Source organism: Ekhidna sp. (assembly GCF_965228795.1).
Lineage (GTDB): Bacteria > Bacteroidota > Bacteroidia > Cytophagales > Cyclobacteriaceae > Ekhidna.
Genome location: NZ_OZ245839.1, coordinates 57,672 through 288,357, shown reverse-complemented (window position 1 = coordinate 288,357; position 230,686 = coordinate 57,672). Strand labels below are relative to the sequence as shown.

At 41.3% G+C, this 230,686-nt stretch carries 205 protein-coding genes and 1 tRNA gene (2 of these 206 only partly in view); 95 read left to right on the top strand and 111 right to left on the bottom strand.

All coding sequences use genetic code 11. The features are described 5' to 3' along the window. Window positions 1–1,153 carry the 5' portion of a sodium:calcium antiporter gene (locus ACQK2H_RS01215; RefSeq protein ID WP_425389653.1) on the bottom strand. 47 nt of this gene lie to the left of the window's left edge, so only the first 1,153 of its 1,200 coding nucleotides appear in the window; its start codon is at window positions 1,151–1,153; its stop codon lies off the left edge, out of view. A gap of 165 nt (window positions 1,154–1,318) precedes the next feature. Between ACQK2H_RS01215 and ACQK2H_RS01210 the strand changes: the two genes are divergently transcribed. The 3 genes from ACQK2H_RS01210 to ACQK2H_RS01200 are packed head-to-tail and all read left to right on the top strand — an operon-like array spanning window position 1,319 to window position 2,968. Next, the gene (locus ACQK2H_RS01210) at window positions 1,319–2,080 is read left to right on the top strand and encodes an SDR family NAD(P)-dependent oxidoreductase (protein ID WP_425389652.1); all 762 of its coding nucleotides are present in this window, start codon (window positions 1,319–1,321) and stop codon (window positions 2,078–2,080) included. Window positions 2,081–2,138: 58 nt separating this feature from the next. Then, window positions 2,139–2,558: a TerB family tellurite resistance protein gene (locus ACQK2H_RS01205; RefSeq protein ID WP_425389651.1), complete on the top strand. Its 420-nt coding sequence runs from the start codon at window positions 2,139–2,141 to the stop codon at window positions 2,556–2,558. A 14-nt stretch (window positions 2,559–2,572) separates the two neighbouring features. After that, window positions 2,573–2,968 carry a TerB family tellurite resistance protein gene (locus tag ACQK2H_RS01200; RefSeq protein WP_425389650.1) on the top strand — a complete coding sequence of 132 codons (396 nt, stop codon included), beginning with the start codon at window positions 2,573–2,575 and terminating at the stop codon, window positions 2,966–2,968. A gap of 50 nt (window positions 2,969–3,018) precedes the next feature. Here ACQK2H_RS01200 and ACQK2H_RS01195 read toward each other — a convergent pair whose 3' ends face one another. Continuing rightward, window positions 3,019–3,840, bottom strand: a complete 822-nt coding sequence (locus ACQK2H_RS01195; RefSeq protein ID WP_425389649.1) for an arylamine N-acetyltransferase family protein — start codon at window positions 3,838–3,840, stop codon at window positions 3,019–3,021. Then, window positions 3,837–4,919: a hypothetical protein gene (locus ACQK2H_RS01190; protein WP_425389648.1), complete on the bottom strand. Its 1,083-nt coding sequence runs from the start codon at window positions 4,917–4,919 to the stop codon at window positions 3,837–3,839. The genes ACQK2H_RS01195 and ACQK2H_RS01190 overlap by 4 nt, the downstream gene beginning before the upstream one ends. 75 nt (window positions 4,920–4,994) lie before the next feature. On the opposite strand from ACQK2H_RS01190, the gene ACQK2H_RS01185 reads away from it, so the two are divergent. The 6 genes from ACQK2H_RS01185 to ACQK2H_RS01160 all read left to right on the top strand — a co-directional run bounded on the left by ACQK2H_RS01185 (window position 4,995) and on the right by ACQK2H_RS01160 (window position 13,287). Next, window positions 4,995–5,567, top strand: coding sequence for a DNA-3-methyladenine glycosylase I (locus ACQK2H_RS01185; protein ID WP_425389647.1), 573 nt, complete (start codon window positions 4,995–4,997; stop codon window positions 5,565–5,567). 28 nt (window positions 5,568–5,595) lie between these two features. Then, window positions 5,596–8,364 (top strand): T9SS type A sorting domain-containing protein, encoded by a 2,769-nt coding sequence (locus tag ACQK2H_RS01180; protein ID WP_425389646.1) that lies wholly within the window; start codon window positions 5,596–5,598, stop codon window positions 8,362–8,364. 53 nt (window positions 8,365–8,417) lie between these two features. Beyond that, the gene (gene prfA, locus ACQK2H_RS01175) at window positions 8,418–9,488 is read left to right on the top strand and encodes a peptide chain release factor 1 (RefSeq protein ID WP_425389645.1); all 1,071 of its coding nucleotides are present in this window, start codon (window positions 8,418–8,420) and stop codon (window positions 9,486–9,488) included. 17 nt (window positions 9,489–9,505) lie between these two features. Continuing rightward, complete coding sequence (locus ACQK2H_RS01170; protein ID WP_425389644.1) at window positions 9,506–10,879, top strand: right-handed parallel beta-helix repeat-containing protein; 1,374 nt, start codon at window positions 9,506–9,508, stop codon at window positions 10,877–10,879. A gap of 61 nt (window positions 10,880–10,940) precedes the next feature. Next, the gene (locus tag ACQK2H_RS01165; RefSeq protein WP_425389643.1) at window positions 10,941–12,917 is read left to right on the top strand and encodes a tetratricopeptide repeat-containing sensor histidine kinase; all 1,977 of its coding nucleotides are present in this window, start codon (window positions 10,941–10,943) and stop codon (window positions 12,915–12,917) included. Between the two features lies 1 nt (window position 12,918). Beyond that, window positions 12,919–13,287, top strand: a complete 369-nt coding sequence (locus ACQK2H_RS01160; RefSeq protein WP_425389642.1) for a response regulator — start codon at window positions 12,919–12,921, stop codon at window positions 13,285–13,287. Here the strand turns inward: ACQK2H_RS01160 and ACQK2H_RS01155 are convergent. Continuing rightward, the gene (locus ACQK2H_RS01155; RefSeq protein ID WP_425389641.1) at window positions 13,284–13,598 is read right to left on the bottom strand and encodes a hypothetical protein; all 315 of its coding nucleotides are present in this window, start codon (window positions 13,596–13,598) and stop codon (window positions 13,284–13,286) included. The two genes, ACQK2H_RS01160 and ACQK2H_RS01155, sit on opposite strands and share 4 nt — an antisense overlap. Before the next feature lie 51 nt (window positions 13,599–13,649). On the opposite strand from ACQK2H_RS01155, the gene ACQK2H_RS01150 reads away from it, so the two are divergent. From ACQK2H_RS01150 to ACQK2H_RS01125, 6 genes are all read left to right on the top strand, one after another. Then, complete coding sequence (locus tag ACQK2H_RS01150; RefSeq protein ID WP_425389640.1) at window positions 13,650–14,378, top strand: DUF3667 domain-containing protein; 729 nt, start codon at window positions 13,650–13,652, stop codon at window positions 14,376–14,378. 21 nt (window positions 14,379–14,399) lie between these two features. Continuing rightward, a complete protein-coding gene (locus ACQK2H_RS01145; protein ID WP_425389639.1) occupies window positions 14,400–15,959 on the top strand; it encodes an MFS transporter in 1,560 nt (519 codons plus the stop codon). 64 nt (window positions 15,960–16,023) lie between these two features. Then, window positions 16,024–16,563: an RNA polymerase sigma factor gene (locus ACQK2H_RS01140; protein WP_425389638.1), complete on the top strand. Its 540-nt coding sequence runs from the start codon at window positions 16,024–16,026 to the stop codon at window positions 16,561–16,563. Between the two features lie 11 nt (window positions 16,564–16,574). Then, complete coding sequence (locus ACQK2H_RS01135; protein ID WP_425389637.1) at window positions 16,575–17,309, top strand: HEAT repeat domain-containing protein; 735 nt, start codon at window positions 16,575–16,577, stop codon at window positions 17,307–17,309. 50 nt (window positions 17,310–17,359) lie between these two features. Beyond that, window positions 17,360–18,136, top strand: coding sequence for a DUF4097 family beta strand repeat-containing protein (locus ACQK2H_RS01130; RefSeq protein ID WP_425389636.1), 777 nt, complete (start codon window positions 17,360–17,362; stop codon window positions 18,134–18,136). A 1-nt stretch (window position 18,137) separates the two neighbouring features. After that, window positions 18,138–18,806, top strand: coding sequence for a hypothetical protein (locus tag ACQK2H_RS01125; protein ID WP_425389635.1), 669 nt, complete (start codon window positions 18,138–18,140; stop codon window positions 18,804–18,806). A gap of 320 nt (window positions 18,807–19,126) precedes the next feature. Here the strand turns inward: ACQK2H_RS01125 and ACQK2H_RS01120 are convergent, their stop codons facing one another. Continuing rightward, entirely contained in the window at window positions 19,127–19,426 is a 300-nt protein-coding gene (locus tag ACQK2H_RS01120) for a GIY-YIG nuclease family protein (RefSeq protein ID WP_425389634.1), read from the bottom strand. A gap of 181 nt (window positions 19,427–19,607) precedes the next feature. After that, window positions 19,608–20,642, bottom strand: coding sequence for an SMP-30/gluconolactonase/LRE family protein (locus ACQK2H_RS01115; RefSeq protein WP_425389633.1), 1,035 nt, complete (start codon window positions 20,640–20,642; stop codon window positions 19,608–19,610). A gap of 1 nt (window position 20,643) precedes the next feature. Here ACQK2H_RS01115 and ACQK2H_RS01110 point away from each other — a divergent pair, with 1 nt between their 5' ends. From ACQK2H_RS01110 to ACQK2H_RS01100, 3 genes are read left to right on the top strand one after another with little or no spacing between them, the layout of a single operon-like run. Then, a complete protein-coding gene (locus ACQK2H_RS01110) occupies window positions 20,644–21,141 on the top strand; it encodes a hypothetical protein (RefSeq protein WP_425389632.1) in 498 nt (165 codons plus the stop codon). A 44-nt stretch (window positions 21,142–21,185) separates the two neighbouring features. After that, window positions 21,186–21,866 (top strand): TlpA family protein disulfide reductase, encoded by a 681-nt coding sequence (locus ACQK2H_RS01105; RefSeq protein WP_425389631.1) that lies wholly within the window; start codon window positions 21,186–21,188, stop codon window positions 21,864–21,866. A gap of 42 nt (window positions 21,867–21,908) precedes the next feature. Further along, a complete protein-coding gene (locus tag ACQK2H_RS01100; protein ID WP_425389630.1) occupies window positions 21,909–22,589 on the top strand; it encodes a TlpA family protein disulfide reductase in 681 nt (226 codons plus the stop codon). A gap of 32 nt (window positions 22,590–22,621) precedes the next feature. Here the strand turns inward: ACQK2H_RS01100 and gcvP are convergent, their stop codons facing one another. Beyond that, window positions 22,622–25,507 carry an aminomethyl-transferring glycine dehydrogenase gene (gene gcvP / locus ACQK2H_RS01095; RefSeq protein WP_425389629.1) on the bottom strand — a complete coding sequence of 962 codons (2,886 nt, stop codon included), beginning with the start codon at window positions 25,505–25,507 and terminating at the stop codon, window positions 22,622–22,624. Window positions 25,508–25,652: 145 nt separating this feature from the next. On the opposite strand from gcvP, the gene ACQK2H_RS01090 reads away from it, so the two are divergent. The 6 genes from ACQK2H_RS01090 (at window position 25,653) to ACQK2H_RS01065 (ending at window position 29,865) form a co-directional block, all read left to right on the top strand. After that, window positions 25,653–27,080, top strand: coding sequence for a M28 family metallopeptidase (locus tag ACQK2H_RS01090; RefSeq protein WP_425389628.1), 1,428 nt, complete (start codon window positions 25,653–25,655; stop codon window positions 27,078–27,080). A 339-nt stretch (window positions 27,081–27,419) separates the two neighbouring features. Continuing rightward, entirely contained in the window at window positions 27,420–28,754 is a 1,335-nt protein-coding gene (locus ACQK2H_RS01085; protein ID WP_425389627.1) for a dihydroorotase, read from the top strand. Between the two features lie 64 nt (window positions 28,755–28,818). Beyond that, window positions 28,819–28,894: transfer RNA gene (locus tag ACQK2H_RS01080), tRNA-His, on the top strand. 65 nt (window positions 28,895–28,959) lie between these two features. After that, window positions 28,960–29,205 carry a GIY-YIG nuclease family protein gene (locus ACQK2H_RS01075; RefSeq protein WP_425389626.1) on the top strand — a complete coding sequence of 82 codons (246 nt, stop codon included), beginning with the start codon at window positions 28,960–28,962 and terminating at the stop codon, window positions 29,203–29,205. 147 nt (window positions 29,206–29,352) lie between these two features. Next, window positions 29,353–29,598: a GIY-YIG nuclease family protein gene (locus ACQK2H_RS01070; protein ID WP_425389625.1), complete on the top strand. Its 246-nt coding sequence runs from the start codon at window positions 29,353–29,355 to the stop codon at window positions 29,596–29,598. 147 nt (window positions 29,599–29,745) lie between these two features. Further along, on the top strand, window positions 29,746–29,865 hold the full coding sequence (locus ACQK2H_RS01065; protein ID WP_425389624.1) for a GIY-YIG nuclease family protein: 120 nt from the start codon (window positions 29,746–29,748) through the stop codon (window positions 29,863–29,865). A gap of 36 nt (window positions 29,866–29,901) precedes the next feature. Here ACQK2H_RS01065 and ACQK2H_RS01060 read toward each other — a convergent pair whose 3' ends face one another. Beyond that, the gene (locus tag ACQK2H_RS01060; protein WP_425389623.1) at window positions 29,902–30,597 is read right to left on the bottom strand and encodes a hypothetical protein; all 696 of its coding nucleotides are present in this window, start codon (window positions 30,595–30,597) and stop codon (window positions 29,902–29,904) included. A 106-nt stretch (window positions 30,598–30,703) separates the two neighbouring features. Between ACQK2H_RS01060 and ACQK2H_RS01055 the strand changes: the two genes are divergently transcribed. Beyond that, window positions 30,704–31,228, top strand: a complete 525-nt coding sequence (locus ACQK2H_RS01055; RefSeq protein ID WP_425389622.1) for a DUF4442 domain-containing protein — start codon at window positions 30,704–30,706, stop codon at window positions 31,226–31,228. On the opposite strand, the gene ACQK2H_RS01050 is transcribed toward ACQK2H_RS01055, so the two are convergent. Next, on the bottom strand, window positions 31,218–32,387 hold the full coding sequence (locus tag ACQK2H_RS01050) for a hypothetical protein (protein ID WP_425389621.1): 1,170 nt from the start codon (window positions 32,385–32,387) through the stop codon (window positions 31,218–31,220). The genes ACQK2H_RS01055 and ACQK2H_RS01050 overlap by 11 nt on opposite strands. Before the next feature lie 38 nt (window positions 32,388–32,425). Here ACQK2H_RS01050 and ACQK2H_RS01045 point away from each other — a divergent pair, with 38 nt between their 5' ends. Both ACQK2H_RS01045 and ACQK2H_RS01040 read left to right on the top strand, forming a co-directional pair. After that, window positions 32,426–33,073 carry an NADPH-dependent F420 reductase gene (locus tag ACQK2H_RS01045; protein WP_425389620.1) on the top strand — a complete coding sequence of 216 codons (648 nt, stop codon included), beginning with the start codon at window positions 32,426–32,428 and terminating at the stop codon, window positions 33,071–33,073. Continuing rightward, window positions 33,073–33,750 (top strand): SDR family NAD(P)-dependent oxidoreductase, encoded by a 678-nt coding sequence (locus ACQK2H_RS01040; protein ID WP_425389619.1) that lies wholly within the window; start codon window positions 33,073–33,075, stop codon window positions 33,748–33,750. Before ACQK2H_RS01045 ends, ACQK2H_RS01040 begins: the two co-directional genes overlap by 1 nt. Here ACQK2H_RS01040 and ACQK2H_RS01035 read toward each other — a convergent pair whose 3' ends face one another. Both ACQK2H_RS01035 and ACQK2H_RS01030 read right to left on the bottom strand, forming a co-directional pair. After that, window positions 33,751–34,191: a hypothetical protein gene (locus ACQK2H_RS01035; RefSeq protein ID WP_425389618.1), complete on the bottom strand. Its 441-nt coding sequence runs from the start codon at window positions 34,189–34,191 to the stop codon at window positions 33,751–33,753. 62 nt (window positions 34,192–34,253) lie between these two features. Then, entirely contained in the window at window positions 34,254–34,973 is a 720-nt protein-coding gene (locus ACQK2H_RS01030) for a DJ-1/PfpI family protein (RefSeq protein WP_425389617.1), read from the bottom strand. Between the two features lie 119 nt (window positions 34,974–35,092). Here ACQK2H_RS01030 and ACQK2H_RS01025 point away from each other — a divergent pair, with 119 nt between their 5' ends. The 4 genes from ACQK2H_RS01025 (at window position 35,093) to ACQK2H_RS01010 (ending at window position 37,689) form a co-directional block, all read left to right on the top strand. After that, on the top strand, window positions 35,093–36,043 hold the full coding sequence (locus ACQK2H_RS01025) for a threonine ammonia-lyase (protein ID WP_425389616.1): 951 nt from the start codon (window positions 35,093–35,095) through the stop codon (window positions 36,041–36,043). After that, window positions 36,043–36,918, top strand: coding sequence for a diacylglycerol/lipid kinase family protein (locus ACQK2H_RS01020; RefSeq protein WP_425389615.1), 876 nt, complete (start codon window positions 36,043–36,045; stop codon window positions 36,916–36,918). The genes ACQK2H_RS01025 and ACQK2H_RS01020 overlap by 1 nt, the downstream gene beginning before the upstream one ends. Continuing rightward, window positions 36,915–37,283 carry a hypothetical protein gene (locus ACQK2H_RS01015; protein WP_425389614.1) on the top strand — a complete coding sequence of 123 codons (369 nt, stop codon included), beginning with the start codon at window positions 36,915–36,917 and terminating at the stop codon, window positions 37,281–37,283. Before ACQK2H_RS01020 ends, ACQK2H_RS01015 begins: the two co-directional genes overlap by 4 nt. Window positions 37,284–37,386: 103 nt before the next feature. After that, window positions 37,387–37,689: a DUF2442 domain-containing protein gene (locus tag ACQK2H_RS01010; RefSeq protein ID WP_425389613.1), complete on the top strand. Its 303-nt coding sequence runs from the start codon at window positions 37,387–37,389 to the stop codon at window positions 37,687–37,689. Here the strand turns inward: ACQK2H_RS01010 and lgt are convergent. Continuing rightward, window positions 37,679–38,458 carry a prolipoprotein diacylglyceryl transferase gene (gene lgt, locus ACQK2H_RS01005; protein WP_425389612.1) on the bottom strand — a complete coding sequence of 260 codons (780 nt, stop codon included), beginning with the start codon at window positions 38,456–38,458 and terminating at the stop codon, window positions 37,679–37,681. The two genes, ACQK2H_RS01010 and lgt, sit on opposite strands and share 11 nt — an antisense overlap. Before the next feature lie 95 nt (window positions 38,459–38,553). On the opposite strand from lgt, the gene ACQK2H_RS01000 reads away from it, so the two are divergent. Beyond that, window positions 38,554–40,389 carry an AMP-dependent synthetase/ligase gene (locus ACQK2H_RS01000; RefSeq protein ID WP_425389611.1) on the top strand — a complete coding sequence of 612 codons (1,836 nt, stop codon included), beginning with the start codon at window positions 38,554–38,556 and terminating at the stop codon, window positions 40,387–40,389. A gap of 49 nt (window positions 40,390–40,438) precedes the next feature. Next, entirely contained in the window at window positions 40,439–40,828 is a 390-nt protein-coding gene (locus ACQK2H_RS00995) for a hypothetical protein (RefSeq protein ID WP_425389610.1), read from the top strand. Here the strand turns inward: ACQK2H_RS00995 and ACQK2H_RS00990 are convergent, their stop codons facing one another. Then, window positions 40,829–41,311 carry a PaaI family thioesterase gene (locus ACQK2H_RS00990; protein WP_425389609.1) on the bottom strand — a complete coding sequence of 161 codons (483 nt, stop codon included), beginning with the start codon at window positions 41,309–41,311 and terminating at the stop codon, window positions 40,829–40,831. It lies immediately after the preceding gene. A gap of 73 nt (window positions 41,312–41,384) precedes the next feature. Here ACQK2H_RS00990 and ACQK2H_RS00985 point away from each other — a divergent pair, with 73 nt between their 5' ends. From ACQK2H_RS00985 to ACQK2H_RS00965, 5 genes are all read left to right on the top strand, one after another. Next, complete coding sequence (locus ACQK2H_RS00985) at window positions 41,385–41,678, top strand: type II toxin-antitoxin system HigB family toxin (protein WP_425389608.1); 294 nt, start codon at window positions 41,385–41,387, stop codon at window positions 41,676–41,678. A gap of 3 nt (window positions 41,679–41,681) precedes the next feature. Next, the gene (locus ACQK2H_RS00980) at window positions 41,682–42,032 is read left to right on the top strand and encodes a helix-turn-helix domain-containing protein (protein ID WP_425389607.1); all 351 of its coding nucleotides are present in this window, start codon (window positions 41,682–41,684) and stop codon (window positions 42,030–42,032) included. A 4-nt stretch (window positions 42,033–42,036) separates the two neighbouring features. Next, window positions 42,037–42,918, top strand: a complete 882-nt coding sequence (locus tag ACQK2H_RS00975) for an MBL fold metallo-hydrolase (RefSeq protein ID WP_425389606.1) — start codon at window positions 42,037–42,039, stop codon at window positions 42,916–42,918. 159 nt (window positions 42,919–43,077) lie between these two features. Continuing rightward, window positions 43,078–46,140 (top strand): SusC/RagA family TonB-linked outer membrane protein, encoded by a 3,063-nt coding sequence (locus tag ACQK2H_RS00970; protein ID WP_425389605.1) that lies wholly within the window; start codon window positions 43,078–43,080, stop codon window positions 46,138–46,140. 18 nt (window positions 46,141–46,158) lie between these two features. Beyond that, entirely contained in the window at window positions 46,159–47,511 is a 1,353-nt protein-coding gene (locus ACQK2H_RS00965; RefSeq protein ID WP_425389604.1) for a RagB/SusD family nutrient uptake outer membrane protein, read from the top strand. A gap of 59 nt (window positions 47,512–47,570) precedes the next feature. On the opposite strand, the gene ACQK2H_RS00960 is transcribed toward ACQK2H_RS00965, so the two are convergent. The 4 genes from ACQK2H_RS00960 to ACQK2H_RS00945 form a co-directional block, all read right to left on the bottom strand. Next, window positions 47,571–49,043 carry a RagB/SusD family nutrient uptake outer membrane protein gene (locus ACQK2H_RS00960; RefSeq protein ID WP_425389603.1) on the bottom strand — a complete coding sequence of 491 codons (1,473 nt, stop codon included), beginning with the start codon at window positions 49,041–49,043 and terminating at the stop codon, window positions 47,571–47,573. A 32-nt stretch (window positions 49,044–49,075) separates the two neighbouring features. After that, on the bottom strand, window positions 49,076–52,135 hold the full coding sequence (locus ACQK2H_RS00955) for a SusC/RagA family TonB-linked outer membrane protein (RefSeq protein ID WP_425389602.1): 3,060 nt from the start codon (window positions 52,133–52,135) through the stop codon (window positions 49,076–49,078). Window positions 52,136–52,252: 117 nt separating this feature from the next. Beyond that, on the bottom strand, window positions 52,253–54,628 hold the full coding sequence (locus tag ACQK2H_RS00950) for an FtsX-like permease family protein (protein WP_425389601.1): 2,376 nt from the start codon (window positions 54,626–54,628) through the stop codon (window positions 52,253–52,255). A 180-nt stretch (window positions 54,629–54,808) separates the two neighbouring features. Continuing rightward, window positions 54,809–55,165, bottom strand: a complete 357-nt coding sequence (locus ACQK2H_RS00945; protein WP_425389600.1) for a DoxX family protein — start codon at window positions 55,163–55,165, stop codon at window positions 54,809–54,811. A 209-nt stretch (window positions 55,166–55,374) separates the two neighbouring features. Here ACQK2H_RS00945 and ACQK2H_RS00940 point away from each other — a divergent pair, with 209 nt between their 5' ends. From ACQK2H_RS00940 to ACQK2H_RS00930, 3 genes are read left to right on the top strand one after another with little or no spacing between them, the layout of a single operon-like run. Further along, window positions 55,375–57,669, top strand: coding sequence for an acylase (locus tag ACQK2H_RS00940; RefSeq protein WP_425389599.1), 2,295 nt, complete (start codon window positions 55,375–55,377; stop codon window positions 57,667–57,669). A gap of 42 nt (window positions 57,670–57,711) precedes the next feature. Then, on the top strand, window positions 57,712–59,064 hold the full coding sequence (locus ACQK2H_RS00935; RefSeq protein ID WP_425389598.1) for a hypothetical protein: 1,353 nt from the start codon (window positions 57,712–57,714) through the stop codon (window positions 59,062–59,064). Between the two features lie 17 nt (window positions 59,065–59,081). Next, entirely contained in the window at window positions 59,082–59,789 is a 708-nt protein-coding gene (locus ACQK2H_RS00930; protein ID WP_425389597.1) for a membrane or secreted protein, read from the top strand. A gap of 9 nt (window positions 59,790–59,798) precedes the next feature. Here the strand turns inward: ACQK2H_RS00930 and ACQK2H_RS00925 are convergent, their stop codons facing one another. From ACQK2H_RS00925 to ACQK2H_RS00900, 6 genes are all read right to left on the bottom strand, one after another. Then, window positions 59,799–60,422, bottom strand: coding sequence for a hypothetical protein (locus ACQK2H_RS00925; protein ID WP_425389596.1), 624 nt, complete (start codon window positions 60,420–60,422; stop codon window positions 59,799–59,801). Then, complete coding sequence (locus ACQK2H_RS00920) at window positions 60,407–60,709, bottom strand: hypothetical protein (RefSeq protein WP_425389595.1); 303 nt, start codon at window positions 60,707–60,709, stop codon at window positions 60,407–60,409. The genes ACQK2H_RS00925 and ACQK2H_RS00920 overlap by 16 nt, the downstream gene beginning before the upstream one ends. Then, window positions 60,702–61,427 (bottom strand): TIGR04255 family protein, encoded by a 726-nt coding sequence (locus ACQK2H_RS00915; protein WP_425389594.1) that lies wholly within the window; start codon window positions 61,425–61,427, stop codon window positions 60,702–60,704. The genes ACQK2H_RS00920 and ACQK2H_RS00915 overlap by 8 nt, the downstream gene beginning before the upstream one ends. A gap of 10 nt (window positions 61,428–61,437) precedes the next feature. Then, window positions 61,438–62,253: an MOSC domain-containing protein gene (locus tag ACQK2H_RS00910; RefSeq protein ID WP_425389593.1), complete on the bottom strand. Its 816-nt coding sequence runs from the start codon at window positions 62,251–62,253 to the stop codon at window positions 61,438–61,440. Window positions 62,254–62,590: 337 nt separating this feature from the next. After that, entirely contained in the window at window positions 62,591–62,977 is a 387-nt protein-coding gene (locus ACQK2H_RS00905; protein ID WP_425389592.1) for a hypothetical protein, read from the bottom strand. A 62-nt stretch (window positions 62,978–63,039) separates the two neighbouring features. Then, on the bottom strand, window positions 63,040–64,701 hold the full coding sequence (locus ACQK2H_RS00900; RefSeq protein WP_425389591.1) for a glutamine--tRNA ligase/YqeY domain fusion protein: 1,662 nt from the start codon (window positions 64,699–64,701) through the stop codon (window positions 63,040–63,042). A gap of 135 nt (window positions 64,702–64,836) precedes the next feature. Between ACQK2H_RS00900 and ACQK2H_RS00895 the strand changes: the two genes are divergently transcribed. Then, window positions 64,837–64,998 (top strand): Lacal_2735 family protein, encoded by a 162-nt coding sequence (locus tag ACQK2H_RS00895; protein ID WP_425389590.1) that lies wholly within the window; start codon window positions 64,837–64,839, stop codon window positions 64,996–64,998. Between the two features lies 1 nt (window position 64,999). Here the strand turns inward: ACQK2H_RS00895 and ACQK2H_RS00890 are convergent, their stop codons facing one another. Beyond that, on the bottom strand, window positions 65,000–65,488 hold the full coding sequence (locus tag ACQK2H_RS00890) for an N-acetyltransferase family protein (RefSeq protein ID WP_425389589.1): 489 nt from the start codon (window positions 65,486–65,488) through the stop codon (window positions 65,000–65,002). A gap of 39 nt (window positions 65,489–65,527) precedes the next feature. Between ACQK2H_RS00890 and ACQK2H_RS00885 the strand changes: the two genes are divergently transcribed. Further along, window positions 65,528–65,968 (top strand): SRPBCC family protein, encoded by a 441-nt coding sequence (locus ACQK2H_RS00885; protein WP_425389588.1) that lies wholly within the window; start codon window positions 65,528–65,530, stop codon window positions 65,966–65,968. Window positions 65,969–65,985: 17 nt separating this feature from the next. On the opposite strand, the gene polA is transcribed toward ACQK2H_RS00885, so the two are convergent. Further along, window positions 65,986–68,745, bottom strand: coding sequence for a DNA polymerase I (polA, locus tag ACQK2H_RS00880; RefSeq protein ID WP_425389587.1), 2,760 nt, complete (start codon window positions 68,743–68,745; stop codon window positions 65,986–65,988). 94 nt (window positions 68,746–68,839) lie between these two features. Here polA and ACQK2H_RS00875 point away from each other — a divergent pair, with 94 nt between their 5' ends. Further along, entirely contained in the window at window positions 68,840–69,556 is a 717-nt protein-coding gene (locus ACQK2H_RS00875) for a hypothetical protein (protein WP_425389586.1), read from the top strand. Between the two features lie 22 nt (window positions 69,557–69,578). Here the strand turns inward: ACQK2H_RS00875 and ACQK2H_RS00870 are convergent, their stop codons facing one another. Continuing rightward, the gene (locus tag ACQK2H_RS00870; protein ID WP_425389585.1) at window positions 69,579–70,166 is read right to left on the bottom strand and encodes an FISUMP domain-containing protein; all 588 of its coding nucleotides are present in this window, start codon (window positions 70,164–70,166) and stop codon (window positions 69,579–69,581) included. Between the two features lie 105 nt (window positions 70,167–70,271). On the opposite strand from ACQK2H_RS00870, the gene ACQK2H_RS00865 reads away from it, so the two are divergent. After that, complete coding sequence (locus ACQK2H_RS00865) at window positions 70,272–70,976, top strand: hypothetical protein (RefSeq protein WP_425389584.1); 705 nt, start codon at window positions 70,272–70,274, stop codon at window positions 70,974–70,976. Here the strand turns inward: ACQK2H_RS00865 and mnmD are convergent. The 3 genes from mnmD to ACQK2H_RS00850 all read right to left on the bottom strand — a co-directional run bounded on the left by mnmD (window position 70,973) and on the right by ACQK2H_RS00850 (window position 73,138). Next, window positions 70,973–71,638 carry a tRNA (5-methylaminomethyl-2-thiouridine)(34)-methyltransferase MnmD gene (gene mnmD / locus ACQK2H_RS00860; protein ID WP_425389583.1) on the bottom strand — a complete coding sequence of 222 codons (666 nt, stop codon included), beginning with the start codon at window positions 71,636–71,638 and terminating at the stop codon, window positions 70,973–70,975. The genes ACQK2H_RS00865 and mnmD overlap by 4 nt on opposite strands. 94 nt (window positions 71,639–71,732) lie before the next feature. Beyond that, window positions 71,733–72,218, bottom strand: coding sequence for a 2-C-methyl-D-erythritol 2,4-cyclodiphosphate synthase (gene ispF, locus ACQK2H_RS00855; RefSeq protein WP_425389582.1), 486 nt, complete (start codon window positions 72,216–72,218; stop codon window positions 71,733–71,735). A gap of 77 nt (window positions 72,219–72,295) precedes the next feature. Continuing rightward, window positions 72,296–73,138: a DUF4349 domain-containing protein gene (locus tag ACQK2H_RS00850; RefSeq protein WP_425389581.1), complete on the bottom strand. Its 843-nt coding sequence runs from the start codon at window positions 73,136–73,138 to the stop codon at window positions 72,296–72,298. Between the two features lie 79 nt (window positions 73,139–73,217). Here ACQK2H_RS00850 and ACQK2H_RS00845 point away from each other — a divergent pair, with 79 nt between their 5' ends. Together ACQK2H_RS00845 and ACQK2H_RS00840 are read left to right on the top strand one after the other, a co-directional pair. Continuing rightward, a complete protein-coding gene (locus ACQK2H_RS00845; RefSeq protein ID WP_425389580.1) occupies window positions 73,218–74,057 on the top strand; it encodes a LytTR family transcriptional regulator DNA-binding domain-containing protein in 840 nt (279 codons plus the stop codon). Between the two features lie 106 nt (window positions 74,058–74,163). Continuing rightward, window positions 74,164–75,447 carry a hypothetical protein gene (locus ACQK2H_RS00840; protein WP_425389579.1) on the top strand — a complete coding sequence of 428 codons (1,284 nt, stop codon included), beginning with the start codon at window positions 74,164–74,166 and terminating at the stop codon, window positions 75,445–75,447. 80 nt (window positions 75,448–75,527) lie between these two features. On the opposite strand, the gene ACQK2H_RS00835 is transcribed toward ACQK2H_RS00840, so the two are convergent. Together ACQK2H_RS00835 and ACQK2H_RS00830 are read right to left on the bottom strand one after the other, a co-directional pair. Further along, window positions 75,528–76,463: an IS3 family transposase gene (locus ACQK2H_RS00835; RefSeq protein WP_425389433.1), complete on the bottom strand. Its 936-nt coding sequence runs from the start codon at window positions 76,461–76,463 to the stop codon at window positions 75,528–75,530. Next, entirely contained in the window at window positions 76,460–76,834 is a 375-nt protein-coding gene (locus ACQK2H_RS00830) for a hypothetical protein (RefSeq protein WP_425389432.1), read from the bottom strand. Before ACQK2H_RS00830 ends, ACQK2H_RS00835 begins: the two co-directional genes overlap by 4 nt. 51 nt (window positions 76,835–76,885) lie before the next feature. Between ACQK2H_RS00830 and ACQK2H_RS00825 the strand changes: the two genes are divergently transcribed. Genes ACQK2H_RS00825 through ACQK2H_RS00805 form a run of 5 tightly spaced genes read left to right on the top strand, consistent with a single transcriptional unit; the run spans window position 76,886 to window position 81,958 of the window. Next, complete coding sequence (locus ACQK2H_RS00825; RefSeq protein ID WP_425389578.1) at window positions 76,886–77,563, top strand: DUF2306 domain-containing protein; 678 nt, start codon at window positions 76,886–76,888, stop codon at window positions 77,561–77,563. Continuing rightward, window positions 77,560–78,711, top strand: coding sequence for an aspartyl protease family protein (locus tag ACQK2H_RS00820; RefSeq protein WP_425389577.1), 1,152 nt, complete (start codon window positions 77,560–77,562; stop codon window positions 78,709–78,711). The genes ACQK2H_RS00825 and ACQK2H_RS00820 overlap by 4 nt, the downstream gene beginning before the upstream one ends. Further along, window positions 78,711–79,733 carry an alpha/beta fold hydrolase gene (locus ACQK2H_RS00815; RefSeq protein WP_425389576.1) on the top strand — a complete coding sequence of 341 codons (1,023 nt, stop codon included), beginning with the start codon at window positions 78,711–78,713 and terminating at the stop codon, window positions 79,731–79,733. Before ACQK2H_RS00820 ends, ACQK2H_RS00815 begins: the two co-directional genes overlap by 1 nt. Continuing rightward, window positions 79,730–80,476: a hypothetical protein gene (locus ACQK2H_RS00810; protein ID WP_425389575.1), complete on the top strand. Its 747-nt coding sequence runs from the start codon at window positions 79,730–79,732 to the stop codon at window positions 80,474–80,476. The genes ACQK2H_RS00815 and ACQK2H_RS00810 overlap by 4 nt, the downstream gene beginning before the upstream one ends. A 27-nt stretch (window positions 80,477–80,503) precedes the next feature. Next, a complete protein-coding gene (locus ACQK2H_RS00805) occupies window positions 80,504–81,958 on the top strand; it encodes a serine hydrolase domain-containing protein (protein ID WP_425389574.1) in 1,455 nt (484 codons plus the stop codon). Here the strand turns inward: ACQK2H_RS00805 and ACQK2H_RS00800 are convergent, their stop codons facing one another. The 6 genes from ACQK2H_RS00800 to ACQK2H_RS00775 form a co-directional block, all read right to left on the bottom strand. Then, complete coding sequence (locus tag ACQK2H_RS00800) at window positions 81,959–82,744, bottom strand: inositol monophosphatase family protein (protein WP_425389573.1); 786 nt, start codon at window positions 82,742–82,744, stop codon at window positions 81,959–81,961. It abuts the gene before it with no gap. Then, window positions 82,741–83,421 carry a 16S rRNA (cytidine(1402)-2'-O)-methyltransferase gene (gene rsmI, locus ACQK2H_RS00795; RefSeq protein WP_425389572.1) on the bottom strand — a complete coding sequence of 227 codons (681 nt, stop codon included), beginning with the start codon at window positions 83,419–83,421 and terminating at the stop codon, window positions 82,741–82,743. The genes ACQK2H_RS00800 and rsmI overlap by 4 nt, the downstream gene beginning before the upstream one ends. 197 nt (window positions 83,422–83,618) lie before the next feature. Continuing rightward, window positions 83,619–83,852 carry a 4a-hydroxytetrahydrobiopterin dehydratase gene (locus ACQK2H_RS00790; protein WP_425389571.1) on the bottom strand — a complete coding sequence of 78 codons (234 nt, stop codon included), beginning with the start codon at window positions 83,850–83,852 and terminating at the stop codon, window positions 83,619–83,621. An 11-nt stretch (window positions 83,853–83,863) separates the two neighbouring features. Next, window positions 83,864–84,124, bottom strand: coding sequence for a DUF493 family protein (locus tag ACQK2H_RS00785; RefSeq protein WP_425389570.1), 261 nt, complete (start codon window positions 84,122–84,124; stop codon window positions 83,864–83,866). 70 nt (window positions 84,125–84,194) lie between these two features. Continuing rightward, window positions 84,195–86,027 (bottom strand): peptidylprolyl isomerase, encoded by a 1,833-nt coding sequence (locus ACQK2H_RS00780; RefSeq protein WP_425389569.1) that lies wholly within the window; start codon window positions 86,025–86,027, stop codon window positions 84,195–84,197. A 156-nt stretch (window positions 86,028–86,183) separates the two neighbouring features. Further along, the gene (locus ACQK2H_RS00775) at window positions 86,184–87,155 is read right to left on the bottom strand and encodes a bile acid:sodium symporter family protein (protein WP_425389568.1); all 972 of its coding nucleotides are present in this window, start codon (window positions 87,153–87,155) and stop codon (window positions 86,184–86,186) included. Between the two features lie 31 nt (window positions 87,156–87,186). Here ACQK2H_RS00775 and ACQK2H_RS00770 point away from each other — a divergent pair, with 31 nt between their 5' ends. Beyond that, the gene (locus tag ACQK2H_RS00770) at window positions 87,187–88,956 is read left to right on the top strand and encodes a sodium:proton antiporter (protein WP_425389567.1); all 1,770 of its coding nucleotides are present in this window, start codon (window positions 87,187–87,189) and stop codon (window positions 88,954–88,956) included. Here the strand turns inward: ACQK2H_RS00770 and ACQK2H_RS00765 are convergent. From ACQK2H_RS00765 to ACQK2H_RS00745, 5 genes are all read right to left on the bottom strand, one after another. Beyond that, complete coding sequence (locus tag ACQK2H_RS00765) at window positions 88,944–89,279, bottom strand: DUF202 domain-containing protein (RefSeq protein WP_425389566.1); 336 nt, start codon at window positions 89,277–89,279, stop codon at window positions 88,944–88,946. The genes ACQK2H_RS00770 and ACQK2H_RS00765 overlap by 13 nt on opposite strands. 151 nt (window positions 89,280–89,430) lie before the next feature. Further along, window positions 89,431–90,252 (bottom strand): DUF4097 family beta strand repeat-containing protein, encoded by an 822-nt coding sequence (locus ACQK2H_RS00760; protein ID WP_425389565.1) that lies wholly within the window; start codon window positions 90,250–90,252, stop codon window positions 89,431–89,433. A 35-nt stretch (window positions 90,253–90,287) separates the two neighbouring features. Further along, window positions 90,288–91,115, bottom strand: a complete 828-nt coding sequence (locus tag ACQK2H_RS00755) for a DUF4097 family beta strand repeat-containing protein (RefSeq protein WP_425389564.1) — start codon at window positions 91,113–91,115, stop codon at window positions 90,288–90,290. Window positions 91,116–91,132: 17 nt separating this feature from the next. Beyond that, window positions 91,133–91,927 carry a HEAT repeat domain-containing protein gene (locus ACQK2H_RS00750; RefSeq protein ID WP_425389563.1) on the bottom strand — a complete coding sequence of 265 codons (795 nt, stop codon included), beginning with the start codon at window positions 91,925–91,927 and terminating at the stop codon, window positions 91,133–91,135. Between the two features lie 100 nt (window positions 91,928–92,027). Beyond that, entirely contained in the window at window positions 92,028–92,579 is a 552-nt protein-coding gene (locus tag ACQK2H_RS00745; protein ID WP_425389562.1) for an RNA polymerase sigma factor, read from the bottom strand. Window positions 92,580–92,694: 115 nt separating this feature from the next. Between ACQK2H_RS00745 and ACQK2H_RS00740 the strand changes: the two genes are divergently transcribed. The 4 genes from ACQK2H_RS00740 to ACQK2H_RS00725 all read left to right on the top strand — a co-directional run bounded on the left by ACQK2H_RS00740 (window position 92,695) and on the right by ACQK2H_RS00725 (window position 97,915). After that, on the top strand, window positions 92,695–92,916 hold the full coding sequence (locus tag ACQK2H_RS00740; RefSeq protein ID WP_425389561.1) for a ribbon-helix-helix protein, CopG family: 222 nt from the start codon (window positions 92,695–92,697) through the stop codon (window positions 92,914–92,916). Further along, a complete protein-coding gene (locus tag ACQK2H_RS00735) occupies window positions 92,913–93,314 on the top strand; it encodes a putative toxin-antitoxin system toxin component, PIN family (protein WP_425389560.1) in 402 nt (133 codons plus the stop codon). The genes ACQK2H_RS00740 and ACQK2H_RS00735 overlap by 4 nt, the downstream gene beginning before the upstream one ends. Further along, complete coding sequence (locus ACQK2H_RS00730) at window positions 93,304–96,168, top strand: FAD-binding and (Fe-S)-binding domain-containing protein (protein ID WP_425389559.1); 2,865 nt, start codon at window positions 93,304–93,306, stop codon at window positions 96,166–96,168. Before ACQK2H_RS00735 ends, ACQK2H_RS00730 begins: the two co-directional genes overlap by 11 nt. Window positions 96,169–96,244: 76 nt before the next feature. Next, window positions 96,245–97,915 (top strand): M1 family metallopeptidase, encoded by a 1,671-nt coding sequence (locus tag ACQK2H_RS00725; RefSeq protein ID WP_425389558.1) that lies wholly within the window; start codon window positions 96,245–96,247, stop codon window positions 97,913–97,915. Window positions 97,916–97,918: 3 nt separating this feature from the next. On the opposite strand, the gene ACQK2H_RS00720 is transcribed toward ACQK2H_RS00725, so the two are convergent. The 4 genes from ACQK2H_RS00720 to ACQK2H_RS00705 all read right to left on the bottom strand — a co-directional run bounded on the left by ACQK2H_RS00720 (window position 97,919) and on the right by ACQK2H_RS00705 (window position 101,471). Next, a complete protein-coding gene (locus tag ACQK2H_RS00720) occupies window positions 97,919–98,707 on the bottom strand; it encodes a PhzF family phenazine biosynthesis protein (RefSeq protein ID WP_425389557.1) in 789 nt (262 codons plus the stop codon). 23 nt (window positions 98,708–98,730) lie between these two features. Further along, window positions 98,731–99,156 carry a BLUF domain-containing protein gene (locus ACQK2H_RS00715; RefSeq protein WP_425389556.1) on the bottom strand — a complete coding sequence of 142 codons (426 nt, stop codon included), beginning with the start codon at window positions 99,154–99,156 and terminating at the stop codon, window positions 98,731–98,733. Window positions 99,157–100,088: 932 nt separating this feature from the next. Then, entirely contained in the window at window positions 100,089–100,388 is a 300-nt protein-coding gene (locus tag ACQK2H_RS00710) for a GIY-YIG nuclease family protein (protein ID WP_425389555.1), read from the bottom strand. 141 nt (window positions 100,389–100,529) lie between these two features. Beyond that, window positions 100,530–101,471: a mechanosensitive ion channel family protein gene (locus tag ACQK2H_RS00705; protein WP_425389554.1), complete on the bottom strand. Its 942-nt coding sequence runs from the start codon at window positions 101,469–101,471 to the stop codon at window positions 100,530–100,532. A gap of 281 nt (window positions 101,472–101,752) precedes the next feature. On the opposite strand from ACQK2H_RS00705, the gene ACQK2H_RS00700 reads away from it, so the two are divergent. Next, window positions 101,753–102,187, top strand: coding sequence for a YHS domain-containing (seleno)protein (locus ACQK2H_RS00700; RefSeq protein ID WP_425389553.1), 435 nt, complete (start codon window positions 101,753–101,755; stop codon window positions 102,185–102,187). 236 nt (window positions 102,188–102,423) lie between these two features. Here ACQK2H_RS00700 and ACQK2H_RS00695 read toward each other — a convergent pair whose 3' ends face one another. Next, window positions 102,424–103,041, bottom strand: coding sequence for a hypothetical protein (locus ACQK2H_RS00695; RefSeq protein ID WP_425389552.1), 618 nt, complete (start codon window positions 103,039–103,041; stop codon window positions 102,424–102,426). Window positions 103,042–103,124: 83 nt separating this feature from the next. Here ACQK2H_RS00695 and ACQK2H_RS00690 point away from each other — a divergent pair, with 83 nt between their 5' ends. The 3 genes from ACQK2H_RS00690 (at window position 103,125) to ACQK2H_RS00680 (ending at window position 104,620) form a co-directional block, all read left to right on the top strand. Then, window positions 103,125–103,583, top strand: a complete 459-nt coding sequence (locus tag ACQK2H_RS00690) for a BLUF domain-containing protein (protein WP_425389551.1) — start codon at window positions 103,125–103,127, stop codon at window positions 103,581–103,583. 84 nt (window positions 103,584–103,667) lie between these two features. Continuing rightward, a complete protein-coding gene (locus ACQK2H_RS00685; protein WP_425389550.1) occupies window positions 103,668–104,126 on the top strand; it encodes a BLUF domain-containing protein in 459 nt (152 codons plus the stop codon). Between the two features lie 47 nt (window positions 104,127–104,173). Then, a complete protein-coding gene (locus ACQK2H_RS00680) occupies window positions 104,174–104,620 on the top strand; it encodes a DUF6265 family protein (protein WP_425389549.1) in 447 nt (148 codons plus the stop codon). 104 nt (window positions 104,621–104,724) lie between these two features. On the opposite strand, the gene ACQK2H_RS00675 is transcribed toward ACQK2H_RS00680, so the two are convergent. The 12 genes from ACQK2H_RS00675 to ACQK2H_RS00620 all read right to left on the bottom strand — a co-directional run bounded on the left by ACQK2H_RS00675 (window position 104,725) and on the right by ACQK2H_RS00620 (window position 118,300). Next, the gene (locus ACQK2H_RS00675) at window positions 104,725–107,967 is read right to left on the bottom strand and encodes a S41 family peptidase (RefSeq protein ID WP_425389548.1); all 3,243 of its coding nucleotides are present in this window, start codon (window positions 107,965–107,967) and stop codon (window positions 104,725–104,727) included. A gap of 88 nt (window positions 107,968–108,055) precedes the next feature. Then, complete coding sequence (locus ACQK2H_RS00670) at window positions 108,056–109,234, bottom strand: MFS transporter (RefSeq protein WP_425389547.1); 1,179 nt, start codon at window positions 109,232–109,234, stop codon at window positions 108,056–108,058. Then, window positions 109,234–110,244: a glycosyltransferase family 2 protein gene (locus ACQK2H_RS00665; RefSeq protein WP_425389546.1), complete on the bottom strand. Its 1,011-nt coding sequence runs from the start codon at window positions 110,242–110,244 to the stop codon at window positions 109,234–109,236. The genes ACQK2H_RS00670 and ACQK2H_RS00665 overlap by 1 nt, the downstream gene beginning before the upstream one ends. Beyond that, window positions 110,241–110,951 (bottom strand): glycosyltransferase, encoded by a 711-nt coding sequence (locus tag ACQK2H_RS00660; protein WP_425389545.1) that lies wholly within the window; start codon window positions 110,949–110,951, stop codon window positions 110,241–110,243. Before ACQK2H_RS00660 ends, ACQK2H_RS00665 begins: the two co-directional genes overlap by 4 nt. Next, window positions 110,948–111,352 (bottom strand): VOC family protein, encoded by a 405-nt coding sequence (locus ACQK2H_RS00655; RefSeq protein WP_425389544.1) that lies wholly within the window; start codon window positions 111,350–111,352, stop codon window positions 110,948–110,950. The genes ACQK2H_RS00660 and ACQK2H_RS00655 overlap by 4 nt, the downstream gene beginning before the upstream one ends. A 21-nt stretch (window positions 111,353–111,373) precedes the next feature. Next, window positions 111,374–111,778 (bottom strand): type II toxin-antitoxin system HicB family antitoxin, encoded by a 405-nt coding sequence (locus tag ACQK2H_RS00650; protein ID WP_425389543.1) that lies wholly within the window; start codon window positions 111,776–111,778, stop codon window positions 111,374–111,376. Beyond that, window positions 111,775–111,927: a type II toxin-antitoxin system HicA family toxin gene (locus ACQK2H_RS00645; protein WP_425389542.1), complete on the bottom strand. Its 153-nt coding sequence runs from the start codon at window positions 111,925–111,927 to the stop codon at window positions 111,775–111,777. Before ACQK2H_RS00645 ends, ACQK2H_RS00650 begins: the two co-directional genes overlap by 4 nt. 142 nt (window positions 111,928–112,069) lie before the next feature. Then, window positions 112,070–112,414 carry a DUF4260 domain-containing protein gene (locus tag ACQK2H_RS00640; protein WP_425389541.1) on the bottom strand — a complete coding sequence of 115 codons (345 nt, stop codon included), beginning with the start codon at window positions 112,412–112,414 and terminating at the stop codon, window positions 112,070–112,072. 11 nt (window positions 112,415–112,425) lie between these two features. Next, complete coding sequence (locus tag ACQK2H_RS00635) at window positions 112,426–113,691, bottom strand: aminotransferase class V-fold PLP-dependent enzyme (protein ID WP_425389540.1); 1,266 nt, start codon at window positions 113,689–113,691, stop codon at window positions 112,426–112,428. A 170-nt stretch (window positions 113,692–113,861) separates the two neighbouring features. Then, complete coding sequence (locus tag ACQK2H_RS00630) at window positions 113,862–116,033, bottom strand: Ig-like domain-containing protein (protein WP_425389539.1); 2,172 nt, start codon at window positions 116,031–116,033, stop codon at window positions 113,862–113,864. A 114-nt stretch (window positions 116,034–116,147) separates the two neighbouring features. Continuing rightward, the gene (locus tag ACQK2H_RS00625; protein WP_425389538.1) at window positions 116,148–117,815 is read right to left on the bottom strand and encodes a LytR/AlgR family response regulator transcription factor; all 1,668 of its coding nucleotides are present in this window, start codon (window positions 117,813–117,815) and stop codon (window positions 116,148–116,150) included. 50 nt (window positions 117,816–117,865) lie between these two features. Further along, on the bottom strand, window positions 117,866–118,300 hold the full coding sequence (locus ACQK2H_RS00620; RefSeq protein WP_425389537.1) for an SRPBCC family protein: 435 nt from the start codon (window positions 118,298–118,300) through the stop codon (window positions 117,866–117,868). A 128-nt stretch (window positions 118,301–118,428) separates the two neighbouring features. Between ACQK2H_RS00620 and ACQK2H_RS00615 the strand changes: the two genes are divergently transcribed. Beyond that, a complete protein-coding gene (locus ACQK2H_RS00615; protein ID WP_425389536.1) occupies window positions 118,429–119,202 on the top strand; it encodes a carboxypeptidase-like regulatory domain-containing protein in 774 nt (257 codons plus the stop codon). A gap of 3 nt (window positions 119,203–119,205) precedes the next feature. Here the strand turns inward: ACQK2H_RS00615 and ACQK2H_RS00610 are convergent, their stop codons facing one another. Continuing rightward, the gene (locus tag ACQK2H_RS00610; RefSeq protein ID WP_425389535.1) at window positions 119,206–120,279 is read right to left on the bottom strand and encodes a DUF3089 domain-containing protein; all 1,074 of its coding nucleotides are present in this window, start codon (window positions 120,277–120,279) and stop codon (window positions 119,206–119,208) included. A gap of 71 nt (window positions 120,280–120,350) precedes the next feature. Between ACQK2H_RS00610 and katG the strand changes: the two genes are divergently transcribed. From katG to ACQK2H_RS00595, 3 genes are all read left to right on the top strand, one after another. Further along, entirely contained in the window at window positions 120,351–122,519 is a 2,169-nt protein-coding gene (katG, locus tag ACQK2H_RS00605) for a catalase/peroxidase HPI (protein WP_425393114.1), read from the top strand. A 65-nt stretch (window positions 122,520–122,584) separates the two neighbouring features. Continuing rightward, complete coding sequence (locus ACQK2H_RS00600; protein ID WP_425389534.1) at window positions 122,585–122,971, top strand: ankyrin repeat domain-containing protein; 387 nt, start codon at window positions 122,585–122,587, stop codon at window positions 122,969–122,971. Window positions 122,972–122,999: 28 nt separating this feature from the next. Next, on the top strand, window positions 123,000–123,515 hold the full coding sequence (locus ACQK2H_RS00595) for a hypothetical protein (protein ID WP_425389533.1): 516 nt from the start codon (window positions 123,000–123,002) through the stop codon (window positions 123,513–123,515). Window positions 123,516–123,517: 2 nt separating this feature from the next. Here ACQK2H_RS00595 and ACQK2H_RS00590 read toward each other — a convergent pair whose 3' ends face one another. Next, complete coding sequence (locus ACQK2H_RS00590; protein ID WP_425389532.1) at window positions 123,518–124,108, bottom strand: LemA family protein; 591 nt, start codon at window positions 124,106–124,108, stop codon at window positions 123,518–123,520. Between the two features lie 70 nt (window positions 124,109–124,178). Between ACQK2H_RS00590 and ACQK2H_RS00585 the strand changes: the two genes are divergently transcribed. The 3 genes from ACQK2H_RS00585 to ACQK2H_RS00575 all read left to right on the top strand — a co-directional run bounded on the left by ACQK2H_RS00585 (window position 124,179) and on the right by ACQK2H_RS00575 (window position 126,666). Next, window positions 124,179–125,075 (top strand): TPM domain-containing protein, encoded by an 897-nt coding sequence (locus tag ACQK2H_RS00585; protein ID WP_425389531.1) that lies wholly within the window; start codon window positions 124,179–124,181, stop codon window positions 125,073–125,075. A gap of 12 nt (window positions 125,076–125,087) precedes the next feature. Further along, entirely contained in the window at window positions 125,088–125,735 is a 648-nt protein-coding gene (locus ACQK2H_RS00580) for a TPM domain-containing protein (RefSeq protein ID WP_425389530.1), read from the top strand. 85 nt (window positions 125,736–125,820) lie between these two features. Then, window positions 125,821–126,666, top strand: coding sequence for a dienelactone hydrolase family protein (locus ACQK2H_RS00575; RefSeq protein WP_425389529.1), 846 nt, complete (start codon window positions 125,821–125,823; stop codon window positions 126,664–126,666). A gap of 48 nt (window positions 126,667–126,714) precedes the next feature. Here ACQK2H_RS00575 and ACQK2H_RS00570 read toward each other — a convergent pair whose 3' ends face one another. Next, a complete protein-coding gene (locus ACQK2H_RS00570; RefSeq protein ID WP_425389528.1) occupies window positions 126,715–127,926 on the bottom strand; it encodes a WG repeat-containing protein in 1,212 nt (403 codons plus the stop codon). A 105-nt stretch (window positions 127,927–128,031) separates the two neighbouring features. Here ACQK2H_RS00570 and ACQK2H_RS00565 point away from each other — a divergent pair, with 105 nt between their 5' ends. Continuing rightward, the gene (locus ACQK2H_RS00565) at window positions 128,032–129,153 is read left to right on the top strand and encodes a TlpA family protein disulfide reductase (RefSeq protein ID WP_425389527.1); all 1,122 of its coding nucleotides are present in this window, start codon (window positions 128,032–128,034) and stop codon (window positions 129,151–129,153) included. A 158-nt stretch (window positions 129,154–129,311) separates the two neighbouring features. Here ACQK2H_RS00565 and ACQK2H_RS00560 read toward each other — a convergent pair whose 3' ends face one another. After that, entirely contained in the window at window positions 129,312–129,479 is a 168-nt protein-coding gene (locus ACQK2H_RS00560) for a hypothetical protein (protein WP_425389526.1), read from the bottom strand. A gap of 154 nt (window positions 129,480–129,633) precedes the next feature. Here ACQK2H_RS00560 and ACQK2H_RS00555 point away from each other — a divergent pair, with 154 nt between their 5' ends. Further along, complete coding sequence (locus ACQK2H_RS00555) at window positions 129,634–130,155, top strand: DinB family protein (RefSeq protein ID WP_425389525.1); 522 nt, start codon at window positions 129,634–129,636, stop codon at window positions 130,153–130,155. Between the two features lie 29 nt (window positions 130,156–130,184). On the opposite strand, the gene ACQK2H_RS00550 is transcribed toward ACQK2H_RS00555, so the two are convergent. Together ACQK2H_RS00550 and clpB are read right to left on the bottom strand one after the other, a co-directional pair. After that, complete coding sequence (locus ACQK2H_RS00550; protein WP_425389524.1) at window positions 130,185–130,319, bottom strand: hypothetical protein; 135 nt, start codon at window positions 130,317–130,319, stop codon at window positions 130,185–130,187. Continuing rightward, complete coding sequence (clpB, locus tag ACQK2H_RS00545) at window positions 130,312–132,927, bottom strand: ATP-dependent chaperone ClpB (RefSeq protein WP_425389523.1); 2,616 nt, start codon at window positions 132,925–132,927, stop codon at window positions 130,312–130,314. The genes ACQK2H_RS00550 and clpB overlap by 8 nt, the downstream gene beginning before the upstream one ends. A gap of 254 nt (window positions 132,928–133,181) precedes the next feature. Here clpB and ACQK2H_RS00540 point away from each other — a divergent pair, with 254 nt between their 5' ends. After that, window positions 133,182–133,433 (top strand): hypothetical protein, encoded by a 252-nt coding sequence (locus tag ACQK2H_RS00540; RefSeq protein ID WP_425389522.1) that lies wholly within the window; start codon window positions 133,182–133,184, stop codon window positions 133,431–133,433. Between the two features lie 51 nt (window positions 133,434–133,484). Here the strand turns inward: ACQK2H_RS00540 and ACQK2H_RS00535 are convergent, their stop codons facing one another. From ACQK2H_RS00535 to ACQK2H_RS00520, 4 genes are read right to left on the bottom strand one after another with little or no spacing between them, the layout of a single operon-like run. Beyond that, the gene (locus ACQK2H_RS00535) at window positions 133,485–134,579 is read right to left on the bottom strand and encodes a prolipoprotein diacylglyceryl transferase (RefSeq protein ID WP_425389521.1); all 1,095 of its coding nucleotides are present in this window, start codon (window positions 134,577–134,579) and stop codon (window positions 133,485–133,487) included. 53 nt (window positions 134,580–134,632) lie between these two features. After that, on the bottom strand, window positions 134,633–136,090 hold the full coding sequence (locus ACQK2H_RS00530; RefSeq protein ID WP_425389520.1) for a TrkH family potassium uptake protein: 1,458 nt from the start codon (window positions 136,088–136,090) through the stop codon (window positions 134,633–134,635). After that, window positions 136,090–137,430, bottom strand: a complete 1,341-nt coding sequence (trkA, locus tag ACQK2H_RS00525) for a Trk system potassium transporter TrkA (protein WP_425389519.1) — start codon at window positions 137,428–137,430, stop codon at window positions 136,090–136,092. Before trkA ends, ACQK2H_RS00530 begins: the two co-directional genes overlap by 1 nt. Before the next feature lie 60 nt (window positions 137,431–137,490). Continuing rightward, window positions 137,491–138,849: an alanine/glycine:cation symporter family protein gene (locus tag ACQK2H_RS00520; RefSeq protein WP_425389518.1), complete on the bottom strand. Its 1,359-nt coding sequence runs from the start codon at window positions 138,847–138,849 to the stop codon at window positions 137,491–137,493. A gap of 50 nt (window positions 138,850–138,899) precedes the next feature. On the opposite strand from ACQK2H_RS00520, the gene ACQK2H_RS00515 reads away from it, so the two are divergent. After that, window positions 138,900–139,661, top strand: coding sequence for an alpha/beta fold hydrolase (locus ACQK2H_RS00515; protein ID WP_425389517.1), 762 nt, complete (start codon window positions 138,900–138,902; stop codon window positions 139,659–139,661). Between the two features lie 113 nt (window positions 139,662–139,774). Here ACQK2H_RS00515 and ACQK2H_RS00510 read toward each other — a convergent pair whose 3' ends face one another. The 3 genes from ACQK2H_RS00510 to ACQK2H_RS00500 are packed head-to-tail and all read right to left on the bottom strand — an operon-like array spanning window position 139,775 to window position 140,549. Then, window positions 139,775–139,981 (bottom strand): DUF2905 domain-containing protein, encoded by a 207-nt coding sequence (locus ACQK2H_RS00510; protein ID WP_425389516.1) that lies wholly within the window; start codon window positions 139,979–139,981, stop codon window positions 139,775–139,777. A 3-nt stretch (window positions 139,982–139,984) separates the two neighbouring features. Continuing rightward, on the bottom strand, window positions 139,985–140,326 hold the full coding sequence (locus tag ACQK2H_RS00505) for a type II toxin-antitoxin system PemK/MazF family toxin (RefSeq protein ID WP_425389515.1): 342 nt from the start codon (window positions 140,324–140,326) through the stop codon (window positions 139,985–139,987). Continuing rightward, window positions 140,316–140,549 (bottom strand): AbrB/MazE/SpoVT family DNA-binding domain-containing protein, encoded by a 234-nt coding sequence (locus tag ACQK2H_RS00500; RefSeq protein ID WP_425389514.1) that lies wholly within the window; start codon window positions 140,547–140,549, stop codon window positions 140,316–140,318. The genes ACQK2H_RS00505 and ACQK2H_RS00500 overlap by 11 nt, the downstream gene beginning before the upstream one ends. Window positions 140,550–140,583: 34 nt before the next feature. On the opposite strand from ACQK2H_RS00500, the gene ACQK2H_RS00495 reads away from it, so the two are divergent. The 5 genes from ACQK2H_RS00495 to ACQK2H_RS00475 all read left to right on the top strand — a co-directional run bounded on the left by ACQK2H_RS00495 (window position 140,584) and on the right by ACQK2H_RS00475 (window position 144,219). Further along, window positions 140,584–141,294 (top strand): SAM-dependent methyltransferase, encoded by a 711-nt coding sequence (locus ACQK2H_RS00495; RefSeq protein WP_425389513.1) that lies wholly within the window; start codon window positions 140,584–140,586, stop codon window positions 141,292–141,294. A 51-nt stretch (window positions 141,295–141,345) separates the two neighbouring features. Further along, entirely contained in the window at window positions 141,346–142,599 is a 1,254-nt protein-coding gene (gene metK, locus ACQK2H_RS00490; protein ID WP_425389512.1) for a methionine adenosyltransferase, read from the top strand. A gap of 3 nt (window positions 142,600–142,602) precedes the next feature. Then, entirely contained in the window at window positions 142,603–143,016 is a 414-nt protein-coding gene (locus tag ACQK2H_RS00485) for a nuclear transport factor 2 family protein (RefSeq protein ID WP_425389511.1), read from the top strand. A gap of 30 nt (window positions 143,017–143,046) precedes the next feature. Then, complete coding sequence (locus ACQK2H_RS00480) at window positions 143,047–143,859, top strand: M48 family metalloprotease (protein WP_425389510.1); 813 nt, start codon at window positions 143,047–143,049, stop codon at window positions 143,857–143,859. 195 nt (window positions 143,860–144,054) lie between these two features. Next, window positions 144,055–144,219 carry a Lacal_2735 family protein gene (locus ACQK2H_RS00475; RefSeq protein WP_425389509.1) on the top strand — a complete coding sequence of 55 codons (165 nt, stop codon included), beginning with the start codon at window positions 144,055–144,057 and terminating at the stop codon, window positions 144,217–144,219. Window position 144,220: 1 nt separating this feature from the next. On the opposite strand, the gene ACQK2H_RS00470 is transcribed toward ACQK2H_RS00475, so the two are convergent. From ACQK2H_RS00470 to ACQK2H_RS00450, 5 genes are all read right to left on the bottom strand, one after another. Continuing rightward, window positions 144,221–146,890: an FtsX-like permease family protein gene (locus tag ACQK2H_RS00470; RefSeq protein ID WP_425389508.1), complete on the bottom strand. Its 2,670-nt coding sequence runs from the start codon at window positions 146,888–146,890 to the stop codon at window positions 144,221–144,223. Window positions 146,891–146,976: 86 nt separating this feature from the next. Then, window positions 146,977–147,312, bottom strand: coding sequence for a PadR family transcriptional regulator (locus ACQK2H_RS00465; RefSeq protein WP_425389507.1), 336 nt, complete (start codon window positions 147,310–147,312; stop codon window positions 146,977–146,979). A gap of 108 nt (window positions 147,313–147,420) precedes the next feature. After that, on the bottom strand, window positions 147,421–150,084 hold the full coding sequence (locus tag ACQK2H_RS00460) for an FtsX-like permease family protein (RefSeq protein WP_425389506.1): 2,664 nt from the start codon (window positions 150,082–150,084) through the stop codon (window positions 147,421–147,423). After that, the gene (locus ACQK2H_RS00455) at window positions 150,077–152,803 is read right to left on the bottom strand and encodes an ABC transporter permease (RefSeq protein WP_425389505.1); all 2,727 of its coding nucleotides are present in this window, start codon (window positions 152,801–152,803) and stop codon (window positions 150,077–150,079) included. The genes ACQK2H_RS00460 and ACQK2H_RS00455 overlap by 8 nt, the downstream gene beginning before the upstream one ends. Window positions 152,804–152,935: 132 nt before the next feature. Then, on the bottom strand, window positions 152,936–153,280 hold the full coding sequence (locus ACQK2H_RS00450) for a PadR family transcriptional regulator (protein ID WP_425389504.1): 345 nt from the start codon (window positions 153,278–153,280) through the stop codon (window positions 152,936–152,938). 293 nt (window positions 153,281–153,573) lie between these two features. Between ACQK2H_RS00450 and ACQK2H_RS00445 the strand changes: the two genes are divergently transcribed. After that, window positions 153,574–154,044, top strand: coding sequence for a hypothetical protein (locus ACQK2H_RS00445; RefSeq protein WP_425389503.1), 471 nt, complete (start codon window positions 153,574–153,576; stop codon window positions 154,042–154,044). Between the two features lie 58 nt (window positions 154,045–154,102). Here ACQK2H_RS00445 and ACQK2H_RS00440 read toward each other — a convergent pair whose 3' ends face one another. The 4 genes from ACQK2H_RS00440 to ACQK2H_RS00425 form a co-directional block, all read right to left on the bottom strand. Next, window positions 154,103–156,670 carry an ABC transporter permease gene (locus tag ACQK2H_RS00440; protein WP_425389502.1) on the bottom strand — a complete coding sequence of 856 codons (2,568 nt, stop codon included), beginning with the start codon at window positions 156,668–156,670 and terminating at the stop codon, window positions 154,103–154,105. 37 nt (window positions 156,671–156,707) lie between these two features. Next, window positions 156,708–157,037 carry a PadR family transcriptional regulator gene (locus tag ACQK2H_RS00435; RefSeq protein ID WP_425389501.1) on the bottom strand — a complete coding sequence of 110 codons (330 nt, stop codon included), beginning with the start codon at window positions 157,035–157,037 and terminating at the stop codon, window positions 156,708–156,710. Window positions 157,038–157,207: 170 nt separating this feature from the next. Further along, a complete protein-coding gene (locus ACQK2H_RS00430) occupies window positions 157,208–161,284 on the bottom strand; it encodes a hypothetical protein (protein WP_425389500.1) in 4,077 nt (1,358 codons plus the stop codon). A gap of 11 nt (window positions 161,285–161,295) precedes the next feature. Then, on the bottom strand, window positions 161,296–161,787 hold the full coding sequence (locus ACQK2H_RS00425; protein WP_425389499.1) for a T9SS type A sorting domain-containing protein: 492 nt from the start codon (window positions 161,785–161,787) through the stop codon (window positions 161,296–161,298). Between the two features lie 161 nt (window positions 161,788–161,948). Here ACQK2H_RS00425 and ACQK2H_RS00420 point away from each other — a divergent pair, with 161 nt between their 5' ends. From ACQK2H_RS00420 to ACQK2H_RS00410, 3 genes are all read left to right on the top strand, one after another. Next, entirely contained in the window at window positions 161,949–163,793 is a 1,845-nt protein-coding gene (locus ACQK2H_RS00420; RefSeq protein ID WP_425389498.1) for a tetratricopeptide repeat protein, read from the top strand. 25 nt (window positions 163,794–163,818) lie between these two features. Further along, window positions 163,819–164,544 carry a LytR/AlgR family response regulator transcription factor gene (locus ACQK2H_RS00415; RefSeq protein ID WP_425389497.1) on the top strand — a complete coding sequence of 242 codons (726 nt, stop codon included), beginning with the start codon at window positions 163,819–163,821 and terminating at the stop codon, window positions 164,542–164,544. 96 nt (window positions 164,545–164,640) lie between these two features. Beyond that, window positions 164,641–165,423, top strand: coding sequence for a DUF6503 family protein (locus ACQK2H_RS00410; protein ID WP_425389496.1), 783 nt, complete (start codon window positions 164,641–164,643; stop codon window positions 165,421–165,423). A gap of 2 nt (window positions 165,424–165,425) precedes the next feature. Here the strand turns inward: ACQK2H_RS00410 and ACQK2H_RS00405 are convergent, their stop codons facing one another. Further along, window positions 165,426–165,872 (bottom strand): nuclear transport factor 2 family protein, encoded by a 447-nt coding sequence (locus ACQK2H_RS00405; RefSeq protein ID WP_425389495.1) that lies wholly within the window; start codon window positions 165,870–165,872, stop codon window positions 165,426–165,428. Between the two features lie 30 nt (window positions 165,873–165,902). On the opposite strand from ACQK2H_RS00405, the gene ACQK2H_RS00400 reads away from it, so the two are divergent. Further along, window positions 165,903–166,943, top strand: a complete 1,041-nt coding sequence (locus tag ACQK2H_RS00400) for a hypothetical protein (protein WP_425389494.1) — start codon at window positions 165,903–165,905, stop codon at window positions 166,941–166,943. A 37-nt stretch (window positions 166,944–166,980) separates the two neighbouring features. Here the strand turns inward: ACQK2H_RS00400 and ACQK2H_RS00395 are convergent, their stop codons facing one another. Further along, complete coding sequence (locus ACQK2H_RS00395; protein ID WP_425389493.1) at window positions 166,981–170,091, bottom strand: CHAT domain-containing protein; 3,111 nt, start codon at window positions 170,089–170,091, stop codon at window positions 166,981–166,983. Window positions 170,092–170,373: 282 nt separating this feature from the next. On the opposite strand from ACQK2H_RS00395, the gene ACQK2H_RS00390 reads away from it, so the two are divergent. Further along, the gene (locus tag ACQK2H_RS00390; protein ID WP_425389492.1) at window positions 170,374–190,398 is read left to right on the top strand and encodes a LamG-like jellyroll fold domain-containing protein; all 20,025 of its coding nucleotides are present in this window, start codon (window positions 170,374–170,376) and stop codon (window positions 190,396–190,398) included. A gap of 38 nt (window positions 190,399–190,436) precedes the next feature. On the opposite strand, the gene ACQK2H_RS00385 is transcribed toward ACQK2H_RS00390, so the two are convergent. The 4 genes from ACQK2H_RS00385 to rbfA all read right to left on the bottom strand — a co-directional run bounded on the left by ACQK2H_RS00385 (window position 190,437) and on the right by rbfA (window position 196,528). Next, window positions 190,437–191,714: a PDZ domain-containing protein gene (locus ACQK2H_RS00385; RefSeq protein ID WP_425389491.1), complete on the bottom strand. Its 1,278-nt coding sequence runs from the start codon at window positions 191,712–191,714 to the stop codon at window positions 190,437–190,439. A 44-nt stretch (window positions 191,715–191,758) separates the two neighbouring features. Next, window positions 191,759–194,671, bottom strand: a complete 2,913-nt coding sequence (locus ACQK2H_RS00380) for an SNF2-related protein (protein ID WP_425389490.1) — start codon at window positions 194,669–194,671, stop codon at window positions 191,759–191,761. A 79-nt stretch (window positions 194,672–194,750) separates the two neighbouring features. After that, window positions 194,751–195,893 carry an ABC transporter permease gene (locus ACQK2H_RS00375; protein WP_425389489.1) on the bottom strand — a complete coding sequence of 381 codons (1,143 nt, stop codon included), beginning with the start codon at window positions 195,891–195,893 and terminating at the stop codon, window positions 194,751–194,753. 272 nt (window positions 195,894–196,165) lie between these two features. Continuing rightward, window positions 196,166–196,528, bottom strand: coding sequence for a 30S ribosome-binding factor RbfA (rbfA, locus tag ACQK2H_RS00370; protein ID WP_425389488.1), 363 nt, complete (start codon window positions 196,526–196,528; stop codon window positions 196,166–196,168). Between the two features lie 146 nt (window positions 196,529–196,674). On the opposite strand from rbfA, the gene ACQK2H_RS00365 reads away from it, so the two are divergent. After that, window positions 196,675–197,991 (top strand): hypothetical protein, encoded by a 1,317-nt coding sequence (locus tag ACQK2H_RS00365; protein ID WP_425389487.1) that lies wholly within the window; start codon window positions 196,675–196,677, stop codon window positions 197,989–197,991. On the opposite strand, the gene rpiB is transcribed toward ACQK2H_RS00365, so the two are convergent. The 5 genes from rpiB to glyA are packed head-to-tail and all read right to left on the bottom strand — an operon-like array spanning window position 197,981 to window position 201,134. Beyond that, window positions 197,981–198,409, bottom strand: a complete 429-nt coding sequence (gene rpiB, locus ACQK2H_RS00360) for a ribose 5-phosphate isomerase B (RefSeq protein WP_425389486.1) — start codon at window positions 198,407–198,409, stop codon at window positions 197,981–197,983. The two genes, ACQK2H_RS00365 and rpiB, sit on opposite strands and share 11 nt — an antisense overlap. After that, window positions 198,406–199,233 (bottom strand): twin-arginine translocase subunit TatC, encoded by an 828-nt coding sequence (tatC, locus tag ACQK2H_RS00355; RefSeq protein WP_425389485.1) that lies wholly within the window; start codon window positions 199,231–199,233, stop codon window positions 198,406–198,408. The genes rpiB and tatC overlap by 4 nt, the downstream gene beginning before the upstream one ends. Next, window positions 199,233–199,568: a HepT-like ribonuclease domain-containing protein gene (locus ACQK2H_RS00350; protein WP_425393113.1), complete on the bottom strand. Its 336-nt coding sequence runs from the start codon at window positions 199,566–199,568 to the stop codon at window positions 199,233–199,235. The genes tatC and ACQK2H_RS00350 overlap by 1 nt, the downstream gene beginning before the upstream one ends. Continuing rightward, complete coding sequence (locus tag ACQK2H_RS00345) at window positions 199,561–199,863, bottom strand: nucleotidyltransferase family protein (protein ID WP_425389484.1); 303 nt, start codon at window positions 199,861–199,863, stop codon at window positions 199,561–199,563. Before ACQK2H_RS00345 ends, ACQK2H_RS00350 begins: the two co-directional genes overlap by 8 nt. Next, window positions 199,860–201,134, bottom strand: coding sequence for a serine hydroxymethyltransferase (glyA, locus tag ACQK2H_RS00340; RefSeq protein WP_425389483.1), 1,275 nt, complete (start codon window positions 201,132–201,134; stop codon window positions 199,860–199,862). Before glyA ends, ACQK2H_RS00345 begins: the two co-directional genes overlap by 4 nt. A gap of 51 nt (window positions 201,135–201,185) precedes the next feature. Between glyA and radA the strand changes: the two genes are divergently transcribed. From radA to ACQK2H_RS00325, 3 genes are all read left to right on the top strand, one after another. Then, window positions 201,186–202,541 carry a DNA repair protein RadA gene (radA, locus tag ACQK2H_RS00335; RefSeq protein ID WP_425389482.1) on the top strand — a complete coding sequence of 452 codons (1,356 nt, stop codon included), beginning with the start codon at window positions 201,186–201,188 and terminating at the stop codon, window positions 202,539–202,541. 93 nt (window positions 202,542–202,634) lie between these two features. Further along, window positions 202,635–203,279 (top strand): hypothetical protein, encoded by a 645-nt coding sequence (locus tag ACQK2H_RS00330; protein WP_425389481.1) that lies wholly within the window; start codon window positions 202,635–202,637, stop codon window positions 203,277–203,279. After that, window positions 203,276–203,995 carry a class I SAM-dependent methyltransferase gene (locus ACQK2H_RS00325; RefSeq protein WP_425389480.1) on the top strand — a complete coding sequence of 240 codons (720 nt, stop codon included), beginning with the start codon at window positions 203,276–203,278 and terminating at the stop codon, window positions 203,993–203,995. Before ACQK2H_RS00330 ends, ACQK2H_RS00325 begins: the two co-directional genes overlap by 4 nt. Here ACQK2H_RS00325 and ACQK2H_RS00320 read toward each other — a convergent pair whose 3' ends face one another. Genes ACQK2H_RS00320 through ACQK2H_RS00310 form a run of 3 tightly spaced genes read right to left on the bottom strand, consistent with a single transcriptional unit; the run spans window position 203,996 to window position 208,067 of the window. Then, the gene (locus ACQK2H_RS00320; RefSeq protein ID WP_425389479.1) at window positions 203,996–205,537 is read right to left on the bottom strand and encodes a DUF5723 family protein; all 1,542 of its coding nucleotides are present in this window, start codon (window positions 205,535–205,537) and stop codon (window positions 203,996–203,998) included. Beyond that, window positions 205,538–207,139: a hypothetical protein gene (locus ACQK2H_RS00315; protein WP_425389478.1), complete on the bottom strand. Its 1,602-nt coding sequence runs from the start codon at window positions 207,137–207,139 to the stop codon at window positions 205,538–205,540. A 31-nt stretch (window positions 207,140–207,170) separates the two neighbouring features. Next, the gene (locus tag ACQK2H_RS00310) at window positions 207,171–208,067 is read right to left on the bottom strand and encodes a 1-aminocyclopropane-1-carboxylate deaminase/D-cysteine desulfhydrase (protein ID WP_425389477.1); all 897 of its coding nucleotides are present in this window, start codon (window positions 208,065–208,067) and stop codon (window positions 207,171–207,173) included. A gap of 17 nt (window positions 208,068–208,084) precedes the next feature. On the opposite strand from ACQK2H_RS00310, the gene ACQK2H_RS00305 reads away from it, so the two are divergent. Then, window positions 208,085–209,110: an RluA family pseudouridine synthase gene (locus tag ACQK2H_RS00305; protein ID WP_425389476.1), complete on the top strand. Its 1,026-nt coding sequence runs from the start codon at window positions 208,085–208,087 to the stop codon at window positions 209,108–209,110. A gap of 36 nt (window positions 209,111–209,146) precedes the next feature. Here the strand turns inward: ACQK2H_RS00305 and ACQK2H_RS00300 are convergent, their stop codons facing one another. The 7 genes from ACQK2H_RS00300 to recJ all read right to left on the bottom strand — a co-directional run bounded on the left by ACQK2H_RS00300 (window position 209,147) and on the right by recJ (window position 215,807). Further along, window positions 209,147–210,733: a SulP family inorganic anion transporter gene (locus ACQK2H_RS00300; RefSeq protein WP_425389475.1), complete on the bottom strand. Its 1,587-nt coding sequence runs from the start codon at window positions 210,731–210,733 to the stop codon at window positions 209,147–209,149. A 45-nt stretch (window positions 210,734–210,778) separates the two neighbouring features. After that, window positions 210,779–211,069: a hypothetical protein gene (locus ACQK2H_RS00295; RefSeq protein WP_425389474.1), complete on the bottom strand. Its 291-nt coding sequence runs from the start codon at window positions 211,067–211,069 to the stop codon at window positions 210,779–210,781. A 101-nt stretch (window positions 211,070–211,170) separates the two neighbouring features. Then, window positions 211,171–212,697 (bottom strand): GH3 auxin-responsive promoter family protein, encoded by a 1,527-nt coding sequence (locus ACQK2H_RS00290; RefSeq protein ID WP_425389473.1) that lies wholly within the window; start codon window positions 212,695–212,697, stop codon window positions 211,171–211,173. A gap of 4 nt (window positions 212,698–212,701) precedes the next feature. Next, on the bottom strand, window positions 212,702–213,118 hold the full coding sequence (locus ACQK2H_RS00285; RefSeq protein WP_425389472.1) for a PIN domain-containing protein: 417 nt from the start codon (window positions 213,116–213,118) through the stop codon (window positions 212,702–212,704). Beyond that, window positions 213,108–213,329, bottom strand: a complete 222-nt coding sequence (locus ACQK2H_RS00280; RefSeq protein WP_425389471.1) for a DUF6364 family protein — start codon at window positions 213,327–213,329, stop codon at window positions 213,108–213,110. The genes ACQK2H_RS00285 and ACQK2H_RS00280 overlap by 11 nt, the downstream gene beginning before the upstream one ends. Window positions 213,330–213,363: 34 nt before the next feature. Further along, entirely contained in the window at window positions 213,364–214,095 is a 732-nt protein-coding gene (gene lptB, locus ACQK2H_RS00275) for an LPS export ABC transporter ATP-binding protein (protein WP_425389470.1), read from the bottom strand. A 14-nt stretch (window positions 214,096–214,109) separates the two neighbouring features. After that, a complete protein-coding gene (gene recJ, locus ACQK2H_RS00270) occupies window positions 214,110–215,807 on the bottom strand; it encodes a single-stranded-DNA-specific exonuclease RecJ (protein WP_425389469.1) in 1,698 nt (565 codons plus the stop codon). A gap of 31 nt (window positions 215,808–215,838) precedes the next feature. Here recJ and ACQK2H_RS00265 point away from each other — a divergent pair, with 31 nt between their 5' ends. The 4 genes from ACQK2H_RS00265 to hemH are packed head-to-tail and all read left to right on the top strand — an operon-like array spanning window position 215,839 to window position 218,897. Next, entirely contained in the window at window positions 215,839–216,618 is a 780-nt protein-coding gene (locus tag ACQK2H_RS00265) for a CHASE2 domain-containing protein (RefSeq protein WP_425389468.1), read from the top strand. A 12-nt stretch (window positions 216,619–216,630) separates the two neighbouring features. Next, window positions 216,631–217,263 carry a hypothetical protein gene (locus ACQK2H_RS00260; RefSeq protein WP_425389467.1) on the top strand — a complete coding sequence of 211 codons (633 nt, stop codon included), beginning with the start codon at window positions 216,631–216,633 and terminating at the stop codon, window positions 217,261–217,263. Window positions 217,264–217,290: 27 nt separating this feature from the next. Further along, window positions 217,291–217,881: a VTT domain-containing protein gene (locus tag ACQK2H_RS00255; protein WP_425389466.1), complete on the top strand. Its 591-nt coding sequence runs from the start codon at window positions 217,291–217,293 to the stop codon at window positions 217,879–217,881. A 5-nt stretch (window positions 217,882–217,886) separates the two neighbouring features. Next, the gene (hemH, locus tag ACQK2H_RS00250) at window positions 217,887–218,897 is read left to right on the top strand and encodes a ferrochelatase (RefSeq protein ID WP_425389465.1); all 1,011 of its coding nucleotides are present in this window, start codon (window positions 217,887–217,889) and stop codon (window positions 218,895–218,897) included. Window positions 218,898–218,932: 35 nt separating this feature from the next. On the opposite strand, the gene ACQK2H_RS00245 is transcribed toward hemH, so the two are convergent. The 4 genes from ACQK2H_RS00245 to ACQK2H_RS00230 all read right to left on the bottom strand — a co-directional run bounded on the left by ACQK2H_RS00245 (window position 218,933) and on the right by ACQK2H_RS00230 (window position 221,677). Then, window positions 218,933–220,366, bottom strand: a complete 1,434-nt coding sequence (locus ACQK2H_RS00245; RefSeq protein WP_425389464.1) for an N-acetylmuramoyl-L-alanine amidase — start codon at window positions 220,364–220,366, stop codon at window positions 218,933–218,935. A gap of 54 nt (window positions 220,367–220,420) precedes the next feature. After that, window positions 220,421–220,867 (bottom strand): DoxX family protein, encoded by a 447-nt coding sequence (locus ACQK2H_RS00240; RefSeq protein WP_425389463.1) that lies wholly within the window; start codon window positions 220,865–220,867, stop codon window positions 220,421–220,423. A 211-nt stretch (window positions 220,868–221,078) separates the two neighbouring features. Further along, a complete protein-coding gene (locus ACQK2H_RS00235; RefSeq protein WP_425389462.1) occupies window positions 221,079–221,429 on the bottom strand; it encodes a type II toxin-antitoxin system PemK/MazF family toxin in 351 nt (116 codons plus the stop codon). Beyond that, window positions 221,420–221,677 carry a hypothetical protein gene (locus tag ACQK2H_RS00230; protein WP_425389461.1) on the bottom strand — a complete coding sequence of 86 codons (258 nt, stop codon included), beginning with the start codon at window positions 221,675–221,677 and terminating at the stop codon, window positions 221,420–221,422. The genes ACQK2H_RS00235 and ACQK2H_RS00230 overlap by 10 nt, the downstream gene beginning before the upstream one ends. Before the next feature lie 137 nt (window positions 221,678–221,814). Between ACQK2H_RS00230 and htpG the strand changes: the two genes are divergently transcribed. From htpG to ACQK2H_RS00215, 3 genes are all read left to right on the top strand, one after another. Further along, the gene (gene htpG, locus ACQK2H_RS00225; RefSeq protein WP_425389460.1) at window positions 221,815–223,704 is read left to right on the top strand and encodes a molecular chaperone HtpG; all 1,890 of its coding nucleotides are present in this window, start codon (window positions 221,815–221,817) and stop codon (window positions 223,702–223,704) included. A 186-nt stretch (window positions 223,705–223,890) separates the two neighbouring features. Beyond that, a complete protein-coding gene (locus ACQK2H_RS00220; RefSeq protein WP_425389459.1) occupies window positions 223,891–226,452 on the top strand; it encodes a M14 metallopeptidase family protein in 2,562 nt (853 codons plus the stop codon). 18 nt (window positions 226,453–226,470) lie between these two features. Then, complete coding sequence (locus tag ACQK2H_RS00215) at window positions 226,471–227,322, top strand: toxin-antitoxin system YwqK family antitoxin (RefSeq protein ID WP_425389458.1); 852 nt, start codon at window positions 226,471–226,473, stop codon at window positions 227,320–227,322. On the opposite strand, the gene ACQK2H_RS00210 is transcribed toward ACQK2H_RS00215, so the two are convergent. The 5 genes in view from ACQK2H_RS00210 to lptC are tightly spaced (at most 1 nt apart) and all read right to left on the bottom strand, a layout consistent with a single transcriptional unit that may run on beyond the window. Then, window positions 227,319–227,774 carry a GNAT family N-acetyltransferase gene (locus ACQK2H_RS00210; RefSeq protein WP_425389457.1) on the bottom strand — a complete coding sequence of 152 codons (456 nt, stop codon included), beginning with the start codon at window positions 227,772–227,774 and terminating at the stop codon, window positions 227,319–227,321. The two genes, ACQK2H_RS00215 and ACQK2H_RS00210, sit on opposite strands and share 4 nt — an antisense overlap. Further along, a complete protein-coding gene (locus tag ACQK2H_RS00205) occupies window positions 227,771–228,775 on the bottom strand; it encodes a lysophospholipid acyltransferase family protein (RefSeq protein ID WP_425389456.1) in 1,005 nt (334 codons plus the stop codon). The genes ACQK2H_RS00210 and ACQK2H_RS00205 overlap by 4 nt, the downstream gene beginning before the upstream one ends. A 1-nt stretch (window position 228,776) precedes the next feature. Further along, complete coding sequence (locus tag ACQK2H_RS00200) at window positions 228,777–230,066, bottom strand: hemolysin family protein (protein ID WP_425389455.1); 1,290 nt, start codon at window positions 230,064–230,066, stop codon at window positions 228,777–228,779. Next, window positions 230,059–230,286 carry a hypothetical protein gene (locus ACQK2H_RS00195; protein WP_425389454.1) on the bottom strand — a complete coding sequence of 76 codons (228 nt, stop codon included), beginning with the start codon at window positions 230,284–230,286 and terminating at the stop codon, window positions 230,059–230,061. Before ACQK2H_RS00195 ends, ACQK2H_RS00200 begins: the two co-directional genes overlap by 8 nt. After that, a protein-coding gene (lptC, locus tag ACQK2H_RS00190) for an LPS export ABC transporter periplasmic protein LptC (protein ID WP_425389453.1) crosses the window boundary here: on the bottom strand, window positions 230,283–230,686 show its 3' portion. It continues 187 nt past the right edge of the window; 404 of the gene's 591 nt are visible here — the last part of the coding sequence; the start codon falls outside the window, past its right edge — the gene reads right to left on this strand; the stop codon is at window positions 230,283–230,285. The genes ACQK2H_RS00195 and lptC overlap by 4 nt, the downstream gene beginning before the upstream one ends.

Here is a 230,686-nt window from a genome sequence, read left to right as displayed (position 1 = left end):
TGTACTGAGCGATTTCGCTTCCGGATCCTCTTCCTACGATATACACTACGAACAGCACGTAAATGCTCAGTAATAGGTAAGATTTACGCTTACCAAAGTAATTACCACTTGTGAAAATAATCACGGCAAGCACAGTCAGCAACCACAATAAGAAACGAAGCTCACTACTCAAATCAACCAGTTCAGGGGGCATGTGAATAGGCCCGTTCATAATCGTAAAAATGAAAAGTGGGAATCCCAGTGCGAAGCAAATATCAAAAATATTACTTCCCAATGCATTGGAAATTGCATCGTCGTACTGACCTCTCTTAGCGTCTTTGATGGAAATAATGGTGTCCGGAAAACTAGAGGCAGCAGATGCTAGAATCAGCGCTACAAACATGACCGGAATATTTAGCCCGTCAAATTCCCCAATCCCAGCGACGGTGTAAGTCTCGGATCCGATCCATTCGCAGGCAAGAACCAGGAAGTAGCAAACCAGAGCGATAGCCACTGTTGAAAAGACTAATAATGACCATGCACGAATATTACTAATTCGGTTGTTGCCAATAAAGACTCTTTCAAGGTCGAAAGTGATAAGTCCTTTTAGGAATGGCCCCTGAGGCTCTTCATCATTTTCAAAAATTTCTTCTACATCCAGCTGACCGTCCTCTAAAAGCTCTGCTCTTTCGGACTTCTTCATAGTTCCGAACATGTATACGATGTATACGACATAAACGAGCATAAGCAACATGCCGTGATACCAATGAAGGGTTGAGCCACTAATAAGAATTAGGAAAATCAATTCAGCAATGATGAGGGCGATACCATCACGAAGCAAAACCTTTCGTGACACCTGTACTTTTTTAGTCATTTTCATTCCGATCACGGCCAATACCGCCACAGCAGGAATGACCATCCCGTTAAAAATTGCACTACCTGCAGTTGTTCCTATTCCTCCGGAAAAACCTTCAGCATCAGACAATACAAAAAGGAAAAACAAGGAAGTGAAAACTTCCGGCATGGAGCTGGCAATTGCATTGATAGTGGCTCCACGAACCCCTTCAGAAAGATTTCTTCCAATGTATTCTGAGGCGGTCATAAAGCCATCGCCTGCTCTCCAAATAATAATGCAACAAAACGTTATTAGCAGTAAGGGAATAATAATGCCCATGTATATATAGTTACGTTCAAGTGTATTTTGCGGTGACCACTTTGCTGGAATGGCCTAAATTAACAAAGTTTTCCTTCTGGAAAACAACATCGAGTATCTTTATTTATAAGATTAAGCCAACTTGAAAATGGATTTGTCTAATTTTTCAGCTCTAAAAATAGTTGTATGTACATAAATCTATCCGGACTCAACATATTAGTAACAGGAGCAAGCCGAGGAATAGGTAAGGCACTTGCTACAAAATTGGCGGAGGCCGGAGCTACCATCGCCGTGCATTACAATAAAAATGTTCGAGAAGCAGAAAATCTTGCTCACATTCTGGGCAATGAATCCAAAGCATTTCAGGCCGACTTCTCAAAGCCTGATGACGCGGCTAAGCTCTTCGAGCGTGTGAGTCTTGAAATGGGCAGTGTAGAGATAGTGATTAATAATGCAGGCCTTGCCAGACCTGCTGCCTTAGATGCTAAGGATGATGAGTGGATGAAGGCTTGGAATGAAACCATGATGGTCAACCTGAATTCTGCTGCGATTATTTGCAAAAAAGCCGTTCAGCACTTTATCAGTAGAAAAGCAGCGGGAAGAATAATAAATATTGCTTCAAGAGCGGCATTTAGGGGAGAGGAGGCTGAGTATATTTCGTATGCTGCGTCAAAAGCTGGTTTGGTTTCACTTACCAGATCCATTGCTCGATCTTATGGTAAAGAAGGGGTAAAAGCGTTTGTCATCGCTCCGGGCTTTGTACGAACGGATATGTCGCAAGAGTTTATGCAACAATATGGTGAGGACCATGCCAAAGGAGACCTGGCCTTGGAAAGGCTGACGGAACCAAAAGATATCGCTCCATTAGTTACCTTTATTGCCAGCGGCATGGCAGATCATGCCACTGGAGCTACGTTTGACATCAATGCCGGGAGCTATTTACATTAATGAGTTTCTATTTAGCGATTAATTCCTAAATTAGAAGGACAAAACACAATACAGCCAAATGGAAGATAATATTAAAAACCACCTAAAGGCATTGATCCAGCTTTCAATCATTGATAGAGACTTTGGAGAGCCTGAGCGAACGTACGTTTACACAATTGGAAAGGCCAACAGAGTTCCGGAAGCGGAAATAGACGGGTTGGTGCAAGAGGTTCTTAACTCCAAAGAGAACAGCGACATTAACTTCGAAGGGTTGCTATCAGAAGAGCGCTTTGATTATTTATATGACGTTGTTCAGCTAATGAAAATAGACGGAGAAGTATTTCTTACCGAAATTAGATATTGTGAGGAAGTAGCTGAAAAACTGGGCTATGATAAAAAAGTTGTAAAGAAAATGTCATCCAGAATCTATGGAGATCCTTCAATCACCGGAAACCGAGAGGCTTTAATGAAGGCGGCCAATAAATTTTTAAAAAAGTAATCTAAAGAAGAATTATGAGCATCAAGGCGAAACTTAGCGTGCTGGTTCAGTTAGCAAACATCGATGGAGAGTTTGCTGGTGAAGAGAAAGACCTGATCTATATGATTGGCAAAGCCAATGGTATAAGCGAGGATGAAATTAACAACATGGTTGAAAACCCGGAACCCTTACCACCTGTCAGCACCATGTCTGAGGATGATAAATTTGAATATTTATTTCACCTTGTTCAATTGATGAAAATTGACAGCCAGGTATACCTTTCTGAAATTAAGTTTTGTGAAGAGCTGGCCGAAAAGCTTGGCTTCAAGCGAAATGTGATCTCAGAGCTATCTGCCAGAATTTACAGTGATCCGGCGATTGCATCTGATGTGGCTTCATTAAAACGTGCAGTGAAAAAACATATGCATTAAGAAAAAAAGAATTGTGTAATATGACCCTGACAAGTATTGTCAGGGTTTTTTTATGCCCTCGGCAAGAGCTGCTTAAATGAAATTTTAAAATGATGGTTGAGCTTGGATAAAAAATCATCTTCATGTAAGATGGGTGTTTCCTTCTTTTGACCCATCTGGTCAATTTTTAGCTTTCGGTCAGTCAAAGTAATCCTTCCGGCTTCATTGAGCTGAGTAACCAGTTTCTTTTGAATAAATGGGGATTCGGGAGACGTTTGATGATAGTCACACATTTCAATGAATTGAATCAACTGTTTTTCATCCAGCGTGAAAAGCAGCTTTGGTCTAAAATGGACATTATCATCGGATACTTTTAAAATCAGATTTTCATCAGCGTCATGATCTATTCGCCAGTATCTGGTATAATCCATTTGTGGTTTTCCCACTTCTATTTTTAAAGGCGATATGATTCCATCTCCAAAACCAACATCCGCAAGCCACTTGTCTTCATCTAACGCTACAATGATAACCATATGATCAAACGGCTTTCCAAAAGTGTTTGTCTCATCATTCCACACTTTTCCGGAGATCACATAGCAGTCAAACCCCAGGTGGTAAAGAAGGTGATAAAATAGTCCGTTTAACTCATAACAGAACCCACCTCTTTTCCAGTTGATGACTTTATCATAGACCTTTTGATAGTCTAAAATAATTTTGTTTTTGTAGTGAATGTCCAGGTTCTCAAAAGGGATGTTAAGAAGATGTGCTTTTTGAAGTTCCTTTAAATAACCTATTGATGGCTCCTTTTCCACCAGCCCGATGCGATAAAGGTATTCGGTGGTATCAATTTTAATAGCCTTGGGCCGGTTTTGAAATACATTTAGCTTTTTCAATTTCCCACGTTGTGTTCCTGTATTAGGTTTCCGATCATATTGTTAAGCGCATCCTGCCACGTTACATCAGCATCCCACTCACCGACATGCACGTTTTTTGAAATGTTTTGTCTAACGTAAAACTTACATACCAACCCATCTTTAGGAATAGTTTTCACTTTGGTTTGGTCCGGCATTACCGGGATAATTGATACAAAGGCTGTTTCTGAAGGTAGCACTTCGTAATCAAGCATTTGTTTCACGGTTTTGGCACTGGCACAAACGGATCTTAATAAAAACTGATAGCGATTTCGTTTGAGTTCATCGTCAGTCATAGGGTCTATCATCACGTATTTATAAGGATAACCGGACATGAGCTGCTCTAGCTCCATGTTTTTCCTTTCAATGCTCGAGTTGTATGCTCGTATCCTGTTTAGTACTTCCTGATCAGCAATACCAACAGTATCCAATGGAATAAACCGCTCCACAGCTAACTCGCTTCTGCGGAGGATACCGGGATAGTTTTTAAGTAATGTTTTTTCAACGATAGACAGGCCTTCGATATAATTTGGCTTTTCCGGAATGAGAAAATTATTAATCGGTTGGTCGGCTCTGCGCACCTCCTTTCCAACATTTAGAAGAAGCGTGTACAAATCATTTGCTTTCAAATAGAAGGCATCTGAGCCATCTTTGATCATTCTTGATGTACCACTAAATGGCGCCATTATGTATTCATATCCATCGCTTAGCTGTGTTATAAAAATGATGTTAGTCACCCTTCTTCGATTGAACAATTCGATATATGACTCTTTAGCACTTTGACTTGCATTTAGATGAATATCATTCAGGTATAGAATCGCATCGACTCCCATTGTTCTAAGGCCCTTGTGAACCTGATTGAGCATTTTTTCATAATCACCTACAGCCTTAATTCCGTCTGTAACTTTATTGGGAACTGAAAATATCACGGCACTACGTTCACTGTTTAGTTCACTGGGAACCTTCAAAGTGCGATTAAACGACACATAGTCATAGATTGGACGCTGAGACCAGCTATTAAAAACAAGGATGTAACAAATGAAGAAGAAAACTCTCTGCATAGTTGGTGAGCGTGAATATGCTATTTTTATAAACCTCAACTCAATATGGTCCCAATTTAGTATAAGTGATTAAGTATGAAAACAAGATGTGCCTGGTGTGCCAATTCTTTTGAAGAATATGTTCGGTATCATGACGAAGAATGGGGGGTTCCTGTTCATGATGATAAAAAGCATTTTGAGTTTTTAGTACTTGAGAGCGCACAAGCAGGTCTGAGCTGGGCCACTATTTTAAAGAAGAGGGAGGGCTATCGAAAAGCCTTTGCTGATTTTGATGTTGAAACGGTGGCTCAATACGGGCCGGGAATGATTGAGGATCTTGTGAATGACGCTTCCATTATCCGAAACAGACAGAAAATCGAAGCTACGGTCAATAATGCACAGCAATTCATTAAGGTTCAACATGAATTCGGCTGTTTTGATAATTATATATGGCAGTTTGTTGATGGAAAACCAATAGTTAACTCGTGGAAATCAATGGAAGAGGTACCGGTCACGACTAAAGAGTCTGATACTTTAGCTAAAGATTTGAAGAAAAGAGGGTTCAAGTTTGTTGGCTCCACCACAATCTATGCTCATATGCAGGCCATCGGATTAGTAAATGACCATACGACGGATTGTTTTCGTTACATGGAACTTTTAAATAAGTAACTTTAATTTTCACTCACATCACACTGCTATGAAAAAAGTTATCACTCCCACCCTTGTTGTTTTCGTCACATTGGGAGCCTGGTTTGGTTTTCAAAAAGACGCTAAGAATCAATACCTCCAAAACATTAAGCGTCTACAGGTAGGCAAATTGGATGGCCCTGAAAAATCTGCCTACCGAGATATTATCATGACCATGGATCCGAAGACCGGAAAAATTCCAAGGAAAAACATTAGGGAGCTCGTACAGTCGATGAAAGGAAGAACTCAGTCAGAGAGGGATTTTCAATGGCAGCAAGTGAATACAGAAATTGCAGGGAGAACCAGAGCGATCATGATCGATCCCAATGACCCCAATAAACTTTGGGCGGGTGCAGTGACCGGCGGTTTGTGGTACACACCAGACTTTAGAAATAATGCAGCATGGGTTCCCGTATCTGACAATTGGGAAAATATGTCAATTGCCTGCATAGCTTATGACCCACTAAACACCAGTACATTTTATGTAGGAACGGGGGAATCATTTACTTCTGTCAATATTTACAGAGAATCCTCATCAGCAGGTGCCGGCATTTATAAAACAATGGACGGAGGAGCTACCTGGACATTGCTATCATCAACTACTGATTTCGACTATGTCAATGATATTGTGATACGAGAAGAAAATGGAAGTAGTGTCATTTATGCCGGGGTGGCATCCGGGGTATACCAAGGCTCTATTTTCGGGTCATCTCCTTCTGATGGACTGTATCGCTCAACAGACGGGGGAACCAGCTGGGCACAGGTTTTACCTAATATTGAGGGATCTTCCGTGCCTTATGCTGTCAGTGATATTGAGCTTACCAGCGATGGCCGGCTATATGTTGGTACCATGCGAAATCTGGAGTTGAAGGGAGGAGGAGTTATTCTAAACTCAACCGATGGCACCAATTGGGATGTGGAGGATCGCTATGCAACCAATATTGTGGAGGAGGGATCTTCGCAGTATGGTCTTGATCTTCTGCCGGGCAGGGTCAAACTTGCCTCCAGGGATGAAAAACTATATGCGGCAGCATCAGCAGGATTTCTCAATAGTTTCGAACAAATAAGAGATCACCCGCTTTTTGCACGACTAATGTATTATGAAAATGATAGCTGGACTGACCTAACCGGGCCTTCAGAGTCGTGGGCATCTATCCCTTGGCACGCGCTTGCGTTAGGAGTTGACCCAAATGATAACGATCGAATTGTTGTAGGAGGACTTGATGCCCATGCACTTTCTAATGCTGAATCTACTGGGAATCTGAGTTGGGTGCATGTAAGCGACTGGTCTTCTATGTATTATTTCTCTGATTACCTGATCCCGTACTATGGACTAGAAGGTGAGGACAGCATCAAAAACCACTTTATTCATGGAGATATTCATGAATTGCAATTTGTATCCGGATCGTCAGATGAGATGATTTCTGCTACTGATGGAGGTGTATTTTTTACTTCCGATTTTTCCAAGTCTTTCAATACACTGGATGGTGAGAGGCTCTCAGAATACCCATCTTTTGGTCACATCAATAATTCTCTAGCCACAACGCAATACTATACGATAGCGCTTCACCCTGAAAAGGGAAACAATGAAATACTGGCAGGATCCCAAGACAATAGTACACATACAAGTGAAACAGGAAAGATTACCTATGAGAGCATGATAGGTGGAGGTGATGGTGCCTATTGCTTTTTCGATAGAGATGACCCGTCGCTTCGTATTACTTCGTCCCAGATCAACAACTATAATTTTTTTGTTGATGGGGTTGGTTCATATTTTGGCACGAATACCGGGTCGTTTATTAATCCTGCGGAGTATGATGACCGCTCGAACTTACTCTACACAAACATGGCGGTAGATGGTGGCTTTGAAGTGCTGATACCTGGGCTTGAGGGAAGATTTCTTGATACTTTGGCGATTATCAACGTCAATGATTATCTCGGTAAAGACTTATTGGGAGTTCCGGAATACTCAGAAGTGAAGCTTGGGACAGGTAGTTCTGCGGCTTTTTCTGCCATAAAGGTTTCTCCACATGATGATGAGCTCGATGCTACGATGCTTTTAGGAAATCAATTGGGGGATGTGTACTTGGTTAAAGGGCTTCCGTTCAATCCGGAGGCTACTAAGATTGACAATAATGAGCTTCCGGTTGGGTATATTTCTTCTGTAGATATTGGAGACACCAATAGAGATATCCTCGTTACATTTTCAAATTATGGGTTTAAATCCGTTTGGTACACTCCTAATGGAGGAGCGGATTGGTATGATATTGAACGAAACCTACCGGACATTCCGGTTCGATACGGAATATTCAATCCTTTAGATGATCAAAAGATTTTACTAGCAACCGAAATGGGAGTTTGGGGGCTGGAAAATATTATGGATGAATCAGAAGACTGGAAGCCTTATAATCTTGGACTCCCAAATGTGCGTGTAGATATGCTTGAGGCAAGAGCGTCTGATAGTGTAATAGCGGTAGCCACGCATGGTCGAGGAGCTTTTCTAGGCAAGTTTAATCAGGGCGAAATCGTCGATGACCCACTTTCGATTGAAAAAGAAGAGGCCAAAATTTCAGCTTATCCAAACCCAACGAAGGAACGTCTTTATTTCACTGGTGAAATCGAAACCGTACAAGTTTATACCATCGGAGGAAGCTTGGTGCTTACATCATCCATTAAGAATCAGTCCATTGATTTGTCAGGCTTGAACCGGGGAATTTATCTGGTCCAGGCAGACAACAAAATGGGAGAAAAGAGCACCTTCAAAATCGTAAAGAAATAGCGTTCTGCGAATACTCCGAATGCCACTAACTTTGCCTTCATAACTTTAGGCAAATGATTGATAAACTCGAGGAAATAAAGCATCGATTTGAGGAGGTAGGCCAGCTTATTGTTCAGCCGGATATTGTGTCTGATATGGACAAATATGGAAAGCTGAACAAAGAGTACAAAGACCTGGAAAAGATTGTTGTTAAGTATAAAGAGTACACGGAAGCAAAGAGTAATCTTGAAAGTGCAAAAGAGGTGCTTAACAACGAAAAAGACCCTGAGTTTAGGGAAATGGCCAAGTCTGAAATAGACGAACTGGAACCACTTATTGAAGGCCTTGAGGAAGAGCTTAAAGTGATGCTGATCCCTAAAGATCCCAATGATAGTAAAAATGTCATTTTAGAGATTAGAGCCGGAACAGGCGGAGATGAGGCATCCATTTTTGCAGGAGATCTATTCCGAATGTACAAATCGTATGCAGAAGATCAAAAGTGGAAGTTTTCAGTCCTAAACTTCAGTGAAGGAAGTGCAGGAGGGTATAAAGAGATTGTGGCTTCAGTTGAGGGTGAAGATGTTTACGCCAAGCTGAAGTTCGAATCAGGTGTGCACCGTGTGCAGCGAGTGCCGGCTACCGAGTCACAAGGGAGGGTTCACACATCAGCGGCCACTGTTGCTGTGCTTCCAGAGGCGGAGGAAGTGGATGTTGAGTTAAACATGGGAGACATCAGAAAAGACACATTTCGGGCATCAGGTGCAGGAGGGCAGCATATTAACAAAACTGAATCTGCAGTGCGACTAACCCATGCTCCTTCAGGTCTTGTAGTAGAGTGTCAGGACGGGAGGTCTCAGCATGCCAACTATGATAAAGCATTGAAGGTGCTTCGATCACGCCTTTATGAAATAGAACTTCAAAAACACAATGCAGAAATAAGCAGCCAACGAAAAAGCATGGTGGGGTCAGGAGATCGCTCTGACAAAATCAGAACCTATAACTACCCTCAAGGCAGAGTTACGGATCACCGTATTGGCTTATCCGTTTTCAATCTACCCAATGTGATGAATGGCGACATTGAGGAGTTTATCGAGCAGCTAAGGATTGCCGAAAATGCGGAGATCATGAAAGAAACAGAGGAATAGGTCGTTTTCAAGCTAACATGAGAAACAAGCTTCTTTTTCTGTTACTAGTCGTTTTTTGGCTGGGATGTTCCACACAGGAAGAATCCGTTTCATTTGATCCTGACCTATTCTTGATCTTTAGCAATGACACAGTAACTTTTGATACGCTACTTTCTGAGAGAAGGAGCAGCACAAGGCGTTTGACTGTGTATAACCCTAATGAGTCTGCTATTCAACTATCAGAGATTCGATTGGGCAAGCAGCAATCCTCTGATTACTCATTGATCATTAACGGCAGAGAAGCCAATGCCATTACCAATCAACGGCTATTTGGAGGTGACAGCCTTCTAATCTTAGTAGAGGTAAATGTAAATGCTCGAAATCAAGATCAACCTTACTTAGTAAAAGACTCGATCATTTTTGAATGGAATACCAATCAGGATCATGTGAAGTTGGTATCCTATGGTCAGGATGGCAACACAGTGGCTAATCGTATTATTTGCGATGAAACATGGACCAGCGATAGACCTTATATTATTTCTGATACGGTATTGGTTGACAAGGGGTGTCAATTGACATTGGAAAAAGGAACAAGGGTCTACTTTGAAAATGATGCAATCATGTTCGTATCTGGCACGCTAAAAGCAAATGGTGATTCATCTGATCATGTCATTTTTAGAAATGCTCGCTTTGACGGAATCTATGATCAGGTGCCCGGCCAATGGAACGGCATCTATTTCCTGGAAGGAAGTGAGGAAAATGAAATCACCTATTCAAAGATATTTAATGGACAGGTAGGATTAAGAGTTGGTACACCGGATGATGATGACTTGCCTGATATTGTTATAGAAAACACAGAGATATACAATATGAGTCAGGCAGGAATTTTGGCCTTTACCTCAGATATAGAAGCTACCAACACCTTGATTTATAACTGCGGCAATTACCTGGTGGGTGGTTTTGCGGGTGGAAATTATACCTTTCTGCATTGTACCTTTTCAAACGAGCCTGCGCTTTTTGTACAGGACGAACCAACGGTTCAGTTTTCAGATAATGTGGTGATAAGCGAGACCGAGCTGCTGACAGGAGATTTATCACTTAATATGATTAATTCTATTGTATGGGGAACAGCCGATGAAGAACTTCTAATAAGCAATGGAGGAGGTGCTACTGTGTCTGTTTTGCTTGAGAGTAATATTCTTCGTTCATCACAAGAGATACCCAATAACTACACATCACTCGAATTCAACTTTCCGGGATTTAAAGAAGCATTTCTAAACAATTATGAGCTGGATTCACTTGCTTTTGCACGTGATAAGGGCACAAGCATAGGTGTTTCGATAGACCTAAAGGGTATTCCCAGAGATGCCCTCCCTGATATTGGCGCTTACGAGCGTGTGGATAAAGAATAGCCTCAAGCCCAAAAGAGTGGTTGCTTAATTTTTTTCTTGCTATCTTTTATAATCAACCACTGTGAGAGTGAGATTTACTGGCTACATATCTATTTTTCTGATAGTGCTATGCATTGCGCAAGGGCAAGAAGATAGCTTATTGAAACAACTGGACAATGCACAGGGAAAGCAACGGATTGAAATCCTTCATCAGATCATAATTAATGTTTGGCTCAATTACCCACGGCAGGCTATGGGTTACGGTGAAGAAGCCCTGGAACTATCGAAAACCCTGGGAGATTCGGCGCTAATATCAAAATCACTCAGACTGATTGCAGGCGTTCATTACTATAAAGGAGATTATGACAAATCGCTGGAATTCAATCAAAAAGCCTTAAAAATTGCGCAGGCACTAGAAGACTCTGCCCTGATCAATAATGGATTCAACAACATTGGACTGCTTTATTATAATCTTGGCAGTTATCAAACAGCACTTGAATATCTCTTGCGTTCACGAGGAATAAAGGAGCGGATAGGGGAAATATACGGGCTTACAACAACACTCAATAATATTGGATTGGTCTTCGAAAGAATTAAGGAGTATGAAACAGCAAGAGCGTATTTTGAAGAGGCATATGATGTTTCCATAGAAATAGTAAACCGGGACACTGAGCTTTATTCCTTGAATAACATTGGCATTACCTATTTGAGGGAGGGAAAGATTGATGAAGCACTCGGTTATTTCAGAAGGGGGTTAAAGCTTGGCGAAGAGATTGAGAACATCAACTGGGGGGCCGTTTCCGCCAGAGGAATTGCAGAAGTGCTGATGACAAAGGGAGAAAATGATTCGGTGGAATACTACCTTGAAAAGTCTCTGAAAGCAAGTGACTCCATCGATGACAAAAAAGGATTAGCCGAGGCGTATTATTTAATGGCTAAAAACTCATTAATGAATGAAGATTATGATGGGGCACTAGATAATTTATCAAAATGCGAAAGCTGGGCCAATCAAATCCAAGTGCGTCAACAACAACTAGATAACCTAAAGCTGTATTCAGAGATATACGATAAGCAGGGGAATGAGGAACTTGAGAACGAGTATTTAAGCCAATACATTAACCTACGAGACTCGTTGTTCCAAGATGTGATGTCAAGAAACCTTGATTTGATTCCAATCAAAATTAAAGAGGAACAAGATCGGTTTTTATTGACGGAACAGCAGATAAAGATCAGAAATCAGGTAATTACCAATCAGCTCTTTACTGTAATCATAATAATCACTATGCCACTCCTGGTGATATTGATAATCCTTCTGAGAAAGAATCATAAAAAAAATAAAGAACTACAGCGTAATAACGAAGAGCTCAAGCAAACCCAAAAATTACTGATTACCTCTGAAAAAATGGCCTCTCTAGGTGTGCTTGCAGCCGGGGTAGGCCATGAAATAAACAACCCATTGAATTTTATCAAAAACGGGATTGAGGCACTTTCCTCTAAGATTGGAGACGACAAAGATGAGGAGCTGAAATCCTACTTTAGAATAGTTAACGAAGGGGTGGATCGGGCAACAAACATTGTCAAAAGCTTAAGTCATTTTAGTCGCAAAGGACCAAGCATAGATGAGCGGTGCAACATTCATGAGATCATCGAAAACTGCCTCTTGATTTTGCACAACAAAATTCGCAACCGAATTCGGGTGGCTACAAACTTCACCGATCAGGGTGCTGAACTTAAGGGTAACGAAGGCAGGCTGCACCAAGCCATGATGAACATCATATCGAATGCCGAACAAGCAATTGATGAGGAAGGCACAATCGAAATAAGCACTCGAAAGAAGAATGGTTTCATGGAAATTGAGATAGCAGATGATGGTGAAGGAATTCCTGAAGAAAACCTATTAAAAATCAGCGATCCGTTCTTTACTACCAAGCCGCCGGGGGAAGGAACCGGGCTGGGGCTTTTCATTACTTTTTCTATTGTAGAAGAACATGGAGGGAGCATAGACGTACAATCTACTCCGAATGAAGGAACTAAATTTATAATTAAGTTACCTTTATGATATGAGTGAGAAACCGGCAATATTATACATTGACGATGAGGAGGCTAATTTGCTTTTATTTAGAGTCTCCTTTGAAGGAGAGCGCGAGGTTTTGGTAGCAAACTCTCCCGAAGAGGGACTGCAAAAGCTGGAAGAAAACAAACAGCGGATTAGGGCAGTCATAAGTGATATGCACATGCCAAAAATGAATGGTGTTCAATTCATTGAAAAGGCCAAAGAGACTGTCAACGACATCCCATATTTTATTTTGAGTGGATACGCTTTCAATGATGAAATTGATGATGCACTGAAAAGGAATATGATTCAAAAGTTTTTTACCAAGCCTTTTGATAAAGCAGAGATAGAAAGGCATTTAAACGGGGCGGCTTAACCATCGCCCTCTTGTTCTTCCTGTTTTCCCAGGATTTTTTCCTTCTTATCCTTCAGGCTTTCCGCGGCTTCATCCAGGTTGAGGCGCGCTTTTAGTCTGTTCACGATTCCCATACCTATAGAAATCGCACGATCACCAAAAGAAGGCTCTTCTTCTTTTATTACAGGTGGATTGACAGGGGTTTCTTTCTTATCAGAAGGAGAGATCAAATACTTCTTAGTTGACGAACTATCCACAACTATTCGCTGACCATTGGCGCATAGTCCAAGCCCGATAATCAAAAGACAGGTGATGAATAGTTTATTAATCAATGCAACGAAGTATTTTCGATGATCATCAATATTAATGTAAACAAGTAATTATTGGAAAGGATTTGTAAAAACTGCCAAACAAAACTTGAAGATTCTTTCAAGTTCTGCCCGAATTGCGGTCAGGAACACAAAGAAAAGGTCGTTCACTTCAAGCAGTTTATTCTGGACTTCCTTGGCGACTACTTCACATTTGACTCGTTGATCATCAGAAGTGTGCGCCCTCTGCTTTTCAACCCCGGCTTTCTAACAAAAGAGTTTATTGCGGGTCGGAGAGTGAGATACATTCCCCCATTGAGGATGTTTATTTTCATCAGTATCATTTTCTTCTTGTTTTTGGGACCTGTGGATCAGTCAGCTGGAGCTGAGAAATCTGAAGAGGCAGAGTTTTTAGATTCCTTTTTCAGCATTTGGTTTCCCCGTTTGTTTTTCCTCTTGCTCCCACTCTTTGCATTGTACCTTTTTGTTCTTTTTCGAAAGCCGGGACGTTTTTATCTGACACATTTCATTTTTTCAATTCATTTTCATGCGTTCGCGTTCGTGCTTCTCACCATCATGGTGATCATAATTGATTACATTTTTCCTTCCAGTGTTTTTCTGAGTCAGTGGTCCTTTATGATCACTATCTTTTTGCTCGAGGTTTATTTACTAATTGCGCTGCGCAAGGTGTATGAGCAAAAATGGCTGACAACTACAATAAAGCTACTACTGCTAAATATCATATATGTCATATCAGCCATGATCATTTTTAGTCTTGCTGGAGCTATGATTTTCTATTTATAATATGTGAAGTATCTTGAGTAGATGTCTGCTCAGGCGCAACACGATTACCCCCTCAATTGTCCCACTGGAAAGTGGACGCTTATATCCACCATTCTGGCATCAAGTATGGCATTTATTGATAGCACTGCATTGAATGTTATCCTGCCGTCACTGCAAAAGGATCTATCAGCCACTGGTTCAGATTTGTTTTGGGTGCTGAATAGTTATTTGCTGATGCTTGCATCACTTATTATTGTAGGTGGCAGCCTAGGGGATAAAAGGGGTCGAGTAAAAGTCTTCAAGTTCGGAATTCTCATTTTTACATTAGGATCTGCAGCGTGTGGGCTGTCACAAGATATTTTTCAACTGATTATTTTCAGATCTATTCAGGGTATAGGTGGCGCTTTAATGATACCCGGGAGTCTCGCTATTATATCGGCAGTTTTTAGTAAAGAAGAAAAGGGAAAAGCGATTGGAACCTGGTCTGCAGCCACTACTATAGTGACCGTGTGTGGCCCGGTGCTTGGAGGTGCATTAGCGGATATCGGACTGTGGCGATTGATATTTTTCATCAATGTACCTCTTGGCATTCTGTCCTTTTTTGCCCTTCATTATAAGGTTCCTGAGAGCAAAGAGCCGGGAGCATCAAAAGTTGATTGGTGGGGTGCGGCGCTGCTTACGTTCAGTTTGGCCGCTCTGACTTTTGGGTTTTTGGAGATGCCTGAAATGGGATATCAACATCCGGTAGTAATTATCAGTTTGGCGATCGGCCTTATACTATTAGTTATTTTCATCACTGCTGAGAAGCGCGTGCATGAGCCCATGGTTCCTTTGTCTTTATTTAAGAACAAGACCTTTTCAGGAGTTAACCTTCTGAGTTTTTTCCTCTATGCAGCACTGGGAGCAACCATGCTATTCCTGTCATTAAACATTATTCAGGTGCAAGGGTATTCGCAATTTCAGGCAGGATTAACCTTCTTACCCTTTTCAGCAATGATGATTTTGGTGGCACGAAGAATGGGATCCTTGTCGGATAAGTATGGACCCAGGCGGTTTCTGATCATTGGTCCGGCTATAACGGGGGTCGGAATGTATTGGTTGTCTACGATCGGGATGACGGCTGGTCCGTCTGAATACTGGTCTACGTTCTTTCCATCTTTTTTAACGTTCGCTCTGGGTATGTCGATTACAGTAGTTCCCCTGACAACAGCGGTAATGGCTTGCGTGGATGAAAGTAAGTCAGGAATTGCCTCAGGCATCAACAACAGTGTGACGCGGATTTCGGGCACCTTCATAAATGCGATCTTGGGCGCATTTGCCATCTTCCTTTTTGCCAAATACGTTCAGGCAGATATTAATGCACTGGATATTTCAACGGAGCAAAAAGAACTCATTATAGAAGAAACCGCTCAGTTAGGAGAAGCGCTCGCTCCTGAACAACTTAAAAGTCCTCTCTCAGAAAATGTCAATCGTGTGTATGACATGAGCTTTATCAAAACTTATCAATGGGTTGAAAGGCTTAGTGCTGTATTAGCATGGATATCTGCATTGATAGCCGTATTTATGGTGGAAGGAAGAAAAGTAAGAACAGATTCAGATTGATTCTGTAACCTTCCTTCCATTTCCTTGTAACTTATCTGCATTTACCATCACAACCTGGTTGAATTTGGAGATAACAGACGAACAATTAATGTCCTGGGTAAAAGCGGGACAGCTGGATTATTTGAACGAATTGTTTAGTCGCTACAGTAAGCGCATCTACAATTACTTTCTAAAGTCCACGCTGGAACGAGCCGACAGTGATGACCTCACGCAAGAGCTTTTCATCCGAGTGATGAAGTACAGAAACTCTTATAAAGAAGGGCATTCTGTTCAGTTCTGGATCTTTCAGATCGCCAGGAATATGATCAAGGATCATTTCAGAAAGATGAAAATCCATAAAGATCAATTCAACCCGGTGGAGGTAATGCCGGAGGCAGAAGATGTGGGTGATGAAGCACTTTTCGAACGAGAGAAAAGGCTACATCTGGCAATGAAAGAATTGCCGGATGATAAACGTGAACTGTTGGTGCTAAGCAAATTTCAGGGAATGAAATATGAGCAAATAGCAAAGCTGAGAGATACAACAGTGAGCAATATTAAAGTACAGGTGCATCGCACCATTAAGGAATTGAAGGAAGTGTATTTCCAATTAGAGGAAATCTAAATAATAAAGTGATGGAAAATAATATCACAGATGAACAATTGATCTCACTCATCGAGGGTGAGCAAAACAAAGAGCTGGAATCTCAGATTGCAGAAGGTTCTACATTGAAAAAAAGATATGATGAATTGAAGGAAGTTGCTGAAGCAATCGAGAACTCAAACGAAGTTGAGGCTCCATACCATGTGGAAGCAGGGTTTCTAGCAGCACTTGCAAAAGAGAAAAACAAAAATGTTCAGTTACCATGGATGCAAATCGCGGCAGCTGTTGCCTTACTCATCATCGGTTTTGGAGTAGGAAAATTTTCCGGAGGAGACGCTTCCAGTGAGTTGGCGGAATTAAAAGAGGAAGTCAAGTCATTGAAAGAGGTAACCTTAACGACAACCCTGCAACGCCATTCAGCCAGTGAGCGAATCATGGCTGTGAATAGAATAGAGGAAAGAGGGACTGTTAACAGGGAGTTGATTTCCACCTTGATAACTACATTAAATACGGATGAGAGTCCCAATGTGAGATATGCGGCATTAAAGGCTTTGGAAAAGTTCATAAATAATGAGGAAGTGAAAGCTGAGCTAGTTAAGTCGCTGGAAACCCAGACAGACCCACTCATTCAAATTTCACTGATCACCATTTTGGTGGAGGCAGAAGAGCGAAGTGCGATTGCCCCTCTACGAGATATGATGGAAAAAGAAGAAATAGTACCTGAAGTAAAACAGCAAGCACAAGTTGCAATTCAGGTCTTAACATAAAAAATACCGGTACCAATTAATTATTAATCAAAATTCAAAATCAATATAAAATGAAAACGATCATAACAGGACTAATACTCTTAATGTGCTTTCATGTGAAGGCGCAGAAGACATTTAACTATTCAATTAAAGGAAATGCAGCAGAAACGTGGCTGGTGATAGAAAATCTTTCCTCAGACATTGTGATTGAGGGAACATCCGGAACGGAAATTAAAATAGAAAGCAAAAACTATAAAGGCTTGCCTGAAAAGGCGAAAGGACTAAAGCCCTTATCTGCAACCGGACCTGAAAATACTGGTGTTGGTCTTAGCATAAAGCAAGAAGGAAATACTATATCCTTATCTGGAGCACATCGCGAAGCAGACAATGCAGATTATGTAATGTATTTACCCAAAAACCTGAGAGTAAAACTGGATTACAACAGCTGGCAAGCAGGGGATGTAGTCATTAAAAACATGGCCGGGGAAATTGAAGCGAAGAGTCAGGTGGGAGATTTGGAATTCATAGATGTTACCGGACCGATTGTAGCACACACATTAAGCTCAGACCTTGAGGTAACGTTTACTTCTCTCTCAAGTACATCACCAACTTCTTTGAGTTCTACCAGTGGTGATATAGATGTCACATTCCCACCTTCTGTCAAGGGAACATTTAAAATGTCGACTGTTTCAGGAGGGGTGTATACGGGCTTTGATTTTGACTTTGGTGAAGATGCAAAGTTGAGCAGAGTAGGAGGCCAGAACGCAACCGGCAAACTAAACGGCGGTGGAGTGGAAGTTTCTCTGAAAACAGTGAGCGGCGATATCTACATCAGAAAAGCGGAATAAGATGAAAGCGATAAAAGGACTAATGATAATGCTGTGCCTGATAACCTTTGGGTTGTCAGCACAGCCAAAAAAAGTGACTGAGTCAGTTGATGTGACCGGCCAAAGCATGCTGGATCTGGAATTTGACTTTGCGGACGACATCATTTTTAAGACATGGGAGAAAAATGAGGTGATGGTGGAGGTGATGGTGGAAATAAACGATGGAAAAGACAATGATATCTTCACGCTCTCTTCAGAGAAGTCTACATCTACCATTTACATTGAGATGGATTCAGATATGTGGAAGAAGATCAGCAAAGAAAAAGACGGGAAGTGGAAGAATTGCAGTTACACGTCGACCATTAACTACACCGTTTATTTGCCTAAGAATTTAGCTGTTCGTGCGGAAACCATTTCAGGCGACTATGAATTCGAGTACTTCGGTTCAGAAATGAAACTGAAGACTATATCAGGAGCAATAGATGTCACCATACCGGCATCAAATGGCATGGATTTTAAAGCGAAAACGATATCCGGGGAGATTTATTCAGACATAGAGATTGAATATCCCTATGGTAAAGAAGGTCTCAGACAGATTGTCGGTCAGGATATTCACGGCAGAATAAGCAATGGTGGAGAGGAATCTTCTTTTGAAACCATAAGCGGAGATATTTTTTTGAGGAAAGGCTAAGTAGCTATTCTAAACAGCATGATGAAGCGATCTTAAGGATGAGATTGCTTCGTCATTCTTCCTCGCAATTACAGAAGTTATATTAAGCGCCTGCAGTTGTCTTTTGAGATCCAATATTAGATAATGTCATCGCCAGCGAAGCACGGTGATCTTAACATTGAGATGGCTTCACCTTCATCCTTCAGGTTCGCAATGACGAAAACAAGTTTATTCAGAGCTACAATTATTAGCCCTAATCAAACTAGAGTTACGTCATCGCGAGCGAAGCGCGGCGATCTTAAAATTAAGACTGAGAACCAAAATGCAGTTAATCAAACTGTTTACCATTTACTTATATCATCAAATAGATCTTTCCATTGAGGATTAAGCCGATTGATAAGATCAATTTTCCTTTGCCTGGACCCAGCCTTCAGTTGGTGCTCTCTAGAAATAGCCTCTTCGATTGAGTGGTATAACTCAAAATAAACAAGCTTAGTCAGGTTGTACCTCGCAGTAAAACTTCTTTTATATCTCTTTTCTTTGTGATCCACTATTCTTGGATATAGTTCAGATGTCACTCCTACGTAAAATGTAGTGTGGTTTTTATTAGTCAGAATGTAAACACCTCCTCCTTTTTCCATTTAAAGTTGGTTTTGTATTTAATGAAGATTGAGATTGCTTCGTCATGTTCCTAGAAATGATATGTTGTTAACATAACCTAACCGATAACGTCATCGCGAGCGAAGCGCGGCGATCTTACTATTGAGATTGCTCCACCTTCATGCTTCAGGTTCACAATAACGATTACAAGACAGATTGATATTATTTTTTCTCCCTCAAAACCACCAACCGATCATCCATTACTGTACCAATGAAAAGCAAGTCCTTGTAAGGTGCAGCCACACTACTGGCGGAAATAAACGACCCATCATTTTCATACAAGCTTTCCACCTCATCCCCATTCGTAATTTTGATTACTTCAGAAGGGGCTTTTTCTTTCTTACCACCGGCATAAGCAGCAAAGGCAAGTAAGTTTGGATGTGACCCTATCCATAAGTTTCCTTCTTCATCAAGCTCTATGTTATCTATGCCTGTTCCTACGCTCAGGTCACGATCAAAAGTGAGTGAACCCCCGTCTTCGATGGTATAATATTTCACCTTAAAGCTGCGAGGAGAAGCCACCAGCAGCTGATTTCGATCTTTGGAAATATTAATACCGTTTGCATAGGCGATCCCATCGGCCACCTCCTGATACCTTCCATCATAATACACGACATTGGAGACACCCAGTCCTAAATAGTTTTCAGCAAGTCGACCCCAATAACTGGTGTATCCATGATCATTGGTGAAGTAGAAGGATTCTTTATCAAGTGCCACTACATCATTGGGGCTGATCATGCTTTCATCACGAAAAGTAGCCATGTACACCAGGCTGTCATTCCCAAAAAGCTCAAACTTTTCGATCGTATGTCCACGAGCATGATTCACAACCAGGATTTGATAGTGTGCAGAGTCCAGCTTAAGCAAGCTGATGCCATGTGGATAGAAAGGCAGCTTGTAATTGGTAGTCAGCTGGATGGGTTCAAAGTTTCCGGAATCTAAATCAAGGTAGTATAGATGTCCTTGAGAGGGGTTGCCATCTCTCCTACCCATACGATCATCTTGTGAGATGATCATGAATCCATCCTCATAGTTGATGGTAAAGTCTTCAGCTCCTTTCATCGGAATCTCTGCAATAACCGCATAGCTTTCAGTGTTATTAACTTCGTGGAAGTAGCCGGTTGAGCTGAATGTGTAGAAAACAAATGCAGCGATCAGTGCCGCAATGACCAATAGGGTGAGTAAAAACTTTTTCATAGTGATTAAAGGTGTAATCCATAAAAGTAGAAAATCTTTTCTTTCAACATTAATCAGTCTGCTGATAATCTTTTGTGGATGCGGGGATGACGAAATTCAACTTCCCGATAAGCTATTAGAAGGCACGATCAATGGTGAAGAATGGAGCTATAAATCAGCTAATGGATATCTTGTTTCATCCGATTTACAATACCGTGTACGTTTTCTTTCCTCCGAAGAAACGGTAAAAGATCCCTGTACGCTACCGACTCCAACATTGGCGCATGTAAAAGCGATATTTCGTCCGGCTGAGCGGAGCTATTTTATAGCACCACAGGCAATAGATAACAACCAGGTGCAGGTATCTTTTGAAGTTTCCACCTCCCAAAACCTCATAGCCACAAGTGGCTTTATGGAAATCTATGCGATCGAAAACCAGGTGATCATTGGTTACTTACAAGCCTATTTGGATGACGATCATTCCGTAGAAGGATCTTTTCAAATTCGGTTGTGTAATTAGTTGATAGTTTAGTTATTTGTCAGGATATTATATTAGAGGCTGACATGAAACACTATTTTATTCTTGCTTTTATTGCACTTTCTGCGTGCAAAAGCACACACGATAGCATTCAAGTGACCCCTGAAAGACGATCTGGTGGATCATTTAAACTGGACCCAAGGCTTGCATACAATTACCATACTAAAGAAAAGATTCCTACAGATCGTTTTCTTAAAATGGTACAGGGAGGAGTTTTTACTGTTCATCCTGAGTTTGATAGTTACGGAAAGGTCGCTAAGTTCTACTACGATACTACGGGTCATAAAGGACCTCTTGATCCTCCTAAGGTTCTTGAAATTGGAAAGCCTTTTCCAGAATTTAATGTGACAACTATCAACAAAGAAAAAATCAGGTTTGATGAGCTGAAGGGAAAACACATGGTTGTACGATTCGAGCTGTTCCCTGATAATTACGATTTTTCGAATGATGCGTTATTGGACTTGGAAGATGAGATGTCCATTTTTGGGTCAGACCTAGTGGGATTGATGATTTTTAGAGGTTCTGATAGTCCTTTAAAGTCGTTACAAGTCCCGGGAACAACGTTTGATTATTTCATACAGAATAGTAATTTTTTTCATCGATATGGTGTAACCAAAATACCAACCACTGTGGTAATTGATAAAAAGGGAATAGTGGTAGGTCTCTTTGAGTATGAAGAAAACATTGATCTTTCGATTCTGGAATGACTAATTGATTTTTGATAAACTACTGAATTATTAAACAGCATAATGAAACGATCAATAAGACTTTTCTTAGCAACAGTTTTCGTCTTGAATATTACAAGTATCCAAGCACAGAAGATATATGAAAAAAAAGCGACAAGTAATTTTCAAATAGACCCTAATCGGGTTTACAATGCGCATACTGGGAAGAAAATAGAACCAAAGAAGTTCATTTCTATGATACAGGGGAAACCATTTAGTATAGATACTGAAATCGATAGCTATGGAAGAATAGCGAAGTTTTTATATGACACAACGGGAAGGACTTTCCTAAAGCAACCAGAAGAAAACTTTGAAGTCGGCGAATTATTTCCGCCATTTAATATTACGACTGTCAGAAAAAGAGAGCTTAGTTTTGATGAGCTCCGTGATAAAAAAGTGGTCGTGAGGTTCGAGATGTTTGCGGATAAGTATGATTTTTCAAACCAAGCTTTAAGGACACTTGAAAATCAAATGAAAGCAGGCAAAGACGAATATGTTGGTGTTATGTTCTTTCATGGCATTCAGGAGGAATTGGATACGATAGACACGAAAGGCACAACCTTTCACTTAGTTCTTCAGGGGGTCAACTTTCATCAGCGATACGGAATCACTAGCTTTCCTACAACCATACTCCTTGATGAGCAAGGGGCAGTTACAGAGATATTTAGAGGAAGCGAGAAGGTTGATTTGAAATCACTCAAATAAAAAAAAGGGAGCAATCGCTCCCTTTCTGTTTCTTAAGCCTCTGCTTCTATTGCTTCTTCCACGTCTTCATATTCACTCAGCGGCAAACAGCTACACATCAGGTTTCTGTCGCCATAGGCACTGTCTACCCGGCTAACTGACGGCCAGAATTTATTCTCTTTCACGTATGGAGCTGGGAAGGCTGCCTTTTCTCTAGAGTATGGATACTTCCACTCATCTGCAACCAACACCTTGTACGAATGAGGCGCATTTTTTAGTGGGTTGTCTTTGGCATCTGCTACTCCATCAATCACTTCTTGTACCTCTGCTCGAATAGCAATCATGGCATCACAGAATCGATCCAGCTCATCTTGAACCTCACTCTCTGTAGGCTCAATCATCATGGTGCCCGGTACCGGGAACGAAACCGTTGGTGCATGAAACCCATAGTCGATAAGGCGCTTCGCAATATCTTCTACCTCAATTCCCGACTTCTTAAAGTCACGGCAATCGATGATCAGTTCGTGCGCATTTCTTCCTTTATCATTTGCGTAGAGTACCGGAAAATCATCTTTTAATCTTGCAGCGATATAGTTTGCATTCAGGATCGCCATTTTTGTAGCGTTAGTCAGCCCGTGTGCTCCCATCATCGCAATGTATGCGTGAGAGATTGGGAGAATACTCGCACTACCATAAGCAGCAGCAGAAACAGCCGGGTTGCTGTTGTGCTCTGTTACATGACCAGGCAGATATGGGGTCAAATGTTCAGCAACACCGATTGGTCCCATACCTGGGCCGCCCCCACCATGAGGGATACAAAATGTTTTGTGGAGGTTTAGGTGACACACATCCGCACCGATAATGCCGGGAGAGGTTAGCCCCACCTGAGCATTCATATTTGCTCCATCCATGTACACCTGTCCGCCATTTTCATGGATGATGTTGCAGATCTCAATGATTTCTTCTTCAAACACCCCGTGAGTGGATGGGTAGGTTACCATCAGGGCTGCAAGCTCATCTTTATGAGCTTCTGCTTTTTCTCTAAGATCCTCAACGTCGATGTTACCGTTCTCGTCACACTTTACAATCACTACGCGCATTCCTGCCATCACTGCACTGGCCGGGTTTGTTCCGTGCGCAGATGATGGAATTAAAGCCACATTTCTGTTAGGCTGTCCGGTTCCCTCCAGGTAAGACTTGATCACCATCAGGCCGGCATACTCTCCTTGTGCTCCGGAGTTTGGCTGGAATGAAACAGAATGAAAGCCTGTGATTTCCACTAACCAGTCGTGCAGCTCATTGATCATGACACCATATCCTTCTGCCTGATCTTTCGGTGCAAACGGGTGAATGTTTGCAAACTCAGGCCAGGTTACAGGGATCATCTCTGTAGTTGCGTTCAGCTTCATCGTACATGACCCAAGAGAAATCATGGAGTGCACCAATGAAAGATCTTTGTTCTCCAGATACTTCATGTAGCGAAGCAACTCATGCTCCGAGTGATATTGATTGAAAATGGGGTGTTCGAGATAAGGAGTTTTTCTTCTTAATGAAGAGGGGTACTCAACCTCAAAATCTTCGACGATTGGTGCTTCAAAAGCGTTACCCAGTCTTGCGAAAAGCTTCACCACCTCATTAGCGTCTGCTACTGTATGCGATTCGTCAAATGAAATGCCCACACCATCATCAAAGTACCGGAAGTTGATTTCGCTTCTGTGACTTAATTTTTTTAAATGAATGATTTGCTCAGAGTCAAGCGGAATTCTAAGCGTGTCAAAGAAATACGTATTCTGATTTTCAAACCCGTATTGGGCGATGGTATTTGCCGTCTCTTTTGCTAAACCATGCGTTCTGGCTCCAATTTGCTTTAGTCCCTCAGCACCATGATACACAGCATACATGCCTGCCATTACTGCAAGGAGCACCTGCGCAGTACAAATGTTAGATGTTGCTCGCTCTCTTTTAATGTGTTGCTCCCTGGTTTGAAGGGCCATTCGATATGCAACATTTCCGTGTGCATCTTTTGATGCTCCGATGATTCTGCCGGGGATCGATCTTTTGTAAGCATCGCGTGTTGCGAAGAATGCGGCGTGTGGACCACCATAACCCATTGGCACACCAAATCGCTGACTGGTGCCAACAACAACATCCACACCCCATTCACCAGGGGCAGTCAGCAACGTCAATGCCAAAAGGTCACTTGCGCATGCTGTAAAGACATTATTCTCCTTCGCGGCAGCCACTATTGGCGACCAGTCTTTTACGGCACCAGAATTATTTGGATACTGGAAGAAAATTCCAAAAATCTCCGGAGAGGAAATATCGGTATTGGCCAAATCAACAACCTCTAGTTCAATACCGAAAGGCAGAGCTCTTGTCTTAAGTACTTCCAGGGTTTGAGGAAATACCTCTTCGTCTACAAGGAATTTATTAGATGATTTTTTTTCTCCTTTTCTTAGTCCATAAAGCATGCTCATGGCTTCAGCCGCTGCAGTTGCCTCGTCTAGTAGCGATGCATTGGCTATTTCCATACCTGTCAGATCAATCACCATGGTCTGGAAATTGATAAGAGCCTCTAGTCGTCCCTGAGCAATCTCAGCTTGATAAGGCGTGTAGGCAGTGTACCAACCCGGGTTTTCCATGATGTTCCGCTGAATAACCGTAGGAACCACACAGTTGTAATACCCCTGACCAATGAAGGATCTAAAGACCTTGTTTTTATCAGCCACCTTTTGCATTCGATTCAGGTATTCGAATTCATTTAAGGAAGGCGGAAGGTCTAATGGGGTTTTCTTTAAAATTGGCGCAGGGATGGCTTCAGAAATAAGCTCATCTACAGAAGATAACCCAATGGCTTCCAACATACTGGTAACCTCCTCATCGGAAGGGCCATTGTGGCGTCTTTCAAACTCTACGCGATCATTCAGATTCAATTTCATCAGGGACTTGTTTAAGAGGCCGCAAATTTACTTCAAGGCACTCACTACAAAAAGTATTTTATCGGTAACCATTAGTGTAATTGTATAGTTTGGCCGAATCAAAATTATTTAGTTTTAGGCCTGATTTTTAACACGTTATATCAAAATGAGAAAATTTACTTACGCACTGGGCTTATTAGTAGCGATTGGACTATTTGCACAGGATAAAACGGCAATGAAGTTTGCAAAGACAATTACTGCCAATGATTTGAAAGAACACCTTTCAGTATTGGCTTCAGATGAATATGAAGGTCGTGAGACCGGGAAGAAGGGACAAAAAATGGCAGCAAAATATATCGCAGATCATTTTAAGTCGTTAGGGTTTGAAGCTCCGGTAGATGGATCACACTTCCAAAAATTCAATTTGACCGAAGCGACCATCGGAAATGTGTACTTCCGAAAAGGCGAGGAAAAAAAGATAGGGTTTGAAAATTTTGTTTATTACTCAAGTGCGGAAACTTCAGGAGAAGAGTACATTCAGTTGATTATGGCTGATGAGGAAAATGAAGACCTGGATTATGAGGGGAAATACATTGTATATGTAGCCGAACAACTGGGAGGATTACAGGAGAAAGCCCAGAAAGCAGAAGAAGCCGGCGCGGCAGGTGTATTCTTTGCTTTGGAGAACGAGGATGAATTTCAGTCAATGATTACAAGGTATGGCCCATACTTGAAACGTCCATCTTTAAAAATGGAAGGAAGAGACAACAGCGCCACAAAGCTGGTGATTGCCAATAAAGAGCTGGCCGGATGGTTATACGAAAAAGCGTTTGAAGAAATAGAGGCAGGAGAGACTGCAACGGTGATCTTCAATGCGGATTATCTGGATAAGCCGGTGGAAACAGAAAATGTACTTGGCTTCTTAAAGGGGTCCGAAAAGCCCGAAGAGGTTTTGGTGATTACCGCACACTACGACCATGTAGGGATAATAAATGAAGAAATCCACAATGGGGCGGATGACGATGGGTCAGGAACGGTTTCTGTTTTAGAGATTGCAGAAGCATTTGCACAAGCAAGCAAAAAGAAAAAGGGACCTAAGCGAAGCATACTGTTCATGACCGTAACTGGTGAAGAAAAAGGACTTCTTGGGTCACAATATTATACTGACACAGATCCTATATTTCCATTGGAGAATACTGTAGCAAACCTAAACATTGACATGGTGGGAAGAATTGATGATGCGCATGCGGATAATTCGGATTACATCTATGTGATTGGTTCTGATAAATTATCTACGGAGCTTCACGAGCTTTCAGAGGAGGTTAACAGCACATACACGAATCTGGAGTTGGATTACACCTACAATGATGAAAATGATCCAAACAGATTCTATTATCGTTCAGACCACTACAACTTTGCAAAGAACAACGTTCCGATTATATTCTACTTTAATGGAACACATCCGGACTATCACAAACCGACTGATACGATAGAAAAGATCGCATTTGATACAATGGAGAAGAGAGCGAGATTGGTTTTCTATACAGCATGGGAAATAGCAAACCGCGAGGAAAGAATAGAGGTAGATAAGTAAGAGTGGGAGAGTTGTGAGGAAATTGATCATTGTGGGGCATTCGCCCCACAAGATCTTTTCAACCAGCTATGGAAAGAAAGACTAAAAAATCCATCTTTCTAATACAATTATAATTATTTAATGTGGTTTCCATGAAAGTTTTGGTTTAAAAATATCGCTAAAACTGTTTTATCATGATTTTACACCTCTAAAAACGTTGATTTTGAGCTGGTTATGATCTTTATTTTTGAGACAAAAGGTTTCTCAATCTCAACTCAAGAATTGTAGATTTGGCCTAAAATGTCGGAGAAAGAAAGTTTGGTTTCCATTATAGTCATATAAATTCTTAAAATATTAACAATGTATTTGATTAAAGGAGCACATATCGTTAATGAGGGTAAGGTTTTTACCGGAGATGTACTGATTAAAGAAGACCGTATAGAAAAAGTTGGTGACAGCTTGTCTGTGGAGGAAAATTGTCAGGAAATCGATGCAAACGGGTTGCATTTATTTCCGGGAGTGATTGACGATCAGGTGCATTTTCGAGAACCGGGACTTACACATAAAGGCGATATTTTCACTGAATCTCGGGCTGCAGTGGCCGGAGGGGTCACGTCTTTTATGGAGATGCCCAATGTAGTGCCTCAAACAATCACGCAGGGGCTGTTGGAAGCGAAGTATCAAATAGGAGCAAAAAATGCTTTGGCAAACTACTCCTTCTACATGGGGAGTACGAATAATAACCTGGATGAAGTGTTAAAAACAGATCCGGCATCTGTCTGCGGCATCAAAATATTCATGGGTTCCTCTACCGGGAATATGCTTGTGGATGATCCTCAAACATTGGAAAATATCTTTAGAAATGCTCCTATTCTAATTGCAACTCACTGTGAGGACGAAGCAACCATTCAGGCAAATACCGAAGAATATGTAGAAAAATACGGAGAGGAAATACCATTTAAGTATCACCCGATTATTCGAAGTGAGGAAGCGTGTTATCTATCTTCATCGAAAGCCATAGAGCTAGCTAAAAAGTGCAATACGCGTTTGCATATCCTGCATATTTCAACAGGAAAAGAAACCAACCTTTTTACCAATGAAATACCTCTGGGCCAGAAGCGAATAACCTCCGAGGCATGTATTCATCATTTGTGGTTTTCCGATCAAGACTATGATGAAAAGGGAGCATTTATTAAATGGAACCCTGCAGTGAAAACAGCCAATGATCGCGATCAGATATGGAAAGCATTGCTTGATGATCGCATAGATGTGATTGCAACGGACCATGCACCACATACCCTCGATGAAAAACAAAATCCGTACATGAAAGCTCCTTCAGGGGGTCCGTTAATTCAACATACACTTACTGCGATGTTGGATTTTTATCATGATGGTAAAATAACTCTTGAAAGAATCGCCGAAAAGATGTCTCATGCAGTAGCAGAGTGCTTCGAAGTAAAGGAGCGAGGTTATATCCGAGAAGGATATAAAGCAGATTTGGTATTGGTAGACCTAAACAAGCCATGGACGGTAGAGAAAGGAAATATCCGTGCAAAATGTGGCTGGTCACCTTTTAATGGGCACACATTCAAATCATCGATTGAGAAAACATTTGTATCCGGCCACTTGGCTTACACTGATGGCAAATTAGATGAAAGTCGAATGGGTCAACGACTTGCTTTTGATCGAAAATAAACGTTTGCAGATTTATACAGAGGTATTACCTTTGCACTCCTTTTCGGGATTACCTGAAATATACGGTGGTTGTAGTTCAGTTGGTTAGAACGCCTGATTGTGGTTCAGGAGGTCGCCGGTTCGAATCCGGTCTTCCACCCAAAAATTTGGAACAAATTTTTGCCCTGACAAGCTTGTCTTCGTCAGGGCTTTTTATTTTCAGCGGATGTACTTCGTATATATACTACACTCCAAGTCTTGTAATAAATATTACAAAGGCCAGACCAACGATCTTGATGATCGCCTTAAGAGGCACAATTCAGGGTATGAAAATACTACATCCATGTGTAGGCCATGGAAAATGGTCTGGAACACGAGAAAGGAAACAAGGGCAGAAGCTGTTGCGCTGGAAAGAAAATTGAAGAATTTGAACAGAGAACGACTGGAAGCTTTTATGAAAAAATATTCTTAGGAGTCTTCCATCAAGGCGCAAGGCCTTGATACCTTCCCTTGGTCGGTACCACAAAAATTTGGAACAAATTTTTGCCCTGACAAGCTTGTCTTCGTACCCTGTCCTGACAGGTCTGCCTCGTCAGGAAGTGCTTTTTATTTTCAGCGGATGTACTTCGTATATATACTACACTCCAAGTCTTGTAATAAATATTACAAAGGCCAGACCAACGATCTTGATGATCGGTTGAAGAGGCACAATGCCGGGTATGAAAATGCTACATCCAAGTGTAGGCCATGGAAAATGGTCTGGAACACGAGAAAGGAAACACGGGCAGAAGCTGTTGCGCTGGAAAGAAAATTGAAGAATTTGAACAGAGAACGACTGGAAGCTTTTATGAAAAAATATTCTTAGGAGTCTTCCATCAAGGCGCAAGGCCTTGATACCTTCCTTTGGTCGGCACCACAAAAATTTGGAACAAATTTTTGCCCTGACAAGCTTGTCTTCGTACCCTGTCCTGACAGGTCTGCCTCGTCAGGAAGTGCTTTTTATTTTCAGCCGATGTACTTCGTATATATACTGCACTCCGAGTCTTGTAATAAATATTACAAAGGCCAGACCAACGATCTTGATGATCGCCTTAAGAGGCACAATTCAGGGTATGAAAATGCTAAAGCATAGTTGACAGTTAGCTATCCCCTACTAACGTCTTCTTCATCAAAAAGAGGAGGTTTTCAATTCATCTTTCTTTACAGAACGCCCCATTTTTCCAACCCACTTTTTGGATATAAGTGAGAATAGGGGACTTCCAATAGCAGAAGGCAAAAGCCATAAAAGCCATTGATAAGAGCTATTAGGCATAAATAGATTAGGATTCTGAACGGCAAAAGCAGTGATCGCTGCGATATAGCTTCCCCCCATTGCACCTATATGCTGTTTGATCCACCATGTTTTCTCCATTTCAGGCTTTTTGATAAAAAACCTAAGGTCCTGAAAACCTGAGTGTAGGGTGAAAAACCCAAATATGAAGCACAAAAACGCGAGTATTGGGTTTTCAGTGTTGAGAAACAGATAAACGGCATAAATCATAAGGCCGAGCCCGAAAAGGAGTGTAAGGGCTGCTACAAACCAATCATACCATTTTTCAGTCCCTACTTCTTTTCTTTTTAACACCCTCACACCGGAGAAAGAGGCATAAAAAGTAAGTACTGCTATGACCATCAAAAATGCGCTAAACCGATAGAAAAGAATGATGCCCCAAGCACTAAGACATATCCACCACATTGCTCCAACATAAATCCTACCCAGCATGATATGATTCTTGTTCCCCTTCCGACGTAGTATTTGAACAAGCCCGAGAAGAAGCACAGTCCCGCCACAAAGGATATGAGATATAAGCAGAAACTTTTCCATTTGCTTTTTTAGCAATTCAAATGGATAATTATACAGTTTAAAAAATTCTTGGACTGAACTGTTGATTTATCAGGATGAATTGTAGATGGAGAACTAATTTGACTTTATGTATCAGCTTTTATCTCGGATTTCCAACAAATACTTTAGCAAACACAACCACCATCTATTTAAGTGGGGATTCAATCTCTCACCAATGTATAGAAGGACTACAGGACGTGTTACGAAAGTTTCACCGGAATTTATGAGGGTGGAAATAAAGATTCCAATTTCATATAAAAACAAGAATTATGTGGGGACGATATTTGGAGGCAGTCTTTTTGCAGCCACAGACCCCATTTATATGGTGCAGCTCATTCAAATTTTAGGAAGAGAATATGTGGTTTGGGATAAATCCTCAACGGTTAAATTCAAACGTCCGGCCTCTTCAGATGCATATGCCTTATTCCAGTTTACTGAGGACGAAATCAACAACCTCAAATCAAAGATTGCTCACGAAAAAGAAATGGACCTCACCAAAATGGTTCATTTAAAAAGCAAAGAAGGTAAAGTCTTCTGCGAAATAGAAAAAGTACTTTATGTGGCAGATAAGGAGTACTACAAGCAGAAACGGAAGACAAAACCTAACTCTTGATCGGCATACGTTTAAATTCTTTTGTTCGATCAAAAAGGTAACGATATGTGTGATGAGTCTTCACCACATCACCGCCAACCTGCTCTACCACTTTGATCATTTTTGGATTAAAATCGCCAATCCAATTCATTTCCAGCTGCTCGTATCTTGTGTATGTTTCCTGCACGACATCTCTTATTGCCATAATCAAGGCACCATCCACTCCTTTGCCCTGATGCTCCGGGGAAATGCCAAACACTAGCCCGATCATTTTCTTGTTGGTCTTCATCAGTTTATGGTAAAGAAACTTGAGTTTCCCTATTAAATCCAGCTTTCCGTTCACATGTTTGAATACCTGGTTCAGCTCCGGGATATTGATATAAAAACCAACCGGTTTATCCTTATGGTATCCGAACCACATGATCTTTTCATCCATGATTGGCCTCATCTTTTTGATGATTGCATTGGCTTGTGCAGAGGTCATTTCAGCCACACCGGGGTGTCGTGCCCAAGCATCATTATAAACCGTTCTAAAATCCTCGGCGTATTTTTTTAGCTTCTTTTTTTCAATGTGCCTAAAAGAATAGTTTTTATCTTTTTGTGCAACCTCGGCTTTTTCATACAACCGGTCACTTAAAGGGTCCATAACCTGACGACCAAACGTAAACTGCTTGAAGTATACTTGAAACCCATAATTTTCAAAAAGCTGCTGGTAATAAGGAAAATTGTAGTTGCACTGATAATTTGGTGGACGATCAAACCCATCGACTAAAAGGCCCCACCAGGTATCACGATCTCCAAAATTGATGGGACCATCCATGGCCTCCATCCCTCGCTCCTCCAACCATTTTTTACCTGTATCCAAAAGCAAGGTTGCCGCATCCTGATCATCAATACATTCAAAGAAGCCAACACCACCGGTCGGTTGGTCATTGTCTTTGTTCATGGTTTTCTTATTGATGAAAGCGGCAATACGACCCACTGTTTTGTTATCATCATTTTTAAGGACCCACCGTGTGCATTCACCATGGCGGAAGAATTTATTCACATTCGGGTCAAAAACTCCATTGATATCTTTATCCAGCGGACGAATCCAGTTTTTCTCATTCTTGTAAAGTCGAACGGGGAACAGTAAGAACTCTTGAGCTGTTTTTTTATCCTTAACTTCAATTACGCGCATTGACACAAAATTTTTGGCAAATAAAACACTAATCTAACATGAAGAAAATTGGAATATTAGGATCGGGGGTTGTGGGACGCACCCTCGCCGATGGATTTATCAAACATGGATACGAGGTAAAAATCGGAACCAGAGACGAAAGTAAGCTTGAGGACTGGCTAAAAGAGGCAGGAAACAAGGGGAGTACCGGATCATTTGAAGCTGCAGCAGACTTTGGTCAAATAGTGGTTTTAGCTGTAAAAGGCCATGCCGCCTCGGATGTTTTGAAAATGGCTGGGCAAGGAATTGATGGAAAAGTAGTGATTGATGCAACCAATCCAATCGATGAAAAAGCAGGTCCGGTAAACGGGGTGTTGCAATTTTTCACCGACATCAATCGATCCCTAATGGAAGACCTACAGGAATCTCATTCTGATTCCCATTTTGTGAAATGCTTTAGTTCGGTAGGGGCACATTTGATGGTGAATCCTGAAATAGGTGGAGGGCAGAAACCCACCATGTTCATTGCCGGGAACGATGATTCAGCAAAGCAGGAAGTGACAACAATCCTTGATCAATTTGGTTGGGAAACCGAAGACATGGGTAAAGCGGAAGCAGCACGGGCGATAGAGCCACTGTGTATGCTTTGGTGCATACCCGGCTTCAAAGACAATAAATGGTCACATGCTTTTAAACTACTGAGATAATGAGAAAAAGAATAATTGTTACGGGTGGAAACAGAGGGATTGGTAAGGAAATCTGCAGACAGCTGGTAGATCTTGGACACGATGTTGTACTTACAGCGAGATCAGTAGAAAAAGGAGAAGATGCAGCCATAGAGGTCGGAGCAAAATTTCGAGAACTAGATGTCTCTAATGAAGAAAACATCCGAGAGTTCGTTCATAAATATAAAGATGAGATCGGTGAATTGGATGTATTAATCAATAATGCAGCGATCATGGTCAGCGATGGAAAAGACGTGCTTGATATTGATCTTGATGTTGTTGAAAAAACAGTTCGGACAAATGTTTATGGACCCTGGCATCTTATTCAGCAGTTATCTCCACTGTTGGAAAAATCGGATGATGGTAGAGTTATTAATATTTCCAGTGGTATGGGTGCAATAGATGACCTGAGTGGTAATCACCCATCGTACCGAATATCTAAAACAGCCCTAAATGCACTCACGATCATGGCACATGATAGAATCGGAGCAAGCGTAAAAATAAATTCCATGTGTCCAGGGTGGGTTCGTACAGACATGGGAGGAGATGGGGCTTCCAGGCCGGTTGAAAAAGGAGCAGAAACAGCGGTGTGGTTAGCTACTGCAGACGAGATTCCAAATGGAAAATTTTTGAGGGATAAACAGGTGATTAGCTGGTGATCAACAATTGATGGTGTCATTGCAAACACCATTGATTAGGTCTTCGGATGCCTCTACACCATTTATCAAAATGGTTTCTCCATCCTTAACAAAACCGATAAGATATCCCTTCAGCCTATTGCTGATTTCAGGCAGTGCATCGTTCACGATATATTGATTTTCTCCAGAGTAGAGAGTAAGTGAACTTACCTCGTCTGGGTTTTCCACCACAACCCAGGTGTAAAAGTCCTTAATCACAATATTTACACCTGCTGCAAGAATGACTGAGTCTATTCGAATTTGATTTGACCCATCAGATATGCTTTCGTAAATAGCAATGTTGTACTCGTCAGAAGCAAATTCGCCATTAGGAGGGGCGATACAAGAAGCAGCTGCACAGCCTTCATCATTGCATCCGGAGAGGCTAACAATCAAGAGACATAGGAAAAAGAGATTTTTCATCAAGATCTATTTTTATCATAGACACCTAATGTATGAAATCAGTTGAGCATTGTAGAAAAGATTTAATCTACTTTAACAAATGAATAGTCATCCAAGTCCCAATCAATGACCAATCCCCTTCCCACGCCCTTAGCCACTTGGACGCCATATAAATGATGGACCAAATAAAGAGCTACATCATATGATTTGGCTCCACCAGCAGAGGTTAGCAGATTGTCATGATGAATGAAAGACACGTCTTCATGCACTTTTAGTGTAGGAAACGTCTTACGATATCGATCAATATCAGATGGAAAAGTGGTGGATTCTTTGCCTTCCACTAAGCCTGCCTTTGCCAAAACAAATGCTCCATCGCAAAGAGACATGACATAGTCGGCTTTTGATCCGGTTTCAGATACCCACTGAATAAGTGTTTCATTTTCAAGGTCTGAGTCCATGTTGTGTTCAGCACTGGGCACAACCAAAATGTCTATTTCAGGTATGTCTTTACTGTTAAATGAGTAATCCGGTAGTATTCTCAGTCCCTCGAATGAAGTTATTGTATCCATTGTCTCAGCAACAGTAAACACTTGAATGCCTCCTTCAGTATGAAAAACAGTGTGCTGAAAGATGTCATAAGGAGCCATTAGCTCAGAGTTATAGACTCCATCGATCATCAAAAAGGCAGCATTGAATGATTGCCCTTCTGCAACAGGCTCAATGGTTATTTGCTTTTTTTCTTTTGGTGCGTTGCAACAGATCAGCCCGGCAACACACAGAAATGATACAAATACTTGCTTCATGTGTTAAAGATATGCACACATCATTGAAGAATGTTCAAAAGCCTTTTTATGTACTGAAATGCATTTTCAATCAGCTTTATATTCGATTAATTTAGCCTTGCACCGAAAATATAAGATTAATGCTAACCTCCCCACCTTCTTTTTCCGACATCAAACGCGCACACCAGCGCATTGCAAAGTACATCTACAACACGCCGGTAATGACCTCTGCCAATCTGGATGAATTGGCAGGGTGTAAGATGTTTTTCAAATGTGAAAACTTTCAGAAGATTGGGGCATTTAAGATGCGTGGGGCAACAAATGCGATATTCAGCTATCGACCGGAAGATCGCACTAATGGGTTTGCATGCCACTCATCGGGCAATCATGGTCAGGCGGTTGCATTAGCGGCTAAGTTGGCGGATTCAAAAGCCTATGTTGTGATGCCAAAAGGAGCACCACAGGTCAAAGTTGATGCAGTGAGAGGGTATGGTGCAGAAGTGATACTATGCGAGCCCACCGAGGAATCACGAGAGTCCACTTGCAATGAAGTAATCGAGAAAACCGGAGCGATTCTCATACATCCTTTCAATGATTATAACATCATCGCAGGTCAAGCTACCGCATCGAAAGAACTAATCGAAGAGGTGGAAAATCTGGATGCCTTGATCGCTCCTGTAGGGGGTGGTGGACTTGCTTCAGGAATGTCACTCGTGTCTCATTTCCTCGACCCGAATTTAGAACTGTATGTAGGAGAGCCGGAAGAAGTGGATGAGTGCTACCGGTCGCTTAAGAATGGTAAAATGGTAGCCAATAAAACAGCCAACACCATCGCTGATGGATTGAAAGCATCCATCGGGCCGAAAAATTTTGAGATTTTGTCCGAACACATCAAAGAGGTCTTATTGGTTTCAGAGGAAGAAATTATTCGAGCGATGAAGCTGATCTGGGAGCGGATGAAAATCGTTATCGAACCTTCTTGTGCCGTTCCTTTTGCAGCTATCTTAAGAAACCCTACAGTGTTTGAAGGTAAGCGTGTGGGCATTATTCTTACGGGAGGAAATGTAGACCTCACCAAGCTTCCATTCTGATGTCCAGAAAAATTTTTGTCATCTGGAACCCCTTTGCCGGAGGTAAAGCACTTAAGATTTGTAAAAAACTATCTGAGAAACTTCATGAACTGCAGATAGAGTATCAGGTATTCGACACGAATGAAAGTAAGAGTGCAACGAAGACCATAACAGAATTTTTGGACTCCTCTTTTACGGACTTGATCATAATTGGTGGGGATGGTACCATCAATGAGTCGGTGAATGGATTGAAATACGATATTCCGGTTTCTATCCTTCCGGCAGGAACCGGAGACGACTTCATCAAGAATGTTTCGATTGGCAAGACACTTAACGAGCAAATCGCGACTGCAATCAATGGAACGGTTAGGCAAATTGACTTAGGTCAGTGTAATGATCGAAAGTTCGTGAATGGTGTGGGCATTGGTTTTGATGGTCAGATTGTGGAAGACATGGCAACAAAACGTGTCCCATTGCTAACCGGCCATGCCGCCTATTACTATCATGTACTCCGCATTTTGGGAGGCTATCGAGAGCGAAGTTTTGATTATCAAATTGATGACCAACCATCTCAAAATGATCTAATCCTACTCACCATTGGTAATGGAACCACTTTTGGAGGAGGTTTCAAATTGATGCCTGAGGCAAAGGTTGATGATGGTCTTTTAGAAATTTGCGAAATAGGAAAAGTATCCGGATTGAGAAGGTTTCTCAACATTCATAAACTATCAAATGGAACACATGGGTCACTGAAAGAAGTCAACTTTTATAAAGCTAAAAGTGTCCTTGTAAATGAGAATGCGATGCTTTTTGCCCATATCGACGGTGAGCGTATGGGTCAACCTCCGTTTGAGATTAAAGTGTTGCCGGAAGCGTTAAAAATTAGGATGTTATGAGATTGAGTTTTTGCATGATATTGATGTCGTTTCTTTTTTTGATGGGGTGCGAAAGCGACTCACTAGAAGGAGATCGCCTTTTGATAAGAATTCATAATTCCAGTGGTCAGATTTTCGAATCAGTTTATGTCAGCAGCGGAGATTCAGATAATACCTATTTAAATATCACTCCTGGAAAATTTTCAAACTATCAACCCTATGAAATTGCTTATCGCTATGGTTATGTGAAGGTCATCTCGTCAGATAAAGAATATGTGATTCAGCCATTCGACTATGTTGGTGAAACACCATTGGGAAATGGGAGATACACATATGCTTTATCTATAGAGTCTGAAAATTTATCCTTGCAGTTTATTGAGGATTAGACTATCCATGAAGCGAATATGCTGATGATAGTGTTAAGAAGAGGATTGATTATTTTGTGTATCACAAACAAGTGGATTTTCGTAGAATTAATAAAAGATTGAAATGAAAATCATCGAAAAATATCAGGAAGAAATACAAGACCTAGCAATTAAAAGCGCTCACTACATCGGTGACTTTGCCATTCGAATAAGCTTTAGTGATGGAGCTGAGAAACTGGTTGATTTCAAACCATTTTTGAATGCGAATAATCATCCAGAAATTAAAAAGTACGAGAAGGAAGAAAATTTTAAGCAGTTTAAAATTGTGAACGGCAATCTTGACTGGAATGATTTTGAATTGTGCTTTCCATTTGAGGACCTTTATCACAATACAATTCTGCACGAAGAATCATCAGCTATTTCCTAAACCTCGCTCTCTTCTTAAACCTCAAATACGCCCATACTGTCACCGCGATCACTCCCAGACTGATAAACTGCGAATGTGAAAGAACACCCTCAATAATATACCCTCGTTCCTCATCACCTCGAAAAATTTCAATAATTCCTCTTCCCACTGCGTATAGAATGATATAAATGAAAAAGAGCTGCCCTTCAAACCGGTTGTGTCGTTTTAGCATGAGCAGCACGATAAGAATACCAAAAATCAATGTCGCAGAATAGAGCTGAGTAGGGTGAAGAGGGGTATTAAGTGGCTCTGCCTGCGAAATTGGATCTGTAAATGTTATACCCCATGGTACATCCGTTGGCAACCCGTGGCAGCATCCGGCAAAGAAGCACCCGATTCTTCCTAATCCATGTATGATACAAGCAGTGATCGCCAGACGATCCATCAATGGCCAAAGTGGCCATTTCTCTCTTTTGAAATACCATACGATTAGTGGAACAGCGAAAAGCAGCGAACCATAAAAAACGAACCCGGTACGGAAGTTTCGCTTCATGTTTTCCCAGCTGCTGAAATAATATCCGGGATCTTCCAGGTAGAAAAGGAGTTTACCGCCAACAAACGCAGAAATTATAACCAGAATAGCCAGGTTCTGAATTTTATCCCTCTCTATTCCTAGGTCTTTTTTGGCCGTGTAGGTCATGTAAAAAAAGCCTAGAGTAGCCCCCAGCATAATCATAAAACCATACGTATGAATGGTGAAATCGCTGATTGAGAATAGTTCTGGATGCATTAATGTTTGATTTTCGTTAAGTGAAAATAGGGGAAAATACCAACAGATTTAAACGCCTTTAGTTACACTTTTGCAGGCTGTAAGAAAAAATCCCTATGAGACTCTTTGATTTATTATATCGCCAACTAGAAGAAAATCCATTGCCTGACGCTTTTGCCCACAAAGTATTGGGTTTTTGGAAAAAGTATAGCACGGTTGACTCCTTGAAAATAGTGAATCAATTAAGTCAAGGGCTCATTGAGCTGGGGATCAAACCCGGAGATAAAATTTCTATTGTTTCAGAGGGTAGACCGGAGTGGGTGTTCGTTGATTTGGCTTGTCAGCATGTAGGTGCAGTTCTTGTTCCGCTTTATCCCACTCTTAGCACACAGGAGTATCAGATGATTCTAAAGGAATCCGAGGTTAAAATGATCTTTGTTTCTAATGGCGTCACTTTGAAGAGCATTAGCAGTGCGGCTCAAAAAATCGGAATTGATTCAATTTTTGCTTTTAATAAAATTGGCGGAGTAAAAAGTTGGCTAGATGTAATGCGCGAGGGTAAGGGAAAGAATAAAGAAGAGCTGGAGCAGCGAATGAAGGATGTAAGAGCGGAAGATATTTGTACGATCATTTATACTTCAGGCACATCCGGTGCACCTAAGGGCGTGATGCTTACTCATACCAACATTGTAAGCAATGTAATAGAGTCTTCTAAAGTAAGCACCCTTGATAAAGGTAAGGATCGAGCGTTGAGTTTCTTACCGTTAAACCACATTTACGAAAAGGCCGGTATCTATATTTATATCTATAGTGGAATTGGCGTTTATTTCGCAGAAAGCCTGGAGCAAATCGCAGACAATCTGAAAGAGGTCAAACCTCATACATTCAATACAGTGCCACGTTTGTTGGAAAAAGTTTATGACAAAATTTTAAAGAAAGGGAGCGAGCTTTCCACCATTAAGAAAGGCATTTTCAACAGAGCAATTTCACTGGGATTAAAATATGATCCCAATAAAAATCAGGGACCTTTATACAACCGACAGCTGTCTGTGGCAAACAAGCTTGTTTTTAGTAAGTGGAGAGAAGCACTGGGGGGAAACATCAAACAAATTCAATGCGGAGCATCTGCTTTACAACCAAGATTGGCCAGGGTCTTCTGGGCAGCCGGTATCCATGTGCTGGAGGGCTATGGTCTAACTGAAACTTCCCCGGTAATTGCTGCAAACCGAATGGATGCCATTAAAATAGGATCTGTAGGTAAAGTGTATGATAATCTTGAGGTGAAACTGGGAGAAGAAAATGAAATTCTGGTCAAGGGTCCATCTGTCATGAAAGGGTACTACAAAAATGAGGAGCTTACGCGAGAAGTGCTATCGGATGACGGCTGGTTCAAAACAGGCGATGTTGGAAAAATAGTGGACGGTTATCTTCACATTACGGATAGAAAAAAAGAGCTCTTTAAAACCTCAGGAGGTTTATACATTGCACCACAACAAGTAGAAAATAAACTCAAAGAAGCCACTATCATTGAACAGGCGATGGTCGTAGGAGAGGGCGAAAAGTTTCCGGCAGTTTTAATCGTTCCAAATATGGACGAGGTACTTACTAAGCTTAGTGGAACTTACTCACTCATGGACTTTGAGGATATGAGACGAGACCCGAAAGTGAGAAAGCTATTTCAAGATGAAATAGACCGTGCCAATGAAATCTTAGGAAAATGGGCTAAAATCAAAGAGTTTAGACTAATAAGCACAAACTGGTCTCCAGAAACTGGTGAACTCACCCCAACTATGAAGCTTAAAAGGCGAGTTATTTTGGAGAAATACAAGCCTATCCTGGATACCATTTACGCCAATAAGTCTGATTTTGACCTCTCAAAATTTGAGAATATGAAGATTGAGGATATGTCGCTTGAAGAGCTTGAGCAATTTGAAAAAATGGAGTCGCTCTGATCAAAAATCTGGCATAAGATTTGAACTTCTTGCTAAAATAATTTTTGCAATGGGCTTAACAAGACTACTTATGATTGTTCTTCTTTTCATAGGATGTAAAGAAGAGCAAGTAATTCCAACTGCTGAAAATGAAATTATCGTTCAGCACCAGCAAAGTGCTTCTAAAACAATCAATGGAAAGGGCTGGGCGGTCACTTTTCTGTCAATCAAAGAGAATTCTCTGTGTCCTCCAAACTCTGAGTGTATTTGGCAAGGCAGATTGGTTGTTGCTTTGAAAATCAATCAGGAAGAGGTTGAGCTCGGCTTGGGCGATCTCACCACAAATTCCGAAACGGAAATAGCAAACCAAATTGTCATTGGAGGTGTAATGGTTACTTTCTCAGAAGCTCATGATTATACTGATACTGCTAAAACGAAAGTTGTTCTTTCTTTTGAGTAGTTAGCTTTTAAATACCGTTTCTTTTCCTTCGCTCCCATCAAATACACGGATGGCTATCACATCTGCTTCCGCTGTTTTATCACCCTCACTTGAATAGAAATCACATTTTAATACCGTTTTTCTTCCTTTAACTTCAATCACCCGGGCTCTAAGTTCCACTTGTGTATTTGGTGTTGGTTTTAGATACTTGACAGTTAGTGTTCCTGTTGCATAACGATACTCAGGTTCAGAATTAAGTGATCGTCCTTCACGTTTATAGGCATCCGCCATTGCAGTACCCATACAGTGGCAGTCAATTAGAGTAGCCATTATTCCCCCGTTCATCAGGTTGCTCCAACCGTGGTACTTTTCTTCCGAACGCCACTTACAGACAGACTCATCCCCTTCCCAGTAGCTTTTGATTTGTAATCCTTCATGATTATGTCCACATCCAAAACAGACGTTTTCAGGCATATGGTCTTGAAAGTATTTTGACCCGCTCATAAAGCAAAGATGTGATATTTAAATCAATTACTGGAGGTTACCATATTGGTAACTTTTTGATTATATTTGCTTTATGAGAGTAATTGCTAAGAAGATTCTCAGGGAGTTTTGGGCTAAACATGAGGACACTGAGCAGGCTCTGAAAACATGGTACAAAGAAGCTTCTAAAGCGAATTGGGAAAGCCCAAACGATATAAAGAGTCAGTATATAAAAGCAAGTATTCTCAAAAACAACAGAGTGGTTTTTAATATATGCGGGAATAGCTACCGATTAATTGTTAAAATTAACTACGATCGATCATGGGTTTTTATCCGGTTCATCGGCACACATAGTGAATATGACAAGGTGGACGCAGAAAACATATAAGGCATGAAGGTAATAAAAACTGAAAAAGATTATTTAGCAGCACTTAAACAGTTAGATGAGTTGTTCGATGCAGAGGAAAATTCAAGCGACGGAGAAAAGGCTGAATTATTGATGATTTTAATTGAAGATTACGAAGAGCGAAATTATCCAGTTGATCCACCAGATCCCATAGAGGCAATAAAATTCAGAATGGAACAATCCGGCATGAAAAATAAAGACCTTGCTCAGGTAATAGGCTACAAGAGCCGTGTTTCAGAGATACTAACGAAGAAAAGGAAACTTACTTTAAAAATGATAAGAAACTTACATGATAAAATGAACATTCCTTATGAATCTTTAATGACTGAATACTAAGTGTATGTACCATACTCTCGACCTCCATTTCCAAAATTACGAGCATGCCATCGCAGCTTTTCTCATTGAAACCAATGATGGGCCGGTACTCATTGAGTCTGGCCCATACAGCACATTCCCTAGCCTGGAAAAAGGACTGGCAGATCATGGCTTTAAAGTAAATGATGTAAAGCACGTCCTACTTTCCCACATCCACTTTGACCATGCAGGTGCGGCTTGGGCTTTTGCAGAAAAAGGAGCCACGGTATATCTGCACCCTTTTGGCCATGACCACATGCACGATCCGACAAAGCTGGTGGCCTCAGCAACAATGATTTATGGTGATCAAATGGATGCGCTTTGGGGTAAAATGGAAGGCATACCAAAAAAAAATCTGAAGGTAATGGAGCATGATGAGGTGGTTGAAATTGGCGACCAGAAGTTTCGCTCTTTACACACTCCCGGTCATGCCAAACATCACATTGCATGGCACTGGAAAGACACGATCTTCACAGGAGATGTCGCCGGAGTAAAAATTGAAGGTGGGCCTGTTGTGCCTCCTTGCCCTCCACCCGACATTAACCTGGAGGACTGGATGCACTCCATTGACTTAGTGCTTTCTAAAAATCCAAACAGGTTGGTTTTGACCCATTTTGGAGAAGAAATGAACCCGAACATCCATATGCAAGAGCTCAAGGAAATTCTAAATGACTGGGCACAATGGATTAAAGCTAAATGGGAAGCAGGAATGAGCAATGATGAAATCACCCCGGAATTTATGGCTTATACCTCTAAACAACTAAGAGATAGAGGGGTCTCAGATCAGGGAGTACTACAATATGAAGCAGCCAACCCTTCCTGGATGAGTGTGGCTGGATTGGTTAGGTATTGGAAGAAAAGACAATAGAATTCCCAGCCCAGTTAAACACCTTTTCAAGGTAAAGTTTCCCCCATTATACGTGAATGTTTACAACAAATTGAACGTCAAAATAAGTGTTTTGACACCTATTACTTTTAACTTAAGAGTAATACGCAATCATTTTTTTCACACTTTAAACATTTCTTTATGAAGAAAGCTTTACTACTATGCTTTGCGTTCATTGTTTTAGCCTCGCTTGGGGCTATGGCGCAAAGAACAATTTCCGGTAAGGTCACCGATGAAAGCGGTGAGCCTTTACTTGGGGTAAACGTTGTTATTAAAGGAACAACTAACGGTACAACAACTGATTTAGAGGGGAATTATCGTCTTCAGGTTGAAGAGGGTGCTACGCTCGTTTTTTCATTTGTTGGTTTTGAAACTCAAGAAATTACTGTAGGCGCAAGCTCAACCATTGATGTTGCACTTGGAGGTGCAACGGAGCTGGATGAGGTTGTAGTTGTCGGTTATGGAGCTCAATTAAAGACAGAGCTAACCGGAAACATTGCCAAAGTGGACGGAGAAGAATTAAGAAATATGCCTGTTCCGAACTTTGAACAAACACTTCAGGGCAGGGCATCAGGAGTATTTATTGAGAGTTCAAACGGCAAGGTTGGACAAGGCATCAAGGTTAGAATTAGAGGAGCTTCCTCTATCACAGCTGATAGTCAACCTCTTTTCGTAGTAGATGGAGTGCCAATTACAACACAAAATGTGGGTAACCCTGCGGAAGCTGTTTCCAACCCTTTGAGTGATATCAACCCTAATGATATTGCATCTGTGGAGGTCCTAAAGGATGCTTCAGCAGCAGCAATTTATGGGTCACGGGCGGCAAATGGAGTTGTAATTATCACAACAAGATCAGGAAAACCCGGTAAAACGAAATACAACATCAACTATCAAACAGGAGTAAATAGTCCAACCAATAGAAGAGAGTGGCTAAATGCTGAAGAGTATGTTGATTATATTCTTGAAGCTGCAGCCAATTCAGATGAATTGGATGGTGTCCCTACGACAGATCCCAGCTCATGGACTGCTTTTGCAATCGGGAGATTAGATCGATATTCAGGTGGCACTGACTGGAGAAATGCTGAAGTAGATACCGACTGGGAAGAGTTCGCATATAATGATGATTCAAGAACAACCAAATTCGACCTTTCTGCTTCAGGAGGATCTGAAGATACTCGTTTCTATGTGAGTGGAAGCTATACTGATCAAGACGGAATTTTGATTGGTAATGGACTTAAGAGATTAAGTACGAGACTAAACCTGGATCATTCTGCAAATGATAGACTTTCATTTGGGTTTAATAGTGGTTTTATAAGAACCAATATCGATCGTGTATCTGATGATAACCAATTCTCAACTCCGATACAGTTGATAGCGTTGGCACCAATCACTCCTGTTCGTGACAGTGATGGAAACCTTAACGATCGACCGGTTACTACCTATTATAATGGACTCCTTGATCTTGAAGGGGTAACACGAAGAGATGTTACATTCAGGTCGTTACTAAATTCTTATGTAAGCTTTGACATTACAGATGACATAACATTCCGGGCAGAGGTAGGAGCAGATCTACTTACTCAAAATCAAGATAGACGGTGGGCTGATTATACAAATGGCGGAGAAGGGACAAATGGCTATGCTATTTCAAGGTGGGCTCGAGTATTCAACTACAATACAAAAGCATATGTGAATTACAACAAATTGATTAACTCTAACCATTCGATAGACTTCACAGGTGGTTTTGATTTCCAGAAATCAGAAACATCGGTGACCAGGGTAGAAGGCCAAGAGTTCCCGGTTAATGCTCTAAAAACAATGGCAAGCGCTGCTGACATAGCTGTTGGAACTGGAACGTTGACAGAATTTTCGTTTTTGTCATACTTCGGAAGAGTAAATTATAAATTGAATGATAAGTACCTTTTGACTCTGAGTGGCCGTCTTGATGGCTCCTCTCGTTTCGGGGCTAACAATCAATTTGGATTCTTTCCGGCAGCATCTGCAGGCTGGATTCTTTCCGAAGAATCATTCCTTCAAGGAAATGACATTGTAAGCTTCTTGAAGTTAAGAGCTAGTTATGGGATCACCGGTAATGCAGGAATTGGCAACTTTGATGCACTGGGACTCTATGGCGCAGAAGGGTATGCAGGCAATGGAGGTCTTCAGCCAACTCAAATTCCTAACCCTGATCTAACCTGGGAGAAAAACTCTCAACTAGATATTGGTTTTGATTTTGGTTTCTTGAACGATCGGATTAATGGTGAAATAGACTACTATGTAAAGACGTCTACTGATCTCCTACTTTCAAATCCGGTTCCAGGAACTTCAGGATTCAGAATACAGAATCAAAACATTGGTGAACTAGAGAACAGAGGAGTAGAAATCGTGCTGAATGGTGTAATTCTTGAGGGTCCGGTATCATGGTCGTCTTCCTTCAACATTGCTTTCAACCAAAATGAAGTAACTGATCTGGGTGGACAGCAGATTATTGATGGAGGAAGCTCCAGGACAATGAACGTTGTAAGGGTTGGAAGCGCAATTGGTGCGTTTTACGGTGCTGAATATGCCGGCGTAGATCCAGCAACCGGTGATGCTTTGTGGTATTTAAACAACGAAGCTGATCCTAGGGGTACAACCAATAATTTTTCAGAGGCAGAATTTGTGGTCTTAGGAAGCCCTAACCCGGATTATATTGGAGGTTTCAAAAACAATATATCGTGGAAAAACTTTGACTTGAACATCTTCTTCCAGTTTGTTCAGGGCAATATGGTTCATAATGTAGGTGGTGTGTTCCAGTCTGCAGCAGACTGGTTTGACAATCCAAGTAAGGAAATCGCTAACAGATGGAGACAACCAGGCGATATCACTGATGTACCAAAAGCATACTTAGCTTATGGAAATGGGGGACAAGGAAGGTCAAGCAGATTCTTGTATGACGGCTCATATATTCGATTGAAAAATCTGACTTTAGGTTATAACCTTCCTTCAGATATCGCTTCTAGAGCTAAACTTAGCTCAGCTAGAATTTACTTTACTGGAGTGAATTTGCTTACAATCACTGATTATCCACTATGGGATCCTGAGGTGAGCGCAGACTACTTAACGGTAAATGCAGACGGAAGCACGAATAATATTTTCCAGGGGAATGATTTTTATTCTGCGCCGCAAGCGAAAACCTTCACCGTTGGTGTTCAACTTGGATTTTAATCTTAAAAGCGAATAATTATGAAATTACATATAAATAAATTTTTAATTGTTACGGTTGCGCTCCTTGGCTTTACGGCATGTTCCGATGAGCTAGAGCTGGAACCTGCACAATCTATTTCAGAGTCTCTCGCTTTATCCACTCCTGAAAACATTCAAGCTGTTTTAATTGGAGCATACGATGAAGTTGGAGTTGATGACTTGTTTGGTGGCGAAACGTTGAGAAACTCAGAGCTACTTGCAGCAACAGATGAATTGTTATGGGCTGGTACATTCAATGCACCACAAGAAATGTTTAACAAAAACATGGTAGCAGTAAATGGTGATGCCACTGAGGTTTGGCTTGAGGCTTATCAAACAATTAATATTGCAAATAACATACTAAGTGCCCTTGATGTGTTTACTGATCAGGCGCAAGCAGATGTGGTAGAAGGCGAATCTAAGTTCATTCGTGCGCTGATCTACTTCGAGCTGGTAAAGTTCTATGGTCTTCCTTACGAAGCTGGTGGAGGTAACTCTCAGTTGGGAGTACCATTGGTGCTAACTCCAACACGAGGTATAAGTGAGGAGAACAATGTTGGAAGAAGCACAGTGGAAGAGGTATATGCTCAAATTTTGAGTGACTTAAACGACGCAGTGACCAACTTGCCTCCTAGCAATGGAATATTTGCTACTTCAGGATCTGCCCAAGCCCTAAGAGCACGAGTACATCTACAGATGGGTAATTATGCCAGCGCCTTAGCCGATGCAAATGCAGTGATTAATTCAGGAGAGTATCAGCTAGAGATGGGATCTTTTGCTGATGCATTTAATAATGATGCAAACTCAACTGAGGATATTTTTGCAATGCAGGTAAGCTCTCAGGACGGTGTGAATGCAATGACAACTTATTGGGCAACCCCTCAATTTGGAGGAAGAGACGGTGATATTATCATAGAACCTGCTCACCTTGCATTGTATCCAGCAGGAGATGATAGAGGAGCTTTCTTCTACAATGATGGAGGAACGTTTACCAGTAAGTATACCAATCAGTTTGCCAATGTGCCGGTAATCAGATTGGCAGAAATGTATTTGATCCGAGCTGAGTGTAATGTTAGGCTATCCAGTGCCACTGGAGACACGCCGCTTAACGACATCAATAGGTTAAGAACACGAGCTAATGCTCCTTTACTGGCAGCAGTTACAGTTAATGACGTTCTTCTTGAAAGAAGGCTCGAGTTAGCATTTGAAGGCCACAGATTGCATGACATTAAGCGTCTACAACAAAATGTTGGAACGCTTACCTACGATGCACCTGAGTTGGTATTCCCTATCCCTCAAAGAGAGATTGATGCGAATCCGGCATTAGCTAATCAGCAAAATCCGGGGTATTAATAGAACATTATAATCGATAACAAAAAAGGCCTCAGAAGAGGCCTTTTTTTATTTCTTTTTTAATCACAAAGTCCCGGACTGGCGTCACATTCAGATTGTGGTATTGGAAGGACAAATCGATCATCTAATGGATCAAGTCGTGAGCTAGTAATAAACACATTAAGTCCATTCGCAGCTTGTCTTTTCAAGTCATGGAAGATTACACCCTCATATAATAGCTCCCTGTTACGCTCAACAATGATACTGTCGTAAAAGCGATTGGCATCCCCACCAAAATCAGCAATCTGTAAAGCACTTAACCCTGATCGAATACGTACTTGATTGAGATCATTCAATGCGCCAGGGTCGATCACAAAAGGATCTTGTTCAAATCGTGATTCGGCACGATCCAGGTACATTTCTGGCAATCGAATCAAAGGAATCACATCGGTGCTTCTCAGGTATTTTGAAGAGCTGATGCTGTTTGTGTTGACTGCATCCAAATAATACATTTCTTGTACATTGTCTATTTGAGTTGCAGCGGAATCTATTTGTCGCCTTAGATCAAGGTCACTGAAAATCGGATTATTTGCAAGGAAATCAGAGTTTAACGAAGATGGCTGAATTCTAAACGTACTGCCAAAATCATTAAATGAATTGAAAAATGCCGACAGGCCTGAGGTGTTAATACCGGTATTGCTGGCAGGTGTTTGCTGTACTGCCAAAATATCTTCCGAGCTATTAGAAGAATTTGTGAACCCAGCTGTAGGTGCTCCAGCCATTTCATATGGTCCATTAATCACATTGTTAAGAAACGTTTCCGCATCAAAATATTCATTTTTCTGCATGGCAACTTTAGCAAGGTATGCCTGACAAGCATAGTATGAAATCCGGTCATCGTTTGTCTCTCCGGATTGCAAGGCTGAAGATGCAGCATTCAGGTCTGATTCAACCTGCGAATAAATAGCACTGACAGTTGCTTTAGTAGGCGTTACGATTTGACCAACAGAGGTGATGGGTTCTGTTAACAAAGGAATCGCAGGATCACCGGCATTTCCTTCATATTGAGGAGCCCATAATCGAACCATCTCAAAATAAAGAATGCCACGAATAGCTCGAGCTTCACCTTCAATTCTGTCTCTGGCCGAAGCATCCGAAACAACATCCAGGTTAGCTAAAATATCATTTACAATATTGATGGTTTCATATGCTCTTCGCCAATTAGCCTCAACGCGAATGTTTGTTTCTAAAACACTTTTTCTAACAAAATCCTCATAACCCGGAGCATTTGTTTCATCCCAGGATACCTCTAGATTGACTTGCCTGGTTAATAGCGTAGCTATCAGTTTAAAATCTCCGCCAAGCAACTCACCTCCATCGGATCCGTCATTCATTCCGAACAAGTTGTAGTATGCACCATTTAGTGCGCTTTCCATCGATTCCTGATCAACAAGCACATCTCCGCTCAGTGAATTTTCTGCATCTATCTCTAATAAATCATCACATGATAATGTGAACATGGCGATTATAAATAGTGCAATTACTTGCTTCATGACTATTGGTGTTTTCATTAATGCTTTCATGATTAAAATCCGATTTTGATGCCTGACATAAAGATTCTAGGTTGTGGTGCAGTGAAATTATCAATGCCACGACTGATGTTTTGTCCTATGATACCGTCGAGTGGATCAAAGTAACTGACATCCGGATCATACCCGATATAATCGGTAATAGTGAAGAGGTTAGTAGCCCCTATATAAATACTAAAGTTTCTCAATCCCATATTGCTTAAAGTGGCTTCAGGGAAATTATAAGTAAGCGTAATCGTCTTGAGTCTGATATAGCTGCCATCTTCTAACCATCGAGAAGATGGGTTAGGCTCATCCTGAAATGGATTTAACGCCGGGTATGGTGCTTCATCGCCTGGTTCATACCAGCGATCGCTTTCTCGCGACAATTGACCGAGATTCAGTATGCCACTATTCGCCAGAAATTCTCCTGTTGCAAAGTACAAATCAACGCCTCCTACAAATTGGAACATCGTGGAAAACTCCCAGTTCTTATAAGCTATTGAGTTTGTCAATCCACCAAAAAAATCCGGATTAGGGTCGCCAACAACCTGTCTTGGGGCTTCCTCCCAATTATCCGTTGTTCCACCATTTCCGTCATCGTAAAGTGCATCACCATTGCTTGGATCAACTCCAACATAGCGTCGCATATAGAAAACTCCGGCTGGTCTGTTCTCTAAAAATGCATTTACTCCAACTATGGCTTGTTCACCGTCAAGGTCTGTGATCAAATTATCATTGAAGGAGATGTTGAAATCGGTTGTCCATGAAAAGTCAGAGGTATTTACATTGACGGAGCTCAGGTTGATCTCAAACCCCTTGTTTTCCATCGATCCAATATTGTCAAAAATCGTTGACTGTCCGGACGTCTGTGAGACGGGAATTGGAAATAGTAAATCTGTGGTTGTTTTAATATAATAGTCGATCGAACCGGTTATGCTTTTTGCATTAAGCCCAAAGTCAATTCCAACATTAAGTTGTGAGGTGGTCTCCCACTTTAAGTTTTCATTGGAAAGGTTCGCTACTTCGATAGCATCCTCGTCATTATATCTTGTGCGTATATAATTTCTTCGGTATAGGAAGTCATCAACCGGAGCATTTCCCACTAAACCATAACTTGCTCTCAACTTCAGCTGTGACCAGGTATTCGAACCAAATCCACTCATGTTGTGAATGTTCCATCCAGCTGAAACTGCAGGAAAGTAGCCAAACCTGTTATCCTCACTGAATTTGGAACTTCCATCCATTCTTCCGGTAACTTGAAAGTCGTACAGATTATCTATTGAGTAACTCACTCTGGCGTAAGATGAAAGAAATACGTTTGCGTCACCCTGAATAGGCTCATTGAACAACGAAGGATCTGAGTCAGAAAGGGACTCCAAAGTAGAAATACTATTCACATTGGCTTGTCTAAATTCAAAGCTTGTTGTTGATTCCTGGTAGGATCCTCCAACCACAACAGATAATTTATTATTACCACTGATTTCCGGATTATATGTTAGCCAGCCATTGGTTACATAGTTTTCTACCATTTGCTCGCTGATCCTCGACAGTCCGTTAGGAGCTCCATCTAATGTCTCCGGACCTTGTCTCCGCTCTGCTCGTATGTTACTTCGGTCAATTCCTCCGTTTACATCAATCGAGACTTTTTCCGAGAACTTGTACTTGAACCCAAGGCTACCGATGATACTATTATTGGTAGCCACATTATCAGCAAAGTTGATTTCAGTCAGGGGGTTGTATTCAAGGCTTCTCACATTCAGGCTATAATTATCATTTGGGTCGTAGCTATCTGAAGGAGGTAGTACGATTGCCTGAAGTGGAGCCCCCAAATCCTGATCTTCATTGAGCCTGTTGTCTTTCGTGTAGATGTAATTCAGGTTCAGGTTAGAAGAGAGTTTATCAGTGATTTGACTGTTCAATGAAAAGGATCCATTTAAACGGTCAAACTTATTCCCGATAAGTATTCCTTCTTGTGTGGTGTAACCTACAGAAGCGAAATACCCGAATTGTTGAGTGCCTCCTTGAACATCCACATTCGCACGATGCGATGGAGCGTTTCTAAACACTTCCTTCTGCCAGTCTGTATTTGCATTCAATTGACTGTAGAAAGATGGCATGTTGAAAGTGAATGTTTGATTGGATGGATCATCTACAATGGTGATGTCTGTCAACCCGGCATCATAGAAATTATCCAGGAAATCTCTGGTAATGGTGTAGTCTGTTCCATCAATTCGAATTTCAGGACTAATGGTGAAAGGTTCCACACCAATTAAAAATCCTCTTAATATGCTTTCAAATGTTTGAAGCCTGTGCTCATCACCTGACTGTATATCCAAAAACCTAGGTGTTTGACTAATGCCAAACTGATAGTCCAGATTGACCTGCATGTCTCCTGCATTACCATTTTTGGTGGTAATGATGATTACTCCATTTGCAGCACGGGTACCGTAAATAGCTGTTGCTGCAGCATCTTTTAAAATCTCAATAGAGGCAATATTACTTGGGTTTATATTTGACTGATTGCCTGAAGTCAGCGGAACCCCATCAATCACATAAAGTGGCTGATTGGAGGCTGATAATGAGGATCCTCCTCTGATACGAACTTTGGTGCCTTGCCCAAGCTTTCCACTGGAGTTTTGTACAAACAAACCTGCTGTTACCCCCTGATTGGCTTGCTCTAAATTTATCAATGGAGCCGGGCTAACGTTTGCCGCATCAATGCTTGATACACTACTGGTGAGTTCGTCTCTGCTTTGAGACCCAATGCCCATATTGATGTTATCGAGTCCAAGCGATTTCATTTTCACATCAATATTCGTTCGTCCATTTACATAAACACTTTGGACCTGATATCCTTCTGCGCTTATGATTAATGTTTCGAATTGATAATCTAGATCAAGAGTAAAATCTCCGTTTTCGTCGGTGTAAACAGTTGTTGCCGTTCCATCAACTTTAATCGAAGCGCCGGCAATTCCCTGATTGTCTTGATCAGTCACTTTTCCTCGTACAGTGATTTGTGCCGATAAAGAAAATACCAATAGCAGAGAGGCCAGGCAGGTTAGTGTTAGTTTCATGTCTTTTGGTGTGGAAGTTGATTATCCTTAAAAATAGGCAGTTTACAGCTTTGCCTCATAAAAAAAGGGCAGTAATCGATGATTCTGCCCTTTGTTTCGATCTTAACTCGATAAAAGCTATTCGTATCTCAAAGATTCTACCGGATTCTTAGTTGCAGTTCGGAATATTCTGCTTGAAGCAATCGCTATCGCAATCAGCATGAGCATTATAAAAGGAGCCACAACAGTAAATACGCTTATGGCCTGATAAACTGCAAAGATGGAAGCCATTAGCGCATCTATTGCCAGATAGGATAAAACGGATCCTATCATAGCAAAAATGAGTAACAGCCAGAAAAACTGCTTATTCATTAATACAAGAATCTGATTGACGGTAGCTCCAAGCACTTTTCGAACTCCTATCTCTTTTACGCGCTTGATTATATTTAGTGAAACGAGTGTATAAAGGCCGATAGATGAAAGTATCAATGCCAAAGCTCCCAGAAATTTGAACATGGTTGAAATGTTATTATTTACATAGTCAGTACCAGCCAGTTCTTCATCCATAAATGAGGCATTGAATGGCGTGTTGGGTGCCACTTCATACCACTTAGCCTCCATTTTATCGCGAAGCTCTGTTGGATTTACGTCACTTTTGATTACCACAAAATTCATTTCCTCTTTATCAGCAAGCCTAAATGCACATGGCTCTACCGGATCAAAAAAACCATACATGTAGAAATTTTCCATCACACCAACTACCGTGAGTCTGGTGCTATCATCGATTTGCACCACTTTGCCAACTGGGTCTTCCCGTCCAAACTCTTTGACCAATGCCTCATTCATGATGATTGAATTCTCTTTATCAAACTCGTATAGATCTTTCTCAAAGTATCTCCCCTTTGTGAGTTTAAGATCCATTATGTCCTTATAGTCCAGACTGAAGTTCATCATGTCAGATTCTACCTCCTGCTCACCTGCTCGAAGCGTACGCCCATAGGTCCACCAGCCAATGTGATGGGTGGTACCCGTTAGTTTCTCAACTTCGGGCATCTGACTGACCAGGTTTTTAAAACGGTCATACTCGGATTGATTCTCTATTCGAATACCGAGGATGTTCTCTTTCTCAAATCCTACATCCAGGTTGGACTGGTATTCGGCATTGTTAGAAAATGCAAGTGCAGAAATCAATGCGATAATCGTGAGCATATACTGTAGTCCAAGTAGCGTCTTGGAAAACCAATTTGTCCCTCCAAGTGACAAGCTACCCCTTAGAATATTGACCGGCTGATAGGCACTGATATAAAGTGATGGATATCCTCCCGCGATTAATGAGGTGAGCACTAAAAGCCCAATAAGAAACAAGTAAATTTCACTGTCTGAAACGAGGTTTAGTTCCAGGGTAATAAAGTCCCACATCGCACTGTATGCCGGAACCAGGAAGTAAGCAAACCCCAATGCTACAAGCAAAGACAAAAATGAAAGAATCAGGTTTTCACCCATAAATTGGAAGATGAGCTGTTTTCGGTCGCTCCCCATCACTTTTCGAATTCCAATTTCTTTGAGCCGCTTACTGGAGATGGCGATGCTGGTATTGGTGAAGTTGAAACAGGCTATCAGCAACATGAGGAATGCCATGATCATCGGTACAACCACTGCCGGTGGTGGTGGAGGCTGGCTAAGCCAGTTGGCACGAATAGACTCGGCAATGCTGCCAAGGTTTGTTAGCTGGACTGCATAATAGCTTCCGATCTTAAAATCGTCTCTAGCTCTGTTTTGCACTTCCACATAGTTGGCATTCATGTCTTCCATCAGGTTTTGAGGAAAACGGCCGTCTGTCATGACAAATGTTGCAGCTACAAATTGTTTCCAATCAGTATTTTCTACTTCGCGGATTTTCAAGTAATTATCGAAATGCGTGAGTGCACTGAATCGCACGGAAGAATTTTGAGGAATTTGTTCGAAAACCCCACCAACAGTCATTGGATATTGCTTTCCATCTTCGGTGATAATCGTTATGATCTCTCCGGTTGGGTCGACTTCTTCTCCAAAGTAGGTATTGGATGTATAATTGCTGAGAATGATCTTACTCCTATCAAAAAAAGCAGATTCATTTCCGAACTTAAGAGGGAATGTGAACATCTCAAGAAAATCATCTTCAGCAAATGCTATTCCCTGATTAAAGACCTTTAGTTCTTTTTTTAAAACAAGTCCGGATTCAATGTATCGTGAAGTATGTGTGACTCCTGTAATCTTGTCTTTGATTACAGCGCCTAAGGGGAGAGGTGTAATGCCATAAGGCACATTTCGGTCTTGTACATCCTTGTTGATCTGGACTTTATAGATGCGGGTATGATTTTCATGATTCTGATCATACTCCGAAGCAAATTTCCAATTGAGATAACCTACAATACAGCATGCAAGCGATAAGCCCAACCCTATTAAGTTTATGAAAACATAGGATTTGTTTTTTCGGAAATTCCGAAAAGTGATTTTGAAGAAGTTTTTGAGCATAGTCCTGTGAGTTAGTGATTTCAAATAAGCACGAATAACATGCCAAATCACCTAAACGATCTGTTTTTCAATTACTTATGAAAAACCAATCTCCAAGGTTTGTCCGATTTTGCACGCCATTCCGAACACTTTTGAAGCATTCATATACTATAATAGATTCAGAAAATCGTAAGAGGTTGCTTATGCGGTAAAAGAATATGCCCACCATATAAGCACAAATTGCAGAGGAAGGCGCAGTGCCAGCACCCAGACCATCTTCTTTTTTCTGTATCCTTTCATAAAGTGGTAGATGTTGGCTGGATATACAGCAATAAGTAATACGATTATTCCCCAAGCAGCCATTGAGGTGTAATCAGGGATAAGAAGAAGGATACCCAAGATGATTTCAGCGATTCCGCTCCCCCAGTTGATCCATTTTTTATTTCCCAGAAAGGGAGGAATGATTTTTTCATAAAACTGAGGTATGATGAAATGGTTAATTCCGGCCAAGATATAAAGGATCGCCATGACCCAGAGACTGATGGTTTCGATAGACATAAATGGAAAGATAGGAAGTAGTGGGCTCTCAAAAGGTCTGTCATCCTGAATATATGAAGGATCAATGTTAAGTGTTGTGACATTCAAAAAAAGTGAGAGACTTTTCCTTCGTCAGAGTGACATCAAACTTCATGCAAAAAGACCTTTTGAGAGCCCCTTACTAATCCTGATTAGATATATTTGATAAACATCAAATTCAACCCAAACCTATGAATCGAATTCTTACCCTCCTTTTATTAGCCCTAATTTCCTGCACACCTAAAAATTCAGACTCAGCAGCAGTTTCTGATTTAGCACAGCGTGCTGAAAACATCACCATCATCCGAGATGATTTTGGTGTCCCCCATATTTATGGAAAAACAGATGCGGATGCTGTATTTGGTTTGCTATATGCGCAATGTGAAGATGATTTTCGTCGGGTAGAGCGAAACTTTACCTGGGCCATTGGAAGGCTTGCAGAGGCGGAAGGTGAAGAAGCGCTTTACAGCGACTTAAGAGCTAGACTTTTCATGACTGAAGAAGAAGCAAAATCCAACTATGCTTCAGCACCCGACTGGCTGAAAGAATTGTGTGAAGCATGGGCCGATGGGATCAACTTTTACCTGGAAACACATCCCGAAGTAGAACCGAAAGTCATTACCAAGTATGAGCCATGGATGACCATGTATTTCACAGAGGGCTCCATTGGGGGAGATATTGAGCGGGTATCAACTAGAAAGATTAAAGCGTTTTATGAGGGAATGAATGCCAATGAGATAAGCACTTTGAAGAGGTCCTCTCCCTACCCCTCGAGTCGTCGAACCGCTCCTGGAGAGGGACATAAGGCCGCTCATCTCATCAATGGCAAGAAGGCAGACAACTCCCCCTTTGGAGGGGGTCAGGGGGGAGGATCTTTGGAAAAAGAACTCCTCCTCGAAGAGCCGCAAGGCTCCAACGGCTTTGCTATCTCCGGTGACCTGACCGAATCAGGAAACGCCATGTTGCTGATCAACCCACATACCTCATTCTACTTCAGAGGAGAGGTGCATGTGGTCAGTGAAGAAGGACTCAACGCCTATGGGGCAGTAACCTGGGGACAGTTTTTTGTGTACCAGGGCTTCAATGAAAACACGGGCTGGATGCACACTTCCACCGGTACAGACATCATCGATGAGTTTCAGGAAACGATCATCGAAAAAGACGATGGACTGTATTACCAGTATGGAGAAGAAGAACGAAAGGTTGAGATCAAGGAGGTGACGTTAAAATACACGGAAGGTGGTGAAATGAAAGAAAAGACCTTCCCGATTTATCGAACACACCACGGGCCGATCACCCATGAAACCGATGGGAAGTGGACAGCAACTGCCTTGATGTGGAAGCCGGTAGATGCACTGACACAATCCTACACCAGAACCAAGAAGAAGAACCTGGAGGAGTTCCATGAGATGATGGGCATTCGAACGAACTCTTCTAACAACACGGTTTTTGCTGATTCGGAAGGAAACATTGCTTACTATCATGGCAATTTTATTCCGAAGCGAGACGTGCAATTTGATTACTCACAACCTGTAGATGGTAGCAACCCCGCTACCGACTGGCAAGGATTACATGAACTAGACGAGACAATCATTGTCACCAACCCTGCTAATGGCTGGATTCAGAATTGCAACTCCACTCCATTCACTTCAGCTGCTGAGAACAGCCCAAAAAGAGAAGACTATCCTTACTACATGACTTCTTTCCCTGAGAATTTCAGAGGAGTGAATGCCATACGTCTACTTTCTCAAGTCGAAAACATTTCTCTGGATGGGCTGATTGATTTGGGATATAACCCGTATTTGTCAGCTTTCGAAAAAGTGATACCGGGATTGGTTGAAGCGTATGATGCTTTAGGAGAACCTTCTATAAGCGAAGAAATTGAGATACTAAGAGAGTGGGATTTAAAAACTAGTAAAGAGTCCAAAGCGATGAGTTTGGCTCATTTTTATGGGTTGATGCTTTACCGGCATGGTGATATTCCTGATGATTTGAAAGGCTTAGATCGTTTTGAATACTTTGGCACAGACATGCCAATGGGCGAAAGAATAGGGGTTTTTCAGTTGGCTATTGAAGAAATGAAAACCCGATATGGCACTTCGATTATTCCTTGGGGAGAGATCAATCGCTTTCAGCGCATTTCCGGTGCAATCGATGCATCCTTTGATGATGAGGCGCCAAGTATACCTGTTGGATATACCACGGCATGGTGGGGCCATTTGGCAGCCTATGGGATGAGAGGAGATCATGATGCTAACAAAATCTATGGTACACGCGGTAATAGTTTTGTGGCGGCTGTAGAGTTTGGGGATAAAGTGAAAGCCAAAACCATTTTGGCTGGAGGTCAAAGCAGTGATCCAAACTCGCCACATTTCGATGATCAGGCAGAGATGTATGCCAATGGTCAATTTAAAGATGCAGCCTATTACAGTGAAGATGTTGAGGCACGAGCAGAAGAAACGTATGTCCCCGGAAGGCGTAAATAAAATTTTATTCCCGACCTTTATTGTGTCATACAATTATTACAAATGAAACTACTCAAAGCATTACCCCTTCTTTTTAGTCTGATTCTGCTTGTCAACTGCAGCAATGAGAAAGGGCCTGTTCCTATCTCTGACATGCACACGTATGATGTGATCCAAACACAGATTTGGGACACACAGTGTATCAGCTGTCATTCGGCAGGCTCAACGTTTGCAAGACAGTCAGACTTGGTTTTAACAACCGGAGAATCATACGATCAATTGGTTGGACGTGCGCCCAATAATCAAGCAGCGCTGGAAGATGGATTAGAGCTGGTTGGGACAGAAGGTTTACCTAGCCTCTTCAAAAGCTATTTATGGGAAAAAATCAATGCCAATGATCAGGAGCACTTTTACTCTGATCATCCGCTTTATGGAGCGATTATGCCCTTAGGTTCAGATTTTCTAACCAACGGACAACTTGAGTATATCCGAGAATGGATCATTAATGGCGCCCCTAAAACCGGACAGGTGGCAGATGTGGCACTTTTGAATGACGAAACAAGGTTTGAAGAAATCCCGTTTGAGCCGCTACCTATGCCAGAGAGTGGGTATCAGTTTCATTTAGGCCCATTTGAGGTAGCTGCAAATACAGACCGGGAGTTTTTTTATTATGAACCGGCTGTCTCTGAAGAAGATATCTACGTCAATCAAATTGAAATATCAATGCGCCCGGGCAGTCATCATTTCATTTTCTATTCCTTTGATGATGAAACACCTTCCATCTCTTATCCAGAACCCCTGGAGATACGGGATTTGTATGATGAAAACCAGCAGCCTATCACAAAAAATTTGCTTCCGCTGTTGTATCATGAATTTATAGCGGGTACACAATGGCCGAGAATGAACTATCACTACCCTGAAGGAGTAGCCTTAAGAATAAAGGGAGGCAAAGGTCTGGATCTGAATACTCACTATGCAAACCGCTCGGATAACGTAATGACAGGTGAAGTGTATGGAAACTTGCATACCATTCCTGAATCTGAGGTGGAACATGTAGCAGAAATTTTAAATCTAAATAATCAATCTTTTGTTCTTCCTGCCGGGCAAGTAACCACCATTAAAAAAGAATACTTCTTCAATAAGGAGATCAACATTTTTCAACTGTTTTCTCACGCTCACGAACACATGACAGAGTTTAAGGTGTATCATGTAGGTGGCAATAGAGATGGGGAATTGATCTATATTTCTTATGACTGGGAGCACCCACCTATTCTTGAGTTTGATCCTCCGCATGTATTGAGAGCAGGGGAAGGTTTAAGGCTTGAAGCGACTTATGATAACTGGGAAAACAGGGATTTGAGATTTGGACTAAGAAGTACGGACGAAATGATGATACTCTTTGGGGCATATTATTGAAATTAAATCAGCAGACTATGAAAACACTCACCTCAATTTTTACGGTTTTACTAACAATTCAACTAAGCGCGCAATCATTGATTGGTGCATGGGAATGGGTAGAGACCAGAGAAGATGGTCAAAAGGTAAAAGGAGTGGTAACGTTCACTGAAGGCTATCAGGCAGCCGCATGGTTTGATGCAGAAACTGGGGCTTTCATAGAAACCAATGGTGGTAGCTGGACGCTAAATGGAAATACAATGACCGAGGTGCCGGAATTTCATACCAGTGATACTTCGAAAATTGGAGTTCCACGATCATTCGAAATCGAATTTGATGGAAATGACAAGATGCGAATCGTTGGAACGGAGAACTGGGCCACTCGCGTAGATGATGGAACACCGGGAGATCTCAATGGCGCATGGTTGATGTCCGGGAGGAAGCGTAACGGTGAGATTCAGGAACGAGATACCAACCGTCCACGAAAAACGATGAAGATATTATCAGGCACTCGATTCCAATGGATTGCCTACAATACAGAGACAAAGCAATTCATGGGTACAGGCGGAGGCATCTATACTACAGTAGATGGTAAGTACACGGAGAATTTAGAGTTTTTCTCCAGAGATGATAGTAAAGTGGGTATGAGCTTGGAATTCAATTATGAACTCAAAGACGGCAAGTGGCACCACTCCGGCAAAAGCAGCAAAGGCGATCCGATCTATGAGATTTGGAGCAGGAGATAATAGATGCTTTTAGAATGAGTTAGACTTCCTTTCAACTTTATCTTGTATTCTTGTGAAGTGAAGTGATAGCTTAAAAAGGAAAAGATAATTGCCATAATCGCTCAAGGTAAATATCCGATTGTCTTTCAAAGAATCTCTTTTCACAAAATCATTGTCAACATTGAAAATTCTATCTAGAAATACAATCGATTCCTTTAATGATTGACCTTTTTCAGGGAGATAAAATATCTGCGTGATTAATTGCTTTTTAATAGCTTCGATGTGACTTTGTAATCTAACGGAATCTATTTTGCCTTTTAAAGCAGATTTATATTTATCTAAGCTAATTATAGGAGCGTAAACGATTTGGCTGGGAAAATTTCTTACATTTTCAGTTGCTAGATCACAGGTATTTGAGAATATCATCCCATTTACATTTTTCTTATCAAGCGTTTTGAGGTTTACAGCCAATAGGTCCTTTAATCCGTCACCTTGATAAATTATTTTGGTATCCCTCAAATAGTCTGAATATAATCTTTCGTCTATATTATTTGGAAAGCCTTTAAGGCTCGAAAAAAGTTGTTTTTCTGATTCTGATGAAAGATACTTCGGAAGATATATTTTTAGATCATCAAAATTCATATCAGATCCCAAAAGCGATCATTGATCAACTTTTGAATCTCTGGATCAATGTCTCTTGTTGATGTCACAATTTTCTCAGAGAACGACTTTATATCAGAAAACTTAGACATATCATGATTGTCTTTAGCTGCAAAATTACCTTCCCAATAATCAACTTCTAAATTTTGATATCGTGCTATTGAGATTGGCTGTGATTCACTGTAGGACTCAAAATCGATTGGAGCAAGGATTGCGGTTCCTAGAGCAGCCAAAATCAAATTGGCACTATTTACGTTGTTAGAGTTAGTTCCCTTAGTCATCGTATGTTGGTTTTAGTGATTTCAAAAAATCACTTTTCAGCAAATTAAAGAAAATTTCCTTTTCCGTTACGTGGGCTAATTCAATTTCATCTTGATATATATCATTAAAGTCGCCATTCTCGTACGCTTTAAACGTATCTATGTCAATAATGGATCCAGTTTCTTTTGCGTTATCTATTGTTCTAGTTGCATTATTTGAAATCTGAACGGTATTATGGAAGTTTTGTTTTTCAATTTCAGTTCTAACGAGGGTGTTTTTCGGTGTATGGGTTTGGTCTTTAATTGCAATTGCCAAATCTATTTCTTTAAAAATATCAATTTCAAAAAAGTTGATAAAACGTAATCCCAAGCGAGTAACCTTGTCAACAGTACCAGAATTTAAAACACAATCAATCACATAGTTTATCTTTTTTGAATATTGAGTCCATCCAGGATATGGAATAGGAGAACCAATAACAATAACATCTGGACCTATCTGGACGGCATAGCCATCCCCCGAGCTAATTCTATAATGTGCTTTATATTTAAAATTTGGATCTTGATCTCGCAATTGTTCAGGTAATTGAAGAATTGGAAGTTTTTCAACGTGAGGAAACTCTTTCTTTAAAGAGTTGAATATTAAACCGAAAACGGCATTAGGAAAAATTGAGCTTTCGAACCTTAGCTCTACGACACTGTCGACTATTGGACAAACTTCAATTTTCTTTGGAATTTTCATTTATTCAAATTTATTCAATCTTCTGTAAGTATCCGTCTAAAGATTTTCTAACCTCATCCCCAACCTTAATCCTCCCTGATTCCAGCGCCAAGGCATTCACACCAAAAATCACTTCTTTGCCTTCTCTACGATAGGTAGCTAGTGTTTTGAGCGGTTCACTTCCTTTTTTCCCGGTTTCCTGATCTACCGTTGTGAAGACGCATCGCTTGCATGGGTGAGTGACGTGGAACTTTACTTCACCGATTTGAATGTCATTCCAATTATCCTCCTCGTAAGGTTGACTTCCTTCGACGACTATATTCGGACGGAAACGATTCATCGGTAGGTTCACTTCCATCCTGGAGTTGAGGTCATCAAGCGATGATTGTCCAATAATTAGATAAGGATACGCATCAGCGAAGCTGACATTATCATTATTGATGGCCCGATCAGGGTTTACCGGACGAGATCCATCTTCCGGCATAAAAACCAGTTTGCAGGACTCACCGGCAATTATTGAAAACCACTCATTGATATGTTTTGGAGCTTCCAACGCATCCACCTGATCATCCCAAATAGTTACCTGAACACTGTTTCCATTTTTAAGCGTCAAAGGAATCTTGAGGTCGGACATGTCGCGGTGTGTTGCGATGATGCTTTCATTAGATAATGAAACACCTATTTGAGAAAGATGTGGGTGTGTTCGTTGCGTGACGTGACCATTTTCTTCGTTTACCAACATCCATCGCCGGTCATATCTGAACCCTTTTTCCATCACCTCTACCTCCTGAAGGGAGATTCCTTGAAGCGATTTGATAGGATAGATGTATAAATAAGAGATGTTCATTTGGATTGATAATATTAAGCAATTATCACTATAGACCTAAAGAGGGACAAATTGTAGTGCCTATTTTATAGGTTGTTTGAGAAGAGATCAATTAAAGGGATTTTAGCTTTTGATAGAATTCTTTTCTCTCTTCTGGCGAATTATAAAGAAGCCACCTTCTGGCATTTTCAACTATAAATCTAGGAACAGGGTCAATATGAGATTGAATTGGGAAGGGTCTATTTAAATCACTTCTGGCATAAATTTCATGACCTCCAGAGGTTCTAATCTTTTTACAACCTTCTGATTTCAGAAATTTTCTGAATTTTTTGAGCGGAATGTTACTTGGATTGGCCAATTAAGCAACTGCAGGTACAGAAACATTAATTGACTCCTTTCTAAAATTATGATCATTTATAATTTCTGAAAGGTAATCTCTCTTTTTAACCATGTCAGACATTGCAGGTGGAACAAACTTCTTCTTTTTGGCTCTTTTCCACCCTAGTTTGGCTAACTCTAATTCAATGGTCTTTTTGTTAATGGTATATTTTAAGAATTCCTGAATTGCTACAATTAAGGATTTGGCTGCCTCATCTTCTGAATGGCCGTATCCGCTAACATCAAAAACAGGGCTGTAGTAGATTACAGTATTGTCCTCTTGGATTATAAAAACAGGAACATTATGAAAATCTGCTCTATTTTTTCCGTCAAAGTAATTTCCGTCAGCTTTTAAAGGAGCTTTCATTTCGATGGCTTTGAATTATCTGCTAAATTATGATATAACAACTCTAAGAAACAAACTTTAGTTTATTTAGCCCAATTATCCCTCAGCGTTATCGTCCGATTAAAAACCAGATTGTCTTCCGTTGAATCCTCATCCACCCGGAAGTATCCGATTCGTTCAAACTGCATTTGATCACCAACCTTAGCTTCTTTCAAAGAAGGTTCAACTACAGCATTTTTGTTGACATTCAGTGAATCAGGATTCAAGTGGTTTTTGAAATCATCTTCAATCGTGTTCAGATTTTCGGTCTTGAACAGGCGATCGTACTCACGCACTTCCACATTCACTGCATGTGGTACGGAAACCCAACCCAATGTTCCCTTTACTTTCTTGCCACTGGTATCCTGTCCGCTGCGTGTTTCCGGATCATATTCTGCATAGAGTTCTTCAATGGTGCCATCGTCTGCCTTTTTGTACCCGGTGCATTTGATGATGTAGGCAAACTTCAAGCGCACCTCACGATCAGGCCCCAATCTATACCACTTCTTAGGGCTTGGTGGGTCTTCCAAAAAGTCAGCCTGATCCACATAAATCTCCCGGGTAAAGGGCATTTCTCTGGTACCAGCAGATTCGTCACCCGGGTTGTTTACGCCTGTCATCATCTCCACCTTATCTTCCGGCCAGTTGGTGATGATCACTTTTAGTGGATTCATGATCCCAAACACTCGGTTGGTCGTTGCATTCAGGTCTTCACGCACGGCATGTTCCAGCACTGCAATGTCTGTGATGCCATCTCTTCTGGCTACTCCAATGGTGTCAGCAAATTTCCGAATCGAAGCAGGTGTAAATCCTCTTCGTCTGATCCCTGAGAGCGTCGGCATCCGTGGATCGTCCCATCCATTCACATGACCCAGCTCTACCAGTTCCCGTAGCTTTCGCTTACTTACGATCGTATAGCTCAGGTTTAATCGTGCAAACTCCGTTTGCTTGGAAGGAAAAATTTCTAACTCTTTGATAAACCACTCATATAGCGGCCGGTGAACTTCAAACTCCAATGTACATAGTGAATGGGTCACACCTTCAATGGAATCAGATTGTCCATGTGCAAAGTCGTATGTAGGGTAGATGCACCACTGGTAGCCAGTTCGGTGGTGAGGCAGTTGCTTGATACGGTACAAGATCGGATCGCGCATGTGCATGTTGGGAGAGCTCAAGTCGATTTTTGCCCGTAGCACCTTCTCACCGTTTTTGAACTCACCCGATCGCATGCGCTCGAACAAATCCAGATTTTCTTCTACTGATCGATCTCGAAATGGACTGGGCTTGCCTGGTTGTGTTGGAGTGCCTTTAAGCTTGTTGAATTCTTCCTGGGAAAGGTCATCTACGTATGCAGCGCCTTTTTTGATAAGTTTAATAGCCATCTGATATAGCTCCTCAAAATAATCTGAGGCGTAATACTCACGATCTTCCCAGTCGTAACCCAACCACTTAATGTTGGACTTGATGGAGTCTACATATTCCGTTTCTTCCTTCTCAGGGTTGGTATCGTCAAAACGGAGATTGCACTTCCCATTGTATTTCTCTGCAAGTCCGAAGTTGAGGCAGATGGATTTGGCATGACCAATGTGGAGGTATCCATTGGGTTCAGGAGGGAATCGGGTTACAATCGAATCGTACTTTCCTTCCTTCAGATCTTTTTCGATCATCTGCTCGATGAAATTCAACGGTTTTTTTGCCTCGTCCATAATTTGAAATTAGGGTGCAAAAGTAGGGCAATGATTAGTCAAATTCTAAGAGTTGTAATTGATCTCATTATTAGGGAGGGTTTTTACAAAAATGACCGTCCTATGATGGAGTGAACAAAAAAACAATAATTAATAATGATCAAGTTTTTCAAAAAATCGAACGTAGAATCCCTGCAGAGGAAATATGACAAACTCATGCATGAAGCATACGTTTTGGCGAAGGCAAACCCGGAAGAGAGCATGAAGAGACAAAAGCAAGCGCTCGAAGTTCAGCGAGATATCTTGTCAAGAGGCTGATTTAAAGTACCAACTCCCAATAACCTACATCAATCCATCGGTCGAATTTGAAGCCTACCTCTTTGAATTCACCGATTTTTTTGAACCCCAATTTTTCATGAAGGATTCGACTTGCATCATTGGGTAGTGACATTCCACCAATGATGGCATGATAGCCAAGGGCTTCCAGTTGTTTCATTAACTCCGAATATAGCGGCAATCCGTATCCTTTCCCTCCCTGATCTTTCTGTAGGTAGATGGAAGTCTCGGTTGTTTTTGAATAAGCTACCCTTGCTTTCCACTGCGTGGCATAGGCATAGCCGATGATTTGATTTTGATCTTCGAGTACCAACCATGGGAGGTTGAACTCAGTTTGAACCTTGATGATTCGAGCCTGCATTTCAACCCCTGTAATTGGGTCTAATTCAAACGTGGCATGGGAGTGAAGAATGTAGTGATTGTAGATATCCACTATGGCTTTTGCATCGTTTGATGTGGCTTGTCTAATCATAGAGTAAACCTAAACCAATAAAATGAGTTGATACTTCCAATGAGAATAAAGATAGCTACCGAAGTACAGGCCGATCTTGAGCAAGTGAAATCAGGATTCAACGAAGACTTGTTTCTATCACTAAACCCACCTTTTCCTCCCGTTAAGTTGAAGGAATTTGGTGGGTGTAAAACCGGTGATATGGTAGCGCTCGAACTCAATTTCATCCTTTTTAAACAAGTATGGAAAAGTGAAATCACAGAAGATAATGAGGAAGCGGGAAACTGGTATTTTGTGGATCAGGGAGTCAAACTCCCCTTTTTTCTGAAGTCATGGAAACATCATCATGGTGTGGATGCTCGTGAAAAAGGAGGGTCGACGATCATTGATGATATCACTTATAGCACAGGCATTATTGCAACGGACTTGTTGATGTATCCTTTGCTCTATTTTCAATTTCTCTATCGCAAACCGATATATAAGAGACGCTTTAGAGGATAAATAAAGAGGTGTTAGCATCAATGCGCCTCCAACCAGTTCTTGCCAATCCCGATTTCTATTTCCATTGGTACTTCCAGAGGATGTGCGTTTTTCATAAAATCTTCCACCTTACTGACTAAAAGATCCTGCTCTTCCTTGTGCAGGTCAAACACCAATTCATCATGCACCTGCATGATCATTTTAGATTGGAGCTTCTCTTTTTGCATCCATTTATGGATGTCAATCATAGCGATCTTGATGATGTCCGCAGCGCTTCCCTGAATGGGGGCATTAATGGCATTTCGTTCATCGAACCCACGCATGGTGAAGTTTCGGGAGTTGATGTTTCTCAGGTATCTTCTTCTTCCTAAAATCGTCTCTACATATTCATCTTTCTTCGCTTTTTCTATGGTCGCATCCATGTACTTTTTCACATTCGGAAACTCTTTGAAATAGGAATCAATGATTTCCTGGGCTTCCCCCCGGGCAATATTCAGGTTTTGTGAAAGACCGTAAGCGGAAATGCCATAGATGATTCCAAAGTTGACCTCTTTGGCTTTCCGTCGCATGTTCGGCTCCACATTGTCAATGTCCACACCGAAAACCTTCGACGCTGTGGTCGCATGAATATCTCGTCCTTCTTTGAAGGCTTGCATCATGTGTTCATCTTTCGAAAATGCCGCCATGATACGCAACTCGATTTGCGAATAGTCAGCAGCCATGATCAGGTAGTCTTTTTCCCTGGGCACAAATGCTTTTCTGATCTCACGCCCTTTTTCTGTCCGGATAGGGATGTTTTGCAGGTTCGGATTATTCGAACTGAGTCTCCCTGTGGCTGCTACCGTCTGCCGGTAGTCTGTATGGATGCGATCATCCGCAGGACTGATCAATTTTGGTAAAGCATCAACATAGGTAGACTTGAGTTTTTGATATTCTCTGAAGGTTAGAATCTTCTCAGCAATGGCATGTTCGTCGGCAAGTTTGGAAAGGATATCTTCACCCGTTGCATATTGACCGGACTTAGTTTTCTTTGGCTTGTCCACCAGTTTTAGTTTATCAAAGAGGATTTCGCCCAGTTGCTTAGGAGAGCCAATATTGAATTCCACTCCGGCAATGTCAAATATCTCTTGCTGTACTTTTCGGCTGAGCTCGTCCAGCTCCTTTGACATTTTTTCTAAGGCACCAACATCCACTTTCACTCCCTGATACTCCATATCGGCAAGGACAAACGACAATGGCTCCTCCACCTCATGGAGTAATCGCTGAAGTTTTCGCTCATCAATGTCTTTTTCAAGAAGCTCTTTTAGCTGAAGCGTAATGTCGGCATCTTCACAGGCATAATCCTTTACCTTCTCCGGCTCAATCTGATCGATGGTTTTCTGATTCTTCCCTTTCGGGCCAACCAGGCTCTCGAATAAAACTGTTTTGTAGTTCAACCATTTTTCAGCCAGCCAGTCCATGCTGTTGTTGGATTCCGGATCGAGCAGGAAGTGGGCAAGCATCGTATCAAAGATTTTACCCTCAACAGTCACATCGTAATTACGCATTACCTGGATGTCATACTTGAGGTTCTGACCGATTTTCTCGATGCTTTCATTTTCCAATACTTCCTTAAATACATTAGCTATTTCCTGTGCATTTTCAAAACATGGCACATACCAGGCTTCACCCTTTTCTATAGCAAAAGCGATTCCTACCAGCTTAGCTTCTCTTGTTTCCAGGCTGGTGGTCTCTGTATCAAAGCAAAAGGACTTTTGATCGGACAGTTTGCTCGCAAGTTGTTTTGCTGCTTCAACTGACTTTACTAAATGATAGGTGTGGTCAGTGGTCTCGATCGAGGATCGTTTGTCTGAAGATTCTCCATCAGATCCGGCAGAATCAAATAAGCCTAGTTGCTGCGTATCTCCCTTTTTGATGTCGTTTTCTTCCTGAAATACCCTGCGGGCGATCGTCTTGAATTCCAGCTCATCAAAAATTGGCTTTAAGATTTCAGGCTTAGGATCTCCATACTTCAAGGCATTTTCATCAAACTTGATCGGTGAGTCTATCTTGATGGTCGCCAGCTCCTTTGACATGATGCCCTGCTGACCAAACTCCTCCACACGCTTCTGTTGCGCACCTTTCAGTTTGTCTACATTGGCCACAATTTCTTCAACGGAACCGAACTCCTTTAGCAGCTTGGAGGCAGTTTTATCCCCAATGCCGGGAATACCCGGAATGTTATCCACGGAATCCCCTTTCAGCCCAAGTACATCACGCACCTGATCCACTTTATCAATGTCAAACTTGGCAAGCACTTCCGGTATCCCCATGATCTCCACCCCATTTCCCATTCGCTTGGGTTTGTAGAGAAAAATATTTTCTTCCACCAGCTGAGCAAAGTCCTTATCGGGTGTCATCATGTAGACTTTAAAGCCCTCCTTACTCGCTTCTTTAGCGATCGTCCCGATCAGATCATCAGCCTCATAGCCATCCATTTCTAGAATGGGGATGTTGAATCCTTTAACGATATCCTTGCAGTATGGAATAGCTACTTTTATCTCTTCCGGTTGTTCCTGGCGTGTAGCTTTATATTCCGCATAGTCTTCATGCCGGAAGGTGGGTGCGTGCGTATCAAAAGCCACCCCAATATGGGAGGGTTTTTCTTTGGTAATGATCTCCAGCAATGAGTTCGTAAAACCCAGAATCGCTCCGGTATTTATGCCATTCGTTGTGAGTCTGGGATTTTGACTCATAGCAAAATGAGCACGGTAAATCAATGCAAATGCATCGAGGAGGAAGAGTTTCTTTTCGGACATGAGGTAAATTTAGCTGACTGATTCTTTTCTTCACTGCTACCTACACATTAATCCGACTTTCCCATTAACTTAAGGCTACCTAACCTATCATTTAATGGAAAAATTTAAGAACCTGTACCTTTGGATGATCCTACCTCTTGCGATTATCCAAATTGGCATATTCAATTTTTACTGGCCAAAGATCACAACAACTTCCTGGGAGTTTCATATTCATTATTGGCTAGTCACAGGGTGGTTTATCCTTATGATTATCCAACCTTATCTGATAGAAAAGGATAAAACTTCCAATCACAGAACTTTAGGAATGATAGGTTTTTTAATTGCGGGAGGAATTGTATTCACAAGTATGAGTTTGTTAGATATTCCTTTAAAGCGAGCTGCTGTTTATGACCCATCCAGGCCCGGACCACCGCTCTCATTTTATTATGGAACACTTATCATTGAATGGATACTGGGGCTTCTTTATGGTTTTGCAGTGATTCAGGCAATCCGATTCAGAAAGAATTTGAATGAACATGCATGGTGGATGATCTGCTCAGTCTTCTACTTAATGATGCCAGCACTGGGACGTGGAATGATCGTTTTATGGAGAGCTCTTGTACCAGTTGAGAAATTAAATCCAATGATGGTGGCCTTGAGTGCTGAACTCGTTTTCATTCCGTTATTGGTTTTTTATGCAATTCGCTTTGGTAAAATGAAGCACCTAGCAACCATCATCGGTTTGTTGACCGTTTTGCTAAGAATACTAAGAGTTCCAATAGGTTCGTCGGAGGCTATTCAAAATTTTCTGGACGGGCTGATTAAGTGGTAAGAACTTTTCGTTGGCCTTCACATTAGTCAGTAACGTTATCACATACACACCGTATGGCGAATAAGCGATATGACTCTGGCTTAGATGGCTTCAAATTATGCTTATGTGCATGCCCCATAATTGAATACGGCGTGAGGTGCATGTGAAACCGTTCATCTGTATTTGAGTTGGCCGTCCAAAAATCGATGTAATTCCCTTCCAATACCTCACCTCCTTCAATCCTGCCATAAGGACCTATGTTTAGTACATTGGACTCAAAAATGTTGTATTGATCCAGAAAATCAATTCGAAACAGCTTTTTGTTACCTTCCATCATCCTGGCTGTTTCGGCATCCTCAAATGAGGCAGCAAACTGATTCCATTCCTCCATGGAAGGAAGGCGCCACCCTGTAGGGCAAACGTCATTCAAAAAACGATAGTCGTAAAACCGGATTTGATCGCAATTACCTGGACAGATTGATTCTTTAGCATTATAAGTAAGGTTTGAGGTCATCCAGTAAAGGTTACCGAGTTTTGTTATCGGGTATTGCTTTCCATCTCTCTGATCTACTATTCTGTCCTGACTATATGATGTAAAAACTAAAAGCGATAATATAAATGCGAGTTTCATTTGGATTAGAAGATTTGCATGTACCATTGGAAGTAAGTTGAGAAAGATCATACTAATATAGAATAATGCAATCCATTGCGTATTTTTAGAAAACGTTCATTCAAAATGAAGAAGCTTTTTTCTACAATACAACAAAAATGGGCAGAGTATTTCCTGGAAATACTGGTAATCACGGTAGGTATTTTGGGTGCCTTTTTGCTCAATACCTGGAATCAAGATAGAATAGCGGATGAAACTCAAAAACTCACCATTGAGCGGTTGATTGAAGATGTAAAAAGCGATACCTCAAGGTTTGCATACCTGGATCACCGACTGGAGGAGCGTGTGAAAAGATGTGATTCCGTGTTGTCCCTTTTTAAAGACTTGGACGATAAGGAAAAGAGATTGTCATTGATTTCCGTACACCTCATTAATTTCTTTTTGGTGGAATCAAACTTTACTACTTACGATGAAATGTTGAATACCGGCCGTTTGTACTCCATGGATGATAAAAAGCTACGTTCTCATATCATTAACTATTATCGTGATGTAAAAAAGTGGAGTACGTACATCGAGCGGGATAACCAACAGCTCCGGAATAAAATGATAGGTCCCGAGTACAATGATTATTGGGTAATCCAGCGAAGGCTATGGGCAGATCAGGTAATAGATGCAAGTAAGTATCCCTGGCTTCTTCAAAAGAATCCGAAAGAGATTAAAGACATTGAAGCACTGGTTTTGGCAACAAGAATTCTCTTTGACAGTAGCAGAGATAGGATTGCTAACTTGAAAGGACACGCGGAGTATCTGCTAAAAAAACTAGACCCTTAATTTTTAAGTCCCCGAACCATTTCCTTCTTACCCATTGCTCCCTGGAGCGTTTCCACTTCAAAGCCTGCTTCCGCCAGGTTTCGCTTGAACTGACCCTGAGCACAATAGGTGGTAAGCACTCCTCCTTGTTCGAGCAACGAGTAGCATTTTTTCAAATTTTCCAACGACCAAACTTCCGGTTGCTTGCTTGGTGCGAATGCATCAAAATAAATGACATGAAAGAAAATGGTACTTTCGAAATCTTCAAGCCTGGAAGTGGTCTTCAGTAACTCAAAATGGGTGTTGATGCCAACTGGTTTTTCCCAGGTTGTTTCATGAATATACATGAAGGATTGAAGTTCAGAAGGCGTGTGGTGATAATTCAAATCCTCATAAATCTCCTTTTCAATTGGGTATGGCTCTAACGAGGTGAAGTTTATGTTCTGATTATGTTGATCTGCAAATTGAGCAGTAAGAAAAGCATTCAGGCCGGTACCTAACCCTACTTCCAGGATTCTGATTTCTTCAGCTTCATTTTGAGATCGCCAGTGCTCCAATCCTTCCTTAATAAACACGTGTAAAGACTCACCTCTGGCCCCTCGAGTGGAGTGGAAGGTTTCGTTCAACTCCTCGTCAAATAGGCTGTGTGAGCCGTCTTCTGTTGTTATGATTTTGATTGGCATTTTTCAGAATTTAAGGTAAATGTGAATAAACATCCCCCTGCCACTACGCATTTCAGCGCACCCCCGAAACGTCGGCCCGCCTTCAAAGGAGGGATTATTTATAAATTAAAACAGTTGCGTGAGCGGCAACACCTTCTTCCTTTCCCACAAAACCCAGCTTTTCAGTTGTTGTTGCCTTGATGGAAATATCTTCCTCTTCGATACCCATGACTTCAGCCAAGACCTTTTTCATCTCCGGAATGTATGGATTGAGCTTGGGCATCTCCAGGCATACTGTCGAGTCGATATTTCCCACTTTGTAGCCTTTCTCACCAATAATTTTGATGACTTCTTTCAGTAGAATTTTACTATCAATCCCTTTGTACTTTGGATCTTTGTCTGAGAAATGGAAACCGATATCCCGCATGTTAGCAGCACCCAGCAACGCATCACAAATCACATGGATCAGCACGTCTGCATCTGAGTGTCCATAAGCGCCATGAGTGTGCGGTACCTTAATCCCTCCGATCCAGAAGTCTACTCCTTCTGCCAGCGCATGTACGTCGTATCCGTAACCGACTCGTATGTTGGGTTTGCTCATGAGGCAAAATTACATCCCCCTCCTCACACTCTTGCCAACCCGCCCCCCTTTCAAAGGGGGAATTGCACCAGATTAGATTAATTGCTATCTGATTTCTTGCGAGATCTTATCTTCCTAACCACCCAAACAACACCAAGTGCCAGCAAGCCAAAGGGCCAAAGGGCCAATAAGTAAACGATGAAAGTTTGAAAGCCTTGCCATCCTGCTGACATGGCGTTCAGCAACCGAGTACCAAAACCGGGTCTTTGATCCTGATCAAGCTCGTATGGGACAAGCTCGTAAAAAGAGATGTCGAGCGTGCTGTAATTGATTTGATGACTCAAAAGCTTAAACTGCCCCTGAAGAGACTCAATCTCTGAGCGTACCTGATTCAGGTTTCGTTCCACCTCCAGGATGTCGCTGATCTTATTGGCTTGCTTCAGGATTTCCTGATACCGCTCCTCCAGCTTCTTTTTATTTTCAATGCGTGATTGCAGGTCATAATACCGACTCGTCACATCATCAGTATTCACCCATCGGTTATCCAATTTTTTACCATCGGTCACCTCTTTTATCAACACATCAAAGTTTTGAGGCGGTACTTTGATGCTCACATTGTAGTTGATCCGGTCGTATCCTTTGTTTTCGTTTTCAGAGGAGATATAAGCGTCATGCTGATCGAGCAGCTGGTTGATACGCTGGTACTCCTCTTTAGTACTTTCCACTCGGTAGGAGAGTCCGCCTGTTTTGATTACTTTCTTTGCAATTTCAGAATCTTGAGGCAATTGATTGGATCCTGCCTTTCTAACGGGGGAACTACCTGCATCAGACTCGGACATCTCCATCATTGGAGCAACCATTTCTTCGCTGGTTGAGCTGGAACTTTCATTACCACCGCAGGCTGCCATTAGGAAAACGATGAGAATAGTGAGTGTTTTCATAAGTTTAAATTTAGCAGATGTCTTCACAAGAATCCTACCAAATAAAATATCAGCAAAGACAAAACTATTTTTGCACCTGATGAAATTGCTTTCGTTTTTAGAAAAACCGCATCCATTCATTTTTAATAGGAGTAGCGTTTTACTACCCGGAATCATTACATTTCTGATCATTGGGCTGTTGGCGCCATTAGGGTTTCAGGAAGTGGATTTAATCCATCGGTTGGGATTTGCTTTGCTTTTTGGGTTTATAGCTTCAATGGCCGTTTTTTTTGTGGTCATGCTGCTGAAAAGCGTCTATCCAAACTACAGTGATCGATGGACGGTAGGGAAAGAGATTCTGCTAATCTTAGTAGTGGTCGGGGTGATTTGTCTATTGATTTTTTTCATTCTCTTTTATTTTCAATTGACCCAACTCCCTCCTGCTCAACTGTTTAAACTGGTGCTGATAAACACCATGATGTTGAGTGTATTTCCGGTGGTCATTCTGGTTCTTTTTGAGCAATACAGCCATCAAAAAAAGCAATGGAAAGAGGCGAAAGAAATGAATCACCTTCTAGGTCATGAACAGATCAAAAGCAATGATATCTTACAGTTATTCGGAGAGAATGGAAAGATCGAGCTGCAGCTTACCCCGGAAGAGCTGATCTGTTTAAAATCCGATGGTAACTACATTGAAGTGATATATGGCTTGGACAAGCTCGAAAAAAAGCTGGTGAGAAACCGGCTAAAAACCCTGGCTGAGCAGCTGCCCGACAGCCTGTTTTTCCAATGCCACAAGAGCTATGTAGTCAATAAAATGAGCATTGTTTCCGTGGAAGGAAATGCCCGAAACTTTGAGCTTAAGCTTCGTGGCGTCTCCGGTTCCATCCCTGTTTCCAGAGCCAAATCAGAGGAGCTGATCCGATTTCTCAAAGGCTGACCTTCCAATTGACACCAAACTAGTCCCATTGATACCAAACTGGTTTCAAAAGGCTTGAAAAGCCCATTTCTCATTCAGCTTTGTCCTTGTCAAAAGAATTTTATAGATGAGAAAGGCATTCCTTTATTTATTCGTAGTACTGAAAATATGCTGCTCGGTAGATGCACAAGTCTACAAAGAGAAAAAAACGCAGCATCGTTTTGCCCAAACATACGTGGGACTGAATACGCAATTTGTACCTGCTCAGGGCTCTCTCACCTGGAATGATCAAACCTTCGCTTTTGCTCCGCTGATCTCTCCACGATTTACCATTGGCGGACTTCATTTCTGGGGCAAATGGGATTTCAATCTCAACATCCCATTAACACTTTTTTATGATCGTGAAATTGACGAGCGCACAGATTATTATTTCAATCCGGGAGGAGACCTAAGTGCGCGGTATTATCCCTGGCGAATGGAGTATGGTAAAATTCGTCCTTATGCAGGTATCTCCGTGAATGAGATGACGTTCGGTTTTGAGACTGAAAATACCGGAGATCGAAATGACTTGTTCATTACAGGTTCTTTGTTAGGGGGAATTTCCTTCGCAAAGGATGGATTGCAATTGAATGCAGAGATCATGTGGCTACCACAAAATAAACGTGATTTCTACAGCAGCAGATCTGAAAGTGGAACCATTCAACTTCCTCGCTCCTACTTTTCTTTTGGCCTCATCAAATATTTTGATGGAACCCTTCACGACGAAGAATACAAGCTTTCCGGAAAAACAGAAAAAATCGAAAATGATTTACGAAGAGAAAATAAGCTAAACAGCTTTTCTATTGGCATTGCTCCTAGTGGCTCGTACTTCCTGTTAGCACCGGTCTATGAAACTGGGGATCGTCAGTCCGTTCCTCTTCACAAAGGTGTATTCAACTGGGATTTTGGGCTCGGCTATCTTTTTCATGATGCTGGCATTCATGTAGGACTGGCTTACAGGGACTATACTTCTCGCAGAGAAAGTTATGGCTTAAATCATTTGTATAGAAGAAGATCTATCGCACTAGAGGCGCTATTCTTTATCTGGGATTACAATGGGTTTGCCCCCTTCATTGGGCCAAGTGTCAGCTACGAAAGATGGGCGGCAGGGGAGTTTGAAATCAATGTTCAAGTAGGTGAAACTCAGAGAACACAAATGATCTCGCCCGGGATCATTTTTGGCTGGGACATTCTGGCATCACCTCTGGAGACCTGGGTACTTAGAACCAACCTGCGCTATTATCCATTCCAGAAAATCACAGACATAGCAGGAAAAGAATCTCGGGTCGATCAATTCGAATTCAACTTTATTCAATTGGTGCTATATCCAAACAGAATGGTGAACGTGCCAAGGGCTAAAAGAAAGTATTAATCATCACTAAAAACACCCCTATAATCCCCTCAAGGGGATACTTATGTATCGTCCTAAAATAAGTTTACAGTTAAACATAGTTAATCCTGACATATGTTGACAGTTTGATTGTAGTCCTGTTTTATGTTGACAGTTGTATTTTTCCAATAATTCTTCCAGAGAGGTTTGGGCTTACTATTTGTAGAGTGAACCTGATCTGGAGTCTTCATACCACAGCTTAGATGAGGTCTTCCTTGATTGTAGCGGTTCACTACACAGCTTAAAAGTTCTCTGGCTTGAGCCATGTTTTCCACTTCATAATGGTTAAGATATTCTTCTTTGAGTATTCCATTGATTCGTTCAGCAATGGCATTTTCTAATGGATCTCCATTTTCAGTCATGCTGATAAGTATACCTCTAGCGGATAACATGTCCACATATTCTTGACTGCAGTACTGGATTCCTCGATCTGAATGGTGGATTAAGCCTCTTAAAGGTTCAGGTTGGCTTTCGATTGCCATGTGTAATGCTCGCTGGTTATTGATGGCTTCCAGATTATCAGATAACTCATAACCTACTATTTTTCGACTGTAAGCATCGGTGATGAGGCAGATGTAATGGAAGCGATCTCTCCACTTCCAATAGGTAATATCACTGACCCATACCTGATTAACGCTTTGAATATCCAGTCCTTTAATCAAGTTAGGATACTTCCTAAACCAGTGCCTGGAGTTGGTCGTCGATACTCGACGTTTTTTTCGCTTAATCAGCAAGTGATGGCTGGAAAGTAGATCAAAAAAAGCATCTCTGCCTATGCGGATACCTAATCGATCAAAATCCGACTGGAGCATATGAAAGAGCTTCCTACCTCCCAAATGTGGGTGTAATGCCCGTTGCTCTAAAACTAACTGAAGTATCTGCTGGTGAGTGGATTCCAATGATCTGCTTCTTGCCTGGTATTGATAGTAGGATTGCCTACTCATACCAAACAGTCCACAAATACAATCCAGCCCCACTGATGGATAGACTTGTTTCATGATTTTGACTGTTTGGTGGACAACTTTTTTCTGATCTTCAATGAAAACTTCTCCTCGGCTATGTCAATCATCTTTGAATAAGCTTCTGACTTTAGCTCAGCTAACTTCAGCGCTTCTTCTAGTTCCTTAATTCTTGCAGATAAATCTTCAGGATGCTCCTGTTTCTTATTTGGTTTGGACATATAGACACGGGCTTTTAATGGCTCCTTCATCCCAAAACTACGCATCCAGTTGGTGATGGCGCTATGACCTCTAATTCCATACTTGCGCTGAGCTGCTTCCTTACTTAGTTTACCTGATAGTACTTCTTGTATTATTCGTAGTTTCTCTGAATCACTCCGATAAATACGGCTTCCTGTTTTTATTCTCATTTTACACTTAAATTGTGTAAACCTATTTCAGGACAAGACACTTAAGACAATATGGAAAAGTTTATTCAATACACCTTATACCTTCACATACTGGTTGGAGGCCTCTCACTCCTCACCGGGGCAGTAGCCATCTTTTCCCCAAAAGGAAAAGCAACGCACACCAAGGCAGGAAGAATCTATTTCTGGGCCATGACATTGGTATTCATTACCGGAATCACGGTGGCCGGGTACAAGTTCAATCGATTTTTGTTTCTCATAGCCTTCCTGAGTTATTACAGTGTCTTTAGTGGCGTCCGATCCCTCAAGCTGAAGCAACTGCACAAGCATCAACAGCCCGAATGGTATGATTGGGCTGCAGGGATCATTAATGGTGTGGCCAATCTCATTTTTATCGGACTTGGCATTTATTACATATCCTTACGTGGATTCGCGTCAGGTGGAGCTTTGCTTTCTATCGGATTTGGCGTTGGAGGCTTATTACTTTCATACACCAACCTGGAACCATTTATTAAGCGACCTAAGAAAGCATACCATTGGTACCTTTCTCACATTGGAAATATGATGGGTGGATACATCGCGACATTGACCGCTTTTTTGTCCACAATGGTCACCCGATTTGATCTTATGAATCCTTTCCTGGCTTTTGCCTTGCCTTCATTGATTGGCGTGCCATTGCTTATTTTCTGGCAAAAACGAATTGAAAAGAATTTTCAAAAATCATTATCATGAAGAGACTCATTCCGGTTATTACGCTACTGATAATCTCATCCAGTTCGTGCTCCTACCTGAAAAATGTCAACTTGTTGACAGGAGGAAGCCTGGAGAGAAAAGACTTTGTTCAGGAAATACCATTTAGCTATCGCAAAGGATTGATCATTGTTCAGGCTAACATCAATGATGACACCACTGTCCGGGAATTCATTTTCGACACAGGAGCATTCAATAGTAAGATTGAAAAACGTCTTGCTGAGGATATCGGCTTGGAAACAATTACCACAAAGGAAAACAGCACTGCTCAGGGGATCACAGAAACCATTGAAGTTACACGTATTGACTCCATCCGCTTTGGAGAAACAACATTTTATAATATCGGAGCTGGAAAGCTGGAATATGATGAAAAATCTTATAGCCCGTGCGTAGCGAAGGATGGCCTGATTGGGTCTAACCTGATAAAATTAGCACACTGGAAGATCGATTATCAAAACCGGAAAATCTACTTCTCAGACAAACCATTTGAGAGCGTTGCGGAACAAAGCATACGAATTTCTTTTGACCGCCCGGTCTTGTCCTCCACGCCAAAGATTAAGCTGAATATCGAAAACGAAGAGGTAAGCGGACTCATGTTCGATACTGGCTTTAATGGTGGGCTTGTGATGCCTGCCTCTTTGGCTGGCGCATTCTCTTCCTCAGATAGCCAACGATTTATCGACCGATCAACATCAGGAATTTACGGAAGCAACACCGATACCTTGATTGAAAAATCTTTGGCCGTAAGCTTTGATTCCAGGGAATACCGCATTCCTGTAGAATTTTCCAGTTTAGGAAAAGGCTTAATAGGCAATGATTTACTCGAGCACTTTACGGTCTTAATAGACAATGATGATGATGAAATAACACTTGAGCAAACGAATGAAGTAGTTGTTGAAAAAGGACGATCATTCATCCCCGGTATTCTCAACGACAGCCTATGGGTGGTCAACCGAATCAGCGAAAACTCATCATCTATTCGATTAGGAGATACACTTAGACTCGTCAATGGAAAGCGACCCGGCGAAATATTCACTAATCATTGCGACTATTTCCTCAACCTTGAAAGCCTGCTAAACGGTGATTCTGTCCGTGTAAAAACACTAAAAAATCAAGCGATACACTTGTAATGAAATACTTACTAATCCTATTTACACTTTCCACCACTGGAGCATTTGCACAAAGCAAGGAGTATATCAAATTTGAATACGATGGATATACCTTTCCAATTCTTGTCAGAGGCAATATCGAATCTGATAAAATGCTTGTTTACGTAGAGGGCGGACCGGGAGAGACCGCCATTGACTTTGCACGATCAGATTACCCAAGGTGGAAAAAGTCATTGGAAAATGAGGTCGCCATTGCATACTACGATCAAAGAGGTCATAATCAATCAGCCAAAAAAATGGATGTTTCTAAAATCTCTTACGATCAATACAGTTTTGACTTGATTGCGATCTCAAAAATGCTGAAAGAAAAATACAATGCTGAAGTGTATTTATTCGGTCACAGTGCCGGTGGATATATGGTGTTGCATACACTCCAATATTTCGCTGATCAATCCAGCTTCATAGACGGAGCGATTGCAGCTAATACCCCCATCACCTCAGACCATAGTCCTGAACGTTACCAGTATTACCGTCCACGCTATCTAAAGAACCTGGCTGCAGAAAAAATTGCCAACAATAAAAACGGTGAATTCTGGCAACAAGAGCTAGACTGGATTAATAGCATTGATTCTATCACCACCAGAGAAGGCGCAATCCGCTGGAATAGGACGGTGGAAAAAGCGTTCACACCTACAAAAAGAAAGCTGTCCCCTGGCATGGCAGTAAAGGTGATCTTTTCACGGCCATACAATCCTGTACGGTATCTCAACAGAAAAGACAATGAACTCATTGATGATTTGCTCTGGGAGGATCGGAAAACCCATTCAGATTTTGACAACTTGTCTGCAATCAATGAGAACGTTCTCCTGATTACCGGCCGATACGATGATGTAGCACCACCGGAGGAAATGGAAGAAGCGAACCAACGAATTGAACATTCTGAACTGGTCATTCTTCCAGATGCGGCTCATGAAAGTTACTTAGACCAGCCAAACCTTTTCAATGAAGCAATTTTATCATTCATAAATAAATACCGAAAATGAAAAAGTCCATTCTTTTTATAATTAAGACAGCCCTTCCTGTTTTTCTGATTGCCCAAATTGATAGCGTAAATACGACGAATAATCAACTGAAAATTGACCAGCTCAATGAAGGCCAAGCCACCTACCTGGTTTACTTGCAAGATTCTATAAGTGGGCCGAAGTACGGCATAGAGGTTTGGGATCGAATGATTAAAAAAATAGATGATAGTTACTCATTTAAATGGAACAGATATGCAGCATCGGGTTCCAGGTACAGCTATGAAATAGCTGCCTCCGCCAATGAATTTAGTCCAATTGAAGAAAGAGTAAATGAAAGAATAGTGAAAGCGGGAGATGTGAATATTAGAAAAAAGCATTTCATTTATTCAGGAGACAAGATTTTTACTAACTCCGACACAACAATGCATACAATGGAACCATTTGAATTGGCAGCTCTTGATAACTCTTTTAACTGGGAGATGGATTTGGAAACATTGAGTATGCTTCCAATCAATCAAGGGAAAAGCTATGCGATCAATTTTTATCATCCCGGATCAAAAACTGAGCCCGCTTATTATTTATTCGAAGTGATCCGGTCAGAAACACTCAGCTTCAATGATGTCGCATTTGAGTGTTGGGTATTAAAGGTTGAATATTCACCCAACCAATCCAGTGAATTTTGGGTGGATAAAAAGACCCATCGTGTCATGAAAATGAAGGAATTCTTCTATGGAAGGTATCGATATAAAGTTTTGGCGATTTAGGTGAGATTTATTTCGAATACCTCTTCAATGTACGGAATTAAAAATTACCCGATGAATATGCGCATACAAGTGCTACTATTCTTACTTTTTGCGTGGAAACAATCATTATCTCAAGAAATTTTTGCCAGTGAAATTCATAAAGCTCGTTTCCTCATAAGCCAGCATCAGCAGATGACGGATATTCCTGGTGTGCAGGTTGCAGTTATGATTGAAGGCAAACTGGTGTGGTCTGAAGGTTTGGGTTTTAGTAACCTGAAGGAAAAAAAAGAAGTAACGGTAGAGACGAAATTTCGAATTGCCAGTGTTTCCAAATCCGTAACGTCGATGATGATGGGTAAGCTGGTAGAAAAGAAACTGCTGGACCTGGATGCAGATATCCGAACCTATGTTCCGGAGTTTCCTAAAAAAAGCTATTCGTTTACAACAAGACAGCTAGCGGCATCTGTCGCTGGAATTCGCCATTACAATAGCACTGACCCCAGATATAGAAGCGAACACTTCCCTTCAGTCATTGATGCACTGGATGTGTTCAAAGATGATCCTATGTCTTTTAAACCGAACACCGAATACCTGTATTCCAGCTACGGTTGGGTTTTACTAAGTGCTGCAATGGAGCGTGCTGCCGATCTATCCTTTTTTGAACTAATGGAAAAATCATGGCAGGAATTGGAGATGACCAACACCTCCTTTGATTATCCTGATAAAGAAATCACAAATAAGAGTACGTTTTATGTACATGATAAAAATGGGCGGGAAGTTGCTCCAGAAGAAAACCGAAGCTACATGTATGCGGGTGGTGGATATTTGTCAACTGCAGAAGACCTGGTAAAAATGGGAAATCAGCTAATAACAGACCAGTACTTCTCCGCTGAAACACGAAGGATTCTTACTTCTTCCCATGTGCTGGAAAATGGTGATTCTACTTATTACGGGTTGGGGTGGGAGTCCGGTCAAAGCAGATTAGGTGTTCCTGTTATTTTTCATGGAGGGAGTATGCAATCAGCCAGAAGTCACCTCGTCATTTACCCGGAACAGCATGTTGTATTTGCCTACCTCGCAAATACAGGAGATCAGGTGTTTTTTAATGATCGGGAAGCACAAAGTGTGGCAGAAATCTTTGTGAAGAAAATCATGGATAGAAAAAGGCATGATGATTTAGATGTATTGGAAGGTGACTGGAAGATTGAAACAATCTCACTCAGGGACAAGAAAACCATTGGTCGATTGTCCATCTCTAATGGGCAAGATACCATCACCTTCAAACGCAGCAAGAAGGAGAAAACCTTTCCAATAATAGTCGTCGGAAAATATGAAGAGTATCATCATCTAATAGCTGTCAGCCCTATGTTTATTGATTTTTATTTCAAACTGGATGGAGATAAACTCGAAGGAACCTGGCTTCATGATTTTAATGTGAAAGGTGTACCAGAGTCTGACCCATACTGGCAAGAAAGAAAAATTGTTGGCAAGAGGGTAGAATAGCTACCAGTATTTCTTAATCACATGCAAAAGCTGTGGATGAACGCCTCCACCAGCAACGATTTCCCGGCCAAAGATGTAGTCATCGCCACCTTTGAAATCGGTGACCGTTCCTCCTGCTTCCTGAACCAGGATAATTCCTCCGGCGATATCATACGAGTTGAGGTTATACTCAAAATAGCCACCATAACGACCACATGCTACATAAGCCATGTCCGCTGCGGCACTGCCCATACGTCTCAGTCCTTGGGTTCCTTCCATTAGCTGATGCAAAATTTTCAGGTACTCATCCAGCCGTTCAAATTCGTAATAGGGAAAGCCAGTGGCCAGAACCGTGTCAGTAAAAAACTGAGCTGATGATACACGGATAGGTTGCTTGTTCATATATGCGCCTCCGTCCTTCCACGCATAAAAGCATTCATCATTCGCTACTTCATATACGACTCCCGCCAAGATCTTTTCCTCATGCATCAAACCTATGCTCACGCAATAATTAGGTATTCCATGGACAAAATTTGTGGTGCCATCCAGGGGATCAATGATCCATGTAAATTCCTTTTGCTCTTGCTCCGTCGTTTCTTCTTCAGTGATAAACCCTGCTTCAGGAAGAATTTTTTTAAGCCCTGAGATGATCTGCTTTTCCGATTCCTTATCCACATAAGAAACCAGGTCGCTATCTCCTTTAAACTCCACCTCATCGTAAGAAAAACGCTTTCGTTCCTGGCGGATAAATCCGCCGGTCTTCACGGCTACTGCTGCTACTTTTTCTGTAATGTTTTCAAGATTCATTTGGCTCCTTCTAGTACAATGACAAATTCTCCTTTAATCGATTTGGTGCTGAAGTAGGTGAGCACATCCTCAATGGGGCCTGTCACGGTCTCTTCAAACTTCTTTGTTAACTCTCTGGAAACGGAAACGTTTCGATCCCCTAAAATATCCTTGAATTGTTGCAATGTTTTTAACAGTCTGTGCGGCGACTCGTAATAGACAACCGTGCGTGATTCCTCTTTTATGGATTCAATTCGTGTTTGCCTTCCTTTTTTATGAGGTAGAAAGCCTTCAAACACAAATCTGTCGCATGGAAAGCCTGATTTGACCAAGGCAGGAATAAATGCAGTCGCCCCGGGTAATGAATCTACGGGTATTTCATTAGCTAGAGCCTCCCGAACAAGTAAAAAACCAGGATCAGAAATTCCCGGTGTTCCTGCATCGGATATCTGAGCGATGGATTGCCCGTCCTTTAATCTTTCAATCGCCTCGTTGACTTTTTTATGTTCATTGTGTGCATGGAAGCTTTGCGCAGGAGTTCCTATGTCGTAATGCTTAAGGAGTACCCCGGAAGTGCGTGTATCTTCAGCTAAAATTAAGTCTACATTCTTCAGTACTTCTACCGCCCGGTAGGTCATGTCGGCGAGGTTGCCGATGGGGGTGGGAACAAGGTATAGCTTTCCTGGCTCGATGGTCATGAAGCTAAGTTAGAGATTTAACCACAGAGGACACAGAGATTGATTCTCGGAGGACTGGTTTAATAAATAACGCCATTGCAATTAAAAGAACCGCCATCGCGAACGCAGTGAAGCGATCTCATTGATACCAGGCACTAACAAATCATGAGATTGCTTCGTCGTTCCTCCCGCATCGGCGGTCCGATCGCAATGACGTTCTAAATCAACCCATCAATCGCCTCAGCCAGCTTCTTATCTTTCTCCGTCACCACATCTCCGGCATCATGGGTGTTTAGTTCGAAGCTTACGGTGTTATACACATTGCTCCAGTTTGGGTGGTGATTCATTTTTTCGGCAATGATCGCCACCTGACTCATGAAGCCAAACGCTTCAACGAAATCCTTGAACTCAAATGTTTTCTTCAGCTTGTTATCTTCTTCTTTCCAACTCATAATGTTTGATTTTATAGTGCAATGATCCCCTCAATCGAGTGGGCACGCTTGTAAACCTCTACCACCTCCTGACTAGAATTCATTTTCTGACTCATTGTTATGCTCACGTATTTATTTCCGGAGCTTGGTTTTAGCTTGACTTCAGCCTGGGGAAGTAGTGCCTCTACTTTTGCCTGATGCTCAGGTTTTACAATGAATTTAAACGTGTAGTTGTCTGGGAACTGATGTGCTCCCTCCAGCTTATCCAAAAATGCTTTTTCGTCCCAACCCATAGTATAAACAATATAAAAAAAGCCATCCCGATAAAGTTCGGAATGGCTTCAATTAGTTTCAATTTTTTGTTTAGAAAAACTTGTATCGCATGTCTTCAATCTCGGCAAATTCTTTCACTGCTTCGTCAATTTTTCTAGGAACGAACAATCGGAAGTATGAAAGCGGGAAGTCTGCCACCATTGCATTTTGTCCCAATCGCTGACGAGATACCTGAAGTGCAAATGTTGAATAATCATCGATATCTCCAGGGATATCCTTTGCTTCAAGTTGAACAGCAATTACACCATCCTGAATGTCAAATGCCTTTGTAATCTCTCCTTCTTCCAGAGCGAAAGACAAGCCAATCGCCTCAGGAGCATAGCCCACACCACTGATGCTATTAGAGAATAGTTGGAAATCGGCTGACCCGGTTTTTGCACCATCTCCATAAGCTACAGCCAGAGACTCTACATCGGAAGCATCCAGGCCATCTAATTTTGATAGAATAGATTCAGCTTTCTTTTGGTTTCTAACTTTGCGCTCAACCTGATTTCTAACCTCATCCAGATTAGCTACCCCTTCTTCTTGCTCAGAAGTCATCGCTGCTACGATATATCTATCTCCAATTTCTTTAACATCCGAAACCGCACCCTCTGAAGCATCATTGTAAAGCCATAGTACCAGCCCTCTGGCCTCAACCATAGGTCCTACTCTTTGTGCATTTTTCCCAATTCGATTGGCAGTTCTTACGTTTAGCCCCTGCTCTTCAGCCAGCCTTCTAAACTCTTCCAGATTTCCTGCAGAGGCTGCAAAAAGATCTGCCTGCCTGTACACTTCATTAATGGTCTCATCGGAAACGAAGAATTCCTTTTTCATTTTAGCCACACGGTAGAGGATGCTATCCTGTGCAACCTCATCTTTTCTTGAAAGCTTATAAAACTCATAAGATCCATTTACTATTTCAGGCTCAGAGACAAATCCCACTTCCTGCTCTTGGAGTACTTCCGGAAGATTATCATCTGTGTAGGTAATGAATGGGTATGGATCATCAGAATTGATGCTGACAAAGCTTGAGTCATTGGTTGCCTGCGCTAAAGATTGCTGTAAATCAGCCACTTCACCAGCGACGATTGCTGAATCGGCACTTGATGGAGTGATATCAAAAATCACATATTCCATGCTTCTTGTTTCATCACGCTGAAATTCTGATTCATGACTATCAAGATATGCCTGAAGCTCACTGTCTGAAACACTTACAGAAGAATCCGAAATGCTCAGGAAAGGAACGTACATGTAGTTGATAGACGCAGTAGCGTTTTGACTAACATACTCATCCTTTGCTTCGTATTTTGTTACATAATTGGTTTTGGTGAATAGGTTAGCGTACTTCTCTAGTTTCCTGCTAGGAACCAAAGACTGCTCAAACGCAATCCACGAGTTTCTTTGCTGAGGTGGAGCCTGCTGAAGGCTGCCTAGAAAAGCAGTAACGTTTTCTTTTCTGAACTGACCTGTTTGAGGGTCAGCAAAAAACTGCTTGATCTGAGGACTGATATTGCTTCCCTGAACCATATCTACCAGCTCGTCATTGGTGACAACTATTCCTAGTTCATCGAATTGCTTTTCGTAAGCTTTCTCCAGAATCATTGCGTTCCATGCTTGATTTCTGATTTGATCTGTCTCTTGCTGTAGCGGGTTTCTCCCGGTATTGATAGCAAAGTTGTAGGACAGCTCGTCTACTTTGTTTTGAAACTGAGTATTGGTAATTGATTCGCCGGCAATCTCTCCGATTTCAGGATTATCACCACCACCCAAGAAGGAAGCGTTTCCAATCAAATCCGTGCCAATGAAAGCAACCATTGTGACCATGATAGCTCCCACCACGATCTTTCCCATCTTGTTTCTCAGTGTGCCTATTAGTGCCATATTATCTAAATGCTCATTTGAATAAGGTCGGCAAAAATAAGGAAATAATTTGCTATTGACCCACACAGTAGGCTTTATTAACTAAGCTGCAATTATCAGGGGATCAAATGGTTAGTCCTCAGCATTTTTTCTATCTGACCCAAAGGGAATGAATGATCATATTTCTGTTTGAATATTTGACTCCCTCGATTGGCTGATGACTGGCCGGTTGTTCCAAATGTATGCCAGACTCAGACCTGAAATGATGTGCCAGATACCCCACCAGGCTGCCACGATTGCCATCCCTCCCAATCCATCAAAAAAGCCAAAAATGAGAATGAGCCCAAGACCTGAGTTTTGAATGCCAGTTTCTATGGCAATGGATCTACAGTCTTGCTGCTGAAGCCTGAAAAGAGCGCCTAAATTGTAACCGGCGAGCAATGCAATGGCATTGTGAACAAGTACCAACAAAATAACCAGGTGAATGTAGGAGAGGAATAAATTGAAATTGGCACTAAATGCCATGATGACGATACCTGCAAAAATGGCAATGGAGCTATAATGCATGACAGGGTGCAGTTTATCTGCTATTGCCGGCTTCCATTTTCTTAAAAACATTCCTATCACGATTGGTATGAGCAACAACATTGTGATTGTTTTCAGCAATTGCCAAAAATCAAGTGACACCTCTGTCAAGATAGCGGCGGTGGGCGGATACATGCTTCCCCAAAAGGCAATATTGATTGGGGTCATAAAAATAGCCAGGGTGCTAGATACGGCTGTTAAACTAACAGAGAGTGCGGTGTTCCCTCTTGCCATAGCGACCATAAAATTTGAAATATTTCCACCCGGGCATGCAGCCACGAGCATCATTCCCAGTGCAAAACTTGGCCGGGGCTGAATGATAAGGATTAATAAAAAGGTAAGTGTTGGTAGCACAAAAAATTGAGAAGCCATTCCCACCAGTGCAGATCGGGGGTTTCTAATCACTCGAATAAAATCTTCTACCCGGAGATTGATAGCAACACCAAACATGATGAAACCAAGGCTGAGATTTAGATAGAAGAGGTTCGCCTCACTGAAGTTTAATGTGACCTGATCAATTGCATCCATGCTAGTTAGCAATATAGTGACATTCCATTTTTTCAAGCCTTGTGATTTGTATATTTAGACTATGACTATGGATATGTGGATCACTGTAGGAGTAATCGTCTTGGCGCTGGTGCTGTTTATCACCGAGCGTTTTTCCGTTGATGTGATAGGGATCGGCATTTTAGTAATACTGGTATTGCTGGGAGTGATCTCTCCAGAACAGGGTGTTATGGGGTTTGCAAATTCTGCCACACTCACAGTAGCAGCTATGTTTGTCTTAAGTGATGCCTTACTAAAAACCGGAGTTATCAGTCATATTGCTCCATGGTTTGGATCACTTCTAAGAAAAGGATACAAGAAAAGTATTCTCATTCTATCTACAGGGGTTGGTGGTATTTCTGCTTTTATCAATAATACGCCTGTAGTCGCCACCTTCATCCCGATCATCTCAAATGCAGCAAAAAGCCAGAAAATGTCCCCTGCGCGGTACCTGATACCGCTTTCTTTTGGGGCAATCCTGGGTGGTACATGCACGCTGATTGGAACCTCTACGAATCTTCTCGTAAGCGGAATTGCAAAGGATGAAGGACTTGACGGTTTTTCCATGTTTGACTTGGCTCCATTGGGATTGGTATTTTTTCTTATCGGAGTAGTTTATCTCATGTTTTTGGGCAGAAAGCTGATTCCTGAACGTGAAATGGACCAGAAAGCGAGAGATGAAAAGATTTCTGATTACCTGTGCGAAATTGTTGTGACAGATAAGATGGAAGAGAGTGATAGGTGCTTGGGTGATTACTTTGAAAACGAGCGAGTCATCCAAATTCACCGTGCTGATGAGTCACTAAAAGACCCTACGCCTGACTTTAAGCTGAAGGAAAAGGACGTATTGCTGGTGAAAGGAGGCATGGAGCGGATCAATAAAATATTGAAGTCAGATAAGTTTGATATCAGAGATCGTCAAAGTGAAAAAATCTTTTCGAAAGAGGGTACCTCGCTGATTGAGATTGTGATACTGCCCAACTCTTCGATGGTGGAAAAGAAGCTGAAAGAGCTGGACTTTCTTAGAAAGTATCAGGCGCGCATTTTGGCAATCCGACAAAGGGGGAAGGAGTCATTTTCCGGTCTGGATGATATCCGACTGATGCCGGGAGATATTCTGCTTTTACAAACCAATGAAGAAGGGTATAGACTACTCAATACCAACGAGGAAGAAGATCAATCCTCATTTTTGTCGATGCGTGCAGAGTGGATTCCGTCAATAGATAGGAAAAACCTGGGATTAGTTTTGGGCACACTGCTGGCGGTAATAGTATTGGCTACTTTCAATGTTACCTCCATTATGATCGCTGCTTTCGCGGGAATTGTCTTCCTGAATGTAACCAAGGTGATCACCATGAGTGATGCGTATCGAGCGATCGATTGGCAGGTGATTTTTTTATTAGCGGGTGCATTAAGTATGGGGGCGGCCATGAATGAAAGTGGGTTATCTGCTTTGATAGGAGACTTTCTTACCCAGTATGTAGGTGAAAACCTGGGGCCGGTTGCTGTAGTTTCAGCCATTTATTTAACCACCTCCATTCTCACGGAAATCATTTCCAATAATGCGGCTGCTGCTCTTTTGGCTCCTGTCGCCATCTCAATAGCTTCTGCAATGGATGTTAATCCAACTCCGCTCTTAATGGCGATAGCATTTGCAGGGAGTTCAAGCTTCATCACTCCGGTGGGGTATCAGACGAACACCATGGTATACAGCGCAGGCCCTTATCATTATGCTGATTTTGCGAAAGTAGGTTTTCCTCTTAAACTCTTATTTTGGGTTGTGGCATCACTTTTAATACCTGTGTTTTACCCGCTTTGATCTTCTTCAAAGTCTTTCATTGATTCTCCGTAGAATCGGGATAATTTCTTACGAAGTGCAAGGAACCGGATGACTCCAAAGATGACCATTAGGCCACTGATAGCAAAAAGTACATATCCCACCCAGTTAAGCTTGGTGAAGGTTTCCAAAGTGATAAAGGCAATTCCGGCCAGCACGAGATAAATCGCCGTTCGAATTACCGCATATAGTGTTCGCTGATTGGCCATGGTGGTACGCTCCAATGCGAGGTAATCACGCAAAATGATTTTCTCTTTATTCTGATAATCCTTGACAAGGTTTGGCAGCTTGATCTTTGGTTTCATGCCGCTAAAGAAACAAAACAATCATGAATTAAGGGAATTCCCCCTAGGGTATATGAAAGTCGTCCTACCACTCAAAGTGGTGGGACGACTAGACTTTCAAAAAACCCCTGACGCTTGTCGACAGGGCTCTTTGAAAAGTATTTAGGTCTTTCTATTTCTTCCTGATAATAATGTCTCCGTGCATATTCTTGAATGTATACTCCGGGCCACCACCATTGATATCGCCGTACACCCAGGAGTTGATAGATACTTTGTATTTTCCATCATCTGATTTCACCTCCGGCTTGGATCGGTCAACCGTCATGTCATAATCCGTATAAATCTCTCCTCTGTCTGAGCGCATCTTGGCTGTGGCTTTAATATTTCCGGGAAAAGTTACGTCCACGTTTCCATGTAGCGTTACAAATGACATGGGTTCATTTGGAGTGACTTTAATGAAATTCACGATGATATCTCCATGCACCGTATTGGAAACAATGGAGCCACTCATGTCTTTCAATGTCAATGGACCATGAACTGCAGAGATTTCATGCGTTCCACTAATGCCGGTTACATCTACCTGGCCATGAACGGTGGAAATCTCAAGGTCAAAATTTGCTGGCACTTTGATTGTAAGGTTGATTGATTTTTTCCAGGAGTTTGTTTCAATCTTTACTCGATTGTTGTTTTCTGATGCGCTAAGCTCAATCGGGCTACTGGCTATCTTTTTCATCCCCGGAGGAGCACTTCGATCGTCATCTTCATCGTCACAGCTGGCACAATGCTTGTCTTCAGACTTGGTATTGGCTTCAGCTTCAATGATGACTTCATTTCCATTGTATGCTTCCACCATAATGTCGCCTCGAACCAGACCAACTTCCAATTTACCTTTATTTCCAGGCGAGCTTAGCGGTATCGCTAAGCGTTCGTTGAAATCCTGTGCCCAGACACTTGCAGAGGCCACAAGAAATAATATGATTATTAAGTTTTTCATTGTTCTATATAATTAAGTGCACGATATACGTGCGGTTATTCGCTTTTCTTTAAATAGACATTTCCATTGATGCTCCGGAATGACAGTTCTGGCCCACCAGATCCAATCTCCACGCCGGTTTTTGTTCCAATTTTGAATTTCCCGTTCTTCTCGCTTTTCTCCACTTTAGGGCTCATTTTTTTGTAATCGAATGAGGTGAACAAATCGCCATTCATGCTGTCAAAGTATACCTGGGCACTGAAGTTGTCCGGCAATTCAAAGTTGAAATCTCCATTTACGGTATTGAAGTCGATGGCTTCTGTTGGGTTCTCCAAAAAGTTGATGGTAACATCCCCATTCACTGTGGATGCCTGAAGCACCTTCCGCGCGTATTTTATGTCTACCTTGCCATTTACGTTGCATGCTTTAATAGGGCCATCAAGATTCTTGACAAATACATCTCCATTATTTACGGTTTTGGCTTCTAAGCTTACCGCTTTCGGAACCTTAAGTTTATACTGGTATTTGAATGAATATTTTGGATAGTCGTGCATGTCATAGCCGCTGTATTTCCCCCATCGATATTTTTTTATAAATGGTGCTTTTGTAAAAAATACGAGAGAATCATGTGTAAACAGCTCACCTAATTCGAGCTCACTTTTAGCTTTTTCCAACAGCGCATCAGTGCCTGCAGACATTTCTATGATCAAACTGAGATATACCTTGTTATCTCCAGAGCTCTCTATCTCGACATCACCGTTAATATTGTTGACAATTACTGCCATTTCATTTGGATTATCGATCGTGTATTCTTTGTTGATCACAATCCTGTCCTCCTTGAGGTCCGGATTGATGAGAGTTAATAATATGAGTAATAAATTCATTAGTCCAATTTTTGAGTTTAAGTATTCTTAAGTGTCTGAATGCTCTCATCCAGTTTTTCTTTCACTATTTCATCTTCCGTATTTTCTTTCAGCTGCTGCATCGCATCCACAGATGATTTTTCCTGAATGGCTACCAATACATCAGCAATTGCTACCAAAACCAACGGTGATTCCTGAAGCTTCAGAGCATCCACCAATGCTTGCCGTACATTCGGTTCGTCCACATACCTGACCAGTGATTCCAAAGACGCCAGACGCACATTCAGGTTCTCATCATTGTTGAGTGTAGTGATTAATGCATTGACTACTTTTTCATCAGCTTTTGGCAGTTCTGCTGCCAGGTTCACTGCCCTGATTCTTTCCTGAGCCTTTGGTTGCTCAATGAGCGTCAGCATCATCATTTCTTTCATGCTTTGGATTTCACTGCTTAGCTGAGCGATATCCTGCTTTTGATTTTGTGATGGTAACATCCACCACCCGATGAATAACCCCATCACCAGAGAAGCCAGACCTACCTGCCAACTTTTAGTCATCTGTATCACAATCCAGTCCAGCATATTCGGTCGAACTTCTTTTTGGTTTTGCTCATAGGCAGCCATCATCCCCTCGAACCGGGCATCCATAGCATCAGATGGTTCAGGTCGTTCGATTTCTTCAAACAAGTCCCAGGTTTGCTCAAGCTCTCCCAGCTCTTTTGCTTTTTCAGGATTTGATGCGAGAAAATCCGTCAATGCCTTTTCTTCATTCTCGCTGATGTTTCCTGCCAGTTTATCCTGCCAGAGTTCCTCTGCTTTTTTACTATTAATCTTCATTTCTATCTCATTTGAGATTTATAATTTATTTCTTCAAACATCCCCCTGCCATCTCACATCCTCCACACCCCCGAAACGTCGGACCGTCTTCAAAGGGGGATTAGACATCCATTTTTATGTAGGATTCTCTCAATTCTTTTAATATTCGATGCACTCGCACCTTGATGGCACTTTCTGTCACGCCCATCATTTCTGCCACCTTTGCATATTTCACCTTCTGAAATCGCACCAGCTCAATCAACTCTCGCTTTTCTGCTGAAAGATTTGCCAGCGCTTTTTTCAGGTAATTCAGCTCATCCGATCGTTCCATATCCACCTCCTGATTTTTGTTTTCGCTCAGCCGCTCCTCGTAAGGATTCATGTCCTCTTGGAAAGCATATCGTTTATTCTTTCGGTAGTGATCGTGATGCACGTTTCGAGCCATCTGGAAAGCCCACACTTCAAAATCCCCGTTTTCCTTATAAGTGTGCTTGTACTTCAAGATCCGCATAAAGACGTTTTGAACCAGGTCTTCACTCGTCGCTCCATCATTGGTCATTCCATAGAAGAAGCCAAAGAATCGACGACTGTACCGTTTGTAAAGCAGGTTGAGTTTTTCTACCTCTCCTTCTTTCACTTTCAACATCAAACTGTGGTCTTCCAGTAGGTTCATTTGGTGCATTGCTGTCGGGGAAACTCAAGTAATTTCGGAAGGTTACATGGGGAATTGAAATTTCTTTCAAAACACGAATAAATGTATATTCGTATTACATTGTAATACAAGGGTTATGAAAACGATTTCGATACGGATAAGTGACGAACTTGAAAAAGACTTAGAAGCTTGGGTAAAAGAGTCCGGAAGAAGCCAAAGTGATTTGATCAGGGAAGCACTGGAAAAACACATAAGAATAAAGAGTTTTCGAGAGATTAGAGAAATGTTGGTTCCATTTGCTCAGAAAGCTGGCTATTATACGGATGATGATATTTTCAATGACCCAGAGCTTACATGAGGGTTTTTGCTGATACAAGCTTTTTATTGAGCTCTTTAATATCAGATGGTTTTAGTCAGCGGGTTTTTGAAAACATTTTGCTAAATCATCAATTGGTTCTTTCACAACGAGTAAGAAATGAACTAGTTGGAAAGCTTAAGAACAAATTCCATGTTCCGAACGCTGCAATTGATATTTTTCTTCAGAGGATGCATGGCTATGAAATAATAGCAGATTCCAAAGAAATTTTATATCGACTAAGAGATCCAAACGATGATATTATTCTTTCCACTGCCATTCTTACAGGAGCGGAAGTGATAATAACCGGAGATAAAGATTTACTAACGATGAATGATAAAGTTCAGGAGATAAATATCCTTAACCCACGTGAATTCTGGGAAAAATACAATGACCTTTAAAGTACTCGATAAAGAATTGAAAGGCCACATCCACACCGGAGAGGCCATCCGTCGTATATATTCAACCGATGCTTCAGCATACAGAGAAGTACCTCATGCGGTTGCCATCCCGAAAGATGATGAAGACCTAAAAAAACTCATTCACTTTGCTCAGGAAAATCAAACCTCACTTATCCCGAGAACCGCCGGCACCTCCCTGGCAGGACAAGTAGTCGGTGGTGGAATCGTGGTGGATGTCTCCAAGCATTTCACTCAAATTCTGGAAGTGAACCTGAAGGAAGAATATGTGTGGGTGCAGCCGGGAATTGTACGTGATGAGCTAAATAGGGAGCTTTCAAAACACGGTTACTTCTTTGCCCCGGAAACTTCTACCGCCAATCGGGCGATGATTGGAGGAATGATCGGAAATAATTCCTGTGGATCTAATTCAGTGGTCTATGGAAGCACTAGGGAGCATTTGCTTGAAGTAAAAGCGCTTCTCTCTGACGGGTCTGAAGTTCATTTCAAAGAGTCGGATGATCTAAGAGCTTCGTCTGTTTTTGAAAACCAACTATACCAAAACATCTCAGACATCCTGTTGGATAAGGCGAATGTCAACCGCATTAAAAAGGAATTCCCAAAACCAAACATTCCAAGAAGAAATACCGGATACGCGTTGGATATGCTGGCCGATATGCAGCCATTCAATTCGAAAGGAAAGCCATTTAATTTCTGTTCATTGATTGCAGGGTCAGAAGGCACCCTGGCATTTGTTACTGCAGCTAAGCTGAAGATCACTAAAATCCCTGAAGGGCACAAACGACTGGTTTGTGTCCACTGTAAAAGCATCGAGGACTCACTAAAAGCCAACCTGATCGCGCTCAATTATCAACCGTATGCCTGCGAGCTGATGGACCACTACATCCTGGAAGCTACCGCACGAAATAAAGAGCAGGCGGCCAACCGCTTCTTTGTGGAAGGGGAGCCGAAAGCTATTCTGGTGGTAGAATTGATTGGTGAGACAGAAAAGGAAGTAGACATACGCATTTTGAATTTTCTGACTGAGTTGGGTAAACAACGATTGGGATATGCATTTCCAATTATCAAAGGAGACGACATTACAAAAGTCTGGAATCTACGAAAAGCCGGATTGGGATTGCTTTCCAACATCCCCGGCGACACCAAGCCTGCTCCTGTTATTGAGGATACAGCAGTAGATGTGAAGGATCTTCCAAACTACATCGGTGACTTCAATAAGATCCTCCAAAAGCATGGACTTTACAGTGTTCATTATGCTCATGCCGGATCAGGAGAACTGCACCTGCGTCCTTACCTGAACTTGAAAACTGAAGAGGGGGTCAAACTTTTTCGTACCATAGCAGAAGAGATCGCTGATCTGGTCAAAAAATATAATGGTTCGCTATCCGGAGAGCACGGCGATGGCCGATTACGTGGCGAGTTTATTCCAAAAATGATCGGGGAGGAAAACTACCAGCTACTTAAAAAAGTGAAGCAAACCTGGGATCCTCACAATATCTTCAACCCAGGGAAGATTGTGGATACAGCACCCATGGATACTTCGCTCAGGTATGAGAAGAACCAAAAAACGCTTGAGTTTGAGACCATGCTGAATTTCTCCAATGATAAGGGGATCGTTCGAGCGGCTGAACTATGTAATGGTTCCGGTGATTGTCGAAAATCGGAACTTACCGGAGGCACCATGTGCCCCAGCTACCAGGCCACACGGGATGAGAAAGACACTACCCGTGCGAGAGCCAATATCCTTCGCGAGATGCTCACTCGATCCAAAGAGGCCAATCCATTCACAAAGCCTGAAATCAAAGAAGTTATGGACTTGTGTCTTTCGTGTAAAGGTTGCAAACGAGAGTGCCCCTCTAATGTAGATATGGGCAAGCTGAAAGCCGAATGGCAATACCAGTCCATGAAAGAAAAGGGAGTGCCTTTCCGTACCAAAATGATCGCCAACTATGCAAAGAGCATGGAGCAATTTGAAAAAGCACCTTGGGCATTTAACCTGACCAGAAACCTATCCAAGCCGATGTTGGGATTCGCTTCAAAGCGTTCAATTCCCAAGATGGCCAATCAAACGTTGCGTTCCTGGTTTGATAAGAAGTTTCATTCGCTACAGCGAAAGCCAAAGAAAACAGTCTACTTCTTTTTTGATGAATTTACCAACTACCTGGATGTGGAAATCGGTAAAAAGGCCATAATGCTGCTGGATCGGATGGGCTATGAAGTGAGAGCCGCTAACCATGCCATCAGTGGGCGAGCTTACTTATCTAAAGGTATGCTGGAAGAGGCTAATGCATTGGCAAAAGAGAATGTTAATCTATTCCATAGCCTGTTGAAAAAAGATATCTGTCTGGTAGGGATAGAACCTTCGGCGATACTGACGTTCCGTGATGAGTATCCGGATTTACTTCGGGGAAAAGAAAAAGAACAGGCCCTGAAAGTAGCGGAGAAGACCTTTACCATAGAAGAGTTTTTAGCTAGTGAGTTGGAAGAAGGAACTCTGAAGTCAGACGATTTTCCAAGAAAGAAACAAAAAGTGTTGGTGCATGGTCACTGTCATCAAAAGGCTCTTTCGTCCATGACGCCAACCATGAAAATTCTGAAAGCGGCAGAGGGTTTTGAAGTTCAAATGATCCCAAGCGGGTGCTGCGGTATGGCCGGATCCTTCGGCTATGAAAAAGAGCATTTTGAAGTGTCTATGAAAATCGGAGAATTGGTTCTCTTCCCTAAAGTAAGAGAAGCAGAGAAAGACACAATCATCCTGGCTTCAGGCACCTCATGTCGCCATCAGATTTTAGATGGGACGGGGAAAGTGGCCAGGCATATTGTGGAGATTTTGTAATTATAAACTTCCTCTTAACGTAAGCGTATCTTGGAATAAGGCATTAAATTACCTTATCACCCATTTTGGAAGCAAAATGAAAAAGCTAATTCTTCTAATCATCGTATCATTGATGGTCGGTGCATGCAGATACAAACCCTTTGTCAAGTATTATTTTCCGAACAAAAAAGAGGGTTTCCCCAGGTTTTCAAAACGCGACTACCTGCAAGGTGAGATTAATCGTTTGAGGGCTTACGATATCACCACTTACGATTGGTATGTAAAAGTTGATCCAGAAGAAGAGCGAATCGAAGGCACCATGCGCATCGATTTTGAGATGGAAATGCGACAAGACTCCATCCTGGTTGACTTGCATAGAAGGTTGAAGGTTGACAACATTGAAAGCTCCATTCCATTGAAAATCTGGAAGCACAGCAAGGATATTATTTACATCGTCTTTTCGGAGCAAGCAGCTGAAGGCACAAGTGGCTCAATTAAAATAAGCTATGGAGGGAAGCCCGCCGATATTGCAAAAGAAGGGCCTATTCAATGGAAAGAAGATAGTAGGGGGGATCCGTGGATCGGGACGCAAACCGAGGGAGTTGGAGGACACTACATGATGCCCTGCAAAGAACTATTGTATGATGAGCCTGAGCAGTGCTTCATACGAGTCGAAGTGCCGAGCCCACTTGTCGCTGTGGCCAATGGTAAGCTCGACAGTGTTACTACAAAAGGTGAAAATAGCGTTTATCATCACTCTGTTCTTAACCCCATCAATATTTACAATATTTCATTCAACATCGGCAATTATGAAAAAATCACATTCCCTTACACAGACATCAAGGGAGTGGAACGTGAAATTGAGGTCTATGCACTGGATCATCAAATCGATAAGGCTCGATCATTCTATTCTCAGACTCCTTTGCACTTAAAAGAACTTGAAGATCTGTACGGACCCTTTCCATGGTGGAGAGATGGGTGCAAAATCGTGCAGTCCACACTGGGAGGAGGAGCTATGGAGCATCAGTCGGCCATTTCGATGGGCTCCTATTTTCACAATGACTATGCCCCTCCTGCCTATTCCTTAAAAGTGAATACCACATTAATTCATGAGCTTGCCCATGAGTGGTGGGGGAATTTACCGTCAGGAATGGACTATTGCGATATGTGGTTGCATGAAGGGTTCGCCACCTATTCTGAGGCATTGGTGGTAGCTGAGCTTTATCAACCAAACTATTATGACCATTATATATGGAACCTTTCCAGGTATGTAGATAATGAGCGTCCTGTCTTAAAGCCTTGTGGCGTTCGATACAATAGCTGGGTCAGCTCCAAAGATGCTGATATCTACTATAAAGGAGCATTGATACTTCATACCCTGAGAAGACAGCTAAATGATGACGAGAAATTTTTCTCTATTTTAAGAGGTGCTCTTGAACGATATGCCAGGCAAAACATAAGCACGGAAACCTTTATTGCATATTTCAATGAGGTGGCCGGTAGAGACTTTAACCCCCTGTTCGATGTATATCTGAAAGAAAAATCTCCGCCGGTTCTTCAGTATGCTTATGACTCTGCCCAATCAACGTTGAAATATAAGTGGAAAACTGGGTTTCGCGATAATTTTCCATTTACCGTGGTGGCTACAGTAGGTAAAAGCAAAGAGACTATTGTCCCAACAAATTCTATTCAAATCATGAACATAAACAGGGATCCCTTATTTAAGGTAGAAGATTTTGGCTATATCTTGACTGAGGAATTGGATTAGATTTCAAACCTCAATCTCCCCTGTCAAATACGTCACCGCATTGCCGGCGATGAGTACACGTTCTCCAAGATCTGTACAGTTGAGGTAGCCCTTTCGCTCAGACAATTGATAGGCGATCATCTCGTTCTTGCCCAGCTTCTCCGACCAATACGGAATCAGTGAGCAGTGCGAAGAACCGGTCACGGGATCTTCAAAGACGGAACCTCCTGGAAAGAAAAATCGTGACACAAAATCTACGCCATCTCCGGGAGCGGTACAGATGATTCCTCCTTTATCGAAATGCTCCGGGCTCAGTAAGCTTGGATTTACTTTGAGAGACCGAACATCGGCCTCACTTTCGTAAACCATCATATAATCACGTGATTTCAGGATTTCTTTCGGGGGATGATTAAAAGCCTTCAATAGCCCTTCTTTCATTTCAGCCGGTTCTGGCTTGCGCGAAGGGAAATCCAGCTGCAGCAAATGATCTTTTCTCTTGACGACCAATGGGCCACTCATAGTCTCAAAGTGAATCTCATCCTTCTGATAATCCAAATGATTGAAAATCACATGTGCAGATGCAAGTGTAGCATGACCACACAGATCAATTTCAAACTCCGGCGTAAACCACCTCAACTCAAACACATCGCCCTGCTCCTGAAAGAAGGCTGTTTCAGACAGGTTGTTCTCAATGGCAATTTTTTGCAGTACATCATCGATGGGCCATTCATCCCCAATTGGGACGACTGCTGCTGGATTGCCGGCGAAGAGATGATCAGTAAATGCGTCGACTTGATAGATAGGTAGCTTCATGTACCTAAAGATACAAATTTACGCTAGGCCATTTTGAAGAAAAGCTGCAAAATTCTCATTGCATTGTCATCAAAGTCCAACTCTCCTTTTATTAATCTATTAAAAGTCTTTTCGTTAATTGACGAAGCATCAGTGTCAAATGCTATTTTGTCCACATCCTTATAGCCCATTTCCCAGCTAGGAAATATTCTGTTAGCTATCGGTTCAAAATTTCGTTGATTTACACTGGTATGGCGTGGGTCATCTTTTATCAACTCATATAAGTCAAGTACCTCGTCCTTTTCTCCTTCTATGTATTGGATAAAGCGTTTGTCAGAGTGAAGCAAAACCCCGGTCACATTTCTGCCGGGATTATTCTTTTTGCATGCACTTAGTATGTTATCAATCTCTTCTTCATCACACTCTGGCTTTCGGAAGCTGGTATAAATCAATCTGTAAAGCGAACTCATTATTAGGTTGTTATTGGTTATAAATTAGTTCAGTCAACTTATCAATTGATAAAGTGTTTTGAGCAACTCAAAAAAAGATCGCTTTTGAACAGCTAATGTTCAAATACGAGCAGATAACCACACGGATTGTCACATCGTATATGCCTACATGAAACTACTACTTTGGTTTATCCTCCTCGTGATCTGCTGGCCACTAGCGTTAGCGATTTTGTTCTTTTATCCAATCATTTGGTTGATTCTGTTGCCCTTCAGAATATTAGGATTTGCCGTGGAGGGAGTGTTTGCGTTTATCCGGGCGCTGTTTATGCTGCCGGCGAGGGTGTTGGCGAGGTAGGCAACCTCTAATTGGAATGTGGTTGATACCTAGATGACAAGAAATCTTAAAAAGCAAGTGACGTAGTATAGATCCTTCACTGCGTTCAGGATGACAGTTCGATCTACTTTCGGAGGGATTTGATCATTTAGTGCTTCGCCTTATATTCCGTGCTGTCATGCTGAGGAACGAAGCATCTCAATCAATCTCATCATTTAGGAGCCTCCATTCAGGATTGAACTCATTGATTAAGGCCTCTTTTTTGAATCGTTTCCAGCCTTTTATTTCATGTTCTCTTTCGATCGCATGATTGACATATTGATACCTCTCCCAAAAGACGAGATAGTAGCAGTTATATTTTCCGGCGAAGGTTTTCTTAGCCCATGCGCGTCCTCTTTATGCTGCTCTAATCGAGTGCGTAAATCATTAGTCATTCCTGTGTATAGAACTTGCGGGATTTATTTGTCGTGATATAAGTAAAATAGTTGTGGTTCATTCTTCGAAAATAATAAGATCCTTCACTGCGTTCAGGATGACAGTTCAATCTACTTTCGGAGGGATTTGATCATTTAGTGCTTCGCCTAATATTCTGTGGTGTCATGCTGAGGCACGAAGCATCTCAATCAATTTCATCATTTAGAAACCTCCATTCAGGATTGAACTCATTGATTAAGGCCTCTTTTTTGAATCGTTTCCAGCCTTTTATTTCATGTTCTCTTTCGATCGCATGATAGACATATTGATACCTCTCCCAAAAGATGAGGTAGTAGCAGTTATATTTTCCGGCGAAGGTTTTCTTAGCCCCATGCGCGTCCTCTTTATGCTGCTCTAATCGAGTGCGTAAATCATTAGTCATTCCTGTGTATAGAACTTTACGGGATTTATTTGTCGTGATATAAGTAAAATAGTTGTGGTTCATTCTTCGAAAATAATAAGATCCTTCATTGCGTTCAGGATGACAGTTCGATCTACTTTCGGAGGGATTTGATCATTTAGTGCTTCGCCTTATATTCCGTGCTGTCATGCTGAGGAACGAAGCATCTCAATCAACCTCAGGTGTTCAAAGCGAAGATGGAAAATTAGGGTCTTTAGTAGTCCCTTTTTTGCCCTCTTGTAAGTTGTAATAAATACGGTTGGTTGGATATGCGAAATCAATGTCTTTATGCTCAGCGAAGGCATTCAGAATATCCCTCCAAATCGTATCTTCAGAAGATCGTCGATTTCTTGGCTGTATCAGATATCTCATTGTTAGCATTACTCCGCTATCCTTGACAGACACATACACAATAGGGGTGAGGGTCCGGTAGAAAATCATAAACTGCTTTGAAGCCTCAAGTAATTTTTTCCGAGCGGAAATGCTGAATTTTTCAGCGTGCTCCTGAACGATTTTTGTCAATATTTCTTCCGCTTTCTTCCAGTCGCTTTCGAAAGTAATCAGCACACCGATTTCATTCCACACATGTGGAAAGCCCTGATTATAGTTGGCTTGTGCATGCTTAAAGACATAGCCATTTGGGATATGAATGATTCGACCAGTGCTTTGATCGGCATCTACCCAGTTATTGATTTCATTGATGGTAAACTGAAAAAACCTAACGTCTATTACATCCCCTGCAATGCCATTGATTTGAATTCGGTCACCTAGTTTCAAGGGTTTCCTCACTACAATGAAAAGCCAGCCGGCCAGGTTAACTAAGGGATCTTGCAGGGCGATGGCAATACCTGCCGATACTAATCCCAGAAATGTGGCAATTGAGCCAATTCGCTCAAACCAGATAAGTGATAATACAATAACCACTAGAATATAGTAGACATTCTTTACGCCTCTTTTCCATAAATACCTCCCCTCGTATTGTTCATCATCAATCCTGCGAAAGATGATTTTTAACGTGAAGTACCTGATCAAGTAAAGAATGATTAGCGCGAGCAGCGTAAAAAACAGCTTCTCTGCAAACTCAGGTTTTAAGTTCAGTTTATCTGCTAGCCATTCGATCCACTCCATATTGTAAACTTAATGATAAGCTAAATAGATAAAGAAGCAGAATTAAGATTAGGTGTTGTGATTGAGGGAGGTCCTTCACTGCGTTTGCCTTTGTCAGCAGGCAGGTTCACGATGATCCTTCGATTTAGAATCGTGCTAAACTAGCTGAACATTTACGCTCAATTGATTTCCGTGCTGTGATGCGGACGAAGGAAGCATCTCAATCAAAAAATGATGACAACTAGCCGACAAATCCGCCTGCTTAACTCATCCTTCCTGCTGGGCTTCCGTACCTTATTGTTATGAAAACCATTGCACTAATTCTTCTCCCCTTCGTTTCTTTCATTGCCACAGCTCAGAAAGGCCCAATCTACACGACCAATGATGGTGCGATCAAAGGGTACGACCCGGTGGCGTACTTCAATCAAGGGGAGCCCATAAAAGGGAATGAATCATTCACTTACAAATGGAAAGAAGCAGACTGGCATTTCAGTTCGCAGGAAAACCTGGAAGCATTCAAGGCGGATCCGAAGAAGTATGCACCACAATTTGGTGGCTACTGTGCGTATGGTGTTTCGAAGGGGTCTCTCTATAAGATCGATCCTGATGCTTGGAAGATCGTGGAAGGAAAGCTCTACCTGAATTATAGCAAGGGCATACAGAACAAATGGGAAGCAGATCGGGATGCATTAATTAAAAAGGCGGAAGAGAACTGGCCAGGGGTGGTGAAGGAGTGATTTGAATCCCCCTTGCCTCCTTTACCAAAGGGGGAATTCTTCAGAACTTAATCCCCCTTTGAAGGGGGGTGCGAAGGCTATTGCGGCTGCAGGGGGATGTTTTTCTCCTCCCTCTATCCCGAAACGTAGACATTTAATTAAAACGTCATTCCGGTTTTCGAGGAACGAGAAATACCGGAATCTACTAACTAGATTCCTGAATTCCGCTTTGCTTCATCCGGAATGACGTACATTTTTTAATCCTTTACACCAACCTCCTCTATCGTCTTTTCCACCTGTGCTTTCATCTGGTCAAAGGTGGCATAACCGTGGGCAATCATGAAAAGCTGATCCTTGTGCAGTAAAACCATTGTCGGGTAGCCCTGGACGCCCCACTGTCGGTTAAGAGAGAACTCTGCATTGGTTTCGTAGCGAATCTCTTCGCTTTCAAACCGCTCCAGGAATTTCTGATAATCAACACCCTCTCTCTTGCTAAGACTTCTCTCAACAGAGATGGCTTTCAACGAGTCGATCAAAAAACCAATATTTAGCTTGCTGTTTTGTATCAGTTCCTGATAAACAGAACCCCAAAAGTTTTCATAGGAGAAGTCAGTGTTGTAAATGATTTCATTTCTAAATGTTCCGACAGCCAGGCTCTGGGATTCGATGGAAATGTATTCTGCACAGAAGGAATTGGAATGATCAGCAAATGCCCAGCTGCGCTGATGCTTTCTATCATTCTCATGGTTGATGATATCAAAACTATCCTGACAGTAAGCGGTGGCAGAGCTCGTGCCGTTCAATAACGAAACCACTCCAGTAATGATGAGATACACCATTACTACAAATGCTAAGAATCTGAATATTCCCTTCACAGGAATAAAGATCTAAAAAAGTATCAAACTACAGATCTTGTTCTACCACATATTTGTTTATTTTAGGCTAAAGCTCTTTTTTGATGATTTTCTACATTATATACACAAGTACCCCAACAGGAAAGGTGACGTCAGATAAGCTAAATGACATCACTCAGGAATCAATTAAATGGAATTCTGCACATGACATTACCGGCATGTTGTTGAATGTAGAAGACAAGTATTTTCAGTTTTTAGAAGGTGAAGAGCCTGAGGTTAGAAAGCTTTTTGACATGATAAAGGGAGATCCTCGTCATGAAAATGTGACGCTGAGAATTCAGGGCTACTCCAATGACCGGGTTTTTTCTGAATGGTCGATGGGCTCCTGGATGCTTTCAAACAAAGACCTATTGGAGCTTTCTGCTTTGGAGGATTTAAAGTCATTTTTGGAAGATCCGGTAAACAATAATCTTCAATCAAAGAAGTTCATTGGGATGATGAACAACCTATTGCAGACCTGGATGGCACATGAGCCGGAAAGAGCAAAAAAATTAAAAGGATAATCCGATTCCTTTCTTTTGCATATACTGCCAATCATGCAGTAGTGGTTAGTTTTTCTTAAATTAGATAAGCGTCTATATACTGCTATGAACTTTTATCTGATCTATACGAGCAAACCTAGAGTTCCAATGACACTGGAAGTGGTAGAGGAAATTACGCAAACATCCATCCGAAACAACAAGCAAAATGGGATTACTGGAATGCTGCTAGCAATCGAAGGGCACTACCTCCAATTTCTGGAAGGTAAGGAGAAGGATGTCCTTGATTTGCTGAATAAAATCAAAGCAGATGCCAGGCATAAGGAGCTTGTGGTTTGGGTGAAGGGCTACAGGGAGGAACGAGTCTTTGAACAGTGGTCTATGGGTTCGTGGATGCTAAGTAATGAGGCATTAAAGAAAACTGAAGGTCTGGAAGATCTCAGAAATTTTATAAGAAACCCTGCAAATGCAGATGTTCCTGCTAAAAAATTTATTGTAATGATGAATGGTTTGCTAAAAACCTGGATAGCACATGAACCAGAGCGTGTAAAAAAACTACAGAGTTAGTGTCCAAATAGGACGTGGTGGTTCGTCATTTTGCATAAAGAAGAAACATGAAAAAGTCACTACTGCTAATATTATTGTTTGGGTATTTGGTTAGCTATAGTCAAGAAGCAAAAGTCCCTTATGCATGGTTGGCTGGCAGCTGGGTTGGAGATGGGTTTGGAGGAACCTCAGAAGAAGTGTGGTCAGAGCCATCATTGAGCGGCACTATGATGGGTGTTTATCGGCATCATAAAGGAGATGGTAGTCTCAACTTCTATGAGTTTTTAACATTGGATAGTACGGGCATTAAGCTTAAGCACTTTACCCCTAAACTCACGGCATGGGAGACCAAAGAAGATTTTGTCCACTTCGAGTTAATCGAATTCACGGAGAATAAAATCATTTTAAAAGGACTGGTTTTCGAACGAAAATCGGATTCAGAAATGGAGATTCGATTAGACCTGAAGAATGGTGATAAGCAGTGGACGGAAGTGTTTAAGATGAAGCGGAAGTAAGTATTCTAGGCTAGAAAAGTACCATGAGCTATAAAAAAGTCGTCCCACCACGCTAACGTGGTAGGACAACCAGATTTCCAAAACCGCCCGTTGCGGGCTTTCACTTATCTTTTTTCTTTGGCAGGTGGAGCTGGCATACCTTCATAGACCTCCAGTTCCTTTTTGATCCAATCAATGGCACGAAGCAATTGCGCATCCGTCCCTTGTGCAAGCTCTCCGGGATTTTCCTTCACCTCAATATCCGGATCTACTCCATACCCTTCTTTAAACCACGTGCCATCCGGATTGTACATCCTGAATGTCGGTACGGTCACAACACCACCATCAATCAGCGATGGTGCCCCTGAAATTCCGATTAGTCCTCCCCATGTACGAGTGCCTATTAGTGGTCCTAGACCTGCTTTTCTAAAGTAATCAGGGAAAGCATCTCCACCAGAACCACTCCACCCATTGATCAGCATCGCCTTTGGCCCAAAGTTGGCTACCGGAGGCCACTGCCAGGTGTCTCCATCCCGAACAGCCCAGAAGGCCAATGGTTTGCGATCCAACATTTCGATAAAGCGATCCGGTATTTGACCGCCACTATTGAACCGCTCATCAATGATCAAACCATCCTTATGGTATTGAGCGGTAAACTGACGGATCAATTCATTTTGACCATCTATTCCCGTGCTTCTCACATAGATGTACCCAACCCTTCCGTTAGTCTGCTCATCCACTAATTTGCGATTGTTTTCTATCCATTCCAGGTGTCTAAGCCTGGATTCACTTCTTAATGTTTTCACCAGTTCTTTCCTGGAGCCACTCATAGATGGAGAACCATTCACCGTCAATTCAACCGTTTTTCCAGCCACCCCCTGAAAAGACATACTCGGATCTTCCGAGGCATCAAGGGGGACATCATTCACGGCAAGTACATAGTCACCCACATTGATATTCACACCGGGAGCATCCAGTGGCGAGACTACCTCTGCATCCCACGATGCACCTCTTACAATTCGCTTTATCCTATAGGCACCATTTTCTTTTGCCCAATCCACTCCCAGGTAGCCAACATTTACATTACTGGTATTTTCTAAATCTCCACCTCCACGGTAAGTATGAGAAGCGTTCAGCTCACCAATCATCTCTCCCAAGACGTAGTTGACATCCCAGCGTGTAACACACTGACCGATAAGCTTTCCATATTGTTCCTTGATGGCATTCCAATCCAGCCCGTGCATATCTTTGTCATAGAAGTAGTCCCGCTGAAATCTCCATGAATCAGCAAAGATTTGCTTCCACTCCGCCATTGGATTCACCTCCATTTTAATGTTTGACAGGTCGATGGTTTTGTCCATTTTTTGTCCTTCGGCAATGTCCAGGACGGCATGTTGCCCTCTGTTTGCGACGGCTATTTTTTTCCCATTGGCAGCAATTTCTATCCCTCCGTTGATCGAACTGATGATCGTCTTTACTTCCCTTTCTTCAATGTCATAAAACTTCACATCAGAAGAATTTTCCGGGGACCCTGTGAATGGAAATTGTATGAATACCACTTTCCCGGAAACCGCTTCTAATGCCCCATAATTTCCTGGTTCAACCGGTAGCAAAACAACCCTTTCTTCGAATCCGGCAAAATCTATTTTCACAGATTCATCCTTCTCATCATCTTTCTTTTTATCCTTTTTCTTTCCATCGTCCATATCCTTTTCTCCTTCTTCGCTTGTCTCTACTTCATCATTCTTTGGCTTCAAAGGGCTATCCATGGATTTAGTTAATGGAACTGCTGCGATCATCGTGCTATTGGGGTAGATAAATGTGTTGTCTAGCGATGAATATGCAGGGCTGATGTTCCTATTTGTAAGGAAGAATAGATACTTATTGTCAGGGTCAAACGTCGGGGAAAAATCATTGTAATATCCGCTCGTCACTTTTTGACTTGTCTTTGTTGCGGTATTGAACAAATAAATAGATGTATTCCTGTTTGGGTTCTCCTGAGTGAATGCAATCCACTTGCTGTCTGAAGACCAGGAAAAAGTATAGTTGTTCAGTCCACCATGAAACAGGTATCTGCCCTCACCAATCTTCACTGTTTGTTTAGTATCGAGATCAAAATATTGGAAGGCCATGGTCTGATCTACAAAAGCAATTTTTTTGCTGTCAGGAGACCAGAATAAAGCATAGCGAAATCCAGACGAATAGTTTGATACGACCTGTGCAGTCCCATTCTCCGTATTGTGAATTTTTAGCTGATATTCTCCGGTTTCGTCCGTCCAAAAAGCAATTTTCTTTCCATCCGGAGACCATGCAGGTGTGCGATCGTAAGCTCCGCTTGTACGGGTCAGGTTTCTTGTAATTCCTTCTTCTGCAGGAACGGTAAACACGTCCCCTCTGGCGGAAATAATAAGGCGTTTACCATCAGGAGAAACATCAAACCATCCAAGGTTTTCGCTTGCGTCAATCATTTTCTCCGCTAGAGAGGTCTGGTCTGTTATTACGTTCACCTTTACTTCGCTGGATTCCTGATTCGCCAGGTTCATGATGTAGAGCTTCCCTTCATTTTCATACACAATGTCACTTGGCCCGAGCGATGGATAGTGAATATCATATTCGGAGTAGTTGGTGATTTGTGTTTTCGACTCTCCTTCAATATCATATGACCAAATATTGTATCTACTGTTGGGGCCATCATCTGATAAGTAATAAATCTTCTTGCCAGACCACATTGGAAACTCGTCACTTGACGGATTATTTGTAATATTCTTTGAGGTATTGGTAGCCAGGTCATACGTCCAGATATCTGGTGCCCAACCTCCTTTGTATCGTTTCCAGGTACGATTGATTCTGGATTTAAAGTTAAAGGCCAGCTTATCGCCATCGGGTGAATAGGAAGCTAACGACCCATAGGGAGGAGCTAGTTTTGTAGGCAAACCTCCATCTACGCTCACTTCGAATAGTTGACTGAATCTTTGTCTGCCACTCTCTCTCGATGAGGAAAACAACACTTTGTCGCCTCCCGGATTCCAGTCAATTACCATATCTGCACCTCCGTGAGAAGTCAGCCGACTCGGGAGACCTCCTGTAGTTGGGATGGTATATACGTCCCAGTTTCCATTGTAATTTGCTGTGAAAGCAATTTTCGAACCATCTGGAGAAAACTTTGGTGACTTTTCTTCTCCGTTTGGAGAGCTGAGTTTAATAGCGGTTCCTCCATTTTTTGAAACAAGCCATATATCTCCGGCATAAACAAAAGCAATTTGGTTGTCTGAGACATCCGGGTCACGGAACATTCGAGCGCTAATCTGCGCTGAAATATCATAGGCCAACAAAGTAGCTACTGCTAGTAAGATCAGGTGTTTTTTCATTTTTAATTGGGTTGGTATACAATCAAGTTACTAACAATAGCCCCTAATCAAAAAAAGGTTACAGCTCTGAATGATATTCTTAGTTGCCTTAGACCGAGGCTTTCTTCTTAATTGTGGGGGAGAGGCCAAGTGAAACCAGTCCAAAAATTGGCCCAAGTGTCAGTATCAAATAAGAATAGGCGGGGTATTTATCGACAAAAAAATTGAGTAATTGAATGCTCACGATTGTGATTGAAAACCCAATACAGGTCACTATGGTCAGTGCTGTCCCTTTGAGTTCGGATTTCGCATTCTTCGCCACTAGGGAAGAGAAAAGTGGAGAGTCTGCAATAACCACTAGTCCCCAGATGAAGAGAAACCCAATGAAGATCGGTTGAGGAACAAAAAAGACAACCGGACTCAAGAGACAGCAAATCCCTGAGATGAAAAGGGATGATGCTGCGACCTTTTTCTCCCCTAACCGTTCAGACAGATAACCTCCTGCAACACAGGAGATCGCACCTCCTCCAATGACCAGAAATGACAGGAGAGAAATATCCATTTCTGCACCGTTAAGATTTTCATAGAAAACCAACATGGCCGGGACAAACGCCCAGAAAGCATAGAGCTCCCACATATGCCCGAAATATCCGAAAGCTGCAGCCTTGAATGGTCTGCTTTCGAAGACCTTCATTGCTACTTTCAATTTCAGTTTTGGCCCCTGCTTTCGGTATGGCCCATTCGGAACAAAAAATAAAATCAATGATCCACCAAAAACCGCTAATCCGGAGGTTGCATAGATCACTCCTGACCAGTCATAGGAAAAATCCATACTTGCCAGAAAGTGAGGGAGAGCTGTGCCTAAAACCAAAGCACCAACCAGAAACCCGAGTGCCTTTCCAAGGCCTTTTTCAAAATAATCAGCCGCAATTTTCATCCCCACCGGATAGATGCCTGCAAGGAAAAAACCTGTTAGAAACCGAAATGTCAGCAATTGGAAAAACGAAGTATCTAAGACGATCAAAACGTTGAAAGCAGCTCCTAAACAGGCACTGATGAAGAACACGCGCGAAGGGTGAAAACGATCGGCTATGGTAAGCATGGCGTAAACCAACGTGCCCACAATAAAGCCAAACTGAACCGCCGATGTGATATATCCCAGATCTGAAGTAAGTAAGTCAAGCTTAACAATCAGACCCGGCATCACTGCATTACCGGCAAACCATAAAGAAGTGCAGAAAAACTGTGCAATTACGATTATTGGAAGGATGTAAAATCGATACTTCATCAGGCAAAAAACCAGAAGTCTTTCACGGGCTTTTTACCCCATCCTTTAAGCTTACTTCTGATCTCCTTTTTCTCATCCGGAGAGGTCACTACAATCAGAATTTGAGGGTTTTGAATATCAGAAATGCTGTCTTGGTGCTGAATGGTAATCCCATATACATCCTTCCCTACTTTTCGCTTATTGTCACACACCCAATGGAACGTATCCTCTTCTTCAAATAGGAGTTTAGCCAGGTCTTTTCCATTTCGACCGGCTCCCCAGAGCAACAACGGCCGAGAGCGGTCACGATCAGTTTGATAGAAGTATCGCAGCTTTAAATCAAAGTAGCGGTTGTCCTTGTACTCTTCCCATGTACGTGAAATACGATCCGATCGATCTCGCCAATAATGGAGCACCTTATCAATGCCATGTACTTTCAAGCCCTTTTTATAAAAGCGGAAACACAAGTCATAATCTTCCGGATAGACCTCCGGATTGAATGCATCTACCGCATCAAAATCATCTTTATGGATAATCCAGCAGTGAGAAGGAATCACGCACTCCTGATAAATTTCCTGATAGTGTTTATTCTCTCGGGCCACTTCATTGAGCCATTGCTCATACCTTCGAAAGCCATCACCTACTTCACCTTTATCTACGAAATGCTCTGTTCCACCTGCTATTATGTGTCCTTTTCCATGCTTCAGCCATTCAGTAACCAGTATCTCCAGCTTGTCGTCCGGCATGTAATCATCAGAATCCATCCGGTTAATCAACTCTCCTTTTGCCTGTGCATAGCCCTCTTTTAAGGCAGGAATTAATTTTTCACGTCGACTATGCACGATTTTAATTCGATCGTCTTTCTCAGCATACCATCTTAAGATATCCGGTGTTCGATCTTTTGAGTGATCGTTAATAGCTATCAGCTCCCATTTTTTATAGGTCTGACGGATGATGGAATCCAAACATTTGGGTAAATATGGTGCAGTGTCCCTGGCTGCCATGATGATGGAAACTAAAGGCTGGTTCATTTATTCACTCTTAGGTTTTTGCTCCAATAGGCCATAGCATAATCGGAGACAGGAAGGCCTAAGTTAAAACGAATGAACATATTGATATCAAACCAGGCCACTTTAAAAAATCCATGTGTTAAAAACCTTCGCGGAGAGGTCTTCAGAGGGGACTTGACAATGACCAATCTTCCTTCTTTTCTAAGTTTCTTACAAAGAAAGGCAGTCTCCATAAGTGGTTCGTTCGGTATTCCCCCAATGGCATTCAGTGATTGCCTACGAGCAAAAACTGCCTGATCACCGTAAAAGACTTTTCCGAATCGATACCTAATACGATTGACCAAGGTGATCAACTGAAGCTTCCAGTCGGGTTTTTCAAATGCGAACTCAAAAGCACCGCCTACGACGTTGCTTGCCTCCATGCGTTTATTGATATGCTCATCAAAATGATTTGGAAGCAAGGTGTCTGCATCAAGAAACATCACTACTTCGGCGGTAGACTTTTCCAGGCCATAATTAAGGCTTTTATGCTTTTTCAGGGCAAAGTCCGGCATGCAATGAACGTTTATGCCGAGATCGATTACACTTGAGATCGTTTCATCATCACTTCCGGCATCTACAACTATTATTTCAAGTTGCTCAGGATGTTTTGCCTTGGATAGGGTATGCAGAATGGTCTTTCGTAAATATGCTGCTTCATTCAGTGTCGGAATAACGATGGAGATCATGCCTGGCTGATCTCGAATAAGTGACCATCAGGATCTCTAAAGAAAGCCCGTATCTCCTGCCCCCAATCAACAGGAGGTGTCAGAAAATTGGCGCCTCTTTCTTTTAACGTTTCATAGCAACCCATGCAGTCTTTCACTCGAATAGTGAAGGAGTGACTCACATCTTGTGGATTCTTAGGAGGTACAAACTGGGTGTTTGGCTTGTCTTTTGTTTCACCTCCGGAGGTGACGAGCAGTATCCAATTTCCCAAAAACTGTAAGACACAGGAGTCGCCCCCGTACTCTCTGTATATTTCTGCTCCTAGTATGTTTTGATAAAAATGTTTCGATTCAGCCATATCTGACACCACCAAAATGGTAGTCAGTGCCATATCTTCAGTAGGAAAAGGTGCTTTAGCCATAGTTATAAGTTATTCGAGATGCTATCTTACTAAATTCAATTCTGACAACTCTCGGCCGATTTCATGAATGCCCTCTAAAATTTTATTTGTTTGCTTTCTTGATGGCGATTTTTTCCCTTGAACATATTGACTAAGCAACGTTGGATTCATCCCGATTCGCTTAGCTAGAAATTTTGCGTTCAAAACCTTATAATGTTGGAAGAATAAGGTAAAATCAATATTAAGTTTTATGTTATCCTGTGTTATATACTTGCCTTCATCTTCAAAATAGAAGTTAAGGGCCTCCTTTACATTATTCAATAACTCAGGAGCAGTTCTACCTGTGGTATAAACAGGGTACTTTTCACTATGAGCAGAATACCCCGTTTCCGTTTTTTCAACAGAAACATTAATCAATCCTCGTTTCCTTTTCAATTCAGGCTTCATAGTCCAGCTTGTTTTCTAATCTTTTTCTCTAATCCAATACCTAGCTCAGCACTCCCATGATTGGGGAAAATAATGATTCCCTCTTTTTCATCATGAACTAACTTGATATGTGACCCTTTCTGTGATTTTGGATACCATCCATCTTTCATCAAAATTTTCAATAGCTGGGAGCATTTCACCTTTCGAAGGTAAATTATAATTTACTATTACTACAATCAAAAGTAAATAAAAGTTTACTTTTTATATGCTGTTTTAGCTAAAGAGAATTAGCTCAGGTTACTTTAGCCGTAATTATAAGTTTCCAAGATGTGTATGTCTAAAGTTATCACTAAACTTTAATCCATAGCCAAAAACCCTGTCCATACTGGAATGACCAAACAGAATGATTCCGGCTAGCTGCAATTCCGGTATCAACCACCAGATACCCAAAAATCCGATGATAATTGCAATGCCTTTGTGATGGAACAAATTGTAAGTAGTAGCCCCAACCTTAGTGTTGATGAGATAGCCAAGCATGCCTATATCTGGTGTTAAAATCAACATGAGGTAGACCCACCAGGCATAATCAAGGAAGCTGAACAGATAAATAGTAAGGAGGAACATAGTGAGTTCTTCTATTTTGATAAGGTTTTTCATAATTCCTGATTCTAGGCGATGGATTTAATACCATCGATTAATACATCAAGTTCTTCCGTGAGATTGTAAAGGCTTGGAGTAACCCTCACTACTTCCTGATCCGGTAAATAACGTATGACCGTGAAGACTTTCTTTTTGTCATACAGTTGTTGGATCACATCCTTTGTCTGCATCCCTTCGATTTTAAAACTGGCTATTGCACAGCTTCTTGCAGGATCGTAAGGAGTAGTGACCATAACATTGGGGATCTCTTTCGCTCTGGAAGTCCAATAGTTTTGAAGGTAGCGCAACCGCTTTTCTTTCACTGGGATGGTTATGGTCTCATTAAATGCCTGAGCATTTGGAATGGTTAGGATAGTTGGGACTGATAAGGTGCCAAAATGGTCTAATTTTTTGATGTCATCTGCATCCGCCCCACTATCACCAAAAAGGGGAGAGAGGTCTTTTATCCTGGTTTTATTGACATAAAGCAATCCCGCACCAAGTGGATTGCCAAACCATTTATGAAGGGTTACACCCACAAAATCTGCACCCAAATCTTTCAAATTAAAATCGATCTGAGCAAAGCTGTGTGCAGCATCCACAATGATATCTATGCCTTGAGGTTTAAATCGATCGGCGATCTTTTTGACAGGTAAGATTTGCCCGGTTAGGTGAATCATGTGGGTCAACAAAATGCACCTGGTGTTTGAGGAAACTGCAGCTTCATATTGCTTGATGATTTCTTCATCACTTTCCGGCAACAAAGGAAGATCTATTCGCCTGACAATGATGCCCTTCTGTTTTTCCAGCATTTCAAACGTTTCGATCATGCTGAAGTAGTCTTGCCCGGACAGAATAACCTCATCACCTTTTTGCCAGTCAAGGCCCTGTATTGCGATATTCAATGCTTCTGTGGCATTTCGAGTGATCAAAGCCTCTCCAGCATCAATGCAGGCAAAATCGGAAAGCCCTGATTTAATTTCGGTGAAGTCCTTAGAATAATCCGTGCGCAGGTATCTGGATGAGTTGACATTGACTTGCTCAATGTTTTGCAGATAGGCTTTGTAAACAGGTATTGGCTGAACGCCAAAGTATCCATTTTCAAGATTTATGAAATCATCAGGCACGTCATAAAAGTCTTTCCTAAACTTTTTCCAGAACTTTTCATCTGTTGTTTGATCGGTGGTGAAGTAGCTCGAATAGTCTTTTAGTGTGGGTTGAGTGGCTTTGACCTGAATGAAAGGAAGGGTAGCGAAACCGAAACCCAATCCTTTGAGAACTTTTCTGCGATCCATGATAAATGTGTTGGTGTGCTAGCCATTAAAGATAGGCTACTTACCAAACATTGCTAGAGGATTTAATACAATGAAAATTATGTGTTTTTCCATTCTGATAAAAGGATTTATATCCATAAATCATTTTCCTCAAAAAACCGATAAATATACAAATTAGGGAGTGTTTTGACTTATTTATTTGATATATTTAACTTTTCAATATATAAGCTCTCTCCGATGTTAATACCTCTTCCTTTTCGTAAGTTCCGAGGTTCATATATCATTTTGCTAGTAGTTGAAATACTATAAGTGTTGTCATATAGATCTTTTATTGTTAATCGAATCCCCCAATATCCATTTCTTATCCAAACCCTATTATTTTGGTTCGTATAAATTAATGCTCTATAAAAATTCACATCGTCTGACTTTATATCAAATGCAACATCAAACTTATAATCCGTTATGGATTTAAATCCAATAGCAAAACGGCTATTATTTAGTTCGTGGTTAAGTGAAACGGAATTCCAGCCTTGTCCATTGACACTTAGATTCCTTTTAATAATAGTTCCATTAATAGGCAAAAAGACATTTACTCCAGTTTGTGAATCAATTTGAGTATCAAACTGATCGTAAATAATCAAATCATACTGAGCTTCTGAAAATGCATTGAAAGAAGAAAAATATATATGAGCATTGGTTATCTCAAACTTAGACCCAAATTGACTAGGTAAGTCAAAGGTCTGAACAAAAACATTATCTTTTTCGGTTGAAAACACATTTGCTTCAAAATTACCATCATCATATTTAATTAATTGATCGCTCGATAAAATCTCCAAAGTTCTAAATTCTTCAACCTTGCCGAGCCCCGTTCTATATGAGTTCTTTGCGAATGGTTTTACATGATATTTTGTATTGGAATTAAGATCTGAAATTAAAATGGAAGATCCATTTGCAATCATTATCTTGTCAGATTCGGACGGATTATTGTTTGTGTGTGAGTAGTAAACGCCATTTTGAATTATGTCATCTCCACCATTATCATCTACTTCTATTTCAATAAGCGCACTTGTCTCCGTTATGTTTACAATTTTTGAAATTGAAACTTGAGGAGATGTAGGTTTTGTTTTAATTTCAGTATTTTCAGAATAAGAGTAGCCGACTTCATTTTTCACATATGCTTTAAGGTAATAGACTGTATTAGGAATTAAGCCGTTAATACTTTTTGTTGAAGTATGCTCATCAAGTACAGAAACTATATCGGCATTTGAAACATCAAACTCACTGGTCCTAGCACTTAAAATAATCCCCTTTTCAATAATTTCAGAACGCCCTAAGTCTCCTAATGCAATAGAAGCTGTAATGGCTGAGTCAGTTATGTTATTTATATTATTAAGTTGTATAGTTGCAAAATCATCCGTTAAAACAGTTAGTTCATCACCGTATACAATGCCTCTTCCATTTTCGAAATATGATCGTATGTAGTAGGTTGTGTTTGCTTCTCCCAGTTCAATCACTGTATCATAACTAGATGAATTTGAATATTGATTCACACTAATTTTTTGATCACCAATAGTCGCATTTGTGTTCAAAGACCACACAAAACCAAAATCTCTAGTATTATTACCTCCAGTATTAATGACCTTACCGGTTGCCTTTGCGCTTAATCCAATTGCCTCATCTATACTTATAGTTTCCACTAAGCCCAGAATTTCATTGCTAGTGACCTGAACTATAGGCGAATAGTTCAACTTTTCCTCATTTTCTAGAAAAGCCCTAACATAATATATTGTTGTTGGAGAAGTATTGCTGATGGTTGCCAAAAAAATAGTTTCAATTTCTTCTGCAAGAATCTCATTATCCTCTATTGTTGGGTTTCCTGAAGTGCTCCAACAAATCCCGGTTTTAATAATACTTCCACCGCCAAGATCATCAATTTTATAGGTAAAAGTTATTGTTGTATCTGTTCGTTCCTTTTCAGCAAAATCACTAATAGTCCCTTCTGAGACTGATATTTTAAAAGTGATGGAATTGCTTTCTCCTTGAGCATTCTTGTCATCTGTTGCTATTGCTTTTAAAATATGTTGTCCTATTCCTATTTCTGATGCAATAATCCTGAAGGAATTGCTCTCATCATTTATAGACTTAATTCTTCTGTTATCTAAAAATAAATCTATTTTCACAATTTCACCATCGGAATCAGAAGCATTGAATAAAACATCAAAACTACTATTAAAAGAAATATCAGCATTATTGCTGGGATTTATAATGCTAATCTCAGGAGCTTTATTCGGGATATCTTCCTTTCCACAATTGGTTAATAGTAGCAAAAAACAAAAAAGGGAAGTGATCAGTGTTTGTTTCATTGATTTAGATTTTAGGTATAGAGTTCAATTAAAAACCCAGAATCAGAATTTGAAACAAGAAATAAAGCCTATTTAATAAACCTAGCTTGTTTGTTAATAAGGAGTAATGTTTTTTTATGAAACTGTGGCTTGGAATGAAGTCACCCTGTCCTTAGAAATACTGAGCTCCATTTCGCCGAATGAGGACAGAAGAGTAACTGTTTTGGTTTTCGAGTTAATGCTAATGACTTTATCTTTCTCAACAACATGCTTCCTCGAAATCCTAACAAACCGCTCCGGCAGCTCTTTTTCAATAGCTCCAATATTCTTCACAATCAGTAATGGTCTTTCCTGAGTTGATAGGTAAACATTTGTGTAGGGACCACCGGCAGCTTCCAGGTATTCTATATCGTCAAATTTCACTTTAAGTCGCTCATCGCCTGTTTTAAAAATGATGAAATCCTTATCCTTTTTTTCTCCTTTTTTCTTCCGGCCTTTCCATAACACCAACCCTGCCTGCAAGAGTATCAACCCACTAAAAATCAGCCAGCCTGTTTTATTGCTCTGCCTTTCATAACTAAAAAGGTAACGCTTATCTGATGTCAGTGCATATATCTTATTTCCATCATAGGATGTTTCAAGAATAGGTTCGCTAAGCTCATAGATCGCCTCCATATCAAGATCGTTTGAAACTACGGATAGTACGTTGCTTCTAGAAGACACATAAAAAAAAGCATCATTTGGCTTAAAATTTTGGGCTGGTAAATCCTTAGGGTTGGGAATCACCTCGGTTGTAATTACTAGTTGATCTTCTTCAAGGTTATCATTCAATCGTGCAAACGATTTTGTGCCATAATTGTAGGTATACAGATTCTTATGATATTGAAACAAATCAATTATGTCGACACTCTCCCTCTCTCGAATAATTTCGCCGCTTTCATTAATCAATGATATACTCGGATTAATATCCTTAGACCTTCCGTATTTTGCTGAGACAGCTAAAAAATTTGAAGAATCAGTCCGTATTGGATTTACCCTTATTTTACTTGTCCTATGAGGATATTCGATCGGTTCAAAGAAATGATCAAGATGAAGATCAAAAACTCTTAACCATGATGAGCTATCAGAATATGGTACCGGATAATGGATGTTTTCAGGAGCAAATGATCGGGTGATGATTTCGGGAATTCCATCTTTATCCAGATCAAATAAGTATGGATTTAATAGCAAGGAGCCTGGATCCTCTGTTCTATTTATTTCCTTAGTATCCCACTTGAAAGAATATATAGCTCTTGGCGTTAGCGGGTATCCGGCGTTTATGGAAAAAATGATTTGCTTATTATAAACACCGGCAAAATCAATTAGATAATCATAATTCTCCAACGAGAAGTTAGGGTCTACTGAGATTATATCATGCGTTTCTTTTACTGAATAGAGATCTGAATAGTTCAGTCTCAAAGTGTCAAGATGTCGAGTGATGGTCAAGATTTCTTTGATTCCATCGGAATCAAGGTCATGAAATAATATAGCTCCTGGGGATTTTATCTTCCCCTCTATTTTCAGATCAGAAACAAATCCGTTAGTTGAGCCAATGTTTAATACCGTATATATGTTATCATAATCCTTTATAAGGACTTCTTCTTTTTCCCCATCACCATCTAAATCATCATATTTGATAGTGATAATGTTTTCACCTTCTGATATACCTTTTAGAACCAGCTCATAATCATACGTTCTTACAGCAAGGAAACCAGCTGCTATAAGATTCACGATAATTAGAAGCAAAATCAGAAAATTCTTCAAAGACGAAAAATTAGTTGGCTCCTATAAATTTAATAAAACCTATAAAACAGCTACTTACCAAACATCTCTTCCAGTGTCTTCATACGATATTCAAAGATTCCCTTTAGCTGTCGTTTTACCATGATGCCTTGTGCCAAATGACCAAGTATGCCAAACGGGATTTTATAGGACACTTTATCTGTCATTCGTACACCGCCAGGTATTTCTTCAAAATGATGCTCATGGTGCCACATGCTGTAAGGCCCGAATCGCTGTTCGTCCACAAAGAACTTCCCATCTTCTACATGGGTAATCTCTGTCACCCAATTGGTTTTTATTCCCGGTAGCGGCGACACCTTATAGCTAATGATCTGTCCGGGATACATCCTCTCCGGCTCACCCGTTGTGATTTTAAACCCCATGTGAGCAGGAGTGATTCGCACCAGGTTTTTGGGTGAAGAAAAGAAGGACCATGCCTCAGACAACCCTATGGGTAATTCTTGCATTACACTAAGTGTATAGATCCCAGAATGTTTTTTGAACGTAATCATTGGACTAAAAACCCATAGATGGTCAAAATGTTAAATAATCCTAAATCAAAAAACCTCGTTAACATTATCCTGATATTTGATCTTTGAGGTGGCTATTCACGATACTGTTTACGCTCGTTTTCCTGATGGCTTCAGCGCAGCGAACCTATGTCTTTGGTGTGGTGGTGGATAGTGTGAGCAATGAACGACTCATAGGAGCGCATATACGAAATGTAAATGCCGGAAGCCTGACATCCACCAATGCAGAAGGCAAATTTCGGATACCTGGTCGGGTCGGAGATTCGGTGGTTATTTCCAGTGTGGGGTACAAGACACTTTTGTGGGTAGCCGATTCGTCCTGGTTCAATGAACAAGAAAAAGAATTTCTTCTGCCCAGAAATACGATTTATCTGGACGAAGTTGTTGTCGGTGACTTCCCTGAATACGGACGATTTAAGGAAATGGTGCTCAAAGAGCAGCCGAAGGATACAACTTTCAAAGTCTTTGGGGTTCCTCAAGTGGTCATGGATCCATATCCGGTTTTGGAGAAAAATGAATACTTAAATCCTGTATTCGTATTCTTCCATCCCATTTCTGCAATGCATCATTCATTCAGTAAGAAGGAGAAGGAAAAGCGAAAGATGCAACAGATCAGAAAGCGAAAACATATGACTGCAAAAGCTTATGTCAAGTTTACAAGAGAGTGGGTGGCAGAAAACACGAAACTTGAGGGAGATAAGCTGACCAGCTTTATAGCCTACTGCGACTTTTCAGTTGAATACCTGGCGAGCGCCTCTCTTTTTGACATCCAGCAACGAATGTTGGACTTGCTGCCTGGATTTTTAGAAAAGTATGAAGCAGAGCAAGAAGGGAAGTGATGTTCAATCAGGTCTTCGCTCTTGTAAATAAGCCTCTACACGCTGAGCTACATTTTCCCGAATGTTCAGGTAATACAAATTGTAATCGACGATGTGATACCGATTCCAATTCATAAGGAAATTGCCAAAAAAACGGGGTTTATTGATCCAGAGCATACCATCCTTATTTTGTGCATCTGCCAGACCGGGCCGTATTTTTTTAAAGTTTTTCAGCAGTCCTCCTTTATTCTTTCCCCACGACACATATGTAGTATCTGTCGTCCATGTAAGTGGATTTACATTCAATGCATCTCCATACCAAAATTCATGATTGGCAGGATAATAATCCCTGGCGTATGTATTCCAGGTGAGCCAGCAGCCCGTATCATCAGGATCATCACAGCTTGGGATGTATGAAAACGTCCCTTTGTCTAGCGGCATTCCCACAATATAGGCTGCAACCAGTTGATCCATTAATGGCCTATTCTCAAAAAATTCGCGTAGGAGTTTCACTGCATGGTTGGTGCCTTGACTATGTGAGGCAATGATTATAGGCCTGCCATCATTCCAATGTTCCAGGTAGTATTCAAAGGCTTTTTTGACATCAGTGTATGCAAATTCCAATGCCTCTACCTTAAGAGGCAAATTGTCAATGTAATAAACGCCAATGTGAGCTTGACGGTAAAGGGGGGAATACACTTTAGCTGAGCCGTTGAAGACACTTGCCTGGTATTTAATAGTGGAGGTCGCTATGTCTTCATTTAGTTTATTATCATTTACATCTGCAAACCACGGGTGTTCTTTATCCTGCTTCTTAGAATATATCGTCGGATATACAAAAAACACATCGACTGCTGCATTGGCTTGATATTCTTTCAGTTCACCTTTTCCGGGCACTTCATCGGCCATATCCTGAATGTCAGGGTGAGCAATCCAATATTTCATTTGATCATAATCAGGTGCTGGTGGCACTAGCTCCAAATCATCACGATCATATTTGGTTTTAAAATTTTTCTTTGACTGTGCAGAAACGTTCAGGGAAAGTGAAAAGAGCAGCAAACCACCGAACATTTTAATATAAGTTGATTTTATAGACATATAAATTTTATAAATAATCTAAATGATAGATTTACTTTAGTTAAAGTATTAAAACCTTTTCTAAAATGAATATGAACGCATCTTCAAATGGGGCAAGCAAGTGTCCCTTCCACGGTGGCAACACATCTACAGGCACTACTGATAAACATTGGTGGCCAAACTCCCTTAATCTGGATATCCTAAGCCAGCACGATTCCAAAACGAATCCATACGATGAAGATTATGACTATAGAGAGGCAGTCAAAGATTTAGACTATGATGCTATTCAGGCAGACATGCATGCCTTAATGACGGATAGTCAGGATTGGTGGCCTGCAGACTGGGGTCATTATGGTGGATTTATGATTCGGATGGCCTGGCATGCTGCCGGTACGTATCGAATTTCTGACGGTCGGGGTGGAGCCGGCACAGGCAACCAGCGGTTCAGTCCTTTAAACTCATGGCCTGATAATGCCAGTCTGGATAAAGCCCGAAGATTACTATGGCCTATCAAAAAGAAATATGGCAACAAAATCAGCTGGGCAGACCTTTTTATTCTGGCCGGAAATGCTGCCTATGAAACAATGGGGCTTGAAATGTATGGTTTCTCATACGGGAGACCCGATATCTGGCACCCGGAAAAAGACATTTATTGGGGGGCAGAGAAGGAGTTTCTTGCACCAAGTGAAGAGCGATATGCAAACCTGGAGGATCCATCTACACTAGAGAATCCATTAGCGGCTGTTCACATGGGACTTATTTATGTGAATCCGGAAGGAGTAAACGGAAAGCCTGATCCACTTAAAACGGCAGCCCAGGTAAGAGAGACATTCAAGCGAATGGCTATGAATGATGAGGAAACGGTGGCGCTAACAGCTGGCGGTCACACCGTAGGTAAAGCTCATGGAAATGGAGATGCCAATAAGCTTGGCCCTGAACCCGAAGGAGCTGCCCTGGAAGAGCAAGGATTCGGATGGGCGAACAACCAAAAAAGCGGCGTTGGAAGAGACTCTGTGACCAGTGGTCTGGAAGGTGCCTGGACATCAGAGCCAACCAAGTGGGACAATGGTTACTTCAAAATGCTTTTTGAGCACGAATGGGAACTCAAGAAAAGCCCCGCAGGTGCTTATCAGTGGATGCCTAAGGACATTAAGGAAGAAGACATGCCTTCTGATGTGGAAGATCCATCGGTTAAAACCATGCCGATGATGACAGATGCAGACATGGCAATGCGTGAGGATCCGATATACCGTGAGATTTCTATGAAATTTAAAGATGATCAGGAGTACTTCTCAAAAACATTTGCCAAGGCTTGGTTTAAGCTTACGCACAGAGATATGGGTCCCAAGACCAGATACATTGGGCCTAGTGTTCCAAAAGAGGACTTGATTTGGCAAGATCCAATCGAGCCGGGAAATGCCTCTTATGATGTGGATGGCTTGAAAGCTAAAATTGCTGATTCCGGAATTTCCATAGGTGAAATGGTAGCTACTGCCTGGGATAGCGCTAGAACTTTCCGAGGTTCGGATATGAGAGGGGGCGCCAATGGAGCCAGGATCAGGCTGGCACCACAGAAAGATTGGGAAGGAAATGAGCCCGAGAGGCTATCAAAAGTGCTTTCTAAGCTAGAACCTCTGGCCAAAGAATTTAACGCAAGCATTGCGGATGCCATCGTATTAGCAGGATGCGTGGGTGTTGAGAATGCAGCAAAGGCTGCCGGGCACAATGTCTCCGTACCATTCGCTCCGGGAAGAGGTGATGCTACGCAGGAGATGACCGACGTTGAGGCATTTGAGCCGCTTGAACGAGTAGCAGATGGGTTTAGAAACTACCAAAAGAAAGCATATGCATCTACAGCGGAAGAAATGATGCTGGATCACGCACAGTTGCTTGGACTGACTGCTCCGGAAATGACGGTTTTGGTTGGGGGAATGCGAGTGATAGGTGCAAACTATGGGGGAACTAAACACGGTGTGTTTACAGACAAGGTAGGGACGCTAACCAATGACTTTTTTGTGAATCTGACTGACATGGCTTACAAATGGGAGCCAAAAGGAGAAAATCTCTATGAGGGAAAAAGCAGAAAAACCGGAGAGGTTGTCTACACAGCAACCCGAGCAGACCTGGTGTTTGGATCTAATTCCATTCTACGAGGGTATGCAGAGTTGTACGCACAAGATGATAATAAGGAAAAGTTTGTTCAGGACTTTATCAGTGCCTGGACAAAGGTGATGAACGCAGATCGATTCGATTTGAATTAAGAACCAGCTAGGGGCTCGATTTTATCGGGCCCTTTTTTTAGTTATCTTTTTGTAAAACTCATCACATGGAAGCCGCCAAACTATCAACATTGATTCAAAATGGTGATTCAATCACCGTAGAACGGATGGTGCAGGAAAGTCCTGCATTAGTAAATATGCAAGATGAACGAGGCTTTACGCCTTTGATTTTGGCGACCTATTTTGGTCATCAGAAAGTAGCTGAGGTTTTGCTCAAACGCGGAGCTGATATCAACGCACAAGATGCTTCCGGAAACACTGCCTTAATGGGAGTGAGCTTCAAGGGATTTCATGATATCGCGAAGATGCTGATTGAAAAAGGAGCGAATGTAAATGTGAAAAACAAAGACGGACAGACAGCCTTGTCGTTTGCTAATATGTTTGGCCAAAGTTCAATAGCTAAGCTCTTGACAGATGCAGGTGCAAAAGGTTAACTTGGTTAAATTGTTAAAATATTGAGTCATGCTCCGATACATCCATATTCAAGGAAAGGAAGCACCTGGGTTTTCATTCAGGAATAAAACAGCTCAAAACTTTAAGTCGCTGATTCAATCGTTAACAGATGGCTCTTCACTGGTAATTTCTTCGCTGTATCGCACAGATGTTTTCTATCAGGCCGAAGAAGACCATACTGACGATATTCTTAAGTTGTGGTCTCTTCAGGAAGAAACCTTCGATCCGAAAAAACTTCATTTCAAGCACGGACGAGATAAATCGCTGGAAGCGTTTTTTACCTCTTTGGTTTCTTTCAGCAGTGCAATTAAATGGTATGAAGCATATTTGGAAGAGTTCCGACATGCTTGTTCGCTTGACCAAAACAATCCCATTCTCAAAGATCTGAAGCTCTGCGAGCAGTACCTTCAGGAATCTCATCAGACGGTATCAAGACCAGTGGCTGGTGCCAATAAAGAGGACCTTCTTCCGAAGAAGGAAGTCTTTGAAGATCTGGTCAAGCACATCAACGATTTTCTGAATTGACATTAAAACTCAACCGTAGGTGCAGTTTCTGCTCCTTCTGTTGCTTCGTAAAGCGGCTTTCTTTCAAAGCCGAACATTCCTGCCAACATCGTATTAGGAAACTTACGAATGTATGTATTGTACGCCTTGGTCTTCTCATTGTACCGGGTACGAGCCACTGAAATTCTATTTTCAGTACCTTCCAATTGAGCCTGTAGCTCAAGGAAATTTTGATTGGATTTTAAATCCGGATATCGCTCTACGGTTACCAATAACCTGGAAAGCGCAGAGTTTAATTGCCCCTGAGCATTGGCAAAATTTTGAAGGGCTTCCTGATTAAGGTTCGAAGGGTCGATTTGGATGCTTGATGCTTTCGCTCTTGCCTCTGTCACCTGTGTCAGCACTTCTTTTTCTTGCTCTGCAAAACCCTTTACCGTATTTACTAGGTTCGGAATAAGGTCGTATCTCCGCTGATATTGTGTTTCAACATTCGCCCATTCGGTATTCACTTCTTCATCCATAGTCACCATGCTGTTATACTTCCCGGCGAAAAAGTTATATCCAAGAAAAACAACGACTACAATGATCAGAATGGTAATTACTCGCTTGCTCATAGGGTTTTATTTAATATTCAAAGCTCAAGACTCTTGAAGAACTTATATTTTCCTTATTTTCATCGAAGATATGAAATCATACCTAAAATCAATAGTCCTTTTGCTTGTCGCAATGATGGCATCAATCCATTTGAATGCCCAAGACCAGCAGGAAGTCCCGACACTTACAGAACGAGTTACCGACCTGGCAAACTTGTTATCACCAAGCGAGGAAGCATACCTGACCAATCAACTAAAAGACCTTGAAGAAAGAAAGGGCAGCCAACTAGCTATTCTGACTGTAAATACCACTGAACCGGAGACCATCGAGCAATATTCCATCCGAGTCGTGGATCAGTGGAAACTAGGCAGAGAAGATGTGGATGATGGCGTGCTTTTGGTCATTGCAAAAAATGACCGAAAACTACGAATAGAGGTAGGATATGGGTTAGAAGGAGCCATTCCGGATGCGTATGCTAAGCGTATAATCAGCAACATTATTGTTCCTCATTTTCGTGATGGAGATTATTACCTGGGAGTTGAAGAGGGTGTAGAGGCGATCATTGGCTTAATCGATGGGGAAGAGCTGCCAGAGGTTGCAAGCGATTCCAGACAGACTTCTAATAAAAAATTCATTGCCCTCTTTTCTTTTTCCGGTATCGTAATCCTAATCATAGTAATGATTGTTGCAAAGGTTCTCCTTGCAAAGAAATTAGGTAATACAAAAAGCAGTGTTGTTGTAGTGATTGGCATATTTCTAGTTGTGTGGCTGTTAGTAAACCTCTCCGCTGGCGTATTTGCTTCACTAATGTCTTTCTTCTTTTTAAATGGCATTGGTTCCGGGGGAGGCGGCCGACGTGGAGGCGGATATTATGGAGGCTATGTAGGAGGCTCTTCAGGATGGGGCGGAGGAGGCGGCTTCAGTGGTGGTGGGTTCTCTGGTGGTGGAGGAGGATTTGGCGGTGGAGGCGCATCGGGCGGCTGGTAAAATTTGAAGCATATGAAAAAATATATATTCACAAACGAAGAAAAGCATCAAGTCAAGGAGGCGGTTCAAGCACTAGAAAAGGAGTCATGCGGTGAGATTGTCCCTTTTTTCACAAGAAAAAGTGACGACTATGCTGAAGTCTCCTGGCATCTATCATCAATCCTTGGAATTTCAGGGTTTGGAATAATTGCCCTTCTATCCTATACATGGATGCTTCCCGCCTTATCTTTTCTTGAGGTCTTTTTTGTGATTCTCGGACTAATGGTTGTCGGGTATTTTCTACCAACATTGTTCCCGGTTTTAAAGAGAATTCTCGTTTCGGAGGAAAGAGCTATGGAGATGATTTCGCTCAGGGCTAAAGAGGCATTTATCAATGAAAAAGTGTATGATACCAAAGAACGAGTTGGCATATTGATATATATAAGCAGACTAGAGCATGTCGTGTTAGTCATGGGTGACGAAGGGATCAATGCCAAGGTGGACAAAGAAGACTGGGAGAAGGTGGTCGCTCTTATTACTGATGGGTTAAAGCAAAATAAAATAGGAGAAGGACTAGTCAGCGGGATCAATCAATGTAAAGAGCTTCTGTTGCAAAACGGATTTGTCAGGAAGGACTCAGATACGAATGAATTATCTGACGAATTAAGGATCAAAGAATAGGGTCTATTGCACGCTTTCACATTTATCGGAACAGTGTATAGCGGTTTCCTGTTTACCTTTATACAAAACTTAAAAACCTAAAACGATGAAATTGAAACTGTTTTACGCATTTTTAATTGGTGCATTTGCAATCGCTTGTACCAGTACACAAAGTGAATCAGAAAGCGAGGCAGCTGAAGAAGTTCCTGTAAAAGTAATTGGAAAGGTCTCTTCATACGCTACCGACTCTACCACGATGGTTGGATACATTTCGCTAGATGTAAATGACTCTTCCAAGCGACCGGGTATACTGGTGGTACACGAATGGTGGGGGCATAATGAGCACGCACGAAACAGAGCTGACATGCTGGCTGAACTTGGCTATGTAGCCATGGCGGTAGATATGTATGGTGACGGAAAACAAGCTGCTCACCCGGGAGAGGCTGGTGAATTTGCAGGTATGGTAATGGGAAATATTGATGAAGCCCAGGCTCGGTTTGAAGCAGCGCTAAACACATTGAAAAATCATCCAAATGTTGACAATGAGCAGATTGGTGCGATTGGATTCTGCTTTGGAGGAACTGTAGTGCTGAGTATGGCCAATGCCGGATACGATCTGGATGCAGTGGCAGCATTTCACGCAGGACTTCAATTGCCAATCATGCCGGACTCTGGTGCTGTAAAAGCACGAGTACTAGTGGCGAATGGTGCTGATGATCCAATGATTACTTCTCAGCACGTCGAAGACTTTAAGCAAGTAATGGATGCTGCAGGTGTGGATTACAACTACATCGCCTATGAAGACACTAAGCATGCTTTTACAAATAAAGATGCTGATTCTTTAGCCAACGAGTTTGAGGCATTAAAAGGAGGTTTGGCGTACAATTCATATGCTGACAGTGCAAGCTGGGCTGAGATGACCGTATTCTTTAAAGAAACCTTTAATAAATAAAGTCCGCTAAGAAAGTGTTAATGAAAGGGTGCCATTTGGCATCCTTTTTTATTTCCAGACGTGGATATTTCCCTTTGTGTCCACCATGATTTTCTGATACTCTACCGGAACCACGACCTTGAAGTCCGTATCAATGACACCAAGCTTCCAGGTCTTTTTGCTTTTTATCAACGCATATTCACCAACAAAATCACTAACCCAAAACTTTTTCACAGGCCCATTATTACCAATATGAGTGCCTTTGGAGCTGAAGTGATCGCTAAGCTCATGAAAGCTACGGCTTAAGTCTGCCATTGCCACCGGCACCACTATTTTTCCACTCTTATCGATGAAGCCAAATTTTCCGTTTTTCTCTACAAGCGACCAGTTGGAGTTTTCTCTATCGAAGTAGCTGATTCGATCATAAATAGGGGGCACTACTTCTCGTCCGGACTTATCAATAAACCCATATCTTCCGTTTTTCCTAACCATGGCCAGGTGCGAAGCACCTTTGCTTCCAAAATCATAAATTCGTTCATAAGCGGGAGCAATAACCTCCCTTCCGGATCGATCGATCACACCATAAAGCCCATTTTTTTCTACACGTGCCCAGTGACTTACAATGGTTCCAAAAGATGAAACAGAAGAATACTTTGGAGTTACTACCTCCTTTCCAGCTCGATCGATAAAGCCTGTCAAACCATTTTTTTCCACTTTTGCCCAGTCCGTTCCGACTGATCCAAAGCTTCCAATGCGCGAATAAACGGCTGGGACAACCTCTTTTCCGGCTCTGTCAAGAAAGCCATAAAGGCCATCTTTCTGAACTTTCGCCCAGGAGACACCATACGATCCGAATGATCCAATGGAACTATAGAGGGGTGCAACAACTTCCTGACCGGCTCGATCAATGAATCCGAACAGCCCTCCTTTAGAGACCATCGCCCAGTTGATATTCTTATCTCCGAATGAGTAGATCCGTTCATAAACAGGTTTTACTACAATGGCTCCTGCTCTGTCTATAAAACCAAACAATCCATCTTTTTGAACTTTTGCCCAATTCGGAGATGTGGATCCGAAATCATATATTTTTTCATACACAACAGGTAGCACCTCTTTGCCTTGTCGGTCGATCAAGCCATACCTGTTTTCTTTTCTTACAAGTGCTAACCCACTGTGTTCTAAATCACCGTAACTCCCGATATAATCATACTCGGATACATCTTGTGATAGTGATGAAAATGCCAATAAAAGAAGTAAAAATGCAGCCGGAATGCGTTTCATATAAGTGTCTTTATGGGATAAAGACAGTTCAACTTTATAATAGGCTTCTGCAAAAAGATTTTAATTGATTTTTTAATTAAATAGAGAGTGCTAAATTCGTTATTTATGAATCTAAAAACGTTGGTTTTCACCCTATTCCTATTTTTCTATTGTTGGAATTTGCCTGCACAATCATTTAAGGTCGGTGACAAATTCCCTTCTTTAGAAGAAGTTAACTGGTACAACGAAAACAATCGTGCAAAAGAGAATATGCCAATGATTATCGACTTTTGGTTTATTCAATGTGCGCCATGTATATGGTCACTGCCACACTTTAATGAATTGGTAAATCAATATGCCACAAGTGATGTAGCATTTTTTGCGCTGACTTTCGATGATAAGGAATCACTAAAGAAATTTTTAACAAAAAAGGAGGTTGTTGCCACAATTGGAATGTATGAAGAAGAGCAGTCCTCAATAGGGATAGGAGTTGATTATTTCCCAACAGCGCTAGTAATAGATGAAGATCGTATCATTAGATGGAAAGGGCATACTTCTCATCTGAACGAGCAAATCATAGATTCTATTCTATTTAAGAATAGTAGAAATATTGTAAAGGGAAGCTTAAGATCTTCTTATTCAAATCAGGAAGTGTCTTTTCAAAAACCTGGAATAGAGATTACTATAAATGATTATAGTATGGGGTCTTCTGGATACAGCTCTGACTCCAAAGAGATCAGCTTTGTAAATAAATCCATCGAAGAAATTCTTTCACAACTTTCAGGTACAACTAGGGCCAGAGTTGAGGTGGCAGTAGCAGACACAACAAAATTTGATTTAAGGTACGTTCTGGAGAAGAAAAAGGGCACTGATCCAATATGGAAAGACGTGGTTGACCACATGGGGCTAGAAAGTAAGATTGTTGAAAAAGATGTTGACGGGATGGAGTTGAGTATAAGTAATGTTTACAAACTTGATAAAAGTTCTTCTGATAAAGTAAGACCTGGATTCAGCTCTTATTCAGACTTGTGCTTGTTCGAAGGGTTTACATTGAAAATGCTGGCTCATCATCTGGAAGATACTTATAAGGTAGTTTTTTCTTCAAATGATGAGGATGAAAAATATGATTTTAAGCTTCCGTGCAATGATTTTGAACTAACAAGAAAAATCCTTGAAACAATTTATGGGGTTAGACTTACTGAAAAAGAAATGACCGTTTCAATCTTAAGTGTGTATAAGCGAAATTAAATCTTAGACTAACGTATCACGCACACGTGGTGATAAACAGCACAATGGAAAGGAAAGCCACGGTTGCGCGAAATATGTAATGAAGTTTACGCATAGTTAAGATTTTCAATCCTAACTATATATACGTATCCTAAAAGAAGGTGCTAAGAACTATTCGATTAACTACCGCAACCGACGCACTCAATCTCAGAGTTCATGGGACGAGTTCCGTTCTGCTTCATCTTCAAATTATGGATTTTGTCTTTGATTTCCATGTCTGAAAACATGTCTCCGGTAAGTTTTGCTTCTAATTCTTCGATTTGGGATTGGATTTCTTCTGCAGTCATGACGTATTTGTTACGGGTAATAGGTAAATAAATTTAATCGGAATATTTAAAAGATCGTTCCATAACAGGAATATTCTTTTTCACCACTCATGTAAAGTTCATTAGCTACACACAAATTCAGGCGTTATAAGAATAAGACGAAAACCCTACTACTATGAAAAAATTAATGACATTACTATTTGCTCTGTTAATAATAACAAGCGCTTACTCTCAAGTGACAACTGAAACTCTTGTTGCTGATTTTGAACGAGCCAAAGCATTATCTCTGGACTATGTGGAGGCTATGCCTGCAGATAAATTTGACTACCAACCTACTGAAGATGTAAGGACTTATGCTCAACAGTTTTTGCATGCTTCTCAGGGCACCATTGGGCTGTCTAGTAATGGAACAGGTGCGGATAGGATTTATGCAAATGCAAATCTGGAGAAAGATGAAGCACTACAATCAAAAGAAGAGGTAAAGCGAATGGTGACTGAAAGCTTCGATTTTGCTATTGATGCTATTAGGAACATGGATCCTGATTCTTTTGGTGAAATTGTGGAGAGAGGACCATTTAAAATAACCAGGCTTGCCTGGATTCAAAAAGCTCACGAGCACATCTCCCACCATAGAGGGCAGGCAGCCATCTATTTACGCATGAATGGGATTGTGCCACCGCAGTATAAATTGTTCTAAAAATGATAAAACCGGCTATATGCCGGTTTCTATTCTTCTTCAATCTCTTGCCTTACATCATCCAAGGACTTGAACTCTTGGTTGTAGGTATTATGGAAAGCGATCATCGTTCCAATGATCGCCACCCAAAAAATCCGCTTGATAAACTTCCAGAGCTTATTCAATGGCCACTTTGTCCAAGTTCAAAAACTCAACGGTACCTTGATCAGACAAGGTCACGCCAATGACGGAATCCTTCGCAATGTTGCCGGCCAATATTTCTTTAGACAACTCGTTTAGAATCTCACGTTGTAGCACTCGTTTCAATGGACGCGCTCCAAATTGTGGATCGAATCCAATTTTTCCAAGATGTGCTAGCACCTTATCGTCTGCCTCAATTTTGATTCCGTTCTCTTCCAAACGTTTTTGAATGAGCCTGAACTGAATACTTACAATCTTCTGCAAGTCTTCTTTACTCAATGGTCGGAACATGATCGTTTCATCCACACGATTGAGGAATTCCGGCCGAACAGATTTCTTCAGCAATTCGAATACCTGGTTTTTGGTCTCATCAATGACAGGCTCAGGATTTTTTTCGTCCATTTTTTCGAAATTCTCCTGTATCAAGCCCGAACCAATGTTGGTCGTCATGATAATGATTGTGTTCTTGAAATTCGCAACCCGACCTTTGTTATCCGTCAATCGACCATCATCCAACACCTGAAGGAGGATGTTGAACACATCAGGGTGTGCCTTCTCAATTTCATCAAGCAAGATCACACTGTATGGCTTTCTCCTAACTGCCTCTGTCAGCTGACCGCCTTCATCATAACCTACATATCCCGGAGGCGCACCAATCAGCCGACTGACCGCATGTCGTTCCTGATACTCTGACATATCTATTCGGACCATGGAGTTCTCATCATTGAAAAGGTACTCTGCAAGTGCTTTAGCAAGTTCGGTTTTACCAACACCAGTGGTTCCAAGAAAAATGAAAGACCCTATTGGTCTTTTCGGATCATGCAATCCTGCTCTACTTCTTCGTACCGCATCTGAAACAGCTTGAATCGCTTCTGACTGCCCAGCAACTCTACGCCCAAGTTCTTCTTCCAGGTGGATTAACTTCTCTCGATCGCTCTGAAGCATTTTGGAAACCGGAATGCCTGTCCACTTCGCTACCACTTCAGCAATATCCTCTGCGTCCACTTCCTCCTTTAATAAGCTTTTCTCTCCCTGCATTTCATGAAGCTGCTCCTGGTAATCAGCCAGCTTCTTTTCTGCCTCTACAATCTTACCATAACGGATCTCAGCAACTTTATCATATTCTCCGGTTCGTTCGGCTCGCTCGGCTTCCAGCTTATAATTCTCAATGTTCTCTTTCGCCTCCCTCAACCCCTGAATCACGGACTTTTCATTGTCCCACTTGGCCTTGAGTTCCCCTCTCTCAGACTCCAGGTCAGCGATTTCCTTGTTGAGCTGTTTTTCTTTCTCCTTATTCTTCTCCCTTCGGATTGCCTCACGCTCAATCTCCAATTGCATGATTCGTCTGTTCAGTTCATCCAATTCCTCTGGTAAGGAGTCAATCTCAATCCGCAGCTTGGAGGCTGCCTCATCCATCAAGTCAATGGCTTTATCTGGAAGAAATCGATCCGCGATGTATCGGTGGGAAAGCTCCACAGCGGCAATCACTGCATCATCTTTTACCCGCACACCGTGATGCACTTCGTATTTATCTTTGATTCCACGAAGGATGGAAATGGCGTCAGTCACATTCGGCTCATCCACAGTAATGGCCTGGAATCTTCGTTCCAGTGCTTTGTCCTTTTCAATGTACTTCTGATATTCCTGCAGTGTTGTAGCACCAATGGCATGAAGCTCTCCTCTGGCCAGTGCTGGTTTTAGCAGGTTAGCAGCATCCATGGCTCCCTCGCCTCCACCTCCGGCACCAATCAACGTATGGATCTCATCAATGAAAAGGATAATTTCCCCATCACTATCAGTCACCTCTTTAATGACTGCTTTCAATCGCTCTTCGAATTCTCCTTTGTATTTAGCTCCTGCTACCAGCAAGCCCATGTCCAGAGATATAATGGTTTTTGACTTTAAGTTCTCAGGCACATCACCATCTACGATACGCTGCGCCATGCCTTCAACAATGGCCGTCTTACCAACGCCCGGTTCACCAAGTAAGATTGGGTTGTTTTTAGTCCTTCTCGCGAGGATCTGAAGTACTCTTCGAATTTCCTCATCTCGACCTATCACAGGATCAATCTTGCCCTTCTTAGCCAATTCATTTAGGTTCTTGGAATATCGTTCCAGTGACCGATACTTTGACTCAGCATTTTGATCGGTCACTTTCTCACCTCCTCTCAGCTCTTTGATAGCCGCAATCAGCTGTTTCTCCTGGAACCCGGCATCTTTCAAGATTTGAGAGGGCTTGTCAGAACCAGCTAAGATTCCGAGAATGATGTGCTCAACAGCAACATATTCATCACCAAAATCTTTTAGGTATTTTTCTGCTTTTTGAAGGGCCTTTGCAGCATCATTGGAAAGGTAGGGCTGCCCACCTGAAACTTGTGGGTATCCATTGACCACCTCATCCAAAGGTTTTTGGATCATCTGCTTATTCGCTCCCAGTTTTTTCAATAAAAAGGAAATCAGATTCTCATCTGACATTAAAATTGCCTGAAGGAGGTGACCCGTCTCAATAACCTGCTGCCCACCACCAGAGGCAATTTCTGTTGCCTTTTGTAAGGCTTCCTGCGCTTTGATTGTATAATTATTAAAATTCATTAGTCACTTTTTTATTGTACAATCGGAAGATGTCAAATGTTATTCCAAAGCTTTTCTTGGACTATTTCAAGACAACTTGTCAGAAAACCAATACGTATTTTCATAAAAACAAGACAAGTCGTCAGCCAATGATTTTGAAAAGCAATCGTCAATATTTTGAGTTTTTATTTTGAAAAATTCCAGTAATAGGTAATAAATCTTTGTTTATGAGCATTATACGGCTAATTTTAAGGGAAATTAAAACCTGACCAAAAATGAAAAAAGTACTATTACTATTAGCTATGGTTGCATTCCTAGGTGCATGCACATCATCATCTTCATCATCAGAATCTGAAGCAGAGGACGCAGTAGAAGAAGCAAGCGAGGCTGCTGATGAGGCAATGGATTCAATGGAAGAAACAGCAGATCAAGTAGCTGATTCAGTTGATGCGGCTGTTGAAGAAATGGACGCTGAAATTGATTCGCTTTCTGCTGAAGCAGAAGAGGCTGCTGACGAGATGGAATAAAAACCCATCCATAAGAAATAGAAAGGGAGCAAAATGCTCCCTTTTTTTATACTATTTAAAATCTGACATTTTTCGATCCTGCCGGTACACCCACACCATCATGATTATCCCGGCGACAGTCAATGGGATGCTTAGTATCTGCCCCATGTTTAGCGTAAGGTTGTCTTCAAATGCTTCTTGATTCATTTTGAAAAATTCGTCTACAAAGCGAAGAGACCAAAGCACAATCATGAATAGTGCAAAATTGAATCCTTGCGGAAGCACGTCTCTTTTTTTGCTCCACAGCCAATAAAGAACGATCATCAAAATAACACAGTAGAGTGCTTCGTATAACTGAGCAGCATGACGTACCTTACCTAATGCATAAATCTCCACTATTTCCTTTCCGTCTTTTTCATAGTTTTTGTAGGCCAGCGGCCCCTCACCAAAATCAACATGCTCTTTAACCTCCGTATATCTGCTGAGGGCATTTTTAAGCTGATTTTCGACAAACATTTTGTCATTAAGTTCAAATTGATAGCCTCTACGATATTCAATTATTGCCGTGATGGGAACAAACCCAGCCTTTTCGCTTTGCATTTCACCGCCTTTGATAAATCGGACATCATCTACATCTTCTGAATAATTCAAAACATCATGGGTGGCTCTCGCATACACCACTCCAGTATTTGAGTTGGTTAGTGTTCCTTCCATCTCAGAGTTGAATAAGTTGCCGGTACGAATCATTGCACCTGTAAGGGCGGCTACAATCACCATGCGATCGATCACCCACAGAAATCGATAATTATATTTTCTACAGAACAACCAAATGGCTACTATGATGCCTAAAGCACCACCATGACTTGCCAGTCCACCTTCCCAAATCATCAGAATTTTGATTGGATTGGAGAGGTAATAATCCGGATTGTAAAACAAACAATGCCCAAGCCGCGCACCTACGATAGTAGCAATAACCATGTATCCGGTGATGCGCTCTACATCCTTTTCCGGTCTTCCTTCTGTTTTGAATATTTTGAAAAATACCTGCTGAGACAAAAGAAATCCAAGGGCAAAGAGCACCCCATACCACCTTGGAGCATAATCAGTAAATGGAATAGTGAATATGGCCGGATCAACGGTCCAGATTATATAATTGAGGATGTTCATTACTTCCTTTTATTTATGAAGATGCCAAAGATGACCTAATCTCATGAAAGGCATTAAACTTTTCGCCAGAAAAATGGAGTGAAAAGAATAAGCACAGTGAATAATTCCAGCCTACCTAAGAGCATCATAAAGGACAGAATCCATTTTACGCCTGTCGGAAGGTGAGCAAAATTGTCTACAGGCCCTACATCACCTATTCCCGGCCCAATGTTTCCTAAAGTTGTTGCCACGGCTCCCAGGGAGGTATTGAAATCAATACCAAATGAAGAGACTGCAATGGCGCCAAAACACATGATCAGTATGTAAATCATTATGAAGGCAAGCACATTAAATGTGATGTCTCGGCTTACTGATTTACCATTGAACCTTACCGGAATGATTGCCGAGGGATGAAGGATTCTTTTAAGCTCCAGTAAACTGTTTTTGATTAATAGGATATGACGAACAAGCTTTACGCCCCCAGCGGTTGATCCGGCAGATCCTCCTGCAAACATTAGCAGGAAAAACAGCACGGTCAGGAAGGAAGTCCAGGCGGTATAATCATGAGTTACATACCCGGTGGTGGTAACGAGTGAAACCACCTGAAAAAGTGCATCTCGGAGTGATTTTTCTAAGGTATCATGACCAAGGTTGAAAATGATTAACCCTACTACTAGCGATACCAAAAGGCAAAAAATGAAATAGAACCTGAATTCTTCATTATTTAATACCTTCTTGAATTTGCCATGCAGCCCAAAATAGGTCATGGTAAAGTTGGTTCCGGCTAAAAACATGAAAGCAATGATTACATACTGAATGAATGGGTCGCTGTAATAAGCGATACTGGCATTTTTGGTGGAAAACCCACCAGTTGCCATAGTAGTCAAACTATGATTGATTGCATCGTAAAAATCCATGCCCCCAATCCACAACAGTATCAATTCTGTACCTGTCAGCCCGCAGTAAATGATCCACAAGCGTTTTGCTGTTTCTTTGATTCTTGGTTGAAGCTTATCAGGAGAGATACCGGGTGCCTCTGCCACAAATAGCTGCATACCTCCAATACCTAATAGTGGAAGAATAGCTACCGTTAATACGATAATTCCCATCCCCCCAATCCACTGGGTAAGACTCCTCCAAAAGAGAATTCCTTTTTCGACTGATTCGATATCGGTTAGGACGGTTGCTCCTGTGGTTGAAAAACCGGAAAGGGTTTCAAAAAACGCATTGGTAAGGTCCGGAATTGCTCCACTAATGATGTAAGGCAATGATCCAAAAAATGACATGGACAGCCAGCCTAAAGTCACAATGAGGTAGCCGTCTTTCTTTCTCATTTCATTGGTGTGAAGGTTGCGGGTAAGCAACAATAGCAACCCACCTATTCCCATGGTGATAAATGCGGAGCTTAGCAATGGCAGGTGATCTCCTTCTCCATAATACAGGCTAAAAGGCAGGCAGGTCAGCATAAATCCTCCATTTATTAATAGAAGGATCCCGATGACTTTGAAGATTACCTTATAATTAAACTGCATTATTTGAAGAAACTCTCCACTTTTTTGATACACTCAGGTTTTGACAGGACGACTACACGGTCTTTGGGTTGGAATTCAAAATTTCCACGAACTGCAATTCCTCGTCCATCTCTGATCACACCTCCAACAATCGCAGTTCTAGGGAAATCCAGATCCTTAAGCGGTTGTTCCACAATTCTCGATTTTTCTCCAAGTTCAAACTCCAGAATTTCAGCATCAACCCCATGAATCCCGGCAATGTTTAGTACTTCACCTTTTCGAATGTATCTAAAGATAAAACTTGCAGCAATAAGTTTTTTGTTGATAAGCGTATCTATACCTATGCTTTGTGAAAGGTGAATGTAATCCACATTTTCCACCAATGCGATCGTTTTCTTCACCCCTTGATTTTTGGCTACCAAAGAAGCCATGATGTTTGTCTCAGAGTTTTCTGTCAGTGCAACAAAGGCATCCATCCGATCGATGCTCTCCTCTTTCAATAGGTTAATGTCTCTTCCGTCTCCATTGATGATCATGGTGTCCGGGAGCTCATCTACCAGATGCAAACATTTTTCTTTGTCCGCTTCGATGAGCTTGATGTTATATTTCTTGCTGAGAAGTTTAGCGGTATTGATGCCTACCTTACTGGCTCCAAGAATCATCACGTTTTTGATCTCAATGCTTTCCTTTCCAGCAAGTGATGTTACTCGCTCAATTCCGTCTGGCTGTGCGATGAAATAGGCATGATCATCTTTTTGGAATTTATTTTCACCATATGGGATGATCGTTTTGTTATCTCTAAGGATAGCAACTGTAGTAAAATTGTGATCGGGATTGAGATAGGCTGTTTCGGTCAGCGTTTTTCCGAATAGCTGTGATCCTTCATCGATTGTTATTCCGACTAGGGATAGCATGCCTTTCTCAAATTCAAAGGTGTCTGTGAGTGCTGATTGTTTGAGCAATCGTTTAATCTCACGTGCTGCCAGAGACGCTGGAGAAATAATCTCATCGATACCTACATTGCTCAGATTCAATTCCTCTCGCGCATGAAGGAGTTCCGTATTTGAAATACGTGCAATTGTCTTCTTAGCCCCCAGACTTTTCCCAAGTATACATGTTGTAATGTTGGTTTCCTGTATGGAGGTTACAGCGATAAGCAAGTCCGCTTTTCCGATGTTGGCCTCTTTGAGGGTTCGTGGAGAGGTTGAAGTCCCTCTGACTGTGCTCACATCCAGATGTTGTGACACATATTCGAGAACATTGGGATTGGAATCTATGATTACAATATCCTGCTCTTCGGCGGTTAAAAGCTTTGCAAGATGAAATCCCATCTCACCGGCTCCTGCTATTACAATTCTCATCCTATCTTAAATGATATTGGGCGCAAAGATATTGTATCTAAGTACCAGCATTCCAAATGATTACGATTTATATACTTCACTAAAGTATTTCTTTGTTGCATTCATCACTTTTGGCGCAAGCATTATGGTTGAAATCATGGTCGGGACGGCCATAAGCCCGTACGCTACAAATACCAGGTTCACCACATCAGTCAATGATGCTACTGACCCTACCAATACGAGCGCGATGTACCAATAATAGAAATATCTTCCATATTTTGCTCCAATGAGAAAGGAAAGACACTTTTGACCATAATAAGCCAATCCAAAAATGGTGGTGATTGCAAATACCATCACACAGACCATTAATACGTAAGGGCCAAATCCAGGTAACCCTATCTCAAAAGCTTTTGCTGTCATTACAATTCCATCAGCTTCTCCACTATTCCACACTCCGGTGATCAATATGCAGACGCCTGTCATTGTACAAATGATGATCGTATCTATTGCCGGGCCCAACATTGCGACAAGCCCTTCACGAACCGGTTCTTTTGTTTTGGCAGCTCCATGCATCAATGGCGCCATCCCAATTCCGGCTTCATTGGAAAACGCTGCTCTTTTAGCACCTTCAACAATAACAGCTCCAACCGCGCCTCCAAGCACTGCTTTGGCAGTAAAGGCATCCTTTAATATGAAACCAAAAGCGGGAATAATTTCCGATGGATTCATGATCATAATTGTAAGAACCCCGATTACAAACAGAACCACCATAAAGGGCACCAGCTTTGAAGCTACATTACCAATACGCTTAATGCCGCCAAGAATTACTGCCGCAACAAGCACAGCTATTACGATACCTATGATCAGGTTTAATGAAAATGAGTCTTCGTATCCTGCAGGCAGCAGGACTACATTTTTAAAAACAGCCACCATTTGATTGGTTTGGAAGACAGGGGTAGCTCCAAAAAACCCGGCAACACAAAAGAAAATGGCTAACGGCATCCACTTTTTACCCAGGGCCTCCCGAATGACATACATGGGCCCACCTTGAATATCCCCATTGGTATCTTTGCCTCGAAATTGTACCGCGAGGGTACAGGTGAAGAATTTAGTAGCCATCCCAATAAATGCGCTTACCCACATCCAGAACATAGCTCCGGGACCTCCTGCAGCTATCGCAAGTGCAACACCGCTGATATTTCCCATTCCAATAGTTGCTGCTAGTGCACCCGACAAAGCCTCAAAATGACTGATTTCACCCGGATCGTTTGGGTCATCGTACTTTCCGCGTAAGACATTGATGGCATGTCTTAAGTATCTGAAAGGTAAAAAACGCGAGTATACTAAAAGAAAAAGACCGCCTCCTAATAGTAAAATCAATAACGGCGGCCCCCAGATAAAGCTTACCGCATTTGATAAAAAGCTGCTAATTGAATTCATAAAGTCCGTGAAGGTAATATGTATCTTTGAGTGAATTAAAAATTGTCGTTTTGAAATTACATTTTAGAACATTGGGAGAGGGCGAGCCCCTCATTATCATGCATGGTGTTTTCGGGTCGTCTGATAACTGGCAGACTTTAGGAAAAGTTTTCGCAGAATCATTTAAAGTTTATTTGGTTGATTTGAGAAACCATGGCAATTCTCCTCACAGTGATGAATTTAATTACGATGTGATGGTAGAGGATGTGGTGACATTGATGGATGATGAAGGCATGAGTAAAGCTCACATCCTTGGGCATTCCATGGGTGGAAAGGTAGCTATGCATTTAGCAACGAAATATTCGGATAGGGTGGATAAACTCATCGTCGTTGATATAGCGCCAAAGTATTACCCACCGCATCATCAGCAGATTTTCGAGGGGTTTCATTCGGTAGATCTGGATAGTTTAGAAAACAGAAAAGATGCAGATGAGCAAATGTCAAAAGTGATATCCAACATGGGAGTGAGGCAATTCATTCTTAAAAATCTGGATCGAAAAAAAGACGGAAGTTTTGAATGGAAACTGAATGTAGATGCCATAGAAAATGCGGTAGAGAATGTAGGTGAAGGAATTGAAGGAGATGTCAGCTTCGATGGCACTACACTGTTTATTGCCGGAAGTAAGTCCGATTACATCAAAGATGAAGATCATGATCTAATCCGAGAGCACTTCCCCAAAGCATTGATTGCGACTGTGAAAGACGCAAGACATTGGGTGCATGCAGAAAAACCGAATGAGCTTGGTGAAATGGTGATGGAGTTTTTGAGTTAAAAAAAAGCTAACAATTTTAACAACAGAGATAATGGAGTATATGCATGGAGAAAAACAGAGCGTTTCGCTTGGTGTCCTCAGTGATTTCTAAGAGACCTTTGTGGTTAGAGAAATTACCTGACTTTATTCCATAAATAACCCAATAGCATCAAAATCAAACTGATGAGAATACAAGTCGTGATCGGAAAATAGAAACTGAAGTTTTCGCGCTCTATTCGTATGTCACCGGGAAGTCGACCAAGTGGAATATTGGGGGCAAACTCAAGAATCGCACCCAGCACCACAAGTACTAATCCAATTAAAATTAATATTTTGCCCATAATTTAATAGGAGATGGGAATATTCGATTTCCAGTTTTTGATAAATGCCTTTCTATCTCGTTCAGATAATGTACCAATCCTTCTAGGTTGGATGTCCAATGGTAATGTAAAAAGTTTGAAACGAATGAAGCAGTTCTTTCTAAGGCCAGCAGATTCTAAGTCATGGATATAAGTGTCTCCTTGCCATTCCGATTTTCCAGCAGCAGTTATCATAGCTCCGATGAATGATTGATTCTCTTTCTGGAATTGAGAGGAAGATATTACTAAAACAGGCCTTCTTTTTTCTTGAGGTATATCAAGAAAAGGGAAAGGAACTACTACAACATCCCATTGATTACAAATCATTAAACGCAGTATTATCTTCGAGAGAATTCCACTCAGACCCTAAAGAATCATCCAAAAACTTCAAATAAGGGATGTCACCGCTTTCTAGTTTTTTGATGAGTACCCCCTCTTCTGAATCAACATAGATTACTCGATCTCCTGACTTTAGTTTTAAGCGATCACGAACAGATTTTGGAATCGTTGTTTGACCTTTAGATGTGATTTTCCCTACTTTAGCATCCATTTTTCCTTACCTCCTTACTAAATTACTAGCGATTATGCGCAATGGCAAATTATTTCTGATCCCTACATATCTATCAACGGATAATGATGCGTCATTTGTTTCGCCGATGGTCATTGATGTTTTGAAAAACACGAAGCATTTCTTCGTGGAGAATGTGAGAACCGCACGAAGGTTCATCAGTAGCCTGAAAGCAGGCATTACCATTGAAGAGCTAGAATTCCATATTCTAGACAAGAAATCAAACTGGGATCAGATGTATCCACTTTTTGAATCAATCAGAAAAGGAGAGGACATGGGAGTAATCTCAGAAGCCGGTGTTCCTTGCCTGGCTGATCCGGGTAATCTGGCGGTAAGCTTTGCACATCAAATGCACATTCAGGTTGTACCTATGCCTGGCACTTCATCCATTCAAATGGCACTGATTGCTTCTGGCTTTAATGGACAGAAATTCACCTTTCACGGATACCTCCCAATAGATAAGAACCCAAGGCAGCAAAAAATACGTGAATTAGAAAAACTGAGTCAAAGTGGCTACACTCAGCTTTTTATGGAAACACCATACAGAAATCAACAATTAATCAATGATATACTTAAAACCTGTAGGCCTGATACTTTGCTCAGCATTGCAGCAGATATCTCTGGAGATAAGGAGAAGATATTGACGGCACCCATTTCAAAATGGCAGAAGACTGACATTCAGATACATAAAATACCGGCAATATTTAGTTTTGGTCAATTCCCCTAACGTAGTTCATCGAATCTTCTAAATTTGCCGACCAATTCAAACGAAATATAGATGCCTTATTTATTTACTTCAGAGTCCGTAAGTGAAGGACACCCGGATAAAATTGCAGATCAGATTTCCGATGCACTGCTGGATCATTTCCTTGCATTTGACCCAGATAGTAAGGTCGCTTGTGAAACAATGGTGACGACCGGGCTTGTGGCATTGGCCGGCGAAGTAAAAACGAGCGCTTACATTGATGTACAAAACATTGCGCGAGATGTGATCAACCGAATTGGTTACACCAAGGGAGAGTATATGTTTGATGGCAACTCATGTGGCGTAATTTCTGCTATCCACGAACAATCACCAGACATCAACCAAGGGGTAGATCGGGATACCGAAGATGAGCAAGGTGCCGGAGATCAGGGAATGATGTTTGGGTATGCAACTACCGAAACGGATAATTACATGCCTCTCGCATTGAATATTTCCCACAGCATCTTAATGGAGCTATCTGCTATCAGAAAAGAAGGCAAGGAGATGACTTACCTGCGACCGGATGCAAAGTCTCAGGTTACCATCGAATATGATGACGATAACAGGCCGGTAAGAATTGACGCGATTGTTGTTTCCACTCAGCATGATGAGTTTGACAATGAAGACAACATGCTGAAGAAGATCAAAGAAGATGTGATCAGCATCCTTATCCCGCGAGTGATCAAGAAAATGAAGCCTGATAATCAGGCATTATTTAATGATCAGATCAAATACCACATCAACCCAACGGGAAAATTTGTAATCGGAGGGCCACATGGTGATGCCGGTCTTACAGGCAGAAAAATAATAGTAGATACCTACGGTGGAAAAGGTGCTCATGGAGGAGGTGCTTTTTCAGGGAAAGATCCTTCCAAAGTGGATCGTTCCGCTGCATATGCAACACGCCATATCGCCAAAAACCTGGTAGCTGCGGGAGTAGCTAACGAGATTTTAGTTCAGGTTTCCTACGCTATCGGTGTACCGGAACCAATGGGAATTTATGTGAATACGTACGGCACAGCCAACGTAGATATGAATGATGGAGAGATCGCAAAAATCGTAGAAAAGATTTTTGATATGCGACCTGCCTACATCATCAAGCGACTGAAGCTAAAAGAGCCTATTTATTCAGAGTCTGCTGCATATGGTCATATGGGAAGAGCCCCGGAAGTTAAACAAGTGACTTTTACAGGTAATGGAGGCGAAGAGATTAAGAAAGTGGTAGAAACATTTACCTGGGAGAAGTTGGATTACGTGGATCAGGTAAAGGAAGCTTTCGGTCTGTAAAAGATGGAAGAGGTATTAAGCAAGTGGCATGAAGTGGTTCAAAAGCAAGATGCCAAATTGCTTAAATCGATCCTGGATAAAGATGCAGTCTTTTATTCCCCGATTCTGTTCAAACCTCAGACCGGACGAAAAAAGGTCATGGTTTATTTACTTTCTGCCGCGAGAATGTTCGAAGGCACAAATTTTCATTACGTGAAGGAAGTGGTAAATGAACGAGAAGCTATTTTAGAGTTTAATGCAGAGATTGACGGGATTCACATAGATGGAGTGGACATCATCTCAATAAATGAAAATGGATTGATTTCTGAATTCAAAGTGATGATTCGTCCATTGAAAGCCATTGAAAAAGTGGGGGAGAAGATGAAAACCTTTCTCGAAGACATGAGTTTTTGGGATAAGCTTAAACTAATGTTCTGAACAAAAACGTTCACACTGAAAAGCACTAAAATGAAAGCACTTAAGGCTTATATATTAATTCTTTTAATCATTGGGACCGCAATCAACAGCTCATGTGATAAGAACAATGACATTGTTTTATTCAGCATTCAAAATGACATTGATCTTGGTCAGCAAGTAGCTGCTGAAATTGAAAGCATGCCTAACGAGTATCCCATTCTGGACCGATCTTCAAATTTAGAGGCATATCAGTATCTCGAGAATATGATGAATTCGGTACTTGCTTCGAATGATGTAAGCTATAGGACAGAGTTTCCGTGGAAGGTTAACATTATAGATGATCCTGAAACACTGAATGCGTTTGCAACACCTGGCGGGCAGTTATACTTCTATACCGGACTTATCTTCTTTTTAGATACAGAAGATGACCTTGCCGGTGTGATGGGCCATGAGATTGCGCATGCAGATCAGCGTCATAGCTCCAAGCAACTTCAAAGACAATATGGAATAAGTGTTTTGCTAAGTGTGATTACCGGAGGGGATCCGGGTCTGCTTTCACAGATTGCAGCTACATTGGGTACACTAAAATTTAGCCGCGATGCAGAGGCTGAAGCGGATGATTTCTCGGTTCTATATCTGGCGGATGTGGATGATTATGCATGTAATGGAGCAGCAGCCTTTTTCCAAAAACTTGAATCTAGCAATGCATCAACACCCCCTGAATTTTTAAGCACACATCCAAACCCAGCAAATAGGGTAGAAGATATTAATGCGAAGGCTGCTGAGATCGGTTGTGATACCACATTGGGGGATGACGCAGTTTCTGATTACGCAGCATTTAAAGCGACCTTGCGAAACCAATAGGGTTCTTTATGTTTAAAAATTGCACTTATTGAGGAGTGTGGTGATTCAAGGAGCGCTCTTTCTAACTTTAATTTGTGTTTTCCTGCCAAACGGGACTTTCATCGAATAATTTCGGCCATTCAAAGAGTAAGGTTATTACGGGTAAGTATCATTTCTATATTCGCCATCAAGAATATTTATACACCCTATTCAGCTATGCTAAACCTATTTAAATCTTCGAAAGTAAGCGCTATGCAAAAGAAGTATGACCGCCTGATGAAGGAGGCTTACTACTTATCCAAATCCAATCCGGAGGAAAGCCTGAAAAAACAAAAAGAGGCGCAGGAGATTCAGCAAAAAATCATTGCTACACCTCTTTAAATTATTCGTCTTTCAATGAATCAATAGGGTTTGCTCTCGCGACTTTAAGTGATTTGTGTCCCACGGTTAAAACAGCCACGACTAAGCTGACCAGAATCGCAAGTATGAAAAATTGTGGTCCCAACTTTACTCTGTAAGCATATGTATCGAGGAAGGCACGCATAAGGAAGTATGCGACCGGAGCTGAAATGGTGAATGCGACAAGCAGTAGTGTGATCAATTCCTTTGAGAAAATGTTACAGATGCTTATTTCAGAAGCTCCCAGCACTTTGCGTATTCCAATTTCCTTGGTTTTCTGATTGGCCATGAAGGATACTAATCCGTATAACCCAAGAGCTCCGATGATAATAGCGATTGCAACAAAAAGTCGGAAAAGTTCACTCACACTTGTCTCCAACTCGTACATGCCTGCTAGCTGCTCATCGTAAAATTCAAAATCGAAAACGTGTTGAGGAAAACGTTCCTCCCAAGTCTTTTCAATGTGAGCAATGGCCCCCTTGATTTGTTCATAGCTATTTTGATCACCCTTCAGCTTTACTCCAGCCTGAAAGATGTTCCAATCATAATTGGCTAGGAACACATTGTCAATTTCTGAGTGTAAAGAGGCTGAGTGAAAATTTTCTGCAACACCAACGATCGTTACGATACGTGAACCTCTGCCGTAATTTATCTGCTCGCCGAGTGCATCTGCCGGATCCTGAAAGCCCAATACTTCAGTAAATTTTCGATTTACCACCACATGATTGGTGGGGTCAGTGTCCGTGAATGCTCTTCCTGCTATTAATTCAATTTCATACAGGTTGAAGTAATCTTCATCTACATTTTTCAGGTTGCCAAATTGTTCCTGACCTTCAATATTTGGATGAAAAATGGGATTCGTAGACCTCCAGGATGACATGGGACCTGCCGAACTGAAACTTACCGTCTCAATGGCCGAATGAGCCAGTAAGTTGTTTTTAAGTACACTCAAATTAGTAGAGTCATTTTCAGGGATTTTTAAGACCACAATCGATTCATCATTAAAGCCCAGGTCTTTGCTTTGGAAATAGCTCATCTGTGCATTGAGTATGAGTATACCAATGATCAGTGTCTGAGAAATAGCAAATTGAAGGATAACCAATCCTCTTCGTAATGAAAGAAAGCCGGAAGTCTGCTTCAAATTCAAGCTGTTTTTGATAGCCAGAACAGGATTCATTTTTGATAAAATGATGGAAGGATACAGTCCGGATAATAGTGTAATTACCAAAATAAGTGGTAGAAGAAAAAGCAGCAAGTTGAGATCGGTCAGCATGTGAAGATCGATCGGATATGGGTAAATATCGGCTACAGGCTTTGCCATTAGTTCAGCAATGATTGTCCCGCTGATTGTAGCGAAGAGTGTGATCAGAAAAGTCTCACATAGAAACTGGATAACTAGCTGTCGTTTACTACCGCCAAGCGTTTTTCGCACACCCACTTCTTTTGATCGTTTCACTGCTTGTGCGGTTGAGAGATTAATAAAGTTGACACATGCGGTTAGAATCAAAAACAAACCCACCAGCCCCATGACGATCAATTCTTCTTTTGTAGCAGTAATACCTGCGTAGGTTCTTCGAATGGTATCACTATAGTGCAAATCTGAAAGTGCCTGGAGCCGATAGGTTCGGGATTTAGCTATGTGCTCCGGCAGGTACTTGTCTACAAAATCAGCTAATTGAGCGTCTAGCTGGCTGGCTTGAGTGCCTTCTTTCAGCATCACATAGCAATTGGTAGCACTGTTGTATTCTTCCCAACTCTCACCGTCATAAAACCAGGGGTTTGATACGCCCTGATCTTTGTAATGGAAAATGATTTCAAAAGGGAAGTCAGAAGCTTTTGGCAGGTCGGCAACCACTGCAGAAACATACACGGTACGATCGTTCTCTAAAATAATCGACTGGCCGATTGCTTCATTAAGATTGGCTTTGTTTGCCCCAAAATACTTCGCAGCGATTGATTGCGTAAGAATAACCTTCCCTGGTTGATCGAGCGCGGATTGAGGGTCACCAGCGAGAAAGTCTAAAGTGAATATTTCCAAGAACTCCGGCTCAACGAAGACGATACCATCTTCCTCCTGATAGCGGGTTGTTTTCCCGTTTTGATTAGGGATGCCGATCAATCCTTCTTTTTCATAGAACGTCATGGTGGCCTTAATGCTCGGGAAATCATTTCTGAGGGCTTCAGCAAGCGGATGCACCTGACCACTCCAAAAAACCTTTCCTTCTGGGGTAATGTCCTCATTGGTTACCCGATAGATCTGATCATAGTTTTCATTGTGCGTATCATAGCTTAATTCATGATCCAGAATTTTGTATATGATTAGAGTGCAAGCAATCCCCAGCGCAAGGCCTGAGATGTTCATCAGAGCATATACTTTTTCACGCTTGATGAATCTGATAGAGGTTGTAAAGTAATTTTTTAACATGCCGTAATAGTTGAGTTTTTGACCGCCAGTGGCGGGTTTGATTATTTTGGGGTGAATGAACCGAATTATATTCCAGGAGAATTTCAGTTTTGCTTTTGTCGAACCTTGTTTTTTAACATCCTCTTCAAACTGCTCTTCCAGGTCACCAAGGATTTGCTCCTGCAATTGTGGTTTGCAGTACCACTTGAAAAATCTGGTTGGCCAATATGGTAATCGGTTTTTCGTCATAGAAGTCATTCTGAACTCGTTTCAGAATCTTATTTATATAGACCCTGAATCAAGTGTGGACGGCTAGTCTCAGGGTGACGGATAAATTATAATTCACTGAAGTTGAGTTGTGGCGCGAGTTTCCAGAGATTTGTTCGTGCATCTTTCATTTCTTGGAGGAGCACTTTCCCCGCATTCGTAATTTTGAAATAGCGTTTCTTGCGCCCTCCTCTTTCTTTGGTTGCACCTCCCATGTACGATTCGAGAAATCCTTTTTCTTCCAGTCGATATAACGTGATGTGTACAGAGCTGAGATTGACTTCACGCCCTTGGTGCTCTTTTATTGCTTTGACTACCGTGTTGCCATAAGCTTCCTCGTCCAGGATCAAAACCATGGTGAGAATGAGCTCTTCAAACTCACCCAAAAAATTTGTTCTACCCATTATTATTGAATTTGTAAAACAAATATACGGAGCATTTCTATTTAAGTTGTAAAAGAAATTAACAAGCCTCCCTGTGAGAGGAGGCTTGTTAATTAAGATGGCGTGCTTTTATTCGTATTTCAATGAATCTACCGGATTCGATTTTGTGATTTTAAATACTTGCGAACCAATCGTGAGAATGCCTAATACTAGTATGATAAGTGATCCTAGAAGCACAACTCCGATACCGAAAGGGGCTTGATTTGGAATGTTTTCTATCCACAGTTTATTTACGAAATAGCTTAGTGGGGCAGCAATGATGATGGCAATACCAAGTAGGATGAGAAACGACCGACCCAACATCAATGCAAGCTGAGTGCTTCCTGCGCCCAGCACTTTTCGAATGCCTACTTCTTTCACTCTTCGCTCTGTGCTGTAAACAGCCATTCCCAAAAGTCCGAGACATGAAATCAGGATTGCTAAAAAGGCAAAATACCCTATAATCGATCCTAAGTCTCCCATCCACTGGTTAGACTTCACCAAAGACTCATCGTAAAACGTACCTTGCATCTGATGTACAGGGTCTACATCATCCCACTTTTCGCTCAATAGCTTCATTGTTTTTACCGGTTTATTTCCAGCGATTTTCACATTAAGGTAGCTAAATAGTGAAGGGTCAAATTTCATGAGCAAAGACTTTTTTCCCTCTCCCATGATCATGCTTTGAAAATTGAAATCTTTGATCACGCCTACTACTTTCCACGGATCTTTCTGGTTTACCAAAAACACCGTTTGATAAATGGCATCATTGACATTTTCATGTCCCATTAGCTTGGCAGCAAATTCGTTAATTACCAATTCATTTTTTCCTTCGGAATCTATATCGATATTTTTCCCAGCTACCAGCGTAAGTTCAAGTGTTTCCACAAAAGACGGACTTACGCTCATAAATTCAGCAGGAAACCAATCTTCATCATCTGCTCCCGTGCTTGAATAAGATGCGCCACTGCTATTGGGCATAGCAGGTAGCATGTAGCAAGCAGAAATCTGCTCGACCCCTGGAACTTTTTCCAGTTCTGTGGACATCACCTTAAAGTCATTGCCCTGAAGTGGGACATTCAGAATGTTTTCTGTTTGCATCCCATAGTCTGCTGATAAGTAATGCTCGAACTGCCTTACAATCACAATAGATGTAATGATGAAGAAAAGCGAGAATACAAACTGAGTTACACTAAGTGCTACTTTTAAACCTAGCCTTTTCGATCCAGAAGACAGATTTCCTTTAAGTACTCTTATAGGTGTAAACTTTGATAATCTGGTAGCTGGATATAGTCCGGCGAATACACCAACAATGAGTGCGAAAATTAAAAACTGAATAAAGACTGTTGTGGTCAAATCTAACTCAGGGCTCAAATGCTGGATCGCCCAAAGGTTAAGAAAAAGGGGTTTAATCAGGATGAGAACTATATTGGCAACTAATAGTGAAATTAAAGAGATTAGAACTGACTCAATAATAAACTGTAAAAACACATCCTTTTTGGTCGCGCCATTTACTTTTCTCACACCTATTTCTTTCGCTCTGGTAAGTGCTCTGGCGATGGAAAGGTTAGTATAGTTTAGGCACGCAGAAATCATAACAACTAATGCAAGAATGCCAAGTACATAATATCCCTCGATAGGAAGTCTTAACGAAAGCGGGTTGGCCAGGAATTGACCAATATTGATTTTTTCCATAGCCTGAACTTCGAACGTTTGTTCAGAGAGAATTTCTTCTTTTTCTTCCTCAATCTGTTTCAGGGCATGTTGCAAATCCGCTCCTGAAGAAGCCTGTGAAAGAAGCACATAGGTATATCCTTTGGAATTATGCCCCCAGCTCTTTTGATGATCATTTAAAAGTTCCAATTGAGGGAGTGTAGCACTTGATATCAGTGCGTCAAATTTTATGTGACTTGGATATTTTTCCAAGTCAATCACACCTGTTACAGTGTATTGCCCCCAGTCGACTGACTCCTTTCCTCTAATTACACCCATATCAAATTTGATTGGATCCAGTCCTCGCTCTAGGAATTGGACTGTTTGACCAACTGATTCTGCTCCTTTAAACAATCGTTCAGCTACCCCTTTGCTTATGACGATACTTCGTGGTTCGCTTAGAGCCTTGACATCAGATCCTTCTGCCAGCTCAAAACCAAAAACTTCGAAGAAGTTTTCGTCTGCAAAGTAGCCGCGTACTTCTGTACTTTTTTTAAGCTCCCGCGCCTCGATATCACCTCCAAGACCTCTCACCAATTTTATGGTGTTTTCGATAGCACTATAGCTTTCAAGTTCTTTTGCTAAAGGAATTGGGCTGGTGGCACGGGCTAGAGGTTCTCCTTTTTTAGTGGTAAGCACCCGATAGATACGCTCTTTATTCGGGTGAAACTGATCTGCTTTGTCCTGATTAGCGATCATCAGGATGATGAGCATACCCACAGACATGGCTACTGCCAGTCCGAAAATGTTGATAAACGAAAAGGTTTTGTACTTCAGGATATTTCGAATCCCTACTTTGAAATAATTCTTTAACATGCCGTAATAATTGAGTTTTGTGGATCCTTCTGCTGGTTTTATAATGTCCTTTCTAAACAGCAGGAGAACGTCCTTTATAAATTTTCTGTCCGCTTTTTTCTTTCCTAGTTCCTGCACTCTTTCTTCATACAATTCCATGAGATCCCCTTCGATTGGTTTGACCAACCGTGGATGGCAGAACCATCGGAAGAAGCTGAGAAAGAGTTTGGGCGGTTGATTATTCATCTTTCAATGTCTCCACCGGATTTCTATTTGCTGATCGTAATGACTGAAAGCTAATTGTTACTACAGCTATTAACATAGCTGCTATTGTTGCTGCAATAAACACCCAGATTTCAATAGGGGTGCTGTAAGCAAAATCCTGAAGCCACCGACTTACAAAATACCATGCAATAGGACATGCCAGTAAGATGGCAATCAGTACTAGTCTGGTGAATTCTTTTGAGAAAGTCACAGCAAGTTCAGTAACACTCGCACCCAGCACTTTTCTAATACCCAACTCCTTAGTTCGTTGCTCTGCTGAGAAGGCTGCTAGTCCAAACAATCCAAGACAAGCGATGATCATTGCCATAATGGTAAATACATTGAGTATAGTTGCCATCTTTCTTTCTGAGCGGAAGGTGGCTTCAAACTCCTGATCCATAAAACTGTACTCAAACGGGACAGTCGGATCTACTTGTTTCATTTCTTCTTCAAGAGAGATCAGTAATTGGTTCAGGTCGTCTGTATTTGTTATCACTTCTTGATTAAGACGCATGGAGTAAAATGATCTCCCCGCACCGTAATCCCATACAATATCATTGTAATGGTGGATTAAAATCAAAGGAGCTATTTCTTGCTTCACGCTATTAAAGTTGAAATCTTCCACCACCCCGATTACTTCATGTTCTTCTTCACCACCGGAGGCCAGTGCTACCGATTTGCCCACTGCTTCTTCGAGTTTCCACCCTAGGGTTTTTACCGCTTCTCTATTCAGAATCACTTTGTATTTATCGTTTTCTCGATTGGAATCAAAGTTTCTGCCGGATAGAAACTCTAATCCCAATACCTCCAGATAATCTTCATCAATCCGCAGGTTGTTTAGTTGAACAACCGGTGTTTCCGGGCCGGCTGCTTTATACCTGTCGCCTGAATACACGAATGGCGGAACGCCGAATGATTTACCAACCTCAGTGAATTTTGGATTAGCTACCAGCCTGTTTTTAAGTGCCTCAGTTTCAAACCCGAGTTCTTCTACATTGTGAATTTGAAGAATGTTTTCTTTGGCGAATCCAATGTCCACGTTTGAAGCATAGGTGAGCTGCTTTTGGACAAAAAATGTGGTAATGATCAGTGCGATGGAAATGGTGAATTGGAAAACAACCAACCCGTTTCTGATGCTTCTTCCTTTAAAACCTGTTTTTATCTTTCCTTTCAAAGATTCAATCGGCTTAAAGGATGATAGATATAGTGCCGGATAGCTTCCGGCCATAAAACCCAGCGTCAAAATGAGGGCAAAGACAATCAGGTAAAAAGTTGGGTTTTGAAAATAAGGAAGGATTTCAATTTGCTTTTCCGCCAGGTGGTTGAAGGTACCCAACGCGAGCTGTACAACCATCAAGGCAAGCACAGTGCCCGTAAGAACAAAGAGTACGGATTCTAAAATAAACTGCTTAACGATGGTACTTCTTTCAGACCCAAGCACTTTCCGTACACCTACTTCTTTGGATCTGTTGGTCGCTCTTGCAGTCGATAGATTCATGAAATTGATTGCTGACAAGACAAGGACTAAGAAACCAATTGCGCCAAAGATTTTAATGAACAGTGGATTGCCTGTTGGGCCGAAAGCATGTCCTGTTGGAGAACCAGCAATGTACACTTCACTCAATGGCTGCAGATCCAGCTTCCATGGGTGTCCATCAGTAAACTCCTCAAATGTTTGATTGAAAATACGCTCTGTTGTTGGAGGCGCCCATTTGGGAGGAATAGCCTGAATATCTCTTTCCAGTGCTGCAACATTGGTACCTTCCTTAACCAAACCATAAGTAGAAAATGCCGTCCATATCCATTTCCACTGGTGGGCCTGCATCATTTCAGATTCACTCTTGAGCGAAACCAGCATATCAAACTGTATATGAGAGCGAGCAGGAACATTCTCTAAAATTCCAATGATAGAGAATTCTTTCCATGAGTTATCATATTGTTTGATCTCAATGGTTTTTCCAATGGTTTCTGTTGGTATAGCATGTTCACCGAAATACCGCATCATGGTCTTTTCGGTGATGAGGATACTCTTTGGATCTTCGAAAGCTGATTTAGTGTCTCCTGCTTTAAGTTTGAAGGAAAAGACGTCAAAGAAGTTTTCCTCAGCAGCATATATGCGATCTTCTTTGAAGGCATTTGATTTGTTTCCGCTATTAGCAGTGGTTGCTGTTAGTGATCCAAGAGATAATATGCGTGTCACCTCTTCAAAAGCAGGGGCATCCTCGCGTAAAGCCGTGGCTACATTTGGCCCGGTGCTGGCCATCATCCGATCCCAATCGCCCCAGATGAAAGGTTGATTCACACGATAGATCCGATCGTCTTTTTCATGAAAAGCATCGAAGGTCATTTCATCATGGATATATAGTCCAATCATGAAGCAGGTACTGATTCCAATCGTTAGCCCGAGTAGATTTAGTACAGTGAATTGTTTTTGTCTGATGGCATTTCTCCATGCCATTTTGATCATTGATTTAAACATGCCGTAGTTATTGAGTCTTTGACCGCCACTGGCGGGTTTGATAATGTCTCTTCTGAAAAGGAGAAGTGTGTCCTTTATAAATTTCCAGTCTGCTTTTTTCTTGCCCAGTTCTTTTACTCGCTCATCATAGAGCTCCATAAGATCCCCTTCGATTGGTTTGACCAATCTTGGATGGCAGTACCATCGGAAGAATCTGAGGAAAAACTTTGGTGGGTTAGGCATGATCTTTCGTTTTTTCCACCCCCAACCCCCTGAAGGGGGCTTTGAGAAGGTTGGAATCAGTCCCACCCTTTAGGCCGGGCCGACGTTCGGTTGGGGTAGAGGGCTGATTCAAATTGATGTAAGCTCCACACTTCATAGTGTTGCAAATTTCACATCCAATGAGACGGACGGAATAGCTTCCCAAAGTGAATTGCGTGTCTCCTTGGTATACTGCATCGCTTCCTTGCCAAGTGCAGTAATCTTGTAATACCGTTTGGGACGCCCTGCACGCTCTTGCGTTGCATCCTTGTCAAGCGACTCCAAATAATCTTTATCCTCGAGCCTCTTTAATGCTGACTGTAAGGCACCAACACTTACATTTCTGTTGAGTCGGTTTTCAATTTCCTTTTTGATAGATACACCATACGCATCATCGTAGAGGATAGCGACCGTGAGCATCACGATCTCTTCGAATTCACCTAGTTGAAATTTCTTCATATCATAAAAGCTTAATAATCAATTATTTGCTGCTATAAAACTTCATGAGGCTCTCGTTCTCATTGAATGGGTAAAGCAGCATACTTGAATTAATTCCTATTTGTAGTGTTTACGAAGAAACAAAGTTTTGGTTATAAATTCCTAATTGTAGTAAAATTATTTTTTGGGACTCATTTTTGATTATGTCATATTGAGCGTAGCGAAAGATCTTCATAAATTAAGGATTGAGATCCTTCCTTTGTCAGGATGACACTCTAATCTTTATTATTATCTATGTAAATCAAAAATCACGAATGAAAGCAGCATCACTTGCAGGTATCAAAAGGGAACTGAAGCAACGTAATCCGGAGGAGGTGCTTGCTATCTGCTTGCGCTTGGGTCGTTTTAAAAAAGAGAATAAGGAATTGCTTACTTATCTGCTATTCGAAGCGGGGGATGAACAGAGCTACATAAAACTACTGAAAGAAGACATTGATGATATGATGGAAGAGATCAACATGACTCACCTCTATTATGTGAAAAAAGGGCTCCAAAAAATTGTTCGATCCTTGAATAAGTCGCTTCGCTATTCCGGACAAAAGCAGACTGAAGTGGAGGTGCGACTCCACTTCAGTCGGAGTATCAGAGATTCAGGAATTGTCATTCACAGACACAATACCATAAATAACCTATATCACAGAGAAATCAAGCGCATTGAAAAAGCTCTTACTTCTTTGCATGAGGATTTGCAAGCAGATTATCGGTATGAGTTGGAGCAGCTCTAAGAGCCTCTACAGTTTTTTCTACCCTGACAGGTTTCAAAAACCTGTCAGGGTTTTAAGTTTATTCATCTCGAAGTGATTCTACAGGATTGGCTGTTGCTGCTTTGATTGTTTTCGTGCTTATGATCAGCCATGCAATCGCGAGAGCAAGCAATGCTCCGGTAGCAAAATACCACCATTCTAATTCAGTGTGGTAAGCAAAATTTTGAAGCCATTCCTGTGCACCTAAGTAACTGAGCGGTATAGCGATCAGGATAGCCATCAGAACCAATTTTGTGAAATCTGTTGACAAGAGCAAAACGATTTTACTTACGGAACAACCAAGTACTTTCCTTATTCCAACCTCCTTTATTCGTCTCTCGGTGGTGAAGGTTACCAGTCCCAACAAACCGAGAGAGGAAATAATAATAGCAAAGAGTGCAAAATATCCGGACAAGGTGCCGATGCGTTGCTCTGAGGCATAAAGTGCCTCGTATTCATCCTCCATAAATTGTGATTCGAATGAAAAATTCGGATAAACTTCTTTATATAATTTTTCAACCTCTTCAATTACCCTCATTTCTGATCCGGCATCAATACGAACCATGTAGTTTTCACCCCAGTCTCTAAATCGAAAAATAAGTGGCTCAATCGGCTGATGCAGTGAGCCGTATTGAAAGTCTTCAACTACACCAATAATTTCCCTTGTCTCATCATCACCATATTTTAATTTGAAACCGATTGGCTCTTCCAGCCCCATCATTTGAAGTGCCGATTCATTTATTATCACCTTACTTCTGTCATCATTGAAGGCACGGCTATAGGATCTTCCGGCTATTAGTTTAAGCTCCAAGGTTTCAATGGTATTGTACCCAATTTTTGGCGACTTGAATAAATGATTTCGGTTCGCTGGATCACCGTTCCAATGGAATCCACTCCCACTGTCATTTCCCCATAAAAATGGCCCAGCCATACTGGTAGCGTTCTTTACTCCCGGAATTTTCTCAATTTCTGAAATAAGGATGTTGGGATCTACTCTATCCGATCCTTTTCCTTCGAAGGTGAGCAAGTTTGTCCGGTTATAACCCAACGGCTTATTCTCAATAAAGCTCAGCTGCCCATTGACAACCAACATTCCTATAATGAAAATAACCGACAGACTAAACTGAGTAATTACTAGTCCCTGCCTCATCCATTTTTCTCCAGACCTGGAAGGAAGTTTCCCCTTCATAATTGAGATTGGTCTAAACGAAGAAAGGTAAAATGCCGGATACAACCCTGCGATTAAGCCTAAGCCTATAACTGCAATAAATACGACAGGAATGATATCAAGAAGTGCAAAAGAGAGTGACTTATCTATGAGTTGGTTAAAGAATGGGAGCATGGCATAAACGAGGATGATTGATCCAACCATTGAGAAAAGAGACATAAGGGTAGACTCTGTTAAAAATTGAAAGATCAGCTGCTTTTTGTTACCTCCCATTGCTTTCTTCACTCCGATCTCCTTCAGTTTGGTTGAGGCTTGGGCGGTGGATAGATTGATAAAGTTTATAACTGCAATTAGAATGATGAATAAGGCGATGTAGGTAAATAGTCTAACATTTGCGATGCGACCACCAACCAGCTCACCATCTTCAAATTGGCCAAAGAGGTATCGATCGGAGTATTTCTGTAGAAATAGCTCGAATTTTTCATTTCCAATTTTTTGATCAATGTGGGTAGAAATTTTTTCATTGAAAGCTTTCACGTCTACATTTTCATTAAGCACTAAATAGGTTTCTGCGTATCCGCCTTTCCAATGATCTGCCCACTCATCAGCATCTATTAGAACTTCATAATTGATCATTAAATCAAACTGCCTGGTAGCATTCTTTGGAGGAGAAGCAAATACGCCAGTTATTGTGAATTGACGATCAAAAAGTGAACAGTTCCATTCAATAGTTTGGCCGATAGCATTTTGAGATTTTTCAAATAGCTTTTTTGCCAAAAATTCTGATATGACAACAGATTCTTTACTGCGAATAGCATTGTCCGGGTCACCAATGAGAAGCTTGTAGGATATCACGGAGAAGATGTTAGGATCGGCAAATTGTCCTTTCACTTCTTGGTGTTTATTATTTGAGGTAACAATTCCTTTTGGAATGAAAAACTTGTTGTTAACCCTCGTGCTCTTAATTACTTCCGGATACTCTTCCAACATGGACTTGGCAAGTCTTCCGGAAGTGTATTCCCAAGTGACCTTTTTAGCCGGGAGTTGGAAGTGTGTCATCGCCCGATAAAGGACTTGATCGTTTTCATTAAATGCGTCGACAGAGCGCTCATTTTCTATCCATAGGTGAATGAGAAAGACAAAGGCGAAAGCTGTAGAAAGGCCCAATAAATTTATTAGAAAGGTTGTCCTGTACCGTTTGAAACTTCTTACTGAGATTAATAGGTTGTGTTTGAACATGCCAACATAATTTAACCGTTTGCCATCGAAGACGGATTTAATAATACCTGGGCGGAATAGTTTTAATATCTCCCAAACAAATAGCCATGTGGATGGCCTTTTTTCAAACCGCTCCAACAGATCACCTTCAATGTCTTCCACATACTCCGGATGGCAGAACCATCTGAAGAAGCGTAAGGGATATTTTGGGGGTTGTTTCATTTAGTTTCGTTTAACCCTGACAGGTTTCAAAAACCTGTCAGGATTTTATGCTAAAAGAAGGAACGGCGTTCCATAGTCCTAAGCGCTGTTCCTTGGTGGTTTGTAGAATGTCTTTGCCCGCAGAGGTGAGGTGATAATATCGTTTTCGTTTGCCGCCACGTACGGCTGTGGCTTCCCCCATTTCAGAGCTGAGGTAATTCTTTTTTTCCAGACGCTTCAAAACAGTCTGTAGTGCTCCGATGCTGACCGAACGGTTTAGTCGCTTTTCCATCTCTTCGATGATTGCGAATCCATAGGCTTCATCTGTGAGGATAGCTACTGTGAGCATGACCACTTCCTCAAATTCTCCTAGTTGATGTTTTCCCATATTATTGATATTTACCTCAAATGTAGTATTAATAATTACACTTATACCTTAATTGTAGTTTTTATGTTGCGTTAAAGTAACAATATTTTTGAAAAGTGAGTTTATGAGGCAAAAAAAAGGACCACTCAACGGGTGGTCCTTTTATCTGCTTTAGTAGTTTTATTGTCTGCTTATGGTCCGATCCTTTTGACCGCTCTAACCTTATACGTTTCGCTTTTAAGAGGAGTGCTAACGGATCCATCGCTAAAGTCAACGGCAGTTGCATACATGCCCCCACCACCGTCTGTTGAACTCCAGTAAACAGCACTGCTTAAAACACCTGGTATGTTGTTGTATATGGTAAGCAATTCAGCTTCAGAAGGTAACCACCAGGAACCGTCTCCATCTACCGCCCTAGTAAGTCCGGCTGCATTACTTGTTCCGCATGCATCCGTTATGAGAGTGGTATTACCATCTCCATCACCAATGTTGGGACCATCCCCTCCTACATCAGGACTACAACCCCAAATGTCATCGCTTAAATCGGCTGATGAAGCGATGTATGTATTTAAAAAGTGGTCATCTGTATAGAAAATGATACCACCTGAATAGGTCAAACCGTAGAGGGCTGTTAGGTCATAACTTTCGTTTGTATCGTCTTGATCATCCAGCAAATCCTCAGCTATATAAATTTCCTGAGCGGTAAAACCCAAATCAAGCATTTCCTGATGAGTGACGACATCATTGTTAAACAGGTATTCTTCAGGATTTGCATATTGACGAATGATAAAAATGTCACTCAGAGTTACTGGACCCGGATCATATAAGGCCGGATCATTAATAATGTGAAACATTTCTACATTTTGATCAAAAAGTGTTTGCAACGGATCGGGATAAGATTTAGCCACAAGTGCATCATAAACTTGCTTAGCGGTATAATCTGATTCATGAAAAAGCAATTCAAGATCATTCTCAGCATCATTTTGCATAGCGTCAATAAAATCATTGAACCCTAGTGGACCCCAGCCATTCCCAATTACTTCCCAAGCCCAATCTCCATTCACATCTTGGAATATACTTCCGCCGCTATCGTCAATTGCTGTTCGAATGTCTGATAAACTGGTGCTTGTCAGGTCAAATATGTCTCGCATCCCACCAGAATATTCTGTCAGCAGATTGTAAAGTGATATGAATCCATCAAGCATGGCTTGCAGATTAGTGGGCGTATCACCAGGTAAGGTGCTAAAAATATTATCTATTGTATAATCCCCGGTCGGATCATTCTCATAGAGATCATTCAAGGGAGTAACTAAAGTGATGAAAACGTTAATATCAGCTCCAGCTACTTCCAGATTATCAATGGTGTAGCCCCCATCATATAAATTTTGATAAGAATAAGTAGTGGCATCATTGGTATATAATTCTGTGGCCGGAACACCCGCACTTCTTAGATCTGTAATAGTTGGGGCCGGACTTATTCCTTCCAGCTCATCAATAGAAACACCAGCGTTGTACAAGTCTTCGTATGTGGCTTCTCCGGAAGCAAATTGATTGGTATAGCTATATGTGATATTGTCATTATTGTATAAGGCTACAGGCGAAACCCCAGCAATCAATAAATCTGCAACACTTGGTGATGGATTGATGCTTTCAAGTTCATCAATGGTTCTACCACCGGCATACAGCTGTCCGTAGGTAAATCCATCATCAAATAAATCCTGGATAGTCTCTCCAGCGATGATCAATTGCTCTACTTCACCTCCAAACGAGCGTATTCCTGTGGAGTATACTGACCCTTGAGACCCATCTTTGGCAAGTGAGGCCTGAAATCCATTATTGAAGTTGATGTAGTAGACAGAGATAGCATCTACTTCTGTTGTAGACCAATGAGTAGAAGAAAAACTTCCATACCCTCCAACATGTAAGTTATTGTAGATTAAAGCAAGATCAGAGACGCTGGGGAGCATCCAATCATCAAAAGAATTATAGGTAATATTTTGCCAATAAGAAATTGCATTAGTCCAGATTGACGTACTCATTGTTGAAATTCCGGCTGATATTTTACCAGTTCCATCTCCCTCGTTTACATCGAATATCAACCCTCCCTGATAGGTAGCCCCATTAAATTCCGCAGCTACTTTCCCTGCATCAAGTAGCTCTTTTACTGTAATATTCGCATTTAGTAATTGCTGAACGGAAAGTCCCTCATTTACCAAGTCCTGAACAGTGGCACCTTCATCCAGAAGGTCTCTTCCATTGACTCCTGCATTTATGGCAGCCGCCCAGTTTTCTTCCAGAATATCTACTCGTGTGGTCAATGCACTAAGCGCATCTGATAGAGTCGTAACAGTAGCTTCTAAAGCATCCACATACGCTTTGGTGGCCGCATCTTGGGGATTTGTGGGATCTTCCAGGTTGGTGATGGGCTCACCTCCGGCATCATTGCTTACAATAAGTACATCACTTAAATTTTGCGTTTCGTTGGTCAAATAATTTTGATCTGCATGGTTGCCCCAAGTAGCAGCTTCGTCCCAGCTGGTAATATCTGATGAGGTCACACCGCTCACATCACTGGCTGCAAAAACTGGATCTGTTTCAGCATCTAACAAGGGTAAGAGATCCGTGCTGATTGTGCCTCCTGCGTCAGTTGTTTCCAAATTGGTGCCATTGAGAACAATGGTTGTATTTAGTTCGTTGGTAGGATCTGCATCTGCATCATCTACAATGGAGCTTAAATCTGTGGTTATCGTACCCCCTGCCTCTGTTATTTCCAGGTCAGTCCCATTTAGAACAACAGTAGTAATGAGTTCATTGGTAATGTCTTCCTTCAAGTCGGATAGGATTACGGTATTGCCACCTGAAATTGTTAGGAGCTCCCCATTTTCTTGTACACTAAGTGTCTGCAGCTCATTGGTCACATCTCCATCCACCTCAGTAAAAGAGGTGAGATAGCCATCATTGGCCACAAAAGCATCTACTTCTGCTTCGGAAAGCTGTGTATTGGTATCAATACCCGAAAGATCGATAGTTGATCCGTCAGTTATACTCAGTTCTGTTCCAGCAAGTGAGATATCCTGAAGTTCATTGGTGACATCCCCATCAGCTTCCGTAAAAGAGGTGATATATCCATTGTTGGCCACATAGGCGTCTACTTCGGCTTCCGAGAGTTGGGTGTTGGTATCGGTAAAGTTCGTAATCGTACTTAAGTCGATGGTAGTGCCACCGGTGATGGAAAGATCTGATCCTGCAAGTGTCAGATCCTGAGTTTCTGTTGTTAGGTAGCCATTGTTGCCTACATAGTCATCTACCTCGGCTTCCGTCAATTTCGTATCGGTATCTATTACTGCAAGATCAACAGTAGATCCATCGCTGATGGATAATTCAGTACCAGTTAGTGTTAGGTCTTGAATTTCGTTGGTTATATCACCGTCAACTTCTGTAATTAGATATCCATTGTTGGCAACAAAGGCGTCAACTTCTTCCTCAGATAGCTGGGTGTCTGTATCAGTGAAATCTGTCAGTGTACTTAAGTCAATCGTGGAACCACCCGTAATGGAAAGATCTGATCCCGAGAGTGCAAGATCTTGCGTTTCAGTTGTGAGATAGCCGTTATTGGATACGAAATCATCTACCTCTGTTTCTGTTAGTTGCGTGTTGGTATCAGTATCAATTTCTGAAAGGTCAACAGTTGAACCATCAGTTATGCTGAGTTCAGTGCCATTGAGTGCAATGTCTTGAGGTGAGCCTTCTTCGCCAACCAGTGAGGCAAGAAAGTCTTCTTCACTTCCTGTATTCCCTGCTTCTAACCAAATTTCGTAAGCGGATTTACCATCCGCTCCGTCCTCACCATCCGCTCCATCATTAGCCGCTGAAGCGGCATACATGGCGAAAGGCACACTCATTAGCTGGCTAGTACCCATCACCGAATAGTTACTTCCACCATTTTGGTCGATAGCTGTTTCTAGAAAATAGGGACCAGCCGCCCAATCGATGGTGGAAAATGATCCGGTACTAGCATTACCCTGACCTATGATCAGGTCAATGAGCCCGAAGGAGTTGGTGGTTTTGGCGAAAGTTTCACTATACACCACCGAACCATTGGTAGAGCCTTGAATGAGACTCATTCGGATGCCCACAGACTGATTGACCAGCACTTCCCCGGAGTTGTTTCTCACAACCGCCTGGTAGTTGAATCCTCCTGGGCTTTGAGCATGCGATCCAATGAATATAAGGAGTCCGATTATGTAAAATTTGGCACGCGATTTCATATTAAAATGGGTTATTTGAGTAGAATTTTAGATGTCTGTACTAGTTCCTCCCGACTATTGGTCAGAAATAGCTGATATGATCCTTTTGCTAGAGGTTGAACATCTATTGTGATGGAAGTATTGAATGCTCCGGAAGCCAGTTTTGCTCCGTTTAGGTCATAGAGTGTGTAAAAAATAGTGATGTCAGATTCTGACTGAATCGTCAAAAAATTCCGAGCAGGGTTAGGAAAAGTGCTGATATGGAACTCCTCATCTGCGACTTCTAAAGCTTCCACAATTTCAGAGAAGGATTGGTGAAAACCCTGTGTGACGATAATGTTGGTGACACTCGCAGTTGTATTGATCAGTTGCCCCACCGAAAAATCCATTTGGAAGCCGTTAGCCTGATAGCTGCTCCCGGCACTGGAGATCAAGTGTTGGTTGGCTACTTGTGCATGCACCGACGTGCTAATCAGAAGATAGAGGGTAAGGAGTGCAGGCGATATGATTTTTATGCGTTTCATGGTAGTGATGTTGATTAATAATGCCAGCTGCGGTACTGACACAAATTCGTGCTAAATGATATTAGCTACAAGTCTCCGTCCGGTAGTAGTACAAAATCGTCCAAAAGTGGTCAAGGCCTGTCCGTTATTTGAATTGGATTTGTTATTTTACAAGAGTCACCATGAAGCTTGCCTTAATTCTGTTGTTGTTAATTCCAACCTTGCTAATTGCACAGCATATTCGAAAAGAGGCTTATACGCATCCGGATTCAGTACTGGAACTAATCGCAGCTATGGATACTAAGGCGCTAAACCTGGATCAATCCCTGGCAAAAGGGATTGCTTTGCTAAAGACCTCTCGATATGACTCATCTATAGTTGTACTAAAATCGATTAAGAACCGGTTCAATGAAATGTCTCATGGAGAGAGCATTGAGTTATCTTATTTGCTGGCACGATGTTATTATTTCAAGGGAGATTATTCGGAGGCTATTTCAAATATTTTGGAAGCAGTATCAGGTGCCGAGCAAATTGATTCTGATAAAGACATTGTTTTTACCAAGAAGTTCGCAGGGGAATTGTACAGAGCTTCCGATAATCCTTATCTGGCTCGAAAATACCTGGAAGAAGCCCTTGAATTGGCGTATCAAATCAATGATCAATTGGGAATAGCCTATTCATTGAATCGTCTGGGAGTGCTTGCTTATCAGGATCAGAATCATGAGGAGGCAGACTCCTTGTTTCAACTCTCAATGCCTATTGCCATTGAACTAAATGATCAGAACGTGATATCCATGAATTTGAATGACATGGGTGAGGTTTACAATAACGCCAAAGATTTTGAACGAAGTTTAGCCCTTTATCAGCAAGCATTGGAGCTTCCGCTAAGTTTAGACATGAAGATTAATACAAGGATTAACATAGCACGTACTTATGTAAGTATGGGTAAATTCAATGAGGGCATTGCTTCGGCGAAGGAGGCACTTAATGCTGCTAATGTTGCTGAGATTTTGACTCTTGCAGTAGATGCTGCTAGAGTAATTGCTGACGGCTATATGTTTCAAGGTCTACATGAAGAAGGGATTAAGTATTACCGAACATATATGAATTATCGGGGCAAATTATTTGAAGAGAAGAAAAATGCTGAAATTCTGGAACTGGAAACCAAATATGCTACGGAGAAAAATAAACTACTTGTTGAGGCAAAAGATATTGAAATTAAGCGGCAGGAGGCTAGCATTAGATTATTTATTATTGGATCTTTCATTTTAGCCTGCCTGTTATTTGTCATTGCCTATTTCTACATCCGTTCTCGAAAATTGCAACGAGAATTATCGTCTCTCAACCAAACCAAGGATAAGCTTTTTGCAATAGTTTCTCATGATCTAAGAAATGCCTTGTCTTCATTTGAAGGGATTGGTAGCGTGATTGTGAAATATGTGGAAAGAAAGGAATATGATAAAGTTGAAAAAATTGTGGGTGAATTTGATAAAGAGTCCCATCAGATACACGAGCTATTAGACAATTTATTGAACTGGTCAGTAACTCAACTCAAAGAGACCCCATATAAACCAGAAAGTGTAGAGCTAAATTCGCTTGCTAAAGGAGTGCAAGCTTTATACGAAGGGATAGCTAAGGAGAAGAATATCAATATAATATTGAATGTGAATAATGACCATAGGGTTAACGCGGACCCGAATGCTTTGAGTTTGATAATTCGAAATTTGGTTGGTAATGCAATCAAATATTCAAAAGAAGATAGTGAGATTAGGATAACCTCGATATGCAAAGCAGATATGGTTGAAGTTCGAATTGCTGATACAGGAATCGGGTTTGATCGGGAACAACTGGTTAAATTGTCATCTCCCTCGGCAGTAGAAACAAAGTCAGGGACTAAGGGAGAAAAAGGAACCGGATTGGGGTTGACATTGTGCTTGGAGTACCTCTATTTACATAACAGCACGTTAGAAGTTGTACCTAATAAGCCATCAGGAACTATTTTTAAGTTTCAGCTCGCTGTAGCTTAGGATTTTTCGTCATTAAAATTTTTAAATGCCGCATATCAAGGTATTGGTTGTAGAAGACAAAGAACTTCACTTTAGCAAAATCGAATTGCTTTTGGAAGAAATCGGTTGGCATGTATGCGGTCATGCTACCTCTGGTGATGAAGCACTTAGGCTTGTAAAGGCAGTGTCTCCAGATATTATTTTGATGGATATCAAAATTGATGGTGAAAAGTCAGGGATCGATGTGGCAGAGAAACTTAAAGAGGATGATATCCCAATCATTTTTACAACTTCTTTTAAAGATGATAAGACAGTAGAGCGAGCCATCTCCACCGGACCTTACGCCTACTTGACAAAGCCGATAAACAAAACGGAACTTCAGGCCGCAATTTCAATAGCTTTGTTTAAGTCGGATTCACCAGAACCGTCTAATAATGAAATTTTAATAAAAGAATCAATTTTTGTTAAGCAGGTTGATGAAATTGTGAAAATTAGTTTTGAAGATGTCCTTTGGATAGGATCTGCAGAGGAAGAAAAATATTTACAAATTCAGCTCACAGATAATTCATTGCGAGTTCGCTCTTCATTATCTCAAATGATGGAGAAACTGCCCAAGAATTTTGTTAGGATCAATTCGTCAACCGTTATTAATCTCAAAAGAATTGAACGAATACAGGATAAACTTAATTTAATAACGGTAGGTGAATTTGAACTATCCATAAGCCGCAGATTTAAAAAGGGTCTAATGGATAAGCTTTCGTTTCTTAACTAAGAAAGTTTTGTAATCTTCATTACGTTTGGCGCCTGTCTTCAACGCAATAACCTGGTTTTGGTAGTCTCCTATTTATCTTCGTCAAAAAATCATGAAATGAAATATCTATTCATCCTAATAATACCACTGCTGATTTCTTGTCAGCCATCAAAGCAATCTGAAAAGCAACCGATAGAAGCCGTATACAACGCACCTAGCCATCATTCCGAATCCCTAACTAAAGTATTTGATGCACACGGGAGCTATGAACAGTGGTCCAAAATGAAGTCGCTGGCTTATGTAAAAGGAGAGGAATCAACTGTAACAAACCTTCAAAACAGAAAGATTCGCTTGGAGTCACCTAAGCAGACCATTGGCTTTGACGGGAAAGATGTTTGGGTAACACCCGATAGCGTGGATACGGAAAGGACACGGTTTTATCACAACTTATATTTCTACTTCTATGCCATGCCTTTTGTTGTCGGTGATCCGGGCGCTTTTTACGAAGATGTAGAACCTCGCGAACTACTTGGAAAAACAAACAATGGAATCAAGATTTCTTACGGAGACAGCATCGGCGATGCACCAGAAGACAATTACATATTGTGGTATGATACGGAGACTAACAAAATGGAATGGTTGATGTATACAGTAACCTATCGAAGCGGTGAGCCCAGTGATACTTATAAGTTGATAAAATACGATAAGTGGGCAGAGGTTAATGGGCTGCTCTTGCCTACAGCCATTCAATGGCATCAGTTTAAGGATGACTCAGTTGGTGAGATGAGTAATGAAGTGCTTTTTGAAAACATCAAAATCATAGAAGAGCCACCGGCTGATAGCTTATTTGATATGCCTGAGGATGCACAGATAGCCCCGCTCAACGTTGGTAAGGGCTAACTTTATTCAATAAGTGTATCATGGAAGCCCGCTCTCAGCCAGCGGCTTCCATCATATATCCAAACATTGGATACCCTGAACTTTTTGTCAAACTGCTCACCATTATCCACCCCAACGGTTGATATCCTTGCTGTAGTGATAGCAACATCCTTGTGCATTTCAATTGATAGCTCATCCATCTCATAAGATTCAACGATAAGGGCTCCTTCATTGATTTTTGTGGAACGGTTATTCATATAACCCAACCATGTTTCTTTATCAAATGATTTCCAAGAGGAGTTGGTATGTACGTAGTTCTCGGCAATCATAGATGAAAGCTTTTCAACATCACCGGCCTTATAAGCTTGGTTAAATTCTTCAAGGGTCAATTTTAACTCTTCCTCTAAAGGAACGTTTTGATTAGAACAGCCAATTGAAAGAATTAAAAAAATTATAACCAGTTTATTCATTTTATCTTTGGAAATTATCACCCATTACTCATGAAGCAATTATACCTCATATTCATACTTTTTGTTGCTCTAAGTTATAACTCGTCAGCACAAGAGGGCCCATCGCCTTTGGATGATTTGCCGGATTATATCACACAAGTAACGCATTTTGGTCAACGAGCAGACTGGTCACATGATGGAGAGCGCATTCTTTTCATTGAAAAAACATTTGGAGACGTGTTTGAGGTGGAAGTAGCCACTGGGAAGATCACACCAATGACCCATCATTTTTTTCATGAAGGATTTGTGAGAGCACTCTATCTGGCCAATGGAGATATCCTTCTTTCGGGAGCTAAGAACTTTAACTCCGAAGATCCTTGGAAAAGCAGAGATGCCAGAAATACGGAGCTATGGGTTTTAAAGAAAGATTTGAAATCACCACCTGTGGCTTTGGGAGTTCATTGTAAAGAAGGCCCTGCTGTTTCAAGAAAGAAAATGAATATTGCCTGGGCATTGGGCTCTACCATTTATATCGGTGAAATCGACTATGAAAATGAAAAACCGAAATTGAAAAATTGGAAGCCTCTGTTTACTTCAGGAATTCTTCCATCTCCGGCCAAAGGTTGGGATTTAGAAACTCAAAACTTCAACCCGGTCAATGAAAAGGAATTGTTCTTTTATGCTTTTGGCGGACAGTTTGGCTTTCAGGCTGAGGTCATGGGATATAATATTGAGGAAAAAAAGTTTACCAATTATTCAAAAAGCAAAGAGACGTACGATGAGGCTGAAGGCATTTTTCCAGATGGGCTTACCATGCTTATAGAGAGTAATAGACACAGGCTTAACTACAAAGGGATGAAAGAATTTCTAACGCTCGATATCTATATGCTCAAACTGGATGAGACTGGAGATGTAGAGCGGGTGACTTACTTTAATGACAACCCGGAGTACAAAGCATCAAACCCGGTAGTGAGCGATGATGGTCGCTACATGGCTTTTCAGCATGCACATGCAGAAGACCCTGCCGGCAAGGGGAGAGGTATTTTAGTTATGGACTTGAAGGCCTGGGAAAAGAAAAAGGGAAAGCGATAAGCTCTCCCTCTATAATTCATTAAATATTTGATATCTATTACTCTCCAATCATCACAAAGGCCCCCCAGTAATAAGGTTTCTTATATTTTTCTCTCAATTTTTTCTGGGCAGTATTAAATGCTAGTTGTTTGTCTCCGTGTGACAACCACTCCTGATAAAAAGTAGTCATTAGCTCTTGTGTTGCGTCATCATCTACTGTCCACATGGACATGATGATTGCATCTGCTCCGGCGATCTGGAACGCACGCTGTAACCCATATACTCCTTCGCCATTTTTAATTTCACCTAGTCCGGTTTCACATGCTGATAATACCACTACATCTGTTTTATCCAGGTTCATATTCATGGCCTCAAAAGCGGTTAAAATCCCATCATTCCCGCCTGATTCAGCAACGATTTCACCGGTTTGGATAAAGTTGTTGGCCCCTGCAAGAATGAGCCCCGACCTTAGCAAAGGATTCTGTACATATGAATCATCAGATTGTGCATCCGGATCTTGCTCAAGGAAAAACCCATGAGTTGCAATGTGAAGAATATTTGGATTATCAACACCTTTAACAGTACTTTCCAATGCGTCATTTAGAAAATAGGTGTCCCTGTTTCGTCCGTTCGCAGCATATAAACTATCGATAAGTTCTACCTCTTTCTTCGTGCCGGGAAGCATTCCCAGACCGTTAAATGACTGCATATATCTCACCAGGTTGCCACGGACTCCCCTTGGAATTCCTCTGGAAAGTTCTTCTTTGCTCGCTTTGCCACGAGAGCCCCGTGCACCTCTAACACCCCTAACGCCGCGATCGTCTGCGCTTTCATCGTTCAAATTAGAACCCATAGAATACTGAGGGTATCCAAAAAACACACTTCTTCCACCTGGCTCAAACGACTGACTTTCTTCCAGCAAATCTTTTGTATTGGTTACTAAAGCAAGATCTATTTCATTTAATAAGTAATCCTTCGTTCCAGGGTTTTGAAGTGTGTAAATACTGATCTGATTATACACTCCATCAGGGGCGAAATATATCTTATTAACACCCTCAAGTCTGCGCGCAATTGGCTGCCAAAACAATCGGTAACTATAGTTTTCGGAGATTTTATACTTAATGGCATTTCGATAATTGGCCAGAAATTTCTTCTCCATTTGATCGCCGTTCCTTAAAACGACCATTTCCGGATTATCCTCGGTATCGTGCCGAACAATCATGGCAGCATAGAATACTTCATCAGTGAATACACCTGCAGAATCCGTGGAAAAATTTCGATATCTGACCATTTCTACGGCTGCTTCTCCTGGCTTTAAAACATCCCGGATATCTTTCCATGAATAGGACTTACTAGCAAAGTTATCCCCAAACGCTTGAGAGGCTTTACTAAGTTCTTCTTCCAGAGCATTAGAAGATGCAGTTAATGAGTCGATTTTTTTATTTCTGACTTCCAGCTCAATATCGGTTGCACTGAAAAGTTTAGCTAATTGTTCCTTTTGACTGATCCAATCTTCGAACTTGGTGATAAGTGCTTCATCACCGCTGGATAAAATACCTTCTCTAACCTTGGTGGTAGCATACATGATCAGTCCTTTGAGAGCGAGTTGGTAATCATATATTTCGCCGAGGAGTTCTTTGTCTTCCCTGGAGGTTTCCTGGATGAACGAAATGTATTGTTCAAATGCTGGTTTGAGATTGGTGTAATAAAATGTAGCTTTTTCGTCTTCAGTTAAAACAGGAAAGAAGGTATTAATCTGTTGGAAATAATTACCGAATGTCTCCTTGTAATATTTTAGGGCTTCATCATTATTTCCTTGCTTCCAGTTAATGATTGCAAGCTGGTTTGCACTCCGAGCAAAAAACGGATGTTGTTCACCAAGTGCTTTTTTTCTGATCTCGTACGCTCGTGTTGCTAATGGTTTAGCTTTATTTATCTCTTCGTATCCAAGGTGAGCGTTAGCTAAATTAAAATATGGAAAAGCAGTTTCAGGGTGATCTTCTCCTAACGTAGATTCGTATGTTTTGATGGCCTTTTGTCCAAATTCAATTGCTCGTCTTACTTCTCCTTTTTCATAGTACAGCCTGGAAAGTGTTGTTTCTATTCGTCCATAGTCAATGCCATCAGGGTCGGACTGTTCCATGATACTTAGTGCTTCTAATAGAATTTCTTCCGCTCTGTTATACTGCTTAGCCTCCAAGTAAGTCAATCCGTAAGTAATAAGGTCAATTGCATAGATGAATGATGTTTCACCATAATACTCTTTATTTGTTGTGATTACTTCTTGTTGAATTTCCAATGCCTGATCATAGTTACCAAGCTCAAAATAAACTTGAGCTAAGTTGGACTTTAAATTCGCAACCATGTCTTCATTATCTCCCTGAAGCCTATTCAATATATCAAGTGCCTCTGTGAACAGTTCCTCAGCATCTGGAATTTTTCCTTTATCAAGGTATGAAACTCCAAGGCTGTTAAGAGTGGAAACATATTCAAACGTTGTTTCTAATCCATTTTCTTCAAAGACTTTAATGCCCTTAAAGAGATTTTTTTCTGCTTTTCTGAAAGAACCTTCAATCGCGTAACTGTCTCCAATCCACTTGTAGGTAACGCCTTCTTCAATAGTATTTTTGTCAACTGCTTTCTTTACTTCTTCAGCAGCATCAAGCGCTTTCGTAGCTTGCTCCGTCTGTAAATACAGCAATATTAGTGCCCTGGATGAATCAAAATATTCTTCACTTTTTTTGCCAAATTCATTTTCGTCAGCCTTTCTGATAGAAGTAAGAAACTCTTCTGCAGCACCATAGTAGCCCAGCTCCGTTTGAAGAGTGGCCATGTTATAAAGGAGATCCTTTATGTCTCCATTTGGATCAATTTTCTTACGTAAGTCGAGCTCTAGCTGATAGAAGTCCAGGGCTTGTTGGAAGTCTCCAAGTTCATAGTCATAAGCTTCCGCCAAATAGCTATAAACGTTTGCTGCGACTGTGTCTTCTTTATTTAAGAATGTCTCTTTTGCCTCTTCCTCACTATCCAGAATAGTGGCATAATCATAATCCAGGTATGCATCGTCCAGTTTATAGTAAAGCTTTTCGGCTTTTTTATTTTCAAAGGCATATTGGGCAAAAATGGAAGTACTAAGAAGCAGGGTGAATGCAGTATATAGCAGTTTCATGGTAGTGTATTTTATAACAAATAAAGTAAGAGCTTTTCCAATTGAAAAATCAATACAGTTTAAGAAATATAAAGATAGTGTATCCCCATGCCTTTTAATGAAAGGTTCGTAGCATGATCACGAAAGTTGATCGAAATAATAATTTGATAAAATGTAAATGGCTTGGATAACAGTATTTTAGAGGTCATTTGTATAGAAATACCTTATTTATGGTATTCCATGCACGGATATGAAAGACTTTATTTGCTTAAAATTTAACAACCACCTTAGTCAACGTTAATTATGTTCTATTCCGCCCTTAGAAGACTACCCTTAGCTTTACTGTTATTTATCTCATTGACCTCATATGGACAAATGTCCGTGAGTTTTCAGGGACCTTCTCAAAATCAAACCGGGATACCACTTGATGCCAATATCAACCTTGGATTTGGAGAAACGGTGAATCAAATGACGGTTGATAATGGCACACCAGGGGTCATGTCAGATGACAACATTCAAATATTTGGTAGCCTTTCCGGGCAGATTGCCGGTACGTTTTCTGGTGGAGGAACCATGACGATCACTTTCGATCCCACAATTGATTTTAGGCCAGGAGAGAAGGTAACTGTTCACGTGAATGACGCAGTTTTATCAACGACACCTACTCCTGCTACTCCCACTTTTTTAGAATTTTTCGTTGAAGGGGGGCTTGCAACCGGAAACTTTCCCAATCTTACAAATATCACAGGCACTACCTCATTGATCTCTAATGATATTGAATTAGGCGATTTAGATAATGACGGCAACCTGGACTTAGTTACAGCAACCAGTGCTGGGGTTTACATATCATTAGGAGATGGGACAGGAAATTTTGGAGCTGGATCAGTTGAGACCGCTGCGTTTCCTGCTGCTTTTGTAGAACTGGCTGACTTCAATCTGGATGGTTTTCTGGATTTAGTTGTTGCAACTGAAAATGGCAGCCCCTACACGGTAGATATTTATTTAAATGATGGGGTGGCAGATCCTAATTTATTCTCCGCTACACCATCTTCCACAGTTAGTAATGTAAATGGTGGTATTAATCCTTTTTCGGGACTTGGTGTAGCCGATTTTACTCGTGATGGTGTTCCGGATGTCATATTTGGTCAGCTAGTAACAACTGCGGGTGCAGTTGAGGTTCATGAAGTTGAGGGGTCCACAGGAACATTTTTTAGCGAGGCAGCAACCGCACCTGGAAATGCAAATGCCAGAGACTTCATCATAGGAGATTTTGACAATAACGGCACACAAGATTTTGTTTTACCAATTTCCTCAGGCGCAAGTAGCATTTATTTTAATAATAGCCTAGGCGTTGGTGATCCATCTTTTAGCAATATGAGTTCAGGTATTGGCATTGAATATGGAAAAACAGCAGATTTTAACCTGGATGGATCGCTTGATTTGGCCTATTTTTTTGGTGGCGACTTACAGGTAAGAGCAGGAAACGGCACAGGAACGCCATCTTTCCCCGTTGGGTATAGCAACGCAAATGACGGTACGAAAGTAGCTGTTGGAGATATCAATGGTGATGATTTTGTTGACATAGTAACTGCAGGTGGTGGTACAGTTACGCGGCGTGTCTATTTAAATCAAGGAGCGCTTACTTTTACGATTCAAAACTTATCTTCGCTCAGTTTCATATCAGATGTTTCTTTAGGAGATGTTGACAATGATGGGATAGTGGATGCTGCCTTTGTAGAAAGTAGCGGAACTGCTTTAAATCGTATAGCACTGGGAGAACCACTTCCTTCAACCCTCACTGTTCAAAATGCCAATGATTCAGGAGTTGGCAGTTTGAGAGAAGCCATTGCTGGGATAGCCCCAGGTGGCACCATATTTTTTGACCCATCTCTGGATGGCGTGCCCATACAGCTTTCAACAATTTTGGATGTCCGTAGAGATGTAAATTTCGATGGTGGTGGCCAGGATATCATCTTAAGTGGTGACACGGATGATTCTGGAACAAACAACTTAGGTGATACTCAAATTTTGTCTGTTGACGAAGGCTACAACGTTTCGTTTACTGACATCACGTTTGAATATGGGTATGTAGACGGAGATATTGGTGGTGCATTACAAATAAATGCTGGAGCTTACGTAAGCTTAACCCAATGTACATTTAGAAACAATGTGGCAGTAAATGCCAATGGTGCAGCAGCAGCTATTGGAGTGGGTCTTGCAGACATTGATGTAGATAGATGCGTATTTGAGGATAATACTGCATTCGAAGGTGGTGGAGCTATTTATCTTATCGCTAATGATAATAGCACCAATACTGCAAATATTTATAACTCCACATTCATTAACAACACAGCTACAAATGCAGGTAGTTTTGGTGGTGCTATCATTATATCGTCAGGAGGCTCTAATACCCCTAACAATACTATTGCAACCATCTACAATTGTACATTTGATTCTAACTCAGCAGATGGGGACGGAGGAGCATTATTTTTAGGCAACTCAGTAAGCATTCCTGCTAATTCAAATACGTTTACGCTATCAAATAATACGTTTTATAACAATAACTCTGTAACGTCAAATCTTGGAGATGACATCTATGTCGGGGCAGAAAGTGATCTAAGCCTATATAATACAATCGTTGCTAGTACCGAAAGCACTGCCATAAGTGTTGATGCATTAGGGACAATATCTGCTTCATCAAATAATATCATTGCCCAGCAGCCATCTACTTTTGGTGCCATCAATTCAGGCACACTTACTCCTGCTGAAATCATCAACACTACACTTGTTCCAGGACCTTTTGGTTCGTATTTAGAATTATCTCCGTCAAGTCCAGCCTTTGATGCAGGTACTAATGCTCAGGTGCTACAGGATATTTTAGATATAGATGATGATTTTAATACTTCTGAAAACACTCCCTTTGATGCAGCAGGAAATCCAAGAGAGTGGAATCCGGCCACTACTAGTGCAGGTACCGTAGATATTGGAGCGGTTGAGTCCCAAGACCCACCTGCAGTGACTGTTACCTTTCCGAATGGGGGTGAGTCTTTTTATGAAGGAGAAATTGTTACCATCACATGGAATGAGATAAATGTGTCTCCTACAGAAGTGCTAGAGGTAGAATATAGCCTTAATGGTGGTTCATCTTATACATTCCTTACAGATAACCAGGCACAAAATTTTGCCGGACAATACAATTGGACAGTGCCGGCAGATATTTCATCAAACGTAATTGTCAGGGTAAGCAATACCAATGATGCGATATTGGATGTATCAGATGCACCTTTTGATCTTTTAGGGCCGGCTCAAAACTCGTTAGCATTCGATGGATCAGATGATTTTGTAGATATTCCAGATGCAGCTTCTTTAGACATCACTGGCGCCTTGACAGTAGAAACATGGGTGAAATTCAATGAGGCTATTCCTGCCGAAGATGTCCCTTTGGTAACCAAATGGAATGAAAATGGAGATAATAGATCCTATTTGTTGCAGCTAAATAATTCGGGTGATATTCAGTTTGCAGTTTCCGCTACAGGCTTGTCTACAACATTAGGTACAGATATTTCCACAGTGGTTACTCCTTTTACTTTCCAAACAGGAAGGTGGTATCACCTGGCCGGTGTTTTCACTCCTGGCATCAGCCTGGAAGTTTACGTGAACGGTGAATTGTACGCAACCGAAACCGCAAATATGGTTTCCACAATAAATTCTGGAACATCTCCTGTAGCATTGGCTGCATTTGGAAATTCCTTTGATAACAATAGTGTTTCAACGGGGGGTGCCCTGGAACTTGATGAAGTGAGAGTTTGGTCTACCAACCTCGATGAGGCAACCATTCAAAGTCAAATAGATATTGAACTAACAGGGTCAGAGGGAAATTTAGTAGCATACTACGATTTCAATACAGTTTCTGGCACCACAGTTTTGGATCTCACCTCAAATGCAAATGATGGTACACTTTTCAATGATTGGGATGATGCTGTACCCGCTAATGGATCAACTACTGGTCCAATTTGGACTACCTCTACTGTATTTGATACAGACGTAATATCTCCTTTTTTTACTCCAGGATATCCTCAAATAAGCAACCTTGGTGCTTCTGGATTTGACATTGACCTCATACTAAACGAGCCGAGCCGTGGATATTTTGTGGTAGTCGCAGATGGTGCACCGGCACCAAATTCGCCTGAAGTACTGGCGGGTACTGGCTCTGGTGGTTCTGGTCAACTAGCCTCCGGAAATAGCCCTACAGCCTCTTCGAGCTTTACCTTGAATGCGACCGGATTATCTGCGGGAACCGATTATGATGTATATGTGGTTGCAGCCGATGATGAAGGAATACCAAATGTACAGGGAGTACCTACACAACTAGATGTAACAACCGCTAGTCCACCATTGGCACCTACCAACCTTATAGCATACGATCTTGGTGGAGATATAGAGTTGGAATGGACGGACAATGCCACAAATGAAACAGGATTTCGTATTGAGCGAGCGGAAGATTATGCTTTCACAGTAAATGTGACAGACATCACCGCTGACGCAGGAAATCCTGGGATAGACGCCACATTTGCAACTTACACACCTTCAGCACCTCCTTATGATTTCTATTATAGAGTCACGGCAATCAACGGATTCGAAGATGCCACTAGTGAGTCATCCGTGGAGTTTGGGTACAATGCAGCATTTCCAGGTAACTCCTTAGATTTTGATGGATCAGATGACTTTATCGATGTGCCAAGCCCTGATCAATTAAGACTTGCAACAGATCTTACAGTAAGTGCGTGGGTGAATATTGCATCAGGGGCATCAGGTGATATGGATCTCATTGGATTTGGTCAAACGGCTAATAATAGAGCTTATGCAATTTCGTTGGTAGATAATGCTGATGGGACGTTTAGTGTGAAGTACCTCCATGAATATAATTCAGGTTTAATACAAGAATATACTTTTTCAAATGTCCTATCGACTAATTTCTGGTATCATATTGCGCTATCTAGAGATAACACCGCCAATACAGTAGAACTATATGTTAATGGTGTTACCAATGATGTATTTAACTATACCAATGATCCAAACAATCTTTCCGTCAGTAATCCATTTGTGATAGGAGGAACTTCTGGTGCATACTACGAAGGTCAATTAGATGCGATAAGAATCTGGGATATTGCTAAAACTGATTTTTCAGATCGGTATTCCGGTTTAATAGGAGATGAGCCTAATTTAATTGCCAATTACTCATTTGATGAGGGAACGGGAGCCACCCATGCAGTGGATCAATCCCAAAACACGAACGATGGACTTTTAAATGGGAGCATTACTTCATTACTATCATCAGCTCCGTATGGACCACCTCCAGCACCCCCAACCAATTTTATTGCCTATGAATCAGGAGGAAATATCATGATGCAGTGGACAGATAATGCTACCGATGAAACAGGTTACAAGGTAGAAGTGGCAGATGATTATGCGTTCGCTACCAATGTAAGTGATATTACGATTGTTTCAGGGAATCCAGGAGTGGACGCAACTACAGCAACATTCAATGCTTCGGGGACGGACTACTATTACAGAGTAACTGCAATAAATGGTCTTGGAGACCATTCAAGCCAATCTTCTGTGGAGTTTGCAACAACAGATGCTTTCCCTGAAAGTGCTTTGGATTTAGATGGAACAGACGACTATGTAGAAACCAGCCTATTCATTAATTATGCAAACTTTCAGAATATGACCTGGGAGTTTTGGTTGAATCCGGATGTGGTTACCGGTACATGGACAATACTCTCAGCAGATGATGGAGGCTTTGATTGGGGAATCTATATTAACAATGGAGAATATGTGGTTCAGAGTGGTTCTGGCTCATTATCCACGGGGATTGCCGCTGATCAAAACCAATGGCAGCACATTGCAGTTGCTTTTACCTCTACAGATATTACCGTTTATAAAAATGGTGTTTCCTTATATTCTAATTCAATTGATTTTTCAGGAAGCGCTACTTCTAATCCATTAAACATTGGTAGGAACCCTGGTTTTCCAGGATCTGAATTCGATGGGCAAATCGATGAAGTCAAAATCTGGGAAGATTCTACAAAATCAAATTTTTCTGATCGTTTTTCTCCGGCCATAGGAAATGAACCCAAACTAGCAGCTTATTATCCCTTTGATGAAGGGGTTGGCGCAACTCATGCGATAGACCGATCTATCAATACCTATGATGGTATTTTGAATGGAGGAGTCAATTCGGTTACTTCAACAATCTTTACCGATGGTGTTGTAATTAACACAAACGATTCAGGACTGGGCTCCTTGAGAGCCGCTATTGACTATGCAAATGCTAACCCCAGCACAACAATTACATTTGATATAGCTGGTGTTGGCCCGTGGAACATTGATTTGCAGTCTGCATTGCCGCAGATCACAGCAAACAATACCATAATCGACGGAACCACGCAACAGGGATGGGCTTTTGGTAATGGCGCTACAATGGTCACCATAGATGGATCCGCTGTGCCTGTGAATAATCATGGTATCGATATTGATGCTTCTGGAGTAGAGGTCTATGGAATGATTATAACCGGATTTACTGGGGGTACAACCTACGGTGCTATCAACCTGGAGTCTGATGTTGCTGACAATGTCACTATCGGAGGAAATGCAGCTGGAAATGTTATTCATGGCAATGGAGTGAATGGTATTTACATAGATGGAGCAGATGGTGCAACCATTCAGGGTAACTGGATCGGTACGGATGACGGTACTTCAAGGTCTGAAAATACACAAGATGCCATTTCAGTTACCGGAACATGTGATAACCTGACCATTGGAGGCAATTTTGGTAGTGGTCTCGGAAATGTGATTTCAGGTGCCGGTAATGGAAGTTATGGTATTACGACTGTAGGCGGAGGCAGCAACTTACTTATTCAGGGAAATTACATAGGAACAAGCTCAACTGGAAATGCCCAAATTTATAATGAAGGAGGAGGTATCAATATTGGAGGTACTTACACTTTTACAATAGGTGGTGTATCTGCAGGATTAGAGAATATTGTTTCCGGGAACAATACCGATATTAATGCTGATGGTATAGTCATTGGCAATTCTTCTACTGGGTCAATTCAGAATAATATCATTGGACTAGCGGCAAATGGTAATGCACTGGGTAATGGAGGTAATGGTATCGCACTTTTGGCAGGGTCCAATAACGTAACAGTAAGTGGGAATACTCTCTCAAGTAATGGCGCAGCAGGTATTGCCATAGGAGGCGGCACAGTCAATGATCATACGGTCACCAACAACATTATTGGTTTAACATCTGATGGGTTAACTCCTCGAGGTAATACGACCCATGGAATAAATGTATCCGGAACAAGTGGTACTAACATTACTATAACAGGGAATACGATTGGGGCAAATCTTGACGATGGTATCCATATTTCCATGGATCAAACAGGTCTGGATATTAGTGGAAATCATATTGGAGTAGATATAAATGGAAATGGAAATCTATCTTTAGATACGGATGGAGTAACTGTTCTTACAGATAACCCAATAGGGAATAAAGCAAGTGGAATTTACCTAAATGTGATTGATGGTTCCAGTACAAACAATAGCATAACAAACAATACAATTTCCGGTAATGGAATTGTTGCTGAAAGTGCTTTTGCCGGAACCGGTAGTGGAATAACTATTAATCTAGGAGTCAATAACGTAACCATCCAGGGCAATAGAATTGGAGTTGAAGCCGATGGTGTAACCAAACTTAAAAACATTAACTCAGCCATCTATATCAATAGCCCTGGAAGCAATAGTGGTTTAATAATTGGTGGAGAAGGTGTTGGAGAGGAAAATATCTTAGGATATAGTGGCGATTATGGAATCCAGTTAGTTGGGACTGAATCAAACAATTTCCAGATTTACGCAAATGAATTCATTTGTAATGAAAAGGGTGGCATAAGCTACAATTCCACACCTGACATTGATGCACCGGTCATAACATTTATTTCACCTTCATCTATATCAGGGACAACAACAGCAGAAGACAATTCGAATATCTTTATTTATGAGGCGGACACATGCGCTTTCGACCAAGGAAAATTAATTGTTTCTGCTATTGATGCAGTTAGTGGGGGATCGTGGACGATAGGAAGTGGTTCTTTCGACCCAACGAAACAGTACTTAGCTGTTGTTGTAGATGATGAAATCGCTGGAATAAGGAGTACTTCTGAATTTTCAGCTCCGGCTTCTATTCCAGCTTCAGTTGTTACAAATACAAACGATACCGGAATAGGTTCGCTACGAGAAGCAATCAATTATGCCAATGCCAATCCAGGCACTACTATCACATTTGATATCTCCTCTGGACCGTATGTAATCAATCTCGGATCTGCACTTCCACAGATTACTGCAAACAATACCATAATCGACGGAACAACCCTTCCTGCATGGAGCTTTGGAAGTGCTGCTACTATGGTCACAATCAATGGTTCAGGCATAGGAGGAAATGCGAACGGAATAAACATTGATGCTGCAAATGTCGAAGTATACGGGCTTATTTTGACGGGCTTTAGCGGAAATTCCACTAATGGAAACATCTATTTGGCATCAGATGCTGCTGATTTTGCAATTATTGGGGGTTCAGGTACAGGAAACATAATTCATGGATCCGGGGGTAATGCAATTTATATTGTCCATGGGGATAGTGCTGTCATTCGAGGAAATAGAATAGGAACACTGAATGGTAGCACCCTATCTGCTATTGGTGATCATGGTATTGCAACTACAGGGGAAATCGATGACCTGATCATAGGTGGTGATTTCTTTGCTGGAGAAGGTAACCTTATTTCAGGAGCACCTGCCTTCAGATATGGTTTAAATCTTTTCGGATCCGGTGGAGGTACAGGCCTCTCAAATGTTGAAATCAAAGGAAACAAAATAGGAACCAACGACTCAGCGAATGGTGCTATAGCCAACACCCTTGGCGGTATTAACATACTTGGCACAGTAAATGGAGTTGAAATAGGAGGACCATCTCCAAGTGATCTAAATATCATCTCCGGAAATGGTGATCATGGTATTATTATTCAAGCTGGAAACACTTTTGACATTGATGGTAACTACATAGGTCTGCAATCCGATGGATCATCTGCGTTGGGCAATGCTGGTTCGGGTATTCGAATCAATGGAGCCGCAGTAAACGTGAACATCGGTACCATCAGCCAAAACCTCATTTCTGAAAATGCTGAGTTTGGAATAGTATATGATGGAAATACTTCATCCAACACAGCTCTTGGCACCAATATTTTCAGTTGTAACGCAAATGGTGGAATCGGATATGGTTCTGGACCGCTAACTCCAGGAGCAACTATTGATGCAATGGACTTTGGTACTGCACTAGTATCTACGGCAGCAGCAGATGGTAGCAGCGTATATGTCTATTACGCCGACGATGGATGTAGCAACGATCAAGGTATCGCTTTTGCAGGCACAGGGGTTGTTTCAAGTGGTCAGGCTGTTGTTAGCGGTGGATTTGCACCTAATTCACATTATGTTGCTCTTGTAGAAGATGTGAATGGGTATTCTACTTTTTCATCGCCGTACTTTGCGAATTTTGTAATGGTAACCAACACAAACGATACCGGAACTGGATCATTTAGAGCCGCTATTGATTCAGCAAACCTGTACCCTGGTGCCAGCATCTATTTCAACATTGCAGGTGGAGCTCCTTGGGTAATCAATCTTGCGTCAGATCTTCCTAACCTCTCAGCACAAGGCACTATCATTGATGCTACTACACAACCAGGATGGGACATTAGCACAGGCGAAATACCACAAATCAATGGTGGAGGAACAGCGAGTATCGGACTGAACTTCACTTCTAACAATGAGGTAGAAGTCTACGGACTTCACATTGATAACTTTACAGTTGCAGGCATCCGGTTCAATGTTACAGGAGGTACCCCAGATGGTTATACCATTGGTGCTCCATCCAAAGGCAACATTATTACAAATTCAGGCTCTGCAGGGATCAGCATTTTGTCCTATTTGGGAGGTGGCACCATTCAGGGTAATTACATCGGAATTATGCCGGACAGTACAGCCGGATGGATGAGCAACACTAATGGTATTAGTTTGGGTACAAACGCTGACAATGCACAAATTGGAGGTTTAACCCCCGGTGAAGAGAATGTGATTTCGAATAATACCACTGCCGAGATCAGCATTAGTGGAGGAGATAACGCCATTGTACAGGGTAATATACTTGGGCTTACCCCTGATGAGTCAGCAGCAGCGGGAGCAGGAAACGGTATAAATATCAATGGTTCAGATGGAGCAACCATCGAACAAAATGTTATTTCAGGCCATACCACAGGGATTAGATTTAACAACTCCAGTGGCCACACGGTCATAAGAAATAATATAGGAGTTTCCTCAGATGGGTCTACTCCATTTCCAAACTCCAATGGAATTCACATGATTAGCAACCTGAATTCCGACAACAACATTATTGGATCCAATACCATTACAGGGGATGGAAACATTATTGCCGAGAACACCACCAATGCGATATTAATTGAAGGTTCTGGTAACAACGGAAATCAAATTCAACGAAATTCCATTTACAATAACGCAGCAGGTATCACATTAGGTAGTGGTGCGCATAATGGTATTCTCCCACCGGCTATCGATCCTATTACAGTAGGTAGCACTGTTTCAGGTACAGGTACAAATGGCGATGAAATTGATCTTTACTATGATGATTCAAATGGACAGGGTAACCTTTATTTAGGTTCAGCTACAGTATCTGGAGGCACATGGAGTATCGGGTCATTATCCCTCAATGGAGGTGATCGGGTAGTCGCTACAGCTACAAACGCAACAGACGGAACATCTGAGTTTAGTACTGCAGCAACATTCACATTTAATTATCCTATCGCAGAAGGAGCAGGTGAGGCGCTTTACTTTGATGGAGTAGATGATTATGTTGAAATTTCTTCTCTGGATGTTGATGGGTGGAACGAAATATTGGTAGAGGCATGGATCAAGCCGGATGACATTCCTAATGGCCCGGGCAATCAATATGCTACCATTGTAGGTAAAGGATCGTATGGCCCAGCTGGAAACACAGCCTTTGCATTATACCTTTTTGGAAGTGATGCTTCACCATTTTCAGAATTAAGAGCACGGGTAGACAATGGAAGCCAAGTGGAGGAAGTCACCTACGATGCAAATAATCTTTTTGCTGGAGAGTGGGTACATGTTGCCATGTCCTGGACTTCTGGTAATTCAGTTGAATTGTATGTAAATGGAGTTCTTGTCGATAGCAGTTCTCCATTATCAGGAACCATTAACTCAGTCGGCGACAATATTTTAATAGGATCAAGTTCGAACGGCAGTGAGTTGCTTTTTGAGGGTGAGATCGATGAAGTTAAGATATGGGACAAACGGCTTCAGGAAAATGGCATCAGGCAATATTTGGCTAAAAAGGTGACAGATACCCACCCTGACTACTCTAACCTTGTTGCATATTATCGAATGGATGATAGCGGAGATGCGCTAAACCTAAACGATTTTAATGGAGTAAATAATGGAACAATTAATGGTGGAATGTCTTATGTACTATCAGGCGCTCACTTGGGTAATGACAGTTTCTATGATTACCTATATGCTGTTGGTGAAGGAAGAAACCTTGATAATTTCAGGGTAACCAATCTGGGGACTGCCAACCTTCCACTACATATCTATCGAGTGAGTGGTACACCGGCAAATAATACGATCTCTGGATTTGATAACATAGCTGACACAGCTTATTATGGAGTATTTGCTCCTGGTCAAACCTACGATGTGAGCGATAGTATTGGAAACCTAACATCAGACCGTCGAATCGTATTTAGAAACGATGGGGCTGACCCAGCCTGGACCAGTATAAGTGGACCACTAGGAGTTGATCTTGATGACGATCAGGTATTTGCATATGGTCAGTCAGGCAGTGGTCAATTTGCTACAGCGATCGATCAAGATCCTTATCCTACCCCAGTGGATGCAGGGTATGCGTTACGATTTGATGGAGTTGATGATGAAGTCATTATGACTGGGGGTGATACATATGAATTTATTCAAAACACCGGTGTTTTCAGTTTTGAATTTTGGCTAAAAATCAATGATCTGACTCAGTTAAATCAGACAATAGCCTCTACTGCATTTTCAACAGTACATCGCGGATTCTTCATAAACTATGCAAATACCGGCTACAATGCACAAAGTTTACGTATTGCAATCTTAAGAGGGGCTAGTGGTCAATATGTCATTGATGCAAATACCCCGGCAAATTACGTAGATGACACCAATTGGCACCACTATGCGATAGTGAGTGATGGATCTAACTTAACAATCTATAAAGACGGAGTTCCGACAGCACTTGGAGCTATTGGCACCTTGTCTGCAGGACCTGCCACAAACGATTTTGCACTGGGCACCTATGATGGCCAAGCTGGTTCAATTTTGGACGGAGATTTGGACGAAGTGAGAATCTGGGAAATTCCTCTTTCTGAGACCAATATCCGGGATCACATGATTGGAAAAATTGATGCAGATTTTGATAGCCTCAACCACTTGGTAGCCTACTATCGATTTGATGAAAACAGTGGATCGGTTGCTACCAATCTTGCAGGAGATTCTGACGGGACTGTAACTGGTGCAACACCTGTTATTTCGGGGGCACCACAGGGTCAAGGAAGCATTTATTCATACGAAGGAACACCAGGCGTTTTAAATACTGCCCAGTTCGGAGAGGACATTAATGTCTACTACGATGATGCTACAGGAGGTATCCATGGCTATGTCGTTCAGGGTAATCCAAACCAACTACAGGCGGATGGTTTTGATGATTTAGATCAAGGTAAATATTATGGTGTCTTTGCTCCGGGTGGACAAAAAGTAGATCTCCGCATGGACTATAACGGAGCAAACGACCCACAAAGACGAATTGTCTATCGGAAGGATGCAACAGATAATGCTGCAAGCGGAGGTTGGGAACGATTATCAGGATTAATCAATACAAGCGATGTGGCTGACTCGGTATTTGCTTACAATGTGCCTACAGGTGAAGTTTCTACAGCAGTATTAAATCCTCCAAGCAGCTATCCAGTTCTTTCAAACTCAGACCCTGGCAGTGCATTAAGTTTTGATGGTGTAGATGATTATGTTCAATCGCCAAGTGATTTACTTAATCATTCTGAGGGGACAATTGAGGCCTGGGTTAAGCTGAAAGATGTAACTGGATTCAATGACATTTTAGGGTACGGCGTAGATCAAAATAACTATTTTGTAGTTTCTGTTGAAAATGGATTGATCAATCATTTTCTCAAATCAGGTGGCACAATTCATTGGCTGTATTCTGCTGATTCTGGAAATGAGCTTGACACGGCGACCTGGTATCATCTAGCCTTTGTGCATGATGGTGTATCACCTTCAATGTACATTAATGGAGTAGCAGTTCCACAAACCTTGACTGGAGGGGTAGGAAACAATACCAATTATACTGATCAGCTAGGAGCCGGAAATAATTTGCTTATTGGTGCTGGTCAACAAAACACAATTGTCAATTTTTTCGATGGAGAAATTGACGAGGTTCGAATATGGAATGCCGAGTTGTCTGCTGGCGACATAGCTGCTTTTGCAAATACCACAGACATCTCCACTCATCCGAATTACTCCGATATGGTGGCCTATTACAAATTTGACGATGGAACAGGCTCTACAATTTTGGAAGACGTATTTGCAAACAATGACGGTACACTCACCAACATGGATGAGAATACGGACTGGGTAGGTTCAGGAGCTTTAGCTAACGCACCACAGGAAAATGCTTTGAATTTTGACGGTACAGATGATTACCTGTCATTTACAAGACAAGCATTCCCGACTGGACTAACCTATGAAGCATGGATTAACACCAGCTCAGCAGCAAACACAACTTTATATAATGGGAATCCAGCACTGGTAGTCGTTGGAGATAATGATAATTCTGTTGAAGGAGCATTCGGCGTGCATGATGGAAAAGTCAGATACACTCATTGGACAGGCTCGGGAATCATCTTCGATCAGATTGATGGTACAGTTACAGTGAATGACGGCTTATGGCACCACATTGCAGTTACGCATGAACAAGGGTCCAATGAAGTGAGACTGTATGTAGATGGAATATTGGATACGATCGCTTATACAACGAACTATTTCACAACAGTCGCTGCGAATAGAATAGGAAGTAGCTATCTGAATGGCTCTGGTAATGACAATTTCTTTGCCGGGGATATTGATGAGGTTCGTATTTGGGATTCCGTAATCGATGAAGCAGATATCAGGGCTTTTCTATACAATGATAATCTAGGTTCGCATCCAAATAATGCAAACCTGGTACTACACTATAATTTCAATCAGGGAGATGCGGGTAATGATAATGCTGGTGAAACTGCAGTTTTAGACCAATCAAGCAATACGCTAGATGGCACATTGAATGGATTTACTTTAAATGGAGCTTCATCTAATTTCATTTCATCGAATGCCTTTGTACACACTCCATCAGCATCCTCGCTGCAAGCGTCAAATATTACTGTGTCCAATGTGACTGAATCCTCTGCGGATATTACATGGAACAATGGAGATGGTCAGCGTAGGATCGTGGCATTATTTGAAGGAATAGAAACTGAGATGCCAATACCTTCTGATAACCAATTTTTCAATGCGGACCCAATGTTTATGGGTGATGGAGACATTGTTGATGGGACATGGTATGCGGTTTACAATGGCTATGGAGATTCAGTATCTGTTACAGGCCTAAATGCTGGTCAAGATTATACAGTAGCAGTTCTGGAAGTAAATGGACCTGCTGGTCAGGAAGCATATAATTCTGGAGCTGACACAGACAATCCGGTGAATTTTAGCACGAATGTGGCTAATTCAAACTTTGCCCTAGACTTTGATGGAATTAATGATCAGGTGCAGGTTGCTAGCCCGACAGGTTTCCCGGTTGGGTCAGCTCCACGAACGCTTGAATTATGGATTAAATCAAACGTAGACCTGACCTCTGATACAGATCACGGAATCGTTCAGTATGGTACAACATTGAATGGCCAAATGTTTGGGCTCATTACTTCTTCAAATGCACCTGGCAAGCTTTATTTCTTTGGAAACAATGCAGACCTGGCTGGAGTAACCGACTTGGTTCAGGATCAATGGTATCATGTAGCTATAACATATGATGGCACAGATTTGAATCTCTATCTGGATGGTAATCTGGAAGCAACAAGCACTGAAGCATTGAATACTGTAATGAGTGGTGAGGGATTAACAATTGGCAGAAGAGCTGGACTAGAGAATTTCTGGGATGGACAAATAGATGAGGTCAGATTATGGGATTATGCACGTACTGAGACCGAAATTCAAGAAGACATGAACAATCAATTGTTTGGAAATGAGCCGGGTCTGGTAGCGTATTATCCATTTCTAGATGGAACGGGCAGCACAAATGTAACTGATATAACTATTGGCAGTAATGATGGTACGCTAATTGACATGGATGAAAATACGGATTGGGTGGCAGGACCAACACTTAACCCACCTACTCCTGGGCCGATTTATTTTGAGAATTTTAATGAAGACCCATTGCCGGTTACATCAAACACGGGTTACTTTCTTATCGATAAGGAAGCATGGAACGGACAAGGTGTCCTAGAGGCAGGTAGTGCCAACGCAGTTGGATCAACTGGTAATGCTATGCAAATAGAAGCGGCAGGAGGTAACTTCTTGCAGACACCAACATTTGATCAGGTAAATACGCTTGCTTTTTGGTTAAAAGGAGATGGAACAGGAGGATCATACGATATCTATCTATCCGATGATGGTGGTGAAACATTTACAAATCTCTATGATAATGTGACTACTACAGCCTCGTATGAAGAATATACGGGATCATTACCAACAGACTATACAGGACCAATAAGAATTGTATACGAATCAGGTACTTCACCACTATTTGTGGATGATTTGAGTGTTGATGGAGAAATTTTATATCCTGAAATAACTATTTCAACAATATCAATTGGCGACCAGACGTACGCTCAAGGAGAAGAAGACGCATTGATTTATAAAGTTCGTGCGGACGTTGCTAATTCACTGGCTGTTTTTGAAGGTCTTTATTTGGTTATTTCGGGTGCAGATTCACTGGATTTTCAACTGGATGGATTTAAATACTATCAAAATATCGGTGCTGATGACTTTGCTTCTGCCACATTGATGGATAGCAGCTCGTGGAGTCCTGGAGATCCTGTTCCTAATGGTGCGATCGGCCAACTATTCACCGATTTTTACCCGGCCGGAACATCTGTATTCTATTATGTTACGGCCGACATTAGTGGATCTGCCGCGTTAGGTACTTTCACTGTAGATCTACCGGATGTTGATAATTTTGGTTTTGGGGATAGTGAAAAACTTGATGGCGGGCTAACTGCAGGAGACAATTTTACAATTCAAGCTCCTACAATTCCGGATGCAACATTTAGCACAATTCCGGTAGCAGGAGGAGATCTTGACCAGGGATCTGCAGACAATTTAATTTATCAATTTAGCATTAGTGCAAGTGGTGGAAACATCACGAAAAATGGAATGATCGTTGCTGTTGGAGGGGACGCTATTTCTTCTGATTTCAGTGCAAACGGGTGGAAATTATACGAAAGTGTAAATACAGACACAGGTATTGGAGGTGCTTCATTGATCGCTTCTACCAATATTGGGGACGTAGCTGCTGATAGCGTTGGTTTTCCAATGAGTGGAGATATTTTGGATGGAGATACTCACTACTTTTATATAGCAGTAGATATTGATGCGGCTGCAACGCCTGACCATGCGTTCAATGTGGTTCTATGGAATGGTGATCCAACTGAAAGCATAGGGTTGGATGATCCTAAAAACAAAGTAGATGGTGGTTTTGTAGATGGAAATACGTTTACGATTCAGGATGTTGACACCACCTCACCTACTCCAATCATATCTACAGTTGAAGTCAGCCCAACCAATGCCAATCCAATTCCGATCGAAATTGACTTTGGAGAGTCAGTTGTTGGGTTTGACAGTACAGATCTGGTAATTGGAAATGGAACTGCTCAAAACTTTGTTGATCTGGATGGACAGAATTACACGGTTGACATTGTTCCAGCTGCAGATGGAGTTATCACAGTGGATATTGCGGATTCTGTAGCACAGGACTTGGCTGGAAACGAAAACCTTGTAGCTGCCCAGTTTAGCATTGAGTACGATGGGTCAGGCCCGTCTATCACATTTGATCAGGATGGCTTAACTGTGAATGACACCAATCTATCAGGTACAATAAGTGATACGACCGACGTAATTCAAATATCTGTGGATGGAGGAAGCACCTTGTCTCCTGCATCAAACGAAGGAGATGGAACATGGTCCTATGCTTTAAACGCAGACCCTAATTTCATTGGTGATGGTACGTACACTATTTACCTGGATGCTACCGATACGCTGGGTAATCAAACCATTGTTTCAACAGGCACGGTAACAATAGACCAAACCGGTCCTTCCATTACTTTTGATCAGGATGGTCAGACGCTAAATGTGACCGACTTGTCAGGAACGACAAGTGATGTTAATGATGTCATACAAATTTCACTAGATGCTGGATCAACACTAACAACAGCGACAAATAATGGTGATGGCACCTGGTCATACGATATAAGCACCGATCCAAACTATGTGGGTAATGGCGCTTATGGAATTTATTTGGATGCAGCCGACAGTCTTGGTAATCAAACCATTCTTTCAACAGGAACAGTGACCATTGATTTGCTAGGGCCTGCTATCACTTTTGCACAGGATGCTCAAACGACCAATGACACTAACATTTCAGGAACCATTAGCGATCCTACTGATGCGATCTTACTATCTCTGGATACAGGAAACACACTTAGTGCAGTGACAAATAATGGTGATGGCACATGGTCTTATGATTTAAGTACAGATCCTAATTTTGCAGGAGACGGACTATATAATATTTATCTGGATGCAACGGATACCCTCGGTAATCAAACCATAAATTCAAGCGGTACGGTTACGATCGATCAAACAGCACCAATCATTGATGTTGATTTATATGGAACCTCAATTTCAAGTCCACAGGTTACAGGTACCATTGATGATCCCACAGCGACAATAGAAGTGACTGTAAACGGGGAAACAAATCCAGCAACTAATGTTGGAGATGGCACATGGGTGCTCGCTGCAGGAGTTCTTTCAGATTTGGATGACGGCACTTATGAAGTACAGGCTACTGCTACTGACCTTGCAGGCAATGTGGGAACGGATCCATCGTCAGAAGAGTTGGTGATCAGTCAGGACATTACCGCATTGAAAGCCACTCAAATAACACCAACGAGCTTTAGGGCAAACTGGAGTGAAGGGCTAGATGTGCAATCATATCAGCTGGATGTATCTACTGAAAGCGATTTTTCAAGCTTCGTTTCAGGGTATGAGAATCTTTCTGTGCCGGCTACAAGTCGATCAATTACAGTCAGTGGCTTGGACTTCTCTAGTTCATATTATTACCGGGTGAGATTAGTGAATACCGCTAGTCAGGTGTCTTCGAACTCAAATACCCGTTCGGTAAAAACATCGGTGGACCTTCCTACACTTGCAGATTCACTAGCGCTAGTTCAAATCTATGACGCAATAAACCCACAGGGTTTAAATTGGGAGTCTGCACGATTACGTGACTGGGACGGCATCACATTGGATGCAAACCGAACGAGAGTCAACGTGGTGAATATTAGTGGAACGCAGGCAGCAGGTGATATGCCAAATCCATTTACCGGTGACGCGCTAGCTAATAGTGGACTAAGTGAGATGACGGGTATGGATGCATCAACCAATCAAATCACTGGCTTGATGGACTTTAGTGCCACTTCGATTTCGACACTATTCATAAATGAAAATGCTCTTCAGTTTGATGACTTGGAACCGGTGGTAGCTTTGGGTATTACGACATTGGATTATTCTGATCAAGAAAGTATAAGTTATAATGAAGCTACAAGTGGAAGCGCTATCGAGGTGAGGTATTCTAATAATTACACACTTTCTATAACTGTGGGTGGAAGCAGTAATGAATATGCCTGGTTTAGAAATGATGTAAGCATTTCTTCGGGATCACAATTTGGCATTGGAGGTCCGGAAGCAGTGATTCAAAGTATTGATTACGACAATATGGGTGAGTTTAGGACTGAAGTGACCAACCCGTTAGTTCCGGGGCTAACACTCAACGTTGACCCACAAATTGTGTGGGCCGTGGCAGATATGGTTGTATCTGTAGTCGATGGAAATGGTGATCCGCTCACTGACCCTATTGATGGGTATATGCTCGAGGCAGTAAGAAGGTCACAAGGATTTGATACACTGGAAGTTGTTTTAGATGCTCCGCCATCCACATTCACCTTCCCGGACGTAGTGCTTGGAAATTACATTACAGCCATCAACTCTAATCCTGAGCTTTACATTCCAACTTACTTCGGAGATGTATTCGAATGGGGTGAAGCTGATACTTTGTTCTTCAGAAGCGATGACGTGATTACAATGACCATGACGGAAGTTCCGGATGAGCTTACTGAAGGTCCCGGTACTTTGGACGTGCTAATCGAAGAAGATTTTGGAGATGAAAACACTCGAATAGATGCAAGAAGAAGAGCAGCTAAGCGTAAATGTGGACTGAGAAAAAGAAGAAGAGGGGGTCGTACCGGACAGGATGACGATGAATTTGAATTAATTGCATATGGTGAAACAGATGAAAATGGTGAGTTCCAATTTGGTTTCTTACCTTCTGGAACATATAGATTCTTCGTTGAATATCCTGGTATTCCGCTGGATGAATCATCATTTGTTCAATTTGAAGTAGGAGAAGAAGGCATTAGTGATACAGATTTCAAACTTCAGGCGTTTGCCACAGAAGAGGGCATTCAGGTTGAGATTGAAGCTGTATTAGGTGTAATCCTGGAGTACTTCAAAGACCTATCGATCTTCCCTAATCCGTCCAGAGAATATCTAAATATCAGGTACAGACATCTGAAATCTTCTGATGTAACAGCTCAGTTGGTGGATTTATCCGGTAATACAAAATGGTCTACAGAACTTAGAAACGGTTTTGATGGTGAGCTGAGAATAGATGTTAGCGGATTTGAGGAAGGAGTCTATATCCTAAGGTTCTACGATAGAGAAAGCCCGAATGAAAATGTGGTTAGCTTTAGAGTAATCGTAAGAAATTAGATGGTTTAAAGGCGTGTGATATTTAATTGTCACCGCCTTTATATGATTCTCTTTAAGCGAAATTTTACTTTTTTCTTTTCTCCGTCACGAAGAATTACAACTCTGATTTTTCTGCCGTCTCTAGATTGAAGTAAGTTGTAGATTTCTGATAGCGAGTTGGACCTCAGGTTTCTTCCATTGATTCTTTGAATAACATCACCTGGTCTAATATCAGCCTTGAAGGCGGGCCCATCAGGATTTACAGTGACGACTTTAAGCGTATCTAATGAAGGGCCAACTGCATTAAGGGTCATACCACTCATGTCATATTCAAACTTATCACGGTATTTATCTCCTTTAGTCAGGTACATTTTTTTGGAGCTATAATCAAAGGTTACATTGAACCGGTTAAGAAGCTCACCACCAAAAGTGCCCACTCTTGCTCCTCTTTTTATCACCTTATTATAGGCACCATCAAATGGGGCTGCTACCAGCATTCGACTAAAATCAAAACAATCAATTTTCACTGAATCCATTCTTCCAATATAGCCTGGTATTTCACCAGCTATCCCTCTACCAAGCCTGGTTACAATGGTTTTTTCCGGCAGGTCTACTCCATCGAGAAAATTATAGTCTATCAGAGCTGCATGACTGGCTCCCGTATCCACCATTATATCAAGACTTGTTTTTTGATTATCCTGTTTTATTGTGGCATTAATAAATGGTTTTGATCCTCTAATCTCAATTGGGATTTCGGTGGCTCGTCTGCTTGCTTTGAATCTACTGGGATCAATTAAGGTAATCTCATTATCGTCGTAATTGATTTCTACAACAAACCGTGAAAAAATATCATATCCTATAATTCCATGTACGTCATCCCCGATATTTTCAGAAAGCTGAAGGTAGTCTTCTTTTAGCACCAACATATTCATATTAGTACCTACCACACCTCCAGGGAGACTAAATGTTACTTGATTAGCAATAAATGCTTCTACAGAATCTATTAAGCCGGGTCCGTCGATTGTAATTTCCCTGATATAATTAACATCCAGAATATCAGCATACAATTTCTCTGTTAAAATGGCATTTTCAACCCCGGTATCCAGAATGAATTTTAAAGTAAGAAAGCGATTGATTGTAATTGGAATAACAATCAGGTTGTTATGCTGCTCAAATGGTATCGTAATCTTTTTTGCATCAGCAGGCATCTTAAAGCCAAACTCTTTCTGCCCGGAAGCGGAAGAGCAAAAGCATGTATTGATCAACAAGATGAATGCAACCAGACTTGTAATCGGATTTCTCATATAAAAACCTCTTAAGTAGTGAAGTACACTCATCTAACAACACGGATAAAATCCAACCCTTATTTAGACCTTAAAAATTAGTCAAAGAGCTCCTGAATGTCGCTTGGCGAGAGGCTTTTTATGAAACTTTCTTCTACAGAGATCAAATCGGAGGCAAGTTTTTGCTTGTGTTCCTGCAGTTTTATGATTTTTTCCTCTATTGTATCTTTTGACACGAACTTATATGCAAAAACTTTCTTGGTTTGTCCGATTCTGTGAGCCCTGTCTATGGCTTGTGCCTCTACTGCTGGGTTCCACCAAGGGTCTAGTAGGAATACGTAATCTGCCTTTGTCAAGTTCAATCCAGTTCCTCCTGCTTTAAGCGATATTAGAAACACAGAAACCGAGGAATCGTTTTGAAATCGTTCAACTTGGGTTTTACGATCCTTGGTAGAACCATCCAAATAGGCAAAAGGCAGTTCTTTTTCTTGCAGGTAGGAAGAAACAATCTTTAAGTGCTTTACGAATTGACTGAAAATAAGGACTTTGTGGCCCTTAGAAATAGAGTTTTCAATCATATAAGTCACTTCTTCAAGTTTTCCCGATCCATCCGAATATTCAGAATCAACCATTTTAGGGTGGTTGGCTATCTGTCTCAACTGGGTAAGTCCTTGCAATAAAATCATGTGAGACTTACCAATGCCATCAGTCTCTATAACGTCCATGATTTTACTTCTAAAAGCATTTTTTTCTTTTTCATAATAAGCCTTTTGCTCTTCTGACATAGAGCAGTAGCGAATATTAATCACTTTTTCAGGTAGGTCTTCTGCCACCTGACTCTTTTCTCTCCTGAGAAGAAATGGCTTTATTAAAGCATTTAATTTTTTCGTTTTGGACTCATCCTGCTTTTTTTCAATAGGCCTTAAATATTCCTTTTTGAAATAAGACTCATTACCCAACAAACCAGGATTCACAAAACTCATTTGAGACCATAGGTCGAGCGTACTATTTTCAATTGGGGTTCCGGTCAAAATCAACTTTCTTCTTGATTTGAGCTCTCTGACCTTTTTGGAAATAAGCGAATCAGGATTTTTGATTGCCTGAGATTCATCAAGAATGGTATAATTGAAATAGAACTCTGATAAGATTTCCACATCAATTCTCGTTGTGCCATAGCTGGTGATGACCACATCATACTTGCTAAAGCGACTGCTATCCTTTTGTCGGTTAATACCGGTGTAGTTTAGAATCTTAAGCTGTGGAGTAAATTTTTTGGCCTCCATTTCCCAGTTATATAAGAGAGATGTTGGCATGATGAGCAAACTGGTACTATCCGGGCTTTCGTTTTTCTGATGCTGCAATAATGCCAATGCCTGGATGGTTTTACCAAGACCCATATCATCTGCCAGGCAACCTCCAAAATTGTATTCCTCGAGAAACCTTAACCAGTTGTATCCTGCTAGCTGATATGGACGCAGGCTACCGACAAAGTTTGTAGGCACTTGATAATCTTCAATTTTATCAAATGAAAGGAGCTTTTCAAGCTTACGATCCATTGTCACCCTGGCCAAATCACCTTCTTTTAGCTCTTGTACCAGCGAGACATGAATTTTATTGAGCGTAATTCCATCTTCAGTTTGTGAAGAAAATGCAAGGAGGTCTTTGTATCTCAAAATCCACGACTCAGGGATTACACCTATTTCGCCATTAGGAAGTGTTATTTCAGTTTTCCCTTTAAGAATGCATTTACGAATTTCCTCGAAAGGCACCTCATAATCTCCAAAACGAATCCTTGCTTTAAGATCAAACCAATCGACTCCCTCATTAACTTCCAGGTCAATGGTGGATTCGCCAACGAAAAATTTCTTACCCTGATGATTTTGCTTGATTATGAAATCTTGGAGCAAGTCTCGATTTCTCCCTATCCAATCAAAGGCCTTGATTTTTGGTAAAGTAACTCTGGAGTTTCTGAGCTGAAGGCCGTTATTAGCTAATTGAGCAATGATGCCTTTTTCTCCTTCATGGTCTCTGCTGATCCGATGAAACGTATAGTTATCATTTTGTTTTTCAACAGACACACTTACTTTACTCAACTTGTCTGCATTGAAGTTGTATTTGCCATAATCGAAGGAAAGCTCTAGCAAGAGCTTGTCACTCTCAGTTGCAGCAGCACCACCATTTTCATCAAAGAGAGATGCATTTTGAGAGGTTTGGAGTTCGCTGACAGTAATTTTTGGTGTAGGCTTTGGTTTATGTGTTACTATGTCAAAGCCTTTTGCGTACACATCAAATTCGGAGATAAGCGGACCAACAAACTTCTTATAATAGGTTTCCTCTATATCCTTAGGAATGAGAATAAACTTCTTTTTCAAGAACGGCTTAAGCTTGCCGCCGCTCACTTGTTTTTCAAATGTGAATAATTGATCGTTTGCAACTAACCAAGCGGGCTCTTTACATAGGAGATAGCTACCATTATTCAGAAAGTCTACCTTTTCGTCCCGTAACTTAATGGTTGGGAAGTAATGCGTATTATCCTCATTTTTCCTAAAATGGAAAAGAATGGTAGCTTTTTCGTCAACCACTTCAATTTCTTTCCAGGCAGGCTCACCATCTTTCCCCATTTCAAAAAGCCTCTTTCCGTGAATTAGGGAGAGAATTTGTGACCTTCTACGTTCGATGTAGCTTTCAATTTCGCCCTGAAGAAGTTTATCCCCGGTATTTTTATCGTAGACCTTAAGGAAGAACTCCTCAGGTTTTTGACGTTTTTTTTGAAAGTGGTTGGCTACCTGATCTTGCTGAATCTGATCCATCAGCTTAATGATTTTGTAATCATTTTCATCAAGACCTTCATGAAATTCTGTGGCGTTTTTAGCGCTTATATTTTGATGCGAATACGTAAGTCCCCCTTTGTCATTCAGTTGTACAACAAACGACTCAATAAGATATCCGAGATACTCGTGTTCATACAGCGAGTAAATAAGTTCAAATGGCTTGTCAGGTGATACGTTCACAGATTTTCAAAATGACATAAGCTTCGAAAATAGTAAAAATTCGAATGCTAGCTGTTATTAAACAGTGAAGAATTTTTTATTACTGAAATGTTTGTGTTGAGAAAGATTTGCTTGCTTTTTTGGCAGGCTGAATGGAAGCAATAAAGGTGATTAGAATAATTGCTACTACAGTTAATAACACATCCAGTATTTCAATTTGTACCGGATAGCTATTCAAAACTGCTGAATCCATTCCCATTCCCACAATACCGAAGTGCTGCTGTACCAGGCTGATACCAACTCCTAAAATGAGGCCAATTCCTGCTCCGGTAAAAGCGACAATGCACCCTTCATACAAGAAAATATTTCGTATTAACGTGCTGGAGGCACCTTGAGCAAATAGGATGGAAATGTCTTTTCGCTTTTCAATTACCAGCATAGTTAACGAAAAGAAAATATTAATAGAGGCTATACCAATAATTGCTACCAGAATGATAAAAACAAAAAGCTTTTCAATTCTTAGCACCTTGTAAAGGTCACCATGAAGCTCTTCCCCAAGCTTCACCTGGAATTCTTCTCCTAAAGATGATTGTATGTCGGACTTTACATGGATGGGGTTTGCATCTTCAGTGAGATAGATATCAAAAGCTGTTAATCTATTGCCATAATCTAGCAGTTCTCTTGCGAACTCAACGGGAACGAAGATGTAGTTGTCATCATAGTATTTTTCGATTGCAAATATTCCTCCCGGTATGATGTTTAGCAGGTTATACATCCTTGTAGGATTAACAACTCCGGGACCTATGTCCTTCGGATAATACATCTGTAGTGTATAGAAGTCATTCTGTAAGCTTAGTGATAAATCATACTGGACACCCCTCCCTACGAGTGCATATCCGATGCTATCTCTCACCAATGGGAAGTCACCAGCCACGAGCACATTTCGGATTCCGCTATACTCGTCAAAGTCTCTACTGACCCCTTTCATTCTCACCAGACGCTGGGCTTCTTTATATTCTACAAGTACATTATCCTCAATTACCTCCGAAACACCAGCTACCCCTTCTATAGATTTTAGTGTTACAATGTGAGATGAATCTAGCTCAAATGATTTGCCGGATGCAGGAAAAACGACCACATCCGGATCAAAATTCCCATACATGCTTCTAAGTAATCCTTCCAGACCATTGAATACAGAAAGGGCGATGATGAGACACATGGTGCCAATGGCTACTACCACCATTGAAAGGATCGAAATTACATTAATTGATTTTCCTGACTTAACAAAATAGATGAAAAGAGGAATTATAATTATAACGCTATCAATAAGATAAATTATAATAGCAATAAGTGAATCTTGTAGCTCAAAATAACTTAGTATTTGATATGAAATTGTTAGAAGAATACTAAAAAAAAATGAGGTCAAGAATATAGCTTTTAAAGCGATCAAAAGTCCTTTTAAAGTAGGCTTATTTTTTGACCAGAAATACTTCCTAGCTATGAAAAATGGAACATTCATTCTTCTTCTGGCGGAATGTTCAGTTTGTTGATCAAGTTGTCAATTTTCGATGCTTTTTCTTCTGTGTCATCATGAAAAAAAGCAATTTCAGGTACTATACGCACTTGTTTACCGATCTTTTTACCAAGCTTCAGCCGGATTTCACTTTTAATTGAGTCCAGATGCTCAAAAATTTCTTCCGCAGTATTGATTGGAAAAATGCTCAAATGCACTCTTGCTAAGCTTAGGTCAGGAGAAACCGAAACCCCAGTGATTGTTCCCAACGACGATTTGAAATAATGAGAAGGATCTTTTTGAAAGATCTCAGCTAAATCTTTTTGTAGCTGTTTACCATACTTGACCTGCCTCTTGCTTTCCATAATGCAAATATCCTAAGATAAAATTTAAGCGGTTTGTTCAAATGCTCTAATTTCGAATTTAGTCTCAACAAAGTATAAAAAAAGAGTTCTTGCTACGCTTCTTTCGAATAAACGACCCTTACAGGCTTCTCTTTATTTTTCTGATAATGGTAATTATCAGATTGGTTCAGGGATATTTTATTGAAGAGGAGTCTTATTATCAGCTAAAGTGGTCACTAATAGGAGAATGGCTGAACCAAGGATATCGGATGTACTCCGAAACTTTTGATTATACCGGACCACTTGCAGTAATCATCTATAAGTATTTTGACTTACTCTTTGGCCGTACGATGTTTCTACATTATGGGTTGAGCTCTTTAGTTATTATATACCAGGCGGGCATATTCAATATGCTCTTATTGAAAAACAAGGCATACGATGAAAATAGCTATTTACCTGCCTTTTTATACATGATTTTGATGGTGTCTGTGCCGGACTTCATGGCATTGTCTCCGCAGCTCTTGAGTCTTACATTTATTTTGCTAGCCTTAAGAAATGTGCTGAGAAGAATTGATAATCAGGTAACGGATGAGCTGTTTCTTAACTCAGGTATCTTCATTGGAGTAGCCACGATGATTTACCTACCTTCAATCGTTTTTTTCATTGTCTTTTTGGTGTCATTAATACTGTTTTCAACAGCTGTGACAAGAAGGATAACCCTTTATCTATTTAGTTTTTTACTCGTATTTGTATTGTGCGGACTGTACTTCTACTGGAGAGGGGATTTCCTGATTTTCCTGGATAGCTATTTGACACAAAACCTACTTATGGATGAGGCTGGGGCATTGAATAAATGGGATGCTGTAAAAGCAGGTGCAGGATTTACCCTCATATTTTTAATATCGATATTCAAGACGTGGGGATCTGCTCGTCAGACAAATTTTCAGCAGAAGATCCAACAGGTTATCTGGTTGATGTTCTTTGGAGGCATAGCTACATTTTTCCTTTCTAATGAAAAATCGCTGCATGAATTGGTTTTTATGGTGCCTATCATTGCTTACTTCTGGACCTACTACTTCGTCCTTCTCAGACGGCAAATTTTCAAGCTGGTTATGCCGGGGATTTTAATTTTTGGACTCATTGGATACAATATTTATTCTTACAGAGCCTTTTTGAATGATTTGATAGTGAAACCACCATCAACGACTCAAGAAAATACGATGATACTCGGTGAAAACCTCACTTATTATAAAGATCAGGAGATTCTTACACCTTGCTTGAATAGTACCCTAAGTACCAGAGCTTTTGAAGGATTAGAGTATTACAGTGCGGCAAGCCGGTTGTATCAAATTTTTAATTCAGCTCAACCTGATTTGATTATCGATGAATTAGGCGTTATGCCCCAGGTTTTCGAACGATTCCCAAAAATTGAAACTCAATACGAAGCTCGTGGGAACGGGCGGTATGCTCGAGTTAACAATTGATTTTATTGACTCTACGTTCGTGACGCCCACCTTCAAATGCTGTTTTTACAAACGTATCTACTAAACTTTCCGCATACTCGTAAGCGACGAATCTGGCAGGCAGACAAATGATATTCGCATTGTTGTGCTGCCGAGCAAGGGCAGCCAGTTCTGTATTCCAGCATAGTGCTGCTCTTACGTTTTCGTGCTTATTGGCAGTCATTGCTACGCCATTACCACTGCCACATATCAATATACCAAGTTCAAAATCTTCAGACGCAATAGAGGTAGCCAGTGGGTGAACATGATCTGGATAGTCTACGGAATCTTCCGTTTTTGGACCAAAATCTTGTACCTCATGCCCTGCATCCACTAAATGTTTAATGAGTCTTTCTTTATACTGAAATCCGGCATGATCGCCACCTATTGCTATTTTCATATGCTATTATTTTGACGTGCTTCTCTTTTTTCTATTCGCTTTGCGATAACGATACTCAACTGGTAGAGCATCATCAATGGTAATGCAATTAAAATCTGACTAAATGGATCAGGAGGTGTGACAATTGCTCCCAAAACCAAAATTACAATGATCGAATGTTTTCTGTAGGCTTTCATCAAAGCGGAGCTTACAATGCCAGCCTTGGTAAGAAAATACACAATTACCGGGAGTTGGAATAAGATACCACACCCGAATACAATGAGCATTACTGTATTGATGTAGGATGAAAGATCAAATAGGTTTTGAAGCGAAGGGTCTACCTGGTAGGTTGAAAAGAAGCGTACAGAGATGGGTGCAATCAGGAAGTATCCAAACATCACCCCCAACATAAATAGAACGCTTACAGAAAAAGTGGCACCTCTAGATGCTTTCCTTTCCTGTGGTCGCAACCCGGGTTTAATAAATCGCCAAATCTCCCAAAACAAATAGGGGAACCCTAAAATCAGTCCTGCTACAAATGAAACAGAAACATGCGTCATAAACTGGCTGCTAAGCTTACGACTGACTAATTCAAATGACAATGTATCGATACAAAGGGCAGGAGTACCAATGAGATCTGCTAATTGACAAAGTTTTTGATAGGTCCAGAAATCGGTTCTGGAAGGTCCCAGTATGACTGTGCCAATAACAAAATCCTTCAATATAAATGCAGCAATGGCAAACACCACTATTGCAATCAGAGATCGGATGATATGCCATCTTAACTCTTCGAGATGGTCCAGAAAGGACATCTCTTTTTCATCTGATATCTGATCTAGTGGCATTATTTAGCTAGAAGTAGTTTGACTTCACTTTCCAATTTTGGAAGGTGCTTGATTATGACTCCCCAAATAATTTCGTCATCAACCTTATCATATCCATGAATGACCCGATTTCTTAATGAAATTATTCTCCCTTTATTTTCAATGCGCAATGCAGGATCGATTTGATCTGCCTTTTTAAGTGCTTCACCAATGATCTCAAACTCCCTTTCTACGGCTCTTCTTAGCATTTTATTTTTTTGATAAATTCGAAAGTCTCTTTTATCCCCTAGAAATGCATTGATAGAATCTATCGAGGTTTTTATGTCGAACAAATATTTTTTAACCCCCTCAACCATAGAGTAACTGTTTGGTTTTTTCAATTGACTCAATGAAAAAGGGATTTTGGAGTGATCTCTCGGTTACCAAATCTACTTTTCTTCCCGTAATTTTTTCCAATCCTTCACACAGGTCAAAATAGTTATCTGCATAGTCAACCAACTTCATTTCTTGAAATGAGACAAGAAAATCTATGTCACTGGTATCATTAAATGTAGGAGCGTTAACTGATCCGAATGAATAGAGCTTCTGTACTTTTTGCTTTTGACAAAGTGCATTAATTTGATCAATATGTCGACTTAAAATCGGGTTCATGATTTAAACAACGGAAACTTAGACATCCAGCTATTCACCTCGGCTTTCACTTCAGCTATCTTACTTTCATCCTCTTTGTTGGTGATGACAGTATCAATAAGGTCAACAATTTTCACCATGTCTTCTTCACCAAGTCCCCTGGTAGTTACTGCCGGAGTACCTATTCTCATCCCGGAGGTTACAAATGGGCTCTTATCATCAAATGGCACCATGTTTTTATTAACAGTGATATCCGCTTTGATCAGCGCATTTTCAGCATCTTTCCCTGTGATATCCTTAGTCCTCAAATCAATAAGCATCAGGTGATTGTCAGTTCCTTTAGAGATTACATCATAGCCTTTCTTAACAAAAGCGTCTGCCATTACTTGTGCATTCTTTTTCACTCTTAGCAAGTATTCCATGTAATCGTCTGATAGCGCTTCCCCAAATGCTACAGCTTTAGCTGCAATGATATGTTCAAGCGGCCCACCCTGTGTACCAGGGAAAACACCTGAGTCAAGCAGTGAGCTTAATTTTCTAACCACACCTTTTGGCGTAGTGATGCCCCATGGGTTATCTATATCGTCGCGCACCAGTATCATCCCGCCTCTAGGACCTCTAAGTGTCTTGTGAGTGGTGGTGGTAACGATGTGGCAATACTCAAGTGGATCATTTAAAAGACCTCTGGCAATGAGACCGGAAGGGTGAGAAACATCCGCCAATAAAATAGCCCCTACTTCATCAGCAATTGCTCTGAATCGCTCATAATCCCAATCACGACTGTATGCGGACGCCCCACAAATGATCACCTTAGGCTTTTTCTCCCGAGCTACTTTTTCCAGCTGATCATAGTCAATCAGTCCAGAGTCTTTTTCTACACCATAGAAATTCGGTTTATATAGCTTACCTGAAAAGTTTACACCAGAGCCATGTGTCAGGTGACCACCATGAGAGAGGTCAAAACCTAATATTTCATCTCCGGCCTTTAGACATGCTAACATGACAGCTGCATTTGCCTGAGCACCTGAGTGTGGCTGGACATTTGCCCATGTAGCTCCGAAAAGTTCTTTTGCTCGTTCCCTGGCCAGATCCTCAATTTCATCCACCACTTCACAACCCCCGTAGTATCTTTTGCCGGGGAGTCCTTCTGCATATTTATTTGTCAGTACGCTTCCCGCTGCTTCCTGCACCTGAGGTGAAACAATATTTTCTGAGGCTATTAGCTCTATTCCTTCAATCTGTCGCTTTTCTTCAGCCTTGATTAGGTCAAAAACTTTCTGATCTTTTTGCATGTCCCAAAATTAACTTAGACAGTTTATATCTTAGCCGTTATCCCGACGAATATGGCCAAAACAAAATCAGTATTTTATTGTCAATCCTGCGGAGCTGAGTCTGCAAAATGGGTTGGAAAATGCCCGGCATGTGGTGAATGGAACACTTACGTGGAGGAAGTGGTATCAAAAAGCACCTCTACGCCGGTTGATTTTTCAACAGAGAAAGCCAGGCCGGTAAATATCAAAGAAGCAGGGAAAGAGGTTTTGAAAGAGCGATTGAAGACAGGATTATCTGAATTGGATCGTGTACTTGGGGGAGGAATAGTAGATGGATCTTTAGTGCTGGTTGGTGGGGAACCGGGCATTGGAAAGTCTACGATTATGCTTCAAATGGCTGTGAAATTGCAGCAGAAGACACTGTATGTATCCGGAGAGGAGAGCACCGAACAGATACGGATGCGAGCAGATCGCATAGGCACAACTGCAGAGAATTGTTTTCTTTATGCAGAAACAAGCCTATCTGAAGTGTTACGACAGGCTGAAAGTCTTACACCGGATGTTCTGATTATTGATTCGATTCAGACTTTACACTCAGATAGAATAGAAGCTGCAATTGGCTCTATCTCTCAGGTCAAAGAGTGCACCGGTCAGCTGATGAAGTTTGCCAAACAAAAAGGAATTCCTGTTTTCTTAATAGGCCATGTCAATAAAGATGGAGCGATAGCCGGGCCTAAAGTTTTGGAGCACATGGTGGATACTGTTCTCCAGTTTGAAGGTGACCGTCATTTGTCGTATCGAATTTTGAGAACCATTAAAAATCGATTTGGTTCCACTTCTGAATTAGGTATGTTCGAAATGAACGCTAATGGTTTGCGTGAGGTGACCAACCCTTCAGAAGTGTTAATCTCACCGAGAGAACCCGGGCTAAGCGGAATCGCATTAGGGGCTACACTCGAAGGAAACCGGCCGTTGATTTTGGAGACGCAAGCACTGGTTTCCCCAACTAGTTATGGCAATCCTCAGCGCAGCACCACAGGATATGACTACAAGAGGCTAACCATGCTTCTGGCCGTAATGGAGAAGCGATTGGGCATTCGATTAAGCACTCAGGATGTTTTTCTAAATATTGCAGGGGGACTGAAAGTACAGGATACAGCCCTGGATCTGGCGATTTGTTCAGCTATTTTTTCGTCTTTTGAAGACGCACCAATAGGGGAGGATGTTTGCTTTGCAGCGGAGGTAGGACTTGGTGGAGAAATAAGACCCATAAGCCGCATTGAGAATAGAATTAATGAGGCAGAGAAGCTTGGATTCAAAGAGGTCTACATTTCCAAACACAACTTGAAGGCTAAAGATCTGAGTCAGTTTAAAATAAAAGTCAATTCATTTGCTAAACTTAGTGACACATTCAGACAGCTTTTTTAGTGACTTAGCCTATGAGGCTTGGGGTCGAACCAAGACCGATATTAGTTCAGGAGGCTCTTTTCGAAGCAAGGATGCATGTCAAAGGATTTGAAAATGGATAAGAGGAATGATAAGGCGACCATACTCTGTATGTTCTCAGGAGGCATTGATTCCTCGGGAGTTTTACATCGTTTGATGACCGATGAAGCGTATGCTGATCATCCGTTGATCGTCCATCACATACACATTCTTAATCGTGAAAATCGAGCGAATGCAGAGGCAAAGGCCGTTAAGGCTATTTTAAGCTATTACAAAAGCGCTGCTAAAAGACCATTTACAGTTTCAGGCAGTACATTTAACTCAACCGGATTTGCTCCGCTAAAGGCAAACAGATTTCCATTCGATATGGATATATGTGCTTTTCTTTCTGCTAATATCTGTGCTGCTAGAAAAGATATCGGTTTTGTAGCCATGGGGCGTACAAAAACAGATGTAGAGTCAGGCGGAGCAAACTTTATGAAACGGATGCAACGTGCACAAGCCATTTTCAAGAGTGTCTTATCGCTCGAAAATGGGTATTCAGCAGAATACATTTTCCCGATGGTAGACTTTACTAAAAAGGAAGTGTGGGATTTCCTGCCGGAGGAAGTAAGAAGTAATACATGGTGGTGTAGGCGTCCGGTTTATTCAGAGGATAAAAAGCCTGAGGTATGTGGCAAGTGCCATACCTGCAAAGAGGTTAATGAGCTTATACTATGAATACCTATGAGCAAATATTCAATCAAAGAGGCAGATCCTATCATCTGGCGATGGAGAAGTATCCGGCCGCCAGGAATGAGGAGTTTAATAACATCATTGAGAAACTTAGACTTAACGAGGGAGGTACAATATTGGATATTCCGGCAGGCGGAGGTTATTTGAAACAGTTTTTGAGAAATGTTAACTACCTGGGTTATGATTTTTCGGGGGAATTTGAATCTGGTCACGATGGCATCAAGAAATGTAAGGAGTCTAAAATCGACCTGACTGACGAATGTGTAAATGAAATAGTCAGCCTGGCCGCTCTTCATCATATCGTGGATAGAAAGGCATTTTATGCTGAGATGCATCGGATATTAAAGAGAGGTGGTCAACTTGTAATTGCGGATGTAAGCGCAAAATCACACATAGCAACTTTTTTGAACGGATTTGTAGATCAGTGGAACAGTATGGGTCATCAAGGAAATTTTATTTGTGAAAATGACCTTAATGAATTGACGAACTCAGGGTTTGAAGTGACCATTACTACCAAATCATATTTTTGGAACTTCCATAATTCACACGCTGCGATGGATTTTTTCAGGCTACTTTTTTGCCTGGACTTACAACCACCTAAACGCGATCTTAAGGAGTCTCTTATGAGCCTTGGGGTTATAAGTAATGACGATCGTTACAGTATAAATTGGGAGCTTTCTTACTTAGTCTGCAAGAAATAATTAATTGTTATCGGTATTCTTTTTACCAGTCCGACCATTTAGACTTTTCTTATCTACACTCTTGTCACGTTGAGTACGCTTGTTTTTCAGGTCTCTTCGTTTCTGTCGCTTAATGATGGAGTAAATACCATCACGTTTCTTGGTTTTCACTTTTCTTCCCAAGAATACATTCGTATCTAATCCCTTTGCTCCGGCAATACGACCTCTTGAAAGTCCACTTTCAGGTTCGTTCGATCCAAAACCGGCAAAATTGAAACTCATTCCAAACCTGAAATCAAAAGCCTTTGAATCAGGTACGGAAAAATTCACAATTTGATCGGCGGCTAAATACATCTGAACCGGCCCTCCTTTGGCTGTAATAGCAGCCCCGACGTTAAAAAACTGCTGCGGTAATTTGGTTACAGTAGCGGATGCAGTAAAAGCTTTGCCAAACTTATAAGTGGCCCCTGCCCCGTATAGCATTTTAACCTGACGCTGAACAAGGCGAGTGCCGCCTGTTACATAAATATCAATTTTTGGGCTGTAATGGTATATCCAGCTGCCATAAGCGGTTACAGGAAGCCAGCTTCTGTATGGGTCGCTGTTTTCTGACGGATCAAACTTGTTGAATAATGAGTCCTCAAGCGTTTGAGTGATATTATCCAATTCCTGTAAATCAACTCCATTATATGTAAAAGAAGTATCGTTGAGTGTATGGTTTTCGATATCTTCTTTCCAGTTAATAAAACCAACGTCTACAATTGATCCTGTGATTGTATAGTATCTATTCAGCCGGTAGGTGGCTCCCAGATCCATAGCAAATCCAGTGTTGCCATTGAACACAAGATGTGAACCAAGATCTCCTTCATCTCTTCTATAGATATCCATTCCTGACGACCGCATGGTTGCATTTTGCCAGTCTGCATCTACTTGAAATGCTTCACCATTGGAAGTGATTGTAGCCCTGAAATTACCAGGAGTACTAATATTGGCAAATCCAACGAGAAACTTGCCTCTTAAACCAACCGTCAGTTGCTCGTTGACAGGGGCCGCAAACCCAAGACCAAACTCTCGGAAATGTGTGGCAACAGTGCCAACATTAGAGATTTTTACTTCCTGATTTAAAAAGTCAGAGTTGCCATTGAATACATAATTCACCAGCTCTTTAGAGTAAACGAAATCTGCATTTACTCGCTCATTGATGGTAAAACTTAAAAGCGGCCCGGAATTCAGTCGATATCCAACATGCAGCAAGTTGACATTGACAGTTGCACTTAGCATGTTTTGCTGTTGTAGGTTGCCTAGTATTTTATCTACATCCACTTCTATGCGATCAGCTTCTTTTGTGAATACTTCATTGTAGCTAACCTTATTATTGACATTCACATGGACACCTGAAAGCACCGGTAGCCCAATAAATAATTTCCCTTCCGGTATCAATGAAGGGTTGATTAAGTTATTTTGAAAGGTAGCATTCCCCAAGTGCTGAAATGAAACGCTCGTTTGTGCTTTAACAAAGCAGCCTAGGGTTAGGAATAATATGGCGATTGAGGCTTTTTTCATCTATAAATCCAGATTCAATTTACCTCCAACACCGACCTTTACAGTGAGCTGATAATCAGCCAGGACTTTTACGTAAATCTCTCGTGATGTCTGACTTGCAGGTGTATTTAAAATAAGTGTAATTAAAATGTGAGATCCTGCCTCCAATGCAGCTACGCCTTCTGGTGAAAGTGGAATGTCTGCAGTTACGCCATTAGGATCAGTTACTTCTCCATTTACATTAATAAATGGAGCTACCATTACTTGATTATCAGCAACAGTATAGAGCGTAGCACTATCAGCATCTTGAATTTCAAGATTAACTACAGCGGCAAAAGGCAATTCATTTATGGTTACCACTCTCAAAAAAGCAGAGTCTACATTTCCTAAATCAAGCCCATCACCCAATCCATAATACCCGGTTTCTTCCAGATTTTCTAATTGAATCTCCATTGGAATTTCCATTCCCACATAAGCGGTGATCTGACTAGTAGGCTGAAGGTAATTCAGCTGTGAAGGGTCTGATGCATTGGATAAGCCACTTACATCAAAGTTTAGTCTACTGGGAGCAGAAGCAAAAAGGCCTAAAATATTTGAGTTGTTCCGATTTACTTCAATTAATGTTTGTACAGTTTCTCCTTCCTGATTAGGTCCGGGAGTGTTTACATCTGACCCGGCTATTGTCTCGGGATTATTTACTATGTCACCTTTTAAGTCAAATCGGTCGCCACCACTACCGTCATCACCGTTTATTCCGGAAAGATCCAGTTGCACAGGAACCCCAAATGAGTTTCTGAAGTCAAAGGTCATCTTCGGGTTTCCGAACGTGATCCCATCTCTATTTGCTTGGCTGAAGAAATCAATATCTATGGATTGATTACCTACCTGGACTGTATCCTGACCAAATTTTCCATAAATCAGGTTAAACGTTTGATTACCGTAGGTGATGTTGAAGGTTACCTGCTCATTTCCAACCAGGTTATCTGTAGCAGCCAAATCGACAGAAGCATCAAAAATGACAGAAAATGTATTACTGCTACCCCCCGTTAGTTTCGTTTTGTGGTTTACAAGTGTTTGAGTTTGGGTGTCAGTGCCTGGGCCATTAATACTACCTGCCAAAACAACCGGGTTATTGGTGTTAATATTTGTCGTATTCACGATGGTGTATGAGTAGCTTAATGTTCCGGATAGCTGAGAAATTGTTTCAATGGTAAGATCGCCCGTTTCATAAAATAGCGAGTCAATTTGTTCCCCGGTAGCAGGATTGTATGCTAAATCGAATGACTCAAACAAATCGACAGTTCTAGGTGCACCGGCCATAGATGTCGGAGCAGTCAATACGCCACTCTGCACAATGTCATTGATTTGTATGAAATCATTGGGAGCATTGTAGACAATCGTGTCAAAATATTGGAGTGTAATTAACGAGGTTGTATCCTCAATAAATCCAATAGAGTCTGTTTGACTTAGAAGCAAGTCACGCATGACATACGTAGTTTCACCCAAAGGGAAACTGAACACACCAGTAATTGGCTGCATCTCAACATTGTCGAAATCTAAATCCCCAATGTTGCATGCTGCAATCAATGATGCGGAGATTACTATTAACACAAATTTTTTCACCGCTGACAAATTGATCTAAAATTAAGCTTTATTAAATAATATTTTCATTTTTTCGATCAAACCCTGATATCCCCTGTAAACCACCAGTGTGTAATAGGACTATTTGAAGATTTTTTTCAAATTTATCGTTTTTAATCATATCCCAAACGCCAAAAAACGACTTTCCAGTATAAATCGGGTCGAGTTGAATTTTGAAGATTTCTTTAAACCAATTGATAAAATCGATTAATTCAGGTTTAATCTTAGCATAGCCACCAAAATGATAGTCAGTTATTAGTTCATAATTTCGGTTGATTACTTTGTTTCTATTTAACAATACTTCCATTTCTTGATGAATAAAATTGCCTTTTAAACTACTTATTCCGACTATTCTGGATTGATTGGCAGATTTTATCAAGCCAGCCATAGTTCCTCCTGTACCTATTGGTGTTACGACCAAATCATGCGGAACTGTTATTTCTTTCAGTATTTCAGTGCAACCCTTGATAGCTAATTCATTGGTGCCGCCTTCCGGCAAAAAATAATGTTTTGGGAATCTCACTTTTAGTTGATCAGGATTAGTTCTCCAATTTCTAAACGTATTTCTATCCACGAATTGGAACTCCATCCCATTTTCTGAAGCAGTTTTGAGTGTTTCATTACTGAATTCGTGAAGCTCTTCACCCCTGATTATTCCTACTGCTTTGAACCCGTATGCTTTAGCTGCGGCCGCTGTGGCAGCAATATGATTGCTAAAGGCACCCCCCATGGTTACCATTGAATCCAGCCCGTCTTCCTTCATTTTTTGAAGGTTGTACTTGAGCTTTCGCCATTTATTACCCATTATTTCAGAATGTATCAAATCATCCCTCTTCACAAAGAGTTTAATCTCCTTTTCATCGAGCAAAGGATGTTTGAGTTCCTGAGTTGGTGTTGGAAGCTTTACCATCGCTTAAATTTACAGCCATGACTGATGAACCAAACGAAAATGAAGGGGACTTATATGAGCATCACAATATTATCGTGGATGCAGGACAGGAACTTCTCCGAATTGATAAGTTTTTAATGGATCGTCTGCCAAATGTTACCCGAAATAAAGTTCAGGAGGGTATCAAAGATGGATTTGTCAAAGTAAATGGCAATGATGTGAAACCTAACTACAAGGTGCATCCGGGCGATGAAATTTCAGTCATGCTGCCTGAGCCACCAAGAGACGAGGAGTTGGTTCCGGAAGACATACCACTAAATATCGTTTTAGAAGATGAGCACTTGCTAATCGTAAATAAGCCCGCCGGAATGGTTGTGCATCCGGCATACCAAAATTGGTCAGGAACGTTAGTCAATGCGTTAGCCTATCATTTTCAAAATCTTCCTGAAATGAAAGGTAATGATGGAAGGCCGGGATTAGTCCATCGAATAGACAAAGACACCTCAGGGCTACTCGTAATTGCCAAGACAGAAAGGGCTATGAATGGTTTGGCAAAGCAGTTTTTTGATCACAGCATCGAGCGTACCTATTACGCATTGGTTTGGGGTGTTCCGGAAGAAGCGAAAGGAACCATTGATGTTAATGTAGGGAGAAGCTTGAAAGACAGAAGAATTACCGCAGCATTTCCGGAAGGAGATTTTGGCAGGCATGCGGTTACCCACTATGAACTTCTTGAGGATTTAAGGTACGTTTCTTTAATTAAGTGCAACCTGGAGACTGGAAGAACTCATCAAATTCGAGCCCACATGAAATATTTGGGACATCCACTTTTTAATGATCAGACCTATGGCGGATCAGAAATTGTAAAAGGAACAGTCTTTACAAAGTATAAGCAGTTTGTACACAATTGCTTTAAAATGATACCCAGACAAGCATTGCATGCCAAAACCCTGGGGTTTGTTCACCCTATTACTAAAGAGAAGGTTTTTGTTGACTCAGACTTACCGGATGATTTTTCATCTGTGATAGAGAAATGGAAAAACTACATTGATCATCACGACTAAAAAAAAGGCCTTCAAATTTTGAAGGCCCTTTCTTAGTTACATTTTTTTAGCTGCTTTTCTGAGCTCTTTCATTGGGTTGTCGTGCTCTTTGTCCAATCCAATGATTTCAAGCTTGATGTTTCGATACTCAGCATTTAGTTTAAAATCTTCCAATATCTCCAGAATATCCGGATGAATAAAATGTGATCTAGAAGCATCAATGGTAATATCGGAATCATCCGGAAGATGTGATACTGTCTCAATGATGCTCGCCTTATTTAGGAAAGTAAGATTTTCAGAGAGCTCCAATCTAAGCTTCGTTGTACCATTGCTTTCAAGAGTCTCTACAACATATGGTTTTCTGAAGTTATTGTAAAGTATCTGGAAAATACCAACAACCAAACCGAGTAAAATACCAATTAGAAGATCTGTAAATATGATTCCTAAAATGGTCACCATAAACGGAATAAACTCGGACTTTCCTCCAGCATACATTTGCTTAAATAGTGAAGGCTTAGCTAGCTTATACCCAACTACTATAAGAATAGCCGCTAAACTGGATAGAGGGATAAGATTAAGCACATTAGGGATCAGGATCACCGAGATAAGCAATAAGAAACCATGCATGATAGCTGATAGCTTGGTCTTACCACCGGACTGAATGTTTGCAGAACTTCTAACGATTACCTGAGTGACAGGAAGACCTCCAACCATACCGGAACAGATATTACCAACCCCTTGGGCCAAAAGCTCCCTGTTAGTTGGTGTGATTCTTTTCTGTGGATCTAATTTATCAGTTGCTTCCACACACAATAGTGTTTCTAATGAACCAACCACTGCTATGGTGGCGCCTAAGATCAGTACATCTTTCCTTAGCATCGCAGAAGGGTCAAAGAAGGTAAACTGATTAATAAAATCTGTAAAAGATCCGGCAACCGGTAGGCTTACCATGTGTGTTTCGTCAATATATAGTGAAGAGCCATAAAACAGCTGATTGATTATTATCCCTGCTGTTACTACAACTAAAGGACCTTGAATTACCTGAAATATCTTAATTCGCTTCATAAAAGGTCTTTCCCACAAAATGAGAATTACCATGGAAATAACGAATATTACGAGAGCTCCTTCCTGGATATAATTCATCATGTTTATAAGCTCCGAAAAGGTGTTTTCCCCATCTGGTTGGATAAATTCTAAGTCCCCTTCAGGATCAGCATCATATCCCACAGCGTGCGGAATTTGCTTTAGGAAAATAATGATACCTATCGCGGAAAGCATTCCCTTGATAACTGAAGAAGGAAAGTAATATCCGATAATACCAGCCTTGCTGATACCAAGTAGAATTTGAATGATACCACTTACTACGACGGCTGCTAGGAATATTGGAAATGCTTCGAGTTCCTGAATGGCTGAAAGCACGATTACAGCCAGACCGGCTGCAGGCCCACTTACACCGAGTGAAGAACCACTGATGAGGCCAACAATAATACCTCCTACAATTCCTGCTATCACACCTGAGAAAAGCGGAGCGCCTGATGCAAGGGCAATTCCCAAACAAAGTGGGACTGCTACCAAGAAGACCACCACACTGGCAGATAAGTCGTATTTAAAATTTTTGAATATACTGGTTTTATTAGAATTCATTTGATTTATAGTTAGTCAATGAGTAAATAGTTTGAAGTAGATTACTCAAGACAACTCCGGTGGTGGAGTTATGAAATCAATGGAAGGGGATATCCAGTTGGAGTCATGATTACTCGCTACTTTTCTGTTTTCAGAATTGGAGATGTCATGAATGTTTGAAGATTCCTGTGTATGTGTTGTTTTTTCTTTTTCCTTCTCGTTACTTTCTTCATGCTCAGTTTCTGAATCCATTTCAATGGAAATGACGTCTGCTAGCTGAATGGGTACACTTACTTCAGCAAGCATCGCTGCAGAGAGAATAAATGCAAAATACCGTATAATCAGGCTATTTCTCATAGGATAGGTTAGAACCTCCAAATTGATTGAATGGTTCTGATGGCACAAAGACTTACGCAAACCTAGTAATGTAGGTTTTTCCTTGAAAATTTTTCTTTTATTTAAGAAGAGTGTGTACTAAAGTCGATTATTTGGTCAATATACTGCCGATCATTCGCTAAACGAGGAACCTTATGTTGTCCTCCCAGTTTGCCACGGGATTTCATCCAATTATAAAAGGTATTTGGAGGAACCACATGAACGATTGGTTGTTGAAGTGCGATATCTTTATAGCGCTTCGCATCATAATCAGAATTTACTTCACGTAGCTTTTCATCCAGCAGCTTTGTAAATCGTTCCAGATCGTCAGGAGATTTGTTAAACTCAATGATCCACTCATGTCCACCTTTTTTACCTTCACCGAGATATAATGGGCCTGCTGTAAAATTATCAATGGTGGCGTCTGTTCGCTTGCAAGCTTCAGCAATAGCCACCTCAGCATTGTCAATGATTAACTCCTCCCCAAAGGCATTGATAAAGTGTTTGGTTCGTCCGGAAATTTTGATTCTGAATGGGTTGATGCTAGTAAATGTGACCGTGTCACCGATTCGATACCTCCAAAGGCCTGCATTGGTGGTGATGATGATGGCGTAATTCTTTCCGACTTCAACTTCATCCAGCGTAAGTGTTCGTGGGTTTTCACTTTCTAATTCGCTGAATGGAACAAACTCGTAGAAAATACCATAATCCAGCATCAACAGCATGTCTTTGCTGTCTGTCTGATCCTGTATTCCAAAAAATCCTTCCGACGCATTATATGTTTCCATATATCTCATCTTTGAAGAAGGGATTAGTTTTTTGAATAGCTCTTCGTAAGGGGTGAACGAAACAGCGCCATGGAAGAAAACCTCAAGATTTGGCCAGATTTCCAGTATATTCTTGGCATTGTTTCTCTCCAACATCTTTTCAATTAGCACGATCATCCACGTAGGTACACCTGAAATGTTGGTAACATTTTCATTGGAGGTAATATCAACCATCTTGTCAATTTTTTCCTCCCATTCATCCATCAGGGCTATATCCAAACTTGGAGTTCTTACCATTTGCGCCCACCATGGCAGATTCTTCAACAAAACCGCGGAAACATCCCCGTAGTAGGAGTTTGAGTTCTGATTGAATTGATTGATTTGATGGCTACCACCTATGACAAGCCCTTTACCGGCAAACATTTTTGCATCCGGATAATTATTGAAATAGATACTTAAAAGGTCTTTACCTCCTTTGTAATGACAATCATCCAAAGCTTCCGGAGAGACTGGGATAAACTTGCTTCGTGCGTTGGTGGTGCCTGAGGATTTTGCGAACCATTTAATTTCAGAAGGCCAGAGAATATTCTGCTCCCCTTGCATTAATCGCTCGATGAATGGAAATAACCCTTCATAGTTAACGATGGGCACTTTGTTTTTAAAGTGCTCGTAGTTTTCGATAGTCCCAAACCCATATTTTTTACCGTACTCTGTCTTGGAAGCTTTTTTAACCAGATCTTCCAGAAGCTCATTCTGCACTTCATGCGGGTATTTCATGAAAAGCTCAATCTGATGAATGCGCTTTTTCATTACCCAGGACAATATCGAATTGAGCAGTTCCATTTGGCTAAATTAAGAATGGATTTACTATTTCTACTCCTTCAATTTTCTGACTATGCTGTAAATCTTCAGAAAGCAGATATGAACACTTTGCAGACACAGCGCTACTGATAATTAAGCTGTCCCAAAAAGAGAGCTGATTTCTTAGTTGTATATCCATGGCATTTTCAATAATCATCAGATCATTTACAACTAACTCAAAAGATGAGAAAAGTGAAAGTGCCTTCTTTACAAATGCGGTTTTCTGTTGCCTTTTACCAATAAGATTATAGCAAAATTCCTGTACTACTTGTGTAGACCAAACCAATTCGGATTCATTGCTCAATTTCGCGATCAACTCCTGACATACGGTTTGCTTTTTAGGTTCTGTGTTGCTGAATAGGTAAATCAGAATATTGGTGTCTATCAGAATTTTACCTTTCATAAAGGTCCTCTCTTTTGTACTTGACTTTTGTATCAACTTTCAAGTCTTTCCTGATATCTGTCAGCTTATCGATAAACTTTTCCTCTTTAGGATCAACCCTTTTTTGTAGAAATTCCCTGATCATTTCATTGACCGAAGTACCATGCTTTTTGGCATATGCCCTGGCTTTTAAAAGCAGCTCGTCTGATATGGCAAGTGTTACGTTTTTCATGATTCACACATAATATGTGTAAATATACGAGATTCTAAATCTTACGTTTCAATTCGAAATGCTTGCCAAGATATACTTTTCGTACCTGCTCATCATTGGCGAGCTCCTCCGCAGTACCAGCCTTCAGTAGCCTTCCTTCAAACATTAAGTATGCTCTGTCAGTGATTGAAAGGGTTTCGTTCACATTATGGTCTGTGATCAAAATACCTATGTTTTTATTTTTAAGCTGAGCAACGATGGTCTGAATTTCTTCTACTGCAATGGGGTCAACGCCTGCAAATGGCTCGTCCAGCAATACGAAGTTTGGATCCACAGCTAAGGCTCTAGCAATCTCTGTTCGTCTACGCTCTCCCCCTGATAGTACTTGTCCAAGGTTTTTTCGCACATGTGTCAGGCTAAATTCTTCCAGTAAGCTCTCACATTTTTCTTTTTGCTCTTGCTTGGTTTTCCCCGTCATTTCAAGAACCGCCAAAATATTGTCTTCCACGCTTAGTTTTCTAAAAACAGAAGCCTCCTGTGCCAGGTAACCGATTCCTTTTTTGGCCCTTCTGTACATGGGCAGTTCGGTGATATCTTCATGATCCAGATAAATATGCCCTTCATTCGGTTTTATCAGACCTACGATCATGTAGAACGAAGTGGTTTTACCCGCTCCATTAGGACCAAGCAAGCCTACAATCTCTCCAGTATTAACCGAGACAGAAATGTCATTGACGACCTTCCTTTTTTTATATTTCTTAACGAGATGTTCTGCGCGTAATTCCATAAACGAGCTGCAAGTTATGCATCAAATTTTACATCCTTGAGGTTCAAAATCAGTGACTTGTTTCCCAGGTAATTATTTTCCTCCAGATGATAGGCAATGTTAAAAGGTTCACCCACTTTCAAGTCGGCAATTTTATCTGCCATATTGAATCCAATAAACTCAAAAAGCTTGGTACTGTTCTCAGCGTGTACGAACCCCTTTATGTGTTTGTCTTTAATCACTTTTGGAATGGTGTCCACTATTACATTTTTTGTGCCAAAAACAGGCGACATGTTTTGGGGACCAAATGGGCCCATTTGACTCATCACATTATAAGTTTTGAAATTTATTGCCGTCAGAGGAATTTCTGTGTCGATTTCTATTTTCGGAATAAGCTGCTCTGGTAAAATTCGATCACTGACTATCTCTTCAAACCGATTGATAAATTTTTCAACGTTATCAACGGGCAATGTTAATCCTGCAGCATGGGTATGACCACCAAATTGTTCTAACAGGTCAGCGCATTCAGAGATTGCTTCATGCACATCAAATCCATCGACTGATCGGGCAGAACCGGTCGCTTTTCCATTGGATTTCGTGAGAATAATGGTAGGCCTGTGGTAGTGCTCTATGCACCTGGAAGCCACAATTCCTATCACGCCTTTGTGCCAATCTTCTTTGAAGAGGACGGTTGATTTGCGATCACCCGCTAAAGAAGCGATCATTTCCAGCGCTTCGGCAGTTATTGTCTGATCAAACTCACGGCGTTCTTTATTCCGGTCATTTAGATTGTCAGCAAATACATCCGTTTCTTTCGCATCTCCTATGAGGAGGTTTACTGATTCTTTCGCATGGGTTAGCCTTCCGGCAGCATTGATTCGTGGACCAATGGAGAACACCACGTCTGATATGGAAAATTCATTTTTCTTTCCGCTGATCTCAATCAAAGACTTCAGTCCGGCAGAAGGGGACTGATTTAGTTTTTTAAGTCCGTAAAATGCAAGGATCCTGTTTTCATCGACAATAGGCACAATGTCACTGGCGATGCTTACCGCTACTAAATCCAGGTATTCAAAAAGCTTTTCTTTTTCAATGGTGTTTTGCTGGCAAAATCCCTGAAGGAGTTTGAATCCCACTCCACACCCAGATAGCTCTTTGAAAGGGTATTTGCAGTTTTTCTGTTTGGGATCCAATAAGGCAAAAGCTTCAGGTAATTCATCACCCGGTAAGTGGTGATCACAGACTATTAAATCGATTCCTGCTTCTTTAGCCTGTTTTGCCCGATCTATTGCCCGAACTCCACAATCAAGTGCAATGATGAGGTTAAACTCATTTTCGATGGCGTAATCAATTCCCTTTTTTGAAATACCGTACCCTTCGGAGTACCTGTCGGGGATGTAGAATTCGAGATTATCAGTGAATTGTTTGAGAAAAAGATAGATCAAACTAACCGAGGTGGTACCGTCCACATCATAATCACCGTAGATCATGATTTTTTCTTCATTGAAGACAGCCTCTGTCAGTCGGTTGACTGCCTTGTCCATATTGAGCATGAGAAACGGATCATATAAGCGTGACAATGAAGGCCTGAAAAATTCTTTCGCCTCATCGAACGTGTGAATGCCTCTTTGCACTAAAATTTTGGCTAAATAGGCGTTTATATTGATCGCTTTGCTCAGCTGCTCAACAGTATCAGCATCCGGATTTTCTTTATATATCCACCTTTTTTCCATAGTTTAGAAACTTCACAAATATCTCATTTATATGCGAAAGAAAGTTTTAATCGCCCTGATAATCCTCATTGCTGTTGCCGGAATATTTTTTGTGGTGACCTTCAATCAAATGACAGATGAAGTTGAAACGTATGCGCCGATTAAAGAGGGTAAAGAAGATCGAATTGTGTTTTTTGATATTGGTGATGGTGATAGAGAATATCTCGCCCAGTTGATTGACTCCATTCAAAAATGCAACCCGAAGGTTTTAGCTATTGATATCTTTTTTGAAGACTTAAAAGATGCTAGAAAAGACTCACTCTTGATGGCAAGTTTGAATAGCAGCAATATTGTATTAGCAACCAAACATGATGGTTATAGAACCACTAATGTGCATGAAAACTTTTTAGAACAAGTTGATGCCTATGGGTACGCCCAATCAAAGATGAGGGGGAGGTATACTTCAGATGCGGTTTATTTCACAAAAGGCAAAGACAATCACTTTTCAGTGGAAATTGCTAAGATGTACGACCCTGAATTAAATATGGACTATATAAATGAGCGAAGAGATCAGGAAACCGATATCAAGTTTACACGGCTAGAGCATCAATTTAAAATTTACCCCTTCAAAGATTTTGACTTTAATTGCACAGAGATTGAAGGCAAAATTGCTTATATGGGTCCATTCAGCAACAACGAAGATTTACATGTTACAAAAGCAAGGTATCATGAAAAAAGCAAAAAATTTGAAGGTGTTAAAAATGAGCCTGATATGCATGGATCGATAGTGGTAGTCAATCAAGTTTTGATGATATTAGATCAAATAGAATGAGGGAATTATGAAATGAAAATCGCTCTGAATGAAATATGGAATTTTCTCAAGATGGTCAACAGCAAAGAGGAGGGTTGGTCCTACTCACTCTGTGCCGGTAAAGTGAAAATCGATTCGATCACTACTGAGACCATGCTTGCGCTGAAAGACGATGATTCCTATGACACTGAGCTGCTGCCTTCATTATTCACCTTCCGGGAAATTTTGTGGCAACCGGATGTATTCACGGAAGCATCCATGAGTGTGCCTTCTTTACGCATTCTAAAAGCCTTTTGCGATGAAGCTTGCACAGAGTTGGAGCAAAATGACAGAGCTTCCAATCAAATCTATATTCCGCTTATAAAAGGAATTGGAGCATGCAGTGCAAAGGCTATGAAGGCACTGGAAAAAGAGAAAGCAGATGTAAAGAAAATTTTGGGCGATTTTAGAACCTGTGCTTTTCCGGTCATCAAATTTTTCATTTATCACCCCAAAAACAGGCAGGACTATTATCAGGATGCTTTGAATCGCTTGAATTATGCCGTCAAAATAATGCTGACCCAATTTTATGGAAGATATACCGAACTCAAAGACCCGTACTGGAAGGTTTCTTTTTCTAAATCAAAAACAAAAAAAGATACTGAGCCTAAAGAAAAGGAACAATAGCTTTGCAATTCCAGTTTAGCATCAAACATGAGCCCAAAAGCCCAAAAAGAGTTACCGGATAAACGAAGGTTCCTTATAAGAAACCTTTTGAGGGGTTTTCTATGGTTGGCTGTAATTGTGATTGCTTTCATTTATGCCAGAAAAAATTACGATTTCACACTTGAGGCAGTGTTAGGGCCTGTCTATGATCGCCCAACAGTTGTTTATTTCATCTTTCTCGCATCTGAGGTGATTTTTGGGATCATTCCACCTGAGTTTTTTATGATTTGGTCACTGCGTAGCGAGGTGCTTTCCAACTATATCAATAACATCATCGCACTTTCCGCCATTTCGTATGTTGCAGGCATCATTGGTTTTGGAATAGGGGCCTACTTAAAGAACACCCGGTTTTATCGAATCATGAAAATTCGCGTTTTTGGAAAATTCGAGAAACACTTAAACAATTACGGAGGTTTTCTGGTCGTAGTAGCATCACTGACCCCTTTACCTTTCTCGGGGATTGCCATGCTGGTTGGGTCAGTGCATTATTCTTTTAAAAAATATCTATGGTTCTCGCTCTTTCGATTCCTGCGGTTTTTAGCCTATGGGATCGTGATTTGGGAAGCTAACATTATTTAATTCCAATGAAGAAAAAGGGAATTTTACTTGTGAATTTGGGCACACCGGATTCTACTGCAGTATCAGATGTCAGGAAGTATCTAAGAGAGTTTCTAATGGATAAGCGCGTGATTGATATTCCTGCGTTCCCAAGATTTTTGCTGGTACAAGGGATTATAGCCCCCTTTCGTGCCCCCAAGTCTGCCAAAGAATATCGAAAGCTATGGGACGAACGAGGATCACCACTTAAATACTATACGGAAGATATCACTGAGCTTTTGTCCAAAAAATTGTCTGAAGAATACTCAGTGAAATTTGCGATGAGGTATCAAAGTCCTTCATTGGATTCAGTATTAAAAGAATTTCAAGACGAAGAGGTAGCATCACTACACGTCATTCCATTGTTTCCACAGTATGCATCTGCTACATCCGGATCGGTGATTGATAAGGTGATGGAAATCACCAGTAAGTGGCAGATCATTCCCGAAATCACATTCACCTCACAGTTTTTGGAGGAAGAACTCTTCATTGAAACAATCTGTGATCAGGGTAAAAAACTAATGGATGAAGCGGATTACGATCACTACGTTTTTAGCTATCACGGGCTGCCTGAACGACAGATTCGAAAAGGATCTTACGGTGACTACTGTCAGTTAGGTTCGTGCTGTTCCACCCTCAATGAACATAATCGATATTGCTATCGGGCGCAGTGTTTTGAAACTACACGCCTGGTTACAGCCAAGCTGGGAATCAAGCAAGAAGATTATACCGTCTGCTTTCAATCCCGGTTAGGGAAAGACCCATGGGTGAAGCCATACACAGAAGATGTGCTGAAGGAGCTCGCTAAAAATGGCAAGAAAAAGGTACTGGCTTTTTCACCGGCTTTCGTTTCAGATTGTTTGGAAACGACCATCGAGGTAGGTCAGGAATACCATGAAGAATTCCTGGAAGCTGGTGGCGAAGTTTGGGACTTGGTACCCAGTTTGAATGCGGAAGAGAAATGGGTGGAGTGTTTGAAATCCATGGTTCTCAAGTAACTCAAGATTAGGTTTGCTAGCGAGAGCACAATAAGTCACTGAACAACTATTCGCTTCTTGAATCGCTGATTTTGTGTTTCTATGTCAAGAATATAAATGCCGGATTCGATCCCACCCATCTCAAATCTGGTTTGCTGCCATGATTCAATCGTTTTCCCGTTAATGTCCAGGAGTCGGCTATTAACAATCTTCTCCTTAAAATCAATGGTCAATTCCTCAAAAGCTTGTACGGGATTGGGAAAAACTACCGGTTCATCCTTCAAGGTGCTTACTTGGATATAGTTCGTCAATTGTAATGTGTCGGTAATGGAGCCAGTCCTTCCTACTACGGTAACATCAAAAAAGCCGGGCCTAGCATAAGATACATAAACAGTTTCTCCGTTGATCTTACCAGGAATTCCTCCCGGGAGTATCCAGATGAATTCATCATAGGAGCCATTTGCACTCAATGTTAATTGCTCCTGGACCTCTATCAAGGTAGTATCTGCGATTACGACGAGCGGTTCACTAACTGCACAAGCATCGAGCTCATTTGATACATTACTTCTGATGCCGTTCAACATGGAGTAGACATTTTCTCCTGGGCATAATGTAGAACACCCGTCTCTATGTCCGATGACTGTTCCCAGATTACCAAGCGGATGATTATAGCTCTGAAATGGATCTCCCTCCTGGCTGTAAAGCTGATAGGTTAGCAATGACTTTAATGTTTCAATGCTAACAGATGTAGGCGATGCAGTCTCATAATTCCCCAGTAAGCATACTCCGAGGGTGTTGCTGTTGGCACCACAAAAATGTGCACCTCTTACCTGATCCTGGCTTCCGTTACCGGGATCTCTACCGGCGTATAATGTGCCATCTTGAGCGATTAAATAATTGTAGCCAATGTCAGACCACCCGTTTACCTGGGTGTGGTACAGGTAGATATCCCTTACTACCTGGGTGTAATTCATATTCGAATTAGATCCTGCTGAGTGATGCACCACATTGTGAAATACTTCATGAAAGGATCGTGAATAGTTTGGTTCAGGCAGGCCGCTCCTCCAGGTTTCCTGCGGAACAGACGGTGGAGGCTCTTCACAAGGAGCACTTTGTTGTCTTCTAAATTTCGAGGAATTGATGGGTGGCGCTGTGCCGCTTGTTATTAAAAAAATCGTATAATCATAACCACGCGGAGCTTGAATAATGAGTGATTTAGTTGGCTGTGGCAGGGACAAAAAATAGGTTGGAGTGCTAACATCCGCATCACGAGGTATGTGTAGCTCGTTGTTACCGATGATTTTAAAAAGTCCTTCCCGATCAGATTTGATTGCAATAGCGGTAATAAAATCAATCGATCGCAATGTAAAAACAGTATCACTGCTTTGCGTTTGATAGGATTCCACAAACGGACTTTTATAGATGAGTTTTTGTCCGTCTACAGCAAAGGATGACACCAGTAAGGTGAGAAAAATTAGCTTTTGCTTCATTCAGATTATGAAACGCAATTATGGGAAAATCATTCTGTTCTGCTGCATAGAATTTTAATATTCCAGGAGTTCTTCATCTTCCCATTGAAACTCAAAATTGGAAGTCTTGCGCTCTACGCGTTGCATGTTCCAGTAAAGCACAATCCACAAAGAACAAAAGATGACGATAATACTGAGAATAAATAAAGTGCCTCCATCATCATTTACAATAAAACCCAGTTTAGTAAAGTGTAGGAAGTTAGCAGCACTGATAATGCTTAAGGAAATGATAGCTCCGATTATGTAATAATTGGTGAGAAGGAAAATAGTTGATACGGTTTCAATGGAAGCGATTAAATATCGTCCCCATGGTTCCCATCCGATCTGTTCAAAAATCCACACACTTTCCTCTGAACCACTAAACTTGAATGGGAGCGTTTGAGCCAGGATGATTGCAACAATCAGTCGAGGAATGATGTGAACCAAATCCTTGGTTTTAAACGAATGAAATATGGGCCTCACCTTCATGGTTTTAAGGTTAAAGTTAGATGTCTAAAGTATCGCATTTCATCCACTAACACCATATGGCGCTCGGCCTTTCATGACTATTTGGAATCCACAAGACAAGTTGTTGCTATTTCAATCTGCTTAGATGGGTTTTGAGCCTTAATACGGGCGTCACTTTACCCGAAAAGATGAAAAGCTGGTAAGGTGCGCGGATCGGATTAGGTGGTCATTCTAAATCTAATATGATTTTAAGACTCCTTCTAATTGAAGTCCGATTGCCCATTGACAAAGTGCCTAACTTTCGAATCAATCGCCGGTTATCTATTGATCGAATCTGATCTACTATAACCCATGATTTCGATTTCAAACCATTTTCAGCTGACGGATCAATCTTTACTTTGGTGATTTCTGATTGAGATGTCTTGGACGTTACAGGGCAGATTAATGTGGAATCGCTCAGGTTATTAATCAGATTTGTTTGAACTATAAGAATTGGCCTTACTTTCCCGATTTCGGTTCCTCTTTGAGGGTTTAAATTGGCAAGCCAAATATCAAAATGCCTAATGTTTAATTCCATTCATCCTTTAAATTTTCCAACCCTTCATTTGACAGATGATCATACTCATCTATAATCTCTCGATTTAAATTTCGATCTTCATTAATTTCTTTTGCTAGCTGTTCTTTAAGCTCTTCACGTTCTTTTTTCCTTGTATACTCCATCACAGCCTCCATTACATAGCCGCTTCGGTTTTTATCCATTGCCTTTCTGTATTTCTCTACTTTCTCATAGACATCATCCGGTATTTTTAAGCTAATCGTTTTCATTGGGAATTACAATTGGTAGACTAAAAGTAATACGAATTTCAATACCAACAAGTTTTTCTGCCAACCTGTCAGTTTTGTAGCTCTGGAACAGAATTTGAGTTTAGGGCTCTGAGTAACATAAAAATTGGATTCAGACGATGGCAGAGAAAGGTACAATCTCAATACACACGGAAAATATATTTCCGATCATTAAGAAATTCTTGTATTCTGATCACGAAATCTTTCTTCGTGAGTTGGTTTCAAACGCAGTAGATGCTTCCCAAAAGATCAAGCAGCTTGCATCACTTGGTGAATACTCAGGAGAGCTCGGAGACTTGACTGTCGAAGTGTCATTCGATAAAAAGAAGAAAACCATTACGGTTTCCGATAATGGTATCGGCATGACAGCCGATGAGATCAAGAAATACATCAACCAGATTGCATTCTCCGGTGCAACTGAGTTTGTAGAGAAATACAAAGACAATGCGGACAACCAGCAGATCATTGGTCATTTTGGTCTGGGTTTCTACTCAGCTTTCATGGTAGCGAAAAAAGTAGAGATCGATACGCTCTCTCACCAGGAAGGCGCTGAGCCGGCACACTGGTCATGTACCGGCGATACGGACTTTGAGATTAAAAAAGGCAAAAGAAAAACCAGAGGAACAGACATTACCCTTCACATAGCGGATGATTCAGAGGAATTCCTGGATGAACACAGAATCCAGGGAATACTGGAGAAATATTCCAAATTCTTGCCAATTCCGATCAAGTTTGGTCAGAAGGACAATCAGGTAGAGGACGGTAAAGACAAAGACGGTAATCCGAAATACAAAACGCAAAAAGTTGATAACATCATCAACGATACCGATCCTATCTGGACGAAATCGCCAAGCGACCTGAAGGATCAGGGTTACCTGGATTTTTATAAAACCTTATATCCGTTTAGTGAAGATCCATTGTTCTGGATTCACCTAAACGTGGATTATCCATTCAACCTGACAGGAGTTCTTTATTTCCCTAAGTTGAAAAAGGATTTTGAAATACAGAAAAACAAAATTCAACTGTACTCCAGACAGGTCTTCATTACCGATGAGGTGAAAGATGTGGTGCCTGAATTCTTGCAGTTGCTACACGGAGTAATTGACTCTCCGGACATTCCATTGAATGTTTCCAGAAGTTACTTGCAGTCCGATTCAAACGTGAAAAAGATCAATGGATACATCACAAAAAAAGTAGCAGATAAGCTTGGAGAGCTTTTCAAAAACGATAGAAAAGGATACGAGGAGAAGTGGGAAGACATTGGCGTATTTGTAAAATACGGAATGATCTCAGAGGAGAAGTTTGATGAAAAGGCCAAAGATTTTGCTTTGGTTAAGAACATGGAGGGCAAATACTTCACTACAGAGGAGTATAAAAAGCACATCGAAGCTAACCAGACAAACAAGGACAAAAACGTGGTGGCGCTTTACACGACCAACAAGGATAAGCAGCATGGCTACATCGAAACAGCTAAGAAGCGAAGCTATGATGTGATTGAATTAAGCGGTCCGATTGACAGCCACTTCATCAGCCATCTGGAGCAGAAAAACGAAAAATTCCAGCTTCAACGAGTAGATGCTGATGTGATTGATAAGCTGATCGATAAAGACGAAAAGAAAGAATCAGTGCTTTCAGAGAAAGAGCAGGAGTCAATCAAAGAGATCTTTGAAAAAGCAATCAACAATAAAAACAACAGTGTGGCTGTTCAGCCGATGGCGACAGACGATCTCCCGGTGACCATCACGTTACCGGAGTTTATGCGTCGGATGAAAGACATGCAAGCGACAGGAGGTGGCCCAATGATGTTTGGCGACATGCCGATGACATTGTCAGTGGCTGTGAACGCCAACCATGCGATGACCAAGAAGATTCTGGAGGCTGACTCTGACGAAGCGAAGCAGAAGCTTGCGAAGCAGGCGTATGATCTGGCACTGCTTTCTCAAGGCATGCTGGAAGGAAAAGATCTGACAGACTTTGTGAATCGAAGTGTGGAGTTGAGCTTGGCATAAAATTAGAAGTCACCCTGAACTTGTTTCAGGGTCTTCTTCAAGAGATGCTATGCCTATACTCAGCAGAGTATATGAAAAATAAACCCGCTCAATCAAGCGGGTTTTTTTATTTTCTGACCACCCATCAAACCCTGCTTTTTTCTCCTTGTTCTATTTCTTAGATTAGTCCTCTTAAAAATCAAGAATATGAAGAAGCACCTCACCTTACTTTTAACGATTATTTCCTTTTGGTCTTTTGCACAGGTAGACATGGCCTATTATCTGCCGGAAGGCGTATCCTACAATCCTGATATACCTACTCCACAAGAAGTTTTGGGCTACCATCCCGGAGAATGGCACGTGAGCCATGACCAATTGCTTTATTATATGCGAGAAGTTTCTGCAGCTTCTGATCGAATGATGATGCAGGAAATTGGTCGCACCTACGAGGGTAGACCTCTGGTGCATATCACAGTTTCCAGTCCTGTAAACCTTGCCAACCTGGAACAGATTAAAGCTGACCATAAAAAATTAACAGATCCATCCGCATCCGGTGCTTTAACTACCGATGAGATGCCCATTGTGATGTGGTTGGGATACTCGGTGCATGGAAATGAAGCCAGTGGGTCGAATGCTTCGCTGCTTACCGCCTATTATCTGGCTGCAGCAATAGGTCCTGAAATTGACGAGATGCTTGAAAACTCCATCATCATTCTGGACCCATCATTCAACCCGGACGGGCTACACCGATTCTCTACGTGGGTAAACATGCACCGATCACATGTGATCAATCCTGATCCAAATGACAGAGAGTACGATGAAGCATGGCCGGGCGGAAGAACGAACCATTATTGGTTTGACTTGAACAGAGACTGGTTGCCACTTCAGCACCCGGAATCCAGGGCAAGGATTGCACGGTTTCATGAGTGGAAACCAAATATTCTGACGGACCATCATGAAATGGGCACAAATTCTACCTTCTTTTTCCAACCGGGAATTCCAGCGAGGAAATTTCCATGGACACCAGACAAGAATGTGGAATTGACACACAAGATGGCAGCATTTCATGCCAAATACCTCGACGATATTGGGTCATTATACTACAGCGAAGAAAGTTTTGACGATTTCTATATTGGCAAAGGATCTACCTATCCCGATGTGAATGGAAGTGTAGGAATTTTATTTGAGCAAGCCAGTTCTCGGGGACATGCTCAGGAAAATGATTATGGCATACTGACCTTCCCGATGGCTGTTAGAAATCACTTCACGGCTTCCCTTTCAACGCTCGCTTCAGGAATCGCTCATCGCAAAGAATTCCTGGACTATCAGCGAGAATTCTATCAGGGGGCACGCAATCTGGCATCCCGAGATGCGGTGAAGGCCTATGTTTTTGGCTCTGATAAAGATCCTTATAGAAATTACGAATTGGCTAAAATGCTCATCCAACATGAAATCGACGTGTATGCGCTGAGTAGTGACCTAAATAAAGGAGGTGAATCCTTTAAAAAGGATAATGCATTTGTTGTTCCAATGAATCAGGAGCAGTATCGCTTGGCCAAAGCGATCTTTGAAACACGTACGACATTTAACGACAGCCTCTTTTATGATGTGTCTACCTGGACCATGCCGTTGGCATTTAATCTGCCTTACGCAGAACTGAACAGTAAAGACATGGGTGCTATAAGCCTGGGCAATCCGGTTGAATCGGTTGATATGCCAACTGGTGCATTGCTAGGAGAAAAGGGAGCTTATGCGTATGCCATCGAGCCTTATGGATACCTTTCATTTAAAGCGATCAATCGTCTGCTCAGCAGGAAAGTCGTAGTACAGATGCTAAATGAAGTACATAACGACGGCACCAGAACTTACCCAAGAGGTACAATGATCATTCCTGTCGGGGTGCAGGAAAATAAGCGTGCACTGATCGAACAAACCATAGATGAAATAGTGAGGGAAGATGCAGTGAATGTCTACTCACTTAATACAGGCCTGGCCCGATCAGGTGTAGATCTTGGAAGTAGAAGCAACTCCACGATGAAAGAGCCGAAAATTGCTGTGTTGGTAGAAGGAGGAGTGAGCAGCTATGAGGCTGGTGAGGTATGGCACCTCTTGGATCAGCGTTATAAAATGAAGGTCACTTTGCTACCGGTAGATCGTCTCAGCAGGGATTTATCAAGATACAATCGAATCATCATCCCAAATATGTGGGGAGGGGCTAGTGAATCGCAGAAGAAAAACCTAAAAGAATGGATCTCCCAGGGCGGTGTTGTTATCGCCTGGAAAAATGGTGGGAAGTGGTTGGCTGATTCTGAGATTACAGGAGTGACTTTTAAGAATGGTGACGATGACGAGGAGAAAGAAGAGCCATTTAAAGCCTATGAAAATCTGGATGAAGAGCGTGGTGCTCAGGTAACAGGAGGCTCTATTTTTGAAGCGAAAGTAGATTTAACGCACCCGTTGGCGTATGGGATGCAAAGTGATCGAATGGCACTTTTTAGAAACCACAATTTGGTAATGGAGAAATCCAAGAACGCGTACGCTAATCCATTTGTTTATACTGAAAGTCCGCTGCTCTCGGGGTATGTCTCTGAGGAGAACCTGGAACGATTTAAAAATTCGCCTGCAGTGACCGTTTCTAATGTAGGTAGAGGAAAAGTGATTACTTTGGCGGATAATCCGAATTTCAGAGCATTCTGGTACGGAACCAATAAAATCTTCATGAATGCGTTGTTTTTTGGAGAAGCAATTAGCCGTGGTGCCGGAGAATAATAAACGATACACAGCTGGATGAAAATTCAGATTAAAATATTAATAATAGTTAGCCTCATGTTTATGGGGCTTTCTGTTTTTGCTCAGGATGGGGAGTCGCTAGAAGACATATTCAAGGTCGACTATGATACACCACTCACGCTTGATTTAGAAGCAGAAGAGAAGGAAGACGCAGAAATAGAGCCGGTCAAACAAAAGAAAAAGAAGAAAAAGAAAAACGTCTACTTTGGGATCAAAACAAAAAAAGCATTCGCGCGATCCGGATTTGGTAATGACGTCATCTTTGAGATTTTTAATGTTCTAAAAGAATACGAAGGTCCGCCGGAATATGCCTCGGACTTTTATTGGTTTGATTATAAGAAAAAGAAAATCATCAACTCCTTACGTGTAGACAAGCGCAATGCCGGAGTGCTACATGGACCGTACAAAAAAATGCTCGGAGACCAGGTAATCGAGGAGGGTTGGTACTATAGAGGACTCAAACATAGAAGGTGGGTGCGGTTCAACAGGCATGACATTCTTCAGGATAAATCTTACTGGTGGAAAGGTTGGCCTCAAGAATCGAAATTGGCCTATTATGACTTTAAGAAAACCAAATTGAAAGAGGTGATTCCGGTTCATTTTGGAGAACGAGATGGTGAGTACTGGGCCTTCCACGAAGATGGATCAGTGGCAGTTCGTGGTAATTATAAATTTGGTCATAAAGTTGAATTATGGAGAGAGTATTATGATGGAGGCCGTGTAAAAAGGGAAGTCATGTATCCGAAAGATCCTTTCAATTTTGAGTTTGACCCATACATTGTGAGGGAGTGGGATAGCAAGGGAACGCTGATCTATGACCGAAGTAAGTTTTTAAAAAGCAGGCGTTAAAGCTTCAATTCCATTTGCACATTACATCGTGCATAGGGAGAGCAATATCCTTCCACATCCTTAAATCCCAATTTCTTATACAAGTTGATGGCTGGTTTTAACACAGTGTTTGTTTCGAGATAAATGGTGTCTGCTCCAAGTTCTTTCGCTTTTTCAATGGTTGCCAGGCCTATTTTCCAGCCGATTTTCTTTCCCTGAGCCTCAGGGGAAACAGCCATCTTCGCCAACTCAAAGGTTTTGTCTTTCATTTTAATCAGCGCACAGGTTCCTATGGGGTTTCCATTTAATGTAGCAATTAAAATAGCTCCTCCTTTGTCCAGAATGTAGCCTTGAGGATCGCTGAGCATGTGTCTGTCTGAATCCTCCATCTCAAAGTATTGATTGATCCATGCCTCATTTAATTCCTTGAATGCCTGAGCATGTTTGGGTAGGTAGTTAGTGATTTCAATCATCGTTGATAACTATAGAACAGTCCTAAAACCATTACTATAACCGCCAAGATGCCAATATTAATTCCCACAGTCAGTGAAAGCAACAAAAAAACTGTCAACCACCATAAAGGAAAAGCAATCAATCCGATGGATAATTTGAACGTTGCATGAAAAACCACATCATCCGTTTTTCGAAGTTTTCTACCGATAATATAGAATGGTAAGGGATTCAGAAATCTTGCTAGTCGGTGTTTTTTAGGCTTCCTTTTTACATAAGAGGTTTCTTTGATATTCAGGTTTTTCAGCTCATCGAATGACAATGCTTCATGTTTTCGCTGAAAGATCAATTGCTTCCTTTCTTCATAGTCAGCAGTTTCCTCGGGTATCACCAGTGTTAACTTCATTGCCTTGCTGATTGCCTCTCGCATGGCTATTAAGCCCTTTGCCTGCTGCTGTTCAAAACCTGAAACAAACGGACTAACTGCAACGGGCTCTCCGAACTTGATCAACACCGTGGATTGAGATTTTCGATGCTCGAAGAAATTTAGCCCAACGGGCAATATGTGAAGCTTTTCATCTAACTGAAGCTGAGATTGTATGGCAAGACGGGCAGCTCCCTTGGTCAGTGGTCTCAAATAGTATTCTTTTCCGTGATTGCCCTCAGCAAATATGAGTACCGATTGGTTTTGCTTAAAAATATTGAAGCATGCATCGAAGACCTGATCATTTTGGGAGAGCTTGGAATAGCCGTCTCGAATACGATAGATCGGCATCATATTTATCAGCTTCAATAGTGGACTTGTCCACTTGTTGAATACGTCTGAGCGGGTTAAATAATGAAGTGGAATTGGGATGAAAGCTCCTACAAGTAAAGGATCTAATAGTGCATTTTGATGGTTGGGAGTAACAAGAAGGGGTACATTTTTTGGTACATTCTCAATCCCCTCAATCTTTATTTTATGGAAATACAACCGAAGCGAAAAACGCATGAGCAACCTAATACATGCGTAGACCACATTCATTTTACACCAGCTCTTCAGTATTGATCAATGTCAACTTCACTTTATCAATTCGATTCTCCTCCATGGTGAAAATCGTAATAATAAATGGAGGTATCTCTATCACCTCATTAACTTCAGGTATGTCTTCATGGTAAGCGAAAATAAGTCCTCCAAGGGTGTCGTATTCTCCCTCGGGAAGAGAAAGTTCGTATCGATCATTGAGGTAGTCGATTTCATGCCGGGCACTGAAGATAAAGTTGTATTCGTCCAACTGCTGCTCAGTTAAATACTCATCGTCATGCTCATCACGGATCTCGCCAAATATCTCCTCAATCACATCTTCAATACTCACCAGACCTGATGTTCCCCCGTATTCATCTACCACCAAAGCCAAACTCTTTCGATCCGTGATGAACTGAATCAAAAGCTCATTTGCAAGCATGGTCTCCGGCACGATTGGAATTTCTGTTAAAATATTTTTTACCTCATCCGGTTTTTTAAACAACTCCAACGCATGGCAGTAGCCAATCACCTCATCGATTGATTCCTTGTAAACGAGAATCTTTGAATGTCCGCTTTCAACAAACTGTTTTTTTAGATCTTCTATGGGATCGTTAACATCTACAGCGATAATTTCTGTTCTTGGGATCATGCATTCCCGCACCTTGATAGTCTTAAACTCAATGGCATTATTGAAAATCTTCGCATCAATCTCCGCTTCCTCCTCATCTTTAATGTTGAGAATGTTGTTTTTGATGTAATTATTTAAATCCGTCAGACCAAAAACCGGCTTTTCATCCGAAAGCCTATAACCGAACATCCAGATAAATACCGATGAAATTTTAACGATTAGAAAGACTACCGGATACATTAACACATAGATGACTCCCATTGGGATGGCAAACAGTCTAAGTGAAAAGTCCGGATTGATCAGGAAGAGACTCTTTGGAAGAAATTCTGCTGTAAGCAGCACCAGGGCTGTCGAAAGTACAGATTGAATGATAAGCACCAATACATCGGAGGAGGAACCAATGAACATTTCCAAAAATGAAGCTACCCAGGGTTCAAGGAGTCCAGCCATGTAAATACCATAAAGTACCAGGGCAATGTTATTTCCTACCAGCATGGTGGCCAGAAACTGAGATTGATTTCCTGTAAACAGTGCTAAAATACGTCCGGCAAAGGTGCCTTTCTTCTTTAGTACTTCTATGTGGAGCTTGTCAGCCGACACAAACGCTATTTCCATTCCTGAAAAAAACGCTGAGAAGAATAAACAGAGAAGTATGATCAAATAGGGGAGCGGATCATCCATGCTTTCGCTTCTTTTTCTTTTGTTTGTTGGAAGACTTTTTTAGTGCTTCCTTCTCTCGGGTTTGTCTTTGGCCTTTGCGATATCCGTATAAAAATAAGAGGGTCAGACTAAACATAAAAATCCAATAGGACTCTGCCAACCCTACAACTATTGCTTGGTCTACTCCTACAATGAAGGTAACGAATACAAGAACGAATAAAATGATATCGAACAGTTTCATTGTTTTTTCGGTCGTGGAGTTAGCGGAATATCTCTTTGTTGGGATCTGTTTGGATCATCTTCGAGTGTAAACGTTCCACTAGGTTTTAAGATTCTATATTCAGTAAAATCCTGATTAGACTCCATTCCTTCTCCGGTATGCACTTCATCTTCAGACTTGATGGTCACAAACTTTTCCGTGTAAAATTTTTCCTCTCTTTGACTCCAGAATAACTCTTCGGTCTTTAATTCATCATTCTTAGCTAAACTCTTCACAATGACATTGCCTTCAGCGCGATAGAGGTTTTCCTCTTGAGTAAAATAAACATAGTTAGCCCTAAAATAGCTTGTGACCTGTCCTTTGCTATTGAACCATTCGACATAGAACCCTTCCGGCCACTCCTGGTCTCCGTTCTCGAAAT

Excerpts from the sequence above, each read along its gene's own strand:
- ACQK2H_RS00220 (WP_425389459.1), top strand. The coding sequence starts at position 223,891 with ATGAAGAAGCACCTCACCTTACTTTTAACGATTATTTCCTTTTGGTCT.
- ACQK2H_RS01065 (WP_425389624.1), top strand. The coding sequence starts at position 29,746 with ATGTACTTCGTATATATACTGCACTCCGAGTCTTGTAATAAATATTAC.
- ACQK2H_RS01085 (WP_425389627.1), top strand. The coding sequence starts at position 27,420 with ATGTATTTGATTAAAGGAGCACATATCGTTAATGAGGGTAAGGTTTTT.
- ACQK2H_RS00540 (WP_425389522.1), top strand. The coding sequence starts at position 133,182 with ATGAAAAAAGTACTATTACTATTAGCTATGGTTGCATTCCTAGGTGCA.
- ACQK2H_RS00610 (WP_425389535.1), bottom strand. The coding sequence starts at position 120,279 with ATGTCTATAAAATCAACTTATATTAAAATGTTCGGTGGTTTGCTGCTC.
- ACQK2H_RS00835 (WP_425389433.1), bottom strand. The coding sequence starts at position 76,463 with ATGAAACAAGTCTATCCATCAGTGGGGCTGGATTGTATTTGTGGACTG.
- ACQK2H_RS00570 (WP_425389528.1), bottom strand. The coding sequence starts at position 127,926 with ATGAAACGCATTCCGGCTGCATTTTTACTTCTTTTATTGGCATTTTCA.
- ACQK2H_RS00970 (WP_425389605.1), top strand. The coding sequence starts at position 43,078 with ATGAAGAAAGCTTTACTACTATGCTTTGCGTTCATTGTTTTAGCCTCG.
- ACQK2H_RS00840 (WP_425389579.1), top strand. The coding sequence starts at position 74,164 with ATGAGAAAGGCATTCCTTTATTTATTCGTAGTACTGAAAATATGCTGC.
- ACQK2H_RS00260 (WP_425389467.1), top strand. The coding sequence starts at position 216,631 with ATGAAAATCGCTCTGAATGAAATATGGAATTTTCTCAAGATGGTCAAC.
- ACQK2H_RS00645 (WP_425389542.1), bottom strand. The coding sequence starts at position 111,927 with ATGAAAGATGGATGGTATCCAAAATCACAGAAAGGGTCACATATCAAG.
- ACQK2H_RS00500 (WP_425389514.1), bottom strand. The coding sequence starts at position 140,549 with ATGGATGCTAAAGTAGGGAAAATCACATCTAAAGGTCAAACAACGATT.
- ACQK2H_RS00470 (WP_425389508.1), bottom strand. The coding sequence starts at position 146,890 with ATGACGAAAAACCGATTACCATATTGGCCAACCAGATTTTTCAAGTGG.
- ACQK2H_RS00715 (WP_425389556.1), bottom strand. The coding sequence starts at position 99,156 with ATGAGTTCGCTTTACAGATTGATTTATACCAGCTTCCGAAAGCCAGAG.
- ACQK2H_RS00630 (WP_425389539.1), bottom strand. The coding sequence starts at position 116,033 with ATGAAACAAACACTGATCACTTCCCTTTTTTGTTTTTTGCTACTATTA.
- ACQK2H_RS00290 (WP_425389473.1), bottom strand. The coding sequence starts at position 212,697 with ATGGAACTGCTCAATTCGATATTGTCCTGGGTAATGAAAAAGCGCATT.
- ACQK2H_RS00830 (WP_425389432.1), bottom strand. The coding sequence starts at position 76,834 with ATGAGAATAAAAACAGGAAGCCGTATTTATCGGAGTGATTCAGAGAAA.
- ACQK2H_RS01055 (WP_425389622.1), top strand. The coding sequence starts at position 30,704 with ATGTATCAGCTTTTATCTCGGATTTCCAACAAATACTTTAGCAAACAC.
- ACQK2H_RS00460 (WP_425389506.1), bottom strand. The coding sequence starts at position 150,084 with ATGAATAATCAACCGCCCAAACTCTTTCTCAGCTTCTTCCGATGGTTC.
- ACQK2H_RS00770 (WP_425389567.1), top strand. The coding sequence starts at position 87,187 with ATGGATATGTGGATCACTGTAGGAGTAATCGTCTTGGCGCTGGTGCTG.
- ACQK2H_RS01145 (WP_425389639.1), top strand. The coding sequence starts at position 14,400 with ATGTCTGCTCAGGCGCAACACGATTACCCCCTCAATTGTCCCACTGGA.
- ACQK2H_RS01180 (WP_425389646.1), top strand. The coding sequence starts at position 5,596 with ATGAAAAAAGTTATCACTCCCACCCTTGTTGTTTTCGTCACATTGGGA.
- ACQK2H_RS00530 (WP_425389520.1), bottom strand. The coding sequence starts at position 136,090 with ATGCAGTTTAATTATAAGGTAATCTTCAAAGTCATCGGGATCCTTCTA.
- ACQK2H_RS00465 (WP_425389507.1), bottom strand. The coding sequence starts at position 147,312 with ATGGGTAGAACAAATTTTTTGGGTGAGTTTGAAGAGCTCATTCTCACC.
- ACQK2H_RS01060 (WP_425389623.1), bottom strand. The coding sequence starts at position 30,597 with ATGGAAAAGTTTCTGCTTATATCTCATATCCTTTGTGGCGGGACTGTG.
- ACQK2H_RS00960 (WP_425389603.1), bottom strand. The coding sequence starts at position 49,043 with ATGAAGCAAGTAATTGCACTATTTATAATCGCCATGTTCACATTATCA.
- ACQK2H_RS01035 (WP_425389618.1), bottom strand. The coding sequence starts at position 34,191 with ATGAAAAATCTCTTTTTCCTATGTCTCTTGATTGTTAGCCTCTCCGGA.
- ACQK2H_RS00365 (WP_425389487.1), top strand. The coding sequence starts at position 196,675 with ATGGTAATTATCAGATTGGTTCAGGGATATTTTATTGAAGAGGAGTCT.
- ACQK2H_RS00675 (WP_425389548.1), bottom strand. The coding sequence starts at position 107,967 with ATGAAAAAACACCTGATCTTACTAGCAGTAGCTACTTTGTTGGCCTAT.
- ACQK2H_RS01190 (WP_425389648.1), bottom strand. The coding sequence starts at position 4,919 with ATGCAGAGAGTTTTCTTCTTCATTTGTTACATCCTTGTTTTTAATAGC.
- ACQK2H_RS00975 (WP_425389606.1), top strand. The coding sequence starts at position 42,037 with ATGTACCATACTCTCGACCTCCATTTCCAAAATTACGAGCATGCCATC.
- ACQK2H_RS00885 (WP_425389588.1), top strand. The coding sequence starts at position 65,528 with ATGAGAATAAAGATAGCTACCGAAGTACAGGCCGATCTTGAGCAAGTG.
- lgt (WP_425389612.1), bottom strand. The coding sequence starts at position 38,458 with ATGCATCCAGAACTATTCTCAATCAGCGATTTCACCATTCATACGTAT.
- ACQK2H_RS01130 (WP_425389636.1), top strand. The coding sequence starts at position 17,360 with ATGAAAACGATCATAACAGGACTAATACTCTTAATGTGCTTTCATGTG.
- ACQK2H_RS00955 (WP_425389602.1), bottom strand. The coding sequence starts at position 52,135 with ATGAAACTAACACTAACCTGCCTGGCCTCTCTGCTATTGGTATTTTCT.
- ACQK2H_RS01205 (WP_425389651.1), top strand. The coding sequence starts at position 2,139 with ATGGAAGATAATATTAAAAACCACCTAAAGGCATTGATCCAGCTTTCA.
- ACQK2H_RS00810 (WP_425389575.1), top strand. The coding sequence starts at position 79,730 with ATGAAAAAGTCCATTCTTTTTATAATTAAGACAGCCCTTCCTGTTTTT.
- ACQK2H_RS00245 (WP_425389464.1), bottom strand. The coding sequence starts at position 220,366 with ATGAAGCAAAAGCTAATTTTTCTCACCTTACTGGTGTCATCCTTTGCT.
- ACQK2H_RS00565 (WP_425389527.1), top strand. The coding sequence starts at position 128,032 with ATGAATCTAAAAACGTTGGTTTTCACCCTATTCCTATTTTTCTATTGT.
- ACQK2H_RS00940 (WP_425389599.1), top strand. The coding sequence starts at position 55,375 with ATGAATCGAATTCTTACCCTCCTTTTATTAGCCCTAATTTCCTGCACA.
- ACQK2H_RS01185 (WP_425389647.1), top strand. The coding sequence starts at position 4,995 with ATGAAAACAAGATGTGCCTGGTGTGCCAATTCTTTTGAAGAATATGTT.
- ACQK2H_RS00285 (WP_425389472.1), bottom strand. The coding sequence starts at position 213,118 with ATGAAAGGTAAAATTCTGATAGACACCAATATTCTGATTTACCTATTC.
- ACQK2H_RS00965 (WP_425389604.1), top strand. The coding sequence starts at position 46,159 with ATGAAATTACATATAAATAAATTTTTAATTGTTACGGTTGCGCTCCTT.
- ACQK2H_RS00765 (WP_425389566.1), bottom strand. The coding sequence starts at position 89,279 with ATGAAACCAAAGATCAAGCTGCCAAACCTTGTCAAGGATTATCAGAAT.
- ACQK2H_RS01125 (WP_425389635.1), top strand. The coding sequence starts at position 18,138 with ATGAAAGCGATAAAAGGACTAATGATAATGCTGTGCCTGATAACCTTT.
- ACQK2H_RS00685 (WP_425389550.1), top strand. The coding sequence starts at position 103,668 with ATGAACTTTTATCTGATCTATACGAGCAAACCTAGAGTTCCAATGACA.
- ACQK2H_RS01210 (WP_425389652.1), top strand. The coding sequence starts at position 1,319 with ATGTACATAAATCTATCCGGACTCAACATATTAGTAACAGGAGCAAGC.
- ACQK2H_RS01120 (WP_425389634.1), bottom strand. The coding sequence starts at position 19,426 with ATGGAAAAAGGAGGAGGTGTTTACATTCTGACTAATAAAAACCACACT.
- ACQK2H_RS00875 (WP_425389586.1), top strand. The coding sequence starts at position 68,840 with ATGGAAAAATTTAAGAACCTGTACCTTTGGATGATCCTACCTCTTGCG.
- ACQK2H_RS00495 (WP_425389513.1), top strand. The coding sequence starts at position 140,584 with ATGCGCAATGGCAAATTATTTCTGATCCCTACATATCTATCAACGGAT.
- ACQK2H_RS00195 (WP_425389454.1), bottom strand. The coding sequence starts at position 230,286 with ATGAAACTGTTCGATATCATTTTATTCGTTCTTGTATTCGTTACCTTC.
- ACQK2H_RS00640 (WP_425389541.1), bottom strand. The coding sequence starts at position 112,414 with ATGAAAAACCTTATCAAAATAGAAGAACTCACTATGTTCCTCCTTACT.
- ACQK2H_RS01135 (WP_425389637.1), top strand. The coding sequence starts at position 16,575 with ATGGAAAATAATATCACAGATGAACAATTGATCTCACTCATCGAGGGT.
- ACQK2H_RS00890 (WP_425389589.1), bottom strand. The coding sequence starts at position 65,488 with ATGATTAGACAAGCCACATCAAACGATGCAAAAGCCATAGTGGATATC.
- ACQK2H_RS00895 (WP_425389590.1), top strand. The coding sequence starts at position 64,837 with ATGATCAAGTTTTTCAAAAAATCGAACGTAGAATCCCTGCAGAGGAAA.
- ACQK2H_RS00635 (WP_425389540.1), bottom strand. The coding sequence starts at position 113,691 with ATGGATCGCAGAAAAGTTCTCAAAGGATTGGGTTTCGGTTTCGCTACC.
- ACQK2H_RS01020 (WP_425389615.1), top strand. The coding sequence starts at position 36,043 with ATGTCCAGAAAAATTTTTGTCATCTGGAACCCCTTTGCCGGAGGTAAA.
- ACQK2H_RS01090 (WP_425389628.1), top strand. The coding sequence starts at position 25,653 with ATGAGAAAATTTACTTACGCACTGGGCTTATTAGTAGCGATTGGACTA.
- ACQK2H_RS00680 (WP_425389549.1), top strand. The coding sequence starts at position 104,174 with ATGAAAAAGTCACTACTGCTAATATTATTGTTTGGGTATTTGGTTAGC.
- katG (WP_425393114.1), top strand. The coding sequence starts at position 120,351 with ATGAACGCATCTTCAAATGGGGCAAGCAAGTGTCCCTTCCACGGTGGC.
- ACQK2H_RS01075 (WP_425389626.1), top strand. The coding sequence starts at position 28,960 with ATGTACTTCGTATATATACTACACTCCAAGTCTTGTAATAAATATTAC.
- ACQK2H_RS00990 (WP_425389609.1), bottom strand. The coding sequence starts at position 41,311 with ATGAGCGGGTCAAAATACTTTCAAGACCATATGCCTGAAAACGTCTGT.
- ACQK2H_RS00790 (WP_425389571.1), bottom strand. The coding sequence starts at position 83,852 with ATGAGTTGGAAAGAAGAAGATAACAAGCTGAAGAAAACATTTGAGTTC.
- ACQK2H_RS00595 (WP_425389533.1), top strand. The coding sequence starts at position 123,000 with ATGCTCCGATACATCCATATTCAAGGAAAGGAAGCACCTGGGTTTTCA.
- ACQK2H_RS00475 (WP_425389509.1), top strand. The coding sequence starts at position 144,055 with ATGCTAAACCTATTTAAATCTTCGAAAGTAAGCGCTATGCAAAAGAAG.
- ACQK2H_RS00905 (WP_425389592.1), bottom strand. The coding sequence starts at position 62,977 with ATGAAAGCTCCTTTAAAAGCTGACGGAAATTACTTTGACGGAAAAAAT.
- ACQK2H_RS00395 (WP_425389493.1), bottom strand. The coding sequence starts at position 170,091 with ATGAAACTGCTATATACTGCATTCACCCTGCTTCTTAGTACTTCCATT.
- ACQK2H_RS00800 (WP_425389573.1), bottom strand. The coding sequence starts at position 82,744 with ATGAATCTTGAAAACATTACAGAAAAAGTAGCAGCAGTAGCCGTGAAG.
- ACQK2H_RS00580 (WP_425389530.1), top strand. The coding sequence starts at position 125,088 with ATGAAAAAATATATATTCACAAACGAAGAAAAGCATCAAGTCAAGGAG.
- ACQK2H_RS01000 (WP_425389611.1), top strand. The coding sequence starts at position 38,554 with ATGAGACTCTTTGATTTATTATATCGCCAACTAGAAGAAAATCCATTG.
- ACQK2H_RS00305 (WP_425389476.1), top strand. The coding sequence starts at position 208,085 with ATGACTGATGAACCAAACGAAAATGAAGGGGACTTATATGAGCATCAC.
- ACQK2H_RS00560 (WP_425389526.1), bottom strand. The coding sequence starts at position 129,479 with ATGACTGCAGAAGAAATCCAATCCCAAATCGAAGAATTAGAAGCAAAA.
- ACQK2H_RS00740 (WP_425389561.1), top strand. The coding sequence starts at position 92,695 with ATGAAAACGATTTCGATACGGATAAGTGACGAACTTGAAAAAGACTTA.
- ACQK2H_RS00405 (WP_425389495.1), bottom strand. The coding sequence starts at position 165,872 with ATGAATAAACTGGTTATAATTTTTTTAATTCTTTCAATTGGCTGTTCT.
- recJ (WP_425389469.1), bottom strand. The coding sequence starts at position 215,807 with ATGGAAAAAAGGTGGATATATAAAGAAAATCCGGATGCTGATACTGTT.
- ACQK2H_RS01040 (WP_425389619.1), top strand. The coding sequence starts at position 33,073 with ATGAGAAAAAGAATAATTGTTACGGGTGGAAACAGAGGGATTGGTAAG.
- ACQK2H_RS00480 (WP_425389510.1), top strand. The coding sequence starts at position 143,047 with ATGAAAGCACTTAAGGCTTATATATTAATTCTTTTAATCATTGGGACC.
- ACQK2H_RS00725 (WP_425389558.1), top strand. The coding sequence starts at position 96,245 with ATGAAAAAGCTAATTCTTCTAATCATCGTATCATTGATGGTCGGTGCA.
- ACQK2H_RS01030 (WP_425389617.1), bottom strand. The coding sequence starts at position 34,973 with ATGAAGCAAGTATTTGTATCATTTCTGTGTGTTGCCGGGCTGATCTGT.
- prfA (WP_425389645.1), top strand. The coding sequence starts at position 8,418 with ATGATTGATAAACTCGAGGAAATAAAGCATCGATTTGAGGAGGTAGGC.
- ACQK2H_RS00435 (WP_425389501.1), bottom strand. The coding sequence starts at position 157,037 with ATGGGAAAACATCAACTAGGAGAATTTGAGGAAGTGGTCATGCTCACA.
- ACQK2H_RS00445 (WP_425389503.1), top strand. The coding sequence starts at position 153,574 with ATGAAAGCAGCATCACTTGCAGGTATCAAAAGGGAACTGAAGCAACGT.
- ACQK2H_RS00690 (WP_425389551.1), top strand. The coding sequence starts at position 103,125 with ATGATTTTCTACATTATATACACAAGTACCCCAACAGGAAAGGTGACG.
- ACQK2H_RS01045 (WP_425389620.1), top strand. The coding sequence starts at position 32,426 with ATGAAGAAAATTGGAATATTAGGATCGGGGGTTGTGGGACGCACCCTC.
- ACQK2H_RS00820 (WP_425389577.1), top strand. The coding sequence starts at position 77,560 with ATGAAGAGACTCATTCCGGTTATTACGCTACTGATAATCTCATCCAGT.
- ACQK2H_RS00410 (WP_425389496.1), top strand. The coding sequence starts at position 164,641 with ATGAAATATCTATTCATCCTAATAATACCACTGCTGATTTCTTGTCAG.
- polA (WP_425389587.1), bottom strand. The coding sequence starts at position 68,745 with ATGTCCGAAAAGAAACTCTTCCTCCTCGATGCATTTGCATTGATTTAC.
- ACQK2H_RS00730 (WP_425389559.1), top strand. The coding sequence starts at position 93,304 with ATGACCTTTAAAGTACTCGATAAAGAATTGAAAGGCCACATCCACACC.
- ACQK2H_RS00505 (WP_425389515.1), bottom strand. The coding sequence starts at position 140,326 with ATGATTTGTAATCAATGGGATGTTGTAGTAGTTCCTTTCCCTTTTCTT.
- ACQK2H_RS00255 (WP_425389466.1), top strand. The coding sequence starts at position 217,291 with ATGAGCCCAAAAGCCCAAAAAGAGTTACCGGATAAACGAAGGTTCCTT.
- ACQK2H_RS00300 (WP_425389475.1), bottom strand. The coding sequence starts at position 210,733 with ATGAATTCTAATAAAACCAGTATATTCAAAAATTTTAAATACGACTTA.
- ACQK2H_RS00385 (WP_425389491.1), bottom strand. The coding sequence starts at position 191,714 with ATGAGTGTACTTCACTACTTAAGAGGTTTTTATATGAGAAATCCGATT.
- ACQK2H_RS00650 (WP_425389543.1), bottom strand. The coding sequence starts at position 111,778 with ATGAAGCCTGAATTGAAAAGGAAACGAGGATTGATTAATGTTTCTGTT.
- radA (WP_425389482.1), top strand. The coding sequence starts at position 201,186 with ATGGCCAAAACAAAATCAGTATTTTATTGTCAATCCTGCGGAGCTGAG.
- ACQK2H_RS00825 (WP_425389578.1), top strand. The coding sequence starts at position 76,886 with ATGGAAAAGTTTATTCAATACACCTTATACCTTCACATACTGGTTGGA.
- ACQK2H_RS00200 (WP_425389455.1), bottom strand. The coding sequence starts at position 230,066 with ATGGATGATCCGCTCCCCTATTTGATCATACTTCTCTGTTTATTCTTC.
- ACQK2H_RS01015 (WP_425389614.1), top strand. The coding sequence starts at position 36,915 with ATGAGATTGAGTTTTTGCATGATATTGATGTCGTTTCTTTTTTTGATG.
- ACQK2H_RS01115 (WP_425389633.1), bottom strand. The coding sequence starts at position 20,642 with ATGAAAAAGTTTTTACTCACCCTATTGGTCATTGCGGCACTGATCGCT.
- ACQK2H_RS00485 (WP_425389511.1), top strand. The coding sequence starts at position 142,603 with ATGGAAGAGGTATTAAGCAAGTGGCATGAAGTGGTTCAAAAGCAAGAT.
- ACQK2H_RS00215 (WP_425389458.1), top strand. The coding sequence starts at position 226,471 with ATGAAAATTCAGATTAAAATATTAATAATAGTTAGCCTCATGTTTATG.
- hemH (WP_425389465.1), top strand. The coding sequence starts at position 217,887 with ATGAAGAAAAAGGGAATTTTACTTGTGAATTTGGGCACACCGGATTCT.
- ACQK2H_RS00945 (WP_425389600.1), bottom strand. The coding sequence starts at position 55,165 with ATGTCTATCGAAACCATCAGTCTCTGGGTCATGGCGATCCTTTATATC.
- rbfA (WP_425389488.1), bottom strand. The coding sequence starts at position 196,528 with ATGGAAAGCAAGAGGCAGGTCAAGTATGGTAAACAGCTACAAAAAGAT.
- ACQK2H_RS00735 (WP_425389560.1), top strand. The coding sequence starts at position 92,913 with ATGAGGGTTTTTGCTGATACAAGCTTTTTATTGAGCTCTTTAATATCA.
- ACQK2H_RS00350 (WP_425393113.1), bottom strand. The coding sequence starts at position 199,568 with ATGGTTGAGGGGGTTAAAAAATATTTGTTCGACATAAAAACCTCGATA.
- ACQK2H_RS00390 (WP_425389492.1), top strand. The coding sequence starts at position 170,374 with ATGTTCTATTCCGCCCTTAGAAGACTACCCTTAGCTTTACTGTTATTT.
- ACQK2H_RS00755 (WP_425389564.1), bottom strand. The coding sequence starts at position 91,115 with ATGAATTTATTACTCATATTATTAACTCTCATCAATCCGGACCTCAAG.
- metK (WP_425389512.1), top strand. The coding sequence starts at position 141,346 with ATGCCTTATTTATTTACTTCAGAGTCCGTAAGTGAAGGACACCCGGAT.
- ACQK2H_RS00935 (WP_425389598.1), top strand. The coding sequence starts at position 57,712 with ATGAAACTACTCAAAGCATTACCCCTTCTTTTTAGTCTGATTCTGCTT.
- ACQK2H_RS00265 (WP_425389468.1), top strand. The coding sequence starts at position 215,839 with ATGCGAAAGAAAGTTTTAATCGCCCTGATAATCCTCATTGCTGTTGCC.
- ispF (WP_425389582.1), bottom strand. The coding sequence starts at position 72,218 with ATGAGCAAACCCAACATACGAGTCGGTTACGGATACGACGTACATGCG.
- rpiB (WP_425389486.1), bottom strand. The coding sequence starts at position 198,409 with ATGAAAATAGCAATAGGTGGCGATCATGCCGGATTTCAGTATAAAGAA.
- htpG (WP_425389460.1), top strand. The coding sequence starts at position 221,815 with ATGGCAGAGAAAGGTACAATCTCAATACACACGGAAAATATATTTCCG.
- ACQK2H_RS00985 (WP_425389608.1), top strand. The coding sequence starts at position 41,385 with ATGAGAGTAATTGCTAAGAAGATTCTCAGGGAGTTTTGGGCTAAACAT.
- ACQK2H_RS00665 (WP_425389546.1), bottom strand. The coding sequence starts at position 110,244 with ATGAACCAGCCTTTAGTTTCCATCATCATGGCAGCCAGGGACACTGCA.
- ACQK2H_RS01160 (WP_425389642.1), top strand. The coding sequence starts at position 12,919 with ATGAGTGAGAAACCGGCAATATTATACATTGACGATGAGGAGGCTAAT.
- ACQK2H_RS00620 (WP_425389537.1), bottom strand. The coding sequence starts at position 118,300 with ATGCAAGAATTACCCATAGGGTTGTCTGAGGCATGGTCCTTCTTTTCT.
- ACQK2H_RS00310 (WP_425389477.1), bottom strand. The coding sequence starts at position 208,067 with ATGGTAAAGCTTCCAACACCAACTCAGGAACTCAAACATCCTTTGCTC.
- ACQK2H_RS00845 (WP_425389580.1), top strand. The coding sequence starts at position 73,218 with ATGAAATTGCTTTCGTTTTTAGAAAAACCGCATCCATTCATTTTTAAT.
- ACQK2H_RS00600 (WP_425389534.1), top strand. The coding sequence starts at position 122,585 with ATGGAAGCCGCCAAACTATCAACATTGATTCAAAATGGTGATTCAATC.
- ACQK2H_RS00235 (WP_425389462.1), bottom strand. The coding sequence starts at position 221,429 with ATGGAATTAAACATTAGGCATTTTGATATTTGGCTTGCCAATTTAAAC.
- ACQK2H_RS00510 (WP_425389516.1), bottom strand. The coding sequence starts at position 139,981 with ATGGGCAAAATATTAATTTTAATTGGATTAGTACTTGTGGTGCTGGGT.
- lptB (WP_425389470.1), bottom strand. The coding sequence starts at position 214,095 with ATGGAATTACGCGCAGAACATCTCGTTAAGAAATATAAAAAAAGGAAG.
- ACQK2H_RS01070 (WP_425389625.1), top strand. The coding sequence starts at position 29,353 with ATGTACTTCGTATATATACTACACTCCAAGTCTTGTAATAAATATTAC.
- ACQK2H_RS01010 (WP_425389613.1), top strand. The coding sequence starts at position 37,387 with ATGAAAATCATCGAAAAATATCAGGAAGAAATACAAGACCTAGCAATT.
- ACQK2H_RS00705 (WP_425389554.1), bottom strand. The coding sequence starts at position 101,471 with ATGGAGTGGATCGAATGGCTAGCAGATAAACTGAACTTAAAACCTGAG.
- ACQK2H_RS00660 (WP_425389545.1), bottom strand. The coding sequence starts at position 110,951 with ATGATCTCCATCGTTATTCCGACACTGAATGAAGCAGCATATTTACGA.
- ACQK2H_RS00920 (WP_425389595.1), bottom strand. The coding sequence starts at position 60,709 with ATGACTAAGGGAACTAACTCTAACAACGTAAATAGTGCCAATTTGATT.
- ACQK2H_RS00420 (WP_425389498.1), top strand. The coding sequence starts at position 161,949 with ATGAAGCTTGCCTTAATTCTGTTGTTGTTAATTCCAACCTTGCTAATT.
- ACQK2H_RS00785 (WP_425389570.1), bottom strand. The coding sequence starts at position 84,124 with ATGGGTTGGGACGAAAAAGCATTTTTGGATAAGCTGGAGGGAGCACAT.
- ACQK2H_RS01105 (WP_425389631.1), top strand. The coding sequence starts at position 21,186 with ATGAAACACTATTTTATTCTTGCTTTTATTGCACTTTCTGCGTGCAAA.
- ACQK2H_RS00535 (WP_425389521.1), bottom strand. The coding sequence starts at position 134,579 with ATGAACATCCTCAATTATATAATCTGGACCGTTGATCCGGCCATATTC.
- ACQK2H_RS00900 (WP_425389591.1), bottom strand. The coding sequence starts at position 64,701 with ATGGACGAGGCAAAAAAACCGTTGAATTTCATCGAGCAGATGATCGAA.
- ACQK2H_RS01200 (WP_425389650.1), top strand. The coding sequence starts at position 2,573 with ATGAGCATCAAGGCGAAACTTAGCGTGCTGGTTCAGTTAGCAAACATC.
- clpB (WP_425389523.1), bottom strand. The coding sequence starts at position 132,927 with ATGAATTTTAATAATTATACAATCAAAGCGCAGGAAGCCTTACAAAAG.
- ACQK2H_RS00450 (WP_425389504.1), bottom strand. The coding sequence starts at position 153,280 with ATGAAGAAATTTCAACTAGGTGAATTCGAAGAGATCGTGATGCTCACG.
- ACQK2H_RS00590 (WP_425389532.1), bottom strand. The coding sequence starts at position 124,108 with ATGAGCAAGCGAGTAATTACCATTCTGATCATTGTAGTCGTTGTTTTT.
- ACQK2H_RS00670 (WP_425389547.1), bottom strand. The coding sequence starts at position 109,234 with ATGAAGTATCGATTTTACATCCTTCCAATAATCGTAATTGCACAGTTT.
- ACQK2H_RS00375 (WP_425389489.1), bottom strand. The coding sequence starts at position 195,893 with ATGGTGGTAGTAGCCATTGGCACCATGTGTCTCATCATCGCCCTTTCT.
- ACQK2H_RS00750 (WP_425389563.1), bottom strand. The coding sequence starts at position 91,927 with ATGAAGATTAATAGTAAAAAAGCAGAGGAACTCTGGCAGGATAAACTG.
- ACQK2H_RS00710 (WP_425389555.1), bottom strand. The coding sequence starts at position 100,388 with ATGAACCACAACTATTTTACTTATATCACGACAAATAAATCCCGTAAA.
- ACQK2H_RS01050 (WP_425389621.1), bottom strand. The coding sequence starts at position 32,387 with ATGCGCGTAATTGAAGTTAAGGATAAAAAAACAGCTCAAGAGTTCTTA.
- ACQK2H_RS00780 (WP_425389569.1), bottom strand. The coding sequence starts at position 86,027 with ATGGCACTAATAGGCACACTGAGAAACAAGATGGGAAAGATCGTGGTG.
- ACQK2H_RS00720 (WP_425389557.1), bottom strand. The coding sequence starts at position 98,707 with ATGAAGCTACCTATCTATCAAGTCGACGCATTTACTGATCATCTCTTC.
- ACQK2H_RS00555 (WP_425389525.1), top strand. The coding sequence starts at position 129,634 with ATGAAAAAATTAATGACATTACTATTTGCTCTGTTAATAATAACAAGC.
- ACQK2H_RS00700 (WP_425389553.1), top strand. The coding sequence starts at position 101,753 with ATGAAAACCATTGCACTAATTCTTCTCCCCTTCGTTTCTTTCATTGCC.
- ACQK2H_RS01025 (WP_425389616.1), top strand. The coding sequence starts at position 35,093 with ATGCTAACCTCCCCACCTTCTTTTTCCGACATCAAACGCGCACACCAG.
- ACQK2H_RS00330 (WP_425389481.1), top strand. The coding sequence starts at position 202,635 with ATGGATAAGAGGAATGATAAGGCGACCATACTCTGTATGTTCTCAGGA.
- ACQK2H_RS00210 (WP_425389457.1), bottom strand. The coding sequence starts at position 227,774 with ATGATTGAAATCACTAACTACCTACCCAAACATGCTCAGGCATTCAAG.
- ACQK2H_RS00280 (WP_425389471.1), bottom strand. The coding sequence starts at position 213,329 with ATGAAAAACGTAACACTTGCCATATCAGACGAGCTGCTTTTAAAAGCC.
- ACQK2H_RS00980 (WP_425389607.1), top strand. The coding sequence starts at position 41,682 with ATGAAGGTAATAAAAACTGAAAAAGATTATTTAGCAGCACTTAAACAG.
- ACQK2H_RS00760 (WP_425389565.1), bottom strand. The coding sequence starts at position 90,252 with ATGAAAAACTTAATAATCATATTATTTCTTGTGGCCTCTGCAAGTGTC.
- ACQK2H_RS00400 (WP_425389494.1), top strand. The coding sequence starts at position 165,903 with ATGAAGCAATTATACCTCATATTCATACTTTTTGTTGCTCTAAGTTAT.
- ACQK2H_RS00205 (WP_425389456.1), bottom strand. The coding sequence starts at position 228,775 with ATGAATGTGGTCTACGCATGTATTAGGTTGCTCATGCGTTTTTCGCTT.
- ACQK2H_RS00320 (WP_425389479.1), bottom strand. The coding sequence starts at position 205,537 with ATGAAAAAAGCCTCAATCGCCATATTATTCCTAACCCTAGGCTGCTTT.
- ACQK2H_RS00585 (WP_425389531.1), top strand. The coding sequence starts at position 124,179 with ATGAAATCATACCTAAAATCAATAGTCCTTTTGCTTGTCGCAATGATG.
- ACQK2H_RS00815 (WP_425389576.1), top strand. The coding sequence starts at position 78,711 with ATGAAATACTTACTAATCCTATTTACACTTTCCACCACTGGAGCATTT.
- ACQK2H_RS00950 (WP_425389601.1), bottom strand. The coding sequence starts at position 54,628 with ATGCTCAAAAACTTCTTCAAAATCACTTTTCGGAATTTCCGAAAAAAC.
- ACQK2H_RS00910 (WP_425389593.1), bottom strand. The coding sequence starts at position 62,253 with ATGAACATCTCTTATTTATACATCTATCCTATCAAATCGCTTCAAGGA.
- ACQK2H_RS00430 (WP_425389500.1), bottom strand. The coding sequence starts at position 161,284 with ATGAAATCGCGTGCCAAATTTTACATAATCGGACTCCTTATATTCATT.
- ACQK2H_RS00230 (WP_425389461.1), bottom strand. The coding sequence starts at position 221,677 with ATGAAAACGATTAGCTTAAAAATACCGGATGATGTCTATGAGAAAGTA.
- ACQK2H_RS00295 (WP_425389474.1), bottom strand. The coding sequence starts at position 211,069 with ATGAGAAATAGCCTGATTATACGGTATTTTGCATTTATTCTCTCTGCA.
- ACQK2H_RS00655 (WP_425389544.1), bottom strand. The coding sequence starts at position 111,352 with ATGGCTAAAGCACCTTTTCCTACTGAAGATATGGCACTGACTACCATT.
- ACQK2H_RS00440 (WP_425389502.1), bottom strand. The coding sequence starts at position 156,670 with ATGAAACAACCCCCAAAATATCCCTTACGCTTCTTCAGATGGTTCTGC.
- ACQK2H_RS01100 (WP_425389630.1), top strand. The coding sequence starts at position 21,909 with ATGAAACGATCAATAAGACTTTTCTTAGCAACAGTTTTCGTCTTGAAT.
- ACQK2H_RS00325 (WP_425389480.1), top strand. The coding sequence starts at position 203,276 with ATGAATACCTATGAGCAAATATTCAATCAAAGAGGCAGATCCTATCAT.
- ACQK2H_RS00995 (WP_425389610.1), top strand. The coding sequence starts at position 40,439 with ATGGGCTTAACAAGACTACTTATGATTGTTCTTCTTTTCATAGGATGT.
- ACQK2H_RS00415 (WP_425389497.1), top strand. The coding sequence starts at position 163,819 with ATGCCGCATATCAAGGTATTGGTTGTAGAAGACAAAGAACTTCACTTT.
- ACQK2H_RS01170 (WP_425389644.1), top strand. The coding sequence starts at position 9,506 with ATGAGAAACAAGCTTCTTTTTCTGTTACTAGTCGTTTTTTGGCTGGGA.
- ACQK2H_RS00850 (WP_425389581.1), bottom strand. The coding sequence starts at position 73,138 with ATGAAAACACTCACTATTCTCATCGTTTTCCTAATGGCAGCCTGCGGT.
- ACQK2H_RS00915 (WP_425389594.1), bottom strand. The coding sequence starts at position 61,427 with ATGAAAATTCCAAAGAAAATTGAAGTTTGTCCAATAGTCGACAGTGTC.
- ACQK2H_RS00865 (WP_425389584.1), top strand. The coding sequence starts at position 70,272 with ATGAAGAAGCTTTTTTCTACAATACAACAAAAATGGGCAGAGTATTTC.
- glyA (WP_425389483.1), bottom strand. The coding sequence starts at position 201,134 with ATGCAAAAAGATCAGAAAGTTTTTGACCTAATCAAGGCTGAAGAAAAG.
- mnmD (WP_425389583.1), bottom strand. The coding sequence starts at position 71,638 with ATGCCAATCAAAATCATAACAACAGAAGACGGCTCACACAGCCTATTT.
- ACQK2H_RS00455 (WP_425389505.1), bottom strand. The coding sequence starts at position 152,803 with ATGCCTAACCCACCAAAGTTTTTCCTCAGATTCTTCCGATGGTACTGC.
- ACQK2H_RS00345 (WP_425389484.1), bottom strand. The coding sequence starts at position 199,863 with ATGAACCCGATTTTAAGTCGACATATTGATCAAATTAATGCACTTTGT.
- gcvP (WP_425389629.1), bottom strand. The coding sequence starts at position 25,507 with ATGAAATTGAATCTGAATGATCGCGTAGAGTTTGAAAGACGCCACAAT.
- ACQK2H_RS00575 (WP_425389529.1), top strand. The coding sequence starts at position 125,821 with ATGAAATTGAAACTGTTTTACGCATTTTTAATTGGTGCATTTGCAATC.
- trkA (WP_425389519.1), bottom strand. The coding sequence starts at position 137,430 with ATGAGAATTGTAATAGCAGGAGCCGGTGAGATGGGATTTCATCTTGCA.
- ACQK2H_RS00870 (WP_425389585.1), bottom strand. The coding sequence starts at position 70,166 with ATGAAACTCGCATTTATATTATCGCTTTTAGTTTTTACATCATATAGT.
- ACQK2H_RS00930 (WP_425389597.1), top strand. The coding sequence starts at position 59,082 with ATGAAAACACTCACCTCAATTTTTACGGTTTTACTAACAATTCAACTA.
- ACQK2H_RS00425 (WP_425389499.1), bottom strand. The coding sequence starts at position 161,787 with ATGAAACGCATAAAAATCATATCGCCTGCACTCCTTACCCTCTATCTT.
- rsmI (WP_425389572.1), bottom strand. The coding sequence starts at position 83,421 with ATGACCATCGAGCCAGGAAAGCTATACCTTGTTCCCACCCCCATCGGC.
- ACQK2H_RS00520 (WP_425389518.1), bottom strand. The coding sequence starts at position 138,849 with ATGAATTCAATTAGCAGCTTTTTATCAAATGCGGTAAGCTTTATCTGG.
- tatC (WP_425389485.1), bottom strand. The coding sequence starts at position 199,233 with ATGCCACTAGATCAGATATCAGATGAAAAAGAGATGTCCTTTCTGGAC.
- ACQK2H_RS00745 (WP_425389562.1), bottom strand. The coding sequence starts at position 92,579 with ATGAACCTACTGGAAGACCACAGTTTGATGTTGAAAGTGAAAGAAGGA.
- ACQK2H_RS00805 (WP_425389574.1), top strand. The coding sequence starts at position 80,504 with ATGTACGGAATTAAAAATTACCCGATGAATATGCGCATACAAGTGCTA.